Genomic DNA, 230,686 nt, shown 5'->3' with positions numbered 1-230,686 from the left:
GGCCGGATCCTGCTGCCCTGGCTCCACAAGCCCGGCTTCACGCTGGTCCGTTTCGTCCGCACTGGAGTTCAGGACGGCTTCGTCCACCTGCGCCGACTTGTCCTGGAGGTAATGGCGGAACCGCCGGGTCAGGACGTCGTGCATCGCGGCAGTGTCGTCGGTGGCCGCGGCGCCCGTAATCGAGAACTTCCGGTAATCGGACTTCTTCGGGAGGCCGTCCTCCACCACCACCATCGACGCCACGACGTTGGTGCCTTGGACGTGGGAGACGTCGAAGCATTCAATGCGCAGCAGGGGCACCGGAAGGTCCAGCGCCTCCTGCAGTTCCTGCAGTGCCTGCGACCGCACAGTGATGTCCCCTGCCCGGCGGGTTTTGTGCAGCTTCAACGCGTGCTCGGCGTTCTCGCGCACCGTGGACATCAGGGCGGCCTTGTCCCCGCGCTGGGGCACGCGGATGTCAACTTTGGCGCCGCGCATCCCGCCCAGCCACTCGGTCAGTTCCGCGGCGTTGCTGGGTGCGACCGGCACCAGGACTTCGCGGGGCAGCCGGCCATGGCCGTGCCCCTCGTCCCCGTAGACCTGCTGCAGGAGGTGTTCCACGAGGTCGGGGGTGGTGGAATCCTCCACCTTCTCAACCACCCAGCCGCGCTGGCCGCGGACCCGGCCGCCGCGGACGTGGAACACCTGCACGGCGGCCTCCAGTTCGTCCTCGTGCAGGGCGAAGATATCGGCGTCCGTGTCTTCGGCCAACACCACGGCATTCCGCTCAAAGACCTTGCGCAGCGCCGCGATGTCGTCGCGCAGCCGGGCCGCGCGCTCGTAGTTAAGCTCCGCTACCGCTTCCGCCATCTGCTTTTCGAGCTTGCCGATGAAGCGTTTGGCCTCCCCGCCCATAAAGGCGCAGAAATCATCCGCGAGGGCGCGGTGGTCCTCTGGCGAGATCCTGCCCACGCAGGGTGCCGCGCACTTGTCGATGTACCCCAGCAGGCAGGGCCGGCCGCTTGCCTCGGCGCGCTTGAAGACACCGGCGCTGCAGCTGCGCACCGGGAAGACGCGGAGCAGCGTATCCATGGTTTCCCGGATGGCTCCTGCGGTGTAGGGCCCGAAGTAGCGGGTGCCCTTCCTTCGGTCGCCACGCATGACCTGAACGCGCGGGTACTTTTCGCCCATGGTCACGGCGAGGTAGGGGTAGGTCTTGTCGTCGCGGAAGACGACGTTGAACCGGGGCTTGAATTCCTTGATCCAGGTGTATTCCAGCTGCAGCGATTCCAGCTCGCTGGCCACCACTGTCCATTCCACGCTGCTGGCCGCGTGGACCATCGCGTAGGTCTTGGGCAGGAGTCCGGCAGGGTTGGCAAAGTACGAATTCAACCGGGAGCGGAGGCTTTTCGCCTTGCCTACATAGATGACCCGCCCGTTGGGGTCACGGAACCGGTACACCCCCGGGTTGGTGGGAATTTCCCCCGTCTGGGGGCGGTAACTTGCTGGATTTGCCACCTATCCATTCTACTGAGGCTCACTGGCTACCTCTGCCACACCCAGCCTCCCCGTGCACGGCTGGACCTTGCGCGGGGCCAGCCGTTCCTACTCGGCGATCTTGCTCTGGTTGTAGCTGGTGGACCGCTCCTGGCCGCTGAGTTCAGCAATGGCGTCCATGATGCGGTCGGTGACTTCCCGGCGGGCCGGCAGCGAGTGGTCCGGCCCCGTCTTGTCGAAGTACAGGGGCTCCCCCACCTTCATGGTGAAGTGCTGCGGCCGGACGCCCTTCTCCCCGGCGCGCTGAAGGTTTTCCGTTCCGATCAAGCCCACCGGGATGACCGGGGCTCCGGTGGTCAACGCCAGCCAGCCCACGCCGGTGCGCCCACGGTAGAGGATGCCGTCCCGGGAACGGGTGCCTTCGGGATAGATCCCGATGCCCTTGCCCGACTCGAGGATGTCCAGCAGGGTCTTGAGCGCCTGGACGCTGGCGGCCTGCTCACCGCGTTCCACGGGGATGGAACCCACGGATTCGAAGAAGGACTTCATGACCTTGCCCTTGACGCCGCCAGTGGTGAAGTACTCGGCCTTTGCGAAGAACGCCACCGGGCGCGGCATCAGCGCCTGGACGATGACGCTGTCAAAGAAGGAAAGGTGGTTGGGTGCCACAATGAACGGACCGTCGGTGGGCACGTTCTCCAGTCCGATGACGGTGGGCCGGCAGGAGCCGGAGATCAAGCTTCGCGTGGTCCAGCGGACAGCATCAAAAAGTGCCATCGTTCGTCACCTCGCTCATGGCGGCAGTGTGGATTGCCTGCAACCGGTCGATGGTGGACACCAGTTCCGCGGCGGTTTCCACAACGCCTACAGCACCCGCCGTTTCCAGCTCACCGTCGGGGGCGAAGCCCCAGGCGACGCCGATGCAGTCCAGGCCGTTGGCGATGGCGCCCGCCACATCCTGGGCCCGGTCCCCGACCATCAGCGCGTGCTGCGTGCCCAGGTCCTTCAAAGCTGCGGCGATGATCTCCGTCTTGCCCAGCGGAACGCCTTCCACAGCGGATTCGTCATCTGCCGATCCGTGGATGCCGTGGAACAGGCCGTCGATCCCATGGTGCTCCAGGACCGTGCGCGCCAGGCCCTGGGGTTTCTGCGTTGCTACGGCGACCGGCCGGCCCGCGGCAACGAAGGACTCGAGGACCTCCCGGACACCCGGGTAGAGCCGGCTCTGGGCGATTCCGGTAGCCACGTAATACTCCCGGTAGCGGCGGATGACGTCGTCCAGGAGCTCCGCCGGTACCTGGGCCACGTTGAGCAGCGAGTCGCTCAGCTTGGGGCCGATCATCGCTTCGAGCAGGTCCTGGCCGGGAACCGGAAGCCCCAGCCCGCGAAGGGCCGAAGCAATTCCGTCTGTTATCCCACCGGCCGGATCGACAAGAGTGCCGTCCAGGTCAAAGATCACGGGCACTGTTGTTTGAGTCACCGGGTTAGTTTCTCACGACAGCACGCATGCCTGAAACTCGCATACCCGCCACGGAATACTTCGCTCCCTAGGGCAGGATTTCTGCGAGGAAAGTGGCAGTGTGGCTGGTGGTGGACTTGGCGAGCTGTTCGGGCGTACCGGCAGCAACGATCTGGCCGCCGCCCGAGCCGCCGTCCGGACCGAGGTCAACAATCCAGTCGGCACTCTTGATGACGTCCAGGTTGTGTTCGATGGTGATCACCGTGTTGCCTTTATCCACCAGGCCCTGCAGGACCATCAGCAGCTTGCGGATGTCCTCGAAGTGGAGGCCCGTCGTGGGCTCGTCCAGGACATAGACACTGCGGCCGTTCGAACGCTTTTGCAGTTCAGCGGCCAGCTTGACGCGCTGGGCCTCGCCGCCGGACAGCGTGGTGGCAGGCTGGCCAAGACGGACGTAGCCAAGGCCCACGTCAACGAGGGTGTTCAGGTGGCGCGCAATCGGGGGGAAGGCGGCGAAGAACTCCGCGCCCTCCTCGATGGGCATGTTGAGCACGTCCGCGATGGTCTTGCCCTTGTAATGCACTTCCAGGGTCTCGCGGTTGTACCGGGCCCCGTGGCACACCTCGCACGGAACATAGACATCCGGCAGGAAGTTCATTTCGATCTTCAGCGTGCCGTCGCCGGAGCATGCTTCGCACCGCCCGCCCTTGACGTTGAAGGAGAACCGGCCCGGAAGGTAGCCCCGGACCTTCGCTTCGGTGGTCTCCGCGAAGAGCTTGCGGATGTTGTCGAAGACGCCCGTGTACGTGGCCGGGTTGGAGCGCGGCGTACGGCCGATGGGGCTCTGGTCAACGTGCACCACCTTGTCCAGGTGTTCCAGTCCCTGGACGGTTTTATGCCGCCCGGCTACCTGCTTGGCGCCGTTAAGTTTGTTGGCCAGCACTTTGTACAGGATCTCGTTCACAAGCGTCGACTTGCCCGAACCGCTCACGCCGGTAACGGCGGTGAAGAGGCCCAGCGGGAACGCGGCGTCAACGTTGACCAGGTTGTTTTCCCGAGCGCCGATCACCTTCAGTTCACGCTTCTTGTCGTACTTCCGGCGCTTCTTCGGAACCTCGATCTTCTTGCGCCCGGACAGGTAGTCGCCGGTGAGTGACGCGGTGTTTTCCAGCAGTTCCTTGTAGGAGCCGGAGTGGACCACCTGGCCGCCGTGTTCGCCGGCACCGGGTCCGATGTCCACCACCCAGTCCGCCACGTGGATGGTGTCTTCGTCGTGCTCCACCACGATGAGCGTGTTGCCCATGTCCCGGAGCCGGGTGAGGGTGTCGATCAGGCGCCGGTTGTCGCGCTGGTGCAGCCCGATGGAGGGTTCGTCAAGGACGTACAGGACACCCACCAGGCCGGAGCCGATCTGGGTGGCAAGCCGGATGCGCTGGGCTTCACCGCCGGAGAGCGTGGCGGACGGCCTTTCCAGGTTCAGGTATTCCAGCCCGACGTCGAGCAGGAAGGTCAGCCGGGCCTGGATTTCCTTGAGCACCTGGTGCGCGATCTGGGCCTCACGGCCGGTGAGCACGAGGTTGTTCAGGAATTCGGCGCAGTCGCGCATGGGGAGGGCGGCGACGTCGGCAATGGACTTGCCGTTGATAAGCACCGACAGGGAAGCCGGGTTGAGCCGGGCGCCGTTGCATGCGGGGCAGGGGATCTGCCGCATGTACTCTTCGTAGCGGTCGCGGGCCCAGTCCGAATCCGTCTCGCCGTGCTTGCGGTGAACGTACTGGATGGCACCTTCAAATCCGGTGCTGTACTTCCGTTCCCGCCCGAACCGGTTGCGGTACTGCACAACAACCTTGTGGTCCTTGCCGTGCAGCACCGTCTGGCGGACGTCGCTGCCCAGCTTCTCCCACGGGGTGTCCATGGAGAAGCCGAGTTCTTTGGCCAGTCCTTCCAGGAGCCTGTTCCAGTATTCGGTGGTGGCAGTGCCAAGGGACCAGGGAGCGATGGCGCCTTCGGACAGGGAGAGTTCCGGGTTGGGAACGATGAGTTCCTCGTCCACTTCCAGCTTGGTACCGATGCCGCTGCAGGCCGCGCAGGCGCCGAAAGGGTTGTTGAAGGAGAACGACCGGGGCTCGATTTCGTCGATGGCCAGCGGGTGTTCGTTCGGGCACGCCAGGTTCTCGGAGAACGCCCGGAGCCGGTGCGGATCGTCAGCCTCCAGGTCCACGAATTCGGCGAGGACCCGGCCCTCGGCAAGGCCAAGGGCGGTTTCGATGGAATCGGTAAGCCGCTGGCTGATGCCTTCCTTGACCACCAGGCGGTCCACCACAACTTCGATGGTGTGCTTAAACTGTTTGCCCAGCTTTGGCGGGTCGCTCAGCTGGACCAGGTTTCCGTCCACGCGGGCCCGCGAGTACCCCTTGGCGGTCAGTTCCTTGAAGAGGTCGACAAACTCGCCCTTCCGGCCGCGCACCACCGGGGCGAGGACCTGGAAGCGGGTGCCCTCGTCCAGCTCGAGGAGCTGGTCAACGATCTGCTGCGGTGTCTGCTTGGCCACGGGCTCTCCACATACCGGGCAGTGCGGCCGGCCAACACGCGCCCAGAGCAAACGCATGTAGTCGTAGATCTCGGTGATGGTTCCCACCGTGGAGCGGGGGTTCTTGCTGGTGGACTTCTGGTCAATGGAGACGGCCGGTGACAGCCCCTCGATGAAGTCGACGTCGGGCTTGTCCACCTGCCCGAGGAACTGCCGGGCGTAGGCGGAGAGCGATTCGACGTAGCGGCGCTGGCCCTCGGCGAAAATGGTGTCGAAGGCAAGCGAGGACTTGCCGGAGCCGGACAACCCGGTGAAGACGATCATGGCGTCACGCGGCAGGTCCAGATCCACGTTGCGCAGGTTGTGCTCCCGGGCACCCTTGACAACGAGGCGCGAAAGGTCCGGGCGCTTCGGCGGCGCAGACTGGGCTACGGCGACTTCAACGGATTGGATGGCAGATTCTTCAGCTACGGCTTTAGGCACCCACTAATGCTAATCGAAAACTTCTTCGAACATCCACGCGGCAGCCCTCAGCCGCCGTCGTACGCTGCTGCCAGCAGCTGCACCGCCTCGGCGAACGACGCGCCCTGGGCCTTGGCCGCGGCAGCATAGGCTGCGGCAGCCTCGGAAAGTCCACCGAGACGTTCATCACGCGCGCACACCACCGTGCCGTTCCTCCCACGCGTGGCCACCACGCCGGCCGCCTCGAGCTCCTTGTACGCCCTGGCCACCGTATGCGGGGCGACGTCCAAACTCTCCGCGAGGGCTCTCACAGCGGGCAGGCGCGTGCCCGGCGGCAGCTTTCCGCCGTCTGCCAGATGAATGACCTGGAGCCTCAGCTGCTCGAACAGCGGTACCGAGCTTGCCGCATTCGGCTTCCATGATCCCGGAAAGCCGGCCGCCGCGCTCAAATGCCGGCCTCGAGAACGCCGGGCCGTCCCGCCTGCCGCGCGAACTGGGCGTTGTAAAGCCTGGTGTAATAACTGTTCGCGGCCAGGAGGTCCTGGTGGCTGCCCTGCTCGACGATGCGTCCGTGGTCCATGACCACGATTAGATCAGCGTCGCGCACGGTGGACAAACGGTGCGCAATAACAAAGCTGGTCCTGCCGCGGCGCAACCGCTGCATGGCCTGGCGGATCAGCAGCTCTGTCCTTGAATCCACCGAACTCGTTGCTTCATCGAGGATCAGCACCGACCGTCCGGCCAGCTGCGCCCTGGCGATGGTGATCAGCTGCCGCTGGCCCTGGCTCAACCCGTCGCCGCCGTTCTCCAGCACGGTGTCGTACCCGTGGGGCAGGGACCTGACGAAGCGGTCCACATAGCTGGCCTCCGCCGCCGACAGGATCTCGGCTTCCGTTGCACCGGGGTTTCCATAGGCGATGTTCTCCCGGATGGTGCCCGCGAAGAGCCACGCGTCCTGCAGCACCACACCGAACTGTTCCCGCAGGAGGTCCCGGGGAATGGCCGCGATGTCTGTCCCGTCGATGGTGATCCGTCCTGAACGTGGTTCGCAGAACCGCAGCAGGAGATTGATGACGGTGCTCTTGCCCGCACCGGTGTGCCCAACAATCGCCACCGTCCGGCCGGGCTCCACCGCAAAGGTGAGGTTTCGGACCGCCGGCGCTGCCTCCTGATAACCGAAAGTCACGTCATCGAAGACGATGCGTCCGGGCGTCGCGGCCACTTCACCTGCTGCCGGCGGATCGGCGGGCTCCTCCCCCGCATCCAGCAGGGCGAAAACACGGGCTGCGGAAGCCGCGCAGGACTGCATGAGGTTCAGCATGCCTCCGATCTGGCCAACAGGCTGGGTAAAGAGCCTGCTGAACTGGATGAAGGCCTGGATGCCGCCGATGGTCATGGCGCCGGCGATGACCTGGAGGGCCCCGACCACTGCCACGGCGATGTAGTTGAGGTTGGACATCAGGACCATCAGTGGCTGCACAACCCCGGCTGAATACTGCGCCCTGGTGGCGGCCCGTGCGAGCCGCTCGTTGCTCCGGGCGAAGACTTCCGCAGCCTGTGACTGCTGCCCGAACGCCTTGATGACCTCGTGGCCGGTGACGAACTCCTCCACTTGTGCATTCAGTTCGCCGGTTTCGGTCCACTGCCGGGCGAACTGGGCCTGGGACTTCCTGGCCACGAGCACGGTAATGAGAGTGGAAAAGGGAACCGTCGCGATCGCAATTGCCGCCAGCAACGGCGATATCCACAGCATCATGGCCAGCGAACCGCACAGCATCAGGAAGGACATGATCAGTTGTGTGAGGAGCTGGTTCAGCGCCTGGGTGATGTTGTCGATGTCGTTAGTGGCACGGCTCAGGACATCGCCCCTGGAGCGTTCCCGGAAGTAGTGCACCGGCAGCCGGTGCAGTTTTTCCTCCACTGATTCCCGCAGTCCGTACATCAGGCCCTGCACCGAGTGGGCGGATAATGCGCCTTGGATCCAGTTGAAAAGGGAAGCGCAGGCATACATCAGCGCCACGGCCCCGAGGAGGACTCCGAGCCCTTCCTGGTCCAGGGCGCCGCGGAGGACGCCTTCAACCACGACGTCGGTGGCGTCACCGAGATACTTGGGCGCGGCGACGTTCAGCCCCGCGAAGGCGCAGGTGGCGGCAACGGCGCCCAGCATGCGCAGGCGAAAGGGCCGCAGCAAGGCAAGAAGCCGGCGTGCGGTGGGCCAGAACCTTTCCGGAGTCTGCTCGACGGCGGTTGCCTCCGTCATGGGCGTCCGTCCAGTGCCAACTGGGACTCGGCTATTTCCCGGTAGGTGGAGGATGTTTCCAGCAACTCCTGGTGTGTTCCCTGCCCGACGAGCCGGCCGCCGTCGAGCACCAGGATCAGGCCCGCGTCTTCAACGGCAGAAATACGCTCGGCGACCACTATGACCGTGGCGGCGGCCAGCGTGGTCTGCAGCGCCTGCCTCAGCCTGGTGTCCGTGTCATAGTCGAGAGCGGAAAAACTGTCATCGAACAGGTACAGGGAAGTCTTGCGGAGCAGTGCGCGGGCAATGCACAGCCGCTGCCGCTGGCCTCCCGAGAGGTTGGTGCCGCCCTGGCCAAGGGGCGTGGCAAGTCCCAGCGGCAAGTCCCGCATAAAGCGCATGGTCTGGGCAGTTTCGAGGATCTCCCAGAGTTCCTCGTCCGTTGCGTCCGGGGCAGCAATGCGAAGGTTGTCGGCGATGGTGCCGGTGAAGAGGTGCGAGTGCTGGGGAACTATTGCCATGGAGGCGCGCAGCGTGTCCAGGGAAACGTCCTTGATGTCCACGCCCCCCAGGCTGATGCTTCCGGCTGTTGAATCAAGGAAGCGCGGGATCAGGTTGAGGAGGGTGGACTTCCCACTGCCGGTGGAGCCAACGATCGCCGTTGTGGTGCCCGGGCGTGCGGTGAAGCTGATGCCGGCAAGGACGGGCTCCTCTGCACCCGGATAGGAGAAGCCCACTTCGCTGAACGCCAGGGTCCCGGGAGGCACAGCGCCTGCTGGTTGAACGGCAGGGCCGGTCGCGGGACTGTCCCCGGTCTTTGGGTGAAGGGGTTTTGGGTCCAGTGGTTCCCGTACTGACGGCTCCATGTCCAGGACGGCGCTGATCCGCTCCGCGCAGACCGCTGCGCGCGGTGCCGTCATCAAGACGTACATCGACATCATGATGGCCACCAGGATCTGCAGGATATAGGCGATGAACGCTGTCAGGGCTCCGAGGTTCATCAGGCCGACCTGGATCCGGTGCCCTCCGAACCACACCACAGCCACGGAGGAAATGTTGACCACCAGCATGACCAGCGGGAGCATGCCGGCAACCAGCAGCGCGGACTGGAGGTTATTGGCAGTGAGGCTGCTGTTGACCCGGGCGAAGCGGCGCACCTCCCGGTCCTGGCGGACAAAGGACCGGATCACACCGGCGCCGATGATCTGTTCGCGAAGGATTCCGCCGGCGCGGTCCAGCAGATCCTGCCCTTCCCGGTAGAGCGGGATCAGCCTCCGGACAATGAGGTACATGATCAGCAGGAGCAGCGGCACAATGACGATCACCACCGATGACAGCGCCACGTCCTGCTGCAGGGCCAGGACCACGCCCCCCACCCCCATGGCCGGCCCGGCCACCAGCATGGTGAACACCAGCACAGCGAACGCCTGGACCTGCTGGGTGTCGTTGGTGGCACGGGTGGTCAGGCTCTGGGTCCCGAAAACCGCAACGTCCTGGGAGGACAGCGACTGGATCCTGGCAAAGATTTCCCCCCGCAGCTGTTGCCCCATCCTCATCGCAACAACCGCGCCGAGGTATCCCGCTGCGACGGCGGCGGCCGCCTGGAGAATCGCGATCACGGCCATCACCGCGCCCAGGCGGGAGATCACGTCGGTCTGCCCAGTGACGATTCCGTCGTCAATGATCGCGGCGTTGACTGTGGGCAACAGGAGGTTCGCCGCGGCCTGAACCAGCTGCAGGAGGACGATGGCGGTCACGGCGGGCTTGTGGTCCGCCAACAGCCGCCTCATTAATGCAATCAGCACCATACCTCCACTGCGGTCAGGGAAGCCGCCATAGGCGGTAGCGGCCTCCCCCAACGGCCCATCCCGCAATTGTAAGCCACATCACTTACGCTCCGTGTCACACGCCATGACGACTTTGTAGAGAACATCCAACGAATGGACGTTCCTCAACCGTTTCTGCGCCCTACGGCGAAAATCCTGCGGAAGGGAAAGACGGTTCCGTGCGGGCCGGCAGGGTAGGCCTTCCGGAGGGCAGCGGCATATTCGGCCTCGAAGTCGGCGCCCTCCTCCGCCGGCAGAACCGCCAGGACGGGCCGCAGGGCCGTACCGCGGACCCACTCCAGGACCGGGTCCGGGCCGGGCAGCACCTGCTGGTAGGTGGTCTCCCACGCGTCCGCCGCGAAGCCGGCGTCGAGCAGTATTCGAAGGTAGTCCGCCGGTTCACCCACCGACTCACCGCCCAGCAGGGCCCCCCGGAGCTTGGGCGCCCACCGGGAAGACCCGGCGAGCTCCCTCATCAGCGCATGGGACGGTGCGTTGAAGTTTCCCGGAACCTGCATGGCAAACCATGAGCCCGGACGGAGCGCCGCCAGCCAGGAACGCATCATGTCCCGGTGGCCGGGAACCCACTGCAGGGCCGCGTTGCTCACCACTACCCCGGTCTCCGCGGATGGCATCCACTCAGCTATGTCCATGAGGGCAAACCGCAGCGAGGGCGTCCCCTGCGCAACTGCCTCCGCTTGGGCCAGCATCTCGGCCGAGGAGTCCAGCCCGACGACGTCGGCTTCAGGCCAGCGCTCCGCGAGGGTGGCTGTGAGGTTTCCCGGCCCGCATCCCAAGTCAACAACCTGCGCCGGCGACTCAGCGTCCACCCTGCCCGTCAGGTCGAAGAACGGCCGATGCCGGTGATCGCCGAACTGGACGTATTTTGCCGGATCCCATTTCATGTCATCTGTCTCCACGTTCTGGTTCTGCAGGTACGCCGAAGCCTAACCCGGGGGCGGCGGATTACCGGCCGCGTCAGGGCACTAAGCTGGAAATCAATGAAACTCGTTGACCAGCTGCCCCTTCTGCCCGCCCGGGACCTGCCCGCTTCCGCCGTCGAACCTGACGCCCTGTACACCCGGTTCGTTGAGTGGACGGAAAGCCGGGGGCTGGAGCTGTACCCCGCACAGGACGAAGCAATTATGGAGCTGGCTACGGGGGCCAACGTCATCCTGGCCACGCCCACCGGTTCCGGAAAGTCCCTCGTGGCCATAGCCGCGCACTTCCAGGCCATGGCCCAGGGCCGGCGAAGCTACTACACGGCGCCGATCAAGGCGCTGGTTTCGGAAAAGTTTTTTGCCCTCTGCGAGATTTTCGGCGCCGAGAACGTGGGCATGATCACCGGCGATTCCGGTGTCAACCAGGACGCCCCCATCATCTGTTGCACGGCCGAGATCCTGGCCAACACGGCGCTCCGCGAAGGGGCTGCAGCGGAGCTGGGCTCCGTGATTATGGATGAGTTCCACTTCTACTCGAACCCGCAGCGCGGCTGGGCATGGCAGGTGCCCCTGCTGGAGCTCCCCCAGGCACAATTCCTCCTGATGTCCGCCACGCTGGGGGACGTCAGCAGGTTTGAAGAAGGACTGACCGAGCTGACCGGACGGCCCACCACCACGGTGAGCTCCGCGGAGCGGCCCATTCCGCTGCATTACTACTACCACGAGACCCCTGTCCACGAGACGCTCGAGGAACTGCTCTCCACGAAGCAGGTGCCGGTGTATGTGGTGCACTTCAGCCAGATTGAGGCGATCGACCGCGCGCAGACGCTGATGAGCATCAACGTCTGCACCCGCGAGGAGAAGGACAGGATCGCCGAGCTGATCGCCAACTTCCGTTTCGCCGCGGGTTTCGGCAAGACGCTCAACCGCCTGGTCCGGCACGGCATTGGAGTGCACCACGCGGGCATGCTCCCGAAATACCGCCGGCTGGTGGAACAGCTGGCGCAGGCAGGCCTCCTGAAAGTCATCTGCGGCACGGACACCCTGGGCGTGGGCATCAACGTGCCCATCCGCACTGTGCTCCTGACCGCCCTGAGCAAGTACGACGGCGTGCGCACCCGGCTGCTCAACCCGCGTGAGTTCCACCAGATTGCCGGCAGGGCCGGACGGGCAGGCTACGACACCGCCGGGACCGTGGTGGTCCAGGCCCCCGAGCATGTCACGGAGAACGTCAAGGCGATGGCCAAGGCCACCGCCAAATTCGGAGACGACCAAAAGAAGCTGCGCCAGGTGGTGAAGAAAAAGCCGCCGGAGGGCTTTGTGTCCTGGGGCGAACCCACGTTCAAGCGGCTGGTCGAATCGGTGCCGGAACCTCTCACGTCCAGCTTCACCGTGACGCACGCCATGCTGATGAACCTGATGGAACGGCCCGGCGACCCCTTTGCCGCAGCCCGCCGCCTCCTGACCGAAAACCACGAGTCCCGGTCCTCGCAGCTGCAGCTCATGAAGAAGGCCCTGGGCATCTACCGTGAGCTGCTGGCCGCCGAGGTGGTGGAGCGCATCCCGCCCGAAGAGCAGGGGACCGACGGCCGTACTGTCCGCCTTACCGTCCACCTGCAGCCCAACTTCGCACTGAACCAGCCGCTGTCCCCCTTCGCCCTGGCCGCGCTGGAGCTCCTTGACCCGGAGTCGCCGTCGTACGCCCTGGATGTGGTGTCCGTGATCGAGGCGACGCTGGAAAAGCCGCGCCAGATCCTGTCCGCGCAGCAGAAAAAGGCCCGGGGTGAAGCAATAGCGGCCATGAAGGCGGACGGCATCGAGTACGACCAGCGCATGGCGATGCTGGAGGAAGTGACGTACCCGCAGCCCCTGGCCGGGATCCTGACCGAAGCCTTCGAGGTGTACCGCAAGGCCGCCCCGTGGGTGGGCGATTTCGAACTGGCACCAAAATCCGTGGTGCGGGACATGTACGAGCGGGCCATGAACTTCGGCGAGTTCGTGCAGTTCTACGGCCTGGCACGCTCGGAAGGCATCGTCCTGCGGTACCTGGCGGATGCCTTCAAGGCACTGCGGCAGACAGTGCCGCAGGACATGCTGCGGGAAGACCTGGAAGACCTCAACGCGTGGCTGGGCGAGCTGGTCCGCCAGGTTGACTCCAGCCTGCTGGACGAGTGGGAGGAACTGACCTCGGGCGCGGCACCCACCCCGCATGATGCACCGCCGCCTCCGCCGCCTTCGCTCACCTCCAACATCCGCGCCTTCCGGGTGATGGTCCGCAATGAGATGTTCCGGCGGGTGGAGCTGTTTGCGGATGAGGACGCCGCAGCCCTGGGCGAACTGGACGGCGCTGCGGGTTGGGACGCCGACCGCTGGGAAGACGTCCTGGATGACTACTTCGACGAGCACAACGACATCGGCACGGGCCCGGACGCCCGCGGCCCCGGGCTGCTCATCATCACCGAGGAGCCCGGAGTGTGGAAGGTCCGGCAGATCTTTGACGACCCTGCGCGGAACCACGACTGGGGGATTTCCGCCGAGGTGGATTTGGAGGCCTCGGATGAAACCGGAACAGCCGTGGTGCGGGTAACAGATGTGAACCGGCTCTGACTGTCCCCGCCGCCCCGCTTTGGGGGCGGGCTGACAGCGGCGGCACGGTCCGGCGGTAAGCTCGAACAATGAGTGTAATCCGCCCTGCAACCCCGCACGACGTCCCCGCGATCCTCCGCATGATCCATGAACTGGCGCACTATGAGAAGGAACCGGACGCAGTCCGCAACACTCCGGAGATGCTGCAGCACGTTCTCTTCGGCGAGAACCCGAGGGTCTTTGCAGCCATGGCTGAGAACGATCACGGCGACGTTCGCGGCTTTGCCCTGTGGTTCCTGAACTACTCAACGTGGGAAGGTGTCCACGGGATCTACCTGGAGGACCTTTACGTCAGCCCGGAGGCGCGGGGCGAGGGGCACGGGAAGGCGCTGCTGCAGCACCTGGCCGGCATCGCCGTCGAGAACGGCTATGCGAGGGTGGAGTGGAGCGTGCTGGACTGGAACGAGCCGTCCATCAACTTCTACCGCCGCCTGGGCGCCCGGCCCATGGACGGCTGGTCCACCTTCCGCCTCACCGGCGATGCGCTCGAGCGGTTCGGCAGCGCTGTGCAGTTCGGCAACCCTGTGCAGGCCACCGCCAATGGCTGACGTCGGGGTGGCCGCTACACGCAGGCAGGTGCGGCACGAGGTTCGTGCCCGGCATGAATTCCGCGGCATGCGAACGGTTGAGCACTTCTTTACGGTGCCGTTGGACCATTTCGCATCCTCCCCCGATCCGGAAACCATCACGGTATTCGCCCGCGAATATGTTTCGGCCTCGCACAGCGAGGAGGAAGCCGCGGAGCTGCCGTGGCTGCTGTTCCTGCAGGGCGGTCCGGGCGGGCGCGGCAACAGGTTCGGTTCACTGGGAGGCTGGAGCAAGGCCGCCGCCAAGGACTTCCGGATCCTGATGCTGGACCAGCGCGGCACGGGGCTGTCCACCCCCCTTGACCGAAACACCCTGCCCCTGCGCGGCACGGCTGAACAGCAGGCCTCCTACCTGGAGCACTTCCGGGCTGATTCGATCGTGGCCGACGCCGAACTGATCCGGGGTGCACTGGGCTCGGGCCCCTGGAGCATCTACGGGCAGAGCTATGGCGGCTTCTGCGCGCTCACCTACCTCTCGTTTGCCCCTGAAGGCCTTCGTGAGGTGCTCATCACCGGTGGCCTTGCCCCGCTGACCGGCTCCGCTGACGACGTGTACCGCGCCACTTTCAAGCGCGTGGCCGCGCGGAACGCGGAATACTTCGGTTGGTACCCCGAGGACCGGGCCACCGTTGAGCGGATTGCGCGCCATCTGCGGAACACCCCGGAGTTCCTGCCCGACGGCGGCCCCCTCACCGTGGAGCGCTTCCAGATGGCGGGGGCGTTCCTGGGCGGCAACACCAGGGTGGACAGCCTGCACTACCTGCTGGAGGATGCGTTCATCGGGTCCGCCGGGGGCAGCGGGCTTTCGGATCCTTTCCTGGAACAGATGCAGGGGATCGTGTCCCGCCGCTCCAACCCGTTGTATGCCCTGATGCATGAGTCCATCTACGGACAGGGTGGGGCCACTGACTGGTCTGCCTGGCGGGTACTGCGTGAGTTTCCGGAGTTCGCGCCGGACGCGGATCCACTGCTGCTCACCGGCGAAATGGTGTACCCGTGGTACTTCGACCAGGACCCCGCGCTGCGGCCCCTGGGCGAAGTGGCAGGGCTGCTGGCAGTGAAGGCGGACTGGAAACCCCTCTACGACGTCAATCAGCTGGCCGCCAACACTGTTCCCGTAGCCGCGGCCGTGTACTCGGATGACATTTACGTGGACCGAAACCTGTCCCTGGACACGGCGTCGGCCGTCCACGGACTGCAGGTGTGGGAGACGAGGGACTTCCATCACGACGGAATTGCCGACGACGGTGAGGGGATCTTTGCCCGCCTGCTGGGTATGGCACGCGCCGGCACCTGACGTTTGCGCCTTAGCTAGGGCACCAGCGTCCCCCGGCGGCGCGCCATAACCGTTACCGCTGCCGCGGCCAATACGGCCACTCCCACCAGGGCTCCTGCCATGTTCAGCCCCAGGTAGCCGGCCTGGCTCAGCACCAGGCCGGACATGGCGCCGCCAAATGCGCCGGCGATCCCCATGAGCATGTCCGAAACACCCTGGACCACCACACGGGAGTCCTGGCCGACGCTCTCAGCCAGGAGCGTGGAGCCGGAGATCGTGGACGCGGACCAGCCCAGGCCCAGCAGGACCAGCCCCACGGCGACTGCGACGGTGGAGCCCTGGCCGAAGCCGGCAACGGCGACGGCGGTGATCAGCAGGCCGCAGCCGATCATGATGGTTTCGGTCCTGCCTGCCTTATCGGTCAGCCAGCCCATCACGGGTGACAGCGCAAACATCCCCGCGATATGCAGCGAGATGGTGAATCCGATGATCACCAGCACATCACCCGACGCCGTGTGGCCGGCATGTGACGCTGCCGGCCCTTCGACGAGGTGCTGCAGGTGCAGCGGCGTCATGGACATAACACCCACCATCACAGCGTGGGCCCCGACGACGGCGGAAACAGCGAGCAGTGCCATCCGGGAATTGCGGATGGCCCGCATCCCCCGGGCCAGGGACCCGCCCCGGATTGAAGGGGGCGGGACGCTCAAAGCTTCGGCCGTGGCACTCCCCGGTACTGGAGTGACTGCTTGGGCGGGAGCCGCCGCGGCTGCGAGGCTGCGTGCGAGCAGCAGGGGGTCGGGTCTCAGGCCGGCGAAGAGCAGCACGGTGGCCACGAGGAGCCCGGCCCCGGAGATCACGAACGGACCAGCGACGGGCGGCAGGCCGAGCGCCTCGCCCACCACGGTGCCTGGCTGGATCAGGTTGGGCCCGGCCACCGCGCCGACTGTCACTGCCCAGACCACCGCGGACAGGGACCGTCCCCGGTGTTCGGCGTCTGCGAGGTCTACGGCGGCGAACCGCGCCTGCAGGCTTGCGGCAGTACCAACTCCGATACCGGCCGCACCGAGCACCAGCAGGAAGAAGACTCCCCAAACAATGGACAGCACCATCAGCAGGGTGCCCAGCAGTGCGGCCGAGAGTCCCGCCACCTGGCCAATGCGGCGTCCCCGGCGGTCAGCCAGGGACGCAAGGGGCAAGGCAGCCAGTGCGGCACCCAACGTCATTACCGTAGCGACGGCACCCGCCCACGCGCTTGATCCGGACAGCTCGACGGCCAGGATGGAACCGATGGAAACGGTGGCCCCGGTTCCGATCCCGCCAAAGATTTGGGCTGCACTCAGCAGCACCACGGTGCGGCGTTGCACCTGGCGCACTCCGCTTTCCGTCATCAGGGTGCCGGCCATGATCAGAGCTTAGTCCTCGGCGCCGGGCTCCCACAGGGGTCAAATTTAAGCAACGATCCCGGCCGCTCGGAGCGGCCGGGATCGTGTGGTGAAGCAGGGGCGGCAGTGACTAGTCGACGTCGCTGTGGCTCTTGCGTACGTCTTCTTCGAGGCGCGGATCCAGGTGCGTTTCCTTCGCCTTGGAGCTGAGCAGGCTGGCAACCACCGCAATGATGATGGTGCCAACGATAACCGCCAGGGACACAAAGGTGGGGATCTCGGGAGCCCATTCGATGTGCTGGCCGCCGTTGATGAACGGCAGTTCGTTGACGTGCATTGCGTGCAGGACCAGCTTGACGCCGATGAACGCCAGGATGAAGGACAGGGCGTGCTTCAGGTAAATCAGGCGGTTCATCAGGCCACCCAGCAGGAAGTACAGCTGGCGCAGGCCCATGAGGGCGAACAGGTTCGCCGTGAAGACGATGAACGGGCTCTGGGTCAGGCCGAAGATTGCCGGGATGGAGTCAACGGCGAAGAGCAGGTCCGTGAGGCCGATGGTGATGAACACGATCAGCATCGGGGTGAAGACCTTCTTGCCGTCCACCGTGGTGCGCAGCTTGCCGCCGTCGAACTTCTCGGACATGGGGATGACCTTGCGGATCTTGGCGATCAGCGGGTTCTCCCGGTCTTCTTCGTCTTCGCCTTCGTCCTGGGCCTGCTTCCAGGCTGTCCAGAGCAGGAAGGCGCCGAAGATGTAGAACACCCAGCTGAACTGTTCGATCACGATGGCGCCGAGCAGGATGAAGATGCCGCGCAGGATCAGGGCGATGATGATGCCCACCATCAGCACTTCCTGCTGGTACTTCCGGGGTACGGAGAACCTGGCCATGATGATGATAAAGACAAACAGGTTGTCGATGCTGAGGCTGTATTCCGTCACCCAGCCGGCGACGAACTGCCCGCCGTATTCAGGGCCGGTGAAGGCGAACATGGCGCCGGCGAATACCAGTGCCAGGCTGACGTAGAACGCCACCCACAGTCCGGCTTCCTTCATGGAAGGTTCGTGGGGGCGGCGCACCACGAGGAGAAGGTCGATCAGGAGGATCAGGCCGAGGACGACAAGGGAGCCGACCTCGAACCACACGGGCAATTCGAGCACAGGGTAGCCTTTCGCAGGGTACAGAGATGCAGTGTAAGTCTCTCCGGCCTACCTGTGCACTTGGTGCTGATGTGGCGGCCCGCTACGCCCGGCGGGGCAACCGTGCCCTGCGTGTTGACGATCGTAGCGCTCGGGATACTCCCCTACGTGGCTTTAACTGTACCCCAGGCTGGTGCCCAGCCACGTCACTGATGGCTTTTGCGTCACGCGTGCCCGGCGGCCTGCATCTGGCGCAGTTCCTTTTTCAGCTCGCTGACTTCGTCCCTGATACGCGCTGCCACCTCGAACTGCAGCTCGGCAGCGGCCCCGTGCATCTGTTCCGTCAGCTGTTCGATCAGGCCCACCAGGTCCTCTGCCGGTGCGGCGGCGAGGCCGTCGGAGCGCACCTGGGCGGCGCCCTTTGCAGCGGCCTTCCGTTTGCCGCCCTTGGCCAGGCGGTTGTTCTTGAGCAGTTCCTGGGTGTCGGCATCTTCCCGGGCAAGCTGGTCCGTGATGTCGGCGATCTTTTTCCGCAGCGGCTGCGGGTCCACGCCGTTTTCGGTGTTGTAGGCCACCTGGATGGCACGGCGCCGGTTGGTTTCCTCGATGGCGTGTGCCATGGAGTCCGTGATCCGGTCGGCGTACATGTGCACCTGGCCGGACACGTTTCGTGCAGCACGGCCGATGGTCTGGATCAGGGAGGTGGAGGACCGCAGGAAGCCTTCCTTGTCCGCGTCCAGGATGCTGACCAGGGAGACTTCCGGAAGGTCCAGGCCTTCACGGAGCAGGTTGATGCCCACCAGCACGTCGAAACTGCCCATCCGCAGTTCGCGCAGCAACTCGACCCGGCGCAGCGTATCGACGTCGGAGTGCAGGTACTCCACTTTGATGCCGTGGCCCAAAAGGTAGTCCGTGAGGTCCTCGGCCATGCGCTTGGTGAGGGTGGTGACAAGGACACGCTCGTCCTTCTCCACACGGGTCCTGATTTCGCCGAGGAGATCGTCGATCTGGCCCTTGGTGGGCTTGACGATGACTTCGGGATCGATCAGTCCGGTGGGCCGGATGATCTGCTGGACTGTCCCGTCCGCTTTGCCCAGCTCGTATTTGCCGGGTGTGGCGGAAAGGTAGACGGTCTGGCCGATGCGTTCCAGGAACTCGTCCCACTTCAAGGGCCGGTTGTCCATGGCGGACGGCAGCCGGAAGCCGTGGTCCACCAGGGTCCGCTTGCGGGACATATCCCCTTCGTACATGGCGCCGATCTGCGGAATGGTCACGTGGGATTCGTCCACCACCAGCAGGAAGTCGTCCGGGAAGTAGTCGATAAGGCAGTGTGGAGCGGTGCCGCCGCCGCGGCCGTCGATGTGCCGCGAGTAGTTTTCGATGCCGTTGCAGAAGCCCATCTGCTGCATCATCTCGAGGTCGTAGGTGGTGCGCATGCGGAGGCGCTGCGCTTCCACCAGCTTGTTCTGCCCCTCCAGCACGGCCAGCCGTTCGGCGAGCTCGTCCTCGATGGCCTTGATGGCGCGGGTCATCCGTTCCGGTCCGGCAACATAGTGCGACGCGGGGAAAACGTACATCTCGGTTTCCTCGCGGATCACTTCGCCCGTCACCGGATGCAGCGTGTAGATGTTCTCCACTTCGTCGCCGAAGAACTCGATCCGAAGGGCCAGTTCCTCGTACATCGGGATGATCTCGACCGTATCGCCGCGCACCCGGAAGGTACCGCGGTGGAAGTCCATGTCATTGCGGGTGTACTGCATGGAAACGAATTTCCGCAGGAGCGCGTCCCGGTTCATCTCCTGGCCCCTGCGGAGGGTGACCATGCCGGCGATGTACTCTTCCGGGGTGCCCAGGCCGTAGATGCAGGAGACAGTGGCCACCACGATGACGTCGCGCCGGGTCAGCAGGGCGTTGGTTGCGGAGTGCCGCAGCCGCTCCACTTCCTCATTCACGGAGGAGTCCTTCTCAATGAAGGTGTCCGTCTGCGGTACGTAGGCTTCCGGCTGGTAGTAGTCGTAGTACGAAACGAAGTACTCCACCGCGTTGTTGGGCAGGAGCTCACGGAATTCGTTGGCCAACTGCGCCGCGAGGGTCTTGTTCTGGACCATCACCAGGGTGGGCCGCTGGACCTGTTCGATCAGCCACGCCGTGGTGGCGCTTTTGCCGGTACCGGTGGCGCCGAGCAGCACTACGTCCTTCTCGCCGTTTTTGATACGCTCCGTCAGCTCCGCAATCGCGGCTGGCTGGTCCCCGGCAGGCTTGAACTCGCTGATGACCTCGAAGGGGGCTACAACACGGTTGATCTCCTGCGCAAGGCTCATGGTTCTAATTTACCGTGGGGCACCGACAGTGAGGGGGCACGTCCGTTACGGGCGAACAGCCGCCGGACCATTGGACCGGCCTCAGGATGCGTAGGACGGCGGCGCCCACCCGGTTTCCTCCGCCCAGGCGGACATTCGCGGCCACGCAACATCCGTGAACCACGGCTCCTTGGCCTCGGCATACGCTCTGGTGCTGGCCGAGCCGGCAAAACGCCCGGCAAGGTCTGCCTTGTGCGCTGCGTACAGCCGGAGCGCGGCCGGGTCATTTCGCAACCAGTCCCGGAACATCAGGGCGTAGCGCCAGCCAGGCGAACCGGCAACGCGGACGTGGATGTTGACCGCCCGGCCGGGGTCGGAGTTGGCGTGGAACCGTTTCTGCCACTGCCGGGGATCCGGGTCCGTAGGTTTGGGCGTATCGGACCCGGCGCCGGGCACCAGGGGGAACCCTGCTTCGGCCAGCAGCGGTGCAGCAGTGTCAGCAGCATCCAGGCCGGACACCGCAACCTGCAGGTCGATGACGTCCTTCGCGGCCAGCCCGGGGACGGACGTTGAGCCGATGTGTTCCACCGCCAGGATGAGTCCGGGCGCCGCCGTCGTCAGCCTTGCCGCAATCCTGGCCGCCTGCTTCGCCCACTCCTCCCGGTACGGTTCCAGGACAGGCCCGCCATTCCTTGCCGCGCGCGTCCCGGCAGCCAGGTTCCGCGCAAAAGGTACCAACCGCCCGTCCCAGAGTTCGTCCACCTGCTTCACCAGGTCCTCCAGGCTGCCCGAATTGTCGAGGACGACGTCCGCCGCGGCCAAACGGTCCTCCCGGCTCGCCTGGGCATCCATGCGTGATTGCGCGGCCTCCCGGGTCATCCCGCGGTGGTCAAGCATCCGCTGCACCCGAGCGTCGTCCGGCGCATCCACAACCAGGACGAGGTGGAAATTACTGCCCTGGCCGGTTTCCACGAGCAGCGGGATGTCCTGCACCACCACGTCATCGACGGCGGCGGCTTCGACCATGGCTGCGGCGCGGGCCCGGACCAGCGGGTGGACGATACCGTTCAGCGTCCCGAGGCGCGCAGAATCACCAAACACCAGGGCACCGAGTTTTGGCCGGTCCAGCCGGCCGTCAGCGCCCAGGACCTCGTCGCCGAACTCAGCCACGATCCGCTGCAGGCCTTGCGTCCCGGGTTCCACCACCTCCCGTGCCAGCGCGTCGGCATCCACCAGCACGGCTCCGCGTTCCCTTAGCCGGGAGGCGACAACTGATTTCCCTGAGGCGATTCCGCCCGTCAAACCGATTTTCAGCACTCCACCACACTATTCCCTTGCTGCCCCTTCCCTCGTGGGCCCACGGCCGATGCCGCAACTAGACTGGGGCGGATGCAAGAGCCAGACAGCAGGACAACCGCCTACACCACCCTGGCGTCCGGTCCGGATTTCCGCCACGAGATCGAGATCAAACGCTCCAGGTTCATTACTGTGCTGCGCCGGGCGGACAGCGAGGAAGCCGCCAGGGACCTGGTGGCCGGCCTCCGCCGCGAGTTCCACGACGCCCGGCACCACTGCTCGGCCTTCCTTCTCGGGCCCGACCGGGACATCCAGCGCTCCAGCGACGACGGCGAGCCCTCCGGTACGGCCGGCATCCCCATGCTTGAGGCCCTGGCCAAAAGGGAAACGACGCCCGGGCTGGCCGACCTCAGCGACGTGAGCGCCGGCGTCGTGCGCTACTTCGGCGGGATCCTCCTGGGCGCGGGCGGATTGGTACGGGCGTATTCGGAGTCCGTGTCCTCTGCGCTGTCCCTGGCACCAATGGTGCGCCGCAGCAGGTTGCGGATCTGCTCTGCGGAAGTGCCGCATGCTGCTGCCGGACGGCTGGAGAACGACCTGCGGGCCGCTGGTTTCGTGATGGCGGAAACCAGCTACGGCGCGCAGCACACTGTCCTGCGGCTGGCGCTGCCGGACGAAGCCGGTGAAATTTCGGCCGCCGCGGAGCGCCTTCAGTCACTCACCGCGGGAGGTGCCGTACTCCAGCCCGAAGGAACGGAGTGGGTGGATGTCCCCTTCCCCTGACGTGTCACTGGTGGACGTGGATGAAACAGTGCTGGAGCAGCTCCTGGAACTCGCCAAGCGCGACGCCTCCCCCGACGAAGTGGCGCCCCCGCTGGGCGGCCCGGGCTGGAACCTGGAGCGCACGGCGTGGTTCTTCAGCTATCACCGCGCCGCCGCCCGCGGCCTCGACGGAGATGCCGGGGAAAAGTCGTGGGGCATTCTGGCCGACGGCAGCCTTGCCGGTTCCATCCGCCTCCGCCGGGTTGAGTCCGGCAACGGCGCGGCTGCTGCGGACACCGGCATTTGGCTCGGCAGGAGCTTTCGGTCCCGGGGCATCGGAACCGCAGCCCTGCGCCTGGTCCTCGACGAGGCCCGCAACGCCGGCATCGCCGAGGTTACCGCCCGGACCCTCACGGGAAACCTCGGCGCCCGGCGCGTCCTTGCCTCCGCCGGGGCAGTCCTGACGCCCGACGACGACGGGACAGTGAGCGCCGTCGTCGTACTTTAGTGCTTGGTTCCCCTAAGCACGGCGGCCCGTCAGTTCCGTTAACGCAACAGACCCCCTGCCTTGTGGGCAGGGGGTCTGTTGCTTTGGCCCGGAAAGTCCGGGCCGGTGGCAATTAGTTGCCGGTCAGCTTCTCGCGCAGGGCGGCGAGGGCTTCGTCGGATGCAAGCGTACCTGCGCCGGCGTTGGACTCAGCAGCAGGCTCCGAGGAGTAGCTGGTGGTGCCGGAATCGCTGTCACCGGACGTTGCGGCAGCAGCGTCGTCAGCAGCGTGCTGGGCAACCTGCTTCTTGTGGGCTTCCCAGCGGGTCTGGGCGTCAGCGTACTGCTGCTCCCAGGCGGCGCGCTGGTTCTCGTAGCCTTCAAGCCACTCGTTGGACTCGGGATCGAAGCCCTCGGGGTACTTGTAGTTGCCCTCTTCGTCGTACTCTGCGGCCATGCCGTACAGAGCCGGATCGAACTCGGTGCTGTCGGCGTCGACGCCCTCGTTGGCCTGCTTGAGGGAGAGGGAGATGCGGCGGCGCTCGAGGTCGATGTCGATGACCTTGACGAACAGCTCGTCACCAACGGAGACAACCTGCTCTGCCAGCTCCACGTGGCGCACGGCCAGTTCGGAGATGTGGACCAGGCCTTCGATGCCGTCTTCGACGCGAACGAACGCACCGAACGGAACGAGCTTGGTGACCTTACCCGGAACAACCTGGCCGAGGGCGTGGGTGCGGGCGAAGGTCTGCCACGGATCTTCCTGCGTAGCCTTGAGCGACAGGGAAACACGCTCGCGGTCCAGGTCCACCTCGAGAACCTCGACGGTGACTTCCTGGCCAACTTCGACAACCTCGGACGGGTGGTCGATGTGCTTCCAGGACAGCTCGGAAACGTGAACCAGGCCGTCTACGCCGCCCAGGTCCACGAAGGCACCGAAGTTGACGATGGAGGAAACGACGCCGGGACGGACCTGGCCCTTTTCCAGCTTGTTGAGGAACGTGGAGCGGACCTCGGACTGGGTCTGCTCGAGCCATGCACGGCGGGACAGGACCACGTTGTTGCGGTTCTTGTCCAGCTCGATGATCTTGGCTTCGATCTGCTGGCCGATGTACGGAGCCAGGTCGCGCACACGGCGCATCTCGACGAGGGATGCGGGCAGGAAGCCGCGCAGGCCGATGTCGAGGATAAGACCACCCTTGACGACCTCGATGACGGTACCGGTGACAACACCGTCTTCTTCCTTGACCTTCTCGATGTCGCCCCAGGCACGCTCGTACTGAGCGCGCTTCTTGGAGAGGATCAGGCGGCCTTCTTTGTCTTCCTTGGTGAGCACCAGGGCTTCGACCTGATCGCCAACGGAGACGACATCTCCGGGATCAACGTCGTGCTTGATGGACAGCTCGCGGGAGGGGATGACACCTTCGGTCTTGTAACCGATGTCGAGCAGGACTTCATCGCGGTCGACCTTGACGACGGTACCTTCGACGAGATCTCCGTCGTTGAAGTACTTGATGGTGGCGTCGACTGCTGCGAGGAAGTCCTCAGCGGTACCGATGTCGTTAATGGCGACTACGGGGGTACCGGGCTTCTCGGTGGAGGTGATGGTCATGTAGTAGGGGCTCCGTTGTGGATAGTTAGTTGGTCAGGCGACCACCACTTCCGGGTACTGACCTGGAGGCGGAGCGCGGCGGATTGCCGGGTCATCCTGATTGCGTGGCGTTCAAGTGCGAACCAAAGCTGCGCACACGTAACACACGCCCGTTCATTCTAGTCGCTGCCCGCAACACGGGTCAAAGCGGCCCTCCTGTTTCCAGGTGTACGGGTCAGAAGTGGGTGAGGCAGTGTGGTGCCCGCTCGACGGCGAACATCTGCCGTGCCTTCAGCGCAGCCCCGGCCGTCTTTTCCCGGATCCGCCCTGCTGCCGTCAGCGTGACGGGGCAGACGGCGCCAAGGTAGATGGAGGAAAGGGCCGAGACATCCAGCGCCAGGTCCGCTTCCGCGGTTTCCGGCAGGCGTTCGACGGCGGCCTTGCCGCCATCCACAGTGAGGGCAAAGGTTCCTGCGGTGAGGCCCAGGGAGTCATGGACGTCGAAGACCAGCCGGCCGTCTGCAGGGTAGTGCCTGGCCTCCAGTGCCTTGCCGGCGTCCAGGATGCGTAGCCACAGCATGTCCCGGCTATCCGAGGAGTCGATGCAGCGGGGATCGCTGAGTGCCCACGCCAGCGGGTCATCAACCGGCGCCTCGTCCCAGGACACCCGCTCCACAAGGTCGATGGCGCCGAGGAACTGCCAGAGCTCCGGGTAGGCGTCGTTGCCGGCGGCCACCAGGTCCACTACTTCCACCGTGTACGGTTCGGTGTCCCAGCCGAGGAACTTGTAGGAGACGTAACCGTCCACAGCTCCGTTGGCCGAGTAGTGCAGCGCCACCTTGACGGCGGGGTCCTCCTTGCCGTCGCGGCCGAGGGATCCCGACGCGAGCTGCCGGTACCATTCCTGCCGGCCGACGGACCCGGGGGTGAGCTGGTGGACCCGGTCAAAGACCTCCGGTGCGAGCTGCAGCAGGGCCTTGGGATCTGCCACCTCCACGCTGCCCGTGGGTTGGTGCCCGAGGCTGAACCGGGCAGTGGTATCCACCTTCACCGTCCGCTCGAAGCTGGCCACACCGTAGCCGAAGCGCCCGTAGATGGTTCCCTCGGAGGCAGTGAGGGCGGCCACCGCGAGCCCGTCTTCCTTGGCGAGGTGCAGGTCCTCGCTCATCATCCGGCGCAGCAGCCCGCGGCGGCGGTGCGAGGTCCGCACGGTCACTGAGGTGACCAGCCGGGTTTCAAGGGTCCGGCCAAAACCGATGTTCAGGCTCTTGCGGAAGGTGGCAAAGGTGGCCACCGGCACATCGGCGGGCAGCGAATGTGGCGCGACCTGGCCCGTTTGATACACGCCTGTTAAGACCCGGCCGTCCGTTTCGTAGGTGGCTAGGGACTTCGCCACGTGCTCGGGCGTCCGGGTGGACTCGTGGAATCCGAAGGCCACCGCCCTTGCCCAGGTCACCGCCTCGGCATAACCGTCATTACCTTCGGACACCGCGCCGAAGCGACGGATCTCATAGTTCCCGGTCAGATCAGCCATCGGACCGAGCCTAACCAATCGGTCCGGCGCCTGGCCAGCAGCGACACGCTTCCGCGGGGACGGGGCGCGTACAGTTCCCTGACCTGTTTCCGGACGTCCTGCTCGTCCAACGCGCCCCGCCCCTGTCATGTACAGGGCCTGGCCGTGCTAGTGCCCGGCGTCGTACCAGCTGGGACCAACACCGATCTGGACCTCCAGCGGGACAGTGAGGTCCGCCGCGGCTGCCATCTGCTCGGTGACGAGCTTCTCCACCGCTGGCCGCTCCCCCGCAGCAACTTCAAGGACCAGTTCGTCGTGGACCTGCAGGAGCATCCGCGACTTTAGGCCCTGCGACCGGAGTTCGGCATGGACGCCGAGCATGGCGCGTTTGATGATGTCCGCTGCCGAGCCCTGGATGGGGCTGTTGAGGGCGATCCGTTCCGCGTTCTCGCGGAGCTGCCGGTCTGTGCTGGTCAGGTCCGGAAGGTACCGGCGGCGCCCCTCAATGGTCGCCGTGTAACCGTCCACACGGGCCTGGTCCACCACGCCGCGGAGGTAGTCGCGGACGGCGCCGAACCGGTCGAAATAGTCCTTCATGAGGGTACGGGCCTCGTCCACGGAGATTTCCAGTTGCTTGGACAGGCCGAAGGAGGTGAGGCCGTAGGCCAGCCCGTAGGACATGGCCTTCACCTTCGAGCGCATGGCGCTGGTGACTTCCTCGGTGGGCACGTGGAAGATGTTGGAGCCCACGAACCGGTGCAGGTCCTCCCCGTCCTTGTACGCCTGGATGAGGCCGGCATCGCCGGACAGGTGCGCCATGATGCGCATTTCGATCTGGGAGTAGTCCGCGGACAGCAGGCACTCATAACCGTCACTGACCACAAAGATCCCACGGACGCGGCGTCCTTCCTCGCTGCGGATGGGGATGTTCTGCAGGTTGGGGTTGTTGGAGGAGATGCGCCCTGTTGCCGCAACGTTTTGGGCGTAGGTGGTGTGGATGCGGCCGTCCTCGGCCACTGACTTCTTCAGCGACTCCAGCATCTGGCGCAGCTTGGCGGCTTCCCGGTGGGCCATGAGCTGGACCAGGAACTCGTGGCCGGTTTTGTCGAGGAGGTTCTTTAGAGATGCGGCGTCGGTGGTGTAGCCGGACTTGATTTTCTTGGTCTTGGGCAGCTGGAGTTCCTCGAACAGCACGGTCTGCAGCTGCTTGGGTGATCCGAGGTTAACCTCGTGGCCGATAGCCGCGAAGGCCTGCTCCTGGGCGTTGTCGATGACCCTGGCGAGGTCCGCGAGCTGTTCGTCCATGCGGGCCATGTCAATTCCGATGCCGGCGAGTTCCATGTCGGCCAGGACGCGGCTGACAGGAAGTTCCAGGGTGGACAGCAGCTCCTCGGCGCGGCGCTCCTTCAGTTCCGCCTCGAAGTAGCGGCTCAGTTCAAGGACGACGGCGGCCGCCTGCACCAGTGCGCCGGCGGCTGCTTCGTCGTCGCCGTCGAAGGACAGCTCCAGCTGGCCGGCTTTGGCGGTGGCGGCGGGGATCCCGACGTTGAGGTGGTGCTGCGCCAGTTCGGCGAGTTCGTAGGTGCGGCGGTCCGGCTGGATGAGGTAGCCGGAGATGGACGTATCGTCCACCACGCCCTCGAGCTCCAGTCCGCGGGAGGTCAGGGCTTTTAGCGCAGCCTTGAAACCGTGCATCACCTTCGGGGCTTCGGGATCGCGCAACCAGCCGGCCAGGACGTTTTCCGCCTCAGCATCCTGCCCGGCGAGGTCGATGTACGCGGCGGCTCCATCGCGGACGATGGCCAGACCTGCAGCGTCCTCCCCGATCCGTCCCGGCACCAGGTCGACGGCGAGGGCACAGCGCTGGCCCGCGGCCACCGTCAGGAACTCAGCGAGCTCCGCAGCACCGGAGGGTGTGATGAACTCCGGAGTTTCGATGCTCGCACGCTCAGGCGCCGGAGTGTTGTCGTCACCGTACAGGGCAAAGAGCCGGCCGCGGATGGCCTTGAATTCGAGCTGGTCGAAGAGGTCCTCAAGGGCTGCCTGGTCCGGGCGGGGCTCGTACAGCTCATCCAGCGTGACGGGAAGTTCCAGGTCCGTGTGCAGCTGGTTCAGGCGGCGGTTGCGCTTGACGGCTTCCACGTTCTCGCGCAGCGCGTCGCCCACCTTCCCGCCGATGGAATCCAGGTTCTCCAGGACGCCCTCCAGGCCGCCGTAGAGGTTGATCCACTTGGCGGCCGTCTTGGGGCCGACGCCGGGCACGCCCGGCAGGTTGTCGGCCGTCTCCCCCACCAGCGCGGCGAGGTCCGAGTAGCGGGCCGGGCTGACGAAGTACTTGGCCTCGATGGCGGCGGCGTCCATCTTGGGGATGTCGCTGACACCCTTCTTCGGGTACAGGACAAAAACGTTGTCCGTGATCAGCTGGAAAGCGTCACGGTCACCGGAGACCAGCAGCACCTCAAAGCCGGCCTTCTCGCCCATGGCGGCAAGGGTGGCAAGGATGTCGTCGGCCTCGTAGCCGGGCATTTTGATGGTCTTGATGCCCCAGGCCTCCATCACCTGGCCAATGAGGTCGATCTGGTTGTTCATCTCGCGGGGAGTCTCGTTGCGGCCGCCCTTGTATTCGCTGTACTCAGCCTTGCGGTGGGTGGACTCATCCGAGACGTCGAAAGCCACGGCGATGTGCGTGGGCTGCTGCTCCTTGATGAGGTTGATCAGCATCGAGGTGAAGCCGTGAATGGCGTTGGTGTGCTGCCCGTTCGCGGTGGAGAACTTGTCGGCAGGGAGGGCGAAGAAGGCGCGGAAGGCCATGGAGTGGCCGTCCAGCACCAGCAGCCGCGGCTGGCCGGTGATGGGAACCACAGGGGCGGCAGTGGCCGAAACCGATCCACCGGACTGGCCCGGAACCGTGTCCTGAACAGCAGCGTCCTCAAGGGCGGTTGAGCCCTGTGGGGCGTTGTCCTCCTGCAGGACGTCGGACGGGAAAGGGGCCGGTTTGGTTGTTTCACTCACAGGTGCCAGCCTAGTTGCCATGATGGACAATTTCACGCCCGGCCCCTTCGCCGACGAGCTCACCGCAGCCGGCGTCCCGGAGCACCTGCACGGCTGGCTGGGCCAATTCGGGATCGGCGCGTTGGTGGTGAAGATGGGGATCCGCTTCCTGGAGATGAGTCCCGAGCGGACGGTGGCCACCATGCCGGTGGAGGGAAACACCCAAGTGGCCGGAATCCTGCACGGCGGCGCCCACGTGGTGCTGGCCGAAACGCTTGGATCATTTTCTGCGGGCATGCATGCAGGGCCAGGACGCCACGCAGTGGGCATCGAGGTCAGCGCCACCCATCACCGGTCCATCGCCGCGGGCACGGTCACGGGGACCTGCTCCGCGATCCACCTCGGCCGGACTCTTGCGACACACGAGATTGTGATGACGGATGAACAAGGGCGGCGACTGTCCACCGCCCGCATCACCAACATGATCCGGGATAACGAATAGTCTTAATCCCCGGGTTTCGTGTTCAGGAGGTACCGCAGCTCAACGATGCCCCTGCCCATGGCGCGGGAGGCAGTCAACTCAAGTGGCGGCGTCGGGCCTGTCAATGGGAGCAGCCGCTTGCCGTCGCCAAGCACGACGGGAATGACGGAGAGGATGAGCTCATCCAGCAGGCCGGCGTCGGCAAATTGGGCGGCGAGGTCTCCGCCGCCCACCACCCAGACGTTCCTGCTCCCGGCGTCTGCCTTGAAGTCGGCGATGAACTCACTGACGCTCCCGCGGATAAACGTAATGTCCGCCGCGTCCGGTGCGGTGTATTCATGCCGGGTGAAGACGTAACAGGGGGTCTCAGGGTAGGGCCACTTTCCTGGTTCATGCTCCATCAGCCAGGCATAGGTCCCGCCGCCCATAACGATGCAGCCGACGCCCGCCATGAACGTCTCATAGCTTTCCTTGCCGCCCTCAAAACCATCGAACTGCAGGAGCCAGCCAAGATCGTCGGTGGGCGTGGCAATAAAACCGTCAAGGGACGCAGCTACAAAATATTGAATCCGGGACATGGCCCCAGCCTAACCATCCGCCGCCGTCCGGCCAACGGCCCAGTAGGCAGCCCCTTGCCTCGGGGTACCGGGCGTTACCCCGAGAAGTACGGGATGATCAGGTACAGGCCAAACAGCACGGCCAATCCGCATAGCCCGAAGCACACGTAGGCAAGGGACCTCTTCAGCCCCGGTGAAGCCTGCTGCACGTCACCGGCAATGGCCGTCAGCCTAACGCCCAGCGAGTACAGAACCACGACGGTCACTGCCGCTGCCAGGGTGGCTCCTGCCACGGTCAGCAGTTCCAACCATTTCATCGTTGCGCATCTTTCGTTGTAATGGCTTCGGCTTCAGCTTCGGTAGTGGCCTCGGCGCTGGTGTTGGCCTCGGTGCTGGTCTGAGCTTCAGCTTTGGTGTTTGCTTCGGCTTTGGCCTTTGAGTGGGCCTTGGCCTTGGCGCGCGCCCGGGCCATCGCCTTCTTTTTGGCAAAGCGCACGGCCTGGCCGGCTTCCTCCACCTCAATGGCGTTGTGGTGGCCGACGGCGGACTTGCGTGAGTAGAAGAACATAAACAGAACGGCTGCAGTACCGGCGACAGCCGCAATCAGGACACCCACTACGCCGGTCTTTACCAGCAGCGCAGTCAGCGCCCCCACGATGCCGGCTGCGGGGAGGGTGAAGAGCCAGCCCAGGGCGATTTTGCCCACCATGTTCCAGCGGACGCTGGTTCCCCTGCGGCCCATGCCGGAGCCGATGACGGAACCGGAGGCCACCTGGGTGGTTGAGAGTGCGAAGCCGAGGTGCGAGGACGCGAGGATGGCCGACGCCGTGCTGGTCTCAGCGGCGAAACCCTGCGCAGGCTTTACTTCCGTAAGCCCGGCGCCCATGGTGCGGATGATGCGCCAGCCGCCGGCGTAGGTGCCGATGGCAATGGCCAGTGCACACGCGGCGATCACCCAGAACTGCGGGCCGGACCCCGGAGCCTGCGTGCCGGCCGCAATCAGGACCAGGGTGATGATGCCCATGGTCTTCTGGGCATCGTTGGTGCCGTGGGCAAGTGCAACCAGGCTGGATGTGAAGATCTGGCCGGTCCGGAAACCGCCGCGCTTCTGCGTGAGCTTGCTGCCGGTTTCGGGATCTTGCCGTGACGTCAGGGCGTAGGCGAGGCGGGTGCAGACGTAGGCAACGATGCCGGCGATGAGCGGTGCAAAGATCGCAGGCAGGATGACCTTCTGCATGAGGCCTTCAAGATTGATGGAATTGAAGCCGATACCGGCAATGGCCGCGCCGATCAGGCCGCCGAACAGCGCGTGCGAGGAACTCGACGGCAGGCCCTTCAGCCACGTGATCATGTTCCACAGGATTGCTCCCATGAGACCGGCGAAGATGATATCCGGCGTGATCTGCACGCCTTCGGAGCCTTCACGGATGATGCCACCGGAGACCGTTTTAGCGACCTCCGTAGACAGGAAGGCGCCCACCAGGTTCAAGACGGCCGCGAGGGTTACCGCGGTCTTCGGCTTGATGGCACCGGTTGCGATGGGCGTAGCCATGGCATTCGCTGTGTCATGGAAGCCGTTCGTGAAGTCGAAAAATAGTGCCAGTGCGATGACCAGCGCCACCATGAAGGTGATATCCACCTGTTGCCCAATCTGCAGAGTCGACGTTCAGCAGTTTCATTCCCCCGGCTGCCTTGCACAGCATAATTCACCAGCTGTTCGCTTGGAATGACCTGCGCTGTTAACACGATGGGCTAACACAACCGGCGAGAAACCTTATCGATCGTACGCGTCCTCGGCAGGAGGTCAAAACACCGGCCCCATGAGGAATGCGGCGACGGCGTCCAATTCCGCGGGCGAGATTCCCCGCCGGGGGTCCGGCGAGAGCGTCAGCAAACGCTGGCCCATGATTCCCGCCCAGGCCTGGGCTTCCGCCTCGAACGCGAGCTGGTCATCCACCCATGCCACCGCGCCAGGTGCCGTCTCTTCCACATGGGCCTGAAGGGCCCGGAGCTTCCACCAGCCGGGTCCGCTTCCGGGCCCATCGGCTGTCAGGAAGGGCCAGCGGCCACCTTTCAGGCCGATGGCCGGGCAGAGGTATTGGGGCGCCAGGTCCTCCCAGCTGGTGAGCCAGACGCACCGCAGCCCGGGCATGGCAGCCAGGCTGTTGAGTCCTTTGACAAGTTCAGGTGCGTACGTCACCGGCAGCAGCCCGGCCTCGGCACGGCTCCAGGGCGTTCCCCAGCCGGTGCTCCCTTCGGGGCCAAAGGGACAGATGACCCCGTCGACGTCAAGGTAGAGCGTTCGAACGGCCACGGTTGCTTCCGGCCGATCAGCCGTGGTGGGAATTGGAGGGCCGAGCGCCCGGGTCCAGCATCGGTGCGATTCTCCCTTCGAGTGCCGCCACGGTCACGTCGGGCAGGACGATAAGGCCGTCCAGTTCACGGCGGGCCCGCTTGTAGGCGGCCTGGCGTTCCGCCGGGGTGGCTGCATGGTTTTCCGCGATTTTCAGTAGCTGCCGGGCGGTGGCCAGCCGTTCACGTTCGGGACCAGTGAACTTGCTGTCCCTGATGCGCCTGGCTTCACGCTCGGCGACGTCCAGGGCCACGCTGAAACCATCCACAGCTTTCCGGTACGCCTCGAGGCGGGAGTGTGAGGTCACGTCCGCCGCCGTTACCGGCCGCAGTCCGTCAGCCTCACGTTTGGCTCGAAGGAACGCCACCGTGAGGGGTTCCCGGACATCGGTCATAAGCGGGAAGTCGATCAGCTTGCCCACGTCGAGTTCGTAGTCCAGCCAGCGCTTGTTGGCAGCGTCATGGGCGGCCATGAGTGACTTCACCTCGGCGGCCGAAGCTTTCTCAGCCTCACGTGCCTGGTTCTTGAGCTTGTACAGCTCCACCTTCCGCTGGTGCCGCCGGTCGCTGGCCTTGCGCCACGAGTTCGCCCAGTGACCGGCAAAGGCCAAAGCGGGGAAGACGAGCCACCATTTATCGTCAAGGATCTCAAAGAGGGACTCCACGCGTACATCGTCGCACTGCGTGGCGCCCCTCCTCAAGGAAGCGCGGCTGGGGTGGTTACCCGGCTGCCTGTCCTGCAGCCTCCGGGTTGTTGACGTTGACCAGCCAGGCGACGCCGAAGCGGTCCGTGCACATCCCGAAGATGTCACCCCACGGAGCCTGCTCCATCGGCACCGTGACATTGCCGCCGTTGCCGCTGAGCTTTTCGTAGTAGCCGCGCAGTTCCGCTTCGTCGTCGCCGCTCAACGAGATGGAGATGGACGAGCCCGCGCTGAACTCCATGTTGTTGGGCGTATCCGCTCCCATCAGCACCAGGCCCTGGGTGGTGGTCAGCATGCCGTGCATGATCTTTTCCGCCTCGGCGGGGTCCTCGCTGGCCTGGAACTCCCCAAAGGTACTGAGCGTCAGCTCGCCGCCGAAAACCGATTGATAGAAGTTCATGGCCTCGCGGGCGTTGTCACGGAAGCCAAGGTACGGGTTGAGGGTTGTGGGCATGGCTGGATCTCCTTGAGTTGTACCGAAAGGGATGGAACCAGACAACATCCTGCCCCAATCCGCAGTCGGCGGGTAGGGGGCATCTGCCCTGCCGGCTGCTTTGGCTACGCCCCGGCGCCAATGCGTGCGGCAGCGGGGCCGGGAACGTAGGCTCGGGTGCATGGCCAGATACTTTGACGTTCACCCGCAGGATCCCCAGCCCCGTGCCGTCACCCAGGCAGTGCGCATTGTGCTCGACGGCGGGCTGATCGCCTACCCCACGGACTCCTGCTATGCGCTGGGGGCACAGTTGGGCAACAAGGACGCCCTCGACCGGATCCGCTCCATCCGCAAATTGGACGACAAGCACCACTTCACGCTGGTCTGCAGGGACTTTGCCCAGCTGGGGCAGTTCGTGAACATCGGCAATGACGTCTTCCGCAGCATCAAGTCCGTGACTCCGGGGAGCTACACCTTTATCCTGCCGGCCACCAAAGAAGTTCCGCGGCGCCTGCTGCACCCCAAGAAGAAGACCGTGGGAGTCAGGATCCCGGACAACCGCGTGGTGCAGGCGCTGCTGGCCGAGCTCGGCGAGCCGCTGCTCTCAAGCACCCTGCTGATGCCGGACGAGGAGGACCCGATGACCCAGGGCTGGGAAATCAAGGAACGGCTGGACCACCAGGTGGACGCCGTGATCGACGCCGGCGACTGCGGAGCCGAGCCCACCACCGTGGTGGACTTCTCCAGCGGCGTGGCAGAGGTGGTCCGCCGCGGGACAGGCGACCCGTCCCGCTTCGAGTAGGCCGCTAATCCTGCTTTCGGGCACGGCTGGGCTGCACCCGCGGCGGCTCGCCCGGCATCTTGGGGTAGTCCGGGGGGAAGGGCATTTCTTCAAGGCCGTCTTTGAGGTCCCGGTCCCACCACTCAAGAAGGGTGTCGATGGTTCCCGGGTTGTTGTGCATGTCCGCCCAGGGATCACCAACGGTCTTGAGCCGGTCCGGGACAGTGAGGATGGTGAAGTTTTTCGGATCCGCGGTCTCCAGCTCATCCCAGGTGATGGGGCATGACACTGAGGCGTGCGGAAGCGCCCGGGGGCTGTAGGCGCCGGCGATGGTCCGGTCGCGGTTGGCCTGGTTGAAGTCCAGGAAAATCTTCTTACCCCGTTCTTCCTTCCACCAGGCGGTGGTGACCTTCTCCGGCATCCTGCGCTCCACTTCCCGGGCCGCAGCAATCACGGCATGCCGCACATCAAGGAACTCGCGGGTGGGCTCGATGGGCGCGTACACATGCAGTCCCCTGTTTCCGGAGGTCTTGATAAAGCAGGTAAGCCCGGCCTCGGCCAGGACCTCCTTCAGCAGCAGCGCCGCCGGGACAGCGTCGTCGAAATCGGTGCCCGGCTGCGGATCCAGGTCGATGCGCAACTGGTCCGGGTTGTCCGTGTTCGCGGTACGGGACGGCCACGGGTGGAAAACGACAGTGTTCATCTGGACCGCCCAGATGGCCGCGGCCGGTTCGTCCAGGACCAGCATGGGATGGGAGCGGGCGCTCGGGAAAACCACCTTCATCGTCCGGATGAACTCCGGGGTGCCCTTCGGTGGGTTCTTCGAGAAGAACATCTCGCCATCAACGTTGTCCTTATACCTCTGCAGGGCCACCGGCCTGTCGCCGTTGGCGGTGATGAACGCCTCCCCCACATCGGCGAAATACCGTGCGAGGTCCAGTTTCGTGAGTCCCAGGTCGGGCCAGAGCACCCTGCTGGGACTGGAAATGCGCATCTCGCGCTCGCCGTCGGGGCCCGGAACGGTAATGGTGGTCTGTTCGCTCGCCATGGGGACAACGTACACCCCGGCTGCTGTCTGCGTTGAGATTTGGGGATCCGGGTCCGGCATGATGGAGGCATGCCTGCCTCAGAAGTGCCCCTGACCCTCGCAGTGGGCGGCGTCAATGTCTCTGCTGCGTACGCCCGCCCGGATGATCCCACCGCAACGGTTGTGGTGGCCCACGGGGCGGGCGCCGGGATGGAGCATCCCTTCCTCCGCGGGTTCACGGCGGCCCTGAATGCGCTGGGGACAGCAACGCTGCGCTTCAACTTCCCCTACCGGGAAGCGGGCCGGAAATTCCCCGACCGGCCGCCCGTCGCCGTCGCCACCTGGCGTGCTGCGATGGCGGCGGCGGCGGAGCAGGCAGCAGCCCATAACGACGCCGGCCCGATCTGGGCGGCCGGCAAGTCCTTTGGGGGCCGGATGGCATCCATGGCGGTGGCCGAGGGGATGGAAGCGGCAGGACTCGTGTATTTGGGCTATCCCCTGCATCCGCCCGGCAAACCGGACAAGCTGAGGGATGAACACCTGTACGGGCTGACGACGCCCATGTTGTTCCTCCAGGGAAGCCGGGACACGTTCGCAACCCCGGAAATCCTGGCGGGCGTGGTCTCGCGGATCGGGACCAATGCCGTTCTCCAGTGGATGGAGGGCGGTGACCACTCTTTCGTCGTCGCCGGGCTTAAGCGTTCGGCGGACGAGGTGGGTGCTTCCCTTGCCGAACCCGTTACTGCCTTTATCCGCGGCCACTCCTGACGGCGAACTTCCAGCCACAACAGCCGGCCCGCGATGCTCCAGTGGCCGCCGGGGGAACAGCAGCTACGCGGCGTCGTCCTGCCACCACCCTTCCCAGGCGGCGGAGCTCAGCTGGCCTTGGGGAAAGTCGGACTGTCCATCGCTACCCCTGTGGGACCGGCTTTCATCGTTCCGCTGGCCGTCGAGCAAGAGGTTGAGGCTGTTGAGGAGAAACATCTGCACGTCCTTAATGTGAGGGTGTGGACAACGCCGTCCAGGTGCAAACGAGCCTATCCACGGGATGTTTCAGTCCATCGACGCGAGGTTTCAACTGTGTATCGGAGATCTCACGGTGAACTCCGCGGAGCCGGGATCCGCCGCTTGGGCGGCTACTTCCTCCGCTTGACGTGTGCGGTGGCCGGGGCCGTCCAGGGGTCCTCGGGCCAGGGATGCTTGGGGTATCGGCCCCTCATTTCGGCCCGGACCTGCGCGTAGGGGCCGGACCAGAACGATGTCAGGTCGTCGGTTACGGCGAGCGGTCGCCGGGCCGGTGAGAGCAGGTGGAAGAGGACCGGTAAGCGGCCGCCGAGCAGTCGCGGGGTCTCCGCCCACCCAAAGCACTCCTGCAGCTTGACGGCCACCACCGGCCGGGCAGTGTGGTCCGCAACGTCCGGGTAATCGATCCGCACGCGGGACCCGCTGGGCACCTCGAGCCACTCCGGGGCGAGGTCATCCAGTTTGGCCGCCTCGGGCCAGGGCAGCAACCGGCGCAACGGGTCACCGAGGGTGATGGAGCGTGCGGCCGTTCCGCCGGCGAGGGCTTCCAGCTCCGGTCCCAGCCAGTCCCCCAGCCTCGACAGCAGCGCCTGGTCCGAAACGTCCGGCCACGGCGCACCCAGCCCGCGGTGCAGGAAGGCGAGACGTCGGCGCAACGCATCTGCCGCCGTCGACCAGTCAAGGACGCCCAGGCCTCCCCGCTGCAGGGCTTCCGCTACGGCCGCGCGCCCCTCGGCGGGCGACGGGCGGACCGGCGTGGACGCCAGGATGATGGCCCCCAGGCGCCGCACCCGCCGGGCAGAGAGGCGGCCCTCCGTGAATTCCACCTCGACCACGTCGGTCAAAAGGTGTGACGCAGCAGCTTCCGCCAGTTCGGGTGCGAGCGGCGCTGCCGAGCGGATCACCGCGCCGGTTCCGGCGGCGTCCCTCCCGCCGGCGCGGGTCACTTCCGCCACCGCCAGCCAATCATGGCCGGACAGCGAACTGCCGGCCGGCAGCCCGGCGCGGGTACCCGAGGAAAGGAGATAGCGGTTTGGGATGTCGCCGTCCACCCTTCGTGCCACGCGGTCAGGAAAGGCGAGTGCGACGACGGCGCCCACCACCGCTGCACCGGTGACCTTCCCGGGCAGGGCGGGCTGTGCCGGCGAAGAAGTCGGCGCGCCCTGCTTCGCAAGGGCTGCCAGGCGGCGGGAATCCTCCGCCCAGCGCCGTGCCTCCGGTCCTGTTTCGTTTCGCAACCGGGACTGGAGGCGGGGCAGGTCGGCGCCGGGAGCGCGGTAATCACCCGCGACCAGCGCCACCGCTTCGGCTGCCTTCAGATGACCCGCGGCGGCGGCCCCGTCGAGCAGGGCCCGGGCCAGCCGGGGATCCGCCGGTATGGTGGCCAGCAGCCTGCCCATGCCGGTGGCCTGGCCCTCGTCTGTCACCGCCCCAAGTTCGCGCAGGATCTCCATGGCATCGTCCATCGCCTGGTGCGGCGGCTGGTCCGGCAGCGCGAGCCCCTCTCCGCGCGGGGCACCCCAGGATGCCAGGAGCAGGGCGGCGCCGGTCAGGTCCGCCACCTTGATTTCCGGCGTCACATGGGCCGGCGCGGCGCCAAAGGCCTGCTGGTCATAGCACCGGACCACCCGCCCGGGACCCTGGCGGGCTGCCCGCCCCGCACGCTGATCGGCGGAGGCCCGGGAGCAGGAAACGGTCACCAGCCCGCTCATCCCCCTGCCGGCGTCGCGCCTTGGTTCCCGGGTGAGCCCTGAATCGATGACAAGCCGGACACCCGGCACAGTAAGGGAGGATTCAGCAAGATCGGTGGAGACAATGATTCTTGGGCTCCCGCCCGGTGCGCGGCCCGAAACTGCGCGGTCCTGTTCTGATGAACCCACCTGGCCATGGAGCTCCAGGACGTCCGCGGCCGGTCCCAGCCTACGGCGGAGGTCCACCGCCACCCGGGAGACCTCCCGCGCGCCGGGAACAAAGACAAGGGCATCGGTGGAGCTGTCTCCCTTCAGCGCCTGAATGAATTCCTCCGCAGCTGTGGCGGCAACATGATCGAGGTACGCGGGCGTCACTCCCCTGTCGTCCAGGCGCGGCCCTGCAGCAGGCCGCCACTCCGTTTCCAAGGGGTGGAGCACCGAGGGGCAGTCCACTACGGGAGCGGGTGCCCCGCCGTCACCATTGCCGAGCAAGGCGGCAAAGCGGGGTGCGTCCAGGGTGGCGGACATGGCCACGACGGTGAGGTCCCCGCGCAGCTCCCGCACCTCGACGAGCATGCCGACGAGCAGGTCCGTCTCAAGTCCGCGTTCGTGGACCTCGTCCAATATCACCGCGCCCACACCGTCCAGCCCCGGGTCGGAGAGCAGGCGGCGCAGCAGGATGCCGGGCGTCACGAACTCGATGAGTGTTTCGGATCCGGCCTGCCGTTCCCCCCGCACGGAATAGCCAACCCGGCTACCCAGCCGGGCGCCGTCCAGGGCCGAGAGCCGGCGCGCGGCGGAACGGGCAGCGACCCTGCGGGGCTGGGTGACAACCACGCGCCCGGTGCCCGGCGCCAGAAGGTTCGCGATCAGCGGCGGAACCAGGGTGGTTTTACCGGTTCCCGGCGGCGCCTGCACGACTGCGGAGCGCGGGCCGTCGCCGCCGGCGAGGGCTTCCGTCAGCGCCCGGGCTGAGCTGGCGAAGGCCAGGCGGGCGCCGATGGCTGCAATGTCGAAGGGTTTGCCGGCGCTCTGCTGTCCGGCTGGAGAAGTCATCCGTCCATTGTGCCCGGAAGTTCCCTCAGGGTTTTCCCGGCCCCTTGCCCTTTCCCTTGGCTTCCTTTGCGGGCTCCGGCAACTTCGGTTCCTCCTGGACGGGCGCCACCTCAGGGGCGGGGGCCTGAACGATCAGGGGCGGCTGGGGTACATCCTGCGGTACAACCTGCGCGGGCTGCTGCGCGGGTTCCGGAGCCGCGGAAGAGCCTGCGGTGCCCGCCGTAGGGGCTTCAGCAGCGGCAGCCGATACCGCTGCAATCTGCCCGGTAATCTCCGCACGCACAGAGTCCAGGGCTGCCTCGATGCCGCGATACCTCGACACCGAGATCAGGCCTTGGCCGGCGGCGTCGTTCAGGTCCTTCTCCAGCGCCTCCAGCGCGGCAAGGGCACCGTCCATGCGGTTTTCCGATGCAGCCTGGCTGATGGTGAGCACCCTGATCTGCAGTCCCCGGAGCGTACCTTCATCCGAATCCGCCGGCCGCGCGAGCGGGGAGGCGGCATACAGTGCCGCGGCAAGGCCGGCTACTGCCAGTAGCGCAGAGGCGGCCTGCCAGGCGCGGAGGCGCTTCAGGGGCGGCGTGCCTTCTTTGCCTTCACGATGCGGCTCCGTTTCAGGCGGCATGCCTGCCCCGGAGCGGTGCCATGGCCGGGGGCCTGGTGGGCATTACGGTAACCGTGGCGAGCTGAGCCGGCTCCGGTGCAGTGGCGGCTGCCTCCTTGGCTGAGGATCGGCCGGCCATCAGGCGCCGGGTCGCCATCCGCAGCAGGATGGCGATTGAGTGACCGAGGCCCAGCCCCAACAGCACGTGGCCGGCCAGGTACTGGCTTCCATTCCCGGCAGCGCCAAAGGGGGCACTCAGAGCCGCGGCTGCGCCGGCCACGGTGACCGCCAGCGCCGTGGCGGCAGAAAAAACTGTGCCCATGGCCCTACTCCTAACCTCAATTAATCAGCAAGCTTACTAGTATTGGTCAGCAAGCTTACTACCTGATCGCGGTGATGCAAGAACTCCAGCCCCCACGAAACACCGGCTATCCGCGCCCGCCTTACGTCAACTCGCGGAGCTCTGGACACAAATAGTCAGCAGGCTTAGCATTTTTTCATCGGTTGGCTCTTCGGAGGTGTCAACCATGAACGCCTCCCCGAAGGGCCACCCGATCCCGCCGCAGGCACGGCAGGGCAATGGCAGGGCACGGCGTTATGGATGGAGGAGACGATCATGGCAACGGCGCGGGAAATTATGACCGGGGGCGCAGAGTGCGTGGGCGAGAAGGAGACGCTCGAGGCGGCAGCCCGGAAAATGAAGGAACTCGATGTGGGATCACTCCCAATCTGCGGCGAGGACAACAGGCTCAAGGGCATGCTGACGGACCGGGACATCGTTATCAAGTGCCTTGCAGCGGGCGGGGATCCACGCACGGCCACAGCCGGAGAATTTGGTGAAGGAAAACCCGTCACCATCGGCGCTGACGATTCGATTGAAGAAGCAATCCGAACCATGCAGGACCATCAGGTGCGCAGGTTGCCGGTGATCGATGGCCACGACCTGGTGGGGGTTCTAAGCCAGGCGGACATTGCCCGCAACTACCCCGAGGACCGGGTGGGCGAACTGGTCGCCTTCATCTCATATTGATTGGTAGACGCTGGGAGCGCTGGCCCGGCACGGCGGCGCGCCCACAGACCCTATGCCTAGCTGGCCGCTTCAAGCACGCGGCCGGCGGGGGCAATCCCGGCGTACCGGCCCTTGAAGAACAACAGCGGCTCGGCGTCCTCCCGGGCGCTCAAGTGCCTCACGGCAGCCACCACGATGGTGTGGTCGCCGCCGTCGTACTCCGCATGGAGTTCGCAGTCGATCCAGGCAAGGGCATCGTCGAGGACGGGGTTGCCCAAGGGCGAGGCTGAATAGCCGACACCGGCAAACTTGTCCGTTCCCGACCTCGCAAACTGCCCCGCGAGATGCTGGTGCGCTGCGGGGAGGATGTTAATGGCGAAGGACCCTGCCTGCCGCAGTACCGGCCAGGTACTGGACGTCCTCGCCGGGCTAAAGGTCACAAGCGCAGGTTCGAGGGACAACGATGCGAACGACTGGCAGGTAAATCCAGCGGGGCCACCTTCCGTGGCGCTGGTGATCACGGTCAAACCGGTGGCGAAAGTTCCAAAAATGTCGCGAAGCCGGCGGGGAGCAAGATTTGCTGTGACTGTCATGGCGTGGCCCTCTCGTTGGATCGTTACCTCACCAAACCATCAGCCGCTCCCAGGATTCAACCGCCCTGAAACGTGCGGACGCGGACCGACACGGAGGGTCATGCCGGTACATCGTCCGTAATGAAGCCGGGCTTTCCGGCGGAATCTTTTTCAAAGTTTTTTTCATGCATCTGCATCCGGATGGGCACTGCTGCCGGTAGTAGGGGTGTAAGCAAAAACCGCCCGCCCAGCGGGCCGAAGAAGGAGAAATCATGCGCACCAGCATTTTTGCATCAGGAGCAGTGGCAGTCGCGGCAGCACTGGCTTTCGCCGGCCCGGCCCAGGCGGCTGAAGGCGACGCCCAGCTGTCCGTCCTGCACGGAGTGCCCGGCCTGACTGTCGACGTCTGGGTCAATGGCGAGCGGACCCTGGACGACTTTACTCCCGGCACCCTTGCCGGCCCGCTGGCTCTTCCGGCAGGAAACTACGCCCTCGCCATCACTGCCGCGGATGCAGCAGACGCATCAGCCGCCGTGATCGGCCCGGTCAACGTGACCCTCGCCGCCAACGGCAACTACACCGCCGTGGCCAACCTGGATGCCGCCGGCAAGCCCACGGCGAACCTCTTTACCAACGACGCCTCGCAGATTGAACCCGGCAAGGGCAAGCTGACAGTCAGGCACACCGCTGCCGCTCCCGCCGTCGACGTCCTGGCCGCCGGTTCCGCCGTCATTTCCAACCTGGCCAACCCGAACGAACAGACACTGACGCTGGATCCGGGCACTATCCCCGCAGCTGTGGCAGCGGCTGGAACCACCCAGCCCGTCATTGGACCCGCTGATGTGACAGTCGCCGAAGGCACGCACACCATCGTGTACGCCTGGGGCAGCCTGACCGACCAGAACCTTCAGCTCGCAGTGCAGACGATTGAAGGTCTGCATTCAGCACCGGGGGCAGTCCCGGGCGGACGCTCGGGTGCGGCTGACGCGGGCGCCGCAGGACAGGCCACGGCAGTCGCCGGATTTGGGGCTGCAGGAATCGCACTCCTACTGGGCGCGGTCGCCGTTTCACGCTCGGCTGCCCTGCGCAGGGTGAACTAGCGGCACTGCAAAGCCAGGCACGGCCAGACCGACGCCCTGACACCCAAGGCCCGGCCGGCCGGCATTCTTCGCCGGCCGGCCGGGCCCGTCCCTTCTGCTCCCCAGGCAGGAGGCGGAGCCTTCAAGCATTTGGGCAGCGCTGACAAGAGGAGGTTGTCCCCATGGAAAGCACGACGACGGACCAACAGGTCCGGAACTGCCCGGACCTGGTGCAGGTGGCCACCGGGCGCAGCGCAGCGAAGGCACGCACTATTACGGCCGCCATCGTCCTTGCCCTGATGGCGCTGTTGTCCGGGTGCGCATCGGCACCCACGGAAGCGGCCTCCCCTGCCCCCACCACAGCGGCCGCCGCCGCCCCCGCATCGGGACCAGCACCCGCAAGCACACCCGCTGCCCTGCCCGATGTTCCAATCCGCCAAGCCACACCCACGCCGGCTGCACCCAAGGATCCGGCACCACGCTCCCTGACGGTCGAGGGCACCACCATCAATATGGGCATCGTGGAAGTGAGCGTTTCCCCGGACGGGGCCATGGAAATTCCTGAAGCCTTCGACCAGGCCGGCTGGTACCGGCACGGGCCGGCCCCCGGAGCAGCAGCCGGGGCAGCCGTTGTGGCGGGCCACGTTGACACCACCTCGGACCTCGCTCCCCTCTCCCAGCTCAACGGGCTTACAGCCGGCACGCGCGTCACTATCGAGCGGAACGGCGCACCGGCCCTGAACTACCGCGTGCGCTCCGTCGAGCTGATGGCCAAGGACAAGTTCGACGGCGGTTCCCTTTTCCGCCGTGACGGGCCCCACCAGCTCAAGATTGTCACCTGCGGAGGCCGCTGGCTGGACGAGAAACAGGACTACAGTGACAATGTCATTGTCACTGCGGAACTGGAATGAGCCGCTCCGCAGCCCTGACGCTCAACGCCGAGGTGGGGAAGGAGGCCAATGTGGCACCTTCTGGACAGCCGCCTTCCGGCGACGAGCAGCGTGGCGGCAGCGCGGCTTCCCGGCCCACCGGGGTTGGACGATGGGACCGGCAATTCGACCATTCCTTCGCGGCCGGTGATGAAACTGCCCTGGCCGAGGCCTACCGCCAGTTCTCTCCCCTGGTGTACACGTTGGCGCTCCGTGCGCTGCGGAACCGCAGCGCCGCCGACGACGTCACGCAGGAAGTCTTCATCCGCGTCTGGAAGTCGCGGTCGGCCTTCGACCCCTACAAGGCGGAACTCCCGGCGTGGATTGTCGGGATCACCCGCAATGCGGTCACGGATGCCCTGAGCGCGTCCGCCCGCGAAAACCGCAAAGTGCTCGCGGCTGCTGGTCTTCAGCCCGGGGCCGAGGACGCCGCCGCCTCATCGTCGGCTGAAGTCCTCGCCGACAGGCTGCTGCTGGACGGGGAGCTTGACCGCCTCGGCGAACCCCAGGGCTCGATTATGCGCCTGGCGTTTTACGACGACCTGACCCACGACCAGATTTCACGGCAACTGAACCTTCCCCTTGGTACGGTCAAGAGTCATATCCGCCGCAGCCTTAGCCACCTGAGACACCGATTGGAGGTGGATCATGCAGCACCTTGACCCCGAAGTCCTGAGCCTGTTCGCCCTGGACGAGCCTGTGGACGCGGGCAGCATCAGCCACCTTCGTTCCTGCCCTGAGTGCGCAGCCGAGTACGCCGCGCTCCGCCGGGCCGTCAACGCTGTCCGGACCACGCCCGACGCCAGTTCCCTGGAGAGCCCGGGACCAAACGTATGGGAAGGAATCCACCGCAAGCTGGGACTTTCCGACGCCGTCGCGTCGGATCCGCTTGGCCCCGCAAACGCGGAGCCTGCTGAACCCCAGCCTGCAACTGGAAGCAACAACGTCTCCTGGCTCCGTTGGCCGGTGACCTGGCTTGCAGCCGCCGCGGCCGCCGTCGTGATCACAACCGGCGTTGTGGTCGCCGTCAACCAGACGGTCGCCCCGGTTCCGCTCGCCTCTGCCCGCCTGGAACCGCTGGAGCAGTTCTCCGCCACCGGATCAGCCACCGTGACCGAAGCAGGCGACGGGACGCGGACCATCGAAGTGCAGTTGGACAAGACGGAGGCACGTGGTTACCAGGAAGTCTGGCTCATTGCCCCGGACCTTTCCCGGCTGGTCAGCCTGGGGATCATGAACTCGTCGTCCGGCCGCTTTGACGTTCCGGCAGGGCTCGACCTCTCCGGCTACCCCATCGTCGACATCTCGGACGAGCCGCTCGACGGCAATCCCGCGCACTCCAGTGTCAGCATCGTCAGGGGCACCCTCAGCTCCTGACCATGGCGCCGCCGCCGCGGAGCGGGTACAACTTATTCATGACGTCGCCCCTGGTGCTCGGCCCCATGATGCGGTACGTGGATGAAACCTCAGCGAGCATCTGGGTGGAGACGCGCGGTTCCGCGGAAGTCACGGTCCACGCCGTCGAAAAATCCTGGACCGCCCGGACCTTCACTGTCCACGGCCACCACTACGCCCTGGTGGAGGTCGCAGGGCTGGAGCCGGGAACCGTCACCCCCTACACTCTCCAGGTCAACGGGAACCAGGTGTGGCCCGATCCGGAATCCGACCTGCCGCCGTCGAAAATCACGACACTGGTTCCCGGGAGGCCCCTTCGGCTGGCCTTCGGCTCCTGCCGAACCAGTGTCCCGCACGATGCCTCCGGAAACCGAAGCCACGGCGTGGACTCCCTGCGCGCCTACGCCCTGCGGATGGCCTCCGACGACGGCACTCCCTGGCCGGACCTGCTGGCGTTCCTGGGCGACCAGGTCTACGCGGACTCCACCAGCAAGCACATGCAGGAGTTCATCCGTTCCAGGCGGGATATCAAGGAACCGCCCGGGAAGGAGCTCAAGGACTACGAGGAGTACGCCCACCTCTACTATTTGGCGTGGTCGGACCCGGCCAACCGGTGGCTGCTGTCCACGCTGCCCAGCACCATGATCTTCGATGACCACGACATCCGGGACGACTGGAACGCCTCCCAAACGTGGAAGCAGAAGATGGCAACCACCCCGTGGTGGCAGGAACGGGTGGTTTCCGGGCTGGCTTCCTACTGGGTCTACCAGCACCTGGGAAACCTCTCCCCGCAGGAGCGTGCCCAGGATGCCCTGTGGCAGCGGGTTGCCCGCCACACCGGCCCTGACGAGCTGGACCTCAGCGACGAGCTGGACAGACTCGTGGAACGCGCGGACAGTAGCCCCGAAACCTACCGGTGGAGCCTCTGCCGCGACTTCGGCGATACAAGACTCATTGTGCTGGACTCACGCGCCGCCCGGGACCTTTCCCCGGGCCGGCGGGCGCTGCTGGATGACGCAGAGATGGGCTGGCTCGACGAGAACATGAGGGGCGGGTTCCGCCACTTGCTTATCGCCACGTCGCTGCCGTTCCTCCTGCCGATGGGCCTGCACCACATGGAATCCTGGAACGAAGCCGTTTCCGAGGGCGCCTGGGGAAGCCGGGCCGCCAAGGCAGCCGAAAAGCTGCGCCAGGCCCTCGACCTGGAACATTGGGCGGCGTTCCAGAAAAGCTTCCGGCAAGTGGCCATCATGGCCGCCGAAGTCGCCGACGGCAAACGCGGGAGCGCTCCTGAGGCGGTGATGTTCCTCTCTGGGGACGTCCACTTTTCCTATGTTTCGGAAGTGCGGCGGGCAACGGGAAGCAGGATCATCCAAGCGGTCTGCTCGCCCATCCGTAACCCGCTGCCGCGCCTGATGCGGTCCGTCACTGCCATCCTGTCCTACGGGCTCGCCGAATCCCTGGGCGCCCGTGCGGCGCGCTCTGCCAGGGTGCCGGACCCGCCCTACACATGGTCAGGCATCAAGGGTCCGTGGTTCGACAACAACCTGGCGTGCCTGGAAGTGACGCCTGAAGGGCTGGACCTGTGGTGGCAGAAAGGCGTGGTGAAGGGCGGTGACCATCTGCACCCCAGGCTGGAGCAGGTGGCTTCCATCACCATCACACCCAGGAACGTGGAGCAGCCGGCGCCCCAGGCGCCCTAACTCCGCGTGGGGTGCAGCGTCACCTGCCGGCGCCCGCGGCGGCCACGTTGCCTGGTACCGGATCGTGCCGGAGGTACTGGCGGTTGAAGGTGCCGGTTCCCGCTGTCAAAGCACGGAGTTCCACCGCGTATTTCAAGAGTTCCTGGTCCGGCACTTCCGCCGTGATCTCAGTCCGGTCCCCGCCGGAGGACGTGGTGCCCGTCAGCCGGCCGCGGCGGGCGGAAAGGTCGCTCATTACCGTCCCCACGTGCTCGTCCGGGACGCTGATCGCCACTGACGAAACAGGCTCCAGCAGTTGGATTTTGCCCGCGGCCGCCGCCTCCCGCAAGGCAAGGGCACCGGCTGCCTGGAAGGCCGCGTCTGAGGAATCGACGCTGTGCGCCTTGCCGCCCACCACGGTCACGCGCACATCCACCACCGGGAAGCCGGACGCAACGCCTTTCTGCATCTGGGCACGTACGCCCTTCTCGACCGATGAGATGAAGGTTCCGGGGATCACGCCGCCCACCGTTTTGTCGATGAACTCGAATCCGGTGCCCCTGGGCAGGGGCTCAACCTCGATGTCGCAGACGGCATACTGGCCGTGGCCGCCGGACTGTTTGACGTGGCGGCCGTGCCCGGCAGCGCGGCTTGAGAAGGTTTCCCTCAGCGGCGTCACAACGTCCACGGTGTGCAGCTTCACGCCCTGGTCACGGAGCCTGTCCAGCACCACCTCGGCGTGTGCCTCCCCCATGCACCACAAGATCAGCTGGTGGGTCTCCGCATTCCGCTCCACCCGAAGGGTGGGGTCGCCGGCGGCCACCTTTCCCAGGCTGCGGGCCAAGGCATCCTCGTCGCCGTGCGAATCGGCTTCAATGGCGACCGGCATCAGCGGTTCGGGCATCTCCCAGGTGGCAAGCAGCAGTGGTTGGTCCTTGGCCGAGATGGTATCCCCGGTTTCGGCGCTGCCCAGTTTGGCTACCGCCGCGATGTCGCCGGCGATACAGAAGGGCACGGGCCGGAGGTTGGCTCCCAGCGGCGAATAGAGGTGGGTGAGGCGCTCGTCAGTGTCGTGGTCCTGGTGGCCGCGGTCCGCCAGCCCGTGTCCGCTGACGTGTACCGGGGTGTCACCGCGCAGGGTTCCGGAGAAGACCCGGACCAGGCAGACCCGGCCCAGGAAGGCGTCCACCGTGGTGCGCACCACTTCAGCCGCAAGAGGTCCCTCCGGGTTGCACGCAAGGGCGCGGACCGGCGCTCCGGTAAGGTCTGTTGCCCGCGGCAGGCTCCGCTCCGGCGGCGACGGAAACGCTTTGGTGAGGAGCTCCAGAAGTTCCGCCGTGCCCAGCCCGGTGAGCGCCGAAGCGGGCACCGCGGGAAAGAAGGATCCCCGGGCGACGGCGGTTTCCAGGTCCGCGATGAGGACGTCGGCATCGATGTCCTCGCCGCCCAGGTAACGGTCCATCAGCGTCTCATCTTCGCTTTCCGCGATGATCCCTTCGATGAGCTCGGCCCGCGCAGCATCCGCTGCTTCGATTTCCTGGGGCACGGCGGCACGCGCCGTGGCACCGGACGTTCCCGGCGAATACTCGAAGACCGTGCCGGACAGCAGGCCGAGGAGCCCGGTGGCCTCCCCGTCGGTGCGGACAGGGACATACAACGGAAGCACCGTGTCGCCGAACGCCGCGCGGCAGGCGGCGAGGACGCCGTCGTAATCAGCCCGGGGATGGTCGAGCCGCGTGAGGACTACGGCACGCGGCATCCCCAGGTACTGGCACTCCTGCCAGATTGCAGTGGTGCCTGCATCCACCCCGTCAACGGCGGAGACGGCGAAAAGGACGGCGTCCGCGGCGCGAAGGCCGGCCCGGAGTTCGCCGATGAAGTCCGGATAGCCGGGGGTGTCGAGGAGGTTGATCTTCATTCCGGCCACAGGCAGCGGGACCACTGACAGGGCCACCGAGCGTTGTTGGTGAATGGCGGCGGGATCGGAGTCGCTCACGGTGGTCCCGTCAACCACCGAGCCCTTCCTGGTGATCATGCCGTTGGCCTCAAGCAGTGCCTCGACGAGGGTGGTTTTGCCGGCACCGGACCGGCCAACAAGTGCCACGTTTCGAACCATGGCGGGGTCCCGCGGGGAGATGCCGGCAGCGCCGTTGCCCTGGCGTCCTTCCGGCCCGCCCCGCCCTGCAGGCCCTGCTACGTCCCTGGTGCCTTTGACCGACATCCGAACCTCCTGGCGTCTTTGCCTGGTTGTTTTACTTTTCGCGTGCCTTGCGGGTGGCGGCTTCGTTAGCCTTTTGCAGCGCCTTGACGAGTTCGTCCTTATCCATTGTCGAGCGGCCGGGGATATCCAGTTCCCGGGCGCGCTCCAGCAGGTGTTTTTTGGAGGCGTTGGCGTCCACGCCGCCGGCCGTGGGTTCGGCTGCCCCGGCTCCCTTTTCGGCCCGTTTGTCTGAGGGCCCGCGTTTCTCTTTCGGCTCCCAGTGGTCCCCCACCTTTTCGTAACTGTGCTTCAGTGATGCGTAGGCGGCCCGGGCGGCGCGGCTTTCGTCATTGTCATACGACGCCATGGCGGAATCGTAGGTTTTGGCAAACGTGTCCTGCGCTTTCTGGTCCGAGCGCTGAAGGGTCGAAGGAAGCTCGTCCTTGCGGGCGTGGTCGTTCTTTCCCGTCTTCGGCATTGCACTCACCGCGCTTTCGTCAGCAGGCTGAACGTCCGGACACACCAAGCTTAGCCATGCCCTGGTTTGCTTGTCTGCTGCCGGTGCCGGCCGGGAACCTCCGTCTGGAAGACAGCACTATCGCTGCTCGGGCCAAGAGTCAGGGTCGTAGCCGTAGAGGCGTGGGCTGCGGGGTTCCACCTCGGGGGCGGCAGCGGGGGCGTCCGCCTGTTGTTCGGCATCCTCTGCCTCGCCTGCGTCGTCCGGACCGCTTTTCTTCCGGTCCCTTTTGGTTCTGCCGCGCTTGTCCGGGCCATCGGCCATGAGCAACTCCAATCCCCCAATTGAGAGGTCCGGCTGCTTGAACCACTGCAGCCACCCTATCGGCAGCGAAGGCAGCCCACCATGTCACTTTTGCTCAAGAAATAGGCAGTTTCGCCGCTGCTTCCGGACCAAGGGGGCTGCCCGCCAGGTGTCAGCCTGCCCGGGGACGGTCCAGCGCGTCGAGAAGCCGCCTGACGGACCCGCCAAGGTTCCATTCGGTGGCGACGCTTTCGAGTTCGGCGCGCGCCCCGCCGGTGACGGGGCGGAGCCGCGCGCCGGCTTCCTCGAGGGAGGGCAGGTCGAGGTCCCGCACAAGCCGTACGACGGCGGGAGCGGCCACCAGGTAATCGGCGGCGGCTTCCAGCTTGGCCCGGACAGGTGACGACAGGCCGCTGTCCGGGTCCGCCGCTGCCTCAAGGAGGTTTTCCAGGGTGCCGTACTTCAGGAGCAGGGACGCTGCTGTCTTTTCCCCGATCCCGGCCACACCGGGCAGGCCGTCCGACGCGTCGCCGCGAAGGGTGGCGTAATCCGCGTACTGCTGGGGCAGCACCCGGTACTTGCCCACCACCGCCGCTTCGGTCATGACATCGAGGTTTTTCATGCCGCGCGCGGTGTAGATCACCCTGACCTGGCGGGCGTCATCGCAGACCTGGAAGAGATCGCGGTCCCCGGTGACGACGTCGACAGGGAGGTCGGCATGGCTGGCGTAGGTGCCCACAACGTCGTCGGCCTCGTGGTCAGCGGCACCGACAATGGCGATTCCCGCCAGGCCAAGCGCCCGGCGGATCATGGGAAGCTGCGCCTCGAGGGCGTCCGGCACGACCTCCACGTCAGGGGCATCCGCCATCGCCTCCGCGACGCGGTGCGACTTGTAGGTGGGGAGGAGGTCCACACGCCATTGAGGCCGCCAGTCGTCATCCCAGCACGCGATGAGATGGGTGGCCCCGTAGTCCGTGGTCAGCCTGGCGATCATGTCCAGCAGACCCCTGACGGCATTGACCGGCGTCCCGTCCGCGCGGCGGATGGAATCGGGCAGGCCGTAAAAGGCGCGGAAGTACAGCGAGGCAGTGTCCAGCAGCATCAGGCGGTCAGGCATACCTTGATCCTGACACGGAACGGACTCCTCGTGGGAGTTGTGCGTCCTGCCGCTGGGCGGGTGCTGTTCCCATCCTTCGATTCTGCAGTAAGTTCATCACAGCAGTGACGTCCGAAGGAGGGTACGTGAAGGCAAGGGCTCCGTCCAGGTTCAGTGTCGAAGGGCTCCGCAGGCCGCTGCCAGCCGTCGCCTGCTTGCTTGTTATGGCCGCCGTTACCGGTTGCGCTCCGGATGCTACGGGTGCGTCGTCAACGGCACAGGACTTCCACGAGGCCGTAAGGTCCTCTGACTGGTCCACAGCATGTGGATTGCTGCAGCCCGATACGCGCCAGCAGGTCGCAGAGCCGAACGGCGGCACCTGCGAATCCGGCCTGGAATCCTTGCAGCTACCCACAGCAGGGACGCTTCTGAAGACCGAAGCATACGGGCGGGAGGCTCTGGTGGAATTCGATGGCGATGTGGTTTTTATGGCCTCCTCCGGCTCGGCTTGGCGAGTCACAGCGGCGGGATGCAGCCCCCGGGGAGATTCCCCATACTTATGCGAAGTAGGAGGCAAGTAAGAATGCGGTGGTCCTTCCTTCTCTACCTGATCCTCATCTTCGGCGGGCTGGCGTACATGGCGTTCGTCGGGGTGGTCCGCGGATAAGGATCCTGATGTGAAAAACGGGTTGAAAAACAATGGACTGAGTCTCTTCTTCGGAGCAATTTTCCTGCTCGCGGTCGTGGGGCAGGCCATCACGGGGCAGGCTGTCTTCAATGACGAGCAACTCGCCGCCGGGCTGGACGAGATCAGCTTCGCGCAATACCTGACCTCTTCAAGCTTCGCGGTGGACGTATCGGAGAACTGGCAGTCAGAGTACCTTCAGTTCCTGCTCTACATCGTGGCCACGATCTGGCTGGTCCAAAAGGGGTCGCCGGAGTCCAAGGAGTTGGGCAAGGAGGGGGTTGAATCCGATGAAGAACAACTGGTCGGCGAGCATGCCAACGCTAAATCCCCTGCCTGGGCAAGAGTCCGCGGCTGGCGCCTGACGGTATTCTCAAACTCGCTCGCGGCCACCATGGGACTGATCTTCGTCATGTCCTGGCTCGTCCAGTCGCTGACCGGACACGCGGCCTATAACGAAGAGCAGCTGCGGAACTTCCAGGATCCCATCCCGTGGCTCGAGTACGTCGCTTCTCCAGACTTCTGGAACCGGACCCTGCAAAACTGGCAGTCGGAGTTCCTGGCCGTGGGGTCCATGGTTGTCCTGTCGATCTACCTCCGCCAGCGCGGGTCACCGGAATCCAAACCCGTCGGATCCGCACACGACGATACTGGCACCACGGGCTGAGGCGACGGTCGGCAGCAAAGCTGGCCGATGCGCTGAGCTGTTCCAGGCCTCTCCGGCCACTGCCGTGGATCGGTTTGTTGGGGGCTCTGGCACCGGGAGCCTGCACGGGGTGAGAATGGCCTCGTGTTCCTTGCACGGAGGGGCCGGGCCAGCGAACCGATGAACGCCGCAGCCCGAAGGATCCAGCGCATCTACCTGACGTTGACGCTGGGCAATACGCTTGCGGCTTCGTTCATTTGGGGCGTCAACACGCTGTTCCTGCTGGACGCGGGCCTCAGCAATTTCGAGGCCTTCGCCGCCAACGCCTTCTTCACGGTCGGAATGGTAATTTTCGAGGTTCCCACCGGCGTGGTCGCGGACAGCTGGGGCCGCCGGGCGTCGTTCCTGCTTGGCACCGTGACCCTTGCCGGGTCCACGTACCTCTACTACCTGCTGTGGCAGTTCTCCGCCCCGTTCGCCTGGTGGGCAGTCGTGTCCGTGTTGCTTGGCTTGGGCTTCACCTTCTTCTCCGGTGCGGTTGAGGCCTGGCTTGTTGATGCGCTGCGTTACTCCGGCTATGAAGGAGGGCTGGAGGCGGTGTTCGGGCGCGGGCAGATGGTCTCGGGCGTGGCGATGCTCGCCGGTTCGGTGGCCGGTGGCGTGATCGCCCAGGCAACGGACCTCGGTGTGCCCTTCCTGGTGCGGGTGGGCGTGCTGCTGGCTATGTTCGCGGTCGCCTTTGGACTGATGCACGATGTCGGGTTCACCCCGGAGCGCTCGACGCACCCACTGCGCGCAACGCGGGCCGTGCTGTCCGCCTCAATCGAGAACGGCCTGAAAATCCCGCCCGTACGGTACGTGATGCTGGCCGCCCCCTTCAGTGCCGGCGTCGGAATCTATGTCTTTTATGCCCTGCAGCCGTACCTGCTGGAGCTTTTTGGCGATCCCCGCGCCTATTCTGTTGCGGGCCTTGCAGCGGCCATTGTGGCCGGCGCGGAGGTGGTGGGCGGCTGGCTCGCGCCCTATGTCCGGCGCCTCTTCCGCAAACGCACCTCCGTGTTGATCCTGAGTGGCAGCATCAGTGCTGTGATTCTCCTGGTGCTCGGGTTTGCCCGCGTTTTCTGGGTTGCCCTGGTGCTGTTGACGCTGTGGGCAGTGATCGATTCCGCCGCCATGCCCGTACGGCAGGCGTATGTGAATGACATGATTCCGTCCAAGCAGCGGGCCACCGTGCTGAGCTTTGATTCGCTGATGGGATCCAGCGGCGGAGTTGTGGTGCAGCCGGTGCTCGGCAGGAGCGCCGACCTGTACGGCTATCCCATGTCGCTGGCCCTGGCCGGAATCTTCCAAAGCCTTGCGGTTCCGTTCCTCGTTGCCAGCCGGCGGCAGGGCGCCGCAGCGGACGAAGCCAATGCGTCAACGGAGCAACCGGATAAGGGGCCGGCCGAGGAGACGCACCCCTGAGACTCCGCGGAGCAACTCCGGATTAAGGATAATGGCGGGACAGCTATTAGCGCGTGGGAAAGGTGCCGCATGATTGAGATCCTGAACTCCGCCGAGCTGGGCCGGGCAAAGGAGGCCGGTGCCTTGGTCGCCCACATACTGCAGACGCTGAAGGCCCGCAGCGCGGTGGGCACCAACCTCCTGGACATCGACCGGTGGGCAAAGGCCATGATCGTCGGGGCTGGAGCGCAGTCCTGCTACGTGGACTACGAGCCGTCCTTCGGGCGCGGGCCATTCGGCCACTACATCTGCACCGCCGTCAACGACGCCGTGCTCCACGGACTGCCGCACGATTACACGCTGGCGGACGGCGACCTGCTGACGCTCGACCTCGCCGTCTCCCAAGGCGGAGTAGCTGCAGACTCAGCCATCAGCTTCATCATTGGCGGCTCGAAGCCCCTGGAGAGCGTGGCGATGATCGATGCGACCGAACGCGCGCTGTATGCAGGTATAGCCGCCGCAGGCCCCGGAGCCCGCATCGGTGACATCTCCCACGCCATCGGCTCCGTCCTCAGCGAGGCGGGCTACCCGGTCAACACCCAGTTCGGCGGCCATGGGATCGGATCAACAATGCACCAGGACCCGCACGTGCCAAACACCGGACGTCCAGGCCGTGGATATACGCTGCGGCCCGGGCTGCTGCTGGCATTGGAGCCTTGGGTCATGGCGGACACCGCCGAACTCATCACCGATCCCGACGGCTGGACGCTCCGGAGCGCAACAGGGTGCCGGACGGCCCACAGTGAGCACACGATCGCCATCACCGACGACGGTGCGGAAATCCTCACGTTGCCGGGGCAGGCTCTTTCCTGAACAGTCGTTGAACAGCATCCCCGATCAGGATATTCAGGACGCCCAGTCGGCGTCGCCGAAGGCACGCCCCCTGAAGTGCGCGCGCAGGTACTCCCCCACGACGGCGGCCCCGAGGCCCCCGACGTCGGGCGCGACAACCCTGCCGCCGACCCGCCGCACCATGCGCTGGACGAACCGCTCAAGGCTTGGGTCATCGCCGAGCCGGAAAAATGTGGCCTGCACCCCGGCACGCCCCAGGCGATCGAGCTCTGCCACCGTGACGCGGATGGTTTCCGGGTCCGAAGGCCAGCAGAACCAGGGCTCGCCCTCCGGCAGCAGATGCGCGGTGGGTTCGCCATCGGTCACCACAAGGAGGACAGGCTGCATGGACGGGTGCCGGCGGAAGAACCGCCCGGCGAGCAGCAGTCCGTGGTGCAGGTTGGTTCCCTGTTCCCGACGGACCGGCATCGCCGTCAGCTCGCCAATGTCCATCGCCTGCGCGTAGCGGCCGAACGTGATCAGCTCCAGCCGGTCCCCGCGGAACCGCGTGGAGACGAGGTGGTGCAGGGCCAGGGCGGTCCGCTTCATGGGCACCCACCGCCCCTCGGCGGCCATCGAGAACGACACATCAACGAGCAGGACGACGGCGGCCTGGGTGCGGGCCTCCGTTTCGCTGATTTCGATGTCTGCCGCGGTAAGGTGCAGCCCCCGGGTGGGGTTCCCGCCGTCGGCCGCGGTACGGCTGATCGCGTTGGTCAGGGTGCGCGTGACGTCCCAGGGCTCCGCGTCCCCGAACTCCCACTGGCGGCTGGAACCGGTCTGCTCCCCGGCGGCGCCGGCCACCCGCGTGTCCCGCCGCCCCTGCCGGCCTGACAGCTGTTTGGCGGTATCCCGCAACAGGGACTTGCCCAGCCTCCGCATGGCCTGCGGAGACAGCCGCAGGTCGCCGTCGGCTCCCCGCCGCAGGTAGCCGCCGTCCTGCATGGCCCGCTCTACCTCGGCGAGGGTGCGGGCGGTCACGGCGGCATTCTGGCCAAGCTGGCGGGCGAGGGCATCCAGATCCAGGTCACCGAGGTTTGATCCGTTGTAGGACTGGGACAGCTGTTCGGCCAGCCCGTCGAGCTCGGCGATGTCCTGGAGCACGCCGGTGCCGTCACCCAGGCCCAGGCCCTCCTGGCCGTCAAAGCGTTCGGACCCGGACCAGTCCTCGCCGGGGCGCAGGGCCCGCAGGCTGGAGTCGAGCTGATCAAGCTGGGCCATCAGGTCCGGCGAGCCGAAAGCCTGGGCCGAGAGCCGCATGAGCTCCTCGCGCTGCTCGGGTGACATGGACTGCAGGAGCCGCTGCGCCGCGGCCGCGCGCTTGGCGAGGGCATCAATCAGCTCCTCCACCGACTGGGGATTCTCCGGAAAGAACCCACCATGCCTGGCCATGAAGTCCTGGAAGTCCGCCTCGGTGTCTTCGCCGCGCCGGTGTTTGTCCAGCAGCCCGTTGAGGTCCCGCAGCATGCTGTTCACCGCCGCCCGGTCCTCATCCGTGGCGTTCTCGAGTGCCTGCTTCATCCCGGCGAACCGCTGGTCGAGGACCTCACGGCCCAGCAGGTCCTTGATCTGCTCGTAGGCCTCCCGGGCGGTACTGGACTGCCAGTCATAAGAGGCGAGTTCGTTGACGGCTGCCGCCGTGGACTTCGGCAGGTTCTGCAGCTGCATCTCCCGGAAGGCCCGATCGGTGTTGTCCATCATGGCGTCCCGGGCAAGCTGCTTGCGTTCCTCCAGCACGGCCGTCTCAAGCAGCTTCTGGACCTCGTTGAGGGTGCCGTCCAGCCGGTGCCGGCCCAGGAGTTCACTGCGGCGCTGCTGGACACGCCGCGCTAGATCATCGAGGCCTTCCCGGTTCCGGCCGCCGCGCCGCAGGAACTCCTGCAGGGCGTGCCGGGGCGAGTAGCCGGCCATGACGTCCTCGGCGACGGCGTCCAGTGCCTCCGCCAGGTCAACCGGCGGCGCGAGCGGGTCCGGCCCGCCGGTGTACCGGCCGTACCTGGCGGAGTGGTTGTGGATGCCCATGATGCCTCCGGTTCCTGTCCTGGCCGCCCTGCTGCCTTCGGCCTGCTGCTGCCGTTCTCCTGCTAGCCGTAGATGGTTTCCTCGTCGCCGGACTCCTTCGAAATCCGCCGGGCGAGGTAGAGGCCTTCCAGCGCGAGTTCAATGGCGGCGGCGCGCTGCCCTTCGTTGGTTGCGCCGAGCCGGCCGCTGATTTCGTCGTACAGGCCCGATCCGTTGAGGGACGGCAGGTTCTGCAGGAATTCCTGCGCCGTGACATGCTCCCCGGTGGTCACGGTCCTGTGGCCGTCGAGCGCAGCGACAAGCGGACCCAGGTCGATGCCTTGATAGTGCGCCCGCACTGCCTCGGCGGTGGCGGTGCGCAGGAGGTGGTCCAGGACCGCCTGCTCGCGGCCTTCTTCCCCCGACTCGAATTCGATCTTGCCCGTGAGGACGTCCACCGCCGTGCCAAGGTCCACGATCCGGGCCACGGCTTCCTCCTCCCCGCGGACACTGGCCCGGCGAAGCGCTGCTGCGGCCACTGTTTCCGCACCGGCGATGGCGAACCGTGCAGACACCCCGGAGGTCTGGTTGATCGCCGGTGACTGCCGGAGCGCGCGGGTGTAACGGGCCAGGATCTCAAGGATGACGGGCGGGACATCGGCCACCAGCTGCCCCTCCTGCCGGATCACCGCTACCTCGTCGGCCAGCTCTATCGGGTAGTGGGTCCGGATCTCGGCGCCGAACCGGTCCTTCAGCGGAGTGATGATCCTGCCGCGGTTGGTGTAATCCTCCGGGTTGGCCGATGCGACGACGAGCACGTCCAGCGGCAGCCGCAGCACGTAGCCGCGGATCTGGATGTCGCGCTCCTCCATCACGTTCAGCATTGACACCTGGATCCGCTCGGCAAGGTCCGGCAGTTCGTTGATGGCGATTATGCCGCGGTTGGAGCGCGGGACCAGGCCATAGTGGATGGTTTCCGGGTCCCCCAGGCGGCGGCCCTCGGCCACCCGCATCGGATCGACGTCGCCGATGAGGTCGGCAACGGAGGTGTCCGGCGTGGCGAGCTTCTCCACATACCGTTCGGACCGGTGGCGCCATGCCACGCGCATCCGGTCGCCTTCGGTGAGGGCGCGGGCGCGGGAGTGCTCCGTGATTGGCTCGTACGGATGTTCGTTGAGTTCCGAGTCCTCGATCACCGGTGACCATTCGTCCAGCAGCCCGGCCAGTGTGCGGAGGAGCCGGGTTTTGCCCTGCCCCCGTTCGCCGAGGAGCACCACGTCGTGGCCTGCTATCAAGGCGCGCTCGAGCTGGGGAAGGACGGTCCTGCTGAAGCCGTACAGCCCGGGCCACGGATCGCGGCCGGCGGCGAGCGCGGCGAGCAGGTTGTCGCGGATCTCGTGGCGCAGGTCCTTTTGGACGTGCCCGGCCGCACGCATTTCGCCAACGGTGAAGATATCGGGTCGATCAGTCACCACTCCACGGTAGTCCCCTCCTGTGCTGTGAATCGAGGGATTTCTGCAAACATCCCGTTCCGCATCCGTTTCCGGGCATACCCTAATACCGATGATCGCAGCAACGCCGACAACGCCACCGCCACCGCCAGCGGGACCGGAACGCACCCTCCTCCTCCTGGTGCGCCATGGGGAGACGCCGACCACCGGAAAGGTCCTGCCGGGACGGGCGCCGGGGCTGTACCTGTCCGAGCGGGGCCGGGAGCAAGCCGAACGCGTAGCCGAACGCCTCGAGGGTCTTGCGGTGGACGCAATCTATACCTCGCCCTTGGAGCGCGCCCGGGAAACTGCCGAGCCCGCCGCAATGCGCTCCGCATTGGCGGTGACCGAAGAGCCCGGGCTGCTCGAATGCGACTTCGGCGACTGGACAGGGGCCGCGCTCGCAGAACTGGCCGCTTTGCCCCAGTGGCAGGCCGTCCAGCAGAGTCCATCAACGTTCCGCTTCCCCAACGGGGAAAGCTTCACCGAGATGCAGGCGCGGATGGTCGGGGCACTCGAGGTGCTTCGCACCGCCCACCCCGGAGGCGCCGTCGTATGTTTCTCCCACGCAGACCCGATCAAGGCCGCCGTTGCCGACGCCCTGGGCACCCCCCTTGACCTTTTCCAGCGCATCGTGATCAGCCCCGGCTCGGTGTCCGTCATCTCCCATGTCGATGGCCAGGCGCCTGCGGTGGTTATGGTGAATTCGACGTCCGAGCCCCTGAGCGGGCTGAGGGCGCAGTGAAACGCGGCGCGCCTAGCTGGGACAGGCGATGAACAGGAACAGCCGGTGCCGGGGCGGGAACTGACGCTGCTCACCGAGGGCCGGGTGGAACTGCTGGCACGCATCCCGAGGAGCAGCAACGCCACGTTCCTTGTGCGGGTTTCCTCCGGGGACGACTCCGCCCATGCTGTCTACAAGCCGGAGGCCGGCGAACGGCCGTTGTCCGACTTCGAGCCCGGGCTGTACCGGCGCGAGCGCGCTGCGTACCTGCTGAGCGATTACCTGCAGTGGGGGCTCGTGCCGCCAACAGTGATCCGGGACGACTCTCCCCTGGGAATCGGGTCGCTGCAATGGTTCGTGTCCTGCGACTACCGGGACCACTACTTCACCCTGTACGCGGAATCGCCGGAAACCCACGACGCCCTTTTCCGTATCGCCCTGTTCGATTTCATCAGCAACAACACGGACCGCAAAAGCGGACACGTTTTGCGCGGACGTGACGGGCGGGTATGGGGCATCGACCATGGGCTGTGTTTCTCCGCCGGCTTCAAGCTGCGCACCGTCATCTGGGATTTTGCGGGCGAACCCATTCCTGCCTCGTTGCTGCAGGACATCAGCCCGCTCGTGGAACGCGTCCCGCCCGGCGTCGCGCAGCTTCTGGACGACGCCGAAGTGGCAGCCCTGCAGCGACGGGTGCAGCGTGTGCTGCGGGATTGCGTGCTGCCGCTCGACCCCACCGGAATGCGTCACCCCTGGCCCCTTGTATAGGTGACGGACGCAGCCCTATGAACGGGAGCGGCCGCTACGATGGGCCAGTGCGCTCCACAACCTCCGGCTGGCATCCTTCCTCCCGCGTTTCCGAGCAGGCGCCTGGCGTCTTCCTCGTCGAGGGACCAGCCTCGAACTGGATCGTGGTCCGCGACCTGTCGGGTTTTATGCTCATCGACAGCGGCTACCCCGCCGATTGCCCCCTGGTGTTGGAATCGATCAGGCATCTGGGACTGCAGCCGGCCGATGCCCGGGCCGTGCTCATCACGCACGGCCACGTCGACCACACCGGTGCTGCTGCCCACTTCTCCGGCACGTACGGCACCCCCATCTTTTGCTCACCGGAAGAGTTGGCCCACGTCCAGGGCAGGGAGAAGCACCAGGTCACGTTTGGGCAGGTCCTCGTCCGTGCGTGGCGCCCCCGGGTTTTCCGGTGGATGCTCCACGTCGTCAAAGCCGGAGCGCTTACTGCAAGGCCGGCAACGCGGGCCCGCGCGTGGGACGCTGCGACGCTGCGCAGCCTGCCTGGCCGTCCGGAAGCCATCCTGATACCGGGGCACACGCCCGGCAACGCCGCGATCCTCCTTCCAACGGCAGGAGCAATCGCGGTCGGAGATTCCTTTGCCTCAAGCCATCCGCTGACCCGAAAGACAGGGCCGCAGATGCTCCATCGCATGTACCACTCGGACCCGGACGCCGCCCTGGAAGCCACCCGACGTTTGGACGGCGTCCACGCCTCGGTGGTGCTTCCCGGCCACGGCCCGGCGTTGCGCATGCCTTTGGCCGAAGCCCTGGCGGCGCTTCGCCGGGGCGAAACCGGTTAGTCCTCGCTGACTCTGCGTGCCGGAGCTACTCCAGGGCGTCAGTGTCAGTTGGGGCGGCGCGGTGATCCACCCCGGCTGTCAGCTCGTCGATCCGGTCCAGTGCCGTGTTCAGCTGCTGGACAGTCGCCCAGAGATCTGGATGTTCTTCGCGGATCTGCTCAAGCGAGGCGCCAGCGGACCGCAGCGTTGCGAGGTCAAAACTGACGTTCGTGCGCGCCCCCGCCACCGCTGCCCGGAGGGCGCCGAAAGCGACAACCACATCGGCGATCAGCGCTGGGTTTCCATGGGAGGCGAGCCAGCCAAGATCTTCGATGGCTTCCACCGCCCGTTCGCCCAGCAGGGCCGAAGCCTTCGCGGCGTTAACCGACGCGCCGTGGATGGCGTCATCACGCTCCGGCCCAGGTTCCAGGCGGAACGCGGCGCCGAACGCTTCGGAGGCGGCAGCGTCGTCGTCGGCCAGTCGAAGCGCGGTCTCACGGAGCGATCGGGCACGCGCGTGGAGGTCGGCGAGCTTCCCGGCCCTGCCGTCGCTTGGCTTGGTGTAGCCCGCCACCATCGACACCAGGGACGCGGCGATGGCAAGCATTACCCCCGTCCCTGCCCCTCCGCCCGGCGAACCCTTGGACTCTGCCAACGCCTGCGTCCATTCCTCAACTGTCGAGCCCTGGGTTGTCACCGCTTCAGAATTTGCCATGGCACCTATTGTGCCCTTGGTAGGCGGACGATGGGCACACGGCAAGGGGCTGGCGAACCAGCAAGAAGTTGGTGTGGCGCCGCAGGAGATCTCACCCCTTCCGTTCCGCCCGGTATGCACTGGGGCTTACCCCGTGCATCCGGCGGAACTGGCGGGAGAAGTAGAACTGGTCATATAGTCCGATTTCGCGTCCCACCTGGGCGACAGTCAGTTCCGTAGTATCCAGCAGAAGCCTCGCCCGGGCCATCTTCAGGGCAGTGTGGTGGGCCAGCACTCCACCACCAGTAGCTTCCCTGAAGAGTTTGCTCAGCTGCGACGACGAAACACCCACCACCGCAGCCAAGTCGGGCAACCGGATGCTGCCGTCAACCCGCTCCTCCAAAAAATTCATGGCCTGCTGGAGGGGCGTCCCCTGCTCAGGGAGGCGGCGGTCTACAGCGAGGGTGGCGAGGAGCTTCCAGGCCATTCCTGCCGTCGCAACCAGGCGGGCAGGCGACTGGTCCTGTTCCAGGGCGGAAATGATTTCGTCCAACATGGCCGTCAGCCGGTCCACGGCTACCAGCGGGATAATGGGCCGGTCCGGACGCACACCGGATTCCTCAACAAGTTCGGCAGTATCAGAGCCCAACACGTGGCACCACCAAATGGTCCATGGGTCCTCGCTGGAGGCACCGTAGGCATGGGCCTCCCCCGTACCGCCTGGAAGAACGACGGCGGTGGACTTGCCGACGTCGAACCGGGAACCGGCGGTATCCACCCACCCCTTCCCCGCGACGCAGAGGATGACGATGGTTTCCTCGGCGCCCGAAGGACGGTGCCGCCCATGGGCCTCTGCGACGGGAAAGACGCCCGCATCAGTGACCATGAGGCGGCGTGTGACGGGACGGGTGAGCGCTTCCCGGACCAGCGGCCGCGGAACCACCACGAGCCGCTGGTTCTGGAAGCCCGTTGCCCGTTCCACCTGCGCTCCCTCCGTCGAATCATTCAGTGTATGCCGGGCGGGCAGGGTCCCAGCGGCGCGGGTCAGGATGACTGTTCCTTCCAGCCCGTCCACATCAGCAGCTCCACCCTGTCCAAGGCGGCCAGGTCGCCGTCGACCGAATCACGCCTGTGCTGGGCCTCCAGCGGCACCCCCACCTTCGCCTCCTTCGGGAGGGGAAGGATCTGAAGCAGGACCTCAGACCCGGGGCGGATGCCGGCATCATGCGCTTCGAGGACCCAAGGCGAACCGTCCCAGAAGCGGTCCGCAACCACGTACCCGTCAACGAGGAGCCGGGCAACGTCCCCGGCCCACACGATCTCAAGCTCAGAGTGCCCCTCGCCGGCCAAGGACGCCGCCGCCGTCGTCGTCACGTCAAGCCGGTACACCTCGGCCAGTTCCTCGATGGCTCCCCCGGTGGGCGCGGCAGCCCGCCCGGCGAGTGAACCGAAGGATGCAGGAACGGACTGTGCGGGGCGGATGAGCTCGGCAACGAGGGTTGAACGTGTCCGTTCGGGTTCCGTCGCCGAGCTTCCAACGTCTTCGAACCGGGCGGTCCCGGTGGAGTACCGCCGAATGGAAGGCAACCCAACAGACCTGCCGGCCAGGAGTCCGTCGGCGCCGACCCAGAGCGGGTCCGCTGACAGAACCAGTTCACGGCCGCGCAGGGTATCGAGGACCCATGCCTGCTCAGCCAGCTCAGCCGGCAGGACAAGGATGGCCAGGGAGCCTTCAGGGGACTTCACCGTGAGGGTTTCCGGCTGCGTGGCGTCAATCGCGTAGATGTTGCCACCCACTGCCCTAATGGGCCCCTTGAGGGTCGTTCCCTCGGTGAGGCAAAGCTGCGGCTCGATTCCGGCTTCGGCAGCGAGGACCAGGGTTGGTGAGGATTCCGGCCCCAAAAGGGTCAGCGGCGATGCCGTTGCCCAGCGCAGCCGGACCCCTGCAATCTCGAGCTCCACGGGCCAGGCGCTGATCGTTCCGGCGGGAATGGCCACGGGCTTGCTTGGAAAGGTCACCGTGTCCTCCCCGAGCGACAGCCTGAACTGCGCTGACGGGTAATCCTTGAGCGGGATGTGGGGTTGGTGCCAGGTGATGAACACGAACCCGGTCTGCCCGTCGCTGCGCAGGGCCCAGCGAAGTGTCGCCGAGTCCTCGACGCCGGCAGGTACCTGGTCCGGGAGCGTGGACGGCATGGGGGCGAGGCGGTCGCCGAACGCGGACAGGAAAGCGTGCTGCCTGCGCAGCAGGCCGAAGCTGGGCGCCAGCCGGCCGGACGCACCGAGGGGCGCGTGGAAGTCGTAGTCGAAAACCGGAAGATCGTTGGGGTAGCCCGTTGCCTGCGACTCCTGCAGGCCACCGGAAGGATTCGTTCCGCCCGTGAACATGTAGTAGCCCTGCCAGCCGGAGCCGCTGCCGATTTTGTTGTTGGCCACGGCGGCCACGTCCTTGCCCTTGGGCCACGGCCGGCGCTGGTAGGCCGTGGCCATGCCTCCCGTTAGCTCGCAGGTGGCCGGCGGGTAGAGGGCGGACGGGGAGCGAGGGGGCGCTGCGTCGCTGCCGGAGAGGCGCTCGCGGAGATCGGCACCGATGCCGGGGTCATCCCACTCGTGGCTGAAGAAGTAGTGCTGCCGGAACGTCGGATCCCAGGGGGCGTCGGCGTCCACCCAGAAGCCGTCACCGTAGCCGCCGAAGACCGGCAGGACCTCTTCCTCCGGGATGTCGGCCCCACCCCAGGCTGTGGCCGTCCAGATCGGCGCGCTGAACCCGGCTGCCCGGGTGAGCTTCTTGAGCTCGGCGATGTGCCCGGGCTGGTCGTAAAGTTCGTTTTCCAGCTGGATGCCGACGACGTTGCTGTCCGCCCCGGTCACCCCGTGCAGTTCCCCGCCGAGGCGGTTGAACCAGCGTTCCACCAGCGCCAAGTAGGCGGGGTCATTCGTGCGGTGTTCGACGGCGGCCGCCTGCACCCAGTCGGGAAAGCCGCCATTGCGGACCTCGCCATGGCACCAGGGCCCCAGGCGCAGGACTACGTCCAGGCCGAGGGAGGCGCACAACCGGACGAAGGCGGCGACGTCCAGGTTGCCATCGAAGCGCACCTCGCCCTCGGTCTGTTCGTGGTGGATCCAGAAGATGTAGCAGGCCACCACGGTGATGCCGCCGGCCTTCATCAACCGCAGCCGCTCCTCCCACCTTGCCCGGGGAAGCCGGCTGAAGTGGATTTCTCCTGACACCGGCACCGCCGGCCGGCCCGCGCACTCGATGTAGCGGCTGGTGAGCCGCCATCTGCTGTGCGGGTCCTCGGTGTTGCTCATGGGCGGGAGCTGCAGTGGCAGTTCATGGGGCCGGTGGGTAACCTTCAAAAGCCCGTGGATCCCCTGTGATTCGAGGGTGCTGTGTTCAAGGCGCATGTGTGGATTCTTTCAGCTCCCAGGAGCGGTGAGGATGAGGGTGTTCATGCGGCGTTGCCAGGCTTCATCGGCCCAGAGGGGATGATGGGGTGCAGCGTTGGAGCACAGGACCATGCCCCAGATTCCGTGGTTCAACGACGTGCGGATACCTCTCTCTGCAAGGTCGCGTCCGATGGGGCCTTCCTCGAACGTGCCGTGGAGCGGGGTGTAGCCGATCCACCCCTCGCCCACCACGGCGGGCACGTTCTTCCAGCGGGCCCACGCCGCGATCGCGATGACCCGCGACTCGATCTCCCGCCGCATCACCTCCCGGTACATCCCGTATTCGTTGCAGAGCCAGGTGTCCCAGGCATCCGGATCGATCCAGTCGTAGCCATAGAACATCTGGTCCGTCACCACGGTGGCGCGGTACTTCCAGTCGGCCAGGCGCCCGTACTCTTCGACTGAGGGGGCATCGGGGCGGAGCAGCGCACGCAGCGCCGGGTTGGGAAAGTCAGAGGTTCCTTCGGAACGGATGTCGATCTGTTGCTGCAGCGCGTCCAGCACGCCGTAGCTGTAGACGTGGAACTGCGCGGCGCCTGGCCCGTCGGGGACGGTGTGCATGGCCAGGTGCGGCGGTTTGCCGTAGCTGGCGGTAACCAGCAGGTCGGGGTGGAGTTCCCGGAGCCGGTGCAGTTGCCCGCTGCCGCCGTCGGCAAGCGCGGGCAGGATGGAGAAGTCCACCTCGTTGTGCAGTTCCACCATGGCGATCCGCTCCCGGTGCCCGGCATCGGTGAGGGCATTGATGAGCCGGTGCCAGGCGTCAGCGAGGACGCGGTACCTGTCGGTGAGCGGCACGGCGTCGATGGCCTCGAACCATTGCGGGGACCGGGCGAAGACCGTGGACTGCTGGTACTCCCAGCTGGCCAGGATGACAACGAGTCTGTGCCGGGAAGCGGCGTCGAACAACTCCAGGAGCCGTTCCTTCAGGTTGAGGCGGTAACCGCCGGGGGCGTCATACCAGCGGGTGCCCCTGCCGTAGATTCCGCCATCCGGTGCCTTCCCGAGGCCTTCAACTTCCAGGTCGCTGGCCAAGCCCTCAAGACCCAAGCCACCAAAGAGGAGCAGCGGTGCGGCGCAGACCCTGATGGTGTTGTACCCAAGCTCTGCCGCCTTCGCACAGGCAGCGTCCAGATCCGAGTATGGGCCGCCGTCCTCGGCACGGGTGTACCAGGAAAAGTCCCAGAGGGTAATGGTCAGGCGCGATGGAAGGTGCGGCGGCGGCGCTCCCGTCAGGGATGCAGTGCTGGCGTCGAGCGTTCCGGACCCTAGGTACCTCGGTTCTTCGCTCACAGCCTGGCCGTCTCTTTCTCGTGTGTCCGTCCCACGGCGGCGAGTTCCCGCAGTGACTTGGCCATATCAACTCGGGATGAAGCAGTGTCAGTGTCGAACAGCAGCAGTTCGGGAAGGGAGGTGGCGAAGTAGTCCGGAACCGAGGGGGCGGATTCCAGCTCGTCGGCCCGGGCCTCCAGGTCCTGCCATACCCTTTCCGCATCTGCCGGTCTGCCGAGCCTGCAATGGGCGATCCCCCGCCAGTAGTCTTCGCAACTCGTGGGTTTGGGGTCTACGGCGAACGCATTGCCTTCCCGGCAGGCCTGGTTCCACGCGTCCACGGCCTCATTGGCGTTCCCGACGAGTTCGAGGGCATCCCCCAGCACCACCAGTCGCTCGGCCATGCTGTCCGCCGGGTGCCGTCCCTCGCCCAGGTTGGCGGGAGCTTCCACGCCCGCGCGCAGCAAGGCGATGGCCGCCGTCGGGTCCTGCTTCATGAGGGTGGTTGCGTGTGCGGCGGCAGCGCGGTCGTAGGCTGCGAGGGCCATTCCTTCGCCGCCTTCAAAAGGCTGGAAGGTCCGTGCGGACATCATGTCCAAGGCTTCCTCGGCGCGGCCTGCCTCCGTCAGGAGATTGGCATACAGCACTGCCAGGTCGTCGCGCTCAAGGACAGCCGGGTCGTGGCGTTCAATGGCTGCGATGCGGTCTTCGACAGAAACCCCTCGAAGGCTGGCCAGGACTGCCCGTTCGAAGACAAGCCGCGCGTCATCCGGGCTCAGTGCCAGTGCATGCTCCAAGTACTGGTCGGCAGCAGCGGGATTGCCCCCGGTGTTGACCGTGGCGATGGCTGCGTTGCGCCAGACCACAGGGTCTGTTGAGCCAAGCAGCAGGGACTTTTCCAGCAGCGCGAGGGCGTCCGGTGTGCGGCCCGCATCCAACAGCCAGCACCCCAGCAGTCCGTGTGCCACCTTGTCCCTCGGGTCAGCCTCGATGGCACGGTGAAGCGCGTCATAGTCGTCAAGCCCGTAGGGAAAGGCATAAGCGGTGTTACTGCGCCTGGCAGCGAAACGTTCTGCAGAGGCACCGTCCGGGTCCAGCAGTTCCTCAAGCCAACTGGCACGCAGGTAGCGGCTAAGGGGTTCGGGATTGCCGAAGACTTTATTGACGTTGGCAGCTGCGTGGTTTTCGATGAGGTCCAGCGCGGCCTGCCACTGACCGGCCCTCGCAAGCCAGCAGGCCACTGTCAGCGATGTCTTCGGGTCCGCAGCGTTCAGGGAACCGTCCAGCGCCAGCGCCACAGGGTCTAATGGATCCGCCGCGAGGATGTCCCGCAGCAGCCGGGCGCTTTCTTCCCGCCGCCCGGCTTTGTTCAGAGCCAGGTACAGCAGGTGCTTCGCCTCAGGGCTGCCCGGGTCCAACGCCAGGGCGGCATCGGCGTGACGATGTGCCGCGGCGGGCTGACCTGACCGGAGGCCCAGGCGCGCCAGCGCCAGGTGTGCCGGCTGCGCCCACGCCTTGTCCCACGCTGCCTTGCCGAACCGCTCCCGGGCCTCATCCAACCGCCCCGTGCGCTCCAGGACCAGGCCGAGGCGATAGCTTGCCTCCCCGCTGGGCGGATTCAGGTTGCGGCGGGTGAGCCGGCCCAGGGCGTTCTCCAGCAGTTTCCGGGCCCGGGCGTAATCTCCGATTTTGTACGCCGCGGCTCCCAGCGCAATCGATGCGCGCGAATCGAGCGGATCCCGGCGCAGCATCTCCTCGAAGTACGGCAGCGGCGAACGTGTGGGGTGCCGGTTCTGCGTCAAATGGGTTCCGGTGACGAAAAGCTCGTCCATGCTTGCCATGCCGGTAGCGGGATCAGGTTCAGTGGCAACCCACGGCTCCTCCGGTTTTTCCTGTGGTTTGCTCGGGCTCCAAAGAATCAGTTCCCGGTCGCCGTCCAGGACCTGCAGCGTGAGGTGGGATTCATCTGACGGTTCGGGCAGCTCAAAGTCTTCGGTGAAGGGGTGGGCCGGCGAGATCCGGGCAGCCCATTCCCGCACTGTTGCGTCCCGGGACTTGAGAACAACCTTTGCATCCTCATGATCCGCCGTACTGGAAACGCCCACAGTGACCGTGCGCCCCGTTCTGTCCAGCTGAAGCGACACGGCGACCTCGAGGTTCGCCTGATGCGCCGGGCCCATCTGCCGGATGGGGTACCAGAACTCGCTGAAGGTGCGGGTCTCCCCGGGAGCCAGGTAGCTGAAGTCCGGCTGGTTGTCCGTAAAGACGCCGGACATCAGCTCAACGTACGGCCCGTCGTCGTCGGTTAAGTGCGCGTCCCAAGCCTTGCCCACAGGGCCGTTCCCCCACGTCCACTGCTTTTTGCCGGGGGAAATGCTGCGGTCAGCCCAGTGGACAAACCCGGCGTCGGCTTCGTGATCGTAGCCGCCGAAGAAGCTGTCTTTCGTGTCGGTGATCATGTATGAGGTGGGGACCGGGACGTTGGCATAGAAATCGATGCGGTCCGCGCCCTGATGCCCGCGCTCACCAGCCAACGCCGGATAGTCCACCCCGTAGTAGGGCCGGTCAGCCTTCGGGAAGGCGGTGATGGCGCGACGGGCATGGTCGGCAACGAAGTTGACGTCGGTGGGAAAGAATGACTGGTATTTTTCATGGGCAGCGGCTGCAACGTTTGCCCACCACAGGAAGGTCTGTGGTTCATCAGTCCGGTTGTACAGCCGTGCTTCGACCTCGATCAGGGAACTGCCGGGGCGAAGGCGCACTCCGTGGGAGCCCCGCATGCGCTGCAGGGGGTCCAGGTCGCTGTGCCACACGGTAACCTGGCCGTCGTCGCTCCTGTCCACGGAGGTTTCGACGGGCAGGAATGTCGCGGGGCGGTGGTGCTGGGGCCAGTTGAACTCCACGCCGCCGGAAATCCACGGGCCCGCCAGCCCCACCAGGCCGGGTTTGATCACGTTGTTCCGGTAGAAGAAGTCATACCCGGCCGTCTTATCGAACCCAATGTGGATGCGGCCTCCAATCTCCGGAAGCAGCATCAGTCGTACAAACTGGTTCTCCAGGTGAATAGCCTGCCAAAGACGGGGTTCCTTCGTCGCCGCGATGCTGTGGATGAAAGGCATCGGGTACACCTTGCCGCTGGAACCCTGGTACACGCGCCGGTCCAGGAACAGCGGGTACCGGTCCGGCTCCCCCGGGGCATACGTATCAATCGAGACCGGCTCGGACCAGCAGGCAACGCCACCTGTCTCCAGAACGGCCTGCTGATCCAGCGGCGCGTCGGGCAGAACTATGTGGCTCTTGTGTTCGTTTGCATCCATCACGGGTGCAAGCCTACGAAGTTCCCGGGCCTGTTCCCATGGCATAAGCGCGCGAGCATATGGACGATCTTCTACGCGGCAGGGCTCCCTCTTCTGCCTTGCCTCAGGCCGGACTGACGCCAGGCGGGCCGCTGAGCACGGTGGGGACGTACTCGAGCAACTGGAGCCGGCCGTCGAACGTCCTGCTCTCCACCATCTCCAGCGAAACGTCAGGATAGCCGTCGTAGATCCGCTCCTGCCCGGTGCGGCCTGTGATCACCGGGAACACGACCAGCCGGAACCTGTCCACGAGGCCGGCCGCCAGCAATGACCTGCACAGGCTGACGCTGCCGAGAGTGCTCAACGGCCCGGTCCCGGTCCGCTTCATCTCCTTCACCGCCTCAACGGCGTCCCCGGTCACCAGTTCTGAGTTCGGCCACGTCAGCGGCGCCTGCAGGGTGGACGAGAAAATCACCTTCGGCACCGCGGCAAGGCCGGTGAGGCTGGCCCCCTCTTCCTCGGAGAACTCCGAGCCTTCCGCCGCGGCCTCCTCAGACATGCTGGACATCAGCCGGTAGGTGTTCGCCCCCATCAGCAGGGTGTAGTCCTTCTTCCCTTCCTGCTCAAGCCAGGCCAGGTATTCCGGCCCCTCCAGGCCCCACCAGCCCGGCCATCCCTCGGCCGAGGCGTACCCGTCCAGGGAAATGATGAAATCAACCATCAGTTCTGATGGCGCCTCGGAAGGTGTCTCACCCATGACCGTCTCCTTTGATGGCAGGTGCGGGCAATGCTATCCCTGCCACGATCAGCCCTTCAAGGGCCGCCGGGAGGGATGGGAAGGGCGGCGCGGTTTTCCCCCGGAAGGCAACCGAATCCACCCAACCGCCTCGCGGGGTCAGGGTCCGCCTGGTCGAGGCGCACACCGTCCAGCTCCCGGCCGTGATCCTGCCTGCCGCCCGCTCAGGCATGGCGGACGCAGCAGCCCTTCCGGCCGCCGTCGAACGCCAATAGCATGGCCGTTATCGATTGCGCTCAGAACGCCCCTGCCAAGCAGAAGGAAGCCATGAACAGCGTCACCTGCGATCTCACCGTATCCCTTGACGGCTTCCTCGCCGGCCCCCATCAAAGCCACTCCAACCCGCTGGGTGAGGGTGGCGAGGACCTGCACCGGTGGCAGTTCGAAGAACCCGAGGCCAACGCCGCCGCGCTTCAGGGCATTCTCTCCGCAGGTGCCTACATCATGGGCCGCAACATGTTCGCCGGCCCCGGGGCCGGTCCGTGGGATGAGGACTGGCGCGGCTGGTGGGGTGAGGAGCCGCCGTACCACGCCCCCGTTTTTGTGCTCACGCATCATCCGCGCCCTCCTGTACAGATGCAGGGAGGCACTACCTTCCATTTCGTGAACAACGGGATCGAGTCGGCACTGGCCCAGGCGCGGGAGGCTGCGGCCGGAAAGGACGTGGCCATCGCCGGTGGTGCAGAAACTGCCCGGCAATTCCTCTCCGCCGGGCTGATCGACGAGCTCCGGCTGCACATCGCGCCGCTTATCCTGGGCGCGGGCGAAAGGCTGCTTGACGGCGTCGGAAACCTCAAGCTTGAGCCGACGGAGGTAAGCGGCACCCGTCTGGTAACGCATGTCCGTTACCGGGTGGTTCCCAGCGCCTAGGCCGAAACGACGGCGGCGCTCCGGCCAGCGTTCGGTACCTTCTGGTTATCCTCGTGATTCGACGTCGACGGGCTCGACAATGCGGGCGGCAGCGTCCCTGGTGGTGGTGCGGACCCGGTACAGACTCGTGGTTGCGGTGATGTAGAGGTCTTGGCCGTCCGGGCCTCCGAAGCACACGTTCGATACTTTTTCGGGCACCGGGATGGCACCCAGGAGATCGAAGGACGGGGAATAGGTTTGGACGGTGGGGCCGGCAGAAGTCCAGATCCTGCCTTGGGCATCCACGCGCAAACCGTCAGCGGCATAACCTTCTTCAAGCTCGAGGAGGGTTCCGTTGCGGTGGCAGATGCCACCGAGCACGTCGTAGGCAACGATTCTCAACGGCACGCCGTGAGCCGGACCGGCTGTGTCCGTAACGTATAGGACCGACTCGTCCGGTGAAAACGCCAGCCCGTTCGGATACACGAGGTCCGTGATCACTGCATTGAGGGTGCCCGAAGCGGGTTCGAACCGGAAAACGTAGCAGCCGCCGTACTCCTGCGCTCCCTCGTGTCCTTCCTTGGTGCCCGGCAGGATCCCGTACGGCGGGTCGGTGAACCAGATGCTTGAGTCGCGTGCAATCACGACGTCGTTGGGTGAGTTCAGCCGGCGCCCCTGGAAGGAGTCAACCAGTCCCGACACCGCTCCCCCGCGGTCACGCTCAACCCGGCGGCGCCCGTGGCTGCACTGCACCACAGTTCCGTCGGCGTCGAGGGTTCGGCCATTGGTAAATTCGACCCCGAGTCCGTACTCACGGGTCTTCCCCGTGGCGGGGTTGAACTCGAGAATGCGGTTGTTCGGGATGTCGCTCCAGCGCACCGTCTGCGACGACGGCACCCATAAGGGACCCTCCGCCCATACCGAGCCAGTGAACACGCACTCCAAACCGCCACTCGTCAGCTCAGCACCCATCCGGCCCCCTTTCGCAAGCAGTTTTCCTGGCATTGCACCGCAGTGACAACCCTCCCGGGCACGCGCATTACGGGAAACGATAGCGCGACGGGACCCATTGGCCTACCACCACCAGGTGGCGCTGCTCAGCGCACCGGACACAGTGCACCGAACACCGGGACCAAAGCTGTTGTGGCGCCGTCGCTGAGGCTGGCGGTAGCTTTGGATTACTTTTCCTTTGAAGCAGCCGAGGTACCGGAGGTACCGCTGATGCAGGGCTTGTCCACGTCATTGGTTCTGATCGCTCTGCTGGCTGTTGTGGCGCCCCTTGCGGCCCGCTTCCTTGACCGGGCGGTCAAGGTGCCCATTGTGGTGTTCGAGATTGTCCTGGGAATGGTACTCGGTCCCAGCATTTTGGGGTGGATCCAACCCACCGAGTTCGTCGACACGTTGGCCCAGTTCGGGCTGGCCATGCTTTTCTTCGTTGCCGGCAATGAGGTCGATTTCGCGGCCATCCGCGGCCGGCCCATCACCCGCGCCTCCGCTGGCTGGGTCATCTCCCTGGCGGCGGGCATTGGTGCTGGCTTTGTGCTGGGCCCGACGCCGGCTGCCGCAGTGATCATCGGCGTCGCTTTATGCTCCACAGCTCTGGGCGCGCTGTTGCCCATCCTTCGCGACGCCAGCGAGTCGAAGTCGCCTATGGGTATCGCTGTTACAGCACTGGGTGCCGCCGGGGAGTTTGGACCCCTGGTGGCGATCTCGCTGTTCTTCAGCGGCAGGGAATTGGGACCTGCGACGGCTGTCCTTCTCGGGTTTGTTCTCCTGACCGGACTGGCGATTTATCTCGCCTCACGGGCACGCCACTCCCTTCTCCATGCACAGGTCACGAGGACCCTTCACACCAGCGGGCAGTTCGCCGTCCGGTCCATCATGTTCATCCTTACCGTGCTCGTTGTGCTCAGCATGGTTCTGGGCCTCGATATGCTCCTGGGCGCCTTCGCCGCCGGTGTCCTCTGGAAGGTCGCCATCGCACGCGCTCCGGAGCAGGACCGGCACGTCATCGAGGCCAAAGTCGACGCCATCGCGTTCGGATTCCTGGTGCCGGTCTTCTTTATCGACACCGGCATCGACTTCGACCTGAGCGCGCTTACCGCCAGCCCGGCCGCGCTGGCACTGGTCCCCCTGTTCCTGCTCCTCCTGCTCGTCATCCGCGGGCTGCCGTCGATGCTCGCCGCGCCGGCCAGATCCAGCTGGGCCGATAAACGGGCCATCATTCTGTTTGGGGCCACGGGTTTGCCGATCATCGTGGCAGTGACAGCCATCGGCCGGAACGAAGGGCTCATTTCAAGCGCAATCTCGTCAGCACTTGTCGGAGCAGGAATGCTCTCGGTACTCCTGTTTCCGCTGCTCGCACTCCGGCAGCTTCAACGGGAACCTTCAGCAACCGCCGCACGGCACCAGGACGTTCCCTAGGGGCTGGTGCAGCATGTTCTTCGGACGACCAGCCTGGACGAACTCCTGTGCATCTGGCGGCGAAAGGGCTGCCCGCGGACCCGCGCCGCCATCTGCACCCAGCCCTGGCGCTTATGTTCTGGTGATCCCGTCGAGCACTTTGTGCAGCCCCCACGCGTATTGCTCAGTGGAGACGTACCCGGCCATGACATCTGCTGCTCCCGCGGACAGCGGGTAAGCGCCGGCCGGTATCGCCGAGAACTCCTCCAGACGGGAGGCAATCCTTTCGCCTTCCGAACCTCCCCCACGCTGACCACCAAGCTCTGCCGTCTCCAGTGCTATCGAGCCGAAGACGTAGACGATCAGCAGGTAGGACGCCTTCGCCGCCTCAGCGGCGTCCAGCCCCGAATCCTGAAGCGTCTCCATGAGGTGTTCGTTCAGCGCAAGGGCCCGTGGACCGTCCATCGGTCCGCCGATCATCAGATTCACCGCTCCCGGATGGGCGGTAAGCCGCTCCCTGAGTTCCAACGCCAGGGACTCGATCCGCTGGCGCCATGGAACATCGCGGTCCGAGAATACCGCCAGGTCCACCTGTCCCAGCAGGTGCTCAACAATGGCCTTCACCACGGCCGCCTTATCGGGGAAGTACGTATAGACGGCGTTCGGCGCAACACCAACCCGGGCCGCGATCCCCCGCACGGATGCCGCGTTCACGCCCCCTTCGTCCAGAAGGTCGAGAGCGGCGCCCATGATCTCTTCCTCCGTCAGGGTGCGGCGCGGTCCGGGCCGGGAACTGCGTGCCTGCGTTGTCATTAATCCCTCTCTTGACTTTACTCTGTACACCGTACACGATTTGTACAGCGTCCAGTTTGTACGCTGTACAGAAATAGGCAGGGAGACCGCCATGAATGCCAGCCCAAGCACAAAACTCCGCACCGCCACCGGTGGCCTTTTTGCCCTCAGCGCCTTGGCGTTCGCGGCAGCGGCCACAGCCCTGTCGGCGATGTTTGACTGGCCGGACGTGCTGCGGGAGCCGGCCGAGGTGGTGCTTCCCGCCTTTACCGCCGGTGGCCCCGCCCTGATCTGGGCCTGGTTCGCGGCGGCCTGGACCTACGGGCTCCTGGCCATCCCGATCCTGCTACTGCCGGCGGCACTCGAGCTGCAGGGGAATCCCGTTGCAAAGGTTGCCACCTACGCCGGAGCTGCCTCCGTGCTCCTGTCACTCATCGGGTTCCTGCGCTGGGTGTTCGTTGTCCCGGCCCTGGCAAGCGCCTACGAAAAAGGGGACGGGCAAACCCAGGCTGCGGTGGCCGCCGCCTGGACAGCACAGCACCAATACGGCGGCGCGCTGCTGGGCGAGCACCTGGGCCAACTGCTGGTAATCGCCTGGTCCGCCGCTGTCAGCGTCATGATCCTGCGCAGCGGCATTCTTCCCCGATGGCTCGGCGCCGCCGGCCTCATCACCAGCAGCATCTATCTGCTCAATCAGGGCGATATCCTTGCCACCGCCGTCCCCGGCTTCCCCGTCTGGGACCTCGCCGGCCTGATCGGCAGCACCGGCTGGGGACTCTGGATAGCCATCCTGGGCATCAGTATCCTGATCAAGCGCTCAGCAACGGGCAGCCCCGCTCCCACTAAGCACTTCCACCGGGCCCTTCACGGCACCGCCTAAGGAACGGCGCCATGAGCCACACCCCTTCTGATTGTCCTCCGGCTCTCGTCCGGTTTTTGAACTAAAGGTCGCGCACCTGTCCCGCAACTACCTGCGTGGCACGCGCGCCCGACGCGCGACCTGTCGACTCCGCTGTCCCGGGCCACGAAATCGGCTCCGAACGTGGCAAATCCTAACCTCACACGAGTTAGCTATGCTGATTCATGTGGGCGAGAGGACCGGCATGACCAAACGTAAAGCTACGGCGCTGGATGTGGCACGCCGGGCAGGGGTTTCCCGCAGTGCCGTTTCACTGGTGCTTAACGGAAGGGCAAACGGCAACGTCACCGCGGAACGCCAGGAGCGGGTGCTCCGCGCCGCAGCAGAGCTGGACTACACGCCCAACTCGGTTGCCCTCAGCCTGCGCAACCAGCAAACATCAACAATTGGCATCATCACTGATGACATCGTTACCAGCCCCTTCGCAGGCCGGCTGATAAGCGGCGCCTCCCGCACCGCGCTGGCCCGTGGATACATGGTCCTGGTGGTCGACACAGAACATGACATGTCCCGCGAGAGCACCGCGGCGCAGCAGCTCGTGCACCGGCAGGTAGATGGAATCATGTACGCCACCGGCAGCCTGCGTGAGGTTGCCACCCCCGCGGCGATGCTCACCCTGCCGGCCATTCTGGCCAATTGCACGGATGCCGCTTCTAACCTCCAGTCGGTCATCCCCGCAGAGGTCGATGGTGGACGCGCCGCAGCGCAGCTGCTGATTGACCTGGGCCACCGACGCATAACACTGCTCACCGGAACCCTCAGCTCCCCTGCCGCCCCGCAGCGCGAACAGGGCTACCGGGAGGCCATGGAAGCGGCGGGGCTGGGCCGGGAACAACAGCACGTCCATGCGACCGGATGGGACATTGACGAGGGCTACCGGGCTGCTTCCTCGGTGCTGGGCGGCAGCGACCGGCCGACGGCGATCGTGTGCTCGAACGACAGGGTGGCCACCGGCGTCCTGCTGTATGCAGCTGCCGCAGGACTGCGTGTCCCGCAGGATTTGTCCGTGGTGGGCTATGACGACCAGCAGAACCTTGCTGCGAACCTTGTTCCCGCCCTGACCACGGTGGCACTTCCACACGCCGAAATTGGAGCGACGGCGATGTCCATGCTGCTGGATTCGGTTGAAGGTAAAGCCGCGGCAGCCGGGAACGCGGAAGCAGGAACGCTTCGTGTGCCCTGCCACATCATTCCACGGGCGTCCACCGCAACCGTCCCGGCTGAATAGTCCCGGCGGGACGTTTGCACGGGTCACTCCACTGCTGAGACCCCGCGGCAGGAACGGTCACTTCCTGCGCGGACATGTTCAGCAGCACTACTCCTTGACACGTGTTAGGTGGCGTCTCTACTGTTCTTAACACGTGTTAGGAGGAGCCGACAATGACGTCTGAGAAGACACCGGGGCAACCCACCCCCTCATCTGCGCCGCGGCCCGGCAGCGGAGTTGCACAACTCACGCGGCGTTCCATGCTCGGCCTTACGGGACTCGCCGTGGCGGGAGCTACTGTAGGAGCCTGGCCGCGACTGACCGGGACCGACATACCCGGCCGTGGCAGTAAGGCCTTGAACATCGCCATCCTTGGGACCTCAGCGGACGCCGCGGCCCGCCAGGGCCTGGTTCAGGCCTTTGCCGCCGCCCACCCTGACATTCCGGTCCAGGTGCAGGCCATCCAGGGCGCGGACTGGAAAGACTTTTTTTCCAAAATCCTCACCATGGTGGCCGCTGGAACACCGCCGGACGTCGTCTACGTGGCCACCGAGGGCGCCCAGCTGTTCGCCGACAAGCTTGCCGAGCCGCTGGATGACTATGTCCGCCGCGACGCCGCCGACATGGGCGATTACTTCGATGACGTTCATCCGAGCCTGCTGGAAGCCTTCATGTACCAGGGAAGCCTGTACCAGCTCCCGCTGGACTGGAACGCGGCGAACATGTACTTGAACACCACCACTTTTGCCCAGGCCGGCCTTGACCGGCCGAAGGACGACTGGACGCAGGATGACTTCAGTGCAACCCTCCGCGCCCTGCGGAAAGCCCGCCCGGCCGACTTCACACCGTACTACTGGACCAACAGGCTTTTCGGCGGAGTAGTGCCGTGGCTGTACGCCAACGACACCAGCTTCCTGACCGAGAGCAAGGCTGCAGGCGGGGACTGGCTGTGGGACAGCTTTTATCCCACGGACCCTGCCCGGGCGACGCGCGGAGGCGGCTATCAGTGGCTCGCTCCCAACGCCGAGGACGGGAGGGTGATTGAGACCTTCGACTACCTGCGCCAACTCGTGGCCGAAGGGCTGGGCGTGCGTCCTGAATCCGGGGGTGGAAACGCCCTGGTCGGGCTGTTCGGCAACAACCGCATCGGCACCACGCCGGCAGGCGGCTACTGGGCGCAGGGCCTCCACGACGCCGGAATGACCGCCGACCAGTTCGATGTTCAGTTCTTCCCCCGCTGGCGGACCCAGCGGCATCAGTTCGGTGCTGCCGGCTACGCGATCATGCGCACGGCCAAGGACAAGGACGCAGCCTGGGAATGGGTTAAGTTCTGCTCCAGCCGCGACGCGATGCAACTGGCCATGCCCAAACCGAACACCACCCCCACCCGCCGTTCCATGGTGAACGAGTCCTTTTACGCCGCCACCGGGCCCCGGCATTGGAAAGTCTTCTACGACACCCTCGACAGGTTCCCCACGTCCGGCCCGATCCCCGCGCCGCCGCAGCAGGCTGCCGTCGAAACTGCCCTGATGAAAAACGTTTCCACTGCTGTCAGCGGCAGCTCCGCCGGCGTACGGACAGCGATGGGCACCCTGCAGCGCGACCTCGAACTGGCCCTCAGGAGGAACTCATGACCACCGCGTCCACCGCCACACGCCAAGCCGTCAAGCCACCGACCGCGCGGAGATCGTTCGTCGAGCGGTGGCTGGCGATGATTTTCCTTGCCCCCACCCTGGTGGGTATGGCCTTGTTCACCTTCCTGCCGATCGTCGGCTCGCTGATCCTGGCCTTCTTCCGCTGGGACATCATTTCGGCACCCCAGTTCGTCGGTTTCGCCAACTTCGCCTCCCTGGCACAGGACCCCACCGTTCGCGTGTCGTTCCTGAACACCATCGTGTTCGTCGTCGTTGCCGTCATCCTTGAACTCGGCATCGCACTCAGCCTGGCTTCCATGCTCCAGGCCAGGATGCCGTCCTGGCTCAGGGTGTTCCTGCGTTCCACCTTCTTTTTCCCCCTGGTGCTGTCCGCCGCGTCGGTGTCCATCTTCATGCGGTACATGTTCAATGAGCAGTTCGGCGTGGTGAACTGGCTCCTGTCGCTCGCCGGCATTCCCGCAGTGCCCTGGCTGACCAGTCCCACGGCCTCCGCCGCAGTCGTCATCCTGGTCTATGTCTGGCAGAACTTCGGATTTTCCTTCCTGCTCTTCCTCGGCGCGCTGACCAACATCCCCAAGGAACTGCACGAGGCAGCAAACCTCGATGGTGCCACGGGCTGGAAGCAGTTCAGCAATGTCACACTGCCGCTGATCAGCCCCACGGTCCTCGTCGCCTCCGTCATGGCGATCATCAGTGCACTGCAGGTCTTCGACCAGCCTTACGTACTGACCAACGGCGGTCCAGGGGATTCCACCCGCACCGCCGTCATGGTGATCTTTGAATCCGCCTTCCAGCAACTGGAATTCGGCGAAGCCTCGGCCATCGGCCTGGTACTGACCGTGCTGATCCTTGCCGTCACCGCCCTGCAATTCCGCCTTAGCCGCCGCTTCGTCTTCTACCAGTGAGGCCCCTCATGTCCAGCCAGACCCTGCACACCGGGACCGGCGAGAATCCCGGTTCCACCACCGGCACGCCAACCACCCACAAGCCCTACCGCAGCCGCCGCCTGCCCGCTGCAGGAGCTGTCGGCAGGTACGCGGCGTTGGCGGTGGCTGCGGCGCTGACCCTCGGCCCTGTCCTGTGGACCCTGTCCACCTCGCTGCGGACGCCGTCGGAATCCTTCAACCTGCCGCCGTCCTTCCTGCCCATCAACCCTGACTTTACGGCGTACCAGGAGGTGTTCAGGCAGATCAACATCGGCCTCCTCGTCCTGAACAGCGCCCTGGTGACCGGGCTGATCGCGCTTGGCCAGATGGCTTCCGCCACGCTTGCCGGTTACGCTTTCGCCCGCCTGGATTTCCGTGGCAAGAAGGCCATCTTCTCGTTGGTGCTGGCCACCATGATGGTTCCGGTGCAGGTCACCATCGTCCCGGTGTTCATGCTCATCCGCGGGATGGATCTCTCAGACACCCTGCTGGCCTTGATCCTGCCGGCCATTCCCACCGCCTTCGGCACGTTCCTGATGCGCCAATACTTCCTGGGCCTTCCCAATGATTTTGCGGAGGCCGCTGCCCTGGATGGTGCCGGACCATGGCGGATCTTCCGTTCCGTTTACGCACCATTGGCGGTTCCGGGTATGGCCATCGTCGGGATCCTCGCCTTCAACTTCCACTGGAACGAGTTCTTCCGGCCACTGATCCTCACGATCAGTGAACAGAACTTCACTCTTCCCCTCGGGCTGGTCACGCTCCAAGGCAACCTCGGCACCGGGAGCATATCCGTGGTCCTCGCCGGCGTGATCCTGTCCATGCTGCCCGCCCTGGTCGTCTTTATCTTCGGCCAACGCACACTCCGCGAAGGCCTCACGGCCGGCGCGAGCAAATAACACAGACCACCAAAGGAACTTCATGGATACACTCACCTCGACTGCCACGACAGCCGAGACCTTCCGGCCGGCCATGCATTATGCCGCCCGGAACACCTGGCTCAATGACCCCAACGGCCTGATTTTCCATGACGGCGTCTACCACCTCTACTACCAGAACAACCCGCTGGGAAACGTCTGGGGAAACATGTCCTGGGGACACGCCACCTCCACCGACCTGCTGACCTGGACCGAACACCCGGTCGCCATCGCCTGTGACGAGAACGAGGACATCTTCTCCGGCAGCATCGTCCATGACCGGCACAACACCAGCGGCTTCGGCACCGGCTCCGCCGCCCCGCTCGTGGCCGTCTACACCAGCGCTTTCAAGCCGGGCTCGGAGCATGCGGGGGTCCAGGCCCAGTCCCTGGCCTACAGCCTGGACGGGGGCTACACCTGGACAAAACACACGGACAACCCCGTCCTGAACCGCGGGTCCGCGGAGTTCCGCGACCCCAAAGTCATCCGGTACGACGGCGGCGCGGGCAGCTACTGGGTGATGGTCGCCGTCGAAGCCACAGACTTCCAGGTGGTCCTCTACAAATCCGACGACCTGAAAATCTGGGAATACCTCAGCAGTTTCGGCCCCGCAAACGCCACCGGCGGCGTCTGGGAATGCCCCGACCTTTTCCCGTTGCCCGTCGACGGCGACCCGGAAAACCTCAAGTGGGTCCTCACCGTCAACCTCAACCCCGGCGGGCCCAACAACGGCTCAGCCGGACAATACTTCCTGGGCGACTTCGACGGCACCACCTTCACCTCAACCACCACCGTCACCGAAGGCCTCCAGGACCCGGACCGGCTGGGCGACTACCGGTGGCTGGACTGGGGCCGGGACTACTACGCCGCCGTCTCCTTCAGCGACGCCCCGGACAACCGCCGTCTCATGATCGCCTGGATGAACAACTGGGACTACGCCAACCAGATCCCCACCACGCCCTGGCGAAGCCCCATGAGCCTCGCCCGCGAAATCACCCTCCAGACCACCGACGGCGACCTGTGCCTGGTCCAGCAGCCCGCCGGCGACTGGACAGCCCTGGCCGGCCCGGCCCCCTTCCGCCTTTCCAACACCACCATCAACGACGGCGTGCAGGTCCTGGCGGGCGCGGAAGGCACGGTCCAGCGCATCGACGTCAGCTTCACGCCCGGAAGCGCAACGGAATTCGGCCTCATCCTGCGCGGCAACGGTGCCACCGGAACCCGTGTGGGCATCCGTCCCGGTGACGGCACACTGTTCGTGGACCGGCGCGAATCCGGGATCACAGACTTCCACGAGTCCTTCCCCTCCATCGACACCGCCCCGCTCCGCGCAACCTCGGGCACCTACAACCTCACGATCTTCGTGGACCACTGCTCGGTTGAAGTCTTCGCCCAGGACGGCCTGGTCACCATGACCGAACTGATCTTCCCGGCCGAAACCAGCAGCAGCCTCGCCGTCTACGCCACCGGCGGCACGGCAACCATCACCAGCCTCCAGGCCACGCAGCTCGCGTAGGGCAGCACCCGACGGCCTGGCTCCATCCGTCCTCGAACAACTCGGACACACAGCCGCCACTGCGGCCGCAGTCACCGTATCCCGGGCCGGCGCCCGGCCCCCGACCGGAGACGAACTCCGCACAGGGCTTCAGCACCAGCCCCAGCTGCAAATGCACGCATAAAACCGCCCTCGCCGCGGCTGCCCGGGACGCCTGCAAGGTTGTGGCTTGGGCCAGGCAAATAACCCTTGACACGGATCTAGTAACGCGCGTAACCTCTATCACATAACGCAAGTAACGCGCGTTACCAAACGGCAGTACCACCGACCACCTCCGGAGCTTTCAATGGCGAAGACCACCACCCCGAACCATGCAGGGGCTGCACGGCAGCGGGGTGTCACCATGAATGACGTTGCCAAACACGCCGGCGTTTCCCGGACCGCGGTCTCGTTCGTGCTGAGCAACCGCGAAAATGCCAGTATCTCCGAGGAAACCCGCACTCGGATCTACGAAGCTGTCCATGCCTTGGGCTACCGCCCGAACGCCGGAGCACGTGCACTGGCATCCCAGCGCAGCGACTGGTACGGGATTGTCACCGAGATCGTGACGGCACCGTTCGCCGTCAACATCATCAAGGGTGCCCAAGACCAAGCCTGGCTCGACCGCAAGTTCCTGCTCATCGCACCCTCCGACCAGGCCGATGCCGTAGGACCCAACCAGGGTATGGAAGACGCCGCAACCGAGAAGCTGCTGGAGCAGCGCGTGGAAGGGCTTCTCTACGCAGCCACGTTTCACCGTGGCGTGCATGTGCCGGAAAGCACCAAGGAAGTACCCACCGTCCTGATCAACTGCTTCGACGCCGACGGGAAGCTGCCCTCGATTGTCCCGGACGAACGTGCCGGGGGCCGCGTCGCCGTCGAACGTTTGCTCCAGGCCGGCCACCGCAGGATCGGAGTCATCAACCTGGACCCGCAAATTCCGGCGGCCATCGGGCGTCTGGAGGGTGCACGCGAAGCACTCGCCGAAGCCGGACTCGAGCTGGACCCCGAGCTCGTGGTGCCCGGATATGCAACGGCCGACGGCGGGTATGAGGCCGCGTGCCGCATCCTGGACCGCTACCCACAGGAGGACAGGCCAACCGCGCTGTTCTGCCTCAACGACCGCATGGCGATGGGCGCTTACGACGCCATCAAGGAACGGGGCCTGACCATCCCCGGAGACATCGCCGTGATTGGCTTCGACAACCAGGAACTGATTGCGGCCTACCTCAGGCCCAAGCTGACCACGGTTGCGTTGCCGTTTGAAAAAATGGGCGCCCTGGGAGTCCAGACGCTCGCAGCTCTTACAGCAGGACAGCCGATAGTTGCCGACCAGCAATTAGTCGGCTGTCCGCTGCTAGAACGCTCTTCGGTCTGACCGCGAAATCACTTTCGAAGAGCAACCCCTCCCCCACCCCTTCACCTTGCTGATGAAGATAGGAAAGAGATAACCATCATGACACAACCCCGATTCCTGAGGGCTGCCCGCATCACGGCCGCCGGCCTGGCGGCAGGCGCACTGCTGCTGACCGGCTGTGCAGCCACCGGCAACAAGGCCGCCGGCACCGACGCCGCAGCGAACGCCAGCGCCTTCCTCACCATTCCGCGTGAGGACATGGGCACCTTCGTGCAGAACTTCAACCCGTTCGCCCCCACCGTCAACCCGATGGTCCAGCAGTCCATCTACGAGTCGCTGCTGATCTTCAACCCGGCCAAGGGCGACACGGTGCCGTGGCTGGCCACTGAATGGAAGGCCGCCGACGACGGCAAGTCCATCACCTTCACCCTGCGCGACGGCGTTAAGTGGTCCGACGGCCAGCCCTTCGTGGCCGAGGACGTCGCCTACACCTTCGAGCTCCAGAAGAAGATCAAGGGCGGCTTCGAGTACCTGGACACCGTGAGCGCCGAAGGCACCAACAAAGTGACCTTCACCTTCAACAAGCCGTGGTCGCCGGCCCTCTACGACGTCGGGCACCTCACCATCCTGCCCAAGCACGTCTGGTCCGCCCTTGCCGATCCGGAGAAGGACGCCAATGCCAAGCCCGTCGGCACAGGCCCCTACACCGAGGTTGACAGTTTCCAGGCCCAGTCGTTTGTGCTGAAGAAGAACCCCAACTACTGGCAGCCGGACAAGCAGAAGATCGCCGGTATCAAGATGCTCGCGTTTGCAGGAAACGACGGCGCCAACCTCGCCGCCGCCAACGGCGACGTGGACTGGGCCCCGCAGTACATCCCGAACATCGAAAAGACCTTCGTTTCCAAGGACAAGGAACACCGCCACTACTGGTTCCCTGCCACGGGCGCCATGATCAACTGGCAGCTCAACACCACCAAGGCCCCCTTCAACGACGTTGATGTCCGCAAGGCCCTGAGCATGGCCGTGGACCGGGAGCAGGTCACCACGATCGGCATGGGCGGCTACGCCGAGCCTGCCGACTGCACCGGACTGTCCGGCAACTACGAGACCTGGAAGAACAACGAGGTGAAGGAGAACTGCACCTGGACCAGGCTGGACGTCCAGAAGGCCAATGAGCTGCTGGACAAGGCGGGCTACCCGAAGGGTGCTGACGGCAAGCGCGCGCTCAAGGACGGCAAGCCGTTCGAATTCAAGATCTCCGTGGGAGCCTCTTCTTCCGACTGGCTGTCCGTGGCCAACGTGATCGCGCAGAACCTGGCAGAAGTCGGCGTCACGGCAAAGGTGGAGTCCCCGGACTGGGCTGCCGTGGTTGCCGGCTACGAAACGGGCGACTTCGACTCCGGCATCGTCTGGAGTGCCAACGACCCCAGCCCGTACAAGTACTTCAACGCCTCCATGGGCACGGCGACCGTCAAGCCCGTGGGCACCAAGACGTTCGACAACTACCACCGCTTCGGCGACACCACAGCCGACGCCCTGCTGGCAGAGTTCGCTGCAGAGGCCGACGAGTCCAAGCAGAAGGACATCGTCAACAAGCTGCAGGAAGAATACGACGACGCCGCACCGCTGGTGCCGCTGTTCTCCGGTCCGGAGTGGGGCGCCTTCAACGACACCCGCTTCACCGGCTGGCCCACCGAGGACAACCCCTACGCGACCCTTTCGGTCCGCTCACCTTCCACGGTGCTTGTGCTGACCACGCTGGAACCGCGCAAGTAGTCCCCACCGCCTCCCTGGCGGCGCGGGCCCACCCATCGCCTCCCTGGCGGCGTGGGCCCCACCCACACCAGCTGGCCGCCGGATCATCCGGCGGCCAGCCCCCAAACTTTCCGTAATTCCCGAATGGAGGGAAACCGTGCGCTTCATCCTGCGCCGCCTGGGTTTCTACCTGATCGCCTTCTGGGCATCCATCACCCTGAATTTCCTGCTCCCGCGCTTCATGCCCGGGGACCCCGTCTCCCGCATGTTCGCCCGCTCCCAGGACAGAATGCAGCCCGAACAGATCGAGGCCCTGCGCAAGCTGCTGGGTGTTGACGACCGGCCCCTCTGGGAACAGTACATCGGCTACATAACCAACATCTTCACCGGGCAGATGGGCGTCTCCATCTCCCGCTTCCCCACCCCGGTCACCGAGGTCATTTCGTCCCAGATCGGCTGGACCCTCCTGCTCGGCGGAACCGCCCTGGTGATTGCCGCCGTCGTGGGTAACCTGCTGGGCGTCCTTGCGGCCTGGCGACGCGGCGGCGCGGTCGACTCCGCACTTCCACCGCTGCTCGTATTTATTGGCTCCTTCCCCTACTTCTGGCTCGCGATGGGTGCCCTGTACCTGTTCGGCGTAGTACTGAACTGGTTCCCCATCCGGCACGCCTTCACCGCCGGCCTGGAGCCCGGGTTTACGTGGGAGTTCATTGGCGACGTCGGCGCCCACCTGGTGCTTCCGGCCCTGACCATCGTGCTGGTCTCCATCGGAGGCTGGATGCTGGGCATGCGGAACACCATGATCGCCACCAACTCCGAGGACTACATCACCATGGCCGAGGCCAAGGGACTCCGCCCGGGCCGGATCATGCTCCGCTACGCAGCACGCAACGCCATGCTCCCGTCCGTCACCAGCTTCGGCATGGGACTGGGATTCGTGGTGGGAGGTGCGCTGCTCACCGAGGTGGTGTTCGCCTACCCCGGCGTCGGCTACCAACTCCTCAACGCCGTCCAGGGCCTTGACTACCCGCTCATGCAGGGCCTGTTCCTGACCATCACCGCCGCCGTGCTGTTGGCCAACTTCCTGGTGGACATCCTCTACGTCCGCCTCGACCCGCGCGTGCGCAGCAACTAGGGGAAAACGACCATGACAACCGCAATCCTGCAGCAATCCGGCACAACGGCCGGCAAAACCCCGGCTGCCCGCAAGCCCAACCGCAGCTTCGTCCACGGCATCATCACCAACAAAAAGGCCCTGGCAGGCATGGCCGTGATGCTCGTCTTCATCGCACTGGCCCTGCTGGCACCGGTGCTCTTCCCCGGCGATCCGTCGCGGATCACTGCCATGGCCTCCCTGGAACCATCAGCCGAGCACTGGCTGGGAACTACAGCCAAGGGACAGGACGTTCTCGCGCTGACGGTCCACGGTTCCCGGAGTTCGCTGTTCGTGGGGCTCACCGTTGGTTTCGCATCCACGTTCATCGGCATCCTGGTGGGACTTGCCTCGGCGTACTTCGGCAAGTTCATCGACGAAGCACTCTCCCTGGTGACCAACGTCTTCCTGCTCCTGCCCGGCCTGCCGCTGCTGGTCATCCTGGCCGCGTTCCTGCCTCCGGGGCTGGGCACTGTAATTCTTGTCCTCGTGGTTACAGGCTGGGCAGGCTCAGCACGCGTCCTGCGCTCACAGGCGCTATCCATCCGTTCCAAGGACTTTGTGGCCGCGGCCGTAGTGTCCGGCGAACGGGCGGGCCGGATCATGTTCCGCGAAATCCTGCCCAACATGGCCTCGATCGTCATGGGCACCCTGCTGGCATGCGTGATCTACGGCATAGGCGCCCAGGCGGGCCTGGAGTTCCTGGGCCTGGGCGATGCCAGCACGGTCTCGTGGGGCAACAACCTCTTCTGGGCAGGCAATGAAGGCGCCCTGCTGACGGGCAGCTGGTGGGTGTTCGTGCCCTCGGGCGTCTGCATCGCACTGGTCGCCTTCGCCCTTGCCCTCATCAACTATGCAGTGGACGAGGTCACCAACCCGCGGCTGCGGAAGATCAAAACCCCGAAAGATACCGAAAGGAGCACCTCCAAATGACCATCTCCCAAGTGTCCTTCGGCTCCCACGAACCCGTCCTGGACGTCAAGGACCTCACCGTCAAATACATTGGCGACACCCGCTCCACCACCGCCGTCGACCGCGTTTCCTTCAGCATCGGCACCGGCGAGGTGTTCGGCCTCGCGGGAGAGTCCGGCTGCGGGAAGTCAACCATCGCCAATTCGATCATGCGGCTCCTGAAGGATCCCGCGAAGATCGCAGGGGGCAGCATTTCCTTTGGCGGCAAGGACGTCCTGGCCATGAGCCCGGAGGAACTGCGGCGTTTCCGCTGGCAGGACGTGGCCATGGTCTTCCAGTCAGCCATGAACTCGCTCAATCCCGTGCTGACCATCGGCGAACAGATCGTGGATATTTTCACCACGCACGCCGGCTACTCGCGCAAGGAATCCCTGCGCCGCGCTGCTGAGCTGCTGGAACTCGTAAGGATTGATCCCGCGCGCCTCAAGTCCTACCCGCACCAGCTCTCGGGCGGCATGCGTCAACGGGCTGTCATAGCGATGGCCGTGGCGCTCAAGCCGTCCCTGTTGATCCTCGATGAACCCACCACCGCTCTGGATGTGGTGGTGCAGCAGGAGATCATGGCGCAGATCAAGGATCTCCAGCGCGAGCTCGGCTTCTCCGTCCTGTTCATCACGCACGACATGTCACTCATGGTGGAGCTTTCCCACCGCATGGCCGTGATGTACGGCGGCAGGATCGTGGAAACCGCGAAGGCCCAGGACGTCTACGCCAACCCACGTCACCCCTACACCCAGGCGCTGATGGGCGCGTTCCCGCCACTCACCGGCCCGCGTGTTCCGCTCACAGGCCTGCCCGACGGCGTGAAGTTCCGGAACATCCCGGATCTCAGCGAGGCAGCTCCCGGCCATTTTGTGGCCCCGTTTGGTGCCGACGCTGCAGTGATCGATTCCGCAAACCTGGCAGGAGCCGCACGATGAGCCACTCTCTGACGTCCCCCGCGGCTGGTTCCACCACCAGCACCCCCGCCCTTGAAATCCGCGGCCTCGGCAAGTCGTTCCCCATCGGGGGGCTGTTCTCCCGCAGGTCGGTCCGCGCCCTGCACGGTGTGGACCTGACCATCGGCCGCGGCGAAATCGTGGCGCTTGTGGGGGAATCCGGTTCCGGCAAGAGCACCCTGGCCCGCTGTGTTGCCCGGCTCGAGAAGCCGAGCTCCGGCGCAATCCTGATTGACGGCGTCGACATCCTCAAACGCGACCGTATCCAGGCGTCACGTGCGTTCCGGTCCCAGCTGCAGATGGTCTTCCAGGACCCTTTCGGTTCCCTGAACCCCGCCCACAGGATTGAGCACTTCCTGCGGCGTTCGTTGGCAATCCACGGCAAGGGCGGCGGCTCCGAGGAGGAGACCCGGCGGCGGCTCGAAGACCTCGTGACCACTGTTGGCCTGCAGGCTGACATGCTGAACTCGTATCCGCACGAGCTCTCCGGCGGTCAGCGCCAGCGTGTTGCGATTGCCCGGGCCCTCGCCGTTGAACCACAAGTCATCCTGGCCGACGAACCCACCTCCATGCTGGATGTTTCCGTCCGCATCGGCGTGCTGAACCTGATGCGCAAGCTCCGCGACGAGCAGGGGATCTCCATGCTCTACATCACCCACGACCTCGCCTCCGCCCGCTACCTGGCGGACCGCACGGCCGTAATGTTCGCCGGGGAACTCGTTGAGGAAGGCGAGTCCCTGGACCTGCTGGCAAACCCCGCGCACCCCTACACGCAGCTCCTGGTTTCGGCTGTCCCGGACCCGGCCCGGGCAGGCTCGTACGATCCCGTCCGCCGTGCCGAACTGCGGCAGGCGGTGATGGCTTCGACGACCTGCGCTTACGACGGCGACCCGAACCAGGCGTGTTCGTCCGAAGAACCCGTTCGCCATCAGGTGGGAGACCCCAACAACCGGCATTGGGTGCGCTGCCACCTCTACCGGCCGTGGGCTGGTAACGACGGCCATGCCCTGGCGGGCGAACCGGCCCAACCCGACCTCCCGGCGTCGAACGCCCAAGAAAAGGCCTCAGCATGACTGAACTGACCCACCCGCTCGCCACCGTTCCCCAGGATGAGTTGGTTGCCAGGGCCGAAGCCGACCCGCTCCGGCCACGCTTCCATTTCGTGTCACCGGCCGGTTGGCTCAATGATCCCAACGGCGTCAGCCAATGGAACGGCACGTACCACCTCTTCTACCAGTACAACCCGGAGGGCGCTTTCCACCACCGCATCCAGTGGGGTCATGCCACCAGCACCGACCTCGTCACCTGGACGGACCAGCCTGTTGCCTTGGAACCGTCCGCAGGACCCGACGCCGAGGGCTGCTGGTCCGGCGTATTGGTGAACGACGGCGGCACGCCCACCCTGGTGTATTCGGGGCGGTTCGAGGGCAAGGAACTGCCCTGCGTCGCCGTAGGATCCCCGGACCTTTTGAGCTGGACGAAGGACCCCGGAAACCCCGTGATCGCAGCACCGCCGGCTGGCGTGGACATCACGGCGTACCGCGATCACTGCGTCTGGCGTGAAGGGACGAAGTGGCGGCAGTTGGTGGGTTCAGGCATCCGCCAGCGCGGCGGCACTTCGTTTTTGTACGAGTCCTCAGACCTGCGGCGATGGGACTACATCGGGCCGCTGTTCATCGGCGATGCCTCGCACGGCGATCCTGCGGATAATGACTGGACCGGAACCATGTGGGAATGCGTGGACCTGTTCCGGGCGGGGAAGGGTTCGCTGGGATCTGCACCTTCCGACGGGTCGCCGGATGTGCTGGTCTTCTCCGCCTGGGACGACGGCGACACCCGACACCCGCTGTACTGGACCGGCCGGTATGCCGGGGATACCTTCGAGCCCGCGGCACTGCACCGCCTCGACTACGGAGGCCGCTTCTTCTACGCGCCGCAATCGTTCCAGGACGAGTCCGGCCGGCGTGTCATGTTCGGCTGGATGCAGGAAGGCCGCAGTGACGCGGCGATGGTGGAAGCCGGCTGGTCGGGTGTCATGAGCCTGCCGCGAATCGTCACGGCGGCGGAGGACGGGACTCTCCGCTTCGCGCCCCTACCGGAACTCAAAAAGCTGCGCCGCCACCACGCCGGTTTGGCCGCACAGGTGTTGGCCGACGACTTGGTGCCCTTGGGGACCGGCATGTCCGGCAACCAACTCGACCTCGAACTGGACCTCCAGCTCGACCCGGGCGCCCTGCTGCGACTGGGCGTACTGCGCTCCACGAACACGGGCACGTCCGCCGGCCCCACCGAGGAAACGATCATCGAGGTGCGCAGGGCGGCTGACGGCACCAACAACGGCATGCTCCGCCTGGACCGCACGCGAAGCAGCCTGGATCCAACCGTTGATGTGGAAGACAAGTCCGGACCCGTTCCCATGTCCGACGGTCGGGTGCATCTGCGTGTCATCCTGGACCGGTCCGCCGTCGAGATTTTTGCCAACGGAATGCCGCTCACAGCCCGCGTTTACCCCACGCTGGGCGGGGAACGTATCAGCATTGCCGCCGAAGGCACGGTCCAGGTACTCTCCCTCGACGCCTGGACCATGGCCAACATCCATGAGGGTGCGCGGCCCCTCTTCCCCTGAACCCGCGGGGCAGTACATCAAAACCCACTGACACAGCAGCATCCAGGCTGCCCAAAAACAACAAGGAGCCCATGGAAGATTCACCCACGGTCTCTCGCCGCTCACTCCTTTCCGGAAGCGGGGCGGCGGCACTCAGCGGATCGCTCGCACTCTCAGCAGCGTTCGCCGAACCCGCCGCAGCCGCACCGGCCAGGACACCCAATCCCGGATCAAAAGGCTCACTGTCAAAAGGATCACGCCGAATGCGCCCCGCCTACCACTTCAGCGTGCCGGACAACTGGAAGAACGACCCGCAGCGCCCCATCTACATAGACGGGGAATACCACTACTACTACCTGTACAACGCCGACTACCTGCAGGGCGGCGGAGGCACGTCATGGCGCCGCGCGACGACCACGGATCACGTGGCGTTCACCGACCGCGGGGTCGCGATCTCCAAGTTCAGTAACGGCAACGGTGACTGCTGGTCAGGATGCCTTGTGGTCGATGAGCGGAACACCGCCGGCTACGGCGAGGGGACGGTGCTAGCGCTCGTGACGCAGGCGCCCGAAGGCCGGCAGGCCCAGTATCTTTGGTATTCAACCGACCGGGGGCGCTCGTTCCAGGCCGCCGGCTCGGCCCCGGTGCTGCCGAACCCCGGAGTCCATGACTTCCGCGATCCCAAAGTCATCTGGGACGCTGACCGCGGGCAGTGGTTCATGGCGAACGCCGAGGGGCAGAAGCTCGGCTTCTACACATCGGAGGACCTGCGGTCCTGGCGGCGCGTCGGCGAGTTCGTGCGGACCGACCTCGGGCTGCTCGAGTGCCCTGATATCTTCCGGATGACCGCTGATGACGGCACCTCACATTGGATCCTCGGCACGAGCGCCAACGGCAAGGGCCGCGGCCTGCCCGCCACCTATGCGTACTGGACGGGTGCCTTCGACGGCACATCGTTCACCCCTGATCACCCCGAGCCCGAATGGCTCGACTATGGCTATGACTTTTACGGCGCCGTCACATATCCACATCACGACGCCTCAGGTGCGGAAGACGAGACCCTCCGGCGGGCAATCGGGTGGGCAAACTTCTGGGACTACCCCCACAACACGCCGACCCTCGAAACAGACGGCTACAACGGCGATGACATGATCGTCCGCGACATCCGCCTCAAACACACAAACGGTGTGTACCACCTCGTCTCCGCCCCCACGTCGGCGCTGCAAAACCATGTGAAGCGCACCCATCTCATGGGTGACGTAGTTGTAAGGGGCACCCTGGACCTCGAAGTCCGCGCATCCGCTTACGACCTCACCTGCGAGCTCGTATGGGACCCAACTTCCCCACCTGCGAACGTGGGTCTTGAAGTGTGCCGCGCACCGGGCGGCGGAAGGCACGTCGCCGCCGGCGCATTCCTGCGGGGTCCCTTCGTCTACCTGAACAGGCGTCCCACCATCAACCCAACCGGCGGCGAAACCCAGACGCCGATTGACCCCTCGACGGGACGGCTCACCCTCCGCATCCTTGTGGACCGCACGAGCGTGGAGGTGTTTGTCGGAGACGGCCGGGTGGTGCACTCACACCGAATATTCCCGCTTGAAGGCGACACCGGAATCCGCCTTTACGCCCACGAAGGAGCCGCCACTTTCCGGAAGCTGACCATTAACGAAATCGAGGCAACGCATTAGTCCAAGCCCCAACTGTCCTGGCAGGGCATTCTGACCAGGACCGCTTAAAACATGCCTGCGCCATCTCCCCTACTCGCAACCATCATGCCTCCCCTTGACAATATCTGAGTGCAGTCAGAATTGATTATGATCATAGATAGGGCTTCAACAGTCCCTGCTATTCACCACCCTCAGAAGGAGCATCAAGGCATGCGAGCGTTCGTCGTCACGAAGTACAGGGAGCCGCTGCGCGAGGCAAGCGTCCCCGAGCCGATCGTCGGGGACCGCGATGTGCTCGTACAGGTGCAGGCGGCAGGCCTGAACCAGCTGGACGAGAAGATCCGGCTGGGCGAGTTCAAGCAAATCCTGCCCTACAAACTCCAGCTGATCCTCGGCAACGACGTCGCCGGCACCGTCCTTCACGTCGGGGCAAAGGTGCGTGGGTTCAAGCCTGGTGATGAGGTCTACGGCCGCCCGGACAAGGACCGCATCGGCACCTTCGCCGAGCGTATCGCCGTCGCCGAGGAAGACCTGGCGCTGAAGCCGGCATCGGCCAGCATGGAGGAAGCGGGCTCGCTGCCGCTGGTGGCGCTGACCGCATGGCAGGCCCTCGTCGAGCAGGGCAACGTGCTTCCCGGGCACAAGGTTCTCATCCACGCCGGCGCCGGCGGGGTCGGCTCGATTGCCATCCAGCTCGCCAAGCACCTCGGCGCGACTGTTGCAACCACCGCGAGCAGTTCCAACGCCGGCTTCGTGCGCGACCTTGGGGCGGACATCGTGATCGACTACCGCAGCCAGGACTTTGAGCATCTCCTCAGCGGGTACGACCTCGTGCTCGACAGCCTTGGCGGGGAGAACCTCGAGAAGTCACTGCGCATCCTCAAGCCCGGCGGCAAGGCGATTGGGATTTCCGGCCCGCCGGATCTGGCGTTCGCCCGCAAAGCCGGGCTGAATCCCGTGCTCCGCCTGGCAATCGCTCTCCTCAGCAGCAAGATTCGGCGGCAGGCGAGAAAGCTCGGCGTCAGCTATGAGTTCCTTTTCATGCGCGCGAGCGGGGACCAACTGCGCCGGATCAGCGCCCTGGTCGACGACGGCGTGCTGCGCCCCACCGTAGGAAGGGTCTTCAGCTTCGACCAGACCCCCGAGGCGCTTCAGTCCCTGGCCGCGGGCGGCATCCGCGGAAAAGCAGTTGTCGCCCTGACCCACTGAACCGCACCCCTAACACCCTATAAACCACGCGCAGGAGAAGAACCGCCATGGACACCACCGGCACCCCGCATGAATCCCTCGTTACCTCCTATGCGAAAGCACCTACCAAAGCCCTCACCGCCGGCGACACCAACTTCGCCTATCGCGAGCTGGGACCCAAGGGCGGCATCCCCGTCGTCTTCTTCGTGCACCTCGCCGCCACCTTGGATAACTGGGATCCCCGCATCATCGACCCCATTGCGAAGAACCGCCACGTCATCACCTTCGACCAGCCCGGCGTCGGCGCTTCCACCGGGCAGGTCCCGCACAGCATTGAGGCAATGGCCGACGACGCCTACACCTTCATCAACGCCCTCGGGTTCGACAAAATCGATGTTTTCTCCTTCTCCTTGGGCGGCATGATCGCCCAGGACCTGGCCCTCAAGCATCCCGACCTTGTCCGCAAACTCGTGCTCACCGGAACCGGCCCGCGGGGCGGAAAGGACATCGACAAGGTGGTCCGCACCACCTACCTGGACATCCTCCGCGCAACCCTGACAAGGTCCGATCCCAAGGAGTTCCTGTTCTTCAAACGCAACACCGCCGGCAAACCAGCAGCGAAAGCGTTCATCGAGCGCCTCCAAGAGCGCACTGCTAACCGTGACCAGCAGATCAGCACCCGTGCATTCCAGACGCAACTGAAGGCGATCCAGGAGTTCGGCCGCTCCGCCCCGTCGGACCTGTCCACGCTCACGCACCCCACCCTAATCGTCAACGGCGATAACGACCGCATGGTGCCGTCGGCCCTCTCCGACGACCTGCACCGGCGCATCAAGGGATCCGAACTGATCATCTACCCCGACTCCGGCCACGGCGGCATCTTTCAGCACCACACGACGTTCGCCCCTGCCGCCGTCGAATTCCTCGCCAACTGACCTGCACACAGAGAAGGAGGCAGCAGACGGCCACTATAATTTTTCCCGAGCCCAGTCGGTTACGTTGCCAGAGGAATTTTTATGCCCGTCGCATCCCAGCCGCTCGGACGACGCGAGCGGAACAAGCAGCAGAAGCTGGACCGCATCACTGCCGCGGCCAGTGAGCTGTTTGCGGAACACGGGGTGGAGGATGTCACAACCCAGCAAATCGCCGATAAGGCCGACATCGGCACCGGAACCCTGTTCCTCTACGCAAAGACCAAGGGAGAACTCCTCCTGCTCGTGCAGAACACCCACTATGCCGAAGCGCTGGAGCGGGGCCGGGCTAATGCGGAGACCATTGCGGATTCACTGGACGCAGTGATGGCCATCGTGCGTCCGATCGTGGAGTGCAACCGCGTGCAGGTCGACAACGGGCGCACCTACCTGCGTGAGATGGTCTTCGGCGACCCGACCGAGCCCCACCACGGTGAAGCCCTTTCCATCGTCGCGCAGACCGAGGAGGCCATCGCCGCCGTCCTGGGCCGGGGTGAACTTGGCAGTGCCGATCATGCCGCGACAACCGCACACATCGTCTCTGCCATCATGTTCCTTAGCATGGCAGCCACCGTGAACGCCTCCTCAGATACCGAGGCGATAGTGCAGGACATACGCGCCCAAATCAGCCTGCTGGTGTCCCGCTAACGTCCGTGTCACGATGACGCTGACCCCGGTGTTGAGGCACAGGATGTCAGGGCGGTGCTGGCCGGATTCCGGCAGCGAAGGCCGGCCCAAGTTTCAGGGTCCAGGTCGACGGACCGTGGTTCATTTCGTCTCCTTGACCGCGGCCTTTGTTGTTTCTCGCTGGGTGGCGGCCCAGCTGGCCAGGACTTTCAGCGCGTCCTCTGAGGGGGATCCCGGCTCTGCCGTGTAGACGTTGATACGCAGTCCCGGGTCCGCGGGGAGCTCAAGGGCTTCGTAGGTGAGGTCGAGGTCGCCCACGATGGGGTGGTGGAGCCGCTTGCGGCCGGTGCGGTGGTGCTTCACGTCGTGCCGCGCCCACCGAGTGCGGAATTCCTCGCTGCGGGTGGAGAGCTCTCCGATCAGGTCCGTGAGGTCTTTGTCGTATGGGTTTTTCCCTGCCGTGGAGCGCAGGACCGCGACGACGTCGTCCGCGGCGCGTTCCCAATCGGCAAAGAATTCCCGCGCCTTCGGGTTCAGGAACGTGAACCGGGCGCTGTTGGGCGGAGTGCCGCCGTCGGCCATCATCTCCAGGTACAGGGCTCGGCCGAGTTCGTTGGCCGCGAGGACGTCGCCGCGGTCGTTGCGGACCCAGGCGGGCGCCGTCGTAATTGCTTCGACGACGCGCTGGACGCTGGCCCGCACCGTCTGCGGGCTGCGCTTGCGCCTCACCCGCGGTGCGGCGGTGGCGGCGCGGGCAAGGTCGAAAAGGTGGGCCGTCTCGGCGTCGTCAAGCTCCAGGGCGCGGGCCAACGCTTCCAGGACGCTGTCCGAGGCGCCGGAAAGATTCCCCCGCTCGAGCCGGATGTAGTAGTCGATGCTCATCCCGGCGAGCATGGCCACTTCCTCCCGGCGCAGCCCGGTGACGCGCCGGTTGCCGCCGTACGCGGGCAGCCCGGCTTCCTCTGGGGTGAGCCTGGCGCGGCGGGAGGTCAGGAACTTCCGCACGTCGTCGCTTTGTGTCATGGCTTCCACGCTACGCGCGGCCGATGGAACGAGGGAGGGACTGGCGTTACCCGGAACGGCCGTGACTCCCGGCCCCTAAGACATCACGGTTGCATTGAACAAACGGAACGAAGGGGGTAGTAACGTGCCCTCCCACCACCGCACACATCCCAATACCGTGAAAGGCATGGTTATGGAACTTACCCTCAACAACGGCGTCACGATGCCCGCCCTCGGCCTGGGCGTTTTCCAAAGCGCACCGGAACAGACGACGGCGGCCGTACAGTCCGCGCTCGCCGCCGGCTACCGGCACCTTGACACCGCCGCCGCGTACGGCAACGAGCGGGAGGTGGGCGAAGGCATCCGCACCTCAGGCCTGGACCGTGCCGAGGTGTTTATCGAGACGAAGGTGTGGGTCAGCGACTACGGCTACGACGAGACGCTGCACGCCTGGGAGAAGGCTGTCGGAAAGCTCGGCGTGGACTACCTGGACCTGCTCATCCTCCACCAGCCTGCCCCTGACCGGTTCGAGAAAACCATCGCCGCGTACAACGCGTGGTCGCCGATCGGCGGCATCACTTTCTATCCCGGCTGGGGAGGCGAGGACCGCCGGAACGTCATGCAGGACCCGGCGATTGCCGCCGTCGCGCATTCCTACGGCAAGACCCCGACGCAGGTCATGCTGCGCTGGCACCTGCAGCAGGGCCGCTCAGCCATCCCGAAGTCAACCAACCCGGCACGGATCGCCGGGAACTTCGACGTGTTCGACTTCGAACTTTCGGCAGCCGAGCTCGCGGCCATCGACGCGCTCGACACCGGCGAGCGCAACGGACCCGACCCCGACGAGGTGCGGCCGGAGCGCTTCGCCAAGGTCATCCCCGAAGCCTAGGACGAGAGAGAAGATCAGCATGGAATACCGTCCCCTTGGCCGCACCGGTGTGCGGGTCAGCCCTCTATGCCTCGGTGCCATGATGTTCGGCCCCTGGGGCAACGATGACCGCGCCGACGCCACCCGGATTATCCACCGCGCACTCGACGCGGGAATCAACTTCATCGACACCGCGGACGTCTACTCGGGCGGTGTATCCGAGGAGATCGTCGGGCAGGCCCTGGGGAGCCGGCGCGACGACGTCTTCCTCGCCACCAAGTTCTTTATGCCCATGAACCAGGACGATCCCAACCAGCGCGGCGGGTCACGCCGCTGGATCATGCGTGCGGTGGAGGACTCGTTGCGGCGGCTGAACACCGACTACATTGACCTGTACCAGGTGCACCGGCCCAGCCCGGACACCGATGTGGAGGAGACCCTGGGCGCCCTCACCGACCTGGTCCGCCAGGGCAAGGTGCGGTACATCGGTTCCTCGTCCTATTCAGGGTCCCAGATCGTGGAGGCCCAATGGGCATCACGTGACCGCAACCTGGAGCGGTTCGTCACCGAGCAGCCGCCCTACTCCATCCTGGTCCGCGGCATCGAAGAGGACATCCTTCCCACCGCACACCGCCACGGCATGGGCACCCTCACCTACAGCCCGCTCGCCGGCGGCTGGCTCTCCGGGCGGTGGCGGAAGGACTCCGCATCCAGGCCCAGCTCCAGCGCCCGGCCCAGCGCCCGGTTCGACATGACCAAGCCGGCCAACCAGCGCAAGCTCGACATCGTCGAGGAACTCGCCCAGGTGGCCCAAGACGCTGGGGTCACGCTCATCGAGTTGGCCATCGCGTTCGTCATCAACCACCCCGGCGTCACCTCAGCCATCGTGGGACCTCGCACCATGGAACAGCTGGACTCCTACCTCCCCGCTGCCGATATAACTCTTTCCACCGATATTTTGGACCGCATTGACCAGCTCGTCGCCCCGGGAGTGACAGTCAACCCCGATGACAACAGCTACGGCACCCATGAACTCACGGCACAGGCACGACGACGGACGCAACCATGAGCGACGCGCACCGTGAGGAGCTCCACAGTGAGCTGTGCCAGGCGATGGTGGACGGGGATCTTGCAGAGCTCGGCTCCCTCCTCGCCGGCGACTTCACGCTCACCCACATGACCGGATACGTGCAGGCCAAGGCGGAATGGCTGGAGGCCATCGATACTGGTGAGATGCAGTACCACCGGATGGAAACGGTCGACGCCACCCACAGCACTGCCAGCTCTGTGCCCGTGCTGACCGCCCGCACCCTGACCGATGCCACGATCTGGGGGGCGAGGGCAACTTGGCGCCTGAGTTTGCGCTCCTGGTTCGAGCCCCGCGGAGACGGCTGGGTCATCGCCCGCACAGTCGCATCCACCTGGTGAAACCCCGACGATAGACAACAGGTAAGGAAACCATGCATATCGAACCTGCAGTGCCTACGACCAAAAACCCAGCGATGCACTTCGCCGGGGACGTCTGGCTGGATCCCATCGCACTCCCCCACGAGCCCGACCAGACCATGGTGGTCGCCACCGTCCGCTTCGCACCCGGAGCACGTACCGCCTGGCATTCCCACAAACACGGCCAGTATCTGCGTGTCACCCAAGGTGTCGGTCGTTTCGGTACCCGGGACGGAAAAATCATCGAAGTCCACGCCGGCCAGACGATCTACACCCCACCCGGAGAGGAACACTGGCACGCCGCCGCCCCCGGCTGCTTCATGGAACACATAGCCATGCTCCAAAACAGCGAAGACCCTTCCGAAACGACCCTCTGGGGCGAGCACATCACGGACGACGAGTACAACGGCCGTAAATAACCGACAAGGAGAGATAGTCAGATGCGTGCAACTTTTATGTATGGAGCCGGCGACGTGCGGGTGGAGAACGTGCCCGATCCTGTGCTGCAGGATCCCACCGACGCGCTGGTGCGGATTGTCTGTTCCTGTGTCTGCGGCTCGGACCTTCATCCGTACCACAGCATGCCTAAATCCCACCAGGGTTCGCCGATGGGCCACGAGTTCGTCGGCGTGATCGAGGAGGCCGGCAAGGATGTTTCCACATTGAAAAAGGGAGACTTCGTCATTGCCCCCTTCGCCTGGTCCGACGGGACCTGCGACTTCTGCCGGGAAGGGCTCCAGACCTCGTGCCGCCACGGCGGTTTTTGGGCCGCCGGCGGGATAGGCGGCGCACAGGCCGAGGCCGTCCGCGTCCCCTTTGCCGACGGAACTCTCGTGAAGGCGCCAGTCGGGGAGGATAGCGACCTGCTGCCATCGCTGCTCACGCTGTCAGATGTTTACGGCACTGGCTACCACGCCGCCATCAAAGCCGGCGTCAACGAACGGACCACCGTCACCGTCATCGGTGACGGGGCAGTCGGCCTTATGGTGGTCCTGTCCGCCAAACAATTGGGCGCCGGGCAGATCATCCTGATGGGCCGTCACAAAGCGCGGACCGACTTGGGCATCGAATACGGTGCCACGGACGTGGTGGCTGAAAGGGGCGAGGCCGGGATCGAGAAGGTCCGCGAACTCACCGGCGGCGACGGCACCCACACCGTGCTCGAATGCGTCGGGCACCGGCCCGCGTACGACCAGGCGCTCGGCACCGTCCGCCCCGGCGGCGTCATCAGCCGCGTTGGTGTGCCGCAGTACGAGGACGCCCCGATCGGCTTCGGCTCCATGTTCGGCCCCAACATCACCCTCACCGGCGGCCCGGCCCCTGTCCGCGCCTACATGGAGACCCTGCTCCCCGGCGTCCTGGACGGCACCGTCAACCCGGGCAAGGTCTTCGACCGCACCATCAGTCTCGAGGACGTCCCCGACGGCTACCGTGCCATGGATTCCCGCGAATCCCTCAAGGTCCTCATCCGGCCATAGAGAGGGCTAGAGCTGCGCATGCATCGGAGCCCGGCTAAACCTCAGTTAGGACTTCCGCCCAGCACGTCCACGTGTACGTGGTCGAGGTGACGCAGGATTTCGTTGCCGGGCTCAGGTGCGTCGTAGTTCTGCCATTGCCCCCGGGAGCTGTGCACGCTCCAGAACCTGTCGTCGAAGATGACGTATTGGATGTCCAGCTCCTCGGCATGGGCGACGAGCCAGTGGGCAAGGATCCATCCCTCACGCCGGTTCTCCTCGGTCACAGGGCGGAAGAAAATGTCAATTGCCCTGCCGTCGTAGTGCGTTGAGTCCGCTCCGTGTCCCTGGTCGATGCCGCCCGGGGCGAACCCGCCCAGGCTTTGGTCGCCGAACACTTTGGTCATGGTTTCGCGCAACTGCTCGGCGCGGGGTGTAAGACCGTTAACGCCTGCCTGTTGTTCCTGCAGATCACTCGCCGCTGAGCCTCGACAGCTCAGGGTAGGACCAGCATCTTCGGATGGTCCGTCAGCCAACTGCTGCAATACCGCCTCATCGACGCCGGAGGTGTCCGGAGCCTCCATCCCGCCGGCCCGGAGCGCAACGGCGGTCGTTGCAAGCTGTGCCTCATCACGGTCGAGACCAACCTCCCCTTCAGCGGTTTGCACGAGGCACTCCGGACGCAGCAGCAGGGAGCCAGCTTCCGGGCGCAACAGCAACAAGCCGGGCCCGAAAAGCCCCAGTGCTGCCGCGAGCACCCCGAGTACGAAAAGACCGAAGAACAGGCCGCGCCGGGTACTCCAGCTGTCTTCAGGCGCCGCGGCGGGTTGGCACGTCTGTCGCGTTTTGATCGGCCTCGCGGCGGACAGTGGCAGCCCAGGTGGCGAGCAGGTTGAGTGCGTCGTGTCCGGGGGTGCCGGGTTCGGCGCTGTAGGCGATGAGGGTGAGGCCTTCGTCGCCGGGGAGTTGCAGTGCCTGGAAAGTCAGTTCGAAGTCGCCGACCACGGGGTGGTGGAAGGTCTTGGTCCCGGAACGGTGCAGGCGGACGTTTTGCGCGGCCCACATGGTCCGGAAGTCCTTGCTTTGGGTGGAGAGCTCTCCGATGAGGTCGGTCAGGTCGCGGTTGTGGGGGTTGCGTGCGGCTTCCTGCCGGAGGATGGCGACGACGTCCTGGGCCATTGATTCCCAGTCCGCCACCTGGCCGGGAGACGCAGGATCGAGGAAGACGAAGCGGGCGAAGTTCTGCGGCTGCTCCGGCTCGTCACCGTTGGGGTGGTACAGCGCCCGGGCGAGGTCGTTCATGCCGAGGACATCGAGCCTGCCGTTTTGGACAAAGGCCGGGATGCCGGTCATGCCGTCGAGGAGGTGCTGGATGCTGGGGCTGAGCTGCTGCGGGCCGCGCCGGCGCTGCCTGGGCCGTTTCTGGTTTGCCGCGCGGGCGAGGTCGAAGAGGTAGGTGCGTTCGGCGTCGTCGAGTTTGAGGGCACGGGCGAGGGACTCGAGGATGCTGTCGGAGACGCCAGTGAGGTTCCCGCGCTCGAGCCGGTTGTAGTAGTCGATGCTCATCCCGGCCAGCATGGCGAGTTCCTCACGGCGCAGGCCGGGCACGCGGCGCAGGCCGCCATAAATCTGCAGCCCTGCCATGTCCGGGGTGATCCGGGCACGGCGTGATTTGAGGAATTCACGTACTTCGCTGTTGTTCGTCACGGTTTCCACGGTACGCGCGAACACAGGGCCGGTGGGAGGTACTGGCATTACATGGAACACCAGCCACTACCTCGGCAACAGGGGCGACGGTTGACTTGTAGATGAAGAGAGGCAAAGCGCCTCGACATCCAAGACTTCTACGGAGAATCCCTGAATGACAGACTCACTGACCGCGCACCCCGCGGACGTGACCACGAGACGGCGCTGGATCGCGTTGATCTTCATCTCGATCGCCCAGCTGATGGTGATCTTTTGATGCCTCGATCATGAACATCGCCCTTCCCCAGGCCCAGCTGGACCTGGCGTTCAGTGACGCTGACCGCCAAGTCGGCACTGCACTCATGAGCTCCATTGCCGCCGGCGCCACCGCAGCCTGGCTGGAAACCAACCGGACCGCCACGAGTGCGGCAGCGGATCAGGCCGCCGTTCACGGATATGTCACAGCCTTCTGGTCGGCTGCCGGCGCCCTCGTTCTTGCCGCAGCAACCTCTTTCGCCCTCGTCCGTTCCACCCGACCCTCCGATCCAGTCGCCGATGGATCCTCCACCGATTCCGCCGCCTCGCTGGCTTACTACTAAAAGTGCTTCACACAAGGCCAAGAACAAAAAGGATCATCATGCCATTCCGCATCACAAAGCCGGGCAGAGCCCTGCTGGCCAGCGTCTCCCTGGCCGCGGTCCTTGCCAGTTGCTCACCAACCGTCACCTTGCCCGGTGCAGAATCCAACGAACCAACCATGTTCCAGGCAACAATTTCAGAAAGTCCCATCCCCATGAATGAGACGCCAAGTACCCCGTCCACGAACTCCGATGAAGCAGCAGTCCTTTAGGTGAACAGGGAACGGAGCCGGTTGCTCGTGGAGCAGCGGACCGACGAACTCGATGAACTGCTCGCCCCGGACTTCGTGGCCGTGCATATCAGCGGTTACGAGCAGACCAAAGCCGAATGGCTGGACCAGATCCGGTCCGGGCAGATGCGCTACCACGGCTTCGAGGAAGTCTCCGCCACCGTCACCATCGACGGCGACTCCGCCGTGGCGGTCACCCGGAACCTGGTTGACGCCACCATCTACGGCTCGCGCGCCACCTGGCCGCTGGAGTCCACCACCACCTACGTCCGCGACGGCGGTACCTGGAAAGCCCAGCACTCCCGGGCCCGCACCTACTAACCGTCCAACCCGTTCAGCGCCGCCCCCCACCACAGACAATCACACCACGTAAAGGGAAACACACCATGGCACAAGAAGTAGCAGTCATCATCGGCTCAGGCAGCATCGGAGTAGCGATCGGCCGCATCGCCGGCATCGGCCGGCGCGTCCTGCTCGCCGACTACAACGAGGAGACGATGAACACCGTCGCCGCCTCGCTGCGCGGCGAAGGTTACGACGTCACCACCCGCCAGGTGGACATCTCAGACCTCAACGCCGTCGCCGCCTTGGCCGACACAGCTGCAGCCGCCGGGGACGTCACCCGCGTGGTCATTGCAGCCGGTGTGTCCCCTGTCCAGGCGAGCACCGAGCGGGTCCTGCACGTTGATCTTCTCGGCACCGCCTACGTCCTGGAAGAATTCGGCCGGGTCATCGCCCAAGGGGGTTCCGGCGTCGTTATCTCCAGCATGGCCGGCCACATGGGCGAGGGCTACCCGCGCGAGGTCCAACACGCGCTTGCTTACACCCCCACGGCCGAGCTTCTTGGCCTGCCGTTCCTCGCGGCCAACAAGGTGGGCGATTCAGGCGCCGCCTACACATTGGCTAAACGCGGCAACGCCCTGCGCGTCCAGGCAGCAGCAACCACCTGGGGCGCGCGCGGGGCGCGCATCAACTCCCTCAGCCCGGGAATTATCTCCACTCCCCTGGCCCAGGACGAAATGTCCGGACCGTTCGCCGAAGGCTACCGCAACATGATCAACACCTCAGCCGCCGGCCGCATGGGCACCCCAGCAGAGCTGGCAGCCATCGCCGGGATCCTTCTCGGACCCGAAGGTGCTTTCATCACCGGTTCAGACCTCCTCATCGACGGCGGCGTCATCGCAGCGATGCGCGCCGGACAGCTCTAACAACATCCCTAAAACCGAGGAGAAGCCTGCTGTGGTTGAACTCATCACCCTGAATAACGGCGTCACTATGCCCTCGGTCGGGCTGGGCGTGTACCAAACCCCTCCCGACGAGACCGTCGCCGCCGTCGAGGCTGCCACCGAAGTTGGGTACCGCCATATTGATACGGCTGCGGCCTACGGCAACGAACGCGAGGTCGGGGAGGGCCTTCGCCGCTCCGGCGTCCCCCGGGAAGACGTCTTCGTGGAGACGAAGGTCTGGGTCAGTGACTACGGCTTCGACACCACGCTCCACGCCTTCGAGAAGAGCGCCAAGAAGCTCGGCGTGGACCAGATCGACCTCCTGATCCTGCACCAGGCCCAGCCCAACACCTTCGACAAAACAATCCTCGCCTACAAGGCACTCGAGCGGCTCCTCGCCGACGGTGCGGTCCGGGCCATCGGCGTCAGCAACTTCAATCCGGTCCGGCTCGAGGCGCTCCTGCGCGAAACGGACGTCATGCCGGCGGTGAACCAGATTGAGCTGCACCCATACAACATCCGGCCGGACGTCCGGGCTGCCAACCAAGCCCACGGAATCGTCATGCAGGCATGGTCACCCATCGGCGGGATCCGGCACTACAGGGGTGACACCACCACACCTTTGACCGACTCGACGATTCAGGGCATCGCAGACGAGCATGGCAAGACGACAGCGCAGGTCATGATCCGCTGGCACATCCAGCAGGGCCGTTCCGCCATCCCCAAGTCGGTGCACCGGGACCGGATTGCGGAGAACTTCAACGTGTTCGACTTCGAACTCACCGCCGACGAACTGGCCCGCATCGATGCCCTGCACATCGGCGACACCATGGATCCCGATCAGATCGACTTCAACAGCTTCGGCCTCACCATCCCCGAAGCCTGACCGGCAAGAAAAAGGGACCAAAACCCGCAGACTTGACGCCGCGGCGATGCTCGCACCTGGCGGTTGCCGCCGGCGCCAGAACAGGAACTGATCATGACCCAAGAAGCACTCACCATCCTCTTTGTGGGAGCCACCGGCAGCGTCGGCCGCCCCGCCATCACTGAAGCCCTCCGGCAGGGCCACACAGCCCAGGCCCTGGTGCGCAACGAGCGGTGGGCCCGCATCCTGGATGACCGTGCACAGGTAATCGTCGGTGACCTCACCCGCCCGGAAACACTCACTGCCGCGGTAGACGGTGTGGACGCCGTCGTCTTCACCCACGGCGCGCCCTACGGAAGCAGCGACCTCGAAGCCGTCGACTACGCCGGCGTCCGCAATATCCTCACCGCCCTGCACGGCCGGCGGGCGCGCATCGCCCTGATGACCGCCATCGGGGTCACCGCACGGGCCGACTACTACGACTGGAAACGCCGCAGCGAACGCCTGGTCCGCGCCAGCGGCAACCCCTACACCATCGTGCGGCCGGGCTGGTTCGATTACAACGACAAAAACCAACTCCAGATCACCCTGCTCCAGGGCGACACCCGCCACGCCGGAAACTCCTCCGACGGGGTCATCGCCCGACACCAGATCGCCCGCGTCCTCATCGACAGCCTGACTTCTGACGACGCTGCCAACACCGCGTTCGAACTCGTTGCCGAACACGGCCCCGAGCAGCCCTCCCGTGATTCCCTGTTCGGGCGCCTTGACCGCGATCCCAGCGGGGGCATCGACGGGGTCCGGGACCAGCAAAACCTTCCCTTGGCCACAGAACCCGGGTCCGTCGTCGCCGACCTCGAAGCCTTTACCAACCGCACCTAATTCTTGCCTGAGCACGGCCAGCTCCGGAAGGGCTCTTAGGACGAGGCCGGCTTCGGCCTTCCGTAGGCGCCATAGACCTGGCTATTCATGCCGAATGACCCGATCATGGTGCTGTGAGAACCGAAGCCACTGCCTTGCCGAGGCTCTCCGTGGTGGACTTGCCACCCATGTCCGGAGTAAGGGCCTGTGATCCACGGGCCAGCACTGTTTCCATAGCGGTGGTGATGGCGGCTGCGGCTTTGGGCTCCCCGAGGTGGTCGAGCATCATTGCTGCGCACCAGATTTGTCCGATCGGGTTGGCGATGCCTTTGCCGGCGATGTCCGGGGCGGAGCCGTGGACGGGCTCAAAGAGGCTGGGGAACTTGCGTTCGGGGTTGATGTTGCCGCTGGGGGCGATGCCGATGGTTCCGGTGCAGGCGGGACCGAGGTCGGAGAGGATATCGCCGAAGAGGTTGCTGGCTACAACGACGTCGAACCAGTCGGGGTGCATGACGAAGTTAGCGGCCAGGATATCGATGTGGTATTTGTCGACGTCGATCTCAGGGTAAGCAGCGGACATGGCCTGGACGCGTTCGTCCCAGTAGGGCATGGTGATGGAGATGCCGTTGCTCTTGGTGGCGGATGTCAGGTGCTTCTTGGGCCTGCTCTGGGCCAGGTCGAAGGCGTACTTGAGGATCCGGTCCACCCCGGTCCGGGTCATAACGGTTTCCTGGACCACGGTTTCGCGGTCGGTGCCTTCGAAGATCTTCCCGCCGATGCTGGAATATTCGCCCTCGGTGTTCTCGCGCACGACGTAGAAGTCGACATCCCCCGGGACCCTGCCGGCCAGGGGGCTGGGCACGCCGGGCAGGAGTTTGACGGGGCGGAGGCTGACGTACTGGTCGAAGTGGCGGCGGAACTGCAGAAGGCTGCCCCACAGCGAAATGTGGTCAGGGACGACGTCGGGCCATCCGACGGCGCCGAAGAAGATGGAATGGAACTGGTTGAGTTGGTCGAACCATCCGTCGGGGAGCATCTTCCCGTGCCGGGTGTAGTAGTCCGCGGAGGCGTAGTCGAAGTGCTCGTATTTGAGGTTGAGGTCGAAGGCTGAGGCTGCGGCGTCCAGGACGCGTAGTCCTTCGGGTACGACTTCGGTGCCGATTCCGTCGCCGGGAATGACGGCGATGTGGTGGGATTTCGTCATCAGTGATCCTTCTCTTGCTGTTCGGGGTTGGAATTAGCGGTCGACAGGATGTGCCGGTTCGCGGTTTTCAAGGACATCGATGACGGCGTGCGCCGCGGCCAACCCCGCCCGGGTCCGTGCCTCAATGGTTTGTCCGGCGAGGTGGGAGGTGATGATGATGTTGTCCAGGCCCCGGAGGGGGCTGTCCGAGGGCATCGGTTCGCTCTCAAGCACGTCCAGCGCGGCCCCGGCGATGGTGCCGTCGTACAGTGCTTTGGCCAGGGCCCTTTCGTCCAGGAGTGAGCCGCGGGCGGTGTTGATGAGGACGGCTGTGGATTTCATCGCTTGCAGCCGGGGCGCGTCGATAAGTTTGCCGCCGGACCGTCCTCCGCGGGTGTGCAGGGAGAGGTAGTCGGCCTCGCGGATGACGGTGTCGAGGTCGGCGAACCGGACGGCGCTGGTATCAGGGTCGGGGTGGGCGGTGCTGACCACGACGGTCATGCCCAGGGCGGTGCCCAGGTTTGCGGTGGCGCGTCCGCTGGGGCCGTAGCCGATGATGCCGAGGGTGGAGCCGCGCAGTTCGCTGCCGGCTTCGCGGGGCCAGCGACCTTGCCGGACGGCGAGGGTGACCTCGGGGAGGCGGCGTGCGGCCATGATGATCAGTCCGATGGTGAGTTCGGCAACGGAGTGGTGGTTGGTTCCTGGGGCGTTGCAGACCCTGATGCCTCGCTCTGTGGCGGCTTGGACGTCGATTGAGTCGTAGCCCACGCCGCTGCGGGCGATGACTTTGAGCGACGCGGCATGTGCGAGCATGTCGGCGGTGACCGGTTCGCTGGCGAGGATAACTCCGGATATGCCGTCGAATAGTGAGCGGCCTTCCTCAAGGGTCCGTGGCCCCCGGGAGGGCGAGTAGACCGGTTCCAGGCCGTGCTCGCGCAGGAGCTGGTCCACGGGATCTCCCGGGTGGAGGTAGTCGGTGGTGATCAGGATGCGGGCAGCCATGGTGCAGGGTTCCTCATGTGATCGCCGGGAATGATGCGCTGTGCGCTGTCATTAGCGGCTTGGGGTTTTAGTTCACGCGGGCAGGGCCGCCACGGTGTGCGCGGCGGCCCTGCCAGATGCGGTGTTAGTGGACGTCTACTTTGTCTGACTCCACAGTGGTGGGTGTCTTTGACTCGATGTCGTTCTTTTTCTGGCCTGCCGCGTGCAGGACCCTGCGGGCTTGTTCGGGGTCGTAGTCCTTTTCCCACTTTCCGACGACGACTGCTGCCATCACGTTGCCGAGGACGTTGATGAACACTCGGCCTTCGTTCAGGAGCCGGTCGATGCCGACGATGAGGGCCAGGGCAGCCAGCGGTATGCCGCCGACGGAGCTCAGGGTGCTGGCCAGGACGATGAACGCGCCACCTGCGATTCCAGCGGTGCCCTTGCTGGTGAGCATCATGACGCCTACCATGACCAGCTGCTGTTCCCAGGACAGGTCCATGCCGACGGCCTGGGCCAGGAATACCGAGGCCATGGTGAGGTAGACGGCGGAGCCGTCGAGGTTGAAGGAGAACCCGGAGGGGATGACGATGCCGACGGTGGATTTGCCGACGCCCATGGCTTCGAGCTTCTTGATTAGCTGCGGAAGGACCGCTTCGCTGGAACAGGTGCTCAGGGCGATCAGCAGTTCGGCCTTGAAGTAGCGCATCACTGTGAAGATGTTCAGCCCGGTGGCACGGGCGATGACGCCCAAGACCACGAGGACGTAGGCGATGCAGGTTCCGGTGAACAGCAGGACGAGGTAGCCCAGTTGCTGCAGGCTTTGGGTGCCGTAGTTGGCCACCACGGCGGCCAATGCGCCGAAGGTGCCGATGGGGGCAAGCCGCATGACCCAGTTGACGATTTTGAAGATAACCGTGGACAGGGCCTGGATGCCCTTGGTCAGGAAGGCGCCTGCTTCACCGGAGACATTCATCGCGGCGCCGAAGATGATGGAGACCATCAGGGCGGCGATGATCGTGTGGCCGGTCAGGGCGCCAAACAGCGATTCGGGGATGATGTTGTTGACGAACTCGATGCCGTCAAAGCCTTCACTCGCCTTTGCCGGGACTTTACTGGAGTCCAGCTGGGACGGGTCGATGTTCATGCCATCGCCCGGACGGAAAACGTTGGCGACAACGAGGCCGATGAGCATCGACAGCAGGGACAGGGCCAGGAAGTAGCCCAGTGCCTTCACCCCGATGCGGCCGGCCTTGCGCAGGCTGTCCATGGATGCGATGCCAAGGGAAACAACGCAGAACACCACCGGAATGACGATCATCTTCACCAGGGCGATGAACCAGTCGCTGAGCGGGGTGAGCTGTTTGCCGACTTCGGGGAGGAGGAAGCCGACGGCGATGCCCAGGACTGCACCCAGAACGACTTGAAACCAGAGTTCGCGCATCAACCGGCCGAACCGGGATCGCTGTTTGGGCGGGTGGGCGGAATGTTGCGGGTTCTGCATGGTGTGGGACGACATCTTGGGTGCTCCTTTGCACGACAGACAGAGAAAATTTGAGAGGTGCGGTCCCGGGCAGTGATACTGCCCGGGACCGGGGCACTACCCGAGTGGTTAGCTGTGCAGGTCGCGCAGGACCTTGTAGAACTCGGCCTTACCTTCAAGCCCGATGCCCGGGAGGTCGCCCGGGGCCACGCGGCTGTTGACGATGACAGCGTCGTCGGTGAAGCCGCCGGTGGGCTGGAACTCGCCCGGGTAGGATTCGTTTCCGCCGAGCTTGAGGGCTGCTGCGATGTGCAGCGAGAACTGGTGTCCGCCGTGCGGGATGCAGCGGCGGGAGGACCAGCCGTGCTGGGCCAGCATGTCCTGGATCCGGCGGTATTCAGTCAGGCCGTAGCTCAGGGCCGGGTCAACCTGGATGAAGTCCCGGTCCGGGCGCATCCCGCCATAGCGGATCAGGTTCCGGGCATCCTGGAGGGAGAACAGGTTCTCGCCGGTTGCGATCGGATTTTTGTAGTGCTCGGAGAGGGTGGCGTTCAGGGCGTAGTCCAGCGGGTCGCCGACTTCCTCGTACCAGAACAGCCCATACTGATCGATGGCTTTGCCGTATTCAAGTGCCGTCTGCAGGTCAAACTTGCCGTTGACGTCCACCATCAGGCGGGAACCGTCGCCGTCGAGGACCTCGATCACGGCTTCGATGCGGCGAAGGTCTTCGGCGAGGTCCGCACCGCCGATCTTCATTTTGACCACGTCGTAGCCCTTTGCCAGGAAGCCACGCATTTCGTTCTGCAGGTCCTCAAGGCTCTTGCCCGGCGCGTAGTAACCGCCAGCGGCGTAGACGAAGACGTCCTTGTCCGGGTTGCCGTCACCGTAGTGGTCCGAGATCCAGCGGTACAGCGGGACGCCGGCGATCTTGGCGGCAAGGTCGTGCAGAGCCATGTCGGCCACGCCGACGGCGACGGAGCGTTCACCGTGGCCGCCGGGCTTTTCGTTGGACATCATCAGGTCCCACGCCTTTTCCGGCGAAAGCTGGCCGTCCTCGTCGAGAAGGTCTTCGGATGGGGCATCCATGATGCGCGGAAGGATGCGGTCTCTCAGGATGCCCGTGGCGTTGTAGCGGCCGTTGGAGTTGAACCCGTAACCAACGAGGGGCTTGCCGTCAACGAACACATCGGAGACGAGCGCGATGATGGTGCAGTCCATCTTGGTGAAGTCAATGAAGGCGTTCCGGATCGACGAGCTGATGGGAATGGTGCCAACGTGGGCGGAAACGATTTTCATCTTTGAATCTCCTGTTGATCTTATTTCTTATAAGACCTGAGCCTAGGTTAGCCCGAGATGGAAGGGGCCGAAGCCCTTCCTTGCGAATATCTTATAAGACCTGCGATCAAGGTTAGCGGCGAGTGACGCGACGCACAAGTCTTGGGAGGGGATTTCTTATAAGATGTTCTGGACAGTACGACGGCGGCGATTAGCAAGAAACTCGGAGCGTTGGATGAGCACCACGAACGTCTTTTCCAGTAAGGGGAGTCTGGCTTACGGCGAACTCCGCCAGCTGATCCTCTCCGGCGGCCTTGCCCCCGGCTCACGGGTCTCCCAGTACGAACTGGCCGACAAGATGCAGATGAGCATCACTCCCCTGCGTGAAGCAATCCGCCGGCTCTCAAGCGAGGGCCTGATCATCATGGATACTCACCGGGACTCCCGTGTGGCTGACGTGAGCGCTTCGGAGGCCCGCGAACTGCTTGAAGTCCGCCTCTCGCTGGAGCCGTCAGCGACCGAGTTGGCGGCACACCGCCGGACCGAAGCTGACATCGTCGCCATGCGAAATGCAGCGGAGAAACTACTGCCGGTCACCAAGGTCTGGGGCGAGGACGCTATCACAGCACACCGTGAATTCCACCGGGCCGTCTACGCCGCCTCCCACAATGCCAGCATGATCAAGCTCCTGGATGACCTGTGGGACAAGTCCGATCGCTACCGCCGCCTTGGCCTGGAACTTCCCTCCGGTGATGAACCACGAACCATAGACCTGAACCAACACCACCAAATTCTTGAGCTTGTAGCCTCCGGCGATGGTCCCGGCGCAGCCGAACTCGCACGAACCCACATTGCCAACAGCCTCACAGCCTCGGTAACCGGAGCCCTTGAGGAAAGCGAGAACGTCCAGTCGGCAAACTCGGAGAAATCCGCTTAGTATCCTGCGCCGACGGATCCCCTTCGGTGGTCAGGAAAGCCGGCAACCCCTGCCGGCGCCTGTCCCACATCAGCTACTAGCCCGAGACACAGCTGGATGCGCGTCTCTTTTTGCATCCCAAACTGGTCTCATCAGCGGTCCTTTGTAGGCAGTGCCTCGCGCGACATTCGCGCGAGGACCCACGTTGGCTGGCGGGAGACCGTCATGACGCTCACCGCGGACGACATCGTCCAGGCCGCGCTGCCCTTGGGCGAGGAGCCGCAACCGGAACCAACTCAGGAACCGGAGCAGCCACGTCGGTGGCGCTGGCTGGCCTGACCGGATCCACAATTGCTGCCAGGCGAACGCACCTACCGTCCCCGCCGGGAAAAGCACATCTATGTCACTTCGCGGCTGCGCGCCAGAATCGCCTCGCCCCCGCCGATGAGCCTATGTGCAGCCCTTGAGAAGGCCGGCGATGGCGTCGTGCTCGGCTTGAGTGACCCAGAGGCTGTATTTGGCCTTGACTACAGTTTGGCGAGCGACGTATTCGCATCGGAAAGCTTTGTTCGGCGGAAGCCATGTAGCTGCATCTTTGTCACCTTTGGCACCGTTTGTCGGGCCGTCGGCGGCCATGAGATTCAGCGGGTCATTGGCGAGTTCCTTGCGCTGGTCAGGGTTGAGCTGCTGTGCGCCCTTTTGCCAGGCGTCGCTGAGGGGAACGATGTGGTCGATCTGGACGTCGGAGCTGGTGTCTTGGCCGCGGGTGAAGGTAATCGTGGTGCCGGTGTACTTATCGGCCAGGGTTCCGGTCATGACCACACAGTTGTTGGTGCCGGGCTTGAACGTCTCGCTCGTCAAGTCTCGGGCGAGGATGTCATTACGGGTGTCGCAGCCGTTGCGGTCCGTGTCCGCCCAGGCCGGTCCAAACTCGTCACGGGTATAGCCGGTCTTTGGGGCGCGACCCTTCACGGGAATGCTCTCCAATTGGGCAAGGGCGCTGGCGGCCTCAAAGGCAAAGGACGGGTCTGCCGGGGCTGGCGCATCGGCTGCATTGCGTGGAGCCGACTCGAGGACCTCAAGGGCGTTGGCGGCAGCGTCACAACCGGTGAGGGAGCCAGCCAGTAGAAGGGAGGCGGCAGCGGTCAGGGTCCGGGTGGAGAATCGGATGATCTTAGGGTCCTTCTGTTGCAGCGGGCTCTTCCACGCTAACGTCCAACGCCGCCTGCTACAGACAGGCCCACTCGTGGCGCCCCTCACAGCCTGCGACTCCCTTGGTCCTCGTGAAGCTCCCTTCTAGTGTCAATCGCTGGGGCAATTCTTAGTACTGGGCTGGGAGTCTCGTCGGGCGGCTTGCTTCAGTTCGCGGCGGCCATTCTGTGACATCAATCTTGCCTTGCCCCCAGCATGCGGTGGGAAGCGTCAGACGGTCGCTCCCTCGCGCAACCCTGTGGCGCATGAGCGTACCTGCTTCGGCGGGCTCAAAGAATTTAGTAAGTCCTCGTGGTTCCGCTCGACGGACGGATCAACAGGTCGATGTGCTCCTGGACAACCTCAACAACAGCTTCAATAACGGCGCGGACGTTATGGCCACGGCGCAGCGGTTCATGCTTTGGATCGACACGGCACAAATTACCCCGAATGGCGGCGACGTAACCATAGCGTGGGACGCGTTCCAATCGCATCTTCAAGCTGTAGGGGAAAGATCACATGATTCGGAAAATTCGAAAGATCTTGTCTGCCCTGATCGGGGCGTTGCTGGTGGCCGTCTTCCTTGGCCCGGTCAGTCCGGCCCAAGCGGCCGGATATCGATGTATCGGCGCGCCGGCGGATGACCCGGGGGCCGCAGGCCTTGGTACTGGCATGTACTCTGAGCCACGGACTTTCCTTGAAGCACAGTCGTGGTGGTCGGACCATAAGACTCACGCCCACCTGGGGGCATGCCTGCCTGCTGATCAGACCGTCAGGACTGGTGGCACGGTACTTACGGCCCACTGGCGGATCGACCTGCACGGCATGAACGGTTACCTGCACCGGCTGACGCAAGAGGTCGCAACCGACAGCTGTTCTGCCTGCGGCGAGAAGGCCACCTTCTACAACACAGACTCCACCAAGTTCAGGGGACCTGGCATCTTTTGGGTGACTACTTCCTTCGACGTTGGCACAGCCGATAAGACGGGGTGGCAGCAGGTGCAGAACCGGTTTGAGATAAAGGTTGCTGACGGGACGGTGCGCCCGGCCATCCGTTACATGGCCAATATCCAGCACGGCAAGACGCTGGACCACTATAACCGCCACGACACGAACGGCTACGGCTGGCACACCAACACCGCGTACGCTTATGCCCGGCTGAAGTCCAGCACGTCTTCCTACTCGCCAACGCTGCCTTACGCGCCGGTCAAGGGTAATTACTCCTTTATCGCCTCGCACGAGACAACCACCGATGGAGTGAGCAAGAACATCACCGGTTGGATGGTGTCAGTGGATCCGAAGCTTCATGCGGATCCGCCTTCCACCGGACTTGTCCTTGGCAGCGGCACCACAGCCTGCGCTCCTACCGTCAAAGGCACCTGTCATGGCCCCCGTAATGTCGTGTGGACCATCGATACGACCAAACTCACGGACGGTGTGCATTTCGTGACCATTTTCACGCACCAAAAGGACTCGTCCACCAAGGAGAACACTGGCGTGTTCAAGTACCCCATCATTGTGGACAATATCCCCGGCTAAACCTGACTTAGGGTGCCAGCCGTGGCAGTTGCTTTTGGCCCGGCTGGCACCCGCGTGGTTCTTGGCGCGGCGATGAGTGCAAACGAACTGCCTTCGGTAAACCCGTCCTTCTAGACTGCGCGGATCGAAATGAGCTCGTAGACCACGGCCGAGCTCATTGCCGGCCCGCGGCAGGTCAGTTGGCGCGGCGGGGCGTGGCGGGCCTGCATTTCGACGTCGAGACGGGCCGGGTGAGGCGGGCTGCCGGCGATGCGGATCCGCCAGTAATCGCCATCGCGGGAGGTCGCCGCGACCACGTAGTCATGCCGGCCCGCGGGGCCGAAACGTGCGAGCGTGGCCGCGACAGCGGCCTGCTGTGCTGGGAAGAGGTCTGTGTAGCCGCGCAAATACTCCGCGCGGATACGGCCGGCGAGGTGTTCTTCGATCGTGGCCACGGACGCCTCAGCGCTCAGATTCCCGTAGTACACGCCGTCGGGCGCGACAACGACATTGCCTGCGAACCTGTCACCGCCTACATGCGAGCATTCCCACACCAGCTCCGGCCAGCGCTCACTCAGCGCACGTCCCACAGGCCGTCCCCATACGGCACAGCATTGGTCACGTTGACTGTGGGTGCACACCAGAATGACGGGCGGATGGCCGAGCTCTCCCGCGGTGCCGAGGGCCGTGGCAATCTCCGCCAGATCCTCATCCCGGCTCCACGTTCCCCATTGCTGACGATAGGCACCGGAGTTCCCATGGTGCAGCACACCCCAATGGTTCTCACCCTCACGCCGGCGGGGGCCGGGCCGCCTCACCAGCAGCACCCGCGCCCGTGCCGCCTTGGCGGCGGAGAGCACGATAGCTTTGGTCCCAGGCTCGAGATCAAGCCCATCGAAGCCATTGAGCGGCCACCCGCCCCGGTACTCAATGAGGACCCAGACGACACCATGCGACGCCGTGCCGGCAAGGGGGTCGCCGCGCAACCGTGCGCCTTCAGAACAGAAGAATCGCTCCTTGGCGGCCGCTGGGGGCAAGTTATTGGTTAAATCACTGTTCAACGGGAACGAGGACCCCCGCGCGCAGTAGTCTTTCAACGAGTTCGACGCCGAGATCACCGGCGGCGTGAATCTCCCCGTCCAGCGCGCACACCACAGACGGCAGATCGGCCTCGGGGAAGTCGAGCCAACCCACGCGCGTGGTCAGGCGCCGACCCTCCAGCCGTGCTTCCAGTGCATCGCGAAGCCGCACCGCGGACTCGGGGCTTAGGCCGTCGACGGCGGCGAGCTGGGCCAACGGTCCCAGCGGGGCAGGGCGTCCCTGTCCTCGCCTGGTGCGGTGGAACAGGGCGGTGGTATCAGCCTCAGCAAGGGCGGCCGCCAATCGCCCACGGACGGCGTCGATCTCCCCGTTTGGCCCGTCCACGCCCAAGGGCAACGTACTGCGCATCTCGGGATCGTCGCACAGCGCTGCAAGCGCGGCCTGCGCGAGCTGTTCGGCCAATGCGTAGCGGGTCCAGCTGTGGATTCCCAGCGTGAGGTGGATGGAGACCTCGCCCTGCGCCTGGGCGGCATGCAACCAGCCGCGCGGCAGGTAGAGGACATCCCCTGGCTCTAGCACCGTGTCGATATAGGCCTCGCCTTTCGCGGCCTCCGCCACGGCGGAGCGGCGGTCGGTCCAGGGTTGGTCACGCAACGGATCCGTATGAACCGGCTCATGGATGATCCAGCGCTTTGTCCCCTCGATCTGCAGGACGAAGACGTCGTGCACGTCGTAGTGATCGTCGAAACCCCTGTTTTGAGGCGGCGTGATGTAGGCATTGGCCTGCACGGGATGTCCGAGCTCAGTGCTCAGCTTGCTGCTGAAGTCCGAGACAGGCTCCCAGGTGCGGTGCAGTGCCTGCAGCACGAGCGTGGCACCGTCCGCGAATTTGCGCCAGAGCGCTGTGTCGTCGAGCTGGTCAGAGATGGTGGCACCGACGCCGGCGGGTGAGGTGAATGATGAGTCGGGAAATGTGGTGCCGCCCTTGGCGACGCGGAGAAAAGGTGTGCGCAGTCCACGACGCGAGACCAGTTCGTCGACGGCCTCGGCAGAGAAGAGATCGGAGAAGTCGCTTGCAACACGTGTGAGCAGCGCCGTGTGTCCCCAGACGTCGCCGGCGAACCTCTCACGGCCAATGTTAATCAGGCGTGTCTCCAGCACCCCGTCGCTTTCCAAGGCGTCGGGGTCCTGTTCCGTGCGGGTGGTGCTCAAAATCTAGATGCCCCGTTCTGCGGCTCCCCCATCAGCTCCGCCATCGGCACCGCTGTCAGCTCCGCCATCGGCACCACCGTCGGCACCGCTGTCAGCTCCACCATCGGCACCGCCATCAGCTCCACTGTCAGCACCGCCATCGGCTCCACCGTCGGCGCCTCCGTCTGCCCCGCTGTCAGCTCCTCCGTCGGCACCCCCGTCATGCATGCCAGGGACACCAGCCGCGCCACCGTCCGCGGGGCCTTCCTGCTGGCTTGGATCCTGCTCTGGACTGGTCATGTTTCCTCCCGAGAATCGAATCGCTAGGATCAGCTCCGATACCGGCACTGATCACCCAACCGGGCGATCCAACGGCACCGCCCGTGATCACCCTAACGGCACAGACCAGCCCTGGGAACAACCTTCTTTTTATTCAGAACTGGAACAGTCCTATTGGCCGGCCGGCACAGCCATCCCGTCCCCTTTACGAGATTGAATCCAGGGCGCACCGGCGCCGGGAAACACTGCTGCCTGCAAGATTGAGCAGCTTCAGAGGCGTCATTTCGGCTATAGGCTCGACACCGCCACCGGGTCATCCGGCGAGTGTCAACTACGGCACGACCAGCAGTGCCGGCCAGCTTCGGCGTTTCGGAAAGTGCCCGCGGACATCTTGCTCTGCGCCCAGTGCCCTGGCGCATCAGGAGCCAGGCCACACTGGTCACCCCGGACGGCCAGCCCGCTGCACCACGCCATTGATGATGAAGGCCCACGGCACCCAAGAGAATTGCGGTCTGAATCCGTTGCCGGCCTTCAACCAGCCCATGTAAACGGTGAGGAAGCCACTGAGGATCGCGACAGGTAGTGAAACCTCCCCGCGTGCGGTCGCAGGCGAAGATTGCCTATCTGATGGATGGTTTGAGGGTTGATGGGTGCGGGGACTGGCGTAGAGTCCACGACGTCACGGGAGCTAGGAGCAAGCAATGGGGCACCTGATTGTTCAGGAATTCGTCAGCGCTGACGGTTTCGCCGCCGATGCCAACAACGAGTTCACCTTCTACGAATTGCTGGACGGGGGCACCACTGAATTCGACCATAGTCAACAGGAGTGGCTAAAGAACGTGGACGTGATGGTCCTAGGGGCAAACACTTACCGGGAGTTTGCCGAGTACTGGCCAACCCCGGCCTCTAAAAACGAAATCATCGCGCCGTCACTCAACGGGCTCCGCCGTGTTGTTTTCTCCCGCCACCTGGTGAGGGCGCCATGGGGAGATATGGCAGAGGCTGCCATCGAGTCCGGCGACGCCGTTGAGGCGATCAGGCGGATCAAGAGTGCGACCGACGGCGCTATCGTCGTCTGGGGCAGTCTTACCCTGGCAGAGACATTCCTGGCCGCGGGCGTCGTGGACTCGGTGAGGCTGGTGGTGATGCCGATCGCCATAGGCGCCGGCCGTGGCGTGTTTCCTTCCGGGCAGGACCCAAACGTGCTGAACCTTCAGAGCGCAACAGTGTATGACCAGGGACTGGTTGAGCTGGTGTACGGAATCCGGGCCACAAGTGTGGACCGTCACTAACGGAACATCCTTTGGCCGTGGGGGCTCTCCTCGCAATCCTCAGAGGGCCGCTTCCTTATCGGAGTGGTCGAGTCCACGCTCCTAAACGGACGCGGCACCAGAACTGGTCTACATGCCACACCTGTACCTATCGCCGGAGAAAGTGAGCAGGACATGGAATTGAAGGTCACGATGAACATCAGCGTTGATGGCGTGATGCAAGGCCTTGGCGGACCCGATGAGGATCGTCGGGGCGGCTTCGAACGCGGCGGTTGGGCTGGTCCGCTGCTGGACCCCGAGTCCCGCCACTACCTCAACGAGGTATACGGGAATGCCACCGCGTTCCTGTTCGGCAAGTGGACGTACGAGGTTTTCGCCGGTTCCTGGGGTTCGGGGATGGCCGACCCGGCGGGAGATCCGGTCGCTGCGGCGCTGAACGGCCGCCCAAAGTACGTGGTGTCATCCACGCTGTCCGATCCGGAGTGGGAACCGACGACTGTCCTGACTGGGGATATTGGATCACAGATTATGAAGCTGAAGGAGGACGGCGAGGGTGAATTGGTTGTTCCCGGCAGCCTCTCCCTTGTCCGCTGGCTGCTTGCCAACGATCTAGTGGACCAACTGGACCTGACTGTCTATCCCGTGGTCATCGGTCAGGGCAAACGGTTATTCCCCGAGTCCGGCCCGGACCACAAGCTCCAGCTGCTCGACTCATCCGCTACGTCCCGCGGCCTCGTTATCCAGAAATACCGGTTCGCAGGCCGGCCCGAGTACGGCGTAGCTGCCGAGAGTTGGGCCAACACATAACCCTGAACGGAAGTCAGCGAGCGAAAGTGAAGTGCTCGATGTCGTTCTAGAACACTCCCTTATCAAGGTGCGGCTACGCCGCAGTGGCACGTCACAATTATAGGGGCGCGGTGACTGCGTAATTCAAAGCAGAAACCCCTCTGATCTGCGGAAACACTGTGCCCGAGGTGAAACTCGAACTGCATTCGTGGCCTTGCAAACGCTGGGAGGCGCCAAAACATGTGGAGACCGGAGGGAACCGAGGGCGGTAAGAGCTACTCAATGGCCAGGGGTGTGGACATTGTGCACGCCCCACTTTTTGGGTTCTCTTGTCCGATTGGCTAGATGCATCTCGAATATCGGCGGTTTATTTGTGCCGTCTCGTTGCGGGAGGGCAACCATGTCGCCGCAGAAAACAAAGGACTCGCCGCCCATCGGTGTATTTATGCCACGATACGGCTGTACCCAGCGTTGGAACGGCCGATAGGAGCCCATCGACCGTTCCAAGCTTCGGCGAAGCTTGCATTCGCCGCCTGTTATCCCTTGGGGGTGACCTGCAGGCGGTCAAAAGAGACCTGCTTGCCGTCCTTATTTAGGACCACCACGTCGTCACGGCCGTTTTGGACGTCTGAGGGCAGGATGAATTCGACGGTGTCATCCGTGGTGGGGAAGATCCAGCCGATGCGGTAGCCGTGCTTGTTGAGGTAGACGTAGTACCACTGCCCGTACTCAAGGCCCTTGAGGCTTACTTTTTGGCCGTTGCGGTACTTGTCGCTGGTTCCCAAGTCGGACGGCGCGGTTTGCCCGTCGAGTTCCTGAACGGTCAGTGCCGGAACTGTTACAGGCTGAGCGGGCTGGACGTTTAGCTCAGTTCCACCGCCGGTCATAACGGCGGAAACCTTTCTGGATCCGTTGACTGCGCTGGCCTCAAACGTCACGGGGCCAATGCTGCCCGCGGTGATGTCCGCAGCGGTCAGCACGTGGTCGCGGGTGGAGGTGATGCTGTCGCCCGCGGCGAGCCGTTCTTGTCTGATGCCCGCTTGCGGTGCACTGATACCGGTCAACAGGACGTTACCGGCGTTACCGAGGGTGTAGGTGTAACTGACAATGTCCCCTGGGGAGGCGTACCGGTCGCCGTCACTGTCTTTCCATTCGGCGGCGACAGTGCCTTCGAGTTTTGCGTCGCGGACCTTCAGATCCACCTCGCCACCATCAACAGAGTAGGTCCTGGCAGTCTGCCCGGTGGCGCTAATTTCCCAGGTGCTGCTGGGAACGAAGAATCCCTGTTCGGCCTCTTCCGCGGTGACACTGTGGCGGGGGGTGGAGCAGGTGTAGCTTTGGCTAGCGGGCAGGGCGCTGTAGCGGCAGTTACCGGGTCCTTCGGGGACGAAGGGGCTGAAATTCCCGGCCGTGGGAACGACCTTTTCTGTCAGCGGGCTGGTGTTGGTGACATCGAACTTGTAGGGGAAGGCCTCACCCGGCACGTAGGGCTGGGCTGCCAGGTCCCGGCCGCTGTCGATGCGGCTGCCCTTGATGTCCACCGCGAGCAGGCCGTCGCGCAGCGGCACCGCAGGGCCGGTGAAGGCGACAGACTTGGTCAGGCTGGGCGTCGCGCTGGCGGTCACGGCGAACACGGCTTCGGGGAGGAAGTAGCCACGGGCCATGTCTTCCGCCGTTACGGTGTGCTTTGCCGTGGTGCAGGTATAGGACGCCCCGGCAGCCAGGTTGTTGTACCGGCAGTTCGGGGCCGACGGCGGGAGGAAGCCGGCGTTGAAGGAGCCGGAGACCGGTACCGAGTTCGCGGTAACGTTCGCCGTGCTCTTGACGTTGAAGGTGTAGCTGAGCACGTCGCCGGCCTTGTACGGGCTCGCAGTAACGTCCCGGGTTGGGGCTGATCCGGTGATGGCAAGTCCCACCTGCGGTGCGACCGGCACGGTGGCGGTAAAGGTGTACTGCGAGACCCGGCCGTCCGCCGTTGTGAAGGCAGCATTGAGGCTTTGTGGGCCGCTGGCGTTGGCGGGAGCGGTCAAGGCGACGTTGACAGTGGCTGCGGCGCCGGGTGCGACGTCGGGCACAGGTACGGTGCTGGCGGTCCAGCCGCTGGGGGTATAGACCGTGGCGGTGGCACCGGAGAGCGTGCCGGCTTCCTGGTTTGTGACCGTCACGGGCACCTGCTGGGTTGCGCCGGGCGTCGTGGTGACGGCGGGAACGGACAGCGGGGCGCAGGCGTAGTTGAGCCAGGCGTCGTCGAAGGTGGTGAACTGCATGTTGTCGGTGTAGTTGGCCTCGTACAGGACACCGAATTTGCCGTCTTCCAGTCGGCTCACGGTGGAGTAGGCGGAGAAGCCGGGGCGGATGGTGCGCACGCCGGGCCAGGTGGCGCCGTCGTCGCAGGAGATACGGGCCGAGACGTTTTCCCGGGCTGTCTTTGAGTTTGAGTTGGTGAAGATGAGCTTCTTCGCGTCGGCGGATCCCTGCGCCGCGGACGGATACATCCGGGCGATGGCGCCGTTGTTGGCCGGGTCCGGCAGTTCGGTGTCCTGGGTGACCGCACCGTAGGTGGCTCCGCCGTCGGTGGAGTACGCGAACTTGCGGTAGCCCTGGTTGGCGTTGTCCCGGGAGTTCAGCAGCACCCGCCCGTCGGAGAGTTCCACGGTCTTGTTTTCGTCCATGCGGTCGCCCACGTTGGCGCCCTTTTGCCACGTTGCACCATGGTCATCGGAGTAGACGCTGTAAGCCTGGATCCTGTTGGTGCCGTCTGCCTGGCGGATGTCCCCCGCGTACTGCTGGATCAGCCTGCCCTTGTGCGGGCCGTATTTGAGCTGGATCCCTTCGCCGGAGGAGGCGAAGTTGGAGCGGACATCACCGGCCACCGGGCTGGTCTTGCTGGTGCCGGGCTTGGTGACGTCAGTGATGAGCCGGGGCTCGCTCCAGGTGATGCCGCCGTCGGCGGATTCGATGACGGCGGAGGAAATGACGTTACGGTCGGCATCGTTGTTGCCGAACTGGCTTCCGCCGAAACCCTGGTCCTTGGAGTAGACGAAGAAGGCGAAGACCTTGCCAGCCTCGGCGTCGTGGATGTAGGACGGGTCGCTGTAGCCGAACTTGGGGCCGGTCGCGTCAGCCACGTGCCCGGCGGCGATGACCTGCACAGGCCCCCAGGTCCGGCCGCCGTCCGTGCTGCGCCGCTGGACAATGGAGTTGGGGTTGGGGGCGTCGGCGGCGCTGCCGGGCCTGCCATCCCATGCGGCCAGGACCACCCCGTTGCCCAGGTACGTCAGGGCCGGAATGCGGTAAAAGAAGTTGTCCGCTGTCCTGTCCGCTGCCAGGTTCATTTCCTGGAAGGAGCCCGGAGGGGCGGTTGGACTGTTGGACGGGATGGGGGCCGCCTGGGCGGCAATCCCGCTTCCGGCCAGCAGAGCCAGTGCCAGTGCACCGGCTCCCGCTGCCCGGCCTATCGATCGTTCTCTGCTGCGTCTTGTCATATCTCGCAAATCCATTGCCCTTTCTGGACGCCGCTGTGCGGCTCTTCATGGAGACGTCGGCGCAGGCCACACAGCTTCTGCTGCTCCTTCACATACGACGTCCTACAAACCATAGGGTGTCCGCTGTCACAAAGCCAGAGCTGATTACACTGAAGATGTGACATCCTATGTTTCCGATTCCTTAGCCGTTGCCCACCCGTCCGTTGAGCAAGTCCTGGCCGTCCGGGGGTACGGCGGTTACCGGCAGTACCGCATTCCCGCCTTAGCGGTCACCGTTAGAGGCACACTGTTGGCGGCGTATGACGGGCGGCCAAACCTTGATGACCTGCCCAGCCCCATCGATTTGCTGCTCCGCCGAGCCTGGACAACGGTAAAACTTGGGGCCCCCAGCAGGTGGCGCGTACCGGCTCAGGGCTGCAGGGCTATGGGGATCCAAGCCTGCTGGTGGATGCCGAAACGGGCCGGATCTTCCTCTTCCACGCCGCCGGCACACGGGCCGGCTTTTTTGAATCCACTACCGGGCTGGACCCGGACGACGAGTTCATCCAGCACTGCGACCTCAGCTTTTCCGACGACGACGGCCTGACGTGGCAGCACCGGCGCATCACCGACCAATTGAAGGGCAGCAGTTCCGCCGCCCGGGAGATTACCGGCATTTTCGCGTCCGCGGGGCAGGGCATCCAGATCCACACTGGACCGTACCAGGGCCGTCTCGTCCAGCAGTTCGTGGTGCTCCGCGGCGGCAGGATCATGGCGGCCTCGGCCTACAGTGACGACCACGGGGACAACTGGACCCTGGGAGAACTCATTGATGCGGCGCCCGGCGGCGCCGCGCCAAATGAGAACAAGGTGGCCGCGTTAGTTGATGGCCGGCTGCTCCTGCACAGCCGCGCCACTCCGCGGCGGCTTGCCGCCTTCTCGTACGACGGCGGCCACAGCTGGAGCACCCTGGTTCCCGTCGGCGACCTGCCGGACCCCAGCGACAACGGCTCCCTTGCCCGGTTCGACGGCCTGCCCACAGTGACGAACCTGGCCTCGACGATGACGGACCAGTGGCTGTTGGCGACCAACAACCACGACACCGATCTGCGCCGGAACACCGTGCTGAGCCTCTCCCCCGACAATGGGGCTACGTGGCCGGCGAAGCTGGTCCTGTGTGCGGGCAGTTCCGCCTATTCGACGGCGACGCGCCTGCCCGACGGCAACATTGGCGTCCTGTACGAGCGCCAGGGATACCGGGAAATAGTTTTTGTCTCCATACCTCCGAAGCAGGTGACCGATCAGCTTGCCGCGCGGACACCGGCGGCAGCTGGTGATGGAGCGCCTCCGGCGGGGCCGGGTCTTTCCTTTGACATGGAGTTGCGGTCCATCACGCCGGGCCTGCCCGAAGTGTGGCAGAACGCCGGGGAGTCCCATGTCCTGGCCACGGACGGGAGCGGCTGGGGCGCCGGGACCTGGAAGGAGATCGGCCAAGGCTATTCACCGGACCAGGTCCAGGTCCTCGGCACCCGCGAGGCGCAGGACCTGAACTACGGTCCTGTCCTGCCGGGCTACAAAGGCGGGGACATCATTGCCCTCACTGGACGGGCAAGGAACGACGGGACCGAGGCCGCTTACGGGGTGCGGCTTACCGGCCCGGGCTCCGACGCCTTCCCCGTAACCGACCTTTCCCCAGGTGAGCAGGCCCTTTACTTCACCCCTGCCTACACAGTCACTGAAGAGGACGCAGAGCAACCGGCATTCGACGTCATCTACACGCTCGAAGCAAAACAGAACGGATCCCTCCACCAATGGTCCCGGGCCTTCCGCTTCAACATCGCGACCGGAGAGGTCAGCGTCGAGGATTCGTCCTCACCATAAATGGATAAGGGATGGCCAGAACGGGCGCGCCCGGCTGCTGCGACCGGCCCTTGGCAGTGCCGGGCTCCAGCGATGCTTATTCGATCAGCTCGCACATCTGCTGCAGCCGGGCGACACGCTCCCCGGCAGACAGCCCGTGCCGGGATAGCCCAATCTTGAAGCCGGTCAGGGAAACCGGGCCGGCTGCGTGGAGGCAGCGCTGGATTTCGCTAGCGTTCAGCAGCGAGCTCGGCGGGGCGCCTGTGACCTCAGCGGCGGGAAGATGGGCGTCGATCCAGGGGTAGCCGAATTCGGTTTCCGTGGGTGAGCAGCCGGAGAACATCAGTCCGGCCAGGGTGCCGGCTTGCCGGGCCTGTGACAGGTGGTCCACGGCAGTGTCAGGATTCTCCGTTTCAATGACCGACCGGGCCCAGTTCACGACGATTCCCGTATGGTCCCACCCCTGCTCACGGAGGGAGGCGATGACATCCACTTCCTCCCTGAGGGTCAGGAACCCCTTTTCCGGGTTGCTACCCGGACGGGGAGCATCGCAATGCTCGATCAGCAAACGCGCACCGCCCCAATCCCAGTCAAGCAGTTCCATGAAGGACTCCTCGAGGGCCGTGGCAGAGGAGGACAGATGAGGGGCGGAATGCAGTTCCACCGCTTCCACAAAATGCCCTTCCACGGCGAGTCGCCGGACGTATTCCCGCAGTCCTGACACAAACTCCAGCGCCCTCAACCTGCCCTGGCTGTGGGTGGAAGCCAGGCCGAACGTCTTGTCCTGGTTCAGGCGCTGCATGGTTCCGGGAATGGCGGTCACCACCGCGGACCAGTTTTCCGGAGCCCCGGCCGGCCACGGACTGCCGCCGGCCAGGCCGTAAGGGAGCTCCAACCCCCGGATGGACGGAACACGCCCGAGCGCTTGGTAAAACAGCTGCTGCTGCGGCGCTTCCGGCACGGCAGGATACGCACCCACAATCAGGGACATGTCGAACTCCTTTTGACGACGGCTGGCGGAGGCAAGCGCCAGGTGACGGAACCGGGGCACGGGGGTTGACTGGCTTCCCTTACGCGCCCCCTGACGAAGAACCGCCACTTGACCCCCGGCTGTGATCGGACTTACAGTTTTATCACGAGCTCGGATGTCCTACATCCGATAAACCTTCTGGAATGGCGAGGCTTTTATGAACATCTCCTCCAAGAACCTGCCGCTGGTCAAAGATGCCAGCCGCCGGAACTTCCTCAAGCTGACCGGCGCCATGGGTGTCGCCGCAGCATTCACCACCACCCTTGCCGCCTGCGGCGCCCCGGCCACCACGACGTCCGGCGCCACCACGAACACCTCGCCGATCAACAAGGACCTCACCATCGAGGCCGGCATCTCCTACGCCTTGTCCACCGGCTTCGACCCCATCTCCTCCTCCGGCGCCACCCCGATGGCGGCGAACCTGCATATCTTCGAGGGCCTGATCGAGCTCCACCCGGCAACCCGTGAGCCGTACAACGCGTTGGCCGCCGCCGACCCGAAGATGGTCAATGACACCACCTACCAGGTGGCCATCCGCGACGGTGCCGTCTTCCACGACGGCACGCCTGTAACCGCCGAGGACGTTGTCTTCTCCTTCACCCGCGTGATGGACCCCGCCAACAAGTCTTTGTTCTCGCAGTTCATCCCGTTCATCCAGGACGTTAAGGCATTGGATGCCAAGACCGTGGAGTTCAACCTCAAGTACGCGTTCCCCGGCTTCGGACCCCGCATCTCCGTGGTCAAGGTGGTCCCCAAGGCCCTGACCAACTTCCCCGCCGGCTCGGAACAGCTCAAGTCCTTCGACGCCAAGCCTGTCGGAACCGGCCCCTACAAGCTCATCTCCGCCGTCAAGGATGACAAGATCATCTTCGAGGCCAACGACGCCTACACCGGACCGATGCCGGCCCTGGCCAAGGGCATGACCTGGCTGCTGCTCTCGGATGCCGCGGCCCGCGTCACCGCCATGCAGTCCGGCCGCGTCCAGGCCATCGAGGATGTCCCCTACCTGGACATGGAAGGCCTGAAGTCCAAGGCCACCGTTGAATCAGTACAGTCCTTCGGGCTGCTCTTCATGATGTTCAACTGCAACGCAGCGCCCTTCAACAACAAGCTCGTCCGCCAGGCCCTGCACTACGGCCTGGACAAGGACTCCATCATCAAGAAGGCCCTGTTCGGCAACGCCAAACCGGCCAGCTCCTACTTCCAGGAGGGCCACCCGGATTACGTCAAGGCCAAGAACGTCTACGGCTACGACGCGAAAAAGGCCGAGGAACTGCTCAAGGAAGCCGGCGTCACCAGCCTCGAATTTGAACTCCTCACCACGGACACCGCCTGGGTCAAGGATGTTGCTCCCCTGATGCTTGAGTCGTGGAACAAGATTCCGGGCGTCAAGGTGACACTGAAGAACCTCCAGTCCGGTGCCCTGTACACGGATCGCGTCGCCAAGGGCGACTACACAGTGGTCGCAGCGCCCGGTGACCCGTCGGTCTTCGGCAACGACGCGGACCTGCTCCTGAGCTGGTTCTACGCCGGCGACACCTGGATGAAGAACCGCGCCTTCTGGGGCGAGACACCCGAACGGGCCCAGCTCGTGGACCTGATGTCCAAGGCCGGTCAGGCCTCGAAGGATGACGCCAAGAAGCTCACCGGCGAGATCGTGGACCTGGTCTCAGAAGAGGTCCCGCTGTACCCGCTGTTCCACCGCCAGCTTCCCAGCGCCTGGGATTCCGAGAAGCTCAGCGGCTTCAAGCCCCTGCCCACCACCGGAGTTTCCTTCGTTGGTGTGGGCCGCACCTCCTAGCCATAGCAACCGGAGAATACATTGACCACGATATTGCGCCTGCTGGGCCGACGGCTCGCTGCCTTGCCGCTGATGATCCTGGGCATCACACTGCTCGTGTTCCTCGTCCTGCAGGCCGCCCCCGGCGACCAGGCAAGCAGCGCCCTGGGCGAAGGGGCAAGCGAGGAAGCAAAAGAGCAGTACCGCCAGGCCAACGGCCTGAACGATCCCATCCTGCTCCAGTACGTCCGCTTCCTTGGCAGGCTCCTGCAGTTCGATCTGGGTGTCACCACTCCCCCGGCCAAGTCCGTGGGCAGCATGATCGGCTCGGCTTTTCCGCTCACCCTCCAGCTGACGTTCCTGGGCGTGATCATCGCCGTGGTGGTCTCCCTGGTCTTTGGGATTATGGGCGCCCTGTACCGGGACAAGTGGCAGGACCAGCTGGTCCGTGTGTTCTCCATCGCCGCGGTGGCGACGCCGTCGTTTTGGCTGGGCATCGTGCTGATCCAGTGGTTCGCCCTGGGGTCTAATCCGCTGTTCCCCTCGGGAGGCATCGCCACTCCCGAGTCCGGCTTCGGAGGCTGGCTCAACTCGATGGCGCTGCCCGCCCTTGCCCTCGGCATCCCGGTCTCAGCCTCCCTCATCCGGGTGGTTCGCACCTCCATGGTGGAGGAGCTGGACCGGGACTACGTCCGGACTGCCATCGGCAACGGCGTCCCCTATCGCGAAGTGGTTTCCAAGAACGTGCTCCGCAACGCCCTGGTCACGCCGGTGACCGTGCTGGGACTGCGGATCGGCTACCTGCTCGGCGGCGCCGTCGTGATTGAAATGATCTTTGCCCTGCCCGGAATGGGCCAGTTGATCCTGAACGGCATCACCAACCTGGACGTCAACCTGGTGCAGGGCGTGGTCCTCACCATCTCCGTGACCTTCGTCCTGGTGAATATCGCCGTGGACCTTCTCTACCTGCTCATCAACCCCCGAATCAGGACCGTGTGACCATGCGAAGCAAACTCGCTGAACGTCTGAGCGCCCCCGGACTCCGCTTCAAGGCCCTGCCCTGGAGTTCCCGCCTGGCCCTCGCCTTCCTCGTGGTGATCGCCATTGCCGCCGTCTTTGCTCCGGTCCTGGCACCGCACGACCCGCTTGAAACGTTTATTCCAGCCACGCCCCCGGGGGCCGAACACTTCTTCGGCACCGACAGGCTGGGCCGGGATATCTTCTCCCGCCTGCTCTACGGATCGCAGTCCTCCCTCCTGATCGGCCTCGGCGCGGTTGGTTTGGCCGTGCTGGTGGGCGCATTCCTGGGTTCGCTGTCTGCGACTTCGAGCAAAGCCGTGAACGAACTCATCATGCGGATCATGGATATCCTGATGGCCTTCCCCGGGATCGCCCTGGCGGCCGTCCTGCTGGCGGCCTTCGGCAACTCGGTGCCCACCATCATCATTGCCATAGCCATCATCTACACCCCGCAACTCGCCCGGGTTGTCCGCGCCAACGTCCTGGCCCAATACGGCGAAGACTACGTCCGGGCAGAGCGCGTCATCGGCGCCGGCCGCTTCTACATCCTGACCAAGCACATCGTCCGCAACACCGCGGCCCCGGTCCTGGTTTTCGCCACCGTCATGGTTGCCGACGCCATCATCCTCGAAGCGTCCCTGTCCTTCCTGGGCGCCGGAGTCCAGGACCCGGCACCCTCGTGGGGCAACATCATCTCCTACGGCCGCAACCTGGTGCTGTCCGGCGGCTGGTGGGCCACTACTTTCGCCGGCCTCACCATCCTCCTCACCGTGCTGGCACTGAACATCCTCGCTGAAGGCCTCACCGACGCCATGGTGAATCCCAAACTGCGCAAGGCCCCCGTGGTGAAAGACGACGACGGCGCTGGCGCATCAGTGGCAGGCGCCGCTGTTGCTGCAGTGGATGCCGAGGTCGCAACCTCTGTTGCCCAACCATCGGTCATCGAAGAGCACGAGCTCGACGGCGTCCGTACCGCTTCCGGGGGGATCCTCGACGAGGAGAGCTACAACAGGGCCGCGGTACTCACGGACGTGAAGGTGGCCTCGGCCAACCCCCACCTCCTGCTCGACCGTGAACTGGAACTGTTGGCAGCCGTCGAAGCCACCCGGACGGACCGTTTGCCGCAGGTCCCAACAGACGCGAGGACAGTCCTCGAGGTGGAAAACCTTTCCATCCGGTTCCCCGGCAGGTTCGGTGACACCGCCATCGTGGATAACGTCTCCTTTAGTGTCCGTGAGGGCGAAACCATGGGCCTGGTGGGCGAATCCGGCTGCGGCAAGTCCATCACCTCCCTCGCCGTGATGGGCCTGTTGCCCAAGACGGCACGGATCAGCGGCTCCATCAAGTTCGACGGCAAGGAACTGCTGGACCCGCAAACCAGCCACAGCAATCCCAAGGCCTACCAGGGGCTCCGCGGGGAACAGATCGCCATGGTCTACCAGGACGCGCTCAGCTCGCTGAACCCGTCAATGAAGATCAAGGACCAGATGACCCAGCTGACCCGCCGCGGCGGGCGGAAGACCCCCGCCGAGCTGCTGGAAATGGTTAAACTCGATCCGGTACGCACCCTGGCCAGCTACCCGCACGAGCTCTCCGGCGGCCAACGCCAGCGCGTGCTGATCGCGATGGCACTCTCCCGTTCCCCGAAGATCGTGGTGGCAGATGAGCCAACCACCGCCCTGGACGTCACCGTACAGAAACAGGTGGTGGACCTGCTCAACGAACTGCGCGAACAGCTGGGCTTCGCGATGGTCTTCGTCAGCCACGACCTGGCCCTGGTCGCCTCCCTGGCCCACCGCATCACGGTCATGTACGCCGGCCAGGTGGTCGAATCAGCCCGGGCGTCCGAGCTGCTGCAAAACCCGAAGCACGAATACACCCGCGGCCTGCTCGGCGCCGTGCTCTCCATCGAAGCCGACGCCGCCCGCCTGCACCAGATTCCGGGCACCGTGCCGTCACCACAGGACTTCGCCCCCGGGGACCGCTTCGCACCGCGCTCCCTGCGCCGGGACGCCAACCCGAACCAGCAGCTGGTCCTCACCGCCGTGGGCGGGGACTCTGACCACTACTGGGCCAGCCATGAAAAGGAGGAAGCCAAGTGAGCGTTTCCACCGGCAAACCCGTCATTGAACTCAAGGACGTCAAAGTCCACCACCGGGCAAGGACAGGTGGTCTTTTCCGCCCGAACATCGTCAAAGCCGTCAACGGTGTGGACTTCAGCATCAGCCGCGGCGAAACCGTTGGCATCGTGGGTGAATCCGGCTGCGGCAAGTCAACCCTGGCCTCCGTGCTGGTGGGCCTGCAAACACCGACGTCCGGCCAGGTTCTCTTCCACGGCAAGCCGGCCATCAAACGGAACGCGGCCATGCGCAAGGAATTCGGCCGGGCCGTATCGGTAGTCTTCCAGGACCCCGCCACGGCGCTGAACCCGCGCATGACCATCCAGGACATCCTTACGGACCCGCTCCAGGTGCATGGGATCGGCAACGCCGCGTCCCGGGGGGCCAAGGTCAAAGAACTCCTTGCGCTGGTGGGCCTGCCTGCCTCCGCAGCGGAAGTGACGCCGTCGCAAGTGTCCGGCGGCCAACGGCAGCGCGTGGCCATTGCCAGGGCACTGGCCCTGGATCCGGACATCATCGTCGCGGATGAACCGACGTCGGCCCTGGACGTCTCGGTCCGGGCGCAGGTCCTGAACCTGCTCTCAGACCTGAAGACCCAGCTGAACCTGGGAATGGTGTTCATCTCCCACGACATCCAGACCGTCCGCTACGTCTCGGACCGCATCTGCGTGATGTACTTCGGCGAAATCGTCGAGGAAGGGCCCGCCGCCCAGGTCTTCGACGCCCCCAGGAACGACTACACCAAGAAGCTCCTCGGAGCAGCCCCCAGCCTGCTGCACATCTAAATTTTCGAACCCCCGCCTTTACAACCACCCATTGGAGTTTTTCCGTGTCTTCCCAGTTCTCCGGCGTCATCCCGCCCGTCGTTACGCCCCGCCACGCGGACGGCAGCATCGACACCGCATCACTGCAGAACCTCACCAAGCACCTGCTCGACGGCGGTGTGTCCGGACTTTTCGTCCTGGGCTCCTCCGCGGAGGTGCCCTACATGACCAACGCCGAGCGCGAGCTGGTGGTCAGCACCATCGCCACGGCCAACGCCTCTGCTGGTGCTAAATCAGTGCCCCTCATCGTGGGCGCCAACGAGCAGACCACCAACCGCGTCATCGAGGAAGCCAAACGCGTCATCGACCTCGGGGCCGACGCCATCGTGGTCACCTCCATGTACTACGCCATCGGCAACGCAGCAGAGACCGAGACCCACTTCCGCAACATCCGCGCAGCCGTCGACACCCCGATCTTCGCCTACGACGTCCCGGTCCGCACCCACTTCAAGCTCCCCACGGACCTGCTGGTCCGCCTCGGGCGCGAAGGCGTCATCGCCGGCGTCAAGGACTCCTCCGGCGACGACGTCTCCTTCCGCCAGCTGCTGCTCGCAGCCAGGGACATCGAGAACTTCGACATCTTCACCGGCCACGAAGTAGTTGTCGACGGGGCCCTCCTCGGCGGCGCACAGGGCGTGGTACCCGGCCTGGGAAACGTGGACCCCCGCGGCTACCGCAACCTCGTTGATGCCGCCGGAGCCGGAGACTGGGCCAAGGCCGCCGCCGAACAGGACCGCCTGGCCGACCTCTTCGAGATCGTCTACACCCCCAAGGGACGCGTCTCCGGCGGAGCAGCCGGCCTCGGCGCTTTCAAGACCGCCCTGCAGATCATGGGCATCATCGAATCCAACACCATGAGCGTCCCCATGCCCGCGCTTAACGAAGAGGAAACCACCGCGATCAAGGTCATCCTCGAACGCAACAGCCTGGTCTAGGGGCGGGCGCTGAAGCTGATGCACGCCATTGGTGTTGACCTCGGTGGCACTAAGACTGCTGCCGGGGTGGTCTCAGGCACGGGTGAACTGCTGTTTTCCGAGACCATTCCCACCCTCAATCGTGATGGCGGCGAGGCAATTCTCAACGCCACTGCCGTCCTGGTTGCTGGACTCATTGGACGTGCTGCTGCTGCCGGAATCGTCGTCGACCATGTCGGCATCGGTTCCGCCGGCGTCATTGATGCCCGTAAAGGCGAAGTGGTTTCAGCAACCGATGCGCTCCTCGGCTGGGCCGGAATAGCCCTCACAGCCGGCCTGGCAGCACGGCTGGACCTGCCGCCGTCGTCCGTTCAGGCAGTAAACGACGTCCACGCCCACGCGCTTGGCGAGGCATGGACCGGTGCTGCAGCCGGGACCACAAGTTCACTCCTGGTGGCCTTCGGCACCGGCGTCGGCGGAAGCTATGTTCTTGACGGCACACCGGTTCTGGGGCACCGCCACGTGGGGGGACACGTTGGCCATTTTGCCTCGCCCTACGCCTTCCACAACGGCCAGCCGCTGCCGTGTGTCTGCGGCGGAGCAGGGCATGTTGAAGCCATCGCCTCCGGACCCGCCGTCCCGGAAGCCTACCGGCGGTTGGGTGGGGAGGCGGCTTCACCGGACGCCCGCAGTGTCTTCGCCCTCGCCGCTAATGGCGACGCCATCGCCATCCAGACCATCAACGTCGCCGCCGCCGCGGCCGGGCAAGCGGTGGGCGGGCTGGCCAACATCCTGGACCCCGAAGTTGTTGTGGTCTCCGGCGGACTCTCCGATGCAGGAGCGCCGTGGTGGCGGCCCATGGAACGGGCCGCCCGGGCCGAACTCCTCCCAGCCCTTGCCGGCATTCGAGTGCTGCCTGCCTCCCTTGGCAACGCCGCCGCCATCGTGGGCGCCGCCCGCCTCGTCCTCACTCCAGCAACGATTTTCCAAAGGAACTGACCATGATTCTCTCCCCCGATGGCCTTGAATCCTTGCGGGGCAGGCTCATCGTGTCCTGCCAGGCCTACCCGGGTGAGCCTATGCGCGATCCCCGCACCACCGCACAGGTCGCGGCGTCCGCAGTCATCGGCGGCGCCGCTGCTGTCCGGGTGCAGGGCCTGGCGGACGTCCAACATACCCGTGCGGCAGTGGAGGTCCCGGTCATCGGGCTCTGGAAGGACGGGCACGACGGCGTCTTCATCACCCCCACCCTCCGGCACGCGCTCGCAGTAGCCAACGCTGGCGCCCACATCGTGGCCGTCGACGGCACCCGCCGCGCACGCCCGGATCGCCTCACCCTCGCCCAGACAGTGGCCGGAATCCACAAAGAATCCCACGCTCTGGTCATGGCCGACTGCGGCTCACTCGAGGACGCAGCGGCCGCCGTCGAGGCCGGCGCAGATCTTATTGGGACTACACTGGCCGGCTACTCCGGCGAACGACCCAAAACCCAAGGCCCCGACCTTGAACTGCTGGAACACATCGCGGCGGCCGGATTTGGAGTGCCTCTGATCGCGGAGGGCCGGCTGCATACCCCTGCCCAGGCAAGGCAGGCACTTGATGCCGGGGCCTTCGCCGTGGTGGTAGGAACTGCCATCACACACCCGGCCACCATCACGGGCTGGTTCGCGGACGCCCTGAAATGAACTCCCAGACGCCCGCCACATTCCTGCTGTCCGGCACCATCGTCACCGACGGAACAGTCCTTGAGGACGGGGTGGTCGCGTTACAGGGGAATGCATAGCGTATGCCGGCCCCAGGACAGGCTTCGATCCCCGCTCCCTTCCAGGGCTGGAGGAAGTGGAACTGCCGTCCGGAACCCTGCTCCTGCCCGGCCTGGTGGACCTGCACTGCCACGGCGCGGCAGGCGGGGACTTCCCCGGCGGTGATCTCCCCTCAGCCCGCTCCGCCGAGGACTTCCTCCACGCCAGCGGCACCACAACACTCCTGGCGAGCCTGGTAACGGCTCCCCGCGAGGACCTGCTGCGCGTTGCCGAAACCCTGCGCATTCTCTCTGAGGAGGGACTGGTCGCCGGAATCCATGCCGAAGGCCCGTTCCTTTCCCAAGCGCGGTGCGGCGCCCAGGATCCGCGGGTCCTCCTCGAACCCGACCTTCACCTGCTCCGGGACCTCGTCGAGAGCTCGGGCGGGTACCTGCGCACCATGACCTATGCTCCCGAACTGCCCGGCGCCGCAGCTTTGGTGAAATCAATGGTTGATTTGGGCGTCACGCCGTCCCTGGGACACACCAACGCCGATGCCCCGACGACGGCGACCTTCCTCACGCAGGCAGCGAACCTGCTCGCCTCCGCGCTGGGCAGCAACGCCCGACCCACGGTCACCCACCTGTTCAACGGCATGCCATCGCTGCACCACCGCGACCCCGGGCCCGTAGCGGCCTGCTTGCGAATGGCGGCAGCATGTACGGCGCCGTCGAACTTGTTGCCGACGGCGTCCACCTGCACCCGGACACCGTACGCATGGTCTTCGCACTCGTTGGCGGGGAGAACGTCATTCTGGTGACCGACTCCATGGCCGCGACGGGACTGCCGGACGGCGACTACGACCTTGGCGCGGCAGGAGTGAAAGTCCACAATGGCGAGGCCAGGCTACGCAGCAATGGCGCCCTCGCGGGCGGAACTGCGACACTGCTGGAGGTTGCACGGCGGACGGTCGAAGCAGGGGTGGACGCGGCCAGCGCCGTGGTGTCAGCCACGGCCGTTCCGGCAAGGATCCTTGGCCTCCAGCAAGAAGTAGGAAGCCTCCGCTCAGGGCTGAGGGCGGACATCCCGGCGTTGCCGTACTGCATCATGTAAACCTGGCGGTGGACCGCGACTTCCGCCCATTCAGGGTGTTCCGTCGCGGCCTGTCACTCCCCCGGCCGGCCGCAGCCATCACGGCTGCCCCCGCGCCTGCTTCTTAAGGCCTCTGCCCCCTGGTTCAGGCGCTCGGTTCAGGCGCTCGGGGTCGCGAGCCGGACGGCCACCTGTCCGAGGTCGGCACCAAGGAGGGCAGCCGCGGCTTCATCTGCCACCACGGTCACATGCGGGTGCAGTTGCAGGACCGAAGCGGGACACTCAGGTGACACCGGCCCGTGCAGCGCTGCAGCGAGAACTTCAGCCTTATCGGCCCCGTTGGCCACCATCAGCAGGTGCCTGGCCTCACGAATGGTGCCGAGGCCCTGGGTGATGCACTGGGTTGGCACGTCGTCAACAGACCGGAAGTAGCGCGCGTTGGCCTTGCGGGTCCGCTCGGCCAAAAATTCCACGCGGGTCCGGGAATCCAGCGATGAGCCAGGTTCATTGAAGGCAATATGGCCGTTGTGGCCGATCCCCAGAATCTGCACGTCCACGCCCCCGGCGGCGCGGATGGCGGCGTCATACAGGGCTGCTGCGTGGTGAGGATCTTCGGCGCCGCCGTCGGGAACGGAAACAAGGGCGGGGTCCAGACCCAGCCGTTCGGTCACTTCACGGCGGACCACCTCGGCGTAGCTTTGCGGGTGCCCAGCCGGCAGGCCAACGTACTCATCGAGGGCAAACGCTTGGACGCCGGACATGTCCAAAGTGTGCTCGGCCAGCGCCGCGTAGACGGGCAACGGGGAGCTGCCCGTAGCGACACCAAGGACCAGGTCAGGCTTGCTCCGGATGACGGCGGCAAGAATTCCGGCGGCAACAGCTCCGGTACCCGAGGCGTCGGGCACAACAAAAATCTCCATGGCAAAAGGGGGCTCTCTCGTACGGTGTGTCACTTCCGCCAATCCTGGCGGCGAACTATGGGACGGGAAACTCAGCGTGAGGCAAAGGGGCAGCTGCGTTTTCCGCGCCCCTCGGCGCACATCAGGCTGACGCGACGTCCTTCAACTTGCGGCGGATACCGTCGAAGTGGCGCTGAAGGCGCTCAGAAGCCAAAGCTTTGTCCCTGTTTGCCACTGCGTCGTAGATGTCCCAATGCATCTGGACCTGTTCTTCAAGGTTGACCGGCCCGGAGCCCAATGCCTCATGAATCTGGCGGTAGACCTGCCAGAAGACGTCCATAAGGTTGATAAGCAGCTCGTTGTTCAGGGGCGCGTAAAGACGGCGGTGGAATTCCGCGTCGTGCTGTACGAGGAGCTCACCCTTGCCGGCGGCGTCCTGCATCGCTTCCATGGTGGTACGCAAATCAGCCAGATGCTCGTCGGTCAAGAGGTCGATCGCGGATCCTATAAGGCCGGACTCAAGAGCCTGCCGCACATCGATAAGCTCCATCGCTTCCTCGCCCTTATGGCGGAGCGAGAGCCTCCCTCGGAAGGTCAGCCCGGACACGAGTGCGCTGAAATTGTTCGGGGCAACGAACATGCCGAACCCGTGGCGGATCTCAATGACGCCCAGAGCCTGCAGGACTTTCAGGGATTCCCGGACAGTATTACGCCCCACACCCAGTTCAGTGGACAACTCACTCTCAGTGGGAAGGGCGTCGCCAACATCCAGGCCACGCTCCAGGATGAGCTCCATGATCCGAGTCTGCAAGGCCTGGGAGCGGATTTGCGCGCTGAATCTGGCTGGCGAAACCGAGGCGGGTGCTACTGTCACGTCATCTCCTTTGGCCGCCCTCCGGTGGTGGCCTTCGTCTAAACTAATGGTACAGGAGATGGGACATCCTCTGTCCTGTTTCGCCAGTCTTATTTTCAGAATCCTACAATCCGCGTTCACCGGCAGGTGGGATTCCCCCAGACCCAGATGATGGAGAGCCAGTATGCCTACCGTTGACATGCCCCTGGAGCAGTTGCGCACTTATACGTCCGCAGCGACTGAGCCGGAGGACTTTGATGCGTTCTGGGATGCAACCCTCGCTGAGGCCCGCGCCATCCCTTTGATGCCGGAGGCCACGCCCGTTGACAATCTACTGCCACTCGTCGACAGCTTCGATGTTTCCTTTGCCGGTTACGGCGGAGACCGGATCCGGGGTTGGCTCCACCTTCCGGCATACCGGTCCCCCGGCCACCGCCTGTCGGCAGTTGTGCAGTACATCGGCTACTCAGGCGGCCGCGGTTTGGTCCAGCAGGACACCACATGGGCTCAGGCGGGCTACGCCCACTTCATTATGGACACGCGAGGCCAAGGCTACGGCGGGATCTCCGGCGGCACGGCAGACCCGCACCCCTCAGCGGGAGATGTGGCATACCCGGGCCTCATGACACGCGGCCTGACCTCAAAGGAGGACTACTACTACCGCCGGCTGTACGTGGACGCATTCAGGGCGGCTGAGACGGTCCAAAGCTTTCCGGAGGTGGACGCAAACAACGTCATCCTTGCCGGGATAAGCCAGGGCGGAGGCCTGGCCCTGGCAGCCGGCGGGCTTGCTGCCGGAAGACTGGACGGCATTCGCGCTGTTCTTGCGGACGTACCCTTCCTTCAGGACTTTCCACGGGCAATTGATCTGGCACAACGGGGGCCCTATCCCGAAATCGCAGCGTTCCTCTCCCGGCACCGGGAACGTTACGAGCACGCGTTAGAGGTCCTGAACTACTTCGACGGTGTCCACCTTGCTCGAAGGGCGACGGCCCCAGCACTGTTTTCCGTCGCACTGCTCGATGACGTCTGCCCGCCGTCCACCGTCTTCGCTTCCTACAACAGCTACGGAACTGGGAACCCACGGCAGTCGGGACAAGGGTCCACCAAATCCATCGATATCTACCATGTCAACGGCCACGAGGGAGGACAGGAACACCACTGGGTCCGTCAGCTCGTGTACTTGAACGAAAATCCTCGCCCGCTAGCAGGTCGATACCCATCTCAAACACACGCTGTCTTACCCCGAATGGCGTGTCAGGACCACCGCTATTGCGGGACCAAGACGGAGGAACAACTATCGGCGTTAAGTACAGCAATAATGCGAGAACCTCGGGTGGACGTTTTGCGCGGTTCGGGCTCCGACGAGGCGCGAGGACAGGTCCTGCATCGCCGAGGACCCGGTGCCGGTGCCGGTCGAAGGACAATGTCCACACACCAATTACCGTGCCGACAAAACGTGCTCACTCGACCAGTTTCGGCCAGCGATTCAACAGGTTCACACGTATAGAGCAGAGGCGCCTAACCATTTGAGGATGCAGCATCGGCTTCGGCAGATGCTTCAAGGGTGTTGCTCAAGTCGTCGACCGCAGGCATCGCGATAACGGCGACAACCGTCAGTACGGCGCTGACCAGCACGGCCACGAAGACAGCAGTAGTCGCAGACACAATTGTGTGGGGGTCAGAATCGCCGCCGGGGACGCCGGCATATATCGAGTTAGCTACTGCCCCGAAAACGGCGACGCCGATGGAGCTTCCAATCGAACGGGCGAAGAGATTAGTACCCGTGACTACGCCGCGCTCATTCCATTCGACGCTTGACTGGGCGGCAATGAGGATCGGGGTCGCTACCAGCCCCAGTCCCAATCCGACGACGAAACAACACGCCGCCACAACCGGAACGTTGGGGGAAGAAGCCGTGAGCGTAAGGACCGATGTACCGATGACAGCGACCATGACACCAATCAGTGCCGTCCTCCGATAACCAATCCGGAAATAGAACCGGCCAGCCTGTGAAGCACTGATCGGCCAGCCGATCGTCAATGCCGCCAGGGCGAGCCCGGCCAGAACCGGGGAGGTCGAGAGGGATCCCAAGAGGAACGTGGGCACGTAGGAAGTAAGGCCGAACATGATTGCACCAATGCCGAAAGAGATCAGCGACGTCGTGGCCAGCAGACGCCGGGACACTACCCACGGCGGCAGCACCGGCTCTGCTGCCCTCCTCTCGACGAGAATGAACACCGCGAACAAGAGTGCCCCGACTCCAAACACGGAGATGCTGGCGACGGAGTTCCAGGCCCATGCCAGACCTCCCTCGAGAGCCCCGAGGATCAGCAGGCTAAGGGAAATAGTTAGCAGTAGCGCCCCCAAGTAGTCCACCCGATGCTTGGCGCGCTCGATACGTTCGTGGAACGCTCGGATCAGCATCCACCCAGCCAAGAGGCAGAGTGGGATGTTCAGAAGGAAGATCCCACGCCAGATACCGAGCGACGCGAACAAGCCTCCTAATGTTGGGCCAATGACTGAGGAAAGGGCCCACACGCTGGCAAGGTAGCCTTGCACCTTGGCCCGTTCAGTCGCCGTGTAGATATCGCCAACGATGGTCATTGCCATCGGCAGGACTGCTCCCGCGCCCAAGCCCTGCAGCACGCGGAATGCAATGAGGGTTGGCATGCTCCACGCCACTCCGCAGAGGATCGAACCGAGCAGGAAAAGACCGATGCCGCTAAGGATGATCGGCTTGCGCCCTACGATGTCCGAGAGCTTCGCATAGACGGGCACGGAGACAGCCTGCGCCAACAAATAGGCCGAGAAAAGCCAGGGAAAAGAACTGAAGCCGCCAACGTCGTGCACGATCGAAGGTACAGCCGTCGCAACAATCGTCGAATCAATTGCCACCAGGCCTGACGAGACCATTAAGGCAATAAGAATGGGGCCCCGTCGGGACCGAAACCCGACTCCGTCGGCAGTTGCTGTGGTCACTTAATTTCGTTCCATCCGTCAATTTTGTTGCTCTTGCACCTGAGCATGGCGGGGTATCGCAGAACGCACTGCGTAGGCATCAGGTATTAGGTATTAGGAACTTTATTCTGATCAATCCCAGAACCGAGCGCTGCTTTGATGGCAGTGCGATGGGTGTCCCGCCAAGCCTCGTTCTTATTAAGGCTAAAAGCGACTCGCACTGGCCGTTCATAGCCATTCCCGCCAACAGCACCCGAATAGGCGCCATTTTGTGGCCAGCGTCCGCTTCTGGTCGAGGCTCTGCCCGCTGCCAGCGGGAGCGGGAGTGGGCAGAGCCGGCGACAGTTGAGTGACGGTTATTGCGTGAGGTCTCGTCCCTTGGTTTCCGTCAGGAAGAACACACAGGCGGCGGTGATGAGCCCGGCAATCACGAGATAGAGCGCGACCGAAAAGGAAGTCCGTGTTGCTGCGTAGAGGGCGGTTGCGATCAGGGGTGAGAATCCACCGCCCAGGGTCTGGCCGAGCTGGTAGCCCATCGATGCGCCGCTGTAACGAAATTTGGTGGCAAAGAGCTCACTGATCAGTGAGGCAAGCGGGCCGTAAATCATTCCGCATAGGATAAGTGCAACTGCCATCGCCAGCGTGATGAGTATGGAGTTCTTCGTGCCGATCAGCGCGAACATCGGAAATGACCAGACGGCAAAAGCAATTCCACCTGTGAGTATTACCGGCCGTCGACCTACCCGGTCAGAGATCGCTGAGCTCACCCAGTCGCTGAGGCCATAGAAGACGAAAGCGATGGTTAGCGCAATAAGACCCACACCCGCGTCAAGCTTGAGGTTGTTGGTGATGTAGCTCAATAACCAGGTCACTACGCCATAGGTGAGCGTGCCGAATCCGAAACTGATTCCCGCCGCGAGGAGAAGCTCCTTTGGGTTGGCCTTTATCACTTCGAGAATGGGCTTACGGGTGATCTTTCCCTGCGTCTCGGCGTTCTTGTATACCGGGGTCTCTTTGAGCCGAAGCCGAATGATGAGGCCAGTCACGACGAGGATGATCGACGCAAGGAAAGGGACCCGCCAGCCCCACGCTTCGAACGTCTCCGCTGGCATGAAACTCAGAGCGAAGAGCACACCTGTTGAAAGCAGCCCGCCTACCGCTGACGATGCCGGGATGAATCCGGTATAAAAGCCCCGCTTTTCCCGGGGAGCCGTCTCACTGACCATCAGAATGGCGCCACCGTATTCTCCGCCAAACGAGAAGCCCTGCACGAACCGCAGGGTGACGAGAAATAGCGGTGCCCAGATCCCAACAACAGCATAGGTCGGAAGAAGTCCCATGGCGGTCGTTGAAATCCCGGCGATGAGCAGCATGGCAACCAGGACGCCCTTACGACCGCGGAGGTCACCGACATGCCCCGCCACCAGGCTACCGAGCGGGCGGGCAATGAAACCGACGGAATAGGTCCCGAACGCGGCAAGCAGGGCGACAGTCGGATCGAAGGTCGGAAAAAACAGCTTGCCGAAGACCAGGGCGGCAACTGATCCGTAAAGCACAAAGTCGTATTGCTCGATGATGTTGCCGACGACGCTGCCGGCGACAGTGCGGCGCAGCAGCTTCTTCTGGTCTGGCCCGAACTCCTTGGTTTCGGCGGGTTGGACGCTGGGCACGTCCTGTTCCGCCTTTGATCCAGTAGTCAGCAGGGCCTGCGACTTCATTGTCCGCATGTGTTCTCCTGGGTGTTTCCGCCGGCACCAAAGGCGACCGGGTTACAGGTGGAATCCGCCAGACGCTCTTCTTCGTGCGGCCGGGTCGGTACGTCGACGCTAGTTCGATTCACACCGCGCGTCAAGAAAAACTTTCGTCTGTCTCACTAAACTTTCATATTGTGATACTTCGTGACCTTGTGGCCATTTATGCATTGCCACTAGTGATAGTGCCCATGCAGTTCCCCAGCGAAGGAATACCAGGCGTATTGGAGGACTGGCAAAGCGGTCAGGTGTTCCGGCACGCACGCTGCTGTGCTACGAAGAGCAGGGCTTGGTGGCTTGCATGAGCGCGCGCGGATGTCCCAGAAATCGATTTTCTGATCCACAACCGTGATGCGCTCACTCGCTACATCGAAGCCCTCGACACGGCCGCTGGCCCCTCGCAGAAACTCTGCGCGGGTTAGGACCAGCCGATCTGCGGCACGGGCTCGGCCCGGGATTGCAGTAGGGCCAGGTCTCCCTAGGGCATCCAGAGCCGCAGTGGGGATTGTGATTCGTACGCTTTTCCCTGCGGAAAGGACACGAGTTCGAATTGCATTCCCCACGGCGCCAGGAAGTAGACCCAACGCTGGCCTTTGCTGGCTCCTGAACTTGAGGTCGGTTCCCCAAGCACCTGGATCCCGTGGTTTTTGAGATAGTCGACAGCTACGTCGAGGTCCTCGACATAGAAGGCGATGTGATGACCGCCAATGTCACTGTTGCGGGGCTGTTCCCGCCGTTGATCCGGGGAGGAGTAGTTGAAGACCTCAAAATTTGCCCCGTTGAAGCAGCGGTAGAAGCGTATCTCCGCCAGTGTCGCCTCCGGGTGGACATTAAGCTTTGTCCGCATCAACTCGGGGTCCTGCGGGTACGGCCCCAGCGAGTAGACATGCTGGCACCCTATGACGTTGACGAAGAATTCGTGAGCTTGCTCCATATCGGGCACTGTGAACCCGATGTGATCCGTTCCACGGATACCCGGCAGCCCGCGCCGTTCCTTGAGGGCGATGTCTTGCTGTTCGACGTCCTGGTTCATGTGGTTCTCCACCAACTATTTCTAGCGATCGAATATTTCAGGGTGATCAAGCAGGGCCATGCGTGTTTTGCGGACATGCATGGCCAGCAATTCCTCAGCAGAGCGGGTGTCACGACGGCGGATGGCCGCCACAAGGAGCCTGTGCTCCAAATGTGTGTCGTCGAGTCCCTCGGGACCGATCAGCTGCACGTACGCGCGCCGGTAATGCTGGGTGGTGTTCCAGAGCCTCTCGACTATCTCCAGCAAGGTCGGCATGCCCGCATCTTGAAAGCTCAACAGGTGGAATTCACGGTCCAGTTCGACGAAGTCCTCCACCACCTGGCAGTTCTCCATCTCGCCGGCCAGCTGAGTGAGCCGATCCAAGGTTTCAATGCTGACGCTGTCGATGGCCTGGCCCAGCGCGAGCGGCTCAAGCCGTTCTCTGATCAGATACGTCTCCTGGCACTCAGCGAGGTTCATGGAACTGACCCAGGCCCCGGATGAGGCGACCAGTGTGACGAGTCCGTGCGATTCAAGGATTCGCAAGGCTTCACGGATCGGCAATCTGCTGACGCCGAACTCTTCTGCGATCTGCTCCTGTCGGATCCTCGTGCCGGGCGCGAGGTCCCCGTCGAGGATCCTTTGACTTAGTTCGTCTGCGATGCGCTGGCTTGCGGCGCCCGATTTCTTCAACAGAACAGCTTGGGTGGACATACCTAAAGCATAAGGACTCCGACCCAATGGATCCATTCCGGGATTTTTGGCGCGTAAATACGGGCTCCACTCCTTGCATTGGATCCAATCATCCACTTATGGTGGGACGAACGCAAAAGCGATGCACGTACGCCCCATGGGAGCCAAAGATGTCAACCACAACGCCCTTGACCTACTCGACAGAGTGCACACAGTTACACACAACCCGCGAAGACTGGGACGCAGCAGCTCCCGAATTGCTCGAATCCATGCTGGTTCAGATGCACACCATCCGCATTTTTGAGGAAGTTGTCCTGCAGCTGGCGGCAGAGGGCCTGGTACACGGCCCCGCCCACTCCAGCATTGGCCAGGAGGGAGCAGCGGTGGGATCCGTTTTGGCGCTGCGGGGAGCCGACGGCGTCAATGGCACCCACCGGGGCCATCACCAATTCCTGGCAAAGGGTCTTGCCTATCTGTCCCCGAACGGTATGTCGATCATCGACGGGATAAAAAACGACCAGGTCACGGAATTCATCCGACGGACGATGTCAGAGATTTTGGGGCTCAAGGCCGGTTTCAGCGGCGGCAGGGGCGGCTCAATGCACCTGCAGTGGCTTGAGGCCGGAGCTTTGGGCACAAACGCGATCGTGGGTGGCGGAGTGCCGCTTGCCGCGGGCAATGCGTGGGCCCAGCGCCATGACGCAGAGATCCAGGACGACGGCGGGCAGGCATCTGGGATGGGGGTCACCGTGACCTATTTTGGTGACGGCGCCTCGAATATCGGGTCAACGCTTGAGACCATGAACCTGGCCGCTGCCTGGCGCCTGCCGCTGTGCTTCTACATCGAAAACAATCTCTACGCTGTCTCGACCCATGTTTCGGACGTAACCGGGGAACCTCGCCTGGCGGCTCGTGGCCCCGGCTTCGGCATCAGGTCCTGGCGCGTGGACGGCATGGATCCCCTCGCGGTCTACATTGCCCAGAAGGCAGCCGTGGATCACATGCGCGCCGGCAAGGGGGCAACCCTCATCGAGGCGGAAACCTACCGCTACTTCCACCAGAACGGCCCCTTCCCCGGCAGCGCCTTCGGCTACCGGACCAAGGAAGAGGAGAAGCAGTGGCGTGACCGTGACCCGCTGGCCAAACTGGCGGCGGAGATGACCCGGCGCGGACTCCTCACCGACGAACAACTGAACGATCTCACCTCGCACATCACGGAGCAAATCATCCGAATTGTTGATGAGATCACGGAGAAGGACCCGGAAAGCGCTAAAGGCGCCCGCCGGATCCGCCCCACTCTTTGGCCGGATCCCGCCGCCGTGGATACCGATATCAGGAGCGAACCGGCATTGACCGGCACAGCATCTGGCGAAGAAGTCGAAGAGGGCACCGTGGAGCGCCGCTTCGTGGATGCCATTGCAGATGTCCTCGATCGCCGAATGGACCTGGACCCGGGCGTGCTGGTCCTCGGCGAAGATGTGCACCGGCTCAAAGGCGGCACCAACGGGGCGACCCGGGGCCTTAAAGATGCTTATCCCGACCGGGTGCTGGGCACTCCGATCAGCGAGAACGCCTTCGCAGGCCTGGCAGGCGGCCTGTCCATGACAGGGCGCTATAAGCCCGTCGTGGAGTTCATGTATTCGGACTTCCTGTGGGTTGCCGCTGACCAGATTTTCAACCAGATTGGCAAGGCCCGGCACATGTTCGGCGGGCAGTCCTCCATGCCTGTGGTGCTTCGCTCCAAGGTGGCAATGGGAGCCGGCTATGGCTCCCAGCATTCCATGGACCCGGCAGGCATCTTTGCCAACAACCCGGGCTGGCGCATCGTAGCGCCGTCAACACCGCACGACTATATCGGGCTGATGAACACAGCTTTGGAACTCCAGGACCCGGTGCTCGTTCTTGAACACGTCGACCTCTACGGGACCAAGGGAAGCATTCCCGAAGGGAATCTTGATTACCAGTTGCCTGTCGGCAAAGCTGCCGTACGGCGAGCGGGCGAAGGCGTCACCGTACTGAGCTACCTGAACATGGTGGACGTTTCACTGCAGGCGGCTGAGCAACGCCCGGATCTGGACCCGGAAATTATCGATCTGCGGTGGCTCGACCGGGCCTCGCTGGACTGGGACACCATCGGCGCCTCGATCCAGAAAACCAATAACGTCCTGATCGTCGAGCAGGGTGCCCGAGGCACCTCATATGGCGGCTGGCTCTCGGATGAGATCCAGCGCAGATTCTTCGACTACCTTGACCAGCCCATCCAAAGGGTAACGGGGAAGGAAGCCGCGCCGAGCATCTCGAAGGTTCTTGAGGCTGCCGCCAACGCCGATCTCGACGACGTCCTTGCCGGCTTCGACGAAGTAGCCCGCAACCTCGGCCGTTCCTGAACCCGATCCATCGAAGGACATTCATCATGGCAACCATCATCACTATGCCGGCCGTCGTCGCAGACGCCACCGAGGCAGCACTCCAGGACTGGCTCGTAAAAATAGGTGACACCATCGCCGCCGGACAGCCCATCGCCGAAATTGAGACTGAAAAGGCCACTGTTGAACTGCAGGCTGAGTTTCCCGGCACTATCGGAAGGCTGTTAATACAGCCGGGAACTTCCGTAGGTGTCGGTGAGCCCATTGCTGTGCTCGTAGAAGCGGGGGAAGACGACGCGTCCGTAGACAAGCAGATCGCCTCCGCGGGCGGCGCCTCCCACAGCCTTGCCGAGCACCCCGTGCCCGAGGACACTGAAGCACCAACAACGCGGCGGGATACGCGGCCTGCGGCTCCGGACGCGACCCAGGAACCGTCCCGCAATGCTCAGGGACGTGACTCGCGCATATTCGGGTCACCCCTTGCTCGAAAGCTTGCAAAAGAACTGGGCGTCGACCTCTCAGCCTTGGCAGGCTCCGGACCCAATGGCAGGATCCTGCGCGGAGATGTTGAAATGGCCCGCCGGCAGCAGGCAGCCACCCCCGAGCCAACTCCACAGCCGCAAGAAACTGTCGTGTTGTCCCCAGCGGAAGCGCAGCAGGCGCCAAGGGTGCAAAACTTCCAGGACGTACCGCTCTCAGGCATGCGGAAGGCCATCGCACGGCGGCTGACCGAGTCGAAGACCACCGTTCCCCATTTCTACGTCTCCATTGACGTCGAAATGGACGCACTCCTGGCTTTACGCAAGCAAATTAACCAGGACTCACTCCCTGCGGGGCAGAAGGCAACCGTCAATGATCTTGTCCTCAAAGCCCTGGGAGGTGCGCTTGTGGACGTGCCAGCCGCAAACGCTTCCTGGCAAGGAGACGCCATCCGCCGGTATTCCACTGTGGATGTCGCCGTGGCAATCGCAACCACAGACGGGCTGCTGACGCCGGTGGTCCGCGGCCTGGAAAGCCTCTCCCTCAGCTCCCTGGGGAGAACCATGGGCGACTACAAAGAACGTGCGGCCGCGGGCCGGATCCGGCAACAGGAACTCGAGGGCGGGTCCTTTAGCTTGACGAACCTGGGGATGTACGGGACACGGGAGTTCTCCGCAATTCTCAACCCGCCCCAAGCCGGGATCCTGGCCGTGGGGGCGGCCGAGCAACGTCCGGTGGTGCGCGACGGCCAGCTGGCAGTTGCCACGGTGATGAGTTGCACCCTCTCCGCAGACCACCGTGTAATCGACGGTGCGGTGGCAGCACAATTGCTGGCCGCCTTCAAAGCGCGCATCGAGAACCCGCTCAGCATCCTCCTGTAATCGCATCCCCCACTGAACTTGTTGCGCAAAGACGCGGCATCCAGCGAAAAGGCCTATATTTCATGACACAAGTAACGGCAGAGCAAGACGAATTGCCAGGGGACCTGCTGCAGGTATCCCGTAAGTCCGCCGGGCACGTCATTGTTGATACGCTCGCCTCCCACGGCATCAAGCGGGCCCATGTGGTGCCGGGTGAGAGCTTCCTCGACGTTCTTGACGGACTCCACGACTCGTCCATCGAAACCATCGTGTGCCGTCATGAAGGTGGCGCCACATACATGGCCGAGGCTGACGGCAAGATGAACCAGCTGCCGGGAATCGCGATGGTTACCCGTGGGCCCGGCGCGGCCAATGCCCATGTTGGCCTGCACACCGCCTGGCAGGACTCCACCCCCATGGTTCTGTTCGTGGGGCTGATTCCCTTTGCCCACAGGGACCGCGAGGCATTCCAGGAGTTCGACATCAAAGCCTGGTTCGATACCGGCGCCAAGCGCGTGATGGTCCTCGACCACGCAGAACGTGCCTCGGAAATCGTCGCCGAAGCCCTCTTCGCGGCGATGAGCGGACGGCCAGGTCCCGTCGTCGTTGGCCTGCCGGAAGACGTTATCCGCCGGCAGATCCCCGCCGAACTCCATCCGCCGATCCCGGTCGCCACCGGTGGCATGACCACTGTGGACGCGGCCGCGCTGGCCGATGCCCTGGCGGCGTCCAGCAAGCCGTTGTTTGTCACCGGCGGAAACGATTGGACCCAGGAAGGCGCCGACCAGCTGACGCGCTGGCTGGAAAAGCACCATATTCCTGCAGCGGCCGAATGGGAGACGGCGAATTCCTCATGAATGGGCAGGAACTGGCCACCGCGGCCCAGTATGGCGCCACTCCCCTGGTCATCGTGATGGACAACCAGGAATACGGGACAATCCGCACGCATCAAGAGCGCCATTACCCCGAACGTGTTTCGGGCACCCAATTGAAAAACCCTGAGTTCGCGCTCATGGCAGAGGCCTTTGGGGGCTTCGGCGTCAAGGTGGAACGCGATGCTGACATTCCTGCCGCTATCACAGCGTCGCTGAGAGCCATCGAGGAGGACCGCGTCTTCGCGCTCATCCATCTGGTGGTTGAGCAGCGGGTCAAAGCCTACTAGCCCTCCCCCACAACCAGCATCGGCCTCGTATTTGAGCCTGTCGAAACCCGTATAACCCTTAAGGACTTCCCTTTATGACTGTCTCCACAATGTCCCCTGCCGTTTCACCCGAGCGGGAGGCTTCCCTTCTTGCTTCCGTCCCGACCGGCCTGTTGATTGGCGGGCAGTGGCGGGAGGCGTCCGACGGCGGCACGTTCGACGTGCACGATCCCGCTACCGGGGAGGTCCTCGCCACCCTCGCTTCCGCCACAAGCGATGACGCGATTGCAGCGTTGGATGCCGCCGACGCCGTGCAGGCGTCGTGGGCGCGCACCGCGCCACGGGTGCGGGCCGAGATCCTGCGCCGGGCTTTTGACCTGGTCACCGAACGGGCCGAGGACTTCGCCCTGCTCATGACCCTGGAAATGGGCAAACCCTTGGCCGAAGCCCGCGGCGAAGTCACCTACGGGGCAGAGTTCCTGCGCTGGTTCTCCGAGGAAACCGTCCGCGACTACGGCCGCTACCTCACCACCCCCGAAGGCAAAAACAAGATCCTGGTCCAGCACAAACCTATCGGTCCATGCCTGCTCATCACGCCGTGGAACTTCCCGCTCGCGATGGCCACCCGCAAAGTCGCTCCCGCCGTCGCGGCCGGGTGCACCATGGTCCTCAAACCCGCCAAACTCACCCCGCTGACGGCGCAGTACTTCGCGCAGACCATGCTCGACGCCGGGCTGCCCGCCGGCGTCCTCAACGTCGTCACATCCTCCTCCGCTTCGGGAATTTCCGGGCCGCTGTTGAAGGACTCCCGGCTCCGGAAGGTGAGCTTCACCGGCTCCACCCCGGTCGGCAAGCGGCTGATGGCCGACGCCGCGCAGAACGTGCTCCGCACCTCGATGGAACTCGGCGGGAACGCCCCCTTCATCGTCTTCGAGGACGCGGACCTCGACAAGGCCGTCGAAGGGGCCATGGCCGCGAAGATGCGGAACATGGGCGAAGCCTGCACCGCCGCCAACCGCTTCCTCGTCCACGAATCAGTGGCACAGGAGTTCACCGCCAAGTTCGCCGCGGCGATGGGCGCGCTGGCCACCGGCCGCGGCACCAACCCCGCCGCCCAGGTGGGCCCGCTGATCGACGCCGGCGCCAGGGACGACGTGCACGCACTGGTGAGTGCCGCCGTCGACGCCGGAGCAACAGCCGTCACCGGCGGCGCACCCGTGGATGGTCCCGGCTACTTCTACCAGCCCACGGTCCTTGGAGGCGTGCCCAACGATGCTGCGATCCTGGGCCAGGAAATCTTCGGACCCGTCGCCCCCGTCACCACCTTCACAACGGAGGAGGACGCCATCCGCCTGGCCAACGCCAGCGAATATGGCCTGGCGTCCTACCTGTACAGCAGCGACTTCAACCGGCTCCTGCGCGTGGCCGAACAGATCGAATTCGGCATGGTCGGCTTCAACGCCGGCGTCATCTCCAACGCCGCAGCACCCTTCGGCGGCGTTAAGCAATCCGGCCTCGGCCGCGAAGGCGGCTCAGAAGGCATCGCCGAATACACCACCACCCAATACATCGGCATCGCAGACCCCTACGCGAACTAGCCCCGCACAACAGCCAAAGCGCCTGCCGGCCCAGTAGAGGGTCGGCAGGCGCTTTTAGGTGGTTCAGGAAAGCCAGCTGGGCAGGTGCAGGGCTACCGCGAGAATTCGGTCGGCGGGCTGTCGACCCAGTCCTTGTAGATCGGGTCCTCGGGATGCCAGGCTCCCCAGTGCGAGACCCGAGGGACACCCACGATGTCCCAGTCCGTGTTGACGGGCCGGACGTCGATCCAGTCCCAGATGCAGGTGCGGTGAAGGATTTTCCACACGCCGTCGCGCTTTTCGCACAAGTCGCGGTAGCGGCCGGCCTGGAACATTGTTACTTCGGGGTCCTTGAACGGGACCACGCAGATGAACGTGCTTTCGCGCTTGGCCCGGTTTCCGTCGATCTCGGACAGGACGTTGGAGATGTGGTGGCTGCAGCTGTGGATCTTGTCGTGCCAGGTCATGGCTGCATCAGCCCACTCCTGGCCGTTTCCGACATAGCCGCCGTGATCATCGAATGAATCAGGCCAATATGTGGATTTCATCAGCTCGCGGTCGTGCCGGTCCGCGCCCCTCGCGTACAACATGAGGTTGTCGTGGAGGGCTTGCTTGTCATACAACTCGGTCAGTTGAGCATCTGTGAGCGACATATATCCAGACTTTCTACTTCAAACACCAGGCAGCTTCCTTGCTGCCCTCGCTGGTACCAACGCTAAAAGCAGGAGTCGCTGGACAGGTAGCTACTAGGGCGCCATGCAGTTTAAAAACCACGTCAGGCGCGTTAAAACCACGTCAGGCGCGGTATCGAGGCGACCTCCGTCGGCTCCGGGCCAGGCCCGCATACGCCGCTGGCCTTAGTGCCGCCGTCAAGGCGTGCCACTAAGGCCAGCAGGCGTGAAAGGGTTCTTAGAAGGTGCGCGCGGCAACGCGCACCGGTTCGGCCCGCTGCAGTGCTTCGGTTAGCCGTTCAGCGGGCACAGTGCCGGCGGGAGCTTCGAGCATGCGGTCGTCCGGGGTTGCGGGGTCCGCCAGGTAAAGCCTGGTGTAGGCAGCGGCTTCCGGCTCGAAACGCCAGCTCTCCCCCAACGTACCGGCGTCCACTGCATCGAAACCCAGCTGATCGATGAGGGCCATGACCTTCGCCTTTGCAGAGACATCATTGCCAGCCACAGGAAGGGCGGTACGATCTGGCGCGCCGGAGGGGCGTGCCAGCTGGGGGATGTGGTGAGCCAGGATGTTGTTGAAGGCCTTCGTCAGGCCGGCTCCCTGGAAATGCCGCAGGACCAGCTCGCTCGTCGTCAGCCTTTCCTCGTCGAGCTCAGACACCCTTCCATCCCGGAACGGGTAGTAGTTGGTGGTATCGAGTACAGCCTTCCCTTCAAAGAGGGATGTAGGAATGGCGGTATGCGCCGTCAGAGGCACGGAGAGTACAACAACGTCTCCGGCCGCCGCGGACTGTTCGATGGTGCCGGCGGAAGCCAGGGGTCCCAACTCGGAGACGAAGCTGGCGAGTGTCTCCGGGCCGCGGGAATTGGACAGCACTACAGAGATGCCGGCATTGACGGCCAGACGGGCGATGGCAGCACCAATGTTCCCGGTGCCAATGATTCCAAGGGTGGGCATATGTGTTTCCTCAGTTGGGATTCGTGGATGGGGCGGGAACCTGAACGGTACGTCCCCTTGATGGCACGCACTGGATGGCGGCCTTGGGATTAAACGTAGCCTATGTTCGCATAAACGTAAACATAGGAGCCGATAGACTGGGCACATGGCCAGCCGAACCTCCACCCCCCTGACCCACCCTGACGTCAGCGAACTGGACTTGTTCCGACTGATGGCCGCAATGACTGACCCGGTGCGGCTGGCGATCGTCATTCGCCTGGCTGGCAGCAGCGGGGACATCCCCTGCACGGACTTTGCCCTTCCGGTAACAAAGTCCGCCGGAACGCGACACTTCCGGGTACTGCGCGAGGCAGGCGTGATCCACCAGTACGACGTCGGTGTCCGGCGCATGAGCCGGCTGCGCAGCGATGACCTCGAAGCCCGCTTCCCCGGCCTGCTGAACCTGATCCTCCAGGAGGCGGCCCACTTCAACCGCGATGATCGTCAGGCCTCCTGACGTGGAGCAGCACCCAAGCTCCACCCCGAAGTTGCCCCAGGTTCAAGTGCCGGAATGCCCGGGACATGACCGGTTGCATCAAGCACGTTATCCAGCCAAGCCACCCGGTTACTGAAGCGCTTGGTTTTGTGCGGAGAAGTCCAACGGTAGGCGTCGTTTTCCCAGTTGATCTTCAGCCGCCGGCGGGACGTGAAGGCAGTGAAAGTATGAATGAGCCACGGATTCCCAACATCGTCGGCCACCACCACGTCCGGCCCCGGCAGGAGTCCCAGGATATCTTTGGTTTGCAGACCGGCTTCTTCAAACAACTCTTCAAGGGTCTGCTGTTCAGGCGTGGCACCGGCTTCCATATAACCGGTAATGCAGTGCCACAGGCCACTGTCGTGGCCAAGATTCCCGCTCCGTCTGAACAGTGCAATCTTGTCCCGCCACTGGATGACGGCCGCTATCACGGTCCGGTCCGCAGGAATGTCATGCACAGCACGAGGGGGAAACCCGACGCCGGGCATCGCATCAATGGCGCTCATATGTTCCTTCCACAGCAACCGCACAGTCCGCTAAACGACGTCGATCGACTGAGCGTTGACGAGCTCGCGGAACTTGGCGCCGTGCCAAATAAGCGGCTCATTTTCGCCGACTCCGAGCTTCTTCACCTCGAGCAGCGCCATCCAGTGATCGCCGGCCTCCGAAACCTCATGGATCGAGCACTCAAGCCACAACGCCGCCTCTTCTATGAATACGGCCCCGTCCTCGCCGATGTCGATGGCCACCTGCTCAAAGCGTGCAGCGCGGTCTTTGCCTGCGAGCTTGCGGGTCAGATGCCCCTGCCCCTTGCCAAAGATCGAAACCCCAAGTGAAGCAGCATCCTTGATCTGCTCCCATGTCTCCGACGACTTCTGCACAGCTACCGCGACGAGGCACGGTTCAAGCGACACCCCAACCATGAACGATGACGCGACGAGCGCATGCTTCTCATCGCCCGATTCGACCGCCAGCACTGCAACTCCGGACGGAAATTGCGCAAACGTGCTCCTCACCAGCGAAGGGTCGTTGCCGAATGCACTGACCTTCGGCCGAGTCATAAATTTTTGGGTCATGAGTTTTATTCCTTTCGGTGCCCGTGTGGGAGCGATCGGTCTTTGACCATTCCCGGGCCGAATACGTCTGGGCAGTTAGGCGGCTGTCTGGCCGCCATCGATAGGCAGTGCGACGCCGGTGATGTACGAAGACTGCTCACTGGCGAGGAACAGGACGGCATTGGCTACTTCTTCTGCGGTTCCGACGCGACGTGCCGGAACCATGTTGATGAGATAGTCAGCGGCGGCAGGGTTTTCCGCCAGAGCTTCTTCCATCATTGGAGTCCTTATGGGGCCAGGGCAGATGGAGTTTGCGCGGATATTCTGCTCCGCGTATTCGAGGGCGATGGTGCGGGTCAGCCCGAGGAGGCCGGTCTTGGCTGCGCTGTAACCGCCGTAGAGAGGCGTCCCCATCAAGGCTGCCGCCGAGGCCACGTTGACGATCGATCCCCCGCCCTGCTCGAGCATGGCGGGAATTGCATACTTCATCGTGAGGAAAGCGCCCCGGAGATTTACGTTAATCATCTTGTCGAAGTCCGACTCCAGCGCCTCATGGTGCTGCACCATGGGAGCATTTGCCCCTGCAATATTGCAAAGAATGTCGAGGCCACCGAACTCGCTAATTGCCAGATCAACCATTGCTTTCGCGTCTCCAGCTTTTGAAATGTCAGCTTGGATCGGCACCGTGCGGTCTCCGAGCTCCACAGCCGTTTTCTCCTGGGCCCCCGAGAAGTCCGCCAAGACGATGTTTGCGCCCTGTTGATGAAACAGGCGGGCAGTTGCCAAACCCATGCCTGAGCCGGCACCGGTGACTATTGCGGTCTTGCCTTCGAGTACGTTGCTCATTGTTATTCCTTCACGTCCGGGGAAGCTCACGGGATCTCCTTTGATCTCAGTGCGTAGCCTTCTTGCTGATTTCGCCCACAATCAACGCTAAGAGCGGGTGGGGCTGCACCGGGATGGCCATCGGCGCCAACAACGAATGAAACCGCGCCAAAATTGTGTCCTCTCGCGGGGGCCCGCTGAAAGCCCTTGCACCAGACGTCGGCAACCACAGGGCGGGAATAAGAAGGCTCCCCGGAAGCCTGAACTGGATGACCAGTCCGGCTTCCGGGGAGCCTGTTGTCTGTCTATCTACTGTGCCGTGAGAACCGCATCACGGTTTCGGCTTTCATCTGCGGTTTGTCCTGCATTGCCAGGTGCAAAAGCCTTCGTAAACACGAAGCCGCGGTAGTTGTCGGAGACGACTTCTTCGACCTTCCTGACGTACTTGTCGAAGCCACCGGCATAGGGAATGAAATAGCGCGAGCCGTCGTATTTGTTGACGTGGACCATGTAGTTATCCACCGCTCGGCGCAGGAGCGGCGCCGCGATCTCATTGCAGTGATCGCCCCACTCCCGCTCCGCTTCAAGGCTGGCCTCGATGCGGACGGCGCCCTTCTTTGCGGCGTGCGCGATGATGTCCGCCACAAAATCAACGTGTTGGTTGTTTCCGACGAAGAAGTTCGCGAGGACACTGGGGCTTTGCGCGCCGGTGAGCATAAACAGGTTCGGGAATCCATGGGTCATGATGCCCAAGTGGGTCTGCGGCTTATGCTTCCACCGGTCACTCGGCTGCTGGCCGTGCTCGTTGCGGACGTTGGCCTGGTCCAGGGCGCCCGTAAAAGCCTCGAAACCGAGGGCAAAAACGATCAGATCAACCTCGTACTCATTGTCCCGGGTCTTAATCCCCGTCTTGGTGATGCGCTCAATCGGATCACTTCGCAAGTCAACGAGGCTGACATTGCTCTGATTGAAGATCGGGTAGTACCCCGTATCAATGCAGAGCCGACGGATGCCAATCGGGTAGGAGGTGGGCATCAGCTTCTTCGCGGTCTCGGGATCATCGATCATGTCGCGGATCTTGCCGCGCACAAACTCGGCCACGACATTGTTGACGTCGATGTTCGTCCCCTGGTCCGAGAAGGTTCCGAGCAGGGTCTGGCCCCCGAACGCCCATCTGGACTCTAGAATCTGCTGCTGCTGTTCTTCGGAGAAGTCTGAAGCCTTACCGGCAAAGCCCTGCATGACATAGCCGACAGGGGAATTGTATGACTCGTCTCGTAGTCGCAGAACCTTCTTATTGAGGCGGGCCTTCTTCCTCCTGTCCGCCGGCCCGTTGTGTGCAGGGACCGAGTAGTTCGGGGTGCGTTGCAGGACATAGAGGTGCCCGGCGGTCTTGGCGATCTCCGTCGCAGCCTGCACACCCGAAGATCCTGTCCCAATGAGGGCCACCCGCTTGCCGGCAATCTCAACGGGAGTCTGAGGCCAATGGGCGGTTTGATGCCACTCCCCCTCGAAATCATCGAGTCCCGGGAAGTCCGGCTTCCGCGGTTTGGACAGCTGCCCCGTGGCCATCACGAGATAGCGGGCCCAAACCGTCCGGCCGGTATTGGTCTTGATGAGGTACTTGTTCTCCTGGGGCTGCCAATCGGCGGACGTCACCCAAGTGCTCAGCGAGAGGTTGCGGCGCACATCGAGGCGGTCCGCCACATAGTTGAGGTACCGCAGAATTTCGGGTTGTGCGGCGTACCGCTCGCTCCAGTCCCATCCCGCGTAAAGCTCAGGATCAAACATGAAGGCGTAGCTGTGGCTTTCCAAGTCCACGCGGGCACCCGGGTAGGCGTTGTGATACCAGACGCCCCCGACTCCGTCTGCTCCCTCGAAGCCGTGGACGTCGTGTCCCAGGTCGGCGAACCGGTGGAGGGCGTAAATGCCCCCCATGCCCGCGCCGATGACGACGACGGAATATTCCTCAGTCTCACCCGTCAGATTCTGGATGTGGTTATTTGCCATGGCCGCGCTCCCTGGACGCGCGTCTTCACTGGTCACTGGCGTCACCACTCGTTGGATGGAGCAAGCCATCCTGGTTCCGTACTTTTGAAAAGCCCACCGGATCTCCTTTGATGTCAGTGCATCGGCAACTTTGCCGATCTTTGTTCACAAATAACGCTAAGAGCCGCCGGGTCAGGACCGGCATGGCAATGGACGCCAATATGGCGGGAAAAAGCGTCAGCAATCCTCGCTCAGCCCGTGCGCGGGTCAACTGCTCCGGGTCTCGGCCAGCGAGACGACCGCTACGGCACTCGTGGTCTCCACGCCCAGCTGGTTGATGGCCTTGACCGTGACTTCAGCGCATGCTCCATGGGTCTCATCACGGAACACACGAGTGGCCTCTCCTCCGATCCACTGGGTGTCGCCGAAGACACCGGGCTGCTTGATGCGCACCGAAAGCGAGACGAGATCCGCATCATCACCCATCCAGTTGGTCACGCAGTGTGCCATCCAGGAGACGCGCTGGTTGCCGTTGTCGTACGCGCCCGGCATGCCGATCGCGTGTGCCATAGCGGCATCCTGGTGCCCCAGGCTCGGGAAAGGCTCGGAGAGGAAGTGCTCGGGACCGAGGTTCGTTGGCGCGCTTGGGTCGCCGTTTCTCACCCGCTCCTGCTGGCGCACGCGGGTCTCCACCCCGCGGTAGCCGGCGGTACCGATCGCTCCGGCATAATACGCGGTCATGGTGATGAGGTCGAGTGGACCCTTGACTACCTGCGGTACAACATCGCCGACAGAAACCGTCTCCGCGAAGCGCGTGCGCTGGCCGCGGATCTCCTCAGCCAGGATCGCGGCCCGGATCTGTTCCTTTTCCTCGTCCGTGTAGACATGGGGGTCGCGTGGTTCGTGCATCCGCTGGCCCTCCGAACTTCGAGCCACGCAGACGATTGTGTTACGGACGATCCCGACAAGTTCCTCGCCGACGAAGTAATCGGTGCGCCCCACTTGCTCCACGAGGCGGCCGGAGCGGCGGCCCACGCGTTCACGGACGTCTTCCACAAAGGCTCGGGCGCGGACCCGCTCGCCCAGGCGGATCGGTCTGCGGAAATCGAGGTCGGCACCGAGGTGGATAGCCTGGATGCCCTCCGACATCCCCATCGCGACTTCGGCGTCGCACACGGAGTAAAGGAATGTGGGGGGTGCGATCCGGGTGCCGTGACGCGTTGTCTGCGCGTACGACTCCGACAGCCACAGCGGGTTCTCGTCACCGATCCCCCATGCGTAGTGGCGGATTGAGTCGGTGCTTGCCTCCTCGTTCCATTGCACAACGACGGCTGACTCACCGATGAAGCTCTTCATGTAGGCCACGTCTTCATCGGTGATCTGCTTTGCCGGTACGCCGGTGGTGGCGGCGGTCATGGTGTCGGTCCTGACGAGGCGCTGGGGACCGATACAACAGCGTCGACCACCGTGACGGTTGCTGTTGCCGGGTCCGCAAGGATCGGATTGAACTCGAACTCATGGATGTTTCCTTGCTGTTCCGCCCAGTCGAGAATGTCCATCACAGTGGTGGTGAGCGCGTCGAGGGTCTTCCCGCCGGCTTGCCCGCGCAGGCTGGTGGCCACCACGCGCGCGTCAGAGATGGCTTGGCGGACCTCCGGCCGGGACACTGGCAGCGGAAGGATACCGATATCGTCAATCGCCTCAGTCATCCCGCCCCCCGCGCCGATGACGAGGACTGGACCGAACTCTGGATCGCGCCGGAGCCCTACGAGGACTTCGGTCTTCCCTGGCGCCATCGCCTGGACGGAGATCGTTGCGGCCTCCCCCTGGATGGATGTGAGCTGGGAGGCTGCCGCGCGGGCGCTGTCGGAGTCATTGACGCCGATGAAGACGCCTCCGGCGTCTGCCTTGTGAAGGATCTCGGCATCATCGATTTTGATCGCTACCGGGAAGCCGATCTCCTCGGCAGCCCGGACGACGCCGTCGATATCACGGACGGCGCGGCTTGCCGGTACTGGAACACCGGACGTGGCGAGGGATTCGGCCACCTCGCGCCAGGTCAGGTTGTGCGCCCCGCCCGTTGTCACCGCCTTCAGTGCCGCCCCCACTAGTTCGCCGCGGTTGGCACGGGTGCTTTGGACCTGCGACCAGGAGGATGCGGCCGCCACGGCGTCCAGTGCCCGTCCGGCTGTGGGCAGGGATAGGACTCCTGCCTTGCGCAGGATTCCGGCTTGGGCCGCGGTGACCCGGTCGTCTTCGGACAGCGGGACCACCATGACACGTACTTCCGTCGGGATGGTCATCGCGGCGATACCGGCCGCCAGCTCATCGAAGTCGTGCGCGAGCCGCGTCGCCGTCACTATAACCCAGCCGTCCGGCGTCGTGGCGAGAACCCGCTCAACGATGCGCAAGTAGTCGGCAGTTGTGGACTGTACTCCGACGTCGATGGGATTGCCGAGGTGATTGCTGCCCACCGCCTCGCCTATTGAGTGGAGCGCTTCCGGTTCGAGATCGCGGAACGTCAGGCCGCGGTCGTCGGCCAGGTCGTTCCAAAGCCCCACCTGGGCGCCGGAGGTGGTGACGACGGTCAACTCCTGGTCGCGCCCGGAGAGCCGCCCGTGGAAGACGTCGAAGGTCTCGGTCAGGTCAAGGAGCTGCTCCGGCGAGGTGCACACCATTCCGAAACGGTGGCGGAGGACGCTTATAGCGACGCGGCCGCTGCCTGCGAGTTTGCCGGTATGGGACTGGGCGCTCATCGCGCCGCGGGTGGACCGGCCCAGCTTCAGGATGATGACCGGGATACCGCGATCCCCCGCAGCGGTTGCAGCGGCCTCAAGATCATCGTTTGCGCTGAAGCTCTCGACGATGCAAGTGAGGACATGGGTGTCCGGATCAGCGCCCAGCCACTGCGCCCAGTCGGTAAAGCCCGTCGAAATCTCGTTCCCGGAGCTGGCCCAGGCGCTCAATCCGCTGGCGCCGCGTGCGGCGAGGGACTGCATGAGCGCGTTTCCCAGTCCGCCGCTCTGGCTGAACATCGCCACGTGACCGGCCGGAATTGCGCCACGTTGAAGGACAGATGAGAAGGTTGCGGTCAGTGACCGGCCAACGTGCATGAAGCCGATGCAGTTAGGGCCGATGAGTCGGGTGGTGCCCTTAGCCAATTCCGCACGGAGCAGCTCATCGCGGTCATGCCGGCCGGTTTCACCGAAGCCGGCGGCGAACGCGACCGCGAAGGGGACGCCAAGCGCGACGCATTCGCGCAGATCCTCGATGACCCTGTCGGCGGGCCCCACGAGGACGGCGACGTCGGGCACCTCGGGGAGATCGGAGAGCGTCTCCACCGTGGGTACACCGAGCACTTCCTTGTGCACGCTGCTGACCGCGTAGTACCGCCCCTCGAATCCGAGGCGGGATAGGTAATCGAGTGTCCGCCCTGAGGTCTTCCAAGGGTCCCGGGAGGGACCAACCACAGCTACACTCTCTGCCTTCAACGGGTTATCGATGCGCACCGGGCTCAAAACAGCCTTGCTCTCCAACATTTACATTCCTCCAGTCCGTCGCACGGTCGCCGGCCTTCGGGTAGCCGGAATTTCTATTGCCTCGACCACCACGCCGAGATCACGGTCGGTGTCAAAGTAGGCGAATCCGCCATCGCCGCCCTGGCCATACCCGCGCGCTGTTTGGGTAACCCGGTAGCCGGCTCCCCCCATAAGCGCGATCGCCGCATCCAGGTTGTCCACGAATACACCCAGGTGGTGGAGGCCGGTGCGGCCCTGCTCGGTGAACTCGTGGTAGATGCTTGGGCCGGCCAAGGGCTGGATGAGTTCGATCTGCGGATTGGAACCGCCCATGGCGAGGCGCATCGCGAAAGCACCTTCCTCGGCGCCAAAGCGCGACCAGGGCATGAACTCCTGGTCGTAGTGGTAACAATTCCACTCTTCGATGCCGAAGGCGTGTCCGTACAAGTCGATGGCCTCGTCGAGGTCCGACACGAGGATCCCCACCTGTCCCACGCTTCCGATTGGAACAGGACCTGCGGAATGGACCTCCGGGAGGCCTCCAAGGTCCTTCGCGGCGCGGGACGTGGCATCGTTGCCACCATCCCCGAACTCTCGCGCTGTGATAGTTGCTTTCATAATCTAATAACTACGCTACCCTTCTGGCTGCTGTCAACGGATAAACTGCTGCCCCTGCGGGCAGGGACCCTTCTCGTGGCCTTGTGGCCCTTCTTTCGCCATGTGCGTAAGATTTCCGCATGGCAAGTACAGCTAAGACAGCCGCTAAAACGTCCACCGACACCGAAGCACCGAAGGACCTGGTCCAGTCGGTTGCCCGTGCGCTCAACATCGTTGATGTGGTTGCGGCGTCGAAGGAGCCGATGCGGGCTCAGTCGATCGCGAGCGCAGTAAACCTGCACATTGCTACGACGTCGCATTTGCTGGCGACACTTGTACATGCCGGTTACCTGGAACGTAACGAGCGCACCTACAAACTCGCTGCCGGGAAAATCCTGGATCTAAGTTCGCGAGTGGAAGATGACTGGCGTCCCTCTCCGCTGGCACTACGTCTCCTGAAAATGGTGGTTGAGGCTACCGGCGAAAGCGCCTACTTGTCCGCATGGCAGGGAGGCACCGTCACCGTCGTCGCCGTGGAGGAAGGCAGCCACGCCGTCAGGGTGGCCGACCTGCGGGTGGGTGTCTCCGGCGACATTCATGCACGCGCCTCCGGGAAGGCCCTCCTCGCCTTCGGTCCGGAATCACAACTGGAACGGGTCCGCTCCGTCGATGGTGAACTCACCAGACGAACCGAACACACGATCACCACCCTTCCTGAATTTCTGGCCGACCTTGAGTTGACCCGGTCACGTGGTTACGCACTGGACCACCAGGAATACGTTCTCGGCGTCTGCGGCATGGCAGTTCCAATCTTCGAAGGATCACAGCGCCCCCGCACCGCCTTGTCCATTACGGTCCCGCTTCATCGCTTTACCAACGAGCAACACTTCCAGCAATGCCTCGATGCCCTAATGGAAGCCCGCCGCCTGGACGACGAAGAAGGCGACTCAACCCAGCCGTAGAACGTCAAGCTCCAGTACCGGCCCCTCGTCCGCACAAACGTTCAAGGGTGTCCGGGGCCCGTCCTCCAAGCGGGGGAAATCCGATGTGGCAACATAGGCGCACAAACGCATGCCTTTCGCCACCCGGACCGCAGTTGAACCCAGATCCACGGTGATTGGCTCTGCGTTTCCAGCGCGCAGCCTGTTGTACGACGACCCCTCGCAGAGCAATTCAGAGGCACCAGTATCGTCAAGCGTTGCCAGCTTGACGACGACCGCCGTCCGCTCAGCAGTCGTCACCTCGAGTCGGCACGCGACACCGCCCATGATTTCGATGTCGTCAGCCAGGGGATCCGAAACGAAGGCGTGCACGTCATCGCGCGCGTGCAATGCCTCCACCATGCGCGGACCTGAGTTCGCACCCACTTTGTAGCCGGGGAAAAATGTCCGCCCGCCGATCGTCGGGACCGGTGAATCAACTACCGACGCCGCCCGGGCATCCATACTGGCCGTGGGATGGTCTATGTTGCTGGGGCGCAGTCGAAGGTGCACCCGATTGGCGCCCTCAGGGGGCCAGCTTGAGAAGCATCGCCATTCATCAGCTCCCATGGAGAAAACAGTCACAGGATGCTCAGAGCGATTGCGGCCATCGCGCACTTCTTCCAGCCAACCAAGTTGTAGCGACGTCGGGTCGAGGTTTTCGAATGACGCCGCCGGACCGAAGAAGCGGGTCGGGAACCAGCCGCCCATGAGCCCGTGCGCCCAGGGCCCAACCAACAGCCGGTCATGGGGATTTTGTGTGCCGGCGGCCTCCCGCCGCATAAAACTGGCAACCGTTCCCGGAAGGAAAATGTCGAACCAGCCACCGATGACGAAGGCGGGCACGTCGACGCGCCCTGCCAGCTCTGGAGCCACCAGGAAGCGGCTTTTATCCCGCCAGTCCAGCAGGTAGGGCGCGAATTCTCCGGCCTCCTCGATGAGCTGGTGGAAGGTGCGGATGCGCCCTTCTGCGACGTTCCGCTCCAGGGCTGCGATCTGCGGTCGGCTTTTCTCATCCAACACGCTGCTTGCGAGGAGAATTGATACCCAGTGTGCAAGGAATCCCAACACGACGTTGTTGTCCTCGTAAAGCCAGCCGGAATGGACGTCGTCGGCGGTTACAGCGGGAACGATGCCGATGAGGCCTTCAGGGTTTCTGGCTGCCGCCAACCATTGGCTGATGCCAACGTATGAGCCGCCCACCATGCCCACGTTGCCGTCCGACCACGGTTGTTCGCGTACCCATCGGATAGTGTCCACGCCATCATCGGCTTCATTCACAAATGGCACGAACTGGCCTTCGCTTCGGAACCGGCCCCGTACGTCCTGAACCACCACCACCCACCCGCACTCCACGGCGCGCAGGACATTAATCCACGTGTTGGCATGCGCTGGGTCATCTTTGCAATAAGGCGTCCGTATCAGCACTGTGGAGCGGGGTTCCCCCTCACTGGGCCGATACACATCTCCGGAGAGAGTAACGCCGTCACGCATGGCGATAGGGACGTGCTTTTCAACTATGAGGTCCATGGCAACCTTCGCTGTGTTGCTTCCACATCGGCTGGGGTCCTCACCCGGCGGTTTGGACCATGTCGAGGCGCGGGTAGTGGTCAAGCAGTTCCGCGCCACTGGCCGTGACGACAACGAGGTTCTCGAGACGCACACCTCCCACCCGGTGCTCCCCTTCGATCCCTTCGATGGCAATGACCATGCCTTCTTTGATCTCCTCAGGATGGGCAAGGGACCACGAGCGCGTGATAGTCGGCGGGTTGTAGTGGATTGCCCGCGATCCTGCGTTGACGAGGCCGATTCCGTGTCCGAGTTCGATGCTGAAGCATTCCGCCTCGGACGGAAAGCCGAGGTCTTCCGCGGGTGCAAGTACGGCGGCCACGTCAGCCGTGCTGGCGCCTGGTTTCATGAGCGACATGGCCAGATCCAGGCGGTCCGTCAGCTTTGTGTAGGAGGAGCGCTCGGCTGAGGTGGGAGCACGGCCGACGACGTACTGGCGGTAGAGGCACGCCGTGTACCCCATGTAGGAAGTTCCGCAGGTGAGCAGGTACGCGAGATCGCCATGCTCAACGATGCGGTCTCCGCCGCTGATCCCCCGAGGGAATGACAATGGTCCGGAAAGCAGACGGGCAGCTCCCACTTCCGCGCCGGCATCTTCGATGGCGCGGCGGGCCATCAAAGCAATCTGGGCCTGCTTGGTTCCGGGCCGCAATGCGGCCCGCGTCGCCTCGAAGCCTGCAGTACTCAGGCTCGCCGCCATCGAGATACAGGAGATTTCATCGGCCGTCTTGATGGTTGAGCATTCGAGCAACAGCGGAAGGCCCGGAATCGTCTCGATTCCCGCATCGGCCAAAGCATTCATACCTGGCTCATCGATCTCGCTGACTGCCAGCCGCTCGCTCGCGAGGGAACGTGCGGCAAGTTCATCGCGAATCTGTGCCGCAAAAACAGCTGACAGTTCGGCAATGGCAGAACTGGGCGCCACACCGCCAAGCCAGGAGATGGCTGGGCGCCAGTGCTTGATCCAGGGCGCCTGGTCGGGCATTTGCTGGAGGGATCCCGCCGGCGCGAACACAATTGGTTCGTCGTCTGCGAAGAAGAGTGCGTAGCCGACCTGGAGCGAGAATTCCCCCCACCAAAAACCGGTCAGATAACGCACGTTGTCCGCGCCGGTGAGCAGCAGCGCCGGTATACCCTTCGAACGCATCAGTTCCCGCATACGGTCAGCGCGCTCACGGCGCATCCGGTCCAGATCAACGCCTACGTGCAGTTCTGTACGAGCCGGTCCAAAGTGCAATTTCTGGTGGTTTTCGGGCATCGTTGCCTTGGCCTTTCATGTTTCTATACTGATCCGTGGTCCCGCGGCTATCGGGGGCGTCGTCCGCGGCGATGCGGTCGGGCCTTCTGAGAGCCACGGGCGTCCCAAAGAAGTTCGGGAAGCCCACCGGATGTCCGTTGAGGTCAGTGATCATCCGACGTTTGTTCTGAGATAACGCTAAGAGCCGGCGGACCTTGAGCGACACGGCATAGGGCGCCAATGACGTAGGAAGCCATGCCAGAATCCTGATTACGGTGCTTCAGTGGCCCGCGTTGCCTGTGCAGCGACGACCCAGGCCGGGTCCCGCCGTTCCACGAAAGCCAGGGCACCCTCACGTGCTTCCGGTCCGGTTCGCAGGGGAGCAACGATGTCTTCCTGGGCAGCGAAGCGCGCCTCCGCCGCCGCATACCGCGACTCCAAAATAATTCGCTTGGCAGTCTTCAATGCGATGGGTCCATTGAGCTGAATTTTCCCGGCGAGTTCGAGTGCGGCATCGAGCGCTTTGCCCGGGTCCGTCAGCCTGTTGATGAGACCGAGCTCGGCGAGGCGTGCCGCGGTAATGGGCTCTCCCAGCAGCGCCAGTTCCATGGCGATGTGATAGGGCATACGGTCCGGCAGGCGGAGCAGCCCGCCGCCGGCCGCGATGAGTCCGCGCTTTACCTCGGGCAGGGCAAACGACGCCGTTGAGCTGGCGACGATCAAATCGCATGCGAGGGCAAGCTCGAATCCCCCTGCGTAGGCGTAGCCTTCGACGGCGGCAATCACAGGTTTTACCGGTGGCCGGCGGGTGATGCCGGCGAACCCACGTCCTTCAAGGACCGGGACCTCCCCTGCTGCAACCGATGCGAGGTCAGCGCCCGCCGAGAAATATCCACCGGCGCCGGTGAGGATGGCGACACTTGCAGAATCATCGGCATCAAACTCATCGAACGCGGCCGCAAGCGCTAGGGCAGTGGGCCGGTCAATCGCGTTGCGCTTATGCGGACGGGTGATCGTTATGACGCGAACTCCCCCCGAGTTGCTGACGTGAACGCTTGGCTCACTGACGTTGTTGCTTACTGCTTGGGGTTTGGTCTGTTGCATGGTCATCCTTTAGGTCGTATTGATGAGGAGAGAGCAACACCGTGCTGACTCCCTTGTCGGCATATTTCAAATAGCGAATGTAGTTAGCGTGATACGATAGTAACACTGCTACGTTCCGCGAAAAATCTTTCCCGTCGTAGCCATAAACTCCGACGAAAAGAAGGGAAAAGCCCATGAAACCCGCACAAAGACTCCGGGAACTGCTTGCGGACTCCAAAATGATCATCGCGCCGGGAGCCTACGATGCACTCTCTGCGAAGATGATTGAGCAAGCCGGCTTCGACGTCGTGCTCATCGCCGGCGGCACCTACTCCAACTTCCACTACGGGGTGCCGGATAACGGCTTTATTTCCCAGGGCGAACTCATTGAGGCCGGCAGGCGCATCACGGCAATCACCGATCTGCCACTCATTCTCGACTTCGATGATGCAGGAGGATCGCCCCTTCAGGCATTCCGTGGCGTCCAACTTGCCGAGCAAGCCGGCGTCGCAGCCCTGCTCGTCGAAGACATGGTGCCCGCAACGAAGCACTTCTGGACACCCAAGGACGGCGGAGAGCGCTGGAAGCCGCAACTCAAACTTCGCAGCGTCGAGGAGATGAGCAACATCATCCGCGCCTGCGTGGAAGCCCGGACGTCCCCGGATACGGTGATCGTTGCCCGCTCGGATGCCAGCCGCTTTGGCTTCGACAATCTGGCTGAACGCATGGCCGCCTATTCTGCCGCCGGCGCAGACATGCTCTACCCGTGCGGCTACCCCCTTCTCGACTTGCCCAAACTCTCGGCAGTCGTCCCTGGCAAGTACGTCATGGTGACCGTAAAGAATCCAACACTGGAGGAGCGCCAGGAACTCGAAGACGCCGGCGTAAAGATGCTGCTGGTCATCAACACCGTGAACGGGGCCGTGGCAGGCTTCCGCGAGAATCTGTCCCTCCTGGCACGTGGTGAGTTGCTCGAGGGTGAAGCAGAAGGCGGCGCTTACCTGCCCATCATGGAAGCAATCGATGCGGCAGAATGGGCCCGCCGGGCCCGCCACTTCGGTTATTCCTGACGGATCTTCCAGACGCAACCGTTCCTGGCCGGGCTTTGGTTCCTGCCAGGAACGGTTTCGCCGTTCACAGCGATTCGCGTGGTGAACATCCAACGCCCTTGGTCAGGGCAGTTAAACAAGAGCAGAAAGCGCCGACGACATCTCAAGTCGTCGGCGCTTTCGTTTGCGTCAGGCGGGCGTCTTGACGCCTGCGGCCAGTTCCGGTCCCGTGAGCGGAGTCGGATTCCAGCCTTCGCCCATGGCAACAAGACCTTCGGTCATCATTCCGTGGCTGACCGCGTCATTCATGGTCTTCTTGAGCTCGTTCACCATAAGCATCCGGGTGGAACGCAGCGTCAGCGTAGGCTTCGCAGCCAGCATCCGCGCGAGTTCGTATGCCCTGGCAACTACCTGATCCTTGGGCACCACCTCGTTCACAGCACCCCATTCGTAGGCCTGCTGCGCGGTGATCTCCTGTCCGGTGAGATGGAAGTACCGGCCGCGGTTCAAACCAATAACCAGCGGCCAGATAATCTGCATTCCGTCGCCCGGAATGTTCCCCTGGGAGAAGTGTGCATGATCGGCGAAAACGGCATCCTCGGAAGCGATGACGATGTCGCAGAGCAGCGCCTGCTCGTTGTGATACCTTGCGGGACCGTTCACTGCCGCGATCATCGGAACTTCGATGTCGAGGTGGCCGAGCACAAGACGCTTGGCGTCGTGATGGAGGCCGAGCCAGATTTCGGGCGTGACCCAGTTCTTGTTGTCAATCGGGGCTTCCTTGTCGATGAAGGTGTCGCCCGCCCCGGTGATGATGACAACGCGGTTTCCCCGGTCCCTGCTGATGTCATCCCAAAGCGATGAAACGTTGTCATGGACTCCTACACCCCAGACCACGTCGCTGCCATCCGTGTGGAACGTGACCAGCAGAATGCCGTCTTCGTCACGTTCCAGTTTGATGTGCTGGTACTTGTCCTTGTAGTCATCAAACGTTATCCACGCCATCGTGAATCTCCTTATTTCTGTGATTGGGCGATGAGTTGCGGCTACATCACGACTTGTCCGGCCATTAGCCGTACTCTCGTAATATGAACCTTATATACAAATAGCGCGAGTTCTCAATAGTAGCGATCGAAAAATAGCACCGGAATAGCGGTATGTGCGGGAGCGGTCCTCAATCTCCCGGCGGCGGCAGGTCGAGCTCTCCCGGGATCATGGAGCGGTCGTCCTGCCGGCGTAGGCAAGCAGGGCGCGGTCCACGGCGGCGGGGTCGCTGCCGTCCAGGCGGGCAAGCACGTGCCCATCGGGCCGTACAAGGATGGCCTCGTCCCCGTTGACGCGGAAAGCGGCTGCCCAGGCGGCCTCGGCAGCAACGAAGTCCCCGGAGGGTCCGAACGTCACCGAGCGGTGTGGAATGCCGAGGCTACCTGCGCGCTGGGCTGCCTCCAGTGCAGGTTCCGAACCGGAGTGCGCGAGGATGGTCAGTTCACGTCCGAACAAGTCCAGCGTTGAGAGCGTGCCCTCAGCGTTGAGCCAGACATGCGGTGCGCGTTCACCCACGGCAGCCGTGGGAGTGAAGGTTCCCACAGGCCAGCCGGAATCCGGCGATGTGGCTCCGGCAACCGCTCCACGGTCGTAGCGGAACCCGATGTCCAGGCCGGGGTGCACAAAGTTCTCCGGCCGGAAGGAGCGCGGGCCTTCATCGGCGTTGCCCACAATGGACCGGAAGTTGCGGACAGCTTCGGCCATGTTGAACACCGCCACGGGCCGTCGCTCCACTTCGTAGGTATCCAGGAGGGCGGGATCCGCCCAGCCCTCGAGGACCGCCGCCAGCTTCCAAGCGACGTTGTGGACGTCCTGAATGCCGGTGTTTTGGTTGAACCCACCGTAAGGAGGCATTACATGCACGGCGTCTCCGGCGAGCAGGACCCGGCCGGACTGGTAGCGGTCAGCCACCCAGGCGCCCACAGTCCAGGTCCGGGCGTCCATCAGCTCGACAGACTCATCAGGGTCGCCGATCGCGTCGCGGATCTGCGTCGTCCAGTCAATGTCTTCGAAGGGCATCCTGTCCATGACCAGCGGGCGGCCCAGCATCGCCACCCGGTCGGTCGCGTCTACGGGAGCGATCACCACAGCCCCGATCGTGTCCGGATTATCGAGATAGATGAAACTGGACGGGTCGCCCGTGCGCCGCTGGATTACAGGCGAACGGAACAGCACACTCACGGCCGTCTGCAAGTCCTGATCCCCGGTGGTCCCGATCCCCAAGGCGGTGCGCACCTGGCTGGCGGCGCCGTCGGCTGCGATCACATACTTTGCCGCGACGACTTCCGGGCCCTTGTCACTGGTTATGGACACGAGGACCTCTGCCCCTGTGTCGTTCACCGTCGACACCGTCTTGCCGAACTGGAGGGTGACGCTGTCCTCGGCCTGCGCAGCATCAACGAGGATGGGCTCAAGGGCGTCCTGGGAGCACAGAACTACGTCCAGCGTCTCCGGACCGAGGCTGGTGTCCGCGGGTCCACTCGCATGCGCGTTGCTGGTGACCACTGAACGCCACGGCGATACGGCATCGCTTCCCAGCAGGCGGCGCGGTCCGCCGGGAAGCGCGGCCGCCCGCACTTCATCAGCGAGGCCGAGTTCGCGAAACACCTCCATGGTGCGGCAACTGACCGCCCGGGACCTGGGGTGGCGCGACCGCTCGGTCCGTCGCTCGACCACGAGCGTGTCGATACCGAACCGTCCCAAGAGGATCGCCGCCGAAAGCCCGACCGGACCCGCTCCGATGATCAGGACGTCGACGCTGCGCTTTGCGGGTTCGTTCCGCTGGTTCACTGGCTGACTCCTGCAAACTCGGTCAGCTCGGGCTCCATGCTGCGGGAGTCCATGTACGTCAGTTGGCCGCACGGCTGCATCCTGGCGCGCAGCACGTCATCGAACGCCGCGCTTACATCAAGTGGCGTCCATGTCTCGCGGGTGAGGGCGGAATCGACGACGGCGGGGTGCGAAAGAAGCATCAGGTCATGCCCGTTCGCAAAGCGGACCACCTGGCCGTTGACTCCCTTGCTGAGGTCGGACAGGAGATAGAGCACCACGGGAGCGTTAGTGGAAGGCGGCGGCGCAAGAGGGTTGCCGCCGAAGAACTTCGTGTACGCCTCGGTCCCTGCCGTCATCATCGGTGTGTCAGCGTGGGGCGCCATGGCGTTGACCCGGATGTCTCCACCTTGGGCGCCGAACTCGGTGGCCCAGGCGAAGGTCAAGGAGGCGATCGCCGCCTTGGCTGCAGCATAGGCGCTCATCATCCGAAGACCCACAACCGCGCCCGAGGTCACGTTGACGATTGACCCCCGTCCCTCCATGGCGGCGAGACCGTGGACTGACATGAAGTAGGTACCGCAGACGTTGATGTCGACGTGACGGCGAATGTGTTCCTGCGTCTCCTGCCCGGCAGTCACCGTCTCCAAGTAGCCGGCGTTGTTGACTAGGCCGTCCAGCTTCCCGAAACGTTCAACGGCAGCAGAGACCAGCCGCTGGCAACTGTCCCAGTCGGTGACATCCGCGGCGACGGCTAATGCTTCGCCGCCCTCGCGGTTGATTGACTCCGCCACGGCCTCGGCGCTTTCGGCGTTAATGTCGGAGACGACGACGCGGGCGCCTTCCGCTGCGGCCGCGCGTGCATACGCCTCGCCGAGGCCGCGGCCGGCGCCGGTAATAAGGATGTGCTTTCCAGCGAGGATTTGATCGCTAGTCATTAAGATGCTCCTTTGCATTCGTAGTCGGGACCAGGGATGCTTTTCCCCAATCCGTGGCATAGGTCGGGTCGTGCGGATAGCGATCACCGAAGTTGGACGTGGGCGGAATGCCGAACAGCTCGGCGACGTCCGCTTCCGGAGCGAGTCGTTGCGCCCCGTCCCAGACGCAAGTCCTCGCGAGCACCTTCCACTCCCCCTGGCGCCGCTCGCACAGATCCCGGTAGCGGCCCGCAAGCAGATCGGTAGGGCCGCCGTCGGCCGGCATGGCCAAGTAGATAAACGCCGTTTCACGCTTGGCCTGGTTGCCGTTCAGTTCAATAAGTATGTTGGTCACGTAGTGGCTGGCCTTGTGGGAGGACTCCCGCCGCATGGAGTACGCCCAGTCGCAGAAGTCATGGGACAGGCCCACGAACATCCCATGATCCTCAGTCGCCTCAGGCCAGTAGGTGGACTTCATCAGGGCGAGGTCCTTGCGGTCCATGCCCCGGCAATAGCGGATCATGTTCTCGTTCAACTCCTGTTTGGCAACGAGGACACGCAGTTGCTCCAGTTCGGCGGCCCAGTCCGCCAGGTTGCCGGTGTTCGACTCAGCCTCCTTCATGGATTCGACCACTCCAGTCACCTACAAGCTCAGGGACAGGAGCAGCGCCTCACCCTGCCCGCCTCCACCACACAGGGCCACGGCGGCCTTGCCCCCGCCGCGGCGCTGGAGTTCGTACACAGCTGAGACGACGACGCGCGCCCCGGAGGCGCCAATGGGGTGTCCGAGAGCGATGGCGCCGCCGTTGACGTTGACCCTTTCCATCCCAATTCCAAGCTGCGCCGCTGAGTGGAGTGCAACGGAGGCGAACGCTTCGTTGATCTCCACGAAGTCCAGCTCCTCCACGGTCCAACCTGCGGTTCCGAGGGCCTTGGCAATGGCCTGGGCTGGTTTGTCCGGCAGTGATGTGTCCGGGCCAGCGATCTGTCCGTGTGCCCCGAGTACCGCCACGACGTCTATACCGTGGGCTTCCGCATAGCCGCGCGTGGTCAGGACGACGGCGGCAGCGCCATCCGTGAGCGGCGAGGCGTTGCCTGCCGTAACGGTACCTGCGGGGGAAAACGCCGGCCGGAGTTTGCTGAGGGACTCCTCATTGCTGTCCGGCCGGACACCCTCGTCGCTGCCGGCCAGTTCGGGCGCTCCCCGACGACGCGGCACCTTGACCGGAACTATCTCCGTATCGAAGTACCCTGCGTCCTGGGCCGCTGCTGCCCGCCGGTGGGAGTCTGCAGCGGTCTTGTCCTGCTCGGCCCGCCCGATGCCGAGCAGGTCGTTGGCACGATCAGTGTTGAGGCCCATTGACTCGTGGTCGAAGGCATCGGTGAGTCCGTCGAGGGCAAGGGCGTCTGTCAGCGCGGCGTCCCCGTAAAGATGGCCGGCGCGGGAACCGGGAAGCAGATGCGGGGCATTGCTCATTGATTCCTGTCCGCCGGCGATAACCACTTCCGCTTCTCCCAGCTGGAGCAGCCGGCTGGCTTCGATGATCGCGCTCAGCCCGGACAGGCACACCTTATTAACGGTGACAGCGTGGGCACTGAGTGGGATTCCCCCGGCTACAGCTGCCTGCCGTGCAGGGTTTTGGCCGGCCCCTGCCTGGATCACATGGCCCATGACAACGGCGTCAACAGCATTAGCACTGATGCCTGCCCTGTCCAGTGCCGCAGCAATTGCAGTGCCGCCCAGTTCGACGGCGGAAACCGAGGCGAGCTGGCCCATCAACCTGCCCTGGGGAGTTCGGGCAGCCCCGACGATAACTACATCTTCTTTGAGGTTCACTTCTGCTCCTTGGCCTGTGGCCGGGCGAATTGTCACGGGTTCAGCTGTAGATGGCGCGATGCAGCCGGACAAGGTAGTCGGCGGTGACATCGGAATAGTCCGGGAACCGTTCCATAATGGCTGCAAACGCGATGTCCCGTCGCTGCGGCAGCCGGGCTTTTTCAGCGGCAGCAAGGGCCTCGGGCAACTCCTGGCGCGTAAAGTCGGTGCAATAGCTGGGCGCTCCGGGCTGCTGGCGCCAGGAGTCTGCCAGGGATCCGGCGTCCACCGCGTCAAACCCGGTCTCCTCGACGAGGGCAATAGCTACCGCCTTGTCGCGATCGCGATCCGCGGCCACAGGAATGGCAATCCGGTCGGGATCCCCATCTTTTCTTCCATAGGCTTGGAAGGACTCGGCCGTGATGGCGTTCCAGGCCTTCACAACTGGGCGCCCGAGCTGCTCGGTAATCCAGACGCTTTCGACCTGCCCGTCTTCCAGGGCTTCCACCCGCCCATCACGCTGGGGGTAGTAGTTGGACGTATCGATGATGACGGCGTTGGCCGGGAGTTCGGCGATAAGGGTGTTGACCTCGGGCATCCGGCTGAGTGGCATGGACGTGATGAGGACATCGACGTCGGTGACAGCGCTGCTTGCCTCTACTGGTCGTGCACCCGATGCCACAATGTCGGAATTGATGGTTTCGGGGCCGCGGGAATTCGCAACCTTAACATCATGGCCGGCTCCACTCAGTTTGCGGGCGAGTGTAGCGCCTATCGAACCTGCTCCTAGAATGCCAATCTTCATGGGGATCCTTGTTTTGAGTTGAGAGCCAATGTTGGCCGTGATCTTGCCGGTAAGAGACGGTTTTGCAGCGACGCGGTCACCTCGAGACGTCTGCCGCGTTGGCGGGGAGGACCTCGTCCAGTTCCGGCGCCAAGTAGACCATCTGGTCACGGAACGACTCGCTCGCGTTGCGGAATGCACGCAGCTCGCCGTCCTTCATGAGCGCCTCCCCGCTGTCGGCCCAGCTCTCGGGCGTAGGTGTTTCGACCTTCATGCGCGGCATGCCGGCAATCGCGACGCGACCGGCTGCAACTCCGGCAATCTCAAACGTTTCGCCGAAAACTGTTGTGTCCTGGTGTGCCAACCACGTTACGAAGGCAGACACCGAGCTTGCCGGAACCGTCGTGCGCATCGCGTCCTTGATGACGGGGTTGGGGAAGGCGTCCTCCGTCATCGGCGTCAAGGCAACCGGCATCAGCGTAGTGACTTGAACTCCCACCTCACGGGCCTCGGCCGCGAGGGTGATACCGAGTCCCCAGATCGCGGCTTTGGCGGCGTTGTAGGCCGAGTCCGTCGGCACGCCCATGACCCCGTTCGACGAGATGTTGATAAGCCGGCCGCTGCCCGAGGCGATGAGGTGCGGCATGGCTGCGCGCGAGACTCCGACGACGCCTTTGACGGCCACGTCGAAGATGCGCCACCAGGTATCGGCTTCCATCTCCCAGAAGCGGCCGAAGGCGTTAATACCCGCGTTGTTGACGACGATGTCGAGCTGCCCAAAGGAGTCGAGTGCGGTCTGGACGATCTCAGGCGCCTCGGTGACGACATTATGGCTGTCTACCACTGCGGTGCCGCCTGCGTTGGCTATCTCGGCCACAGCTTCGGCCGCGTTCGCCGCGTTGACGTCGTTGACGACGACCCGCGCCCCGCGCGAAGCGAGCATTTTTGCGTGCTCGCGGCCCATTCCCTGCCCTGCGCCGGTGACGATTGCCACCCGGCCCTTGAAATCAAGATTAGTCATTTTCTGTTGCTCCATTTCTTTTGAACCGGATGGCAGTGCCACTTACTTTCCGGCCAGCCAGCCGCCGTCGACCGCCAGGGAGATTCCGGTAACCATGCGGGCCTGGTCAGAGCAGAGCCACACCACGGCATCTGCCTGATCCTCGGGTTCGGCCAGCTCGCGCATCGGAATCGCCGACAGAATCCTTTCCCGGAATTCGGGCGGGTTCTGCTCGAAGGCGTTCTTCATCATGGGACTCGTCGTCGATCCGGGTGTGAGGGCGTTGATGCGGATGCCCAGGGGGCCGTAGTCCATCGCCGCGTTCCTCGTGATCCCGACGACGCCGAACTTCGAGGCGGTGTACGGGGCGTTGTTGGCGATGCCGACGAGGCCCGCAGCAGAAGCAGTGTTGACGATCGCACCGCCTCCGGTCTTCAGCATCGCGTTGACTTCGTGCTTCAGGCAGTAGAAGGTGCTGTACAGATTCACCTTCATGACCCGGTCCCAGGTAGCGCTGTCGGTCTCCCCAATAGGTGCGAAGACCCCGTTCATCCCGGCATTGTTGAAAGCGAAGTCCAGCTGCCCGAAATTCGACACCGTTGCATCAACCAGGGCCTTGACCTGCTCCTCGTCGCTGACATCGCACTGGAAGAAGACAGCCTTCCCACCAGATGCTTCGATGATCTCCACCGTTTCGCGCCCGGCCGCCTCATCAATATCGGAAACCACTACACGCGCACCGTTCTTTGCGAACGCCAGGGCACCTGCCCGGCCAATGCCCGAGCCCGCGCCGGTAACGAGACCGGCTTTGTCTTTCATCATCAGATTCTCCTCATTCATTAGTAGCTCTCTCCAGCATGGACGTTGTTGTCATAGTTGCGGCGCGATTCCTGCGGGAGGAACCTGTCCTCGGTTTCGCGCACGTAGTCAGTGAGGGGACGGCCGAACATTGCGCCCCAGCCGATGCTGTCGGGACCGTCGTTCAAGTGGTCGATGTACTCACCGATGGGTGTGGCCTCGCCTGATTCCTTGACCTGCATCAGCAGGCGCCAAACCTCTTTGACCCCGGGAAGCACGAAGGCCACGGGCTGGATCGCCTGGCCGATCTTGGTCATCTCGGCGACGGTCTTGCGTCCGATCAGCGGAACCCCGACGGCGTAGGCCGGCCCGGGTGTCTCCTTCAGCGCGAGTTCGGCCTGCTCCCAGGTATGGAATCCCTCATAGAAGATGACGTCCGCACCGGTCTCGGCTTTGTACAGCTGGGCGCGGCGGATCGCCTCGTCCACGCCGCCGCCGGCGGCACCGTAGCCGTCGGTTCGGGCAACGATGACGAAGTCGCTGTCCAACTTGTCCCGGGCATCGACGGCGGCGTTCAGTCGTCCGATCGCCTCGGCGTCCGACACCAGTTCGATCCCGGCCACACCCCCCGATTTCTTGGGCTCCCGCTGATCCTCGATGTGGATTCCGGCGACGCCCGCGTCAATGAACTCAGACACCGTGCGCTGCACGTTGATCGGCGCACCAAAGCCGGTATCGGCGTCGCAATAGATGGGAATGTCAGCGGCGCGGGCAGTGCGCTTTGCGTGCTCAACTACCTCGGTCAGGGTGAGCCATCCCGTGTCGGAGACCCCCTGCCACCAGGCAGACATGCCGCCGGAGAGCTGGAAGGCATCGAAGCCGGCGTGCTGCGCCATCTGTGCGTGGAGCGGCAAGGCGCCGAACGGCACCAGTGCCGTTTCGGGACTGTCGAAGACTGCACGCAGCGCCTTGCCGGGTGAGGTCAGGCTCATGATGCGACCTCAGGGGTGTTGAAACCCACTGTGACCACAACGTAGACGCAATCCTCGTCGTACGGGTTCTTCCAGGCATGGGGTACGCCGGCCATAACGAGCAGATCTCCCGGAACGAGCGTGCGCTTCTTCCCGCCGGGGAGCACGAGATCCACCTTGCCTGAGATAACCACCTCGTAGTCGATAGTGTCGCTCGCATGCATGCCGGCATCACCGTCGTCGTCGGTGGCGCTCATGCTTTCGTCCAGCGTCGCCGCGTCCACCTCCCCCGAAGAGTGCGCAGGGAAGCTGCTGATGCCGAAGGTGGATCCATTGGGTCCCGCAAGGGCTACCTTGCTCGGCGGGGCACCGAAGTTCGCTTTGCTGTGGCCTCCGTCCACGGCCCAGTAAAAGGCACCTGCTGCCACGCCGGGGAAGTCGAATTCGGCGGCCGGGCCGACGTCGAGGAAGTCGGCTTCGCCGGACTCGTTCGGTCCCGCGACGACGAGTTGGAATTTTTTGGGATCAGGAAAAGTCATCTGTGTTCACTCCTTTCTGGTTTGACGCTTTGGTCGTCAGGCGCGCAGGCCCGCCTCGCGCATCAGCGGGAAGACCTGTTCGTTCAGCCGGTCGAGGCCCTCGTCATAGTCGACGAGGCCCGTGCAGATGCCGGTGATGCCCGAGGCCTGCAACTTCTGCAGCTCCTCGACCACCATCTCGGGAGTGCCCGTGATCGGCATGAGCGCGGCGCGGCCAAAGGCCCGCACGGACTCGTCGCGCTTGTAGTCCTCGGACTGCTTGTACTCATCCCAGTTGAAGCTCTGGGTGCCGCTGCGGATGATTTCGCGATAGCGAAGCGCACTCTCCCAGTCGGTGCTCTCTGTCACGTACTCGGCGTAGGCGCGTGCTTCCTTCTCGGTGTCCTTGACGATGATGTGCGCGCCCGCCCACAGGCCGAGGTCCTCGCGACCGGCCGCGTCTGCTTTCTGGCGGATTTTCGGCGTGAGCTCGCCGCTGTGCTCGACGCTTGCCACCGATGCGAACAAGACGTTTGCGTGCTTGAACGCGAACTCCTGGCCTGCGGGGCTCGAACCGGCGCTCATCACCATCGGGCGGGGGGACTGCACGGGCTTCGGGTGTGCCTGCGCACCTTTCAGATTGAAGAACTTGCCGTCGAAGTCGAACTCCTGCTCCTCATTGGCCCACAGGCGTTCAGCGATCTCAATCCACTCGTCGGCGAGCTCGTAGCGTACGTCGTGCTCCGGGAGCTCCACGCCGAAGATGTCGTATTCAGGCTTGAAGTAGCCCGCTGTGACGTTGAGCCCCATGCGGCCGCCACTGATGTGGTCAATGGTGGTCACCATTTTCGCGCCCATCACGGGGTTGATGAACTGCACGTTGCAGGTGGCGATGATCTGGATGTTCTGGGTCACCGCAGCCAGTCCCGCGGCCCAAGTGAACGTCTCGAACTGACGACCCCAGGGGCGGTCGGGACCGGCGAGCCCTTGCCAGCGCGCGATGGGGATGAATCCGTCCACGCCGTACCGGTCCGCTTTTTGCGCGAGATGCTGCACTTCGCCCCAGTTGCCAAGCTTGATGCTGTTGTCGGCGAAGTTCAGGCCGCCCTGCCCCGTGGACACGTTCGCCCCAAAAATCGCGACCTTGAAGGCGTTGTCGCCTCCGACCATCGGGCCGTTGTCGCGCTCGACTGTGTAATCCGCGACAAAGTCGCGGTCCACGGGATTCTCGGTGGAAGTTTCGTTGGATGCGATGCTCATAATCGCCGTCCTTTCGGGAAGATGAAAATTGGATGTGGAACGGGTTGGATTTGTTATGACCGGCAGGGGCACGGTTTAGATCTGGGATGCATCCCCAAGGGCGTGCCAGCGCCGGTTGTGGTAGACCAGCGGGTCTGCAGGCGCCGTGTCTGCTGACAGCGCCGGTGACGCCTGGAGCGCCTCGACGGCCACGATGGACGACCCGCCGGCGGCCATCGAGTTGATGATCCTGCCCCGGATCCAAGCCTGCGCCCCCACAAAGTAGGGCTCGCCGGTCTCCAGTCGCGACCAGAGAGAGGTGTCAGCAAAGCGGTCAATCCCGCTGGTGGCGCAGAGCTTGGCGATGTCCACTTGGTCAGCGCCCAGTAAATGCACGACGACGGTGTCTGCGCCGAGGATAGTCGGAGTGCTGGACGAAAATTCCGACACTGAGAATGCCAGAATCGCAGGTTCGGCACTGGCCGAAATGACAGACGTTGCTGTCAGGCCAACCGGCCCGTTCCCCGCATCGGCCGTGATGACAGCGACACCACCGGGATGGTTGCGGAATGCCGCCTTGAACTCGTCGGCAGTGATTGCCGTTTCCAGGCTTTGAGTAATGGATAAGCTCACCGGATCTCCTTTGATATCAGTGCGCCGGCTTCACCGCCGGCCCGTGCTCAGGGCTTCAACGTTAGGTGCGCAGGTGAGGTAAGTGGCATGGCAAGACATGCCAAAGAGATGGGAAACCGCGTCATGCTCGGGCCACTTGTGAATACATGGCGCGGGATGCAAAGCTGGTGACGTGCTTCACATGCTGGGCCGCTGCAACTCGTCGCACTGATGCCCTCCAAACGTTGGAGCGCCTCTTCCTCAACGGTGAAAGGAGGCAGCAGTGAAACTAAGCTCGTATCAGAATCTGCGACTACCCAACTTCAGCGTTCACGGACTGTGCGACGTGTTGAAGAACGCGGACCTCGATTGGCAAACTGCGCTCACAAACGCGGAAATCGACCCCGAAGCGATTGACCGCCCCGGCGGCACTATTCCTGCGAAGAAGGAGTTGGCCTTCCAACTGCAGTTCGTGGCTCACACAAAAGATCGTGTCGACCTCTGGGTGAAGGCCTCACAGGCTTACACACTGGGATCCTTCGGCATTCGCGGATTGGCCCTCGCTACCGCGCCAACCATTGCAGCCTGGGTAGAAGCTGGCAGCTCAACAGACTACGCCCCCGGCCTGATGGAAATTGCACCTCTCCGGACGTTGGATGGCGCGGTGACCGGCATGGAGTACACGTATCCCGATACCCCTCCAGAGCTCATCCCGTTCAGCGTCTACCGCGATTTCTGCGTTATTGCCCGAACTTTCACATGGATGTACGGCGGTCCCTTCCCCTTCACCCGGATCGAATTCCCTCTCGAAGAGGCCTCCCCTGAGATTTTCCCCTTCGTCCCTTGCTCCATCGACTGCGGATCCGACGCACTGCGGCTCTGGTGGGCTCCTGAAACATCGGCACGCGAGCTCCCCTTCGGTAACACTTTCCAACACGAAGCCTGGCTCAAAGCTGATCACCAGATTCTTGACAATCTCAGGGCAACGGGCGACTGGCCTGACACTGTCATAAAGACCATCAGGGCCGCGCCGGAGCTGAACCGTAAACTGGCAAATGTGGCCGCAACACTGCGGGTCTCCCCACGCACCCTGCAACGCAAGCTCGAACTCACCGGAGACGACTTCGCCCAGCTCCGGGACAAAGCCCTGAGGGATCTGGCCGCCGATCTGCTTTCAAGAACGGATCATTCCGTCGCACGGATATCCCGCACTCTGGGCTACACAGACCCAACAAGCTTCACCATCGCCTTCAAACGGTGGAACGGGATGCCACCTACGGCCTACAGGGAAGCATCCCGATACAAGAACAACGCACGGTCCAAGGCTTAGACGCCCCCGCTGTGCAGGGCGTCGGCGGCCCTGATGAGGGCAAGGTGGGAGAAGGCTTGCGGGAAGTTTCCCGCCATCCGTTTTTCGTTCATTGCATATTCTTCGCTGAGCAGGCCGAGATCATTGGAAAGTCCCACCAGGGCACCCATGAGGTTCTTCGCGTCTGCTGCCCGGCCCGAGCGTGCATACTGTTCCACCAGCCAGAAGGAGCAGGCAAGGAATGGATGTTCCCCCGGCGCCAATCCATCGACACCGGTCTCGGTGCGGTAGCGCATCAGTAAGCCCTCAGTTGTAAGCAGCTCCTTCTCCAACTGGGCGACTGTTCCCAGCATCCGCTCATCCTCGTAGGCGAGGAAGCCGACCTGTGGCAACACCAGCAGGGCTGCGTCCGTCTCCTCACCGCCGTATGTCTGGGTGAAGGAATGAAGGTCCGGGTTGAATCCGCGATCCGTTATTTCTGCGGCCAGTTGATCCCGATGCCGCTCCCAGTCCCCGAGTGGCCCAGGCAGTCCGTGGTCCCGGACAGCCCGCACTCCACTGTCATAGGCGGCCCACATCATGACCCGGGAGTGCGTGAAATACTGTGGAGCGCCCCGCATTTCCCACAATCCCAGGTCTTTGTCGTCGAAGTGTTTGTCCACTGATCCAAGGAGGGCCCGCTGCAGGGCCCAGGAGAAGTGGTCCTCCTTGCCCCCGGCGAGGCGGAGCCTCTCCAGCACCACCATCACCTCCCCTACAACATCCGCTTGATGCTGGAAGACGGCTGCATTGCCGATTCGAACCGGTTTGGCGTCCTGATAGCCGGGTAGGTGCGGGAGTTCCTTTTCCGTGAGGTCGCGTTCGCCCCCGACGCCGTACATTATTTGCAGATCTTCCGGATCCCCCGCGAGGGCACGCAGAAGCCAGTTGCGCCACTTCAGGGCTTCGGATTCGTAACCGTGCGTCAACATGGCTTCGAGTGTCAACGATGCATCGCGCAGCCAACAGTAGCGGTAGTCCCAGTTGCGGGGTCCGCCAAACTCCTCGGGCAGGGAAGTGGTGGGAGCAGCGACAATACCGCCCGTCTCGTAGTGGGTTAGAGCACGTAAGACCAGGAGTGAACGTTTGACGGCACTCTCATAGGGCCCGTCGTAGCGGCAATTGCCTGCCCACGTGGTCCAGTAGTGGACGGCGTCGTCCAAGGCTGTGTCAATGTTGATGGCCGGCGGCACGTCCTGGAAGGAGGGGAACCATGTGAGGTGGAAGTCCACATTCCGTCCCTGCTCAATCGTGAACTCCCCCGCATGCCGGTGGTCTTCGGCCTGTGGAAGACAGGTACTCCGCAGGGATAGAGCATCCGGACCGGACATGGCGAGAAGTATTTCCACGCTGGGGTCGTCGCTGTCGCGGATCCTGCTCACCCAAGGCAGGACGGTGGCATACTGGGGCCGAATCCTTATCTCTTGGTGCATAGGGACTGTCCCGCTAAGTCCGGTTACCCGCCGGACGAGCGACGGCTGGGCGCCGCCTACCGGCATAAAATCGGTCACCAGGACTTTTCCGGAATTGGTCTGCCACGTGGTCTGGAGGACGAACGTCGAGTCCACATAGTGACGTTCCACAACAACGGCTTCCGGCGGACTTGGAGTTAACAGCCACCGGCCGTGGTCTTCACGCCCGAGCAGGGAGGCGAAGACAGAGGGCGAGTCGAAACGCGGGAAGCAGAGCCAGTCCACACTGCCCTGCCGGGAAACGAGGGGGCCGGTGTGGAGATCCGAAAGCAGCGCATAATCCTCAATCGGGGCAGCCATGCTTCACTCAACCACAAGATGAAAGATCCCCATAGGCCTTGCGGCTCTGGTCAGGAACTCGGGGCAAATTACCGTGCTTGTGCGTTGCGTTGGCCTGGTGTGCAGGCAAAGAACTGAGGCTGTGCGACCGGTGCAAACGGAACGATGAGCCACTGGTTGCCGTAGAGCTCCACATAGGAGTCTGAAGGGCAGAGCGTGAAGGCTTCTTCGCGTGTCATCTCGTTTCCTCTCCTTTGTTGCTTTGTTTCGGCTCACTTGCGAAGCCTTGCTTAGCTTCAACGTTAGGAGCCCGCAGTATTGGACCGGCATGACCAGCGACGCCAAGTAGATGGGAAACCGCGCCAAACGTACCCCCTTGAATGTTCGAGACCGCCGAAGGTGCAAAGCTACTGACGTGACTTCACGAGCCTTCTGAAACTCGGATATGCCGAAGCGCTGACGAGCAGGAGCCCGTCCCTCCACAAAGAAGAGGAGAGAGATGCTTTCCCGAACCGGTCCTGGATTTGCTGAGGCTGCCCCGTATGTCTGCGGCAAAAGGTGGCGGCGGTGAAAGGGGGAACATACCAGAACCTTCGGGTACCAAATTTCAGCGTGCACATACTGCGTGGACTGCTTGAGGATGCGGACCTGGATTGGCAGAGCGCGCTCGCGCATGCCGAAATTGACCCTGATGCAGTGAACCGGCCGGGAGGCACTATTCCTGCGAGGAAGGAATTGGCGTTCCAGCTGCAGTTCGTTGGCCTTACAGAAGATCGTGTAGATCTCTGGGTGCGCGCCGCGCGCGCTTACTCACTGGGTGCCTTCGGGGTGAGAGGATTGGCCTTGGCTACTGCGCCGACCATCGAGGCGTGGGTGGACGTTGCGAGTACCACTGACTATGGCCCTGCCCTTTTCGAACTGGCATCGTTGAGGACACCGGATGGCGTAGTAACCGGGATGGAGTTCACCTACCCCGATGCCCCGGAAGAGCTGATCCCGTTCAGCGTTTACCGCGACCTTTGTTTCATTGCCCGGAATTTCACCTGGCTCTATGGCAGCCCTTTCCCTTTCACCCAGATTGAATTCCCTCTCGCGGAAGCCTCCCCCGAACTTGCGGCTAACGTCCCCTGCGTGATCGACTGTGGCGCCGAAACGCTGCGGCTATGGTGGGACCCCGTAACGTCAGCACAGGAGCTTCCTTTCGGTAACGCCTTTCAGCACGCGGCATGGATCAAGGCGGATACCCAGATCGTCGACACTCTCAGGGCGACCGGAGACTGGGCCGACACTGTCGCAAAGACCATAAGGGCGGCCCCTGAGCTCAACCGCAAACTGGCAAATGTGGCCGCAACACTTCGAGTTTCTCCCCGCACCCTGCAGCGCAAGCTTGAACTCACTGGGGACGACTTCGCCCAGCTCCGGGACAAGACCCTGAGCGACCTCGCCGCCGATCTGCTCTCGAATACGGACCTTTCGGTAGCGCGGATATCCCGCAGGCTTGGCTATACAGAGCCCGCGAGCTTCACCATCGCCTTTAAACGGTGGAAGGGGATGCCGCCCACGGCATACCGGGAAGCTTCCCACTACAAAACCAACGTCAAATCCGGGGCGTAGGCTTGCCCGCTTTTTCCTGGTACTCGCGGCGTACCTTGGCGTACTTTCCCATGCGGACGGCGTTGATTGCCGTGCCGGGCTGGGGCCTGCCGAACTTAACGTTGAAGCCTGCGCAAGCCCGGCAAAGAAGCCGGATTCTTCCGCGGGACACAACGTATGCCGTCGACGCCGTCGGCACATCGAACCAATGATGCTCGCCGGCTCCCTCCGATCCCATGCACTGCTCCTCGCGGTCAGGAACGATCCCAGCGGCTGCTGGAAATAAACAAAAGGTGGTCAAAGATGACACAAACAATAGCGGTCGAGCCCGGCACCAGCCGGAGCACACCGATTATTGCCCTCCTCCTGGTGAGCGGCATAACCCTTGATATCCAGTACGGAATCCTCGCCCCCCTCATCGGGGTGATCGCGACCGAATCAGGCCTGACGGGCTCGGAGATCGGGTGGGTCCTCAATGCGCTGATGATGGGCAGCGTGATTTCCGTCAGCCTGACCGCCCGCATGGGTGACATTTTCGGGCATCGCAAAGTACTCATCGGGCTTATCGTCCTGGCGCTGGTGGGATGCGCCCTGGGTGCAACGGCCAACGGTTTCTGGCCTCTGGTCGCTGGCCGGTTCCTCATGGGACTCGCGGTCACGATTCCGCTGAGCTGGGGACTTCTGCGTCCACGTGCTACCGCCCGGCAGATCCGGTTGGTCTCGCTGGTGCTCTCGACAGTGATGGCAGTCCTTGTACCGCTCGCACTTATTGCCGGTGGACTCATCGTTGGATTGGGTTTGCCTTGGGAGACCGTCTTCTGGGTGACCTTTGCTTTGTACGGCGTGATGCTGATCCTGGCCCTGAAGTCACCTGAGACACCTGCCGCCGCCCGTGCTGTGGTCCAGTTGGACTGGTTTGGCGCCCTGGGGCTCGGCGTCTGGGTCACGGCGCTCCTCATCGGCATTGCTGAAGGGCCCGGCCAGGGCTGGACCTCACCGCTGGTGCTCGGCGCGTTTTTGGTCAGCGCGGTGACATTGGCCGCCTGGGTCATTCAGCAGCGCCGCACCCAGGAGCCCCTGGTGTCATTCCGCAACATGGATATACGTCAGACGCTCATCGGCTACTCCGGCATCCTGCTGATCAGCCTGGTTGGCCAGGGCATCTTTATCGTGCTGCCGGCATGGCTGCAGACGCCGGCTTCTTCCGGGTACGGCCACGGCCTCTCGACCCTGGACTCCGCGTACGTACTGCTCGCGATGATTCCCGGGGCGGCATTGGGATACCTCTGGACCCGATGGGGCCTTCGGCGCCTGGGCCCGAAGACCGTCCTGGTTGTTTCCGGTTCCGCTGCTGTCCTCGTCTTCCTCGGACTCGCACTGGCCCACGGCCACGTGTGGCTGTCCTGGTTGTGGGTGTTCCTGTACGCACTCACGATCCTGAGCTGCCTGACCACCGGATACACCCTTGTTGCAGCAGCCGGGCGGCAGGACAACATGGCAGTGACCGTCGGCATGCAAAACATCATCCAGTTCGTCGGGGCGATGATCGCCGTCGCAATTATCTTGAACGTGCTGGTCCCCGGCGCCGACGGATTCATTCCGCAAGCAACCTTTGCCGGTATCTACATCGCATCCGCCGTGATTATCGCTGTCTTCGTGATTGTCTGGGCGTTGCTGGCACCCAAGCGCATCACCGATCTGCACGCAGTCGACACAGAGACAGATCCCACCAAGGTCCATGTTGCCAGCCACTAGAAGGACCTCTAGCTGACCCTGGCGGCGTGCCTCCAGGAGGCGGGCCCTTGTGGGGCCGGCGAGCAGTTCGCGCATTCAAAACCGCGGGTTGCTCACCGGCCTCACAGGACGAAAAACCACTACTCAACGGACCCCACAATGACTTTCCACAAACAAGACGAGTGGCTTCCCCTTGTTGGGGAAACCGTACAAATTAGACAATATGGCCGGTTTGTCCGGACAGGGATGGTCGACACCGTCACGGGCGACGACAAGATCCTTTGGCTGGAGGCGGATGGTGTGAACCAGCGTCAACTGATCAGCAAAGCCGAGGGATTCGAGGTCTGGATGACTTACAAGTGGGAGACCGCCAAAGCCGGAAGGTGACCTTCCGCCCGATTAGCCCGCCTGACGCTACCAGCCGACCGCAGGCCCCGTGAGCAAGCATGAGTGCCACCTGATTATGCACTTCTACTAAATGAATCGTTCCAGAATTTCTCATTACGATAGCTGTCTGCAAATGATGCAAGTTTCTCTTGACGGGTGACCTAAGACACAAGTACCGTCGGCATAGCACCCACCAAGATCGCCAAGCAAAGAAGCTGGCGGCGAACCACCCTGTAGTCCGATCGTCAACGGCGCCGGCCGAATACAGGGAAGCCAGGGGACGCACGCTTCACAGCCTGCGAAAGAAACTCGAGGAGCAAAATGCGAACAACAAAGTCGCGAATCATGTTGGCTGCCGGATCAACGGCCGTGCTGCTGGCTCTGGCTGGTTGCGCTGAAAGCGCGAGCAGCCAAACCTCCGCTGACACGGTCGCTATCGATGTCGGCAACAACATGAAGGTCAATCTGAAGACCGGCCCCAACCTCAAGGTCGCCGTATTCATCCCGGGCGTAGCCAACGCATACGGGCAGGCGCAGGAGCTCGCCGCGAAGGAGACTGCCAAGGAACTCGGAATGGAGATGACCTTGTTCGACGGGAGTTACGACCCCAGCCAACAGCTGAACCAGATGCAGACGGCGCTGGCTTCAGGGGACTACGACGCGGCGGTGGTGCAGGCCCTCGACGGGACGGTGGTGTGCAAGACCATCACCGAGGATTACCCCAAGGCCAACATCCTGGTGGTGAACAACGTTACGCCGTTGTGCGAGTACGGCATTAATCAGACCGGTGCATCGGCTGAAGAGGTGTGGGCGCCGGGCACGATGAACTTCGTGGGCAGCAACAACACCCGCGCCTACATCGACGGCTGGTTCGCCGCCGCGGCCGAGGCGAACCCCGGCAAGCAGAAGGTTGTTGCTGTCCTTGGTCCCGCAGTCGCCGCGCAAACGCGAGTCATTGAGGTTGCTCTCGCGAAGTTCGCGAAGGACAACCCCGACTACACGGTAGACAAGGTCTACACCGACTACACGACGACCGGCACGTTCAACGAGACCCAGACCTACCTCCAGGGGCATCCCGACACCACCCTCATCCTGTCTATGTACACGCCGGATATCTCCCGGGGCATCGTCGAAGCTGTAGACGACGCGGGCCTTCTCGGCAAGATCAACATCGTGGACCAGGGTTTCGGCGAGTTTTCGATCGAACAGATCGAGGCGGGAAACATCCAGTTCTCAACGCTGTTTTTCCCTTACAACGGGATAAAGGTATCCCTCGAGGCCATCGCCGAAGCTCAGCGCGGGGACGCCAGCCCTCGTTTTGTGGATGACTCGGTCATTGGCACTGCGAAGAGTCCTTTTACCATCACGAAGGACACGATCTCCGAACTTCCCCCGGAACTGCGCTAGCCGCCGCAGGGCCCCGGAGGGGCGCGGGGACACCGTTCAAGGCGGGTTACCCCGTTTGCGCGCTGCCGCTCCCCAACCAGCGTCGGCTCACCATCTCACAATCGCGAAGCAAAGAAGCACGCGACACATCACATAAATCCCGGGCGCCTAGGGCGCCGGAAAAGCAATCAGGAGAATTATGCGTACAACGAAGTCGCGGGCCATGCTGGCTGCCGGGTCGACGGCGGTGCTGCTCGCCTTGGCGGGCTGCGCTGGAAACAGCAGCGGAACCCCGGGCGATCAAGGCCCAGCCGGCACAGTCGCAATCGACGTTGGCAATGACACGAAGGTGAACCTAAAAACCGACCAGGGCCTCAAGGTCGCTGTTTTTATCCCGGGCGTGGCCAATGAGTTCGGGTTGGAGCAGGAGCGGGCGGCGAAGGAGACTGCGAAGGAACTCGGTATGGACATGACCTTGTTTGACGCAGGCTATGACCCGAACAAGCAGCTCAACCAGATGCAGACAGCGATGACATCGGGAAACTTCGACGCCGCGGTAGTAATGGCCCTTGACGGCGTGATGTCCTGCAAGCTCCTCACCGAGGATTTCGCACAGGCCAATATCCTTACCTCGATTTCGGGCTCGCCCCTGTGCGATGACGGCACAGATCAGAGCGGTAAGTCGGTTGACGAAGTCTGGGTCCCTGGCACGCTGAACTTCGTGGGCAGCAACACCACCCGCGATTACGTCGACGGCTGGTTGGCAGCCGCTGCGAAGGCTAACCCGGGTAAGCAGAAGGTGGTGGCGGTTCTTGGCCCGGCGGTCAACACCCAGACGCGCGTCACAGAAGCCGCACTGGCAAAGCTCACGGCGGACAACACTGACTATTCCGTGGACACGATTTACACCGACTGGACGACGACTGACGCGTACAACAAGACCCAGACCTACCTGCAGGGGCATCCGGACACCACCCTCATCCTGTCTGCGTCCTCGCCCGATCTCACCCAGGGCGTCATCCAGGCTGGAAAAGACGCCGGTCTTTCGGAAAAGATCCACGTGGCAGACGTCGGTTTCGGCAAATTCCAGCTCGAACAATTGGAAGCCGGCAACGTCCAGCTCTCCACGATGCTCTTCCCTTACAACCAAATGAAGGCAAACCTCAACTCCATCGCAGCCGCCCAACGCGGGGATGCGAGCTCCCGCTTTGTGGATGACTCGGTCATTGGCACTGCGCAGAATCCCTTTGTGGTCACGAAGGAAACCATCTCAGAACTTCCCGCCGAGCTGCGCTAACACCACAGTTCGTCCAGCCTTGGGCTGGGGCGGCGTTCCCTCGAACGCCGCCCCGGCCCAGTACAGAAAGTAGAACCGGCAATGGAGCCTTCGCAATCGGACCCGGCTATCGCCGTCGCGCTTAAAGGGGTGTCGAAGACCTACGGTGCCACCCGCGCATTGATCGATGTGGATGTAGAGATCCACGAAGGAACAGTACATGCATTGATTGGTGAGAATGGAGCGGGAAAGTCCACGGCGTTGGGTGCGATCGCCGGTCGCGTCGACTTTGACGAAGGTGTGGTCGAAGTCTTCGGTGAACCGCTTGAACCGGGAAACCTTCGCGCTGCACGCCGGAACGGCGTCTCGGCCATCTATCAGGAACTCACGATCATCCCGCATCTGGATGCAGCAGCGAATGTATTTCTTGGGTCCGTCCTCTCCCGGTTCGGAGTTCTTTCGAGCCGCGAAATGCGTCGCCGCTACGTCCAGCTGTGTTCCGAGCTGGACGTTCGGGTCATACCTGCGGGCGTTCCCGTTGGCACCCTCTCAGTGGCAGAGCAGCAGCTGCTCGAGATCATGCGGTCCCTCGTGGTCGAACCTCGCGTCATCCTCTTCGATGAGCCCAGCGCCTCGCTCGCCGTCGAGGAACGGGAGGCGCTCTATAAGGCGATCGAAGGGTTACGCAAGCGCGGTGTCACCATCGTGATCGTGAGCCACAACTTCGACGAGATCGAACGGCTCGCCGACTGGATAACGGTCTTCCGGAACGGCCGGGCCATCACCACGAGCAGGCGCGGGGAGAAAACCCGGGCCGAACTCGTGCGCGCAATGCTCGGTGACCAGCGGGGTGACCAGACCCTTAGCCGCGTGCTCCTGGACAAGCCGGTGGAAATACACGTCGGACCCGTCGAACCGGCCGTTGCCCCGATTCTGGAAGTGGTTGGGCTCACCGTTCCGGGAGCCATTGAAAACATTGACCTGGAAGTAAGACCGGGCGAGATACTTGGCATCGCCGGTCTGGTGGGTTCTGGCCGTTCGACATTGCTGAGGGCGATCGCTGGCGCGGAACCGACCGCACGGGGAACCATCCGCCTGGCGGGTTCAGAGCCTGCCTGGCCGCGGACGGTGCGCGCCGCACGCAAACTCGGAATCGGGTTGATCCCCGAGGACCGCAAGGGAGAAGGACTCGTCCTGCTCCGCAGCGCCGCGGACAACATCGCCCTCTCCAACCTTGGCTCCGCCTCAACCGGGGGCGTGATCGGACGCAAGAAGCTCCGTGCGAAGGTCGCCGAAGCAGCCACCAGGCTGAACTTCCCCGTCAACCGATTAGGAGAACGCAGCGACAGGTTCTCCGGCGGCAACCAGCAGAAGTTGCTGATGGCACGGTGGCTGTACGACCGGCCCCGGGTGCTCCTCGCCGACGAGCCAACACGCGGCATCGACATCGGCGCCAAGGGCGAACTCCTGGAGACGTTACGCCTGATGGCTGCCGAAGGCGTCGCCGTGATCATGGTCTCGTCCGAGCTTGAAGAAGTGTTGGCGGTGTCCGACCGGGTGCTCGTAATTGCCAAGGGCCACAGCATGGGGCTCCTTGAACGAACCGGCGATCAGCAGATCTCCATTGAAGACGTACTGCAAGCAGCATTTGGATTAAAGGAGCACGCATGAGCGCCACCATCGACCGGGATACCACGCCGGAACAAACCGTTACTCCCGCTGTAACAGCAAACAGGAGGCTCAACCTGCGGGAAAGAGCAGCAAGCCTCGGGATGGTCTGGGTGCTCATCATCCTCGTCATCACGGCGATCATCCTCAATCCCCGATTCCTCAACCCGGGAAACCTGATCAACATCCTGACCCAAAACGCCCCCGTCGGCATTATCGCCGTCGGGATGACGTTCATCATCATCGCAGGAGGCTTCGATCTTTCGGTGGCCGCGGTCCTGGCTATCGGCGGGGTGTCTTACGCAACGCTGTCCCACATGATGCCTGCGGGACCGGCCATACTCATCACGCTGGCGATCGGATTCCTCCTCGGCCTCATCAACGCCCTCCTCATCACCAAAGCGAAAGTAAACGCGTTTATCGCAACTCTCGCGACCGCCTCTTTGTTCAGCGGCCTGACCCTGCTGTACACGAACTCTAAACCGGTTTCCATGGCAACGGGGGGCTACGATTTCCTTTCCGATGAGGACTTCCTCGGAGCCCCGCTCTCCGTCTGGCTCCTCGCGGTCCTCGTAGCAGCAGGATGGTTCGCACTTTCCAAGACGGTCTACGGCCGGGGAATCTACGCGATCGGCGGCAACAACGAAGCCGCACGGCTGGCCGGATTGCCCGTGACCTCACTTCGGGCAAGTACCTACGTGCTGACAGCCATGCTCGCCGCGCTCGCGGGAATCGTCCTGGGGTCGGTCATCGGCGTCGGCCAGCCAGGCGTGGCCGTCGGAGTCACACTCAACTCGATCGCCATCGTTATCATCGGCGGAACTTCATTGCTCGGCGGAGAAGGCGCGATGTGGCGGACGCTCGTTGGCATCCTGATCTTCGGAACAATCAACAACGTTTTCGACATCCTCGCATTTCCGCAAGCGACACAAGAGGTGGCCCTCGGCGTGATCGTACTCGCCGCCGTATCACTGGACGCCTACACCCGGTCGCGGAAGCGCTCGGGAGAAGCCTGACCTGTCTCCACAAAAGCAGCTGCTGAAAAATCCACTAGTAGAGAAGGAAGTTGTATATGTCGCGATTGGCCGGCAAAGTCGCCATCATCACGGGTGCAGCCAGCGGAATGGGGCTCTCCGCCCTCAAGCTCTTCGTAGACGAGGGGGCGCGGGTAGTGGCCACGGACATCTCCGCGGAGGCACTGCGGCAGGCGGTCGAGGAAGTCACCGGGAACGGCGGCGAGGCGATCGCCCGCACGCACGATGTTTCTTCTGCTGAGGACTGGAAGCGTGTAGTTGACGACGTCCTCGCCGAGTGGGGCAGGATCGACATCCTGATAAACAACGCCGGCATTGCCATGGCGAAGGGTGTCCTCGAAGCCGAGCTTGAGGACTGGAACAAGGTGATGGCGATCAATGTCACCGGACCTTGGCTTGGTATGAAGAGTGTCATCCCCACGATGCAGGCCGCCGGCCGCGGTTCCATCGTTAACGTCTCATCGATCGCCGGGATTGTCGGCGGCGCCTCGGACGGTGGCAGTGCAGCCTACTCCGCTTCCAAGGGGGCAGTCCGCTCCCTGACAAAACACACTGCCCAGTGGTTTGCAAAGGACAACATCCGGGTGAACTCCGTGCATCCAGGTCCGGTCGACACCGGCATGACTCGTGGCTACGGGCTCACGAGGGAATTGCTGGCTAACCCTGGAACCGTTCCTTTGCCGCCCCACGCCGGGGAGGCCTCCGACATCGCGTACGGCATGCTCTACCTTGCCTCGGACGAGGCAAAGTTCATCACCGGAACCGAGCTCGTCATCGACGGCGGATTCATCTCTCAATGAGCGAACCGCATTTCTACTGATACCGGGGGATGAAGACTTCCCCACCAATGAAAGGATCACGATGACGCAATCCCCCGACACCGAACTAGGCCTGGCTGATGACCGCGATGCCCCGGATGAGCATTACCGGAAAGAAAACGAATACCAGGATGACCTCATAATCTCCAGCAAAGATGCTGAGGCCTATGTCCTCGGCGATGACACGAAGCCGATTTATTCACTGGGTCCAGATTCCGAGCGACAGCCCGGAAGCCCTCGCGGCAGGCTCACCAAAGGACGTCACACAGGGCGAAGCGTTTACCCCGGCGTCGAAAGGGACTACTACGTCTACGTCCCCGCTCAATACACCCCCGAAAAGCCCGCCGCCTTGGCCATCTTTCAGGATGCGAACCTGTATCTGGCGCCGAAGGCCAACGCTGATATTGTGCTGGACAACCTCATCAACAAGGGCGAGATTCCGGTTACCGTTGCCGTATTCATCGAAGCAGGCGAAAAGGGCCCGGGGTATCCCTTTTTTGGCGGAACAGACAACCGCAGCGTCGAATATGACTCCGTCAACGGCGATTATGCCAGGTTCCTCACGGACGAATTCCTGCCGGATGCCTTAGGAGATCTCAATATCTCCACCGTTCCTCGCGATCGACTGCTTGTAGGGATCAGCTCGGGCGGCAATTGCGCGTTCACTGCGGCTTGGTCCCGCCCTGACGTCTTCGGCAACGTCATCTCCCATTGCGGCAGCTTCATTAATATCCGGGGTGGCCACAACCACCCGTCGGCAATTCGGCAGAACCCGAGAAAACCCATCCGGGTCTGGCTTCAGACGGGAGCCCGGGACCTTGATGTAATCTTCGGCAGTATCCCGATTGCCAATAAGGACATGTTCGCGGCCCTTGAGTATCGACGCTACGATGCCAAGTTCGTCTACGGCGAAGGCGGACACTCACTGGTGCACGGTGGCGCGGTCCTTCCCGAGACCCTGAGGTGGATTTGGCGCGATCATCCGGACACCGCTGACGCACAGTAGACGGAAGGCATTTGGCGGGTTAGCGGGTAAAGCGGGGCTCCCGAACCGCTGGTTCGGAAGCCCGGCGGATTGTCTCAGATCTCGAGATCGAGGATCATGATGTCTCCTTTCCTGGGCCCCACCGCCGTCGGCATGCTTTCAGATGTCCGTCACGAACCGACGCTAAGAGATTGAGCCGACGCCGATTGCCGGGCTTGGTCCAGACGGGGGTTATCCCGGACGCGCTTTTGCGCAACTCCAGCCTGACGAAGGAGTCAATATGACATATGCCGACGACATGTGGGCGATCTACCGTCTCTGTTCCCTCTTCGGCGCGACCCGAGATCTGAATCAGCACGAAGAGTGGGTTGCACTGTTTACTTAGAACGAATCTTGTGAGATCCCCCGTATCGGGCCTCGCCGTGGGCATAACGACCTTCGTATCCTGAGCGAAGAGCTATAGCTTCCCCACGGCTTCCAGGCGAAGCACTACGTTTCAAACATACGTTGCGATCGACGGGGACGAAGCATCCGGTACTGCCTACTTCCAGTTTTTCCAAAATAGTCGATAGCACTCCTGTCCTCGCGGCAATCGGCACCTATGTCGACAGGTTTCGCCGAGTTGACGGAGAATGAAAGTTTGCTTCGCGAGTGGCAAACTCCGAGACCGGCGCAACCCCAGAGCTATGAGATAGTGCCTATTTGAAAGTCGTCTGCCCGGACGTCCGCCCTTACGGCGCCGAACTCGCCCGCCTTTTGACCCAGATTGGTTCCTTGCCTTGCCGACCTGGCTCGCAGTCAGCGCTCCATGGGCTTCATCCAAGGGAATTTGACCGCCCCGGCTCTCGAGGCTGTCCCTCATGTTTCCGGCAGCGGTGCGGCCGGGCTGGGGTTCATCCAGTTCGTCTTCGGCGCCGCAGCTACTCCACTATGTGGGCTTGGGCGGCACAGGAACCGCTATCCCTATGGCGGTGATGATGACAGCGGCGACAGGCCTCGTCATGCTTTTGCAAGCCACGGCAGCCCGCCGTGGCTTGCTGTGGGATAACGGACTTAGCTGGGGTAGCAATCGGCGTACAGCACAGAGCCCTCTGGTTCCGCACCTCTGCGAACCACGACCGAACCCGACTCGCTCTTGAATCGGCAGAGGATTCATCGACTCCGGCCGCACGTCGGCCGTCCGAGCGGGGACCAGTCATAAAGCTGCCCGGCATCGGGAGCTTGAGCAGGCACCGTCTACGCACCCGGCTCGCCTACCCACAGCCGGGGACAATCCTGATGGGTTATCCACTGCTACTGCTGCCGAGGGAGCTACCCCCTGGCTCCCGCTTTCCAGCATGGATAACCCGGATGATGTGACGTTCTAGTCGACGGTTGTCGGTGACACCCCGCGCGTGCGGGACGGGTTCAGTTCCCACCCATTCCTGGTGATACCGGCCAGGGCCGCGGCGGATGCACCATCGGCCAAAGCCGCTCCGCGGACCCAGCTCGTGGCCAGTGCCACCAAGAAGAGATCCCGTGCCCGAATCTCCTTCCGGGCACTTCCATCTCGTTGTGCGGCGTGCAGAAACTCCTCGGTTGTTGTGATGAATCCTTCGCACGTAACTGCGAGCGGGGATGTACTGGTGGCCGCCGCAGCGCGGAGGGGGTCGGGCAGCCCGTCGAACGCGCCTGCCCACTCGGTCAGCGCTTCAAGCCAGCCGTCGAGTGCGTCGGCTGCGTTAGCCGCCTTGGTGCGGAGCTCGTCCCGGCGGGACATCAGCGCCTCATCGCGCGCGGCGAGCAAGGCCGCGAGCAGAGCTTCCCGGTTGGGAAAATGCCGGTACAGGGTTCCCGCGCCGACGCCCGCTTGTTTCGCGATCGCGTCGAGCGAGCCGCCGACTCCGTGCTTAGAGAAGTACTGCTCGGCGGTGTCGAGGATGTGATCTCGATTGCGTCGGGCATCAGCCCGCGGGGCGCGAGCGTTGCTCGTAGCGGTCCTGGACATAACGGTTGCCTCACTTTTTGACAAAACGGGGAGTGTCTCCGTATAGCCGTACGCCTAGGAGGAGACACTCTCCACTATAGACCACACTTCGGTCGACCGATGGTGTGTCGCCACACTCTGGCTCGGGTTGCCCCCCGTGTCCTGGTGTCGCCCGCAATCAACCTTTCAATGAACGGAATGTAGCTATGTCAGATACCTCCACCGCATCGCTTCCCCAGGCGGCGCATACTCATCGGCAGGAGGTCGACGCGCGCAATCGGCTCGCGATCGGGGTACTGCTTGCATCAACGTTTGTCGTCATCCTGAACGAGACGATCATGAGCGTCGCACTTCCTCACCTCATGGGCGATTTCGACATCGAGGCAAGTGCGGCGCAGTGGCTCACCACCGCCTTCCTCCTCACCATGGCGGTCGTGATTCCGATCACCGGCTTCTTGTTGCAGCGCGTCAGTACTCGCGCGATCTTCATCAGCGCAATGTCGTTGTTCAGTTTCGGCACACTCATCGCGGCCATCGCGCCCGGCTTTGAGATCCTGGTCGCCGCACGTGTCGTGCAGGCCTTGGGTACGGCGATCATGATCCCGCTGCTTTTCACCGCCGTGTTCACCCTCGTTCCGGCAGAGCGACGCGGACGCGTGATGGGCAACGTCTCGATCGTGATCTCTGTCGCCCCCGCGGTCGGCCCGACCGTATCGGGCCTCATCCTGAGCGCCCTGAGCTGGCGCTGGATGTTCATCATCGTGCTGCCGGTCGCCGTACTTGCTCTCGTGGTCGGGGTCCTGCGCATTCCCAACGTCAGCGAGCCGCGCAAGACCCCGCTCGATTACGTGTCGGTCGTTCTTTCGGCCATCGGCTTCGGCGGGCTCGTTTTTGGCCTCAGTCACATCGGCGAGACCGAGGCAGGAATCTCCAGCCCAACCAGCTGGGCACCCCTCGCCGTTGGCGCAGCAGGCATCGCGCTTTTCATCCTGCGCCAGTTGAAGCTGCAACGCTCGGACCGCGCACTGCTTGACCTGCGCACCTTCACAAGCTCGGGCTTCACGCTCGCGATAGCCGTGATCGCGATCTATACGACCATACTGTTTGGCACTCTCACCCTGCTGCCGATCTACACGCAGAACGTGCTCGAACTCGATGCCCTGACCACCGGCTTGCTGATGCTGCCCGGCGGACTTGTGATGGGGTTCCTCGCGCCGTTCGTCGGGCGCCTCTATGACAAAGCCGGCCCGACCGTGCTCGTTGTTCCGGGCTCGACCATCGTGAGCGGTGCGCTGTGGTTCATGACGACGCTGGGCGCTGGTTCGAGCAGCGTCACGGTCCTCATCGCCCACATCGTGCTGAGCATCGGCCTGGCCCTCGCATTCACCCCGTTGTTCACCTCGGGACTCGCATCGCTCAGCCCGCAGTTCTACTCCCACGGCAGCGCCACGGTCAGCACCGTACAGCAGCTCGCCGGCGCGGTCGGCATCGCCGTGTTTTTCACGATGATGACCGTGACATCGACACCCCGAATCGAAGACGGGACCAACGTCATCGCGGCCACGGCCGCCGGTATCCATGCCGCGTTCGTCTGTGGAGCAGTCCTCTCGCTTATCGCAATCCCGCTCGCATTCTTCATCCGCAAGCCCGCCTCCAGCGGCGCCCAGGTGCCCGTCGGGCACTGAGCATCACCCCCGACTGCTCCGAAACCCGATCATCCGATAGGAAAGATATCGACAGTGCAAACCTCGTCAGCCGCTACCATGCGTCACTCCCTCGCCGCCTACCCCACCGGAATGGCCCTTATTGCCGCCGAGGTCAACGGCCAGAACGAGGCGATGCTCGCGAACTCCTTCACCAGCATTTCTCTGGACCCGCCACTCGTCTCCATGGCCTTTACCCATACCTCGACCACCTGGCCCCGGCTTCGCCAAGCGCAAGAGTTGGGTATCACGATTCTGGGAGAATCCCACCTCGCCCTCGTGTCTCAGCTTCGCCTGTCCGGCCCCGCCCGGCTCGACGGCATCACTCTAGATCACGCCACCACCCAGGCACGCACCCTGCCGCAGGCGGCAGCCACCTTCGTCGTTCGGCCACACCAGCACGTGCCAGCTGGTGACCACGAGCTCGTACTCTTCGAAGTCATAGACCACGAGCGCTACGACGACATGAGCCCCTTGACCTTTTACAACCGCCAGATCGCCGTGATCCAGCGCGAGAGAGAGTAGACGATGTCCCGTAAGAAGATGCATCTCGCCGCAGCAAGTGCCACTCCCTACGGCGCCAGCCCGTACGCATGGTTGGAACCCGGAGTCGATCCCCGCGACTACGACAACATTCACGTCCTGGTGCGCGCCGCTCAGGCCGCCGAACGTGGCATGTTCGATTTCCTCTTCCAGGGCGACTTCCTCGCGCAGACCCAGCGCAGTGAGGCGCACGCGCCGAACCAGACCCTCGAGCCGACCATCGTTGCCACCGCCATCGCCCTGGCTACCGAGCGGATCGGTCTCGTCACCACGGTCAGCGCCACCTTCCAGGAGCCCTACAACATCGCCCGCGTGCTCAAGTCACTCGACGTCGTTTCCCGCGGGCGCATGGGCTGGAACGCCGTGACCACCTCCTCACCTCAGGCGGCCGCGAACTTCGGGCGCGCGATCGAGGACCGTGACACTCGCTATGCCCGCGCAGACGAGGTCGTTCAGATCGTCCAGGCGCTCTGGGGAAGCTGGGAAGAGGATGCCTGGATCGGCGACCAGCAGTCCCGGAGGATCACCGACATGTCCAAAATCTCGCCCGTGAACCTCAGAGGGACTTACGCCTCCTCCCGCGGCCCACTCGAGGTCCCGCCCTCCAAGCAGGGCCAGCCGGTCATGGCCCACGCCGGCGCAAGCCCGTACAGCCTCGCCTTCGCCGGCCGCTACGCCGACATCCTCATTAGCGAGGTCTTCACCATAGAGGAGGCCCGGCACCAGCGCGCCGCAGTGCGCCACGCCGCCGAATCTGCCGGTCGCAGCCCTGACGACGTCAAGTTCTTCGTCGGAGTGATGCCCACCATCGCGTCGACCCACGCGGAGGCTCTTGCTCGACGCGGAAAGCTGATCGAACCCGACATCGAGCAGCAGGTGCGCCATCTCGGCCAGCTCCTCGGCCTGCCGTTGGGGCCAATGGACCTCGACGCGCCACTGCGCGCGGATCAGCTCGCCGTCGCGCGGGCCGACCCCGGTGACCCGCGGTCGCCCAGAGCCCTCAAGGTCGCCAAGGAAGGCTGGACGGTGCGCGAAGTTCTCTACCATGCCGTCATCGACTACCACCCTGCCCCCATCGGTCCCCCCGAAGTGATCGCAGATCACCTGCAGGAATGGTTCGAAGCTGATGCCGCGGACGGCTTCTTAGTCATCCCCGGTGTTATTCCCGAGGGAATAGAGTCCTTCGTCGACGGAGTCATTCCGATCCTGCAGCAGCGCGGCCTGTTCCGCACCGAGTACGAAGGCGAGACCCTCCGCGAGAATCTCGGCATCGACCACCAGTACGGCCTGCACCGTCGAACGCGGACTCCCTAACAACGGGTCCGCCTCCACAGCCCATACCTAGAGCGCACTCGACAGCAACGACAGCTCAGATTTACACACGGAGAGAAAACATCATGACCAGACAGATGCTCATCGGCCTGCACTTGGGCAACGGGTACGGCAACCTGCCTGGCGCCTGGCGCGCCCCAGGAGTCGATCCCACAAGCTATACGAGCTTCGACGCGAAAGTTCGGCACGCCCAAGCCGCCGAGCGCGGAAAACTCCAATTCCTGTTCCTCCCCGACGGCCCGACCCACGTCGGCGACATCGCGAACGAGCCACCCAACTTCAACCTCGACGTCATGGTCACCTTGGCAGCGGTCGCCCGCGAAACCAGCCATATCGGCCTCGTCGCCACCGGCTCCACCACCTTCAACGAACCATTCAACCTCGCCCGACAGTTCAAAGCACTCGACGTCCTGAGTCACGGACGGACGGGATGGAACGCCGTCACCTCCAGCGGCGAAGACGTCGCCGCCAACTACGGCCAACATATTCCGTCCAGCCCGGAACGCTACGGAAGAGCACACGAGACGGTCCAACTCGTGCAGGCTCTCTGGGGCAGCTGGGGCCAGACCGCCTGGGTACACGACAAGGCCACCGGCCGCTTCGCCGACCCGGAGCAGGTCGCCCCGATCAACCTCGGTGGCGAACACGTCGCCTCCCGCGGGCCCCTGTACATTCCTCCGTCCGAACAGGGGCAACCCGTCATCTTCCACGCCGGAGGCAGTCCAAACGCCCACGAGTTCGCCGGACGCTGGGCAAACGCCGTCATCGGCGCCGCCTTCACGATCGAAGATGCGCGTGCACAGCGCGCCGCGTTCCGTGAAGCAGCCGAACGCGCCGGACGGAACCCGGACGAGATCAAGTTCTTCGCCGGCCTGATGACGACGATCACCCCCGGTAAACGAGAAGGCCTCGATCGCCGCATAACGCTGAGCGCACGAACGTTCCCTCAACGCGCGGCGTATCTCGGGCGGATGCTCGGTCTGTACCTTGATCCCGCACGCCTCGATGAACCGCTCTCGGCGGCGCAGTTGTCCGAAGCTCGACCATCACCGGCCGACCCCCGGTCAATCCACGCACTGAAGATCGCGCGTGAAGGCTGGACCGTCCGCGACATACTCGCGCACGGCGTCATCGACTACCACCCCGTCATCGTCGGTCCGGCAGCCGAAGCCGCCGACCACATGCAGGAATGGTTTGAGGCAGAGGCTGTCGACGGCTTCTGGGTATCCCCGGACATCTATGACGGCGGAGTTGATGCCTTCGTCGACGGTGTCGTGCCGATCCTCCAACAACGAGGTCTGTTCCACCAGGACTATGACGGTGCCACCCTGCGCGATCATTTGAACACCCCATCCCAATATGGAGTCGACCGGCGTGTAACACGGTGATGCGGGGCGCCGCCGACTTTACGATCAACAATTCTTGATTGCGCCTCTTGGCCAATGGGATTGACTTGCCCAGTTGCAGACCAGCGCTTGGACTAAGGAGCCGGGTGCAGGCTGAATGATCAGTGTACGGCCGGCCCGGTGCAATCAGCGCTGCGAAAAAGCCGCCACTTATCGTCGATTCACACATCTGGCGCCTTGGACGGGAAGTTCATCCAGCTGCTGTCACCCAAACCTGACGTCAAGCCGGCACCTGGGTCATTTCTGACATCAAGCTAAGAAGGCTCTGGATCGATGCTGCGACCAGAAGCCAACGCAGCTAGCTGGCAAGCACATCGGACTTCATGGTCCTAGGCGCCTCGCCTGCCATCAGGGCTACATTCCGCTGGCGATCCGAAATCCTCTTCCACGCCCACGTCACAGGAGGGACTGATAAGGCAGACATAAGTGTGGACACTGTCCACATCCCCTTTGGCAGGACAAAGCATGCAATTGCAGCTCCCGCGACATCTAAGAAGAGCTATTCACTAAAAGTTTTGTACCAAGAGTCGGTGACGTCATGTTGTCCCCGACGCTCTCGACCATGAATAGGTGTTGGCCACCCCGACCAACCCGACAGCACCGGAACGAGGTACCGAATAGACCACACCCCAGCAGGCGGAAGGCCCACTAGCCAGGGACCGGCCCCCGCCACCCCGCACACCTGAATAGGCCCGCGGGCAGCCAGGCTCCAGCCCGCGCACCTAGCGTCAGAGGGACCCCACCACAGGCCATGACAACACGTTAAAGCAAAAACCCCTCTGACGAGGGGATATGCTGTGCCCGAGGTGGGACTCGAACCCACACACCTTTCGATACCGCATTTTGAGTGCGGCGCGTCTGCCAATTCCGCCACTCGGGCGCGGATTACATGAAGCAAAAGGCTACGCCCACAGCTGATTGTGAGCAACGCGATCGCTTCACGTACGCGGAATTACTCTACATGCAGATAGGCTGAATTCCAGAATCGCGCCGCCGTCGCCGCACCTGACCATGCAGATCAAGTACAGGACCGGGCGCACCTAAGATAGTGATGTCCCCGCCGTACCTTTCCAAGGAGATCCCGTGACTGAACAGACGGAGTCAAAACCCACGTCCCAGCCGGCGCGCCGCGTCGTTGTGGCCGAGGATGAAACCCTCATCCGCCTCGACATCATCGAAATCCTGCGCGGCGAAGGCTATGACGTCATCGGCGAAGCAGACAACGGCGAGAAGGCCGTCCAGCTGGCTGAAGAGCTGAAGCCGGACCTGGTCCTGATGGACGTCAAGATGCCCGTGATGGACGGCATTTCGGCAGCTGAAAAGATCGTCAAGGCCCGCATCGCCCCCGTGGTGCTGCTGACCGCCTTCAGCCAGAAGGAACTCGTGGAGCGCGCCCGCGACGCCGGTGCCATGGCCTACGTGGTCAAGCCCTTCACCCCGGCCGACCTCATCCCCGCGCTGGAGATCGCCCTCTCCCGCCACGAGGAAATCAAGGCCCTGGAAAGCGAGGTCTCCGACCTCCAGGAGCAGTTCGCCACCCGCAAGCTCGTGGAACGCGCCAAGAGCCTCCTCACCACCAAGATGGGCCTCACGGAGCCGGAAGCCTTCCGCTGGATCCAGAAGACTTCCATGGACCGCCGCCTCAGCATGCGTGAAGTGGCAGAGACCATCATCAACCAGGTCAACTAACAGCACTGTCGTAGACAGCAGAAAGGACCCCTGCCAACCGGCAGGGGTCCTTTTCGCTATCCGAAAGCCTAGGCCTTCTTCTTCTTTTCCGGCCAGGGGCCGAGCTTTTCCTTGTTGCTGGCGGCTTCGCCAACACGCGTGGAGTCGGCGAGGTCGCCCACCTTGTGCACCTTCAAGGAGTTGGTGGAACCGGCCTTTCCGGGAGGCGAACCGGCGGCAATGACCACCAGGTCGCCGTCGTCCACGAGGCCCATCTCCAGGAGGCTGCGGTCAACCTGTGCGGTCATCTCGTCGGTGTGGTCCACCATCTGGACCAGCACCGGCTGGATGCCCCAGGTCAGCGCCAGCTGGTTCCAGACCTGCTCCACCGGAGTGAACGCGAAGACCGGCTTGATGGGGCGCAGGCGCGAGAGGCGGCGCGCGGAGTCGCCGGACTGGGTGAAAGCACAGATGTACTTGGCGTCCAGCTGGTCGGCGATTTCGACGGCGGCACGGGTGATGGCGCCGCCACGGGTCTTGGGCTTGGTGCCCAGCGGAGGAACGCGCTCAAGGCCGTGGACCTCAGTGGACTCGATGATCCGGGCCATCACCTTGACCGTCTCGATCGGGTACTTGCCCACGCTGGTCTCGCCCGAGAGCATCACCGCGTCCGCACCGTCCAGCACTGCGTTGGCGCAGTCTGAGGCCTCCGCACGGGTGGGGCGCGGGTTGTCGATCATGGATTCCAGGACCTGGGTTGCCACGATCACTGGCTTGGCCCAGCGGCGGGCCAGTTCGATCGCACGCTTCTGGACGATCGGCACTTCCTCCAGCGGAAGCTCCACACCAAGGTCGCCACGGGCCACCATGATGGCATCAAAAGCATCGATGATCTCAGGGAGCTGCTCAACAGCCTGCGGCTTCTCAATCTTGGCGATGACCGGCACACGGCGGCCTTCCTCGTCCATGATTTCGTGCACGCGGGTGATGTCGGAGGCGTCACGCACGAAGGACAGGGCCACCAGGTCAACACCGCGGCGCATCGCCCAGCGGAGGTCGTCCTCGTCTTTTTCGCTCAATGCGGGGACGTTAACAGCAACGCCAGGCAGGTTGATGCCCTTGTTGTTGGACACCATGCCGCCCACGGTCACTTCGGCGACGACCTTGACGTCGTCCACGGCCGTCGCACGCAGCGCCACCTTGCCGTCGTCGATCAGCAGGGCGTCACCCACGTTGACGTCCTCGGTGAGGCTCTTCAACGTGGTGGAGCAGATGTCCTTGGTGCCGGGAACGTCCTCGGTGGTGATGGTGAAGGTGTCACCAACGGCGAGGGCGTGCGGGCCGTCAACGAACCGGCCCAGGCGGATCTTCGGCCCCTGCAGGTCGGCCATGATGGCCACTGCCTTGCCAAGGTCGGCTGCAGCCTTCCGGACGTTCTCGTAGGTGTTGTCATGCACGGTGTAGTCGCCGTGGCTCATGTTCATGCGGGCGACGTCAACGCCGGCCTCCAGCACCGCGAGGGTGTTTTCGTAGCTGGCAATTGCCGGGCCGAACGTAGCCACAATTTTTGCGCGTCTCATATACCTACCCTATTGGTCTCTTGCATTGGTTAAGTTGTCGTGGAGGTGAACCCTCGATGCTGCACTAGAGGACGGCGATGGCCCGGTCGGTGGGCGCCACGGGGGCGGGCAGGATGGTGCTGCCCATCAGGTACTTGTCCACTGCTGCTGCGGCGGCGCGCCCCTCGGCGATGGCCCACACAATCAGGGACTGTCCTCGCCCGGCATCGCCGGCAACAAAGACACCCTCGGTGTTGGTCATGTAATAACCGTCGCGGGACACATTGCCGCGGCCGTCGAACTCGGCATTGACCTGCTCGGTGATGCCGGCCGGCTCAGCTCCGGTGAAGCCCAGGGACAGGAAGACCAGGTCCGCAGGGATGATCCGCTCCGTACCGGCCTTGGGCAGCCGCTTGCCGTCAACGAACTCCGTCTCGGCAACCTTCACGCCGGTGAGCTTGCCGTTTTCGCCAACGAACTCAACGGTGGAGGCGAGGTAGGTCCGCTCGCCGCCTTCCTCGTGGGCGCTGGCCACTTCGAACAGCGTGGGGAACGTGGGCCACGGCTGGTGGCCCGCCCGCTCTGAGGGCGGCTGCTTGCCGATGGCAAGCGTGGTGACGGACGCAGCACCGTGGCGGTGCGCCGTGCCGAGGCAGTCCGCTCCGGTATCGCCACCGCCAAGGATGACGACGTGCTTGCCCTGGGCATGGATCTGGTTCTCCACCGTCTCCCCCGCAACCACGCGGTTCGCGGGAACCAGGTAATCCATGGCGAAGTGCACGCCTTCGAGGTCGCGGCCCGGGATGGGCAGGTCACGCGGAACGGTAGCGCCGGTGCAGACCACGACGGCGTCATAGCGCCTGCGCAGCTGCTCCCAGGTCACGTCCGTGCCCACCGCTACACCGGTGCGGAAGCGGGTTCCCTCCGACTTCATCTGCTCGATGCGGCGGTCAACCTGCTCTTTTTCCATCTTGAAGTCGGGGATGCCGTAGCGCAGCAGGCCGCCGATCTTGTCGTCGCGCTCGTACACGGCCACGGTGTGGCCCACACGGGTGAGCTGCTGCGCAACGGCCAGCCCGGCAGGGCCGGAGCCGACGACGGCAACTGTCTTTCCGGTCAGGCGTGCGGGAGGCAGCGGGCTGACCCAGCCGTTGTCCCAGGCTTCGTCGATGATGGAGACTTCCACCTGCTTGATGGTCACGGCAGGCTGGTTAATTCCCAGCACGCAGGACGCCTCGCACGGGGCGGGGCACAACCGGCCGGTGAACTCGGGGAAGTTGTTGGTGGCGTGGAGGCGCTCGATGGCTTCCTCGCCCTTGTCCCGCCACATGAGGTCGTTCCACTCGGGAATGAGGTTGCCCAGCGGGCAGCCCTGGTGGCAGAAGGGCACGCCGCAGTCCATGCAGCGGCCGGCCTGCGCCTTCAAGGTGCCCTTCTCCTGCGCCTCGTACACTTCCTTCCAGTCCATGATGCGGACGGGAACGGGACGGCGCGGCTGGGTTTCACGCTGACGTACTTTCAAAAATCCGCGTGGATCAGCCACCGGTTACCTCCAGGATTCGGGACCACACTTCTTCGCCGTCGGGGTCCAGGCCCTCTTCGATGGCGTCGAGACGGGTTTGCAGCACAGCCGCGTAGTCGCGCGGCAGCACCTTGGTAATGCGGGCGGCGGTGTCATCGAAGTTCTCGAGGAGGCGCGCGGCCAGCTGGGAATCAGTTTCTTCAACGTGCTTGACCAGGAGGCCGTGCACGATGTCGCGGTCCTCGGCGTCCAGCTCACGGAGCTGGAGTTCACCGGACTGCAGGGCGTCCTTGTTGACCTTGGCAGCGTCCAGGTCAAGGACGTAGGCGGTGCCGCCGGACATGCCGGCACCGAAGTTCCGCCCGGTGCGCCCGATGATCAGCGTCTGGCCGCCGGTCATGTACTCGCAGCCGTGGTCGCCAATGCCTTCGACGACGGCGGTGGCGCCCGAGTTGCGGACCAGGAAGCGTTCGCCCACCTGGCCGCGCAGGAACATCTCACCGCTCGTGGCGCCGTAGCCGATCACGTTGCCGGCGATGACGTTGGTCTCCGCCTTGAACACATTGGTGCGGTCCGGCCGGACGATGATGCGCCCGCCGGAAAGGCCCTTGCCCACGTAGTCGTTGGAGTCGCCGAACAGCCGCAGGGTGATGCCTGCGGGCAGGAAGGCGCCGAGGGACTGGCCGGCGGTGCCGCTGAGGGTGACGTCGATGGTGTCCGTGGCCAGGACGTCCGTGCTGAACGTCTTGGTGACCACATGGCCCAGCATGGTGCCCACCGAACGGTCCGTGTTGATCACGTCCACCGAGATCTTCACCGGGCTGCGGTCCGTGAGGGCTTCGGTTGCCATGGTGATCAGCCGCTGGTCGAAGTGCTTGTCCAGCTCGTGGTTCTGGCCGGTCATGTTCCGCAACGGGGCGTCGTCGTCGAACTCCAGCCCGTGCAGGATCGGATCCAGGTCCAGGCCGTCGGCCTTCCAGTGGTTGACGGCATCCCGGGCGTCGAGGACCTCGGCGTGGCCGATGGCCTCTTCCAGGCTCCGGAAGCCCAGCTCGGCCAGGATTTCGCGGACTTCCTCGGCCAGGAACTCGAAGAAGTTGACCACGAACTCGGGCTTGCCGCTGAAACGTGCCCGGAGTTCCGGGTTCTGCGTGGCCACGCCCACCGGGCAGGTGTCCAGGTGGCAGACGCGCATCATGATGCAGCCTTCCACCACCAGCGGGGCGGTGGCGAAGCCGAACTCCTCGCCGCCCAGCAGCGCAGCGATCACCACATCGCGGCCGGTCTTGAGCTGCCCGTCAACCTGCACCACCACGCGGTCGCGCAGGCCATTGAGCATCAGCGTCTGCTGCGTCTCGGCGAGGCCGAGCTCCCAGGGGACACCGGCGTGCTTGAGCGAGTTCAGCGGCGAGGCGCCGGTTCCGCCGTCGTGGCCGGAAACGAGCACGACGTCGGCCTTCGCCTTGGTCACGCCGGACGCCACCGTGCCGATCCCAACTTCCGACACCAGCTTGACGTGCACACGGGCCGAGGGGTTGGCGCGCTTGGCATCGTAGATGAGCTGCGCGAGGTCCTCGATCGAGTAGATGTCGTGGTGCGGGGGCGGGGAGATCAGTCCGACGCCGGGAGTCGAGTGGCGCGTGCGGGCCACCCACGGGTAGACCTTCTGCGCCATCAGCTGGCCGCCCTCGCCGGGCTTGGCTCCCTGCGCCATCTTGATCTGGATGTCGTCGGCGTTGGTCAGGTACAGGCTGGTAACACCGAAACGGCCGGACGCGATCTGCTTGACTGCGGAGCGGCGCTTCGGGTCGAGCAGGCGGTCCACGTCCTCGCCGCCTTCGCCGGTGTTGGACTTGCCGCCCAGCTGGTTCATGGCGATGGCCAGCGTCTCGTGGGCCTCCTGGGAGATGGAGCCGTAGCTCATGGCACCCGTGGAGAACCGCTTGACGATGCTGGAAACGGGCTCCACTTCCTCGAGCGGAACCGCAGGGCGCTCATTCTTGAACTTGAGCAGGCCGCGGAGGGTCATCAGGTTCTGGGACTGGTCGTCCACTCCCCTGGTGTACGCCTTGAAGATGTCGTAGCGGCGCTCACGTGTTGCGTGCTGCAGCCGGAAGACGGTCTCCGGGTTGAACAGGTGCGGCTCGCCGTCGCGGCGCCACTGGTACTCGCCGCCACCCAGGAGCGGACGGTGGGGCTGCTCGATGCCGCCCTCGGGGTAGGCCATCTGGTGGCGCGCGGAAACTTCGGCCGCAATGACGTCCAGGCCCACGCCGCCAAGCTGCGAGTGGGTGCCGGCGAAGAATTCGTCCACCAGTTCCTGGCCCAGGCCCAGCGCTTCGAACGTCTGGGCGCCGGTGTAGGACGCAACGGTGGAGATGCCCATCTTGGACATGATCTTCAGGACGCCCTTGCCCAGGCCCTTGATGAGGTTGTAGACGCCATCCTGCGGGGTGACCCCGGTGACGTCGCCGGCGGCAATGAGCTGCTCCACCGATTCCATGGCGAGGTACGGGTTGACGGCGGAAGCGCCGTAGCCGATAAGCACGGCCACGTGGTGCGTTTCGCGGACGTCGCCGGCCTCGACCACCAGGGCGGTCTTGGTCCGGTTGGCGCTGCGGAGCAGGTGATGGTGCACCGCGCTGACCAGAAGCAGGGACGGGATGGGCGCCCACTGCGCGTTCGAGTCGCGGTCGGACAGCACAATGTACTGCACGCCGCGGTTGATGGCACCGGATACCTGCTCGCAGATTTCCGTCAGCCGGGCACGGAGCGCGTTCTCGCCGCCTTCGGGGCGGTAGAGCCCGCGGACCTTCATCGCGACGCGGTTGCCGTCGGCATCCTCGATGTTGGCGATCTTGGCGAGCTGGTCGTTGTTGATCACCGGGAACGGCAGCTGGACCTGCGGCTGGCGGACCTGCTTGGTGTCCAGGAGGTTGCCGTTGGGGCCGATGGCACAGGTAAGCGACGTGACCAGCTCTTCGCGGATGGCGTCCAGCGGCGGGTTGGTCACCTGCGCGAAGGACTGCACAAAGTAGTCAAAGAGCAGGCGGGGGCGCTTGGACAGCACGGCCACCGGGGTGTCCGAGCCCATGGCACCCAGCGGCTCGGCGCCGGTGCGGGCCATGGGGCCCAGCAGGATCTTCAGTTCCTCAGTGGTGTAGCCGAAGGTGCGCTGGCGGATGTTCACCGACGCGGCGGTGTGGACCACGTGCTCGCGCTCGGGCAGGTCGTTCAGGTCGATCAGGTTGTCCTTGACCCACTCCGCCCACGGGTTGGCGGCGGCCACTTCGGCCTTGACCTCTTCGTCGTCGATGATGCGCCCGGCGTCGGTGTCCACCAGGAACATCTTGCCCGGGGACACGCGGCCCTTCTTGACCACCTTGGAGGGTTCGACGTCGATGACGCCCACCTCAGAGGCGAAGACGATCAGGCCGTCTTCGGTGATCCAGAAGCGGCCCGGACGCAGGCCGTTGCGGTCCAGGGTTGCGCCCACCAGGTTGCCGTCGGTGAAGGAAACGGCTGCCGGGCCGTCCCACGGCTCCATGAGCAGGGAGTGGTACTCGTAGAATGCACGGCGGGCCGGATCCATGGTGGCGTGGTTTTCCCACGCCTCCGGGATCATCATCATGATCGAATGCGTGATGGGGCGGCCGGAGAGCCAGAGCAGCTCGGCTACCTCGTCGAAGGACGCGGAGTCCGAGGCACCGGGGGTGCAGATGGGGTACAGCTCTTCCGGCGAGTCGCCCAGTAGCGGGTTGGCGAGCTGGGACTGGCGGGCGCGCATCCAGTTGCGGTTGCCCTTGACCGTGTTGATTTCGCCGTTGTGCGCGATGGTGCGGAACGGCTGGGCCAGGGGCCAGGACGGGAAGGTGTTGGTGGAGAAGCGCGAGTGGACGATCGCGAGCTTGGTCTTGAAGCGCTTGTCCGAAAGGTCCGGGTAGAACGGCTCGAGCTGAGCGGTGGTGAGCATGCCCTTGTAGACGATGGTCCGCGAGGACAGCGACGGGAAGTAGACGCCGAACTTGTTCTGGGCGCGCTTGCGGATCCGCCAGGCGCGGGAGTCCAGCTCGTTGCGGTCCAGCTCCTCGCCGGTGGCGGATGCCAGGAAGGGCTGGGAGAAGTAGGGCATGCAGGCGCGTGCCATGGCACCGACGAGGTCGGCGACGATGGGCACCTCACGCCAGCCGAGGACCTTGAGGCCCTCGTCAGCCGCGAGGCCCTCGATGCCTGCCTTGGCGGCGTCGGCCTCGCGCTGTTCGGCGGGAAGGAAGGCGGTGCCGGCAACGTACTGGCCTGGGGCGGGAAGTTCGAACTCCGTGACCGCGCGGAAGAACTCATCCGGGATCTGCATCAGGAGGCCTGCGCCGTCACCGGTGCCTTCGTCAGCCCCGACGGCACCGCGGTGCTCCAGGTTGCGCAGGGCGGTGAGGGCGGCGTCCACAATGTCGTAGCCGGGCTCGCCGCGGAGGGTGGCGATGATCGCAAGCCCGCAGGCGTCCTTCTCCTGCTCCGGGTTGTACAGCCCGGAGGCCTCCGGCAGGGCTGCAAAGCGCTTGAACGGCGACATGGCAGCCTCAGGCTGGTCCGGTTCGGACCAGCTGGGAGTGTGAAGAGTTTGGCTCATGGGAGACGTCCTTCCTCCTGATCGTGCGTATGGAAGGGACACCGTTGGCCCCACTCGTCGGCGCCGCGGTTATGGGCACAACAAAGTGTTGATTACTGGAAATTGTAGGTCAGCGTGGCCTGCTGAACTAACAGTTACGCAGGCCCCTGCCCCGGGCAACACTGGGCAGCAGCTCTATGCTGTCCAGGGCGGCCCCGATGCCACGACACTGTGGTGATTGGGCGCTTCGAGCGGTGGCTCTGCTGCCCTGCCTGGCCTGCGCGCTACTTGGTAGCGCCGGCTTCCGGCGCGGTTCCTGTGGCCGTGCTGCCGGAACTTCCGGCAGCGGTTGCGTCCGGTCCGGGCTTGGGGCCCGCCGGCGCAGCCTCGGCTTCTTCCGTGGGGACGGAAGCACGCCGGGAACCGCTTTGGTTATCAGGGAGATTATCACGCGATTCACTATCTGAGACAACGGAGTCCGTATCACGGACCGGATCGCCGGACGCTGATACAGCGTTTTTATCCGGCTCCGCCTCTTGTTTTTCCGCCGGTTTCCGGCCCGGCAGGTACACACTGTCCGGCTCCGTCCGCTTCTTCCTTCCCAGCAGGATGAACGCCGCAAGGGCAGCCAGGAAAACGAAGATGCTGGTCCAGACGTTGAGGCGGGTGGTGATGCCGAACAGCGAGATCTGCTCGGCGTCATCGATGCGCATGGCTTCGATCCAGACCCTTCCCAGTGTGTAGTACATCGCGTAGAGCCAGAACAGCCTGCTGCGGCGGAAGTTGAACTTCCGGTCCAGGGCGAGCAGGATGACGACGCCGGCCAGGTTCCACAGTGATTCGTAGAGGAACGTGGGGTGGAACAGGGTGTCTGCGGGGACGCCGGCCGGGAAGTTGGCGTTGTCGGCGTCGATCTGCAGCCCCCACGGCAGGGTGGTGGGGCCGCCGAACAGTTCCTGGTTGAACCAGTTGCCCCAGCGCCCCACGGCCTGGGCCAGCAGCAGCCCGGGCGCGGCGGCGTCGAGGAAGGCACTCAGCTTGACCCCGCTGCGGCGGCAGCCGATCCATGCCCCCACCACGCCCAGGACCACGGCGCCCCAAATGCCCAGGCCGCCGCGCTGGATCTGCGGGATCAGGGAGAGATCCCCGGTGCCGTCGAAGCCGGGACCGAAGTACGCGTCAGGTGAGGAGACCACGTGGTACAGGCGGCCGCCGATGATGCCAAAGGGGATCGCCCAGACGACGATGTCCCAGACGCTGCCTTCAGGTGCTCCGCGCTTCGCCCAGCGTGCAGAGGTCAGCCACAGGCCCACCACGATGCCTGCCAGGATGCACAGGGCGTAGGCGTGGATGCGCAGCGTCCCCCATGGCAGGGGAATGTCGAAGCCGGACCAGTCCGGGCTGGGGATGCTGGCGGGCACCATGGCGGCTGCCTGAAGGAGAGTCGGCATGGATTAGGCTTCTTCCTCTGTCAGTCCGGTGTCACGGCTCAGTCCGGTGCTGAGGTCCTTGGTGAGGGCAGCGACGGCGTCCACACCGCCGTCGCGGATGGCGGCCACCAGCGCGGTGCCTACGATGACGCCTTCGGCGTACGCTGCAATCTCGCGGACCTGGCCGGCGTTGGACACGCCGAGTCCAACGCAGACGCGCTCGGCGCCGGCGGCGTGGGCCGCGGCCACTACATCCTTGGCTGCCGTGCTGACGGAGGTCCGGGCGCCGGTGACGCCCATGATGGACACGGCGTAGACGAAGCCGCGGCTCGCATCCACGGTCCGCTGCATGCGCTCGGTGGTGGAGGACGGTGCCACAAGGAACACCCGGTCCAGGCCGTACTTGTCCGATGCCTCCATCCACTCGGCTGCCTCGTCGGGGATGAGGTCCGGGGTGATGAGCCCGGCTCCCCCGGCCTCGGACAGGCGCCGCGAGAACTCGTCCACACCCATCCGGACCACAGGGTTCCAGTAGGTCATGACCAGGACGGCGGCGTCGGTCTTGCTGGTGATGCCTGCTACCACGTCAAAGACCTGGCGGACGGCGAAGCCGTTGGCCAGGGCCTCCGTGGTGGCGGCCTGGATGACCTGGCCGTCCATCACGGGGTCCGAATAGGGAATGCCGATTTCGATGAGGTCGGCGCCGTTTTCCGCCAGCGCGATGCCGGCGGCGATGGTCTGTTCCACGCTGGGGTAGCCGGCGGGCAGGTAGCCGATGAGGGCGGCGCGGCCCTCGGCGCGGGCCTTGTCGATGGCCGCCGCTGACTTGCTGATGGTCTGTGCCCTGTTCGTCATCTCTGCGCCGCTCACAGCTGCTCCCCCTCTTTGCCGATTTCAGACTCGGCGGAATCCTTGTCCAACAGGTCAAACCATTCGGCTGCGGTGGCCACGTCCTTGTCACCGCGGCCGGAAAGGTTCACGATCACGATCTTTTCGGCAGCCGCAGCCGCGTCTTCGTCAGCCAGTCGCTGCCCCACCTTGATGGCGCCGGCCAGGGCGTGCGCGGACTCGATGGCGGGGATGATGCCTTCGGTGCGGCACAGCAGCCGAAAGGCTTCCATGGCCTCGCTGTCCGTGATCGGCTCGTAGCTGACGCGCCCGATGTCGGCGAGGTAGGAGTGCTCCGGGCCCACACCGGGGTAGTCCAGGCCTGCCGAGATCGAGTGGGATTCGATGGTCTGGCCGTCGTCGTCCTGCATGAGGTAGGAGCGGGCGCCGTGCAGCACGCCGGGCTTGCCCAGCGTGATGGTGGCCGCGTGCCGGCCTGTCTCCACGCCGTCGCCGCCTGCTTCGAAGCCGTAGATCTTGACCGACGGATCGTCAAGGAAGCCGTGGAAGATGCCAATGGCGTTGGAGCCGCCGCCGATGCAGGCGCAGACGGCGTCAGGGAGCCGGCCTTCCTGCTCCAGGATCTGGGCGCGGGCTTCTTCGCCGATGACTTCGTGGAAGTACCGGACCATGGCCGGGAACGGGTGCGCGCCGGCTGCAGTGCCGAGGAGGTAGTGGGTGTTGTCCACGTTGGCCACCCAGTCCCGCAGGGCGTCGTTGATGGCGTCCTTAAGGGTCTGCGAGCCGCTGGTGACGGGGATAACGGTGGCGCCCAGGAGTTCCATGCGCGCAACGTTAAGCGCCTGGCGCCGGCAGTCCTCCGCACCCATGTAGACAACGCATTCCAGGCCCATGAGGGCGGCGGCGGTGGCACTGGCCACACCGTGCTGTCCTGCGCCCGTCTCGGCGATGACGCGGGTCTTGCCCATGCGCTTGGCGAGCAGGGCCTGGCCAAGGACGTTGTTGATCTTGTGTGAACCGGTGTGGTTCAGGTCCTCGCGCTTGAGGAAGATCCGGACACCGCCGGCATGCTGCGAGAAGCGCTTTGCTTCCGTCAGGAGGGAGGGACGGCCGGAGTAGTTCTTGTTCAGGTCCGCGATCTGGGCCCGGAATTCGGGATCCTCCTTGGCCTTGTCGAAGGTCTCCTCGAGTTCGTCCAACGCGGCGATGAGGGACTCCGGCATCCAGCGTCCCCCGTAGCTGCCGAAGTAGGGTCCCGGGGCGTGCTTGAGGGAGCCGCCCTGCAGGAATGCTTCCGCGGCGTTGTTGTCAGCGTTCGCTGAGGGTGCGTCAGCCATCAGTCCCGTCCTGTTCCAGTTGATCGTTCAGTAAGTGTGGTGTTCCGGCTGGGGGCCGGGACAAATCCGCGGGCGGCAAACAGCCCCTGTCCACAGTGGTGTGTGCAGGGGCGTCCGGTCAGCCGCGGGCGGCGATGGCGGCGGCGCCTGCCGCCGTAAATTCGGCAATCCGCTCACGCGGGGTGGAGTGGCTCACCAGGGCCTCGCCCACCAGGATTGCGTTGGCGCCGCAGGCGGCGTAGTGCGTCACGTCGTCCACGTCGCGGACGCCGGACTCGGCAACCACGAGGGCTTCGGCCGGAATCAGCCCCGCCAGGGAGGCGAACACGGAACGGTCGACGTCGAGCGTCTTCAGGTTCCGCACGTTGACACCGATGATCCGCGCCTGGGCGGCGATGGCCCGTTCAATTTCCTCTTCGGTGTGCGTTTCCACCAGCACGTTCATGCCGAGTTCGCAGCTGAGCGCCGAATACTCGGTGAGCTGTGCGTCGGAGAGGGCCGCCACGATCAGCAGGATCAGGTCCGCGCCGTGGGCGCGGGCTTCCCAGATCTGGTACTCGTCGAGAGTGAAATCCTTGCGCAGCAGCGGAACGTTCACCGCGGCGCGCACGGCATCGAGATCCGCAAGCGAGCCGTTGAAGCGGCGCTGTTCGGTGAGGACGCTGATGACGGAGGCACCGCCGTCGGCGTACTGCCGTGCGAGGGAGGCGGGATCGCCGATGGCGGCGAGGTCGCCCTTGGAGGGGCTGCGGCGCTTGATTTCCGCGATGACTTTCAGCTGTTCCCGGGACGGGGAGGGGCCGCCGAGCGCGGCCCAGGCGTCACGGACGGGCGCGGCGGCCTGGGCCCGGTCCTTCAGTTCAGCGAGGGAAACCAGGCGTTTCCGCGCGTCCATATCCTCCCTGACACCGGCGTTGATGTCATCGAGAACAGTTGCCATCAGTGGCCGGAGTTCTTCAGCTTGCTGCCTTCGACGCCGTAGCCTGCCTTGCGCATGATGTAGCCGAGGATCAGCCCAAGCACCATCACGGCGCCGCCGGCGATGAAGATGGGGGTGTTGGCGATGACAAAAGCGATGGACATGATGAGGGCGCCCACCAGCATTACGATGACGCAGGTCCAGGCCGCGGGGCTGTTGCCGTGGCCGAGTTCCTGGCTGTGGTCAATGGCGCCGGGGGCTACCGTGCGGGTGCCTGACTTGGAAACGGACGCAGGTGCTTTGCTCATGGAAAATCTCCTCAGGGTGGATACTGCTTACATTCTGCCATTTATTGGCCGGTGCCCGCGTATCGGCGGCCCGCCCGCGGCGCCGGCGCAGGGCCGGGACGGTTCAGGTGGGGTCGTCGCCGCGGGAGAGCTGGTCCCAGCTGTCGATCTCGTCCACCGGACCCGCCGGGGTGGCCGCACCGCCGGCGGCGGGCGCGTCATATTTCGTCCGGGTCTTCCAATGCCGCCCGGCAGGGATGATGAGCAGGGCTGCCAGAGCCAGCAAACAACCGGCGACGACGGCGAGCACCGGGAAGGCCGTCACAGCCACTTGCGCCTGGCTGCCGGTGATCCCGGTTGCCGCTGCGATCGCTCCCTGGGCTGCAGCCAGGGGATTGGCCAGGACGGTGGCCGCTGCGGCGACGATCCCGGTAGCAGCCAGGACGATGATGGCCGTGATGATCCACCTCGCGATCCTGCCGGCGATCGCGGCGGCGAGCCCGCCCGCGAGAGCCACCAGGGCCAGCGCCGTGACGGCAGTGGCGGCCTTGCTGCCCTGGACCTCCAGCGCCGTTTGCGCGGCACCGGCCTGGCCCACCTGGTTCGGGTCAAGGGTGACCGTCATCCATGTTTGCGTGGTGGTGCCGAATACTGCCAGCGCCAGGACGGCGATGAGCAGGACCAACGTCGACTTTCGTGCCCAGGCAGGGGTGCCGGAGCTCTTTTTGGCGGTGGCCGTCTGGCCTGCTGCCGGATCCGTGCCGGACATCAGGAACCGGCCCCGCCCGGCAAGGTGTCCGCCGAGATGTTTTGCAGCGAGCCGGCCGTGTGCACCGCGCGGAGCGGAGCCGCAGCCTTGTTGACCGTTTCGAGGGCTTCAGTGGGGTTCACCGAGTCAGCCACGATTCCTCCGCCGGCCTGGACGTACGCCCGGCCCTCACGGAGCAGCGCGGAGCGGATGGCGATGGCCATGTCCATGTCGCCGGCGAAATCCAGGTAGCCCACCACTCCGCCGTAGATGCCGCGGCGGTGCGGTTCAAGCTCGTCGAGGAGCCGCAGGGCGCGGGGCTTCGGGGCTCCGGACAGGGTTCCGGCCGGGAACGTGGCCTTCAGGACGTCGTAGGCCTTGGCCTTCGGCGAGAGCTGCCCCACCACGGTGGAGACGAGGTGCATGATGTGGCTGAAGCGTTCCACCTCCATGAACTGGGTGACATCCACGGTTCCGGCCACGCACACCTTGGAAAGGTCGTTGCGGGAGAGATCCACGAGCATCAGGTGCTCTGCCCGTTCCTTCTGGTCCGCCAGGAGCTCCTCAGCGAGGGCTTTGTCCGCCTCGACGGTTTTGCCGCGCGGGCGGGATCCGGCGATGGGGTGCGTGATGACCTCTTCACCGGTGACGGTCACGAGCGCCTCCGGTGAAGACCCGACGATCGAGTACTCCCGGCCCTCGGCGTCCTCAAGGCTGAAGATGTACATGTAGGGGCTGGGGTTGGTGTTGCGCAGCACCCGGTACACGTCCAGGGCGGAGGCCTTGCACTCCATCTCGAAGCGGCGCGAAATCACCACCTGGAACACCTCGCCGTCCACGATGGCTTCCTTGCCGCGGTCCAGCGCGGCCAGGTACTCGGCTTCATCCCAGCGCTCCTGGACGCTGGAGGCGAAGTCCAGCGCCGCCGGCGCCAGGACCGAGACGGGCTGCGCCACCGGGGTGCTGACCTTGGCCAGGAGCGCCTTGACCCGCGCCACTGCGTCGTGCCAGGCCTCATCCACGCGTTCGGAGCTGTCATCGAAGTTGATGGCGTTGGCGATCAGCAGCACCGTGCCGTCAACGTTGTCGTGCACGGCCATGTCGGTGACGAGGTTCAACGCCATCTCCGGCAGCTGCAGGTCATCCTCGGGCGGGCTCACCAGGCGCTCCCAGTGCCGCACGGTTTCCCAGCCCAGGAAACCCACCAGGCCGGACGTAAAAGGCGGCAGGCCATCGAACCTGTCCGTGCGGAGGGCTTCGATGGTGTCGCGGACGGCATCCACCGGGCTGCCGTCCACCGGAACGCCCGCTGGCGGCTCACCCAGCCAGTGCGCGTTCCCGTCCTTGGTGGTCAGTGTTGCCCGTGACCTGGCGCCGATGAACGAGTAGCGGGACCACGCCCCGCCCACGGCAGCGGACTCCATCAGGAACGTTCCGGGCTGCCCCTGCGCAAGCTTCCGGTACAAACCAATGGGCGTCTCGGCGTCGGCAAGTACCTTGAGCCGTACGGGGATCACGCGGCTGTGGCCGGCCAGTTCCCGGAACTCCTCAAGGCCCGGGCTGATGATTCCAAGGTCCTGCATGGCTATGCTGTTCCGCCTGTTCTCATAGGGCCGGCTGCGCGGCGCCTGGTGGTGTGCTTGCAGGGGTGGCCAACCCTCCCCCGCGTTCCGCAGCAACCTGCGGTGAAGAGTGTCAGCTTGCGTGGCCTGTGCTGACGGGCAGGTCCCTGCCGTCGAAGCAGGTTCGGGTGCCGGTGTGGCACGCCGCGCCCACCTGGTCCACGCGCACCAGCAACGCATCGCCGTCGCAGTCCATGGCCACGGACTTTACCCACTGGACGTGCCCTGACGTGTCTCCCTTGCGCCAGTACTCCTGGCGGGAGCGGGAGTAGAAGGTGACCCTTCCGCTGGTCATGGTCCGGTGCAGCGCCTCATCATCCATCCAGCCCAGCATCAGAACCTCGTTGGTGTCGAATTGCTGCACGACGGCGGCCACCAGGCCTGCGCTGTCGCGCTTGAGGGCCGCTGCAAGCTCGGCCGGGAGCGGACTTGCCGGCGCGGACGACGTTCCGGCCGGTGCTGCCGGCGGCGCTGCGGGCACGGCGGAATCAGTGGTTGGGGCGGGGGCGGGCTGCTCAGACATCAGATCAAGTCTAGTGCCTTGGCCATGCCCGAATTCCTGTGTGAACAACGGCACGCCTGCCCCGCCGGGCACGGTGCCCAACTGCGGGGCTCTCGTGCTAGTTTCACAAGTGATGCATTTCGTCGACCCGTCCCGAGAAGTCCTGGCCGAAACCCTCCTTGCGGCCGGTCCCGACGCGCCCACGCTCTGCAAAGGCTGGCGCACCAGGGACCTTGCCGCGCACCTTTACCTGCGCGAACGCAAAGCTGCCGTGGGACTGGGGCTGATCATCAAGTGCCTGGCGAAGGCATCAGACCAGGCCACAGCCAAGCTGGCTGCGAAGGTCACCACCGCGGACGCCTACGCCCGGCTCGTAAACACTTTCCGCTCCGGACCGCCGGCTCTCTCGCCCATGAACATCAAGGGGCTGGACGAGAGCGCCAACCTTATTGAGTACTTTGTCCACACAGAAGACGTGCGGCGCGCCGTGGACCGGTGGGCGCCGCGGGCATTGGACGAAGCCTATTCGGACGCCCTGTGGGATGAGCTCGTCAAGCGCGCCGCCATCCTCTACCGGGGAGTTGACCTTGGCATCGTTCTGGTGCGGCCCTCGGGACCGCGGCATGTTGCCAAGCGCGCTCCCGTTTCGGTGGCCATCGTCGGCGAGCCGGGCGAACTGCTGATGCACGCCCACGGCCGCACCCGCCATGCCTTGGTCACCTTCGAAGGCCAGCCCGACGCCGTCGCCCTCCTGCAGTCAGCAGAAGTAGGGCTCTAACCCAACTAAGTAGCACCAAGTGTCGTTATGAGCGCTCAAAACGACACTTAGTGCTACTTAGTTGGGTTGGAAGACGCTAGCGGACTTCGAAGCCGGCTTCCCTGATGGCGGTTTTGACCTGCGACATCATGTCGTCCGGTCCCCAGTGGAAGATGGATGCGGCCAGCACAGCGTCTGCGCCGGCCGCGACGGCGGGTGGAAAGTGTGCAGGCTCCCCGGCACCGCCGGAAGCGATGATGGGCACCTTGACGGCAGCCCGGACCAGGCGGATGAGTTCCAGGTCGAACCCGTCCTTGGTGCCATCGGCGTCAATGGAGTTCAGCAGGATCTCCCCCACGCCGCGGTCCGCGGCTTCCTTTGCCCATGCGATGGCGTCAATCCCCGTGCCGGTGCGGCCGCCGTGGGTGGTCACTTCGAATCCCGACGGCGTGGGCTGGGACCCGGGGCGGGTGCGGCGGGCATCAACCGACAGGACAAGGACCTGGGAACCGAAGTGCCGGGTGATCTCGTCGATGACGTCGGGCCGCGCCACGGCTGCGGTGTTGATGGATGCCTTGTCCGCACCGAAGCGGAGAAGCTTGTCCACCTCTGCCACGCCGCGGACTCCGCCGCCCACGCACAGCGGAATGAATACTTCCTCGGCGGTCCGGCGGACCACGTCGAAGGTGGTTTCGCGGTTGCCGGAGGATGCGGTGACGTCCAAAAAGGTCAGTTCGTCGGCGCCGGCGTTGTCGTACCGGTGGGCCAGCTCCACCGGGTCGCCGGCGTCGCGGAGGCCCTCGAAGTTGACGCCCTTAACGACGCGCCCGGCGTCCACGTCGAGGCATGGAATGACGCGTACGGCTACTGCCATGGGAACTCCTGGAATTCTGGGGTGCGTTGATGCAGCGGTGCGTGCGGAATCAGATGCGGCAGGCGTGGATGCTGCTGACCAGGATGGCACGGGCGCCAAGGTCGTACAGCTCGTCCATGATCCGGTTGGTTTCCCTCTTGGGCACCATGGACCGCACCGCAACCCAGTCCGAGTCCCGCAGCGGAGAGACCGTAGGTGATTCCAGGCCTGGCGTCAGGGCGGCGGCCTGTTCAACGAGTTCCTTGCGGATGTCGTAGTCCATCAGCACGTACTGCCGGGCCACCAGCACACCCTGCAGGCGCCGGATCAGGACCTCGATTTCCTTGGCTGTGCCGTTTGCGGCACCGCCTTCTTCGGTCCGCCGGATCAGGACGGCTTCGGATTTGAGGATCGGCTCGCCGAAAATCTCCATCCCGGCCGCTTTGAGGGTGTTGCCGGTTTCGACGACGTCCGCGATGGCGTCCGCTACGCCAAGCCGGACCGAAGATTCGACGGCACCGTCCAGGCGGACCACCTTGGCATTGACGCCGCGTTCGGCGAGGTAGCCGCGGAGCAGGCCGTCATAGCTCGTGGCCAGCCGCTTGCCCTCCAGCTCCTCAACTTTGGCGAAATCCCCTACCGGACCGGCGAAGCGGAAGGTGGAGGCGGCGAATCCCAGCGGCAGCAGCTCTTCGGCTTCCACCTCGGCGTCCAGCAGCAGGTCACGGCCGGTGATGCCGACGTCGAGCGTTCCCTGCCCCACGTAAACGGCGATGTCGCGCGGACGGAGGAAGAAGAACTCGATGTCGTTGTCCGGGTCCACCATGACCAGTTCGCGGGTATCGCGGCGCTGGCGGTAGCCGGCTTCGGACAGCATGGCAGAGGCGGCTTCGGACAGGGAACCCTTGTTGGGGACGGCTACTCGCAGCATGGGAAATCTTTCTGGATTCGGGAGGTCTAGGTATTCAGGCAATGCGGGCCACGGCGGGCACCGGCGGCAAAGGCGCGCCGGACCGGTGGCTACAGATGCTTGTAGACGTCTTCCAGGGTCAGGCCTTTGGCGAGCATCAGAACCTGCAGGTGGTACAGCAGCTGGGAGATTTCCTCGGCCGCCGCTTCATCGGATTCATATTCGGCAGCCATCCATACTTCGGCTGCTTCCTCAACGACTTTCTTGCCGATGCCGTGGACACCGGAGTCCAATTCAGCGACGGTGCGGGAGCCTTCCGGGCGGGTGGCTGCCTTCTCGCTGAGTTCAGCGAACAGCGTCTCGAAATTCTTCACGCCCTCCAGCCTACTTGCTGCGGCCCGAAGGGCGCCTGTCGGGCCGTTGCATGACGGGCGCGATGTGAGTGAACACACACACGCCCGCCTGCGCGGGTGTGCTAGTTGCCGTACTGCTTGAGCACGACGGCGGTGGCCAGCGCCGCGGTAACGGCTTCGTGGCCTTTGTCTTCCTTTGAGCCGGGGAGGCCGGCACGGTCCAGGCCCTGCTGTTCGGTGTCGCAGGTCAGGACGCCGAAGCCCACCGGGACTCCGGTGCGCACGCTCACGTCGGTGAGGCCCGACGTCGCAGCCTGGCAGACGTACTCGAAGTGCGGCGTACCGCCGCGGATCACAACACCGAGGGCTACGACGGCGTCGAAGTGCGGTGCCAGCCGGGCGGCAGCGACAGGCAGCTCAAAGCTGCCCGGGACGCGCAGGACAGTGGGCTCGGCGATGCTGGCGTCCTTCGCTGCGCGCAGTGCACCGTCCAGGAGCCCGTCCATGATCTGGGTGTGCCAGCTGGCCGCAACGATGGCCAGCCGGAGCTGCGAGGTTTCGGCCGGGTTGAGGGTGGAGAGGTCGATATCGGGGGCGCCGTGTCCGCTCATAGGTAAATGCTGTTCCGTTCAGTCTTGTTGGTGGGTCAGTCTTGCTCGTGGTCAAAGGAAGTATCAGGGGTTGTGACGGGCACTGCGACGCCCACGTGGGTGCCCAGAACCAGGCGGTGCTCCATGCGGTCCTTCTTGGTCTGCAGGTACCGGATGTTCTGGTCGCGGGACGGGACCTCGGTGGGAACCATTTCCACAACCTTGACGCCGGCCTTTGCCAGCCTGTTCTGCTTGTCCGGGTTGTTGCTCAGGAGCCGGACTTCATGCAGTCCCATCTCGGCCAGCACCTGGGCGGCGGCCTTGTAGCACCGGGCGTCCACGGGCAGGCCCAGCTGTTCGTTGGCCTCCACGGTGTCGAAGCCGGCCTCCTGCAGCGCGTAGGCCTTGATCTTGTTGGCGAGGCCGATGCCCCTGCCTTCCTGTCCGCGCAGGTAGAGCAGGGTTCCGCCATGCTCACGGATCATCTCCAGCGCATAGGCCAGCTGCTCGCCGCAGTCGCAGCGGTAGGAACCGAAGACATCCCCGGTAAGGCATTCCGAGTGCAGCCGGACCAGCGGGGCCTGGCCGTCTTTGGGCGGATTGGGGGAACTGACGGCCAGGTGTTCGGCGCCGGTCTCCAGGTCTATCCATGCCTGGGCGATAAAGTCGCCGAAAGCCGTGGGCAGCTGGACGATGGGTCCGCCGCTGACGGGATGGGGTACCCGGCCGTTGCCGGACTCTGCCTGGTGGTGGCCGTTGGCGAACGTGGTCCTGTAATGGCCGTTGCCCGAATCGGGCAGGTGGTGGCCGTTTCCCGAAGCTCCGGAAGCCGTCATCGTATCTCCTCTTCTCCGCCCTGGCGTCCTGCCCGGGTGTTGCTGTCAGCCGACGTGCCCGCTGCCTCAAGGTACGCCACCAGGTCCTGGATTGAGATCAGGGGGCATCCGTGTTCCGCGGCAAAGGCACGGAGCCCATCCAGCCGCATCATCTCGCCATCGTCGTAAACAACTTCGGCGATGACCGCCGCAGCTTCCAGGCCGGCCAGGCGGCACAGGTCAACAGCGGCCTCAGTGTGGCCAGGACGTTCCCGCACACCACCGTCAACCGCACGCAGCGGAAAAATATGCCCGGGGCGGGTCACGGACGACGGTTCGGACTGCGGATCCGCGAGGACCCTGGCCGTGAGGGCCCGGTCCGTCGCAGAAATTCCGGTGCTGACGCCGATGGCGGCGTCGCAGGACACCGTGTAGGCGGTGCCTTTGGCGTCCTCATTGACCGCCACCATGGGAGGCAGTGCCAAGGCGTCCGCGCGGTCGCCTGACAGCGGTACGCAAATGACTCCGGAGCTGTACCGGATGGTCCATCCCATCAGTGCCGGAGTGGCGTGCTGGGCGGCGAAGATGATGTCGCCCTCGTTCTCCCGGTCCTCGTTGTCCACAGCCAGCACTGGCCGGCCGGCGGCGATGGCCCGCACCGCTTCCTCGATGGTGTTCAACCCGGGGGCTTTGTCCGTCCGGGTGCCGGCGGTGGGGGCAACTTCGGGTTCGAACCGGACTGCGGCGTTCATCGTGCTCCTCCTTCTACAGCGGCGGGCGCTGGGGTGCTGAACGCAAGGAGGCGTTCGGTGTACTTGGCCAGGACGTCCACTTCCAGGTTCACCCGGCGGCCGGTGCTCTTGGCGCCGAGCCCGGTTTCGGCAAGGGTGGTGGGGATGAGCCCCACCTCGAACCAGGGGCTCTGCTCCGCTGCGGGGCTGACCGCCGTGACGGTGAGTGAGACGCCGTCGATGGCAATGGATCCCTTTTCCGCAATGTAGCGGGCAAGGTTCCCGGGCACCCCGAAACGAAGCCTTTCCCAGTTGCCAAGCGGCTCGCGTTCCAGCAGCACGCCGACGCCGTCCACGTGGCCCTGGACCACGTGCCCGTCCAGCCTGCCGCCGGCCGGGACGCAGCGCTCAAGGTTGACGGCGTCACCGGGAGCCAACTCGCCGATGGTGCTGCGGACCAAGGTCTCCCCCATAACGTCCACGCTGAATTCCTTGCCGTCGATTTCGGTGGCGGTGAGGCAAACACCATTGACCGCGATGGACCCGCCCAGGGCGAGCCCTTCTGTGGAGCCGGGCGCGTGCAGCCGGACGGTGGCGCTGGCATCCCCGTCCCGCTCGACGGACAAAACGTGCCCTTGCTCGGCAATAATTCCGGTAAACATCAGTAGCCTCCCTGGGCTTGCTCCGCGGTGGCGCGGGACGGTTGTGGGTGAAGTGTTGTTTGTGGTTCCAGGGCAACCGCGCGTTGCGGTCGTAGGTGGAGTCGCAGGTCCCGGCCCAGCGTTCGGACGGCGCCGCCGTCGGACGGGTCCCATTCCCACTGCTGCGCGTCGGCGAGGGTAGTAATTCCCAAGCCGGTGAGGGCCGGAGTTCCGGATCCAAGCAGCGTGGGGGCGAGGTAGACAATGAGTTCGTCAACGAGCCCGGCAGTGAGGAATGCGCTGAGGATGCGCGAGCCTCCCTCGACCATGAGGTGGCGGATTCCGGACCCGTAAAGGGAAGACAGCGCTTCCTGGGGGTCACGGGTGGGAAGGTGCGTTACCAGGCCGTCGCTTCCGTGGATGGCGGCGTCCGCCGGGATGTCACGCAGTCCCATCACGGCCCGCAGCGGTTGTTTCCGGGCCAGGGTTCCTGCCGGGTTGCGGGCAGTGAGGCGGGGGTTGTCCACCAACACGGTCTGGGTTCCCACGAGGATTGCATCGATGCGGCCGCGGATTGCATGGTTGTCGGCCAAAGATTCTGGACTGGAAATCCACTGGCTGGTGCCGTCCTCTGCTGCAATGCGGCTGTCCAGTGTCTGCGCGATGTGCAGCGTGACGAACGGACGTTTTGCCGCCACTGCCTCAAACCACCGGCGGTTCATCTCCAGTGCTTCGCCGGCAGCCAAACCGCTGCGCACGCGCACGCCCGCCTCCCTCAGGGTGGCGGCCCCGCCCGCAGCCGGGTCGTGGGGATCGTCCACGGCATAGACGACGTCGGTGATTCCGGCGGCGATGATTGCCTGGGCACAGGGGCCGGTGCGGCCCACATGGTTGCAGGGCTCCAGGGTCACCACCATGGTGCAGCCGGACAGATCTATCCCTGCGGCAGCGGCCTGCGCTATCGCGTCTGCTTCGGCGTGGGCGGTGCCTGCCCCGCGGTGGTAACCCGTGACGAGTTCGCGGCCCTCTGAATCGACGACGACGGCCCCCACCAGGGGGTTAGCGCCGCGGGGCCCCTGCAGGGCCGCGTTCAGGGCAGTGTCCATCGCAGCGGTCTCGGCGGCAGTAAAGGCTGTAACAACTCCGGCCGTCATGCGGGAGCCTCGATGGTGGTGCTGCCGGGTGTGGCGGCAGCGGAATTTGTGGCGTTTAAGAGCCATCGCAGCAGGTTCATAGTGCTTGTGTCGTTCCTTCCCTCTAGAACCGCGATGGCTCCGGGGGTATACGACAGCAGAAGGCCGCGGCGTCCCATGACGCCGCAGAAACAGCTGTACGTGCTTCTCTCATCCAGACTTTAACTGTCGGTACCGGAATTTCACCGGTTCAACCATCCGCCGGGATTCTCCCAAGGGAAAACCACCGGCTCGCGGGTCGCGGACTGTCACCGCCGGTTCGGACTTACACCGACCCCGGAGCACGTATGTGTGTTGCTATTGTGCCATAACGGCGTACGGCTCCCTGCTATTCCGCCGCGGTGCGTAACTTTTGGGTCCCGGCCTCGCGGAGGCGGTTGATCGCCGCGGCCGGATCCTCCGCACCGTACACCGCCGAACCTGCCACGAAGACGTTGGCGCCGGCCTCTGCTGCACGCGTGATGGTGTCTTCGGTGATGCCGCCGTCAACTTGGATGGCCACACCTATCCCCGAACCGTCGATGGCCTGCCTGGCGCGCCGGATTTTCGGCAGGGTCACATCCAGGAACGCTTGGCCGCCGAATCCCGGCTCCACCGTCATGATGAGCAGCATGTCCAGCTCGGGGAGCATGTCCAGGTACGGCTCAACAGGCGTACCTGGCCGAAGCGCCATTCCTGCCTTGGCGCCCCTGGCCCGCAGTTCGCGGGCGAGCTTGATGGGCGCAATGGCGGCCTCGGCGTGGAAGGTGACTGATGCCAGGCCGGCATCTGCAAAACCGGGTGCCCAGCGATCGGCGTCGGCAATCATCAGATGCGCGTCGAGGGGCACCGGGCTAACGGCCTGGATCCGCTGCACCACCGGCAGGCCGATGGTGAGGTTGGGCACAAAGTGGTTGTCCATCACATCCACGTGCACCGCGTCCGCGTTGCTGATGCGCTGCAGCTCAGCCTCAAGGTTGACGAAATCGGCGGACAGGATGCTCGGGTTGATGCAGCATTGCGTCACGGTGGGAACCTTTCACGGATCAGGTCTCTTTGCCGGTCAGGGCTTGGGGACCACGGGCTTCCAAGAAACCAGGATTTTTGTGGATCAGGACTCGCGGCTCAGGGTTTTCGCGGCTCAGGGCTTCTTGTGGATCAGGGCAAGGAACATGGCATCGGTGCCGTGGACGTGGGGCCACAGCTGCGCGGTCGAATCATGCCCGGCGCCGAGGTCGCCCGGCAGACTGACGCGGTCCAAAGCCTGGCCGGCCTCCAGCAATTCAAGGTCATCGCGTTTGCGGAGCACATCCGTAACCACAGCGGTGGTCTCGGCCGGGTGGGGCGAGCAGGTCACATAGGCAACCACTCCACCGGGGCGGACCGCGGCCAGGGCCGATTTAAGGAGATCCCGCTGGAGCTGGCCGAGGTCTGCCAGGTCCTTGGGCGTGCGGCGCCAGCGGGACTCGGGCCGCCGCCGGAGCGCGCCCAGCCCGCTGCAGGGGACGTCTACGAGTACCCGGTCAAAGAATTCAGGCTTCTCCGTGCCCACCTCCCGGCCATCACCCGTACGTACCTGCCACGTTTCCCGCGGTACGGCCGAAAGCGCCTGGGTCACGAGCTTGGCGCGGTGCGGTGCAGGTTCGTTTGCCAGCAGGGTTGCGCCCCTCTGGCTGGCCAGCGCACCGAGCAGTGCTGCCTTGCCGCCGGGCCCGGCGCACAGGTCCAGCCAGGCCTCGCCAGGGCTTTCGCCATCTGAGCCACTGTTCCGGCCCAGGTCTACGGCTGCCATGGCGCGCGCCACCAGCTGCGAACCAACGTCCTGCACCCTGGTGCTGCCCTCGCGGACGGAGGCAAGCCGCCCCAGGTCTCCGCCGCTGGACAGTGCCGAGCCTTCCACCAGTTCGCCGGGCGTGGCTCCGTTTTCGAGGGCCTCGTCGAGGCTGCCGATGCCGGGCAGGGCCACCAGGTTGACCACCGGCGCGGCGTTGTCCGCTTCCAACAGGTCGTTGATTTCTGAGGCAGAGCGCCCGTGAGCCACGAGTGACTGGCGCATGGCGCGGACGATCCACTCCGGATGGGCGTAACGGAGGGAGGCGACCTTGGTTTCGTCGGTTTCTCCGGCGACCAACTGCTCCAGCCACTCCTCGAGCGTGTGCGCAGTGACCTTCCGGAGAACGGCATTGATGAGCGCCGATGGTCCGGCACCGATGACCGCACGGGCCAGGCCAACGGTTTGGTCCAGGGCGGCGTGCGCCGGGACGCGCATGGCCAGCAGTTGGTGCGCTCCGATCCGAAGGGCGTCGAGAATGGCCGGGTCCAGTTGTTCCAGCGGCCGGTCCACGCACCGGGCAAGGATGGCGTCATAGGTTCCCTGGCCGCGGAGCGCCCCGTAACTGAGTTCGGTGGCGAAGCCCGCGTCCCGTTTGTCCAGCCCGTGGTGCCGGATCCGTGCGGGCAGCACAAGGTTGGCATACGCGTCCTCGGCGGCTACAGCGCGAAGGACTTCGAAGGCCACCAGCCTGGCGGGATCTGCCCTGCGGGTGCGTTGGGAAGGGGCGGCGTCGGTGAAACTGCGCTGGGTGCTGCGGTTCCGTTCCCGTCCCTTGGCGTTTCGGTTGCTCGAATCACGGGGCCCGCCCTGGCCGCGGCCACCGCGCTGGCCGCCGCTTCCGCCGCCCGCGGCGCTCCCGCCTCCGGTCCCGCTTCCGGCACTGCCTCCGGCTGAGCTTCCGCCTCCCTTTCCGCCCCCGGCTCTGCCGCGACCGCTTTGATTGCCGCCGGACCCGCTCATTCGAACACCACGCTTTCAAGGGAAGCCATACCGCGTGCCCAATCGGCAGCGGCCATCATCTTTTTGCCGGCCGGCTGGATCCGGGTCAGCTCGACAGCATGGGAGCCGGTTCCCACCAGCACGCTTTTGCCCTGCAGCGCGACGGATCCGGGCGCGAGGCCGGAAACGTCCGGCCGGAGCCGTACGGGAGCCAGCTTGATGCGCTGGCCGTCCATCACCGTCCAGGCTCCGGGCTCGGGAGTGACACCCCGCGCCTGCCGCCCAAGTGCCAGGGCAGGGTGTTCCCAGTCGAGGCGGCCGTCATCGAGGGTCAGCTTGGGGGCGAGGGAAACCTCGCCGGACTGCGGCACGGCTGCTGCCTTGCCGGCGTCAATGGCAGAGAGGGTCTGGGCCAGGAGCACTGCCCCGCTGTGGGAAAGCCGCTCCAGCAACTCCCCCGCGGTATCTTCCGGCCCCACCGTTTCCGTGAGGGTGCCAAAAACAGGCCCGGTGTCCAGGCCCTCCTCCAATTGGAACGTCACCGCCCCGGTGACGTCATCACCGGCCATCACGGCACGCTGCACCGGAGCAGCGCCACGCCAGGCGGGAAGGAGCGAAAAGTGCAGGTTGATCCAGCCATGCGGCGGGATACCGAGCGCGGCGGCGGGAACCAGCCCGCCGTAGGCGACGATCGCGGCAACATCAGGGCTAACGGCAGAAATCCTGGCGGTGGTTTCCGCATCAATCCGGGCCGCGTGGATGACCTCAATGCCCAACTCCGTGGCACGGGCAGCTACCGGCGAGGGCGTCAGCACGCGTTTGCGGCCTATCGGCGCGTCCGGCCTGGTCAGGACTGCAACAACATCAAAACCTGCTTCGACGAGCGCATTAAGGGACGGCACAGCGACGGCGGGGGTCCCCGCGAAAAGGACCCTCACCCGTTGGCACCAGCCGCGCCGGCACCGAAACTGGACCCGGAGGCAGCGCCGCCGAAACTTGAGCCCACCGTTTTGGCGCGCTTGGCCGTCGTCCGTTCGGTGACGGAGTCGTAGTTGGCATTGCGGATGGAGCGCAGGGCAGCTTTCCGGTCCTCGCCCTCCAACCGGTCGGTGTAGAGGATTCCGTCCAGGTGGTCGTTCTCATGCTGGAAGCAGCGCGCCAGCATCCCATCGCCCTCGACGGAGACGGGGTTTCCGTGCATGTCCACGCCGGTGACACGGGTGGAGCGGAAACGGCGCACAGGGAAACCAAGACCGGGGATGGACAGGCACCCTTCCACCTGGTCGGGCTGGAAATCCTCGCTGTTTTCCAGCACGGGATTGATGATGTGCCCTTCCACGCCGTCGATGCGGTAGGTGAACACGCGCTGGCTCACCCCCACCTGAGGCGCGGCCAGGCCGGCACCGTCAACGTCTTCCATCGTTTCGGTCATATCCGCCACCAGCTTGGCCAGCTCAGGCCCGAATTCCGTCACAGGATCGGCAACTGTGCGGAGCACAGGATCGCCGATGATGCGGATATTCAGAATAGCCATGCGCTGTTTTTCCTCACAGTTGGCGGTAACGGGAACCTATCCAGTTTAGGCGCAGACGCCCTGGGTGCAGGCAACGCCTAGACGGTCTGTACCTGTGCGAGCGGCGGCGGGGCAATGGGCAGCAGCGCGGCCCCAGCGGAAATCGTGTCCGCCGACAATTCCCAGACACGCCGGAGGGCACAGAACTTCCACCAGTGGTGCTTAAGGACTTCAGGGTTGGCACGGACCGGACGGACCTCGGTCTCGCCAATGGCCACGGCCAGCAGGACGGGGTTGTCGCCGTACTTCCAGGGCTCCCAGGTCCCGGCCTCCGGATCCACCAGGCTCTCTTCCGCCTTCATGCCGGCCACCAGCTGCATCACCACTTTGTCGTCCAGCGGTTTCACCAGCCCGTCCCGGGTGGTGCCCTTGGTCTTGTAGTCGATGAGGCAGACCCTGCCGTTGATCCGGGCAACGAGGTCGAGAGTGCCTGCGTAGCCTACGGCGTTGTTCCAGACGGTGATCTCCGGGGCGATCGGTTCCACCCGGTAAAGCTCCCACCATTCATCGAAGCGGACGGCGAAGGCTTCTTCGCCGTTGGCGGCCAGTGCCTCCCGGGCTTCCTTCATGGCATGCGGCCGGCCCAGCGCCCGCAGGGCCACCTGCTCACAGTAGTAATGCACGCGGTCCCCGCGCCTGGCGGCCTCGTCCCGGTACGTTTCCGCCGCCTTGGCCGCGCGGTTGACGGCTTGCTTGATTTTGGCAGGGCTGCCGAGGCAGTCGGCGAGCAGCGGATCCTTCGCCAGGCTGCTGGCCCCCATGTATCCAAACCAGCCGTCAAGCCCGTGCGGCTGCTGGCCGATCACAGTGGTGATGGACGGCACGGAGAAATGCTCAGAGGTGGACCGGGCGTACATCCGCCCGTATTCCGTGGCGTGGGCAAGAAGTGGAGCAGTCATAGGAAAGACTCTTTCACAGGGGGCTGACATCGTGTCCGGGCGCACAAAAAAGGTCCGTTTCCGCTGCAGATGAGCGGAAACGGACCAATATGCTGTGGGCGATACTGGGTTCGAACCAGTGACCTCTTCGGTGTGAACGAAGCGCGCTACCACTGCGCCAATCGCCCTGATGCATTTGAATGTTAGCCGACCCTGCAGCCATTTCGGAAATCGGCATCAGCCCGCGGCAAAAGGGGCACCCAGCCAGGCACCCGAACCATCAACTGACGGAACAAAAGGGGCCAGGCCTGCGCAGGGTGATTCGGATGCCAGCCCTGTCCAATGCCGGCAATCGCACCCCGCGCCACCCGCCGCCGTCGGGAATTACACGCCTGTAACTCAGGAAATTCCGCGCCATTGCAGGGAAGCAGCGCCATTGGCCGTTCATGAAGGCGGCCCGATTTGGAGATTCCCGGAACCTCCTATATTGTTTTTACTCGTTGGAAAGCGAGGAAATGCCGGGAACGGCAGCGAATCGGCCCTCCAAAATGCGGACGTAGCTCAGCTGGTAGAGCACCACCTTGCCAAGGTGGATGTCGCGAGTTCGAATCTCGTCGTCCGCTCGCAGGACACTGTCACGGCAAAGGTTCTTTTGAATCGGCGCTTACACGGTGGGTTGGCCGAGAGGCGAGGCAGCGGCCTGCAAAGCCGTATACACGGGTTCGAATCCCGTACCCACCTCGGTGAAAACCATGGTTTCCGGTGTGTTCCGGATAAACATGGGCGATTGGCGCAGCGGTAGCGCGCTTCCCTGACACGGAAGAGGTCACTGGTTCGATCCCAGTATCGCCCACCAAGCAAGGGAACTTGCTTCATGCAGTTCGACCGGCCCCGGCCGGAACGTACTTCATATGCGGACGTAGCTCAGCTGGTAGAGCACCACCTTGCCAAGGTGGATGTCGCGAGTTCGAATCTCGTCGTCCGCTCTCTTACTCCTTACAATCCCATAAGCCGGGCTTCCGGTTCCGGGCGATTGGCGCAGCGGTAGCGCGCTTCCCTGACACGGAAGAGGTCACTGGTTCGATCCCAGTATCGCCCACATTCAGCAGCTCCCCGGAGCTGCTTTTTTCTTGCCCTACAGCCATTGCCCCGCACAGGAGGCAGCAACTCTATCCGCTGCGGGCGAACGCCCAAAGGCCCTGATTTCCTTGGCACGGCTCGGCCTGCAGGGCTAGGATCGAATGCGGAGGAGCGACCTGGCTCCGCGATTGAAGGGAGGTGCTCGTGGGACTGATTGGCGACCTAAAGGGCAAGGCTCAAGGTCTTATCCGCGGTAACGAGCAGGCCATCAAGAACGGCATCACCAAGGCCGGCGATTTCGTCGACACCAAGACCGGAGGCAAGTACTCAGGTCACGTCAACAAGATCCAGCATGGCGCTTCCAAGCTCGTTGACCAGAACGGAACTCCGGGCCAGGCACCTGCCCCCGGGCAGGTTCCGCCGGTCAACCCGGTTCCGCCGGTTGACAAGGCTCCGTAAAAAGGATTTGGCCAGGGCTTTGCCCTAGTACGTCAAGGGGGTGCGGGTCCCGCCGGGAGGCGGCACCCGCACCTTTGGCGTTAAAGCCCCGCCGTCCGGCACCGCTCCCTACGGAGCAGCGCCTTCCGTCTCTGGAACGGACGACGGCGGCCGGCGGCTGAGCCGGCCCCCTTAGGACGGCTCGTGGTTCTGCCCCTCCCGGGCCAGGGCGGTGAGGCGGGAGACAGCGCGGAAGTACTTTTTCATGTAGCCGCCGCTCATCATTTCCTCGGTGAACAGCTGATCGAACGGAACACCGCTGGCCAGGATGGGCACGTCTTTGTCATACAGCCGGTCAGCGAGGACCACGAACCGGAGCGCCACCGCCTGCTCGGTGATGGTTTCCACGTTCCGCCATACAACGCCGTCGATGCCGTGGATCAGTTGGCGGTAGCGGCTCGGGTGAACCCCGGCGAGATGGTGGATGAGCGTTGAGAATTCGTCCTGTGCCACCGTCTTGCCGTCGAACTCCGCTTTCATGTGCGCGGACAGCTCACTGTTCTTAAGGGGCGCCGGGGCTGCCGGCAGTCCGCGGTGGCGGAAGTCCTCCCCATCGATACGGATAACGTCAAACTGGTCTGCCAAAACCTGGATTTCGCGCTGGAAATCCACCGCGGCGAACCTGCCGTCGCCCAGCGAGCCGGGCAGGGTGTTGGAGGTGGCAGCCAGCTTCACGCCGGCGTCGGCAAGCTCACGCATCAGCCGGGACATCAGCACGGTGTCGCCCGGATCATCGAGCTCAAATTCGTCGATGCAAACGAGCTTGTAACCGCTCAGCGCATCCACGGTCTTGCGGAAGGACAGGGCGCCTACCAGGTTGGTGTACTCCACAAATGTGCCGAAAGCCTTGGGCCCGGGCGATGCGTGCCACAGGGAGGCCAAGAGGTGCGTCTTGCCCACACCGAACCCGCCGTCCAGGTAGATCCCTGCGCGGGACGTATCCTTCTTGGCGAACAGTTTCTTGAACAGTCCCCCTCCGTCACTTGCCCCGACGCCGCCGGCAAATCCTTCAAGGGCCCGGACGGCATGCGACTGGCTGGGCTGCTTGGGGTCCGGACGGTAACTCGCAAAGGAGACCTGGCCGAAACGCGGCGAGGGAAAGAAACCCTTCAGGAGCTCATCCACCGATACTGACGGAGTTCGGGCGGCAAGCTGTTCGATCTGTACCAAGGTGGTCCGTTCTGCTGGTGGTTCGTCCCCAGAAAGGATACCGGCAACGAACCCCCGCTCCGGGTGGTGCAGGGCCACCCGGCCGGCCAGCGTGACGAAGGCAACATTTCCTCCTATTAACGGAAAACGGACATCGCCGTGGACCGTGGCTAGGGTGGGAGGAGGTCCCCATGCCGGTCCCGCGGATCAGCCGTGTTCTCGATGAAAGGCAAAGATATGTCCTACCCAGTTGAACAAAACGAGAAGTTCGCAGCCTACGCCCACCCCGAGCGACTGGTTTCCACCGAATGGCTTGCTGCGGCCATCGACAACGGAGCCGTGGCCAGCGGCCAGCTGATCGTGGTGGAGTCTGACGAAGACGTGCTCCTGTACGAAACCGGCCACATCCCCGGTGCCGTGAAGATCGACTGGCACACCGACCTGAACGACGAAGTGACCCGCGACTACGTGGACGGCGCCGCGTTCGCTGAGCTGGCGGCGTCGAAGGGCATCTCGCGCGACAGCACCGTGGTCATCTACGGTGACAAGTCCAACTGGTGGGCTGCCTACGCACTGTGGGTCTTCACCCTCTTCGGCCACCAGGACGTGCGTCTGCTCGACGGCGGCCGGGATAAGTGGATTGCCGAGGGCAGGGAGCTGACCAAGGAGAAGCCGGCTCCGGCCAGGGGCGAGTACCCGGTTGTTGAGCGCGACGATGCTCCGATCCGTGCCTTCAAGGAAGATGTCCTGGCCCACCTGGGCAAGCCGCTCATCGACGTCCGCTCCCCTGAGGAGTACACCGGCCAGCGCACCCACATGCCGGCCTACCCGGAGGAAGGCGCGCTGCGCGGCGGCCACATCCCCACGGCCGCCTCCATCCCGTGGGCACGCGCCGCCGCCGCTGACGGCACCTACCGCAGCCGCGAGGAACTTGACGCCCTTTACCTGGGCGAGGCGGGCCTGAGCGAAGGCGACGACGTCGTGGCCTACTGCCGCATCGGCGAGCGTTCCAGCCACACCTGGTTCGCCCTTAAGTACCTCCTGGGCTTCGAGTCCGTCCGCAACTACGACGGTTCCTGGACTGAGTGGGGCAACGCCGTGCGGGTGCCCATCGTTAAGGGCGCGGAACGCGGATCCTTTCCCGTTGCCGTCGGGGTCTGACGGCGCACGGCCAGCGCTACCTGCGTAGACTTGGAATGATGACTACTCAAGCCTTGCCCTCCGCCTTGGCGGCCATTGTGGACGACTTCCAGGCCCTGTCCGAGCCCGAGCGCCTGCAGCTGCTGCTCGAGTTCTCCCAGGGACTGCCGGACCTGCCCGAGCGGCTTAAGGACCACCCCGAGTTGCTCGAGCAGGTGGTGGAGTGCCAGTCCCCGCTGTTCCTGACCATTGAGACGGAACCAGGCGGAGGCCCGTCCGGCACCGTTCGGCTCTACTTCAAGGCTCCCGCAGAGGCTCCCACCACACGTGGTTTTGCCGGCGTCCTGCATGAGGGCCTGGACGGGCTGTCCGCCGAAGATATCCTCTCGGTGCCTGATGACATGCCTGAACTGCTGGGCCTTACCCGCGCCATCACCCCGCTGCGTATGCGGGGGATGACGGCGATGCTGGGAAGGATCAAGCGCAAGGTCGCGGCTTCCTCCGCAGTGCGCTCCTAGCCGCGCAAAGCATCAATGGCACGCAAAAACGCAGCACAGGGAACTCCGGCCACCGCCGTTCTGGCGGCAGCCGGGGTTCCCTTTGTGTTGCATCCCTACGCCCACGACCCCTCCGCTGCCAGCTACGGAGCGGAAGCAGCCGAGGTGCTGGGCATTGATCCGTCGAAGGTTTTCAAGACGTTGATGGTCGAGGTGGAGGGCAGGCTGGCGGTGGGAATCGTACCCGTCAGCGGCACCCTGGACCTCAAGGCCTTTGCGTCATCACTGGGAGCCAAAAAGGCCGCCATGGCCGATCCCGCTGCAGCCCAGCGCCGCACCGGCTACGTGCTGGGCGGTATCTCCCCGCTCGGCCAGCGACTCCCCTCCCCTACCGTGCTGGATCACAGCGCACTGGCGCTGGAAACGCTATTGGTTTCGGGAGGCAAACGGGGCCTGGACATCGAGCTTGCCCCTGCCGACCTCATTCGCCTCACTGACGCCGTCACCGCTCCCATTAGCTCGCTGTCCGCCTCGTAGGAACCGCACGGTCAATCGTCTCGCTGCGGGCCTATAATCGTTGCACCGGCATCACTGCAGAGCAGAGCCGACTGTTTAGATGGACTAACCTCATGCTCAAAACCCTGTTGTGCAAGACAAACCTTGGGCACCATTGGGTGGCCGAAGCGGACCGCGACGGTAACTTCACGCGCCATTGCGCGTACTGCGGAAAAGTTGATCCGCATGGCGCCCGGTGGTCAGAGCGCCTCTCTCAACGCGACCATCCCACCCATTCCAACTACGCGGACCCCTTCACCCCTCCGGACATGCCCGGCGGCTATTGAACCGCGTCCCAGCGGTTGCAGCATCCCCAAGTGTCGGTTCGGACCCCTGCCTTATCCCACCTGGATCCCGCCTGGATTCAGGCGGGGCGCAAGCTGCTGCCGCAGCCATGCCTTCACCACGCTCTCCCACCGCGCAGGATCAACGTTCCACTCCTTCGTGTGCCGCGCATGGTTGAACGCCTCAAAGGTCACCATGTCCGGATTCCGCTCAGCCAGGAGCGCGGAGGGCCCGTAGGGAACGTATTCATCGTCCACGCTGTGGATAATCAAAGTGGGAGTCCGCAGTTCCACTGCTCGCGAAACCCAGTCCATGACCTTCAGGTCCACCGGCGCGGAGAGTCCCGTGAGCCGGCGCCCCAGCGGGTGCCCCAGCATAAGCTGCCC

At 64.2% G+C, this 230,686-nt stretch carries 205 protein-coding genes, 7 tRNA genes, 4 pseudogenes and 1 riboswitch (2 of these 217 running past the window's edge); of the genes and pseudogenes, 99 read left to right on the top strand and 117 right to left on the bottom strand.

Annotated elements, in window-relative coordinates; genetic code table 11:
- The 8 genes from uvrC to G6R19_RS06590 all read right to left on the bottom strand — a co-directional run.
- A protein-coding gene (uvrC, locus tag G6R19_RS06625; protein ID WP_163163523.1) for an excinuclease ABC subunit UvrC crosses the window boundary here: on the bottom strand, positions 1–1,497 show its 5' portion. It extends 552 nt beyond the left edge of the window; 1,497 of the gene's 2,049 nt are visible here — the first part of the coding sequence; it begins with the start codon at positions 1,495–1,497; its stop codon lies off the left edge, out of view.
- 87 nt (positions 1,498–1,584) lie between these two features.
- Positions 1,585–2,253, bottom strand: coding sequence for a lysophospholipid acyltransferase family protein (locus tag G6R19_RS06620; protein ID WP_163163521.1), 669 nt, complete (start codon positions 2,251–2,253; stop codon positions 1,585–1,587).
- Complete coding sequence (locus G6R19_RS06615; protein ID WP_163163519.1) at positions 2,240–2,956, bottom strand: HAD hydrolase-like protein; 717 nt, start codon at positions 2,954–2,956, stop codon at positions 2,240–2,242. Before G6R19_RS06615 ends, G6R19_RS06620 begins: the two co-directional genes overlap by 14 nt.
- Positions 2,957–3,023: 67 nt before the next feature.
- Positions 3,024–5,948: an excinuclease ABC subunit UvrA gene (uvrA, locus tag G6R19_RS06610; RefSeq protein WP_163163517.1), complete on the bottom strand. Its 2,925-nt coding sequence runs from the start codon at positions 5,946–5,948 to the stop codon at positions 3,024–3,026.
- 47 nt (positions 5,949–5,995) lie between these two features.
- Positions 5,996–6,376 carry a GntR family transcriptional regulator gene (locus G6R19_RS06605; protein ID WP_163163515.1) on the bottom strand — a complete coding sequence of 127 codons (381 nt, stop codon included), beginning with the start codon at positions 6,374–6,376 and terminating at the stop codon, positions 5,996–5,998.
- Positions 6,373–8,187: an ABC transporter ATP-binding protein gene (locus G6R19_RS06600; protein ID WP_163163513.1), complete on the bottom strand. Its 1,815-nt coding sequence runs from the start codon at positions 8,185–8,187 to the stop codon at positions 6,373–6,375. Before G6R19_RS06600 ends, G6R19_RS06605 begins: the two co-directional genes overlap by 4 nt.
- On the bottom strand, positions 8,184–9,956 hold the full coding sequence (locus tag G6R19_RS06595; RefSeq protein ID WP_205484279.1) for an ABC transporter ATP-binding protein: 1,773 nt from the start codon (positions 9,954–9,956) through the stop codon (positions 8,184–8,186). The genes G6R19_RS06600 and G6R19_RS06595 overlap by 4 nt, the downstream gene beginning before the upstream one ends.
- A gap of 161 nt (positions 9,957–10,117) precedes the next feature.
- A complete protein-coding gene (locus G6R19_RS06590; RefSeq protein ID WP_163163511.1) occupies positions 10,118–10,897 on the bottom strand; it encodes a trans-aconitate 2-methyltransferase in 780 nt (259 codons plus the stop codon).
- 96 nt (positions 10,898–10,993) lie between these two features.
- Between G6R19_RS06590 and G6R19_RS06585 the strand changes: the two genes are divergently transcribed.
- The 3 genes from G6R19_RS06585 to G6R19_RS06575 all read left to right on the top strand — a co-directional run bounded on the left by G6R19_RS06585 (position 10,994) and on the right by G6R19_RS06575 (position 15,463).
- Complete coding sequence (locus G6R19_RS06585; RefSeq protein ID WP_163163509.1) at positions 10,994–13,540, top strand: DEAD/DEAH box helicase; 2,547 nt, start codon at positions 10,994–10,996, stop codon at positions 13,538–13,540.
- Positions 13,541–13,608: 68 nt separating this feature from the next.
- Positions 13,609–14,127 (top strand): GNAT family N-acetyltransferase, encoded by a 519-nt coding sequence (locus tag G6R19_RS06580; RefSeq protein ID WP_163163507.1) that lies wholly within the window; start codon positions 13,609–13,611, stop codon positions 14,125–14,127.
- Positions 14,120–15,463: an alpha/beta fold hydrolase gene (locus tag G6R19_RS06575; protein WP_163163505.1), complete on the top strand. Its 1,344-nt coding sequence runs from the start codon at positions 14,120–14,122 to the stop codon at positions 15,461–15,463. Before G6R19_RS06580 ends, G6R19_RS06575 begins: the two co-directional genes overlap by 8 nt.
- Before the next feature lie 14 nt (positions 15,464–15,477).
- Here the strand turns inward: G6R19_RS06575 and G6R19_RS06570 are convergent, their stop codons facing one another.
- The 4 genes from G6R19_RS06570 to coaE form a co-directional block, all read right to left on the bottom strand.
- On the bottom strand, positions 15,478–16,848 hold the full coding sequence (locus G6R19_RS06570; RefSeq protein ID WP_163163503.1) for an MFS transporter: 1,371 nt from the start codon (positions 16,846–16,848) through the stop codon (positions 15,478–15,480).
- Positions 16,849–16,957: 109 nt separating this feature from the next.
- Positions 16,958–17,986, bottom strand: coding sequence for a TerC family protein (locus G6R19_RS06565; protein ID WP_163163501.1), 1,029 nt, complete (start codon positions 17,984–17,986; stop codon positions 16,958–16,960).
- 203 nt (positions 17,987–18,189) lie between these two features.
- Positions 18,190–20,286, bottom strand: a complete 2,097-nt coding sequence (gene uvrB / locus G6R19_RS06560) for an excinuclease ABC subunit UvrB (RefSeq protein ID WP_163163500.1) — start codon at positions 20,284–20,286, stop codon at positions 18,190–18,192.
- A gap of 81 nt (positions 20,287–20,367) precedes the next feature.
- A complete protein-coding gene (gene coaE, locus G6R19_RS06555; RefSeq protein ID WP_163163498.1) occupies positions 20,368–21,582 on the bottom strand; it encodes a dephospho-CoA kinase in 1,215 nt (404 codons plus the stop codon).
- A gap of 72 nt (positions 21,583–21,654) precedes the next feature.
- Between coaE and G6R19_RS06550 the strand changes: the two genes are divergently transcribed.
- Both G6R19_RS06550 and G6R19_RS06545 read left to right on the top strand, forming a co-directional pair.
- Entirely contained in the window at positions 21,655–22,344 is a 690-nt protein-coding gene (locus tag G6R19_RS06550) for a YigZ family protein (RefSeq protein ID WP_163163496.1), read from the top strand.
- On the top strand, positions 22,328–22,831 hold the full coding sequence (locus G6R19_RS06545; protein ID WP_163163494.1) for a GNAT family N-acetyltransferase: 504 nt from the start codon (positions 22,328–22,330) through the stop codon (positions 22,829–22,831). Before G6R19_RS06550 ends, G6R19_RS06545 begins: the two co-directional genes overlap by 17 nt.
- A 112-nt stretch (positions 22,832–22,943) precedes the next feature.
- On the opposite strand, the gene rpsA is transcribed toward G6R19_RS06545, so the two are convergent.
- The 3 genes from rpsA to polA form a co-directional block, all read right to left on the bottom strand.
- Positions 22,944–24,422 carry a 30S ribosomal protein S1 gene (gene rpsA / locus G6R19_RS06540; protein WP_013600871.1) on the bottom strand — a complete coding sequence of 493 codons (1,479 nt, stop codon included), beginning with the start codon at positions 24,420–24,422 and terminating at the stop codon, positions 22,944–22,946.
- 214 nt (positions 24,423–24,636) lie between these two features.
- Positions 24,637–25,935 carry a GNAT family N-acetyltransferase gene (locus G6R19_RS06535; RefSeq protein ID WP_163163492.1) on the bottom strand — a complete coding sequence of 433 codons (1,299 nt, stop codon included), beginning with the start codon at positions 25,933–25,935 and terminating at the stop codon, positions 24,637–24,639.
- Positions 25,936–26,082: 147 nt separating this feature from the next.
- Positions 26,083–28,725, bottom strand: a complete 2,643-nt coding sequence (gene polA, locus G6R19_RS06530; RefSeq protein ID WP_240341806.1) for a DNA polymerase I — start codon at positions 28,723–28,725, stop codon at positions 26,083–26,085.
- Positions 28,726–28,945: 220 nt separating this feature from the next.
- Here polA and G6R19_RS06525 point away from each other — a divergent pair, with 220 nt between their 5' ends.
- A complete protein-coding gene (locus G6R19_RS06525) occupies positions 28,946–29,407 on the top strand; it encodes a hotdog fold thioesterase (protein ID WP_163163488.1) in 462 nt (153 codons plus the stop codon).
- 2 nt (positions 29,408–29,409) lie between these two features.
- Here the strand turns inward: G6R19_RS06525 and G6R19_RS06520 are convergent, their stop codons facing one another.
- From G6R19_RS06520 to G6R19_RS06495, 6 genes are all read right to left on the bottom strand, one after another.
- On the bottom strand, positions 29,410–29,964 hold the full coding sequence (locus G6R19_RS06520) for a dihydrofolate reductase family protein (RefSeq protein WP_163163486.1): 555 nt from the start codon (positions 29,962–29,964) through the stop codon (positions 29,410–29,412).
- 74 nt (positions 29,965–30,038) lie between these two features.
- The gene (locus G6R19_RS06515; RefSeq protein WP_163163484.1) at positions 30,039–30,260 is read right to left on the bottom strand and encodes a hypothetical protein; all 222 of its coding nucleotides are present in this window, start codon (positions 30,258–30,260) and stop codon (positions 30,039–30,041) included.
- Positions 30,257–31,582: an inorganic phosphate transporter gene (locus tag G6R19_RS06510; RefSeq protein ID WP_163163482.1), complete on the bottom strand. Its 1,326-nt coding sequence runs from the start codon at positions 31,580–31,582 to the stop codon at positions 30,257–30,259. Before G6R19_RS06510 ends, G6R19_RS06515 begins: the two co-directional genes overlap by 4 nt.
- A 165-nt stretch (positions 31,583–31,747) precedes the next feature.
- Positions 31,748–32,257, bottom strand: a complete 510-nt coding sequence (locus G6R19_RS06505; RefSeq protein WP_163163480.1) for an HAD domain-containing protein — start codon at positions 32,255–32,257, stop codon at positions 31,748–31,750.
- Positions 32,258–32,273: 16 nt separating this feature from the next.
- Positions 32,274–32,960, bottom strand: coding sequence for a hypothetical protein (locus tag G6R19_RS06500; RefSeq protein ID WP_163163478.1), 687 nt, complete (start codon positions 32,958–32,960; stop codon positions 32,274–32,276).
- A 55-nt stretch (positions 32,961–33,015) separates the two neighbouring features.
- On the bottom strand, positions 33,016–33,453 hold the full coding sequence (locus tag G6R19_RS06495; protein WP_163163476.1) for a VOC family protein: 438 nt from the start codon (positions 33,451–33,453) through the stop codon (positions 33,016–33,018).
- 160 nt (positions 33,454–33,613) lie between these two features.
- Between G6R19_RS06495 and G6R19_RS06490 the strand changes: the two genes are divergently transcribed.
- Positions 33,614–34,234 carry an L-threonylcarbamoyladenylate synthase gene (locus tag G6R19_RS06490; RefSeq protein ID WP_163163474.1) on the top strand — a complete coding sequence of 207 codons (621 nt, stop codon included), beginning with the start codon at positions 33,614–33,616 and terminating at the stop codon, positions 34,232–34,234.
- Between the two features lie 4 nt (positions 34,235–34,238).
- Here the strand turns inward: G6R19_RS06490 and ligD are convergent, their stop codons facing one another.
- On the bottom strand, positions 34,239–35,261 hold the full coding sequence (ligD, locus tag G6R19_RS06485) for a non-homologous end-joining DNA ligase (protein ID WP_163163472.1): 1,023 nt from the start codon (positions 35,259–35,261) through the stop codon (positions 34,239–34,241).
- A gap of 69 nt (positions 35,262–35,330) precedes the next feature.
- Between ligD and G6R19_RS06480 the strand changes: the two genes are divergently transcribed.
- Positions 35,331–36,008, top strand: a complete 678-nt coding sequence (locus tag G6R19_RS06480) for an alpha/beta family hydrolase (RefSeq protein WP_163163470.1) — start codon at positions 35,331–35,333, stop codon at positions 36,006–36,008.
- A gap of 63 nt (positions 36,009–36,071) precedes the next feature.
- Here the strand turns inward: G6R19_RS06480 and G6R19_RS20205 are convergent, their stop codons facing one another.
- From G6R19_RS20205 to G6R19_RS06465, 4 genes are all read right to left on the bottom strand, one after another.
- Positions 36,072–36,224, bottom strand: coding sequence for a hypothetical protein (locus G6R19_RS20205; RefSeq protein ID WP_205484277.1), 153 nt, complete (start codon positions 36,222–36,224; stop codon positions 36,072–36,074).
- A 152-nt stretch (positions 36,225–36,376) separates the two neighbouring features.
- A complete protein-coding gene (gene hrpB / locus G6R19_RS06475; RefSeq protein ID WP_163163468.1) occupies positions 36,377–39,010 on the bottom strand; it encodes an ATP-dependent helicase HrpB in 2,634 nt (877 codons plus the stop codon).
- Between the two features lie 25 nt (positions 39,011–39,035).
- Positions 39,036–39,632: a hypothetical protein gene (locus G6R19_RS06470; protein WP_163163466.1), complete on the bottom strand. Its 597-nt coding sequence runs from the start codon at positions 39,630–39,632 to the stop codon at positions 39,036–39,038.
- Positions 39,622–39,933 carry a hypothetical protein gene (locus G6R19_RS06465; protein WP_163163464.1) on the bottom strand — a complete coding sequence of 104 codons (312 nt, stop codon included), beginning with the start codon at positions 39,931–39,933 and terminating at the stop codon, positions 39,622–39,624. The genes G6R19_RS06470 and G6R19_RS06465 overlap by 11 nt, the downstream gene beginning before the upstream one ends.
- Before the next feature lie 294 nt (positions 39,934–40,227).
- On the opposite strand from G6R19_RS06465, the gene G6R19_RS06460 reads away from it, so the two are divergent.
- The gene (locus tag G6R19_RS06460) at positions 40,228–40,641 is read left to right on the top strand and encodes a CBS domain-containing protein (RefSeq protein ID WP_163163462.1); all 414 of its coding nucleotides are present in this window, start codon (positions 40,228–40,230) and stop codon (positions 40,639–40,641) included.
- Positions 40,642–40,697: 56 nt separating this feature from the next.
- Here the strand turns inward: G6R19_RS06460 and G6R19_RS06455 are convergent, their stop codons facing one another.
- Complete coding sequence (locus G6R19_RS06455; protein ID WP_163163460.1) at positions 40,698–41,213, bottom strand: flavin reductase family protein; 516 nt, start codon at positions 41,211–41,213, stop codon at positions 40,698–40,700.
- Positions 41,214–41,464: 251 nt separating this feature from the next.
- Here G6R19_RS06455 and G6R19_RS06450 point away from each other — a divergent pair, with 251 nt between their 5' ends.
- The 5 genes from G6R19_RS06450 (at position 41,465) to G6R19_RS06430 (ending at position 46,298) form a co-directional block, all read left to right on the top strand.
- On the top strand, positions 41,465–42,292 hold the full coding sequence (locus G6R19_RS06450; protein WP_163163458.1) for a DUF4397 domain-containing protein: 828 nt from the start codon (positions 41,465–41,467) through the stop codon (positions 42,290–42,292).
- 161 nt (positions 42,293–42,453) lie between these two features.
- Positions 42,454–43,182: a class F sortase gene (locus G6R19_RS06445; protein ID WP_240341784.1), complete on the top strand. Its 729-nt coding sequence runs from the start codon at positions 42,454–42,456 to the stop codon at positions 43,180–43,182.
- Positions 43,179–43,862 (top strand): sigma-70 family RNA polymerase sigma factor, encoded by a 684-nt coding sequence (locus tag G6R19_RS06440; RefSeq protein ID WP_163163456.1) that lies wholly within the window; start codon positions 43,179–43,181, stop codon positions 43,860–43,862. The genes G6R19_RS06445 and G6R19_RS06440 overlap by 4 nt, the downstream gene beginning before the upstream one ends.
- Complete coding sequence (locus tag G6R19_RS06435; protein ID WP_163163454.1) at positions 43,849–44,577, top strand: anti-sigma factor; 729 nt, start codon at positions 43,849–43,851, stop codon at positions 44,575–44,577. Before G6R19_RS06440 ends, G6R19_RS06435 begins: the two co-directional genes overlap by 14 nt.
- Before the next feature lie 38 nt (positions 44,578–44,615).
- Positions 44,616–46,298 (top strand): alkaline phosphatase D family protein, encoded by a 1,683-nt coding sequence (locus G6R19_RS06430; protein WP_163163452.1) that lies wholly within the window; start codon positions 44,616–44,618, stop codon positions 46,296–46,298.
- Between the two features lie 19 nt (positions 46,299–46,317).
- Here the strand turns inward: G6R19_RS06430 and G6R19_RS06425 are convergent, their stop codons facing one another.
- From G6R19_RS06425 to G6R19_RS06410, 4 genes are all read right to left on the bottom strand, one after another.
- Positions 46,318–48,498: an elongation factor G-like protein EF-G2 gene (locus G6R19_RS06425; protein ID WP_163163450.1), complete on the bottom strand. Its 2,181-nt coding sequence runs from the start codon at positions 48,496–48,498 to the stop codon at positions 46,318–46,320.
- A gap of 31 nt (positions 48,499–48,529) precedes the next feature.
- Positions 48,530–48,955, bottom strand: coding sequence for a ChaB family protein (locus G6R19_RS06420; RefSeq protein ID WP_163164130.1), 426 nt, complete (start codon positions 48,953–48,955; stop codon positions 48,530–48,532).
- 117 nt (positions 48,956–49,072) lie between these two features.
- The gene (locus G6R19_RS06415; protein WP_163163448.1) at positions 49,073–49,258 is read right to left on the bottom strand and encodes a hypothetical protein; all 186 of its coding nucleotides are present in this window, start codon (positions 49,256–49,258) and stop codon (positions 49,073–49,075) included.
- A gap of 151 nt (positions 49,259–49,409) precedes the next feature.
- Positions 49,410–50,354, bottom strand: a complete 945-nt coding sequence (locus G6R19_RS06410) for a 5'-3' exonuclease (protein ID WP_163163446.1) — start codon at positions 50,352–50,354, stop codon at positions 49,410–49,412.
- A gap of 656 nt (positions 50,355–51,010) precedes the next feature.
- Between G6R19_RS06410 and G6R19_RS06405 the strand changes: the two genes are divergently transcribed.
- The 3 genes from G6R19_RS06405 (at position 51,011) to map (ending at position 53,980) form a co-directional block, all read left to right on the top strand.
- Entirely contained in the window at positions 51,011–51,685 is a 675-nt protein-coding gene (locus tag G6R19_RS06405) for a DUF6766 family protein (RefSeq protein WP_163163444.1), read from the top strand.
- Between the two features lie 159 nt (positions 51,686–51,844).
- Entirely contained in the window at positions 51,845–53,128 is a 1,284-nt protein-coding gene (locus G6R19_RS06400; RefSeq protein WP_163164129.1) for an MFS transporter, read from the top strand.
- A gap of 69 nt (positions 53,129–53,197) precedes the next feature.
- Positions 53,198–53,980: a type I methionyl aminopeptidase gene (map, locus tag G6R19_RS06395; RefSeq protein ID WP_163163442.1), complete on the top strand. Its 783-nt coding sequence runs from the start codon at positions 53,198–53,200 to the stop codon at positions 53,978–53,980.
- 33 nt (positions 53,981–54,013) lie between these two features.
- Here the strand turns inward: map and G6R19_RS06390 are convergent, their stop codons facing one another.
- Both G6R19_RS06390 and G6R19_RS06385 read right to left on the bottom strand, forming a co-directional pair.
- Positions 54,014–56,020 (bottom strand): VWA domain-containing protein, encoded by a 2,007-nt coding sequence (locus tag G6R19_RS06390; RefSeq protein ID WP_163163440.1) that lies wholly within the window; start codon positions 56,018–56,020, stop codon positions 54,014–54,016.
- 62 nt (positions 56,021–56,082) lie between these two features.
- A complete protein-coding gene (locus G6R19_RS06385; RefSeq protein ID WP_163163438.1) occupies positions 56,083–57,471 on the bottom strand; it encodes a sigma 54-interacting transcriptional regulator in 1,389 nt (462 codons plus the stop codon).
- Between the two features lie 91 nt (positions 57,472–57,562).
- On the opposite strand from G6R19_RS06385, the gene G6R19_RS06380 reads away from it, so the two are divergent.
- From G6R19_RS06380 to G6R19_RS06370, 3 genes are read left to right on the top strand one after another with little or no spacing between them, the layout of a single operon-like run.
- Entirely contained in the window at positions 57,563–58,234 is a 672-nt protein-coding gene (locus tag G6R19_RS06380) for an MSMEG_4193 family putative phosphomutase (RefSeq protein WP_163163436.1), read from the top strand.
- A gap of 45 nt (positions 58,235–58,279) precedes the next feature.
- On the top strand, positions 58,280–58,981 hold the full coding sequence (locus G6R19_RS06375; protein WP_163163434.1) for an SCO1664 family protein: 702 nt from the start codon (positions 58,280–58,282) through the stop codon (positions 58,979–58,981).
- 47 nt (positions 58,982–59,028) lie between these two features.
- Positions 59,029–59,805, top strand: coding sequence for an MBL fold metallo-hydrolase (locus tag G6R19_RS06370; RefSeq protein WP_240341783.1), 777 nt, complete (start codon positions 59,029–59,031; stop codon positions 59,803–59,805).
- A gap of 25 nt (positions 59,806–59,830) precedes the next feature.
- Here the strand turns inward: G6R19_RS06370 and G6R19_RS06365 are convergent, their stop codons facing one another.
- The 6 genes from G6R19_RS06365 to G6R19_RS06340 form a co-directional block, all read right to left on the bottom strand.
- Complete coding sequence (locus tag G6R19_RS06365; RefSeq protein ID WP_163163430.1) at positions 59,831–60,499, bottom strand: cyclodeaminase/cyclohydrolase family protein; 669 nt, start codon at positions 60,497–60,499, stop codon at positions 59,831–59,833.
- 91 nt (positions 60,500–60,590) lie between these two features.
- Positions 60,591–61,553, bottom strand: a complete 963-nt coding sequence (locus G6R19_RS06360; protein WP_240341782.1) for an AraC family transcriptional regulator — start codon at positions 61,551–61,553, stop codon at positions 60,591–60,593.
- Complete coding sequence (locus tag G6R19_RS06355) at positions 61,523–63,886, bottom strand: beta-galactosidase (RefSeq protein ID WP_163163428.1); 2,364 nt, start codon at positions 63,884–63,886, stop codon at positions 61,523–61,525. The genes G6R19_RS06360 and G6R19_RS06355 overlap by 31 nt, the downstream gene beginning before the upstream one ends.
- Before the next feature lie 12 nt (positions 63,887–63,898).
- On the bottom strand, positions 63,899–65,218 hold the full coding sequence (locus G6R19_RS06350) for a cellulase-like family protein (protein ID WP_163163426.1): 1,320 nt from the start codon (positions 65,216–65,218) through the stop codon (positions 63,899–63,901).
- Complete coding sequence (locus tag G6R19_RS06345) at positions 65,215–68,514, bottom strand: DUF5107 domain-containing protein (protein WP_163164127.1); 3,300 nt, start codon at positions 68,512–68,514, stop codon at positions 65,215–65,217. Before G6R19_RS06345 ends, G6R19_RS06350 begins: the two co-directional genes overlap by 4 nt.
- A 103-nt stretch (positions 68,515–68,617) precedes the next feature.
- On the bottom strand, positions 68,618–69,250 hold the full coding sequence (locus G6R19_RS06340) for a dihydrofolate reductase family protein (RefSeq protein WP_163163424.1): 633 nt from the start codon (positions 69,248–69,250) through the stop codon (positions 68,618–68,620).
- Between the two features lie 306 nt (positions 69,251–69,556).
- Here G6R19_RS06340 and G6R19_RS06335 point away from each other — a divergent pair, with 306 nt between their 5' ends.
- Entirely contained in the window at positions 69,557–70,159 is a 603-nt protein-coding gene (locus G6R19_RS06335) for a dihydrofolate reductase family protein (RefSeq protein WP_163163422.1), read from the top strand.
- Between the two features lie 45 nt (positions 70,160–70,204).
- Here the strand turns inward: G6R19_RS06335 and G6R19_RS06330 are convergent, their stop codons facing one another.
- Positions 70,205–71,110, bottom strand: coding sequence for an SMP-30/gluconolactonase/LRE family protein (locus G6R19_RS06330; RefSeq protein WP_163163420.1), 906 nt, complete (start codon positions 71,108–71,110; stop codon positions 70,205–70,207).
- 171 nt (positions 71,111–71,281) lie between these two features.
- Here G6R19_RS06330 and G6R19_RS06325 point away from each other — a divergent pair, with 171 nt between their 5' ends.
- The gene (locus G6R19_RS06325) at positions 71,282–72,562 is read left to right on the top strand and encodes a cation:proton antiporter (RefSeq protein ID WP_240341781.1); all 1,281 of its coding nucleotides are present in this window, start codon (positions 71,282–71,284) and stop codon (positions 72,560–72,562) included.
- A gap of 111 nt (positions 72,563–72,673) precedes the next feature.
- On the opposite strand, the gene G6R19_RS06320 is transcribed toward G6R19_RS06325, so the two are convergent.
- The gene (locus tag G6R19_RS06320) at positions 72,674–73,354 is read right to left on the bottom strand and encodes a TetR/AcrR family transcriptional regulator (protein ID WP_163163418.1); all 681 of its coding nucleotides are present in this window, start codon (positions 73,352–73,354) and stop codon (positions 72,674–72,676) included.
- A 91-nt stretch (positions 73,355–73,445) separates the two neighbouring features.
- Between G6R19_RS06320 and G6R19_RS06315 the strand changes: the two genes are divergently transcribed.
- The 18 genes and pseudogenes from G6R19_RS06315 to G6R19_RS06235 all read left to right on the top strand — a co-directional run bounded on the left by G6R19_RS06315 (position 73,446) and on the right by G6R19_RS06235 (position 93,745).
- Positions 73,446–74,213, top strand: coding sequence for a DUF4386 domain-containing protein (locus tag G6R19_RS06315; RefSeq protein WP_163163416.1), 768 nt, complete (start codon positions 73,446–73,448; stop codon positions 74,211–74,213).
- Positions 74,214–74,436: 223 nt separating this feature from the next.
- On the top strand, positions 74,437–75,480 hold the full coding sequence (locus G6R19_RS06310) for a LacI family DNA-binding transcriptional regulator (RefSeq protein WP_163163414.1): 1,044 nt from the start codon (positions 74,437–74,439) through the stop codon (positions 75,478–75,480).
- Positions 75,481–75,632: 152 nt separating this feature from the next.
- Positions 75,633–77,093 carry an extracellular solute-binding protein gene (locus tag G6R19_RS06305; protein WP_163163412.1) on the top strand — a complete coding sequence of 487 codons (1,461 nt, stop codon included), beginning with the start codon at positions 75,633–75,635 and terminating at the stop codon, positions 77,091–77,093.
- Complete coding sequence (locus G6R19_RS06300) at positions 77,090–78,019, top strand: sugar ABC transporter permease (RefSeq protein ID WP_163163410.1); 930 nt, start codon at positions 77,090–77,092, stop codon at positions 78,017–78,019. Before G6R19_RS06305 ends, G6R19_RS06300 begins: the two co-directional genes overlap by 4 nt.
- Before the next feature lie 8 nt (positions 78,020–78,027).
- Positions 78,028–78,939, top strand: coding sequence for a carbohydrate ABC transporter permease (locus G6R19_RS06295; RefSeq protein WP_163163408.1), 912 nt, complete (start codon positions 78,028–78,030; stop codon positions 78,937–78,939).
- Positions 78,940–78,961: 22 nt separating this feature from the next.
- Positions 78,962–80,473: a glycoside hydrolase family 32 protein gene (locus G6R19_RS06290; RefSeq protein ID WP_163163406.1), complete on the top strand. Its 1,512-nt coding sequence runs from the start codon at positions 78,962–78,964 to the stop codon at positions 80,471–80,473.
- 10 nt (positions 80,474–80,483) lie between these two features.
- Positions 80,484–80,636: pseudogene (locus G6R19_RS20365) on the top strand (carbohydrate kinase); the annotation flags it as partial.
- Between the two features lie 162 nt (positions 80,637–80,798).
- Positions 80,799–81,869: a LacI family DNA-binding transcriptional regulator gene (locus G6R19_RS06285; protein WP_163163404.1), complete on the top strand. Its 1,071-nt coding sequence runs from the start codon at positions 80,799–80,801 to the stop codon at positions 81,867–81,869.
- 78 nt (positions 81,870–81,947) lie between these two features.
- The gene (locus G6R19_RS06280) at positions 81,948–83,624 is read left to right on the top strand and encodes an ABC transporter substrate-binding protein (RefSeq protein ID WP_163163402.1); all 1,677 of its coding nucleotides are present in this window, start codon (positions 81,948–81,950) and stop codon (positions 83,622–83,624) included.
- Between the two features lie 136 nt (positions 83,625–83,760).
- Complete coding sequence (locus tag G6R19_RS06275) at positions 83,761–84,738, top strand: ABC transporter permease (protein WP_163163400.1); 978 nt, start codon at positions 83,761–83,763, stop codon at positions 84,736–84,738.
- A gap of 12 nt (positions 84,739–84,750) precedes the next feature.
- Positions 84,751–85,689 carry an ABC transporter permease gene (locus G6R19_RS06270; RefSeq protein WP_163163398.1) on the top strand — a complete coding sequence of 313 codons (939 nt, stop codon included), beginning with the start codon at positions 84,751–84,753 and terminating at the stop codon, positions 85,687–85,689.
- A complete protein-coding gene (locus G6R19_RS06265; RefSeq protein WP_163163396.1) occupies positions 85,686–86,648 on the top strand; it encodes an ABC transporter ATP-binding protein in 963 nt (320 codons plus the stop codon). The genes G6R19_RS06270 and G6R19_RS06265 overlap by 4 nt, the downstream gene beginning before the upstream one ends.
- Positions 86,645–87,739, top strand: a complete 1,095-nt coding sequence (locus tag G6R19_RS06260) for an ABC transporter ATP-binding protein (RefSeq protein ID WP_163163394.1) — start codon at positions 86,645–86,647, stop codon at positions 87,737–87,739. Before G6R19_RS06265 ends, G6R19_RS06260 begins: the two co-directional genes overlap by 4 nt.
- Complete coding sequence (locus G6R19_RS06255; RefSeq protein WP_163163392.1) at positions 87,736–89,292, top strand: glycoside hydrolase family 32 protein; 1,557 nt, start codon at positions 87,736–87,738, stop codon at positions 89,290–89,292. Before G6R19_RS06260 ends, G6R19_RS06255 begins: the two co-directional genes overlap by 4 nt.
- Positions 89,293–89,534: 242 nt before the next feature.
- Positions 89,535–90,959 (top strand): glycoside hydrolase family 32 protein, encoded by a 1,425-nt coding sequence (locus G6R19_RS06250; RefSeq protein WP_163163390.1) that lies wholly within the window; start codon positions 89,535–89,537, stop codon positions 90,957–90,959.
- A 189-nt stretch (positions 90,960–91,148) separates the two neighbouring features.
- Positions 91,149–92,147, top strand: coding sequence for an NADP-dependent oxidoreductase (locus G6R19_RS06245; RefSeq protein ID WP_163163388.1), 999 nt, complete (start codon positions 91,149–91,151; stop codon positions 92,145–92,147).
- 47 nt (positions 92,148–92,194) lie between these two features.
- Entirely contained in the window at positions 92,195–93,061 is an 867-nt protein-coding gene (locus G6R19_RS06240; RefSeq protein ID WP_163163386.1) for an alpha/beta hydrolase, read from the top strand.
- An 81-nt stretch (positions 93,062–93,142) separates the two neighbouring features.
- A complete protein-coding gene (locus G6R19_RS06235) occupies positions 93,143–93,745 on the top strand; it encodes a TetR/AcrR family transcriptional regulator (protein WP_163163384.1) in 603 nt (200 codons plus the stop codon).
- A 120-nt stretch (positions 93,746–93,865) separates the two neighbouring features.
- Here G6R19_RS06235 and G6R19_RS06230 read toward each other — a convergent pair whose 3' ends face one another.
- Positions 93,866–94,747: a helix-turn-helix transcriptional regulator gene (locus G6R19_RS06230; protein WP_163163382.1), complete on the bottom strand. Its 882-nt coding sequence runs from the start codon at positions 94,745–94,747 to the stop codon at positions 93,866–93,868.
- A gap of 172 nt (positions 94,748–94,919) precedes the next feature.
- Here G6R19_RS06230 and G6R19_RS06225 point away from each other — a divergent pair, with 172 nt between their 5' ends.
- From G6R19_RS06225 to G6R19_RS06205, 5 genes are read left to right on the top strand one after another with little or no spacing between them, the layout of a single operon-like run.
- Positions 94,920–95,615: an aldo/keto reductase gene (locus tag G6R19_RS06225; RefSeq protein WP_205484275.1), complete on the top strand. Its 696-nt coding sequence runs from the start codon at positions 94,920–94,922 to the stop codon at positions 95,613–95,615.
- Between the two features lie 19 nt (positions 95,616–95,634).
- The gene (locus G6R19_RS06220; protein WP_163163378.1) at positions 95,635–96,663 is read left to right on the top strand and encodes an aldo/keto reductase; all 1,029 of its coding nucleotides are present in this window, start codon (positions 95,635–95,637) and stop codon (positions 96,661–96,663) included.
- Complete coding sequence (locus G6R19_RS06215; RefSeq protein ID WP_163163376.1) at positions 96,660–97,022, top strand: nuclear transport factor 2 family protein; 363 nt, start codon at positions 96,660–96,662, stop codon at positions 97,020–97,022. The genes G6R19_RS06220 and G6R19_RS06215 overlap by 4 nt, the downstream gene beginning before the upstream one ends.
- A gap of 32 nt (positions 97,023–97,054) precedes the next feature.
- Positions 97,055–97,459 (top strand): cupin domain-containing protein, encoded by a 405-nt coding sequence (locus G6R19_RS06210; RefSeq protein WP_163163374.1) that lies wholly within the window; start codon positions 97,055–97,057, stop codon positions 97,457–97,459.
- 21 nt (positions 97,460–97,480) lie between these two features.
- Positions 97,481–98,518: an alcohol dehydrogenase catalytic domain-containing protein gene (locus G6R19_RS06205; protein WP_163163372.1), complete on the top strand. Its 1,038-nt coding sequence runs from the start codon at positions 97,481–97,483 to the stop codon at positions 98,516–98,518.
- A 41-nt stretch (positions 98,519–98,559) separates the two neighbouring features.
- On the opposite strand, the gene G6R19_RS06200 is transcribed toward G6R19_RS06205, so the two are convergent.
- Both G6R19_RS06200 and G6R19_RS06195 read right to left on the bottom strand, forming a co-directional pair.
- Positions 98,560–99,162 carry a hypothetical protein gene (locus G6R19_RS06200; protein WP_240341780.1) on the bottom strand — a complete coding sequence of 201 codons (603 nt, stop codon included), beginning with the start codon at positions 99,160–99,162 and terminating at the stop codon, positions 98,560–98,562.
- Between the two features lie 142 nt (positions 99,163–99,304).
- Positions 99,305–100,201 (bottom strand): helix-turn-helix domain-containing protein, encoded by an 897-nt coding sequence (locus G6R19_RS06195; protein WP_163163370.1) that lies wholly within the window; start codon positions 100,199–100,201, stop codon positions 99,305–99,307.
- Positions 100,202–100,467: 266 nt separating this feature from the next.
- On the opposite strand from G6R19_RS06195, the gene G6R19_RS06190 reads away from it, so the two are divergent.
- Positions 100,468–100,779: a hypothetical protein gene (locus tag G6R19_RS06190; RefSeq protein ID WP_163163368.1), complete on the top strand. Its 312-nt coding sequence runs from the start codon at positions 100,468–100,470 to the stop codon at positions 100,777–100,779.
- 7 nt (positions 100,780–100,786) lie between these two features.
- Here the strand turns inward: G6R19_RS06190 and G6R19_RS06185 are convergent, their stop codons facing one another.
- Positions 100,787–101,002: a hypothetical protein gene (locus G6R19_RS06185; RefSeq protein ID WP_163163366.1), complete on the bottom strand. Its 216-nt coding sequence runs from the start codon at positions 101,000–101,002 to the stop codon at positions 100,787–100,789.
- 28 nt (positions 101,003–101,030) lie between these two features.
- Between G6R19_RS06185 and G6R19_RS06180 the strand changes: the two genes are divergently transcribed.
- The 4 genes from G6R19_RS06180 (at position 101,031) to G6R19_RS06165 (ending at position 104,021) form a co-directional block, all read left to right on the top strand.
- Entirely contained in the window at positions 101,031–101,369 is a 339-nt protein-coding gene (locus G6R19_RS06180; protein WP_163163364.1) for a nuclear transport factor 2 family protein, read from the top strand.
- Positions 101,370–101,434: 65 nt separating this feature from the next.
- Positions 101,435–102,256, top strand: a complete 822-nt coding sequence (locus tag G6R19_RS06175) for an SDR family oxidoreductase (RefSeq protein ID WP_163163362.1) — start codon at positions 101,435–101,437, stop codon at positions 102,254–102,256.
- A 67-nt stretch (positions 102,257–102,323) separates the two neighbouring features.
- A complete protein-coding gene (locus tag G6R19_RS06170) occupies positions 102,324–103,160 on the top strand; it encodes an aldo/keto reductase (protein WP_163164124.1) in 837 nt (278 codons plus the stop codon).
- Between the two features lie 93 nt (positions 103,161–103,253).
- Positions 103,254–104,021 carry an SDR family oxidoreductase gene (locus tag G6R19_RS06165; protein WP_163163360.1) on the top strand — a complete coding sequence of 256 codons (768 nt, stop codon included), beginning with the start codon at positions 103,254–103,256 and terminating at the stop codon, positions 104,019–104,021.
- A gap of 103 nt (positions 104,022–104,124) precedes the next feature.
- Here the strand turns inward: G6R19_RS06165 and G6R19_RS06160 are convergent, their stop codons facing one another.
- The 4 genes from G6R19_RS06160 to G6R19_RS06145 all read right to left on the bottom strand — a co-directional run bounded on the left by G6R19_RS06160 (position 104,125) and on the right by G6R19_RS06145 (position 108,946).
- On the bottom strand, positions 104,125–105,204 hold the full coding sequence (locus G6R19_RS06160) for a tartrate dehydrogenase (RefSeq protein ID WP_163163358.1): 1,080 nt from the start codon (positions 105,202–105,204) through the stop codon (positions 104,125–104,127).
- Positions 105,205–105,237: 33 nt separating this feature from the next.
- A complete protein-coding gene (locus tag G6R19_RS06155) occupies positions 105,238–106,185 on the bottom strand; it encodes a phosphoglycerate dehydrogenase (protein WP_163163356.1) in 948 nt (315 codons plus the stop codon).
- A 124-nt stretch (positions 106,186–106,309) separates the two neighbouring features.
- Positions 106,310–107,686, bottom strand: coding sequence for a cation:dicarboxylase symporter family transporter (locus tag G6R19_RS06150; protein WP_205484271.1), 1,377 nt, complete (start codon positions 107,684–107,686; stop codon positions 106,310–106,312).
- Between the two features lie 93 nt (positions 107,687–107,779).
- Positions 107,780–108,946 carry a mandelate racemase/muconate lactonizing enzyme family protein gene (locus tag G6R19_RS06145; RefSeq protein ID WP_163163354.1) on the bottom strand — a complete coding sequence of 389 codons (1,167 nt, stop codon included), beginning with the start codon at positions 108,944–108,946 and terminating at the stop codon, positions 107,780–107,782.
- A gap of 214 nt (positions 108,947–109,160) precedes the next feature.
- Between G6R19_RS06145 and G6R19_RS06140 the strand changes: the two genes are divergently transcribed.
- Both G6R19_RS06140 and G6R19_RS20360 read left to right on the top strand, forming a co-directional pair.
- Complete coding sequence (locus G6R19_RS06140) at positions 109,161–109,862, top strand: GntR family transcriptional regulator (RefSeq protein WP_163163352.1); 702 nt, start codon at positions 109,161–109,163, stop codon at positions 109,860–109,862.
- 192 nt (positions 109,863–110,054) lie between these two features.
- A pseudogene (locus tag G6R19_RS20360) lies at positions 110,055–110,180 on the top strand (AAA family ATPase); the annotation flags it as partial.
- A 111-nt stretch (positions 110,181–110,291) separates the two neighbouring features.
- Here G6R19_RS20360 and G6R19_RS06130 read toward each other — a convergent pair.
- The gene (locus G6R19_RS06130) at positions 110,292–110,990 is read right to left on the bottom strand and encodes an HNH endonuclease family protein (RefSeq protein WP_163164122.1); all 699 of its coding nucleotides are present in this window, start codon (positions 110,988–110,990) and stop codon (positions 110,292–110,294) included.
- 308 nt (positions 110,991–111,298) lie between these two features.
- Between G6R19_RS06130 and G6R19_RS20200 the strand changes: the two genes are divergently transcribed.
- Both G6R19_RS20200 and G6R19_RS06125 read left to right on the top strand, forming a co-directional pair.
- Positions 111,299–111,676, top strand: a complete 378-nt coding sequence (locus tag G6R19_RS20200; RefSeq protein WP_205484269.1) for a hypothetical protein — start codon at positions 111,299–111,301, stop codon at positions 111,674–111,676.
- 181 nt (positions 111,677–111,857) lie between these two features.
- Positions 111,858–112,571 (top strand): hypothetical protein, encoded by a 714-nt coding sequence (locus tag G6R19_RS06125; protein WP_205484267.1) that lies wholly within the window; start codon positions 111,858–111,860, stop codon positions 112,569–112,571.
- Positions 112,572–112,681: 110 nt separating this feature from the next.
- Here G6R19_RS06125 and G6R19_RS06120 read toward each other — a convergent pair whose 3' ends face one another.
- From G6R19_RS06120 to G6R19_RS06110, 3 genes are all read right to left on the bottom strand, one after another.
- The gene (locus G6R19_RS06120; RefSeq protein WP_240341779.1) at positions 112,682–113,536 is read right to left on the bottom strand and encodes a sucrase ferredoxin; all 855 of its coding nucleotides are present in this window, start codon (positions 113,534–113,536) and stop codon (positions 112,682–112,684) included.
- A 64-nt stretch (positions 113,537–113,600) separates the two neighbouring features.
- On the bottom strand, positions 113,601–114,767 hold the full coding sequence (locus G6R19_RS06115; protein ID WP_163164120.1) for a cupin domain-containing protein: 1,167 nt from the start codon (positions 114,765–114,767) through the stop codon (positions 113,601–113,603).
- Between the two features lie 32 nt (positions 114,768–114,799).
- Positions 114,800–115,033, bottom strand: a complete 234-nt coding sequence (locus G6R19_RS06110; protein WP_205484265.1) for a hypothetical protein — start codon at positions 115,031–115,033, stop codon at positions 114,800–114,802.
- Between the two features lie 729 nt (positions 115,034–115,762).
- On the opposite strand from G6R19_RS06110, the gene G6R19_RS06105 reads away from it, so the two are divergent.
- Both G6R19_RS06105 and G6R19_RS06100 read left to right on the top strand, forming a co-directional pair.
- Positions 115,763–116,353, top strand: a complete 591-nt coding sequence (locus tag G6R19_RS06105) for a dihydrofolate reductase family protein (RefSeq protein ID WP_163163346.1) — start codon at positions 115,763–115,765, stop codon at positions 116,351–116,353.
- Between the two features lie 153 nt (positions 116,354–116,506).
- Positions 116,507–117,139 (top strand): dihydrofolate reductase family protein, encoded by a 633-nt coding sequence (locus tag G6R19_RS06100; protein WP_163163344.1) that lies wholly within the window; start codon positions 116,507–116,509, stop codon positions 117,137–117,139.
- Positions 117,140–117,654: 515 nt separating this feature from the next.
- Here the strand turns inward: G6R19_RS06100 and G6R19_RS06095 are convergent.
- The gene (locus G6R19_RS06095) at positions 117,655–120,603 is read right to left on the bottom strand and encodes an exo-alpha-sialidase (protein WP_163163342.1); all 2,949 of its coding nucleotides are present in this window, start codon (positions 120,601–120,603) and stop codon (positions 117,655–117,657) included.
- A 393-nt stretch (positions 120,604–120,996) separates the two neighbouring features.
- Here G6R19_RS06095 and G6R19_RS06090 point away from each other — a divergent pair, with 393 nt between their 5' ends.
- Entirely contained in the window at positions 120,997–122,463 is a 1,467-nt protein-coding gene (locus G6R19_RS06090; protein WP_240341778.1) for a sialidase family protein, read from the top strand.
- Positions 122,464–122,539: 76 nt separating this feature from the next.
- On the opposite strand, the gene G6R19_RS06085 is transcribed toward G6R19_RS06090, so the two are convergent.
- Entirely contained in the window at positions 122,540–123,433 is an 894-nt protein-coding gene (locus G6R19_RS06085) for a DUF4862 family protein (RefSeq protein WP_163163340.1), read from the bottom strand.
- A gap of 196 nt (positions 123,434–123,629) precedes the next feature.
- Between G6R19_RS06085 and G6R19_RS06080 the strand changes: the two genes are divergently transcribed.
- From G6R19_RS06080 to G6R19_RS20580, 9 genes are all read left to right on the top strand, one after another.
- Entirely contained in the window at positions 123,630–125,273 is a 1,644-nt protein-coding gene (locus G6R19_RS06080; RefSeq protein ID WP_163163338.1) for an ABC transporter substrate-binding protein, read from the top strand.
- A gap of 21 nt (positions 125,274–125,294) precedes the next feature.
- On the top strand, positions 125,295–126,251 hold the full coding sequence (locus G6R19_RS06075; protein ID WP_163163336.1) for an ABC transporter permease: 957 nt from the start codon (positions 125,295–125,297) through the stop codon (positions 126,249–126,251).
- 2 nt (positions 126,252–126,253) lie between these two features.
- The gene (locus G6R19_RS06070) at positions 126,254–128,374 is read left to right on the top strand and encodes a dipeptide/oligopeptide/nickel ABC transporter permease/ATP-binding protein (RefSeq protein WP_163163334.1); all 2,121 of its coding nucleotides are present in this window, start codon (positions 126,254–126,256) and stop codon (positions 128,372–128,374) included.
- Positions 128,371–129,177 carry an ATP-binding cassette domain-containing protein gene (locus G6R19_RS06065; protein ID WP_163163332.1) on the top strand — a complete coding sequence of 269 codons (807 nt, stop codon included), beginning with the start codon at positions 128,371–128,373 and terminating at the stop codon, positions 129,175–129,177. The genes G6R19_RS06070 and G6R19_RS06065 overlap by 4 nt, the downstream gene beginning before the upstream one ends.
- Before the next feature lie 44 nt (positions 129,178–129,221).
- Positions 129,222–130,151, top strand: coding sequence for a dihydrodipicolinate synthase family protein (locus tag G6R19_RS06060; protein WP_163163330.1), 930 nt, complete (start codon positions 129,222–129,224; stop codon positions 130,149–130,151).
- 18 nt (positions 130,152–130,169) lie between these two features.
- Positions 130,170–131,129 (top strand): ROK family protein, encoded by a 960-nt coding sequence (locus G6R19_RS06055; protein WP_205484263.1) that lies wholly within the window; start codon positions 130,170–130,172, stop codon positions 131,127–131,129.
- Between the two features lie 2 nt (positions 131,130–131,131).
- Positions 131,132–131,815, top strand: coding sequence for an N-acetylmannosamine-6-phosphate 2-epimerase (locus G6R19_RS06050; RefSeq protein ID WP_163163328.1), 684 nt, complete (start codon positions 131,132–131,134; stop codon positions 131,813–131,815).
- Positions 131,816–131,969: 154 nt separating this feature from the next.
- Complete coding sequence (locus G6R19_RS20585) at positions 131,970–132,692, top strand: hypothetical protein (RefSeq protein WP_346010075.1); 723 nt, start codon at positions 131,970–131,972, stop codon at positions 132,690–132,692.
- Positions 132,650–132,985: an amidohydrolase family protein gene (locus G6R19_RS20580; RefSeq protein WP_346010074.1), complete on the top strand. Its 336-nt coding sequence runs from the start codon at positions 132,650–132,652 to the stop codon at positions 132,983–132,985. The genes G6R19_RS20585 and G6R19_RS20580 overlap by 43 nt, the downstream gene beginning before the upstream one ends.
- Positions 132,986–133,122: 137 nt before the next feature.
- Here G6R19_RS20580 and G6R19_RS06040 read toward each other — a convergent pair whose 3' ends face one another.
- Together G6R19_RS06040 and G6R19_RS06035 are read right to left on the bottom strand one after the other, a co-directional pair.
- Positions 133,123–133,884: a glucosamine-6-phosphate deaminase gene (locus G6R19_RS06040; protein WP_163163326.1), complete on the bottom strand. Its 762-nt coding sequence runs from the start codon at positions 133,882–133,884 to the stop codon at positions 133,123–133,125.
- Positions 133,885–134,005: 121 nt separating this feature from the next.
- Complete coding sequence (locus G6R19_RS06035) at positions 134,006–134,737, bottom strand: FadR/GntR family transcriptional regulator (RefSeq protein ID WP_163163324.1); 732 nt, start codon at positions 134,735–134,737, stop codon at positions 134,006–134,008.
- Between the two features lie 163 nt (positions 134,738–134,900).
- On the opposite strand from G6R19_RS06035, the pseudogene G6R19_RS06030 reads away from it, so the two are divergent.
- Positions 134,901–135,902: pseudogene (locus G6R19_RS06030) on the top strand (acetylxylan esterase); the annotation flags it as partial.
- 335 nt (positions 135,903–136,237) lie between these two features.
- Here the strand turns inward: G6R19_RS06030 and G6R19_RS06025 are convergent.
- From G6R19_RS06025 to G6R19_RS06010, 4 genes are all read right to left on the bottom strand, one after another.
- Positions 136,238–137,698, bottom strand: a complete 1,461-nt coding sequence (locus G6R19_RS06025) for an MFS transporter (protein ID WP_163163320.1) — start codon at positions 137,696–137,698, stop codon at positions 136,238–136,240.
- A gap of 335 nt (positions 137,699–138,033) precedes the next feature.
- On the bottom strand, positions 138,034–139,404 hold the full coding sequence (locus tag G6R19_RS06020; protein WP_205484261.1) for an MFS transporter: 1,371 nt from the start codon (positions 139,402–139,404) through the stop codon (positions 138,034–138,036).
- 502 nt (positions 139,405–139,906) lie between these two features.
- Positions 139,907–140,461, bottom strand: coding sequence for a VOC family protein (locus G6R19_RS06015; RefSeq protein WP_163163318.1), 555 nt, complete (start codon positions 140,459–140,461; stop codon positions 139,907–139,909).
- 21 nt (positions 140,462–140,482) lie between these two features.
- A complete protein-coding gene (locus G6R19_RS06010) occupies positions 140,483–141,154 on the bottom strand; it encodes a GntR family transcriptional regulator (RefSeq protein WP_163163316.1) in 672 nt (223 codons plus the stop codon).
- Between the two features lie 149 nt (positions 141,155–141,303).
- Here G6R19_RS06010 and G6R19_RS06005 point away from each other — a divergent pair, with 149 nt between their 5' ends.
- The 4 genes and pseudogenes from G6R19_RS06005 to G6R19_RS05990 all read left to right on the top strand — a co-directional run bounded on the left by G6R19_RS06005 (position 141,304) and on the right by G6R19_RS05990 (position 147,578).
- Complete coding sequence (locus tag G6R19_RS06005; protein WP_163163314.1) at positions 141,304–143,520, top strand: alpha-ketoacid dehydrogenase subunit alpha/beta; 2,217 nt, start codon at positions 141,304–141,306, stop codon at positions 143,518–143,520.
- Positions 143,521–143,546: 26 nt separating this feature from the next.
- Complete coding sequence (locus tag G6R19_RS06000) at positions 143,547–144,860, top strand: dihydrolipoamide acetyltransferase family protein (RefSeq protein ID WP_163163313.1); 1,314 nt, start codon at positions 143,547–143,549, stop codon at positions 144,858–144,860.
- Positions 144,861–144,922: 62 nt separating this feature from the next.
- Positions 144,923–146,001 (top strand): annotated as a pseudogene (locus G6R19_RS05995) (thiamine pyrophosphate-binding protein).
- 74 nt (positions 146,002–146,075) lie between these two features.
- Positions 146,076–147,578, top strand: a complete 1,503-nt coding sequence (locus G6R19_RS05990) for an NAD-dependent succinate-semialdehyde dehydrogenase (protein ID WP_163163311.1) — start codon at positions 146,076–146,078, stop codon at positions 147,576–147,578.
- A 92-nt stretch (positions 147,579–147,670) separates the two neighbouring features.
- On the opposite strand, the gene G6R19_RS05985 is transcribed toward G6R19_RS05990, so the two are convergent.
- Together G6R19_RS05985 and G6R19_RS05980 are read right to left on the bottom strand one after the other, a co-directional pair.
- Positions 147,671–148,210 carry a nuclear transport factor 2 family protein gene (locus tag G6R19_RS05985; protein ID WP_104187896.1) on the bottom strand — a complete coding sequence of 180 codons (540 nt, stop codon included), beginning with the start codon at positions 148,208–148,210 and terminating at the stop codon, positions 147,671–147,673.
- A gap of 256 nt (positions 148,211–148,466) precedes the next feature.
- Positions 148,467–149,330, bottom strand: coding sequence for an NADPH-dependent F420 reductase (locus G6R19_RS05980; RefSeq protein ID WP_163163309.1), 864 nt, complete (start codon positions 149,328–149,330; stop codon positions 148,467–148,469).
- Between G6R19_RS05980 and G6R19_RS05975 the strand changes: the two genes are divergently transcribed.
- Positions 149,329–149,679 (top strand): helix-turn-helix domain-containing protein, encoded by a 351-nt coding sequence (locus tag G6R19_RS05975; RefSeq protein WP_163163307.1) that lies wholly within the window; start codon positions 149,329–149,331, stop codon positions 149,677–149,679. The genes G6R19_RS05980 and G6R19_RS05975 overlap by 2 nt on opposite strands.
- Here G6R19_RS05975 and G6R19_RS05970 read toward each other — a convergent pair.
- The 7 genes from G6R19_RS05970 to G6R19_RS05940 form a co-directional block, all read right to left on the bottom strand.
- Complete coding sequence (locus tag G6R19_RS05970; protein ID WP_163163305.1) at positions 149,667–150,206, bottom strand: NUDIX domain-containing protein; 540 nt, start codon at positions 150,204–150,206, stop codon at positions 149,667–149,669. The genes G6R19_RS05975 and G6R19_RS05970 overlap by 13 nt on opposite strands.
- Before the next feature lie 30 nt (positions 150,207–150,236).
- A complete protein-coding gene (locus G6R19_RS05965) occupies positions 150,237–150,776 on the bottom strand; it encodes a flavin reductase family protein (RefSeq protein ID WP_163163303.1) in 540 nt (179 codons plus the stop codon).
- Between the two features lie 75 nt (positions 150,777–150,851).
- On the bottom strand, positions 150,852–151,601 hold the full coding sequence (locus G6R19_RS05960; RefSeq protein WP_104187883.1) for an SDR family NAD(P)-dependent oxidoreductase: 750 nt from the start codon (positions 151,599–151,601) through the stop codon (positions 150,852–150,854).
- 288 nt (positions 151,602–151,889) lie between these two features.
- Positions 151,890–153,626: an NAD(P)/FAD-dependent oxidoreductase gene (locus G6R19_RS05955; protein ID WP_163163301.1), complete on the bottom strand. Its 1,737-nt coding sequence runs from the start codon at positions 153,624–153,626 to the stop codon at positions 151,890–151,892.
- Positions 153,627–153,836: 210 nt separating this feature from the next.
- The gene (locus tag G6R19_RS05950; RefSeq protein ID WP_163163299.1) at positions 153,837–154,985 is read right to left on the bottom strand and encodes a MaoC family dehydratase N-terminal domain-containing protein; all 1,149 of its coding nucleotides are present in this window, start codon (positions 154,983–154,985) and stop codon (positions 153,837–153,839) included.
- A complete protein-coding gene (locus G6R19_RS05945) occupies positions 154,982–157,108 on the bottom strand; it encodes an acetate--CoA ligase family protein (protein WP_163163297.1) in 2,127 nt (708 codons plus the stop codon). The genes G6R19_RS05950 and G6R19_RS05945 overlap by 4 nt, the downstream gene beginning before the upstream one ends.
- Complete coding sequence (locus G6R19_RS05940) at positions 157,109–157,705, bottom strand: VOC family protein (protein ID WP_163163295.1); 597 nt, start codon at positions 157,703–157,705, stop codon at positions 157,109–157,111. It abuts the gene before it with no gap.
- A gap of 119 nt (positions 157,706–157,824) precedes the next feature.
- On the opposite strand from G6R19_RS05940, the gene G6R19_RS05935 reads away from it, so the two are divergent.
- A complete protein-coding gene (locus G6R19_RS05935) occupies positions 157,825–158,646 on the top strand; it encodes an IclR family transcriptional regulator (protein ID WP_163163293.1) in 822 nt (273 codons plus the stop codon).
- Here G6R19_RS05935 and G6R19_RS05930 read toward each other — a convergent pair.
- The 3 genes from G6R19_RS05930 to G6R19_RS05920 form a co-directional block, all read right to left on the bottom strand.
- Complete coding sequence (locus G6R19_RS05930) at positions 158,632–160,194, bottom strand: CocE/NonD family hydrolase (protein ID WP_163163291.1); 1,563 nt, start codon at positions 160,192–160,194, stop codon at positions 158,632–158,634. The two genes, G6R19_RS05935 and G6R19_RS05930, sit on opposite strands and share 15 nt — an antisense overlap.
- 40 nt (positions 160,195–160,234) lie before the next feature.
- Positions 160,235–161,491 (bottom strand): M24 family metallopeptidase, encoded by a 1,257-nt coding sequence (locus tag G6R19_RS05925; protein WP_163163289.1) that lies wholly within the window; start codon positions 161,489–161,491, stop codon positions 160,235–160,237.
- Positions 161,492–161,740: 249 nt separating this feature from the next.
- Entirely contained in the window at positions 161,741–162,574 is an 834-nt protein-coding gene (locus tag G6R19_RS05920) for a crotonase/enoyl-CoA hydratase family protein (RefSeq protein ID WP_163163287.1), read from the bottom strand.
- A gap of 173 nt (positions 162,575–162,747) precedes the next feature.
- Between G6R19_RS05920 and G6R19_RS05915 the strand changes: the two genes are divergently transcribed.
- Positions 162,748–163,623, top strand: coding sequence for an isocitrate lyase/PEP mutase family protein (locus tag G6R19_RS05915; RefSeq protein WP_104187860.1), 876 nt, complete (start codon positions 162,748–162,750; stop codon positions 163,621–163,623).
- A 168-nt stretch (positions 163,624–163,791) separates the two neighbouring features.
- Here G6R19_RS05915 and G6R19_RS05910 read toward each other — a convergent pair whose 3' ends face one another.
- From G6R19_RS05910 to G6R19_RS05855, 12 genes are all read right to left on the bottom strand, one after another.
- Positions 163,792–164,607, bottom strand: a complete 816-nt coding sequence (locus tag G6R19_RS05910; protein ID WP_163163285.1) for an enoyl-CoA hydratase/isomerase family protein — start codon at positions 164,605–164,607, stop codon at positions 163,792–163,794.
- Positions 164,608–164,814: 207 nt separating this feature from the next.
- Positions 164,815–166,437 carry an FAD-dependent monooxygenase gene (locus G6R19_RS05905; RefSeq protein WP_163163283.1) on the bottom strand — a complete coding sequence of 541 codons (1,623 nt, stop codon included), beginning with the start codon at positions 166,435–166,437 and terminating at the stop codon, positions 164,815–164,817.
- Positions 166,434–167,354 (bottom strand): SDR family oxidoreductase, encoded by a 921-nt coding sequence (locus tag G6R19_RS05900; RefSeq protein ID WP_163163281.1) that lies wholly within the window; start codon positions 167,352–167,354, stop codon positions 166,434–166,436. Before G6R19_RS05900 ends, G6R19_RS05905 begins: the two co-directional genes overlap by 4 nt.
- The gene (locus G6R19_RS05895; protein WP_163163279.1) at positions 167,347–167,967 is read right to left on the bottom strand and encodes a nuclear transport factor 2 family protein; all 621 of its coding nucleotides are present in this window, start codon (positions 167,965–167,967) and stop codon (positions 167,347–167,349) included. The genes G6R19_RS05900 and G6R19_RS05895 overlap by 8 nt, the downstream gene beginning before the upstream one ends.
- 9 nt (positions 167,968–167,976) lie before the next feature.
- The gene (locus G6R19_RS05890) at positions 167,977–169,170 is read right to left on the bottom strand and encodes an acetyl-CoA C-acetyltransferase (RefSeq protein WP_240341776.1); all 1,194 of its coding nucleotides are present in this window, start codon (positions 169,168–169,170) and stop codon (positions 167,977–167,979) included.
- A 40-nt stretch (positions 169,171–169,210) separates the two neighbouring features.
- On the bottom strand, positions 169,211–169,954 hold the full coding sequence (locus tag G6R19_RS05885) for an NAD(P)-binding domain-containing protein (RefSeq protein WP_163163275.1): 744 nt from the start codon (positions 169,952–169,954) through the stop codon (positions 169,211–169,213).
- A gap of 76 nt (positions 169,955–170,030) precedes the next feature.
- A complete protein-coding gene (locus G6R19_RS05880; RefSeq protein ID WP_163163273.1) occupies positions 170,031–170,954 on the bottom strand; it encodes an SDR family NAD(P)-dependent oxidoreductase in 924 nt (307 codons plus the stop codon).
- Positions 170,955–170,996: 42 nt separating this feature from the next.
- Positions 170,997–171,755, bottom strand: coding sequence for a glucose 1-dehydrogenase (locus G6R19_RS05875; RefSeq protein ID WP_205484258.1), 759 nt, complete (start codon positions 171,753–171,755; stop codon positions 170,997–170,999).
- 17 nt (positions 171,756–171,772) lie between these two features.
- Positions 171,773–172,723: an isocitrate lyase/PEP mutase family protein gene (locus G6R19_RS05870; RefSeq protein ID WP_163163269.1), complete on the bottom strand. Its 951-nt coding sequence runs from the start codon at positions 172,721–172,723 to the stop codon at positions 171,773–171,775.
- On the bottom strand, positions 172,720–173,241 hold the full coding sequence (locus tag G6R19_RS05865) for a cupin domain-containing protein (protein ID WP_163163268.1): 522 nt from the start codon (positions 173,239–173,241) through the stop codon (positions 172,720–172,722). Before G6R19_RS05865 ends, G6R19_RS05870 begins: the two co-directional genes overlap by 4 nt.
- A 36-nt stretch (positions 173,242–173,277) precedes the next feature.
- The gene (locus G6R19_RS05860) at positions 173,278–174,480 is read right to left on the bottom strand and encodes an LLM class flavin-dependent oxidoreductase (RefSeq protein ID WP_163163266.1); all 1,203 of its coding nucleotides are present in this window, start codon (positions 174,478–174,480) and stop codon (positions 173,278–173,280) included.
- Positions 174,481–174,555: 75 nt separating this feature from the next.
- Positions 174,556–175,092, bottom strand: a complete 537-nt coding sequence (locus G6R19_RS05855; RefSeq protein WP_240341775.1) for a flavin reductase family protein — start codon at positions 175,090–175,092, stop codon at positions 174,556–174,558.
- Between the two features lie 262 nt (positions 175,093–175,354).
- Between G6R19_RS05855 and G6R19_RS05850 the strand changes: the two genes are divergently transcribed.
- Positions 175,355–176,401, top strand: a complete 1,047-nt coding sequence (locus tag G6R19_RS05850) for an AraC family transcriptional regulator (RefSeq protein ID WP_163163264.1) — start codon at positions 175,355–175,357, stop codon at positions 176,399–176,401.
- On the opposite strand, the gene G6R19_RS05845 is transcribed toward G6R19_RS05850, so the two are convergent.
- On the bottom strand, positions 176,398–178,191 hold the full coding sequence (locus tag G6R19_RS05845) for a glycoside hydrolase family 15 protein (protein ID WP_163163263.1): 1,794 nt from the start codon (positions 178,189–178,191) through the stop codon (positions 176,398–176,400). The genes G6R19_RS05850 and G6R19_RS05845 overlap by 4 nt on opposite strands.
- A gap of 68 nt (positions 178,192–178,259) precedes the next feature.
- On the bottom strand, positions 178,260–178,409 hold the full coding sequence (locus tag G6R19_RS05840; RefSeq protein WP_163163261.1) for a hypothetical protein: 150 nt from the start codon (positions 178,407–178,409) through the stop codon (positions 178,260–178,262).
- 319 nt (positions 178,410–178,728) lie between these two features.
- Between G6R19_RS05840 and G6R19_RS05835 the strand changes: the two genes are divergently transcribed.
- Positions 178,729–179,784, top strand: coding sequence for an AraC family transcriptional regulator (locus G6R19_RS05835; RefSeq protein WP_163163259.1), 1,056 nt, complete (start codon positions 178,729–178,731; stop codon positions 179,782–179,784).
- Here G6R19_RS05835 and G6R19_RS05830 read toward each other — a convergent pair.
- A complete protein-coding gene (locus G6R19_RS05830) occupies positions 179,768–180,001 on the bottom strand; it encodes a hypothetical protein (protein WP_163163257.1) in 234 nt (77 codons plus the stop codon). The two genes, G6R19_RS05835 and G6R19_RS05830, sit on opposite strands and share 17 nt — an antisense overlap.
- Before the next feature lie 65 nt (positions 180,002–180,066).
- Here G6R19_RS05830 and G6R19_RS05825 point away from each other — a divergent pair, with 65 nt between their 5' ends.
- The 8 genes from G6R19_RS05825 to G6R19_RS05790 all read left to right on the top strand — a co-directional run bounded on the left by G6R19_RS05825 (position 180,067) and on the right by G6R19_RS05790 (position 189,072).
- Positions 180,067–181,518 (top strand): MFS transporter, encoded by a 1,452-nt coding sequence (locus G6R19_RS05825; protein WP_163163255.1) that lies wholly within the window; start codon positions 180,067–180,069, stop codon positions 181,516–181,518.
- Between the two features lie 138 nt (positions 181,519–181,656).
- Complete coding sequence (locus G6R19_RS05820; RefSeq protein WP_163163253.1) at positions 181,657–181,884, top strand: hypothetical protein; 228 nt, start codon at positions 181,657–181,659, stop codon at positions 181,882–181,884.
- Between the two features lie 321 nt (positions 181,885–182,205).
- Positions 182,206–183,291: a sugar ABC transporter substrate-binding protein gene (locus G6R19_RS05815; RefSeq protein WP_163163252.1), complete on the top strand. Its 1,086-nt coding sequence runs from the start codon at positions 182,206–182,208 to the stop codon at positions 183,289–183,291.
- A gap of 178 nt (positions 183,292–183,469) precedes the next feature.
- Positions 183,470–184,567, top strand: coding sequence for a sugar ABC transporter substrate-binding protein (locus G6R19_RS05810; RefSeq protein ID WP_163163250.1), 1,098 nt, complete (start codon positions 183,470–183,472; stop codon positions 184,565–184,567).
- An 81-nt stretch (positions 184,568–184,648) separates the two neighbouring features.
- A complete protein-coding gene (locus tag G6R19_RS05805) occupies positions 184,649–186,217 on the top strand; it encodes a sugar ABC transporter ATP-binding protein (protein ID WP_163163248.1) in 1,569 nt (522 codons plus the stop codon).
- Positions 186,214–187,230: an ABC transporter permease gene (locus tag G6R19_RS05800; RefSeq protein WP_163163246.1), complete on the top strand. Its 1,017-nt coding sequence runs from the start codon at positions 186,214–186,216 to the stop codon at positions 187,228–187,230. Before G6R19_RS05805 ends, G6R19_RS05800 begins: the two co-directional genes overlap by 4 nt.
- A gap of 56 nt (positions 187,231–187,286) precedes the next feature.
- Positions 187,287–188,048 carry a glucose 1-dehydrogenase gene (locus tag G6R19_RS05795; RefSeq protein WP_163163244.1) on the top strand — a complete coding sequence of 254 codons (762 nt, stop codon included), beginning with the start codon at positions 187,287–187,289 and terminating at the stop codon, positions 188,046–188,048.
- Positions 188,049–188,109: 61 nt separating this feature from the next.
- Positions 188,110–189,072, top strand: a complete 963-nt coding sequence (locus tag G6R19_RS05790; RefSeq protein WP_163163242.1) for an alpha/beta hydrolase-fold protein — start codon at positions 188,110–188,112, stop codon at positions 189,070–189,072.
- 1,342 nt (positions 189,073–190,414) lie between these two features.
- Here G6R19_RS05790 and G6R19_RS05785 read toward each other — a convergent pair.
- The gene (locus G6R19_RS05785; protein WP_163163240.1) at positions 190,415–191,038 is read right to left on the bottom strand and encodes a TetR/AcrR family transcriptional regulator; all 624 of its coding nucleotides are present in this window, start codon (positions 191,036–191,038) and stop codon (positions 190,415–190,417) included.
- Between the two features lie 185 nt (positions 191,039–191,223).
- On the opposite strand from G6R19_RS05785, the gene G6R19_RS05780 reads away from it, so the two are divergent.
- The 4 genes from G6R19_RS05780 (at position 191,224) to G6R19_RS05765 (ending at position 195,983) form a co-directional block, all read left to right on the top strand.
- Entirely contained in the window at positions 191,224–192,702 is a 1,479-nt protein-coding gene (locus G6R19_RS05780; RefSeq protein ID WP_163163238.1) for an MDR family MFS transporter, read from the top strand.
- A 54-nt stretch (positions 192,703–192,756) separates the two neighbouring features.
- Positions 192,757–193,245: a flavin reductase family protein gene (locus G6R19_RS05775; protein ID WP_163163236.1), complete on the top strand. Its 489-nt coding sequence runs from the start codon at positions 192,757–192,759 to the stop codon at positions 193,243–193,245.
- 3 nt (positions 193,246–193,248) lie between these two features.
- Positions 193,249–194,577 carry an NtaA/DmoA family FMN-dependent monooxygenase gene (locus tag G6R19_RS05770; RefSeq protein ID WP_163163234.1) on the top strand — a complete coding sequence of 443 codons (1,329 nt, stop codon included), beginning with the start codon at positions 193,249–193,251 and terminating at the stop codon, positions 194,575–194,577.
- A gap of 83 nt (positions 194,578–194,660) precedes the next feature.
- Entirely contained in the window at positions 194,661–195,983 is a 1,323-nt protein-coding gene (locus tag G6R19_RS05765; protein ID WP_163163232.1) for an NtaA/DmoA family FMN-dependent monooxygenase, read from the top strand.
- A gap of 816 nt (positions 195,984–196,799) precedes the next feature.
- Here G6R19_RS05765 and G6R19_RS05760 read toward each other — a convergent pair.
- Positions 196,800–196,881: transfer RNA gene (locus G6R19_RS05760), tRNA-Leu, on the bottom strand.
- Positions 196,882–197,084: 203 nt separating this feature from the next.
- Between G6R19_RS05760 and G6R19_RS05755 the strand changes: the two genes are divergently transcribed.
- Positions 197,085–197,690, top strand: coding sequence for a response regulator (locus tag G6R19_RS05755; protein ID WP_163163231.1), 606 nt, complete (start codon positions 197,085–197,087; stop codon positions 197,688–197,690).
- A 68-nt stretch (positions 197,691–197,758) separates the two neighbouring features.
- On the opposite strand, the gene pyk is transcribed toward G6R19_RS05755, so the two are convergent.
- The 11 genes from pyk to hisI form a co-directional block, all read right to left on the bottom strand.
- Positions 197,759–199,249, bottom strand: coding sequence for a pyruvate kinase (gene pyk / locus G6R19_RS05750; RefSeq protein WP_163163229.1), 1,491 nt, complete (start codon positions 199,247–199,249; stop codon positions 197,759–197,761).
- A gap of 64 nt (positions 199,250–199,313) precedes the next feature.
- Entirely contained in the window at positions 199,314–200,771 is a 1,458-nt protein-coding gene (locus G6R19_RS05745) for a glutamate synthase subunit beta (protein ID WP_163163227.1), read from the bottom strand.
- Positions 200,764–205,377, bottom strand: coding sequence for a glutamate synthase large subunit (gene gltB / locus G6R19_RS05740; RefSeq protein WP_163163225.1), 4,614 nt, complete (start codon positions 205,375–205,377; stop codon positions 200,764–200,766). Before gltB ends, G6R19_RS05745 begins: the two co-directional genes overlap by 8 nt.
- A gap of 263 nt (positions 205,378–205,640) precedes the next feature.
- Positions 205,641–206,807 carry a prolipoprotein diacylglyceryl transferase gene (gene lgt / locus G6R19_RS05735; protein ID WP_163163223.1) on the bottom strand — a complete coding sequence of 389 codons (1,167 nt, stop codon included), beginning with the start codon at positions 206,805–206,807 and terminating at the stop codon, positions 205,641–205,643.
- A gap of 3 nt (positions 206,808–206,810) precedes the next feature.
- On the bottom strand, positions 206,811–207,641 hold the full coding sequence (trpA, locus tag G6R19_RS05730; protein WP_163164117.1) for a tryptophan synthase subunit alpha: 831 nt from the start codon (positions 207,639–207,641) through the stop codon (positions 206,811–206,813).
- Positions 207,642–207,652: 11 nt separating this feature from the next.
- Positions 207,653–208,972: a tryptophan synthase subunit beta gene (gene trpB / locus G6R19_RS05725; RefSeq protein WP_163163221.1), complete on the bottom strand. Its 1,320-nt coding sequence runs from the start codon at positions 208,970–208,972 to the stop codon at positions 207,653–207,655.
- 118 nt (positions 208,973–209,090) lie between these two features.
- A complete protein-coding gene (gene trpC / locus G6R19_RS05720) occupies positions 209,091–209,912 on the bottom strand; it encodes an indole-3-glycerol phosphate synthase TrpC (protein ID WP_163163219.1) in 822 nt (273 codons plus the stop codon).
- On the bottom strand, positions 209,912–210,199 hold the full coding sequence (locus G6R19_RS05715) for an HGxxPAAW family protein (protein ID WP_163163217.1): 288 nt from the start codon (positions 210,197–210,199) through the stop codon (positions 209,912–209,914). Before G6R19_RS05715 ends, trpC begins: the two co-directional genes overlap by 1 nt.
- A 103-nt stretch (positions 210,200–210,302) precedes the next feature.
- Positions 210,303–210,947: a Trp biosynthesis-associated membrane protein gene (locus G6R19_RS05710; protein ID WP_163163216.1), complete on the bottom strand. Its 645-nt coding sequence runs from the start codon at positions 210,945–210,947 to the stop codon at positions 210,303–210,305.
- Positions 210,947–212,509, bottom strand: coding sequence for an anthranilate synthase component I (locus G6R19_RS05705; RefSeq protein WP_163163214.1), 1,563 nt, complete (start codon positions 212,507–212,509; stop codon positions 210,947–210,949). Before G6R19_RS05705 ends, G6R19_RS05710 begins: the two co-directional genes overlap by 1 nt.
- A gap of 112 nt (positions 212,510–212,621) precedes the next feature.
- Positions 212,622–213,071: a phosphoribosyl-AMP cyclohydrolase gene (gene hisI, locus G6R19_RS05700; protein WP_163163212.1), complete on the bottom strand. Its 450-nt coding sequence runs from the start codon at positions 213,069–213,071 to the stop codon at positions 212,622–212,624.
- A 112-nt stretch (positions 213,072–213,183) separates the two neighbouring features.
- Between hisI and G6R19_RS05695 the strand changes: the two genes are divergently transcribed.
- Complete coding sequence (locus G6R19_RS05695) at positions 213,184–213,828, top strand: TIGR03085 family metal-binding protein (protein WP_163164116.1); 645 nt, start codon at positions 213,184–213,186, stop codon at positions 213,826–213,828.
- 76 nt (positions 213,829–213,904) lie between these two features.
- Here G6R19_RS05695 and hisF read toward each other — a convergent pair whose 3' ends face one another.
- From hisF to G6R19_RS05625, 14 genes are all read right to left on the bottom strand, one after another.
- The gene (gene hisF, locus G6R19_RS05690) at positions 213,905–214,681 is read right to left on the bottom strand and encodes an imidazole glycerol phosphate synthase subunit HisF (protein ID WP_163163211.1); all 777 of its coding nucleotides are present in this window, start codon (positions 214,679–214,681) and stop codon (positions 213,905–213,907) included.
- 49 nt (positions 214,682–214,730) lie between these two features.
- Entirely contained in the window at positions 214,731–215,591 is an 861-nt protein-coding gene (gene hisG, locus G6R19_RS05685; protein ID WP_163163209.1) for an ATP phosphoribosyltransferase, read from the bottom strand.
- A gap of 89 nt (positions 215,592–215,680) precedes the next feature.
- A complete protein-coding gene (locus G6R19_RS05680) occupies positions 215,681–215,944 on the bottom strand; it encodes a phosphoribosyl-ATP diphosphatase (protein ID WP_015936881.1) in 264 nt (87 codons plus the stop codon).
- Positions 215,945–216,045: 101 nt separating this feature from the next.
- Positions 216,046–216,534, bottom strand: a complete 489-nt coding sequence (gene ribH / locus G6R19_RS05675; RefSeq protein ID WP_163163207.1) for a 6,7-dimethyl-8-ribityllumazine synthase — start codon at positions 216,532–216,534, stop codon at positions 216,046–216,048.
- 35 nt (positions 216,535–216,569) lie between these two features.
- Positions 216,570–217,349, bottom strand: coding sequence for a GTP cyclohydrolase II (ribA, locus tag G6R19_RS05670; protein ID WP_163163205.1), 780 nt, complete (start codon positions 217,347–217,349; stop codon positions 216,570–216,572).
- Positions 217,346–218,080, bottom strand: a complete 735-nt coding sequence (ribB, locus tag G6R19_RS05665; RefSeq protein ID WP_163163204.1) for a 3,4-dihydroxy-2-butanone-4-phosphate synthase — start codon at positions 218,078–218,080, stop codon at positions 217,346–217,348. Before ribB ends, ribA begins: the two co-directional genes overlap by 4 nt.
- Positions 218,077–218,721 (bottom strand): riboflavin synthase, encoded by a 645-nt coding sequence (locus G6R19_RS05660; protein ID WP_163163202.1) that lies wholly within the window; start codon positions 218,719–218,721, stop codon positions 218,077–218,079. The genes ribB and G6R19_RS05660 overlap by 4 nt, the downstream gene beginning before the upstream one ends.
- Positions 218,721–219,854: a bifunctional diaminohydroxyphosphoribosylaminopyrimidine deaminase/5-amino-6-(5-phosphoribosylamino)uracil reductase RibD gene (gene ribD, locus G6R19_RS05655; protein ID WP_163163200.1), complete on the bottom strand. Its 1,134-nt coding sequence runs from the start codon at positions 219,852–219,854 to the stop codon at positions 218,721–218,723. Before ribD ends, G6R19_RS05660 begins: the two co-directional genes overlap by 1 nt.
- Positions 219,855–220,030: 176 nt before the next feature.
- Positions 220,031–220,182, bottom strand: a riboswitch (FMN riboswitch).
- A 39-nt stretch (positions 220,183–220,221) separates the two neighbouring features.
- Positions 220,222–220,899 carry a ribulose-phosphate 3-epimerase gene (gene rpe / locus G6R19_RS05650; RefSeq protein WP_163163198.1) on the bottom strand — a complete coding sequence of 226 codons (678 nt, stop codon included), beginning with the start codon at positions 220,897–220,899 and terminating at the stop codon, positions 220,222–220,224.
- A gap of 114 nt (positions 220,900–221,013) precedes the next feature.
- On the bottom strand, positions 221,014–222,666 hold the full coding sequence (locus tag G6R19_RS05645) for a transcription antitermination factor NusB (RefSeq protein WP_163163196.1): 1,653 nt from the start codon (positions 222,664–222,666) through the stop codon (positions 221,014–221,016).
- Positions 222,663–223,583, bottom strand: coding sequence for a methionyl-tRNA formyltransferase (gene fmt / locus G6R19_RS05640; RefSeq protein ID WP_163163194.1), 921 nt, complete (start codon positions 223,581–223,583; stop codon positions 222,663–222,665). Before fmt ends, G6R19_RS05645 begins: the two co-directional genes overlap by 4 nt.
- A complete protein-coding gene (gene def / locus G6R19_RS05635; protein WP_163163192.1) occupies positions 223,580–224,179 on the bottom strand; it encodes a peptide deformylase in 600 nt (199 codons plus the stop codon). Before def ends, fmt begins: the two co-directional genes overlap by 4 nt.
- A 77-nt stretch (positions 224,180–224,256) precedes the next feature.
- Positions 224,257–225,117: a cytochrome gene (locus G6R19_RS05630; protein WP_163163190.1), complete on the bottom strand. Its 861-nt coding sequence runs from the start codon at positions 225,115–225,117 to the stop codon at positions 224,257–224,259.
- A gap of 95 nt (positions 225,118–225,212) precedes the next feature.
- Positions 225,213–225,284: transfer RNA gene (locus tag G6R19_RS05625), tRNA-Val, on the bottom strand.
- 362 nt (positions 225,285–225,646) lie between these two features.
- Between G6R19_RS05625 and G6R19_RS05620 the strand changes: the two genes are divergently transcribed.
- From G6R19_RS05620 to G6R19_RS05595, 6 genes are all read left to right on the top strand, one after another.
- A tRNA-Gly gene (locus tag G6R19_RS05620) sits at positions 225,647–225,719 on the top strand.
- Positions 225,720–225,766: 47 nt separating this feature from the next.
- Positions 225,767–225,837, top strand: a tRNA-Cys gene (locus tag G6R19_RS05615).
- Between the two features lie 40 nt (positions 225,838–225,877).
- A tRNA-Val gene (locus tag G6R19_RS05610) sits at positions 225,878–225,952 on the top strand.
- 57 nt (positions 225,953–226,009) lie between these two features.
- Positions 226,010–226,082, top strand: a tRNA-Gly gene (locus tag G6R19_RS05605).
- Positions 226,083–226,123: 41 nt separating this feature from the next.
- Positions 226,124–226,195 (top strand) — tRNA-Val (locus tag G6R19_RS05600).
- A gap of 185 nt (positions 226,196–226,380) precedes the next feature.
- On the top strand, positions 226,381–226,635 hold the full coding sequence (locus G6R19_RS05595; RefSeq protein ID WP_163163188.1) for an antitoxin: 255 nt from the start codon (positions 226,381–226,383) through the stop codon (positions 226,633–226,635).
- Between the two features lie 171 nt (positions 226,636–226,806).
- Here G6R19_RS05595 and zapE read toward each other — a convergent pair whose 3' ends face one another.
- On the bottom strand, positions 226,807–227,844 hold the full coding sequence (gene zapE / locus G6R19_RS05590) for a cell division protein ZapE (protein ID WP_163163186.1): 1,038 nt from the start codon (positions 227,842–227,844) through the stop codon (positions 226,807–226,809).
- A gap of 216 nt (positions 227,845–228,060) precedes the next feature.
- Between zapE and G6R19_RS05585 the strand changes: the two genes are divergently transcribed.
- From G6R19_RS05585 to ybaK, 3 genes are read left to right on the top strand one after another with little or no spacing between them, the layout of a single operon-like run.
- On the top strand, positions 228,061–228,984 hold the full coding sequence (locus G6R19_RS05585) for a sulfurtransferase (protein ID WP_163163184.1): 924 nt from the start codon (positions 228,061–228,063) through the stop codon (positions 228,982–228,984).
- A 38-nt stretch (positions 228,985–229,022) separates the two neighbouring features.
- Positions 229,023–229,481 carry a SufE family protein gene (locus G6R19_RS05580; RefSeq protein ID WP_205484256.1) on the top strand — a complete coding sequence of 153 codons (459 nt, stop codon included), beginning with the start codon at positions 229,023–229,025 and terminating at the stop codon, positions 229,479–229,481.
- 15 nt (positions 229,482–229,496) lie between these two features.
- Entirely contained in the window at positions 229,497–229,997 is a 501-nt protein-coding gene (gene ybaK / locus G6R19_RS05575) for a Cys-tRNA(Pro) deacylase (protein ID WP_163163183.1), read from the top strand.
- A gap of 356 nt (positions 229,998–230,353) precedes the next feature.
- On the opposite strand, the gene G6R19_RS05565 is transcribed toward ybaK, so the two are convergent.
- Positions 230,354–230,686: the 3' end of an alpha/beta fold hydrolase gene (locus G6R19_RS05565; RefSeq protein ID WP_240341803.1), read on the bottom strand. Its footprint extends 876 nt past the window's final position; the window shows 333 of its 1,209 coding nt (coding positions 877–1,209); the start codon falls outside the window, past its right edge; it ends in the stop codon at positions 230,354–230,356.

It is taken from the genome of Arthrobacter sp. Alg241-R88, from assembly GCF_900537115.1.
Classification (GTDB): Bacteria; Actinomycetota; Actinomycetes; order Actinomycetales; family Micrococcaceae; genus Arthrobacter.
Note: the sequence above shows the minus strand (reverse complement) of the source record. Positions and strands in the feature narration are given on the sequence as shown.

Bases quoted from the DNA above. Each gene is read 5' to 3' on its own strand.
- G6R19_RS06620 (WP_163163521.1), bottom strand. From the start codon at position 2,253: ATGGCACTTTTTGATGCTGTCCGCTGGACCACGCGAAGCTTGATCTCC.
- G6R19_RS06600 (WP_163163513.1), bottom strand. From the start codon at position 8,187: ATGACGGAGGCAACCGCCGTCGAGCAGACTCCGGAAAGGTTCTGGCCC.
- G6R19_RS06595 (WP_205484279.1), bottom strand. From the start codon at position 9,956: ATGAGGCGGCTGTTGGCGGACCACAAGCCCGCCGTGACCGCCATCGTC.
- G6R19_RS06590 (WP_163163511.1), bottom strand. From the start codon at position 10,897: ATGAAATGGGATCCGGCAAAATACGTCCAGTTCGGCGATCACCGGCAT.
- G6R19_RS06585 (WP_163163509.1), top strand. From the start codon at position 10,994: ATGAAACTCGTTGACCAGCTGCCCCTTCTGCCCGCCCGGGACCTGCCC.
- G6R19_RS06580 (WP_163163507.1), top strand. From the start codon at position 13,609: ATGAGTGTAATCCGCCCTGCAACCCCGCACGACGTCCCCGCGATCCTC.
- G6R19_RS06575 (WP_163163505.1), top strand. From the start codon at position 14,120: ATGGCTGACGTCGGGGTGGCCGCTACACGCAGGCAGGTGCGGCACGAG.
- G6R19_RS06570 (WP_163163503.1), bottom strand. From the start codon at position 16,848: ATGGCCGGCACCCTGATGACGGAAAGCGGAGTGCGCCAGGTGCAACGC.
- uvrB (WP_163163500.1), bottom strand. From the start codon at position 20,286: ATGAGCCTTGCGCAGGAGATCAACCGTGTTGTAGCCCCCTTCGAGGTC.
- G6R19_RS06550 (WP_163163496.1), top strand. From the start codon at position 21,655: ATGCAAGAGCCAGACAGCAGGACAACCGCCTACACCACCCTGGCGTCC.
- G6R19_RS06545 (WP_163163494.1), top strand. From the start codon at position 22,328: ATGTCCCCTTCCCCTGACGTGTCACTGGTGGACGTGGATGAAACAGTG.
- rpsA (WP_013600871.1), bottom strand. From the start codon at position 24,422: ATGACCATCACCTCCACCGAGAAGCCCGGTACCCCCGTAGTCGCCATT.
- G6R19_RS06535 (WP_163163492.1), bottom strand. From the start codon at position 25,935: ATGGCTGATCTGACCGGGAACTATGAGATCCGTCGCTTCGGCGCGGTG.
- polA (WP_240341806.1), bottom strand. From the start codon at position 28,725: ATGGCCTTCCGCGCCTTCTTCGCCCTCCCTGCCGACAAGTTCTCCACC.
- G6R19_RS06525 (WP_163163488.1), top strand. From the start codon at position 28,946: ATGATGGACAATTTCACGCCCGGCCCCTTCGCCGACGAGCTCACCGCA.
- G6R19_RS06520 (WP_163163486.1), bottom strand. From the start codon at position 29,964: ATGTCCCGGATTCAATATTTTGTAGCTGCGTCCCTTGACGGTTTTATT.
- G6R19_RS06515 (WP_163163484.1), bottom strand. From the start codon at position 30,260: ATGAAATGGTTGGAACTGCTGACCGTGGCAGGAGCCACCCTGGCAGCG.
- G6R19_RS06495 (WP_163163476.1), bottom strand. From the start codon at position 33,453: ATGCCCACAACCCTCAACCCGTACCTTGGCTTCCGTGACAACGCCCGC.
- G6R19_RS06490 (WP_163163474.1), top strand. From the start codon at position 33,614: ATGGCCAGATACTTTGACGTTCACCCGCAGGATCCCCAGCCCCGTGCC.
- ligD (WP_163163472.1), bottom strand. From the start codon at position 35,261: ATGGCGAGCGAACAGACCACCATTACCGTTCCGGGCCCCGACGGCGAG.
- G6R19_RS06480 (WP_163163470.1), top strand. From the start codon at position 35,331: ATGCCTGCCTCAGAAGTGCCCCTGACCCTCGCAGTGGGCGGCGTCAAT.
- G6R19_RS20205 (WP_205484277.1), bottom strand. From the start codon at position 36,224: ATGTTTCTCCTCAACAGCCTCAACCTCTTGCTCGACGGCCAGCGGAAC.
- hrpB (WP_163163468.1), bottom strand. From the start codon at position 39,010: ATGACTTCTCCAGCCGGACAGCAGAGCGCCGGCAAACCCTTCGACATT.
- G6R19_RS06470 (WP_163163466.1), bottom strand. From the start codon at position 39,632: ATGCCGCCTGAAACGGAGCCGCATCGTGAAGGCAAAGAAGGCACGCCG.
- G6R19_RS06465 (WP_163163464.1), bottom strand. From the start codon at position 39,933: ATGGGCACAGTTTTTTCTGCCGCCACGGCGCTGGCGGTCACCGTGGCC.
- G6R19_RS06460 (WP_163163462.1), top strand. From the start codon at position 40,228: ATGGCAACGGCGCGGGAAATTATGACCGGGGGCGCAGAGTGCGTGGGC.
- G6R19_RS06455 (WP_163163460.1), bottom strand. From the start codon at position 41,213: ATGACAGTCACAGCAAATCTTGCTCCCCGCCGGCTTCGCGACATTTTT.
- G6R19_RS06450 (WP_163163458.1), top strand. From the start codon at position 41,465: ATGCGCACCAGCATTTTTGCATCAGGAGCAGTGGCAGTCGCGGCAGCA.
- G6R19_RS06445 (WP_240341784.1), top strand. From the start codon at position 42,454: ATGGAAAGCACGACGACGGACCAACAGGTCCGGAACTGCCCGGACCTG.
- G6R19_RS06440 (WP_163163456.1), top strand. From the start codon at position 43,179: ATGAGCCGCTCCGCAGCCCTGACGCTCAACGCCGAGGTGGGGAAGGAG.
- G6R19_RS06435 (WP_163163454.1), top strand. From the start codon at position 43,849: ATGCAGCACCTTGACCCCGAAGTCCTGAGCCTGTTCGCCCTGGACGAG.
- G6R19_RS06430 (WP_163163452.1), top strand. From the start codon at position 44,616: ATGACGTCGCCCCTGGTGCTCGGCCCCATGATGCGGTACGTGGATGAA.
- G6R19_RS06425 (WP_163163450.1), bottom strand. From the start codon at position 48,498: ATGTCGGTCAAAGGCACCAGGGACGTAGCAGGGCCTGCAGGGCGGGGC.
- G6R19_RS06420 (WP_163164130.1), bottom strand. From the start codon at position 48,955: ATGCCGAAGACGGGAAAGAACGACCACGCCCGCAAGGACGAGCTTCCT.
- G6R19_RS06415 (WP_163163448.1), bottom strand. From the start codon at position 49,258: ATGGCCGATGGCCCGGACAAGCGCGGCAGAACCAAAAGGGACCGGAAG.
- G6R19_RS06410 (WP_163163446.1), bottom strand. From the start codon at position 50,354: ATGCCTGACCGCCTGATGCTGCTGGACACTGCCTCGCTGTACTTCCGC.
- G6R19_RS06400 (WP_163164129.1), top strand. From the start codon at position 51,845: ATGAACGCCGCAGCCCGAAGGATCCAGCGCATCTACCTGACGTTGACG.
- map (WP_163163442.1), top strand. From the start codon at position 53,198: ATGATTGAGATCCTGAACTCCGCCGAGCTGGGCCGGGCAAAGGAGGCC.
- G6R19_RS06390 (WP_163163440.1), bottom strand. From the start codon at position 56,020: ATGGGCATCCACAACCACTCCGCCAGGTACGGCCGGTACACCGGCGGG.
- G6R19_RS06380 (WP_163163436.1), top strand. From the start codon at position 57,563: ATGATCGCAGCAACGCCGACAACGCCACCGCCACCGCCAGCGGGACCG.
- G6R19_RS06365 (WP_163163430.1), bottom strand. From the start codon at position 60,499: ATGGCAAATTCTGAAGCGGTGACAACCCAGGGCTCGACAGTTGAGGAA.
- G6R19_RS06355 (WP_163163428.1), bottom strand. From the start codon at position 63,886: ATGCGCCTTGAACACAGCACCCTCGAATCACAGGGGATCCACGGGCTT.
- G6R19_RS06345 (WP_163164127.1), bottom strand. From the start codon at position 68,514: ATGGATGCAAACGAACACAAGAGCCACATAGTTCTGCCCGACGCGCCG.
- G6R19_RS06340 (WP_163163424.1), bottom strand. From the start codon at position 69,250: ATGGGTGAGACACCTTCCGAGGCGCCATCAGAACTGATGGTTGATTTC.
- G6R19_RS06335 (WP_163163422.1), top strand. From the start codon at position 69,557: ATGAACAGCGTCACCTGCGATCTCACCGTATCCCTTGACGGCTTCCTC.
- G6R19_RS06330 (WP_163163420.1), bottom strand. From the start codon at position 71,110: ATGGGTGCTGAGCTGACGAGTGGCGGTTTGGAGTGCGTGTTCACTGGC.
- G6R19_RS06320 (WP_163163418.1), bottom strand. From the start codon at position 73,354: ATGACAACGCAGGCACGCAGTTCCCGGCCCGGACCGCGCCGCACCCTG.
- G6R19_RS06315 (WP_163163416.1), top strand. From the start codon at position 73,446: ATGAATGCCAGCCCAAGCACAAAACTCCGCACCGCCACCGGTGGCCTT.
- G6R19_RS06310 (WP_163163414.1), top strand. From the start codon at position 74,437: ATGACCAAACGTAAAGCTACGGCGCTGGATGTGGCACGCCGGGCAGGG.
- G6R19_RS06305 (WP_163163412.1), top strand. From the start codon at position 75,633: ATGACGTCTGAGAAGACACCGGGGCAACCCACCCCCTCATCTGCGCCG.
- G6R19_RS06300 (WP_163163410.1), top strand. From the start codon at position 77,090: ATGACCACCGCGTCCACCGCCACACGCCAAGCCGTCAAGCCACCGACC.
- G6R19_RS06295 (WP_163163408.1), top strand. From the start codon at position 78,028: ATGTCCAGCCAGACCCTGCACACCGGGACCGGCGAGAATCCCGGTTCC.
- G6R19_RS06290 (WP_163163406.1), top strand. From the start codon at position 78,962: ATGGATACACTCACCTCGACTGCCACGACAGCCGAGACCTTCCGGCCG.
- G6R19_RS06285 (WP_163163404.1), top strand. From the start codon at position 80,799: ATGGCGAAGACCACCACCCCGAACCATGCAGGGGCTGCACGGCAGCGG.
- G6R19_RS06280 (WP_163163402.1), top strand. From the start codon at position 81,948: ATGACACAACCCCGATTCCTGAGGGCTGCCCGCATCACGGCCGCCGGC.
- G6R19_RS06270 (WP_163163398.1), top strand. From the start codon at position 84,751: ATGACAACCGCAATCCTGCAGCAATCCGGCACAACGGCCGGCAAAACC.
- G6R19_RS06265 (WP_163163396.1), top strand. From the start codon at position 85,686: ATGACCATCTCCCAAGTGTCCTTCGGCTCCCACGAACCCGTCCTGGAC.
- G6R19_RS06260 (WP_163163394.1), top strand. From the start codon at position 86,645: ATGAGCCACTCTCTGACGTCCCCCGCGGCTGGTTCCACCACCAGCACC.
- G6R19_RS06255 (WP_163163392.1), top strand. From the start codon at position 87,736: ATGACTGAACTGACCCACCCGCTCGCCACCGTTCCCCAGGATGAGTTG.
- G6R19_RS06250 (WP_163163390.1), top strand. From the start codon at position 89,535: ATGCGCCCCGCCTACCACTTCAGCGTGCCGGACAACTGGAAGAACGAC.
- G6R19_RS06245 (WP_163163388.1), top strand. From the start codon at position 91,149: ATGCGAGCGTTCGTCGTCACGAAGTACAGGGAGCCGCTGCGCGAGGCA.
- G6R19_RS06240 (WP_163163386.1), top strand. From the start codon at position 92,195: ATGGACACCACCGGCACCCCGCATGAATCCCTCGTTACCTCCTATGCG.
- G6R19_RS06235 (WP_163163384.1), top strand. From the start codon at position 93,143: ATGCCCGTCGCATCCCAGCCGCTCGGACGACGCGAGCGGAACAAGCAG.
- G6R19_RS06230 (WP_163163382.1), bottom strand. From the start codon at position 94,747: ATGACACAAAGCGACGACGTGCGGAAGTTCCTGACCTCCCGCCGCGCC.
- G6R19_RS06225 (WP_205484275.1), top strand. From the start codon at position 94,920: ATGGAACTTACCCTCAACAACGGCGTCACGATGCCCGCCCTCGGCCTG.
- G6R19_RS06220 (WP_163163378.1), top strand. From the start codon at position 95,635: ATGGAATACCGTCCCCTTGGCCGCACCGGTGTGCGGGTCAGCCCTCTA.
- G6R19_RS06215 (WP_163163376.1), top strand. From the start codon at position 96,660: ATGAGCGACGCGCACCGTGAGGAGCTCCACAGTGAGCTGTGCCAGGCG.
- G6R19_RS06210 (WP_163163374.1), top strand. From the start codon at position 97,055: ATGCATATCGAACCTGCAGTGCCTACGACCAAAAACCCAGCGATGCAC.
- G6R19_RS06205 (WP_163163372.1), top strand. From the start codon at position 97,481: ATGCGTGCAACTTTTATGTATGGAGCCGGCGACGTGCGGGTGGAGAAC.
- G6R19_RS06190 (WP_163163368.1), top strand. From the start codon at position 100,468: ATGAACATCGCCCTTCCCCAGGCCCAGCTGGACCTGGCGTTCAGTGAC.
- G6R19_RS06175 (WP_163163362.1), top strand. From the start codon at position 101,435: ATGGCACAAGAAGTAGCAGTCATCATCGGCTCAGGCAGCATCGGAGTA.
- G6R19_RS06170 (WP_163164124.1), top strand. From the start codon at position 102,324: ATGCCCTCGGTCGGGCTGGGCGTGTACCAAACCCCTCCCGACGAGACC.
- G6R19_RS06165 (WP_163163360.1), top strand. From the start codon at position 103,254: ATGACCCAAGAAGCACTCACCATCCTCTTTGTGGGAGCCACCGGCAGC.
- G6R19_RS06160 (WP_163163358.1), bottom strand. From the start codon at position 105,204: ATGACGAAATCCCACCACATCGCCGTCATTCCCGGCGACGGAATCGGC.
- G6R19_RS06155 (WP_163163356.1), bottom strand. From the start codon at position 106,185: ATGGCTGCCCGCATCCTGATCACCACCGACTACCTCCACCCGGGAGAT.
- G6R19_RS06150 (WP_205484271.1), bottom strand. From the start codon at position 107,686: ATGTCGTCCCACACCATGCAGAACCCGCAACATTCCGCCCACCCGCCC.
- G6R19_RS06145 (WP_163163354.1), bottom strand. From the start codon at position 108,946: ATGAAAATCGTTTCCGCCCACGTTGGCACCATTCCCATCAGCTCGTCG.
- G6R19_RS06140 (WP_163163352.1), top strand. From the start codon at position 109,161: ATGAGCACCACGAACGTCTTTTCCAGTAAGGGGAGTCTGGCTTACGGC.
- G6R19_RS20200 (WP_205484269.1), top strand. From the start codon at position 111,299: ATGAGCGTACCTGCTTCGGCGGGCTCAAAGAATTTAGTAAGTCCTCGT.
- G6R19_RS06125 (WP_205484267.1), top strand. From the start codon at position 111,858: ATGAACGGTTACCTGCACCGGCTGACGCAAGAGGTCGCAACCGACAGC.
- G6R19_RS06105 (WP_163163346.1), top strand. From the start codon at position 115,763: ATGGGGCACCTGATTGTTCAGGAATTCGTCAGCGCTGACGGTTTCGCC.
- G6R19_RS06100 (WP_163163344.1), top strand. From the start codon at position 116,507: ATGGAATTGAAGGTCACGATGAACATCAGCGTTGATGGCGTGATGCAA.
- G6R19_RS06095 (WP_163163342.1), bottom strand. From the start codon at position 120,603: ATGACAAGACGCAGCAGAGAACGATCGATAGGCCGGGCAGCGGGAGCC.
- G6R19_RS06085 (WP_163163340.1), bottom strand. From the start codon at position 123,433: ATGTCCCTGATTGTGGGTGCGTATCCTGCCGTGCCGGAAGCGCCGCAG.
- G6R19_RS06080 (WP_163163338.1), top strand. From the start codon at position 123,630: ATGAACATCTCCTCCAAGAACCTGCCGCTGGTCAAAGATGCCAGCCGC.
- G6R19_RS06070 (WP_163163334.1), top strand. From the start codon at position 126,254: ATGCGAAGCAAACTCGCTGAACGTCTGAGCGCCCCCGGACTCCGCTTC.
- G6R19_RS06055 (WP_205484263.1), top strand. From the start codon at position 130,170: ATGCACGCCATTGGTGTTGACCTCGGTGGCACTAAGACTGCTGCCGGG.
- G6R19_RS06050 (WP_163163328.1), top strand. From the start codon at position 131,132: ATGATTCTCTCCCCCGATGGCCTTGAATCCTTGCGGGGCAGGCTCATC.
- G6R19_RS20580 (WP_346010074.1), top strand. From the start codon at position 132,650: ATGGTCTTCGCACTCGTTGGCGGGGAGAACGTCATTCTGGTGACCGAC.
- G6R19_RS06040 (WP_163163326.1), bottom strand. From the start codon at position 133,884: ATGGAGATTTTTGTTGTGCCCGACGCCTCGGGTACCGGAGCTGTTGCC.
- G6R19_RS06020 (WP_205484261.1), bottom strand. From the start codon at position 139,404: ATGCGGACAATGAAGTCGCAGGCCCTGCTGACTACTGGATCAAAGGCG.
- G6R19_RS06015 (WP_163163318.1), bottom strand. From the start codon at position 140,461: ATGAACCAGGACGTCGAACAGCAAGACATCGCCCTCAAGGAACGGCGC.
- G6R19_RS06010 (WP_163163316.1), bottom strand. From the start codon at position 141,154: ATGTCCACCCAAGCTGTTCTGTTGAAGAAATCGGGCGCCGCAAGCCAG.
- G6R19_RS06005 (WP_163163314.1), top strand. From the start codon at position 141,304: ATGTCAACCACAACGCCCTTGACCTACTCGACAGAGTGCACACAGTTA.
- G6R19_RS06000 (WP_163163313.1), top strand. From the start codon at position 143,547: ATGGCAACCATCATCACTATGCCGGCCGTCGTCGCAGACGCCACCGAG.
- G6R19_RS05990 (WP_163163311.1), top strand. From the start codon at position 146,076: ATGACTGTCTCCACAATGTCCCCTGCCGTTTCACCCGAGCGGGAGGCT.
- G6R19_RS05985 (WP_104187896.1), bottom strand. From the start codon at position 148,210: ATGTCGCTCACAGATGCTCAACTGACCGAGTTGTATGACAAGCAAGCC.
- G6R19_RS05975 (WP_163163307.1), top strand. From the start codon at position 149,329: ATGGCCAGCCGAACCTCCACCCCCCTGACCCACCCTGACGTCAGCGAA.
- G6R19_RS05980 (WP_163163309.1), bottom strand. From the start codon at position 149,330: ATGTGCCCAGTCTATCGGCTCCTATGTTTACGTTTATGCGAACATAGG.
- G6R19_RS05970 (WP_163163305.1), bottom strand. From the start codon at position 150,206: ATGAGCGCCATTGATGCGATGCCCGGCGTCGGGTTTCCCCCTCGTGCT.
- G6R19_RS05965 (WP_163163303.1), bottom strand. From the start codon at position 150,776: ATGACCCAAAAATTTATGACTCGGCCGAAGGTCAGTGCATTCGGCAAC.
- G6R19_RS05960 (WP_104187883.1), bottom strand. From the start codon at position 151,601: ATGAGCAACGTACTCGAAGGCAAGACCGCAATAGTCACCGGTGCCGGC.
- G6R19_RS05950 (WP_163163299.1), bottom strand. From the start codon at position 154,985: ATGACCGCCGCCACCACCGGCGTACCGGCAAAGCAGATCACCGATGAA.
- G6R19_RS05945 (WP_163163297.1), bottom strand. From the start codon at position 157,108: ATGTTGGAGAGCAAGGCTGTTTTGAGCCCGGTGCGCATCGATAACCCG.
- G6R19_RS05940 (WP_163163295.1), bottom strand. From the start codon at position 157,705: ATGAAAGCAACTATCACAGCGCGAGAGTTCGGGGATGGTGGCAACGAT.
- G6R19_RS05935 (WP_163163293.1), top strand. From the start codon at position 157,825: ATGGCAAGTACAGCTAAGACAGCCGCTAAAACGTCCACCGACACCGAA.
- G6R19_RS05930 (WP_163163291.1), bottom strand. From the start codon at position 160,194: ATGGACCTCATAGTTGAAAAGCACGTCCCTATCGCCATGCGTGACGGC.
- G6R19_RS05925 (WP_163163289.1), bottom strand. From the start codon at position 161,491: ATGCCCGAAAACCACCAGAAATTGCACTTTGGACCGGCTCGTACAGAA.
- G6R19_RS05920 (WP_163163287.1), bottom strand. From the start codon at position 162,574: ATGCAACAGACCAAACCCCAAGCAGTAAGCAACAACGTCAGTGAGCCA.
- G6R19_RS05915 (WP_104187860.1), top strand. From the start codon at position 162,748: ATGAAACCCGCACAAAGACTCCGGGAACTGCTTGCGGACTCCAAAATG.
- G6R19_RS05910 (WP_163163285.1), bottom strand. From the start codon at position 164,607: ATGGCGTGGATAACGTTTGATGACTACAAGGACAAGTACCAGCACATC.
- G6R19_RS05900 (WP_163163281.1), bottom strand. From the start codon at position 167,354: ATGACTAGCGATCAAATCCTCGCTGGAAAGCACATCCTTATTACCGGC.
- G6R19_RS05885 (WP_163163275.1), bottom strand. From the start codon at position 169,954: ATGAAGATTGGCATTCTAGGAGCAGGTTCGATAGGCGCTACACTCGCC.
- G6R19_RS05880 (WP_163163273.1), bottom strand. From the start codon at position 170,954: ATGACTAATCTTGATTTCAAGGGCCGGGTGGCAATCGTCACCGGCGCA.
- G6R19_RS05875 (WP_205484258.1), bottom strand. From the start codon at position 171,755: ATGATGAAAGACAAAGCCGGTCTCGTTACCGGCGCGGGCTCGGGCATT.
- G6R19_RS05870 (WP_163163269.1), bottom strand. From the start codon at position 172,723: ATGAGCCTGACCTCACCCGGCAAGGCGCTGCGTGCAGTCTTCGACAGT.
- G6R19_RS05865 (WP_163163268.1), bottom strand. From the start codon at position 173,241: ATGACTTTTCCTGATCCCAAAAAATTCCAACTCGTCGTCGCGGGACCG.
- G6R19_RS05860 (WP_163163266.1), bottom strand. From the start codon at position 174,480: ATGAGCATCGCATCCAACGAAACTTCCACCGAGAATCCCGTGGACCGC.
- G6R19_RS05845 (WP_163163263.1), bottom strand. From the start codon at position 178,191: ATGGCTGCCCCGATTGAGGATTATGCGCTGCTTTCGGATCTCCACACC.
- G6R19_RS05840 (WP_163163261.1), bottom strand. From the start codon at position 178,409: ATGACACGCGAAGAAGCCTTCACGCTCTGCCCTTCAGACTCCTATGTG.
- G6R19_RS05830 (WP_163163257.1), bottom strand. From the start codon at position 180,001: ATGGGATCGGAGGGAGCCGGCGAGCATCATTGGTTCGATGTGCCGACG.
- G6R19_RS05825 (WP_163163255.1), top strand. From the start codon at position 180,067: ATGACACAAACAATAGCGGTCGAGCCCGGCACCAGCCGGAGCACACCG.
- G6R19_RS05820 (WP_163163253.1), top strand. From the start codon at position 181,657: ATGACTTTCCACAAACAAGACGAGTGGCTTCCCCTTGTTGGGGAAACC.
- G6R19_RS05815 (WP_163163252.1), top strand. From the start codon at position 182,206: ATGCGAACAACAAAGTCGCGAATCATGTTGGCTGCCGGATCAACGGCC.
- G6R19_RS05810 (WP_163163250.1), top strand. From the start codon at position 183,470: ATGCGTACAACGAAGTCGCGGGCCATGCTGGCTGCCGGGTCGACGGCG.
- G6R19_RS05805 (WP_163163248.1), top strand. From the start codon at position 184,649: ATGGAGCCTTCGCAATCGGACCCGGCTATCGCCGTCGCGCTTAAAGGG.
- G6R19_RS05800 (WP_163163246.1), top strand. From the start codon at position 186,214: ATGAGCGCCACCATCGACCGGGATACCACGCCGGAACAAACCGTTACT.
- G6R19_RS05795 (WP_163163244.1), top strand. From the start codon at position 187,287: ATGTCGCGATTGGCCGGCAAAGTCGCCATCATCACGGGTGCAGCCAGC.
- G6R19_RS05790 (WP_163163242.1), top strand. From the start codon at position 188,110: ATGACGCAATCCCCCGACACCGAACTAGGCCTGGCTGATGACCGCGAT.
- G6R19_RS05785 (WP_163163240.1), bottom strand. From the start codon at position 191,038: ATGTCCAGGACCGCTACGAGCAACGCTCGCGCCCCGCGGGCTGATGCC.
- G6R19_RS05780 (WP_163163238.1), top strand. From the start codon at position 191,224: ATGTCAGATACCTCCACCGCATCGCTTCCCCAGGCGGCGCATACTCAT.
- G6R19_RS05770 (WP_163163234.1), top strand. From the start codon at position 193,249: ATGTCCCGTAAGAAGATGCATCTCGCCGCAGCAAGTGCCACTCCCTAC.
- G6R19_RS05765 (WP_163163232.1), top strand. From the start codon at position 194,661: ATGACCAGACAGATGCTCATCGGCCTGCACTTGGGCAACGGGTACGGC.
- pyk (WP_163163229.1), bottom strand. From the start codon at position 199,249: ATGAGACGCGCAAAAATTGTGGCTACGTTCGGCCCGGCAATTGCCAGC.
- gltB (WP_163163225.1), bottom strand. From the start codon at position 205,377: ATGAGCCAAACTCTTCACACTCCCAGCTGGTCCGAACCGGACCAGCCT.
- lgt (WP_163163223.1), bottom strand. From the start codon at position 206,807: ATGCCGACTCTCCTTCAGGCAGCCGCCATGGTGCCCGCCAGCATCCCC.
- trpA (WP_163164117.1), bottom strand. From the start codon at position 207,641: ATGACGAACAGGGCACAGACCATCAGCAAGTCAGCGGCGGCCATCGAC.
- trpB (WP_163163221.1), bottom strand. From the start codon at position 208,972: ATGGCTGACGCACCCTCAGCGAACGCTGACAACAACGCCGCGGAAGCA.
- trpC (WP_163163219.1), bottom strand. From the start codon at position 209,912: ATGGCAACTGTTCTCGATGACATCAACGCCGGTGTCAGGGAGGATATG.
- G6R19_RS05715 (WP_163163217.1), bottom strand. From the start codon at position 210,199: ATGAGCAAAGCACCTGCGTCCGTTTCCAAGTCAGGCACCCGCACGGTA.
- G6R19_RS05710 (WP_163163216.1), bottom strand. From the start codon at position 210,947: ATGTCCGGCACGGATCCGGCAGCAGGCCAGACGGCCACCGCCAAAAAG.
- G6R19_RS05705 (WP_163163214.1), bottom strand. From the start codon at position 212,509: ATGCAGGACCTTGGAATCATCAGCCCGGGCCTTGAGGAGTTCCGGGAA.
- hisI (WP_163163212.1), bottom strand. From the start codon at position 213,071: ATGTCTGAGCAGCCCGCCCCCGCCCCAACCACTGATTCCGCCGTGCCC.
- G6R19_RS05695 (WP_163164116.1), top strand. From the start codon at position 213,184: ATGCATTTCGTCGACCCGTCCCGAGAAGTCCTGGCCGAAACCCTCCTT.
- hisF (WP_163163211.1), bottom strand. From the start codon at position 214,681: ATGGCAGTAGCCGTACGCGTCATTCCATGCCTCGACGTGGACGCCGGG.
- hisG (WP_163163209.1), bottom strand. From the start codon at position 215,591: ATGCTGCGAGTAGCCGTCCCCAACAAGGGTTCCCTGTCCGAAGCCGCC.
- ribH (WP_163163207.1), bottom strand. From the start codon at position 216,534: ATGAGCGGACACGGCGCCCCCGATATCGACCTCTCCACCCTCAACCCG.
- ribA (WP_163163205.1), bottom strand. From the start codon at position 217,349: ATGACGGCTTCCGGAGCTTCGGGAAACGGCCACCACCTGCCCGATTCG.
- ribB (WP_163163204.1), bottom strand. From the start codon at position 218,080: ATGAACGCCGCAGTCCGGTTCGAACCCGAAGTTGCCCCCACCGCCGGC.
- G6R19_RS05660 (WP_163163202.1), bottom strand. From the start codon at position 218,721: ATGTTTACCGGAATTATTGCCGAGCAAGGGCACGTTTTGTCCGTCGAG.
- ribD (WP_163163200.1), bottom strand. From the start codon at position 219,854: ATGACGGCCGGAGTTGTTACAGCCTTTACTGCCGCCGAGACCGCTGCG.
- G6R19_RS05645 (WP_163163196.1), bottom strand. From the start codon at position 222,666: ATGAGCGGGTCCGGCGGCAATCAAAGCGGTCGCGGCAGAGCCGGGGGC.
- def (WP_163163192.1), bottom strand. From the start codon at position 224,179: ATGGCTATTCTGAATATCCGCATCATCGGCGATCCTGTGCTCCGCACA.
- G6R19_RS05630 (WP_163163190.1), bottom strand. From the start codon at position 225,117: ATGACTGCTCCACTTCTTGCCCACGCCACGGAATACGGGCGGATGTAC.
- G6R19_RS05585 (WP_163163184.1), top strand. From the start codon at position 228,061: ATGTCCTACCCAGTTGAACAAAACGAGAAGTTCGCAGCCTACGCCCAC.
- G6R19_RS05580 (WP_205484256.1), top strand. From the start codon at position 229,023: ATGACTACTCAAGCCTTGCCCTCCGCCTTGGCGGCCATTGTGGACGAC.
- ybaK (WP_163163183.1), top strand. From the start codon at position 229,497: ATGGCACGCAAAAACGCAGCACAGGGAACTCCGGCCACCGCCGTTCTG.